This is a genomic window from Bradyrhizobium sp. WYCCWR 12699 (assembly GCF_032144035.1).
Lineage (GTDB): Bacteria > Pseudomonadota > Alphaproteobacteria > Rhizobiales > Xanthobacteraceae > Bradyrhizobium.
In genome coordinates this window covers 1,278,015-1,499,981 of sequence record NZ_JAVTJN010000039.1, presented here as the reverse complement: position 1 = coordinate 1,499,981, position 221,967 = coordinate 1,278,015, and the positions used below count along the sequence as shown (strand labels likewise).

The following is a 221,967-nucleotide window of genomic DNA, read 5'->3' as shown; positions in this document are numbered from 1 at the left end:
GCCGCGCGCTCCTCTTCCTTTCTCCCCTTGCGGAAGAAGGTGGCGCGAAGCGCCGGATGAGGGGTATCTCTCCACGAACTCTCATCGCGAGTTGAACGCGGGGGACAAAACCCCTCAGGGCGCATTCATGCGCATCTCGCTTCGCGCGAAGTCCTAAGCTTCCGCCCGCGCATCCTTGCTCACGATCGGCGGCTTGGCGTTCAGCGCCTCCACCTGGAACCCCGCCACGCGCTTGTAGTTCGCCGCGATGTCTTCCAGCTCCTTTTGCGACAACACGTCGGTGACGACCTGGTACCCGTCGGGCGCGCGCTCCTCGACCAGCTGCATCACCTGCTCGGGGCCGTTCTTGCGGTTGAGCAGGACGAGGTCGGTGGTCGCGGGCCTGCGCTCGGCTTCATAGGCGAGCAGCGCCGCGCTCGTCGGGCCATGCGCGAGAATCTCGCGGGTGATGGTGCGGGCATCGAGGATCGCCTGCGAGGCGCCGTTCGAGCCGATCGGATACATCGGATGCGCGGCATCGCCCATCAGCGTGACTTTGCCAAAAGTCCATTGCGAGACCGGGTCGCGGTCGACCAGCGGATATTCATAGGCGTGGGGGCAGTTTCGGATCAGGCCGGGCACGTCGAGCCAGTCGAACTGCCAGCTCTCGAACCAGGGCAGGAACTCTTCCAGCCGCGCGGTCCGGTTATAATCCTCGCGCCGCCACTGATAGGTCGGGGGCATATGTCGCTCGGCGACCCAGTTGATCAGGTGATTGCCCGATGCATCCGGCTCCTTGCTGATCGGATAGCAGACGAATTTCAGGATCTCATGCCCGGCCATGATCATGGTGCGGCCGCTGAGGAACGCCTTTGCTGGCGTCACGCCACGCCAGAGGATGCGGCCGTTCCAGATCGGCGGGCCTTCGTTCGGGTAGAGCTTTTCTCGCGCGGCGGAATGAATGCCGTCGGCCGCGATCAGGATCGCGCCATCATAGGTCCCGGCGGCCTTACCGGTCGCCCGGTCGATGAAGTCGGCGCGCACGCCGTCTGCGGTCTCGGTCCAACCGGTCAGATGATGGCTGGTGAGAATGTTGCCGCGGCCGAGCCGCTCGACCGCGGTGTCGAGCAGGAGCTGCTGCAGCGTGCCGCGGTGGATCGAGAATTGCGGCCATTTGTAGCCGGCCTCCAGCCCGCGCGGCTCGCTCCAGATCGGCTTGCCGTGCTTGGAGAAATAGGCGAGCTCGCGCGTCCGCACGCCGCTGGCGTCCAGCCTGTCCAAAAGCCCGAGTTCGATCAGTTCGCGCACCGCATGCGGCAGCACGTTGATGCCGACGCCGAGCGGCTTAAGTTCGGCGACACTCTCGAACACTTTTACGGGAACGCCGATCTGGTGCAGGCTGAGCGCAAGCGTCAGGCCGCCGATGCCGCCACCGGCGATGAGTACGGTCATGACAATCCCCCTCCGATTGACGCGTCTTCGCATGGCAGGGCGGCGGTGGGCAACTGCGAAGAGGTCGCCTATGGACGGCGCGGCGGGGGGCCGTTAACCTCGGGTTTTCCCATGAGGTCCGACATGCTCAAGCTCTACTACGCCACCGGCACCTGCGCGCTCGCCACCTACATCACGCTGGAAGAGGCCGGCGCCGACTACACGGCCGAGCGGCTGAGCTTCAAGGACAACCAGCAGAACAGCCCGGATTACCTCAAGATCAACCCGAAGGGCCGCGTCCCGGCGCTGGTGACCGATCGCGGCGTCCTCACCGAGACGCCGGCGATGCTGGCTTACCTCGCGCAGACCTTCCCCAAGGCGAAGCTCGCGCCGCTCGACGATCCCTTCGACTTCGCCCAGGTGCAGTCGTTCAACTCCTATCTGTGCTCGACCGTGCACATCAATCACGCCCACAAGATGCGCGGTGCGCGCTGGGCGACGCAGGAGAGCTCGTTCGCCGACATGAAGGCGAAGGTGCCGCAGACCATGGCCGCCTGCTTTGCGCTGATGGAGCAGAAGATGTTCAAGGGGCCGTGGGTGATGGGCGAGCAGTACACGATCTGCGATCCCTATCTCTACACGCTCTCGACCTGGCTCGAAGGCGACAGCGTCGACATCAAAGCCACGCCGAAGATCGCCGATCACTTCAAGCGCATGTCGGACCGACCGGCGGTGGCGAAGGTGATGGCGGCGCAGAAGGCGTGACAGCTCTTGTAGGGTGGGTTAGCTGAGCAGATGCGCAAAGCGCATTTGCTCGGCGTAACCCACCATGCTCAGCGATCTCGACGAGGTAGGCGGATTACGCTTCGCAAATCCGCCCTACGAAGATTTCGTCTCCAGCTCCCGGCCCGTTTCCAGCATCAGCCGCCGCAACCAGATCGAGCCCGGGTCCATCTGGGCGCGCGTCGGATGAAACATGAACTGCTCGTCGATGCCGGGGTCGAGCGGCGGCGTCACCGTGACGAGGCCGAGCTGTTTCGACAATGCGGCGATCAGCCGGCGCGGCACGAAGGCGACGAGATCGGTCCGGGCGGCGACGTGCAATGCTTCGAGATAGCCTGATACGACCAGCGAAATATGCCGCTCGATGCCCTTGGCTTGCAGCCAGGTGTCGATCAGATCCTCGTTGCTGCCGCGGATGATCACGCCGACATGGCGCGCGGCCAGGAAGGTCTCGCGCCGCTTCAGCTTCGCGGCCCAGGGGTGGCCGCGCCGCACCGCGAGGGCATCGCTGTCGGTGTAGAGCAGCTGGCGGTGAAAGCCTTTGAAGGCATTGCCGATCGAGATCACGATGTCGATGGTTTGGGCGAACTCGGCGTGGAAGATCGCAGGTCCCCGCCACGGCACGACGTCGATGCGAACATTGGGCGCGGCCCGCGTCACCTTCTCCATCAGCGGCGGCATCAGCAGCTCGACTGCGAGATCTGGCATCATCAGGCGGAATTGTCGTTCGCTGCGCGCGGTATCGAAATCGTCGGGCACGAACAACCCGCGCACCTGGTCGAGCGCCTGGGCAAGCGGCGCGCGCAGGGCCTGCGCCCGCGGCGTCAGCTCCATCCGCGCCCCGGTGCGCACCAGCAGCGGATCGCCGAAGATGTCGCGCAGGCGCTGCAGCGCGTGGCTCGTCGCCGGTTGCGACAGCCCGATCCGCATGGCGGCACGGCTGACGTTGGCCTCGCGCAGAAGCGCGTCGAGGGCGGTCAGCAGATTGAGGTCGAGCGAAGTCAAATTCATCAAACGAATAGATATCATATTCTCTATCGATTTGAAGAATTGTCTTCGCGCGGCGATGATCTCCGTGTTCTCACCAAACGGAGATGCCGCCATGAGCGCCGCCGCCAACAAGAAACTGATGCAGGATATTTTCGCCGCCGCCGCCAATCCCGATCCGGCCGCGCGCGATCGCGCCCTGTTCGCTGCAAGCCTTGCCGAGGACGCCAAATGGGTCGTCACCGGCCAATATTCCTGGTCGCGCACCTTTTCGGGCAAGGAGGCGATCCTTGGCGATCTGCACGGCTATGTGCGCAGCCGCCTGCGTGATCGCACGCGCACGGTCGCGCACCGCTTCATCGCCGACGGCGACGTAGTCGTCGTGGAGGCCAAGGGCGACAACGTCACGCCTGAGGGGGTGCGCTACGACAACGACTATTGCCTGGTGTTTCGTCTCGAGGACGGCAAGATCACGGAAATCCGCGAGTACTGCGACTCGATCCTGACGGAGCGGGCGCTCGGTCCTTTTCCGCAGGCGCCGGTGAGAGCCGCGAGCTGAGGCGCGTGCGCGTCACGTCCGCCGGCCGGTGTGATCGGGCCGAGCCGGCGAGGGTCATGCGGGCCTGGCAGGCGCTCGTCGAGATGCTCCGGAACAAGCGCGAACGGTCCCGGGTCCGAAATCAACTCGCTGCAATGACCGAGCGGGAGCTTCTGGACTGCGGAGTGACCAGGGCGGAGATCACGTACGAGCTGCACAAGCCCCGCCTCCGGCAATAGAGGTCTGGGGGCATGGTCCGTCACCCGCGCCAATTTTGCAGCGCCGGTGGAACCCTTTGGGTTCCGCCGGCGTTTTCTTCGCTTCCGGGGCAATTGCGCCGCGGCATCGCGCGCGTTTGGGAAGTTCATGCTGGCTGGGGTTTCGGACGTTTCGACACAGGTAGACCGCAGCTTTCCCGGACTCCGTGAACGATTGAGAGACGCGACCGCGGCGGCGCACCGGGAGCTCGATGCGCAATTGTCGTCGTTCGATCTCACCGTCCTGACCGGCTATCGCCGCTTTCTCCAGGCCAGCGCCGGCGCGCTGCTTCCGCTCGAAGCCGCGCTCGTTGTGGCTGGCGTCACCGACATATTTCCCGACTGGCCGGAGCGGGCGCGCAGCGCGGCGATCGCGGCCGATCTCGGACGGCTCGGCAGCGCCGCGCCATCTCCCGTGTCGGTGCTGCCGCTGACGCCCGGTGGCTTGCTCGGGACCATGTACGTGCTGGAGGGCTCCCGGCTCGGGGCCAAGTTCCTGCTGAAAGAGGTCGCGGAGGCCGCCGATCCGCGCATCAGTGCGGCCACTCTCTATCTCCGCCACGGGGCAGGCCAGCGGCTCTGGCAGAGCTTCCTGGCGAAGCTCGAAAGCGAGGCCTGCGACGAGGTCGAGGTGATCGCTGCGGCGCGCATGGCCTTCGCCGCGTTCGAGCAGGCGGCGGACCGCGCATGAACGAGGCCGTCAATCTCACCAATTGCGATCGCGAGCCGATCCACATTCCCGGCAGCGTGCAGCCGTTTGGCTTCATGCTCGTCGTTCTCTCGGATTTCACGATCTGCATGGCCTCGGACAACGTCGGCGGCTTTCTCGGAAGCGACCTTGCCGATCTCCTCCAGCGGCCGTTGGCGACCGTCATCTCCGAAGCGGCCGTCGAGACCATCCGCAGCCGCGTCGATCATCTGAGCGGGCCTGATGCGACCGAGCGCCTGTTCGGTATCGAGCTCCAGGCCGGCAAGCCGCAATACGATCTCTCGATCCATTTCTCCGGCGTCTACCTCATCATCGAGGCGGAGCCGAGCGTCCGCGAGCCGGGTGTCAACTCCGGCGAGCTCGTCCGCCTGATGCTCGACCGGATCCGCAAGACGCGCGGCATGACCGATCTCGCGCGCGAGGCGGCGCGCCAGCTCAAGGCGCTGGCCGGCTTCGACCGGGTGATGGTCTACCAGTTTCACCCGGACGGATCGGGCGAGGTGATCGCCGAGACCGCGGAGGCGGGACTCGAATCCTTCCTCGGCCTGCGTTATCCCGCGTCCGACATTCCGAGGCAGGCTCGAGCGCTCTATCAGCGCAACTGGCTGCGTATCATCGCCGACGTCAATGCCGTGCCGGCAGCCTTGGTGTCCACGGCCACGCACAATGCCGGGCTGCTCGACCTCTCGATGAGCGTGCTGCGCTCGGTCTCGCCGATTCACATCGAATATTTGCGCAACATGGGTGTCGCCGCCTCGATGTCCGTGTCGATCCTGCGCGACGGCAAGCTGTGGGGATTGTTTGCATGCCATCATTATTCGCCGCGTTACATCTCATTCGACAAGCGTACGGCCTCCGAGCTGTTCGGGCAGATGTTCTCCTGGATCGTCGAGGGGCGCGAGCGCGAGGGCGACGTCGCCTATGAAGCCCGTGCCCACCAGGTTCAGGAGCGGTTGATCGAGATCGCGGCTGCGCATGAGCACAGCCGCCGCGCCATCGTCGACTTCCTCGGCGACTATCGCAAGATGATCGACTGCGACGGCGTCGCGGTGTGGTCGGACAACAAGATCGCGCTTCAAGGAGACACGCCGACCGAGGAGGAAGTGAAGGACCTCGTCGCCTTCATCAACCGGACCTCGCCGGGGCGGATCCTGGCGAGCGCCGAGATCGCCAAGGTCTATGCCGCCGGCCAGTCCTTCCGCGACCGTGCGGCGGGTTTTCTCGCCATTCCGATCTCGCGAACCCCGCGCGATTGCCTGATCTTCTTCCGCCGCGAGGTCGTGCGGTCCGTGAACTGGGCCGGCGCTCCCGACAAGGTTTATGATGAAGGTCCGAACGGGCCGCGGCTGACGCCGCGCAAGAGCTTCGAACTGTGGCAGGAGACGGTGGCGGGCCAGTCGAAGCCGTGGTCGGCGGCCGACATCCGCATCGCCGAGAGCCTGCGAGTCACGCTGCTGGAAGTCATCCTGCAATTGTCCGACCTCGCCGCGCGCGAGCGCCGCGGCGCGCAGGAGCGGCAGGAGCTGATGATCGCGGAGCTCAACCACCGCGTCCGCAACATCCTGAGCCTGGTCCGCGCCCTGGTGGCGCAGAGCAAGGACACCGCGACGAGCGTCGAGGAGTTCGCCAGCGTTCTCGGCGGCCGCATCCAGGCCCTGGCGCGCGCCCACGACCAGATCACCAATCTGAACTGGGCGCCGGTGGCGCTGCGAACCCTCGTCGAATCCGAGGCCGGCGCCTATCTCGGGGCGCGCGCAGGCCGGGTGAAGATGGGCGGGCCCGATGTCGCGCTGGATCCCAAGGCGTTCGCCACGCTGGCGCTCGTCGTCCACGAGATGATGACGAATTCCGCCAAATACGGCGCGCTCGCCGATTCCACCGGCAGCGTCGAGGTGGTCTGGCGTCTCGATCCTTCGTCGAGCCTGGTGATCGAATGGAAGGAAAGCGGCGGCCCGCCGGTGCAGCCGCCGTCGCGGCGCGGCTTCGGCACCACGATCATCGAGCGCTCGGTGCCGTTCGATCTCAAGGGCGATGCCGAGATCCGCTTCGATCTTCTGGGTGTGCAGGCGACGTTCGTCATCCCCGCAAATTTCGTAGAAATCGTGCCATCAATAGCAGGAGCCGCCATGCGCATCGAGGAGCAACAGTCCAGCCGTCCACGGCTGTCCGAGACCGCGCTGATCGTCGAGGACAATCTGATCATCGCCATGGCGGCGGAGGTCATCCTGCTCGATCTCGGCGCACGCCACGTCGACACCGCTGCGAGCGTCGATCAGGCGCTGCGTTCGATTGAACGCACGCGGCCGAGTTTTGCCCTGCTCGATCTCAACCTCGGCAGCGAGAGCAGCATCAAGGTGGCGCAGAAACTGAAAGAGATCGGCGTGCCCTTCATCTTCGCAACCGGCTATGGCGAGCGCGCGCCGCTTCCGGCCGAGCTTGCATCGGTGCCGGTCATCCAGAAGCCGTACACGCTGGAAGTGGTCGACCACGCCCTCGGCAAACTGCAGCAAGCCAGCGTCCTCTGAGGTTCGCGTGCGACGCTATGCATGCCGCTGCGAATTCTTGCATGACTTCGCATAGCTGCCGATAAAATCAGCAAGTCGATGTGCGACGAGGCGCGCACGCGCGAAGAATTTGAAGGTTCAATTAACGAGTGTCCTCCATTGTGTCGCGGTGCAGCGTGGGTCGCAAGGACGCGACGCGCGGCTGCCAGGTGGCCGGCGACGCTCGCCGGACTCGTTCGGCTGCCCGAAGTGAAATGCATCTTGGTGGACAGTGGGAATGCCGAAGTTTCGTTTGCGGATCAGGGGACGCCTGTACGCAGGCTTCATGGCCCTGGTGGCGGTTGGTCTCGTGATGGCGGTGGTCGCCGTCTGGAATTTGTGGGCGGTCCAGGATCAGGTCGCAAGACAGTCCGCGCTCTCGGACAGCACGGCGCGGGTGCTGGAGATCTCGACCCATCTTCAGGCCATCCAGCGCGCCAATCTGCGCTACATCTACGATGCCAACGAACCCGCGATGAAGGAGGCGCAAGAGCGCGAGACCGCGGCGACCGAGCTGTTGCGGGTCGGCGCCAAGGGGACGGCCTCCGAGGAGCGGCGGGCGCTCTACAACGGCCTGATCGACGACATCGGCAAAATGCGACGCCTGCGTGACAATCTCGGCGACGCCGTCAACGAGGCGAGAACCGGCAAGGCGACGTTGCTGCCGAGCGGCGAGGATCTCGCCACCAAGACCGGCAAGCTGGTCGATGTGGCGCGCGCGGCCGTGGACGAAGACACCGCGGCCCTCGTCGCCGACCTCGAATCCAGGATCCTCCTGGTCCGAATCGCAAACTGGCGTTTCCTGGCTTTGCGCGATGTGCAGGGGCCGGCGAGCTTCCGGGCCAGCGTCGACAGGGCGGCACAACGGCTCGCGGCGATCGAGAAGAGCCCGCAGGCGACGGAACTGCGCTCGACACTGGCGCCGGTGAAGACCGCGCTCGGCCTCTACAAATCGGCGTTCGAGACGACATCCGCCGCGATGCTTCAGGCCGACGAGATCTATCACAAGAACCTCGCGCCCCTCATCGTCGACAGCATCGGCAGGCTCAAGGCCGCGGAAACGACCTTGAAGAAGGACTATCAGGACTCGCGCAGCCAGGCCGAAGCCGTGATCGCCAGCACGACGACCATTCAGGAGATCGCAGGCGGCCTTGCCATCCTGTTCGGCGCCATCGTCGCGTTCCTGATCGCCCGCAGCATTGTCGGGCCCCTGGCCTCGATGACGAGCGCGATGGGGCGGCTTGCCGGCGGCAATCTCGAGGTCGAGATCCCCGGTCGCGGCAAGACCGACGAGATCGGCGACATGGCCAAGGCGATCCAGGTGTTCAAGGACAACATGATCGACACCGAGCGCATGCGCGCCGAGCAGGCCGAACTCGAGGCAGGGCAGGCCGAAAGCCGCAAGAAGGACATGGCCAGGCTCGCCAACCAGTTCGAGCAGGCCGTGGGCGAGATCGTCAACACCGTGTCGACGGCCTCGAGCGAGCTCGAAGCCTCTGCCGGCACCTTGACCACGACGGCCTCCCGAGCCCAGGACCTGTCGACGGAGGTCGCCTCCGCGTCCCAGGAAGCGACCGCGAATGTCCAGGCGGTTGCCACCGCGACCGAGGAGCTGTCGTCCTCGGTCGGGGAGATCGCCCGCCAGGTGCAGGAGTCCGCACGCATTGCGGGCGAAGCCGTCGGCCAGGCCAGCCGGACCAACGATCGCGTCGGCGAGCTCTCCAAGGCCGCGGCCCGGATCGGCGACGTGGTCGAGCTGATCAGCACCATCGCGGGTCAGACCAACCTCCTGGCGCTGAACGCCACCATTGAGGCCGCTCGTGCGGGCGATGCCGGCCGCGGCTTTGCCGTCGTCGCCACCGAGGTGAAGGCGCTGGCCGAGCAGACCGCGAAGGCCACCGGCGAGATCGGCCAGCAGATTGCAAGCATCCAGACGGCGACCGAGCAATCGGTCGGCGCCATCAAGGAGATCAGTGGCACTATCGAGCGGTTGTCGGAGATCTCCTCCGCGGTCGCCGCCGCGGTGGAGCAGCAGGGCGCGGCCACGCAGGAAATCTCCCGTAACGTGCTGCAGGCCGCTCACGGCACCCAGCGGGTCTCGACGAACATTGGCGACGTGCAGCGCGGGGCGTCCGAAACCGGTTCAGCCTCGTCGCAGGTGCTCTCGGCGGCGCGCTTGCTGTCGGCCGACAGCAACCGGCTGAAGCAGGAAGTCGCCAAGTTCCTCAGCTCGGTTCACGTTGCCTGAGGCTTGAAAGCAAAAGGGCCACGCGCATGCGCGTGGCCCGACCGGCGTCGTCGTGCGATCAGGCGACCTTGGTCGTCATGTGCTTGAACATGTTGGCGCGCGCCTCGTCGTCCATCTCGGCCTTGAAGGTGAACTTGTCCTTCAACGCGATCGCACGGCCCGCTGCGGGGCGCGCCGAGATCTCGTCCACCAGCCGCTTCACGTTCGGGTAGCGCGCAACGGCGTCGTCGCCGAGCTTGAACGGCAGCATCCGCGCCCAGCCCCACAGCGCCATGTCGACGATCGAATAGTCGTCGCCGACCATGTAGCGGCGGCCTTCGAGGTGACCGTCGAGAATCTTGTAGTGGCGATCGGTTTCGTACTGGTAGCGGTTATGGGCGTAGTCGTGATTCAGGTCCTTCGGCGCAAAATGCTTGAAGTGCACCGCCTGGCCCGAATAGGGTCCGACGCCGGTGGCGATGAACATCAGCCAGGACAGCGTCTCGCCGCGCACGCTGGCGGCGGGCAGGAATTTGCCGGTCTTCTCGGCGAGATAGAGCAGGATGGCGTTCGAGTCGAAAACGATGGTGCCATTGTCGTCGATCGCCGGCACCTTGGCGTTCGGATTGATCTTCAGATAGTCCGGCGTGAACTGCTCGCCCTTGCGGGTGTCGATCTTCACCGGCTCGTAGGGCAGCCCGGACTCTTCGAGATAAAGCGCGACCTTGGTCGGGTTCGGCGATCCGTTGAAATAGAATTTGAGCATCGGTCTCCCCAGGGTTTGTTGCCAGGCGCGAATGCAGCGTCATTGCCGCGCCGCCTCTCTTGCCTGAACAGCGTCGAAGAGGGCAACCGGCGAGTTTGCCGGGCGGTATCTGCGCGGTACGCAGATCAGCCGGCGTAACAAAGGCCGATCGCCGCCGTAAGGACCATCGCCACGCCGACCGCCTCCAGGCGCAGTCCGAGCCGGGTGGCCAGATGCATGTCGGAGGCCTGGGCCTTGCGCTCCGATCCGCGGGCATAGCCGTGGACGATGACGTCGTGATTGAAATTGTCGTGCGCCTCGTTGCTGCTGGCGAGTCCGACGGAGATCACGAGCACGCCGAACAATGCGAGGCCGGCGAAGCCGAGCAGGGCGATCAGGAACATCGGAAACATGCCGACCAGGAAGATCGGCAGCAGCGGCACCAACAGCAATGTCTCGGACTGTCGTCGCATGGGAGCGGTCCGGCCAGGACGGAGGCTGATCGGGGGAGTCTAGTCCTGGCGGCGGCGGCATTCAACCATTGACGCCGTCGTTCCGGGGCGCGCGAAGCGCGAGCCCGGAAGCCATTAGGCGGCATGGACGTGGCTGGATGGATTCCGGCTTCTCGCTTCGCCAGCCCCGGAATGACGGCGAAGGGAGCCTACTCCGCCGCCATGCCGGCGCGGATTTCGGCGCGCAGCTCGTCGATCAGCTTGAGACCCTTCTTGGTCTCGACGTGCCAGAAGGTCCAGCCGTTGCAGGCCTGGGCGCCCTGCGCCACCGCGCCGATGCGGTGGATCGAGCCGACCTTGTCGCCGAACATGATGGCGCCGTCGGCACGGACCAATGCGCCGAGCTTCTTCTTGGCGTCGAACAGCTTCGTGCCGGGCATGATCATGCCGCGCTCGATCAGCTCGGAGAACGCGACCCGCGGGGCTTCGCGCGCGGTCATGAACGGGGCGAGGCTGGCTTCCGGCAGCGGCTCGACCCTGGCGATGCGCTGCTCAGCGGCCTTCGCATAGGTCTTGTCGCGCTCGAAGCCGATATAGGAGCGGCCGAGGCGTTTTGCGACGGCGCCGGTGGTGCCGGTGCCGTTGAACGGATCGATCACGAGATCGCCGGGCTTCGATGACGACAGCAGCACGCGCGCCAGCAGGCCTTCCGGCTTCTGCGTCGGATGCACTTTCTTGCCGTCCGCGCCCTTGAGGCGCTCCTCGCCGGTGCAGAGCGGGATCAGCCAGTCGGACCGTGCCTGCACGTCCTCATTGGCGGCCTTCAGCGCCTCGTAATTGAACGTGTAGCCCTTGGCCTTTTCGTCGCGCGCGGCCCAGATCATGGTCTCATGCGCGTTGGTGAAGCGGCGGCCGCGGAAATTCGGCATCGGGTTCGACTTGCGCCAGACGATGTCGTTCAGGAGCCAGAAGCCGAGGTCCTGCATGATCGCGCCGACGCGGAAGATGTTGTGATAGGAGCCGATCACCCAGATCGTCGCCGACGGCTTCATCGCGCGGCGCGCGGCAAGCAGCCAGGCGCGGGTGAAATCGTCATAGGCGGAGAACGAATCGAACTTGTCCCAATCGTCGTCGACGGCGTCGACGTGGGATTCGTCGGGGCGCTTGAGATCGCCCTTGAGTTGGAGATTGTAGGGCGGATCGGCGAACACGAGATCGACCGAAGCAGCCTGAAGCTTCGACATCTCGGCGACGCAATCGCCGAGGATGATGCGATGCGACGGAGACTCAAAATTTGTGCGGGGCGCCCTTGCAGACGCCCCGCGACGCGACTCTACCATGACTCAAGAACTCTGACTCAGGCGACGCTGTCGGCGACGCGGGACCAAACAACCGACTGACCGTTACATTGAAGCGGCAAAGTAAAAATCGACTTAATCCGCCGCTTTGGTGAGCAAGTCGCTTATCCCGTTCTGCGTGCATGTCATCGTGCGCATTCGCCGTGTTTTACAGAGGATTTCGCGATTGCCCGGGCTGCGGACGCCATCATGGCTGCAAAAAGACCGCAAATTTCTCTCGGAAAAAATTGCTCGACCCTCGGAAAATATTGCTGGCGTCGGCAGGTTGCCGCACTAGGCAATTTTTGCCGGCCACGATATTGATAAAGGCAACGGAAATTTTACGTGTGTGGCGCGTTGAGCTTTCGGGAGCTGTGCGCCCATTGAGCCGACGACACTGAAGCAGGGCCCGCGAATCGGGACACCGGAGGGAAAGGCCGCCATGCGTTACGATGACTTCCGCCGCAGCGACGACATCGAGGATCGTCGCGACGAAGGTGGTGGCTTTGGCGGCGGCGGAGGCGGCGGGTTCGGCCTGCCCATGGGCGGCGGCGGGCTCGGCATCGGCACCATCATCATCCTCGGTCTGGTCGGCTACGCCTTCGGCATCGATCCGCGCATCCTGATCGGCGGCGCCGAGATTCTCACCGGCGGCGGCCAGGCACCGAGCTACCAGACGGACCGCCAATCCTCGTCAGGCAAGCGCGGCGCGCCGACAGACGAGATGGGCAGCATGATCTCGGGCATCCTCGGCGAGATCGACGATCGCTGGAGCGAGATCTTCCAGGCCTCGGGCCAGTCCTATACCGGCCCGAAGGTCGTGCTGTTCCGCAATGTCACCAATGGCGGCCGCTGTGGCCGGGCGGAGTCGGCGATGGGGCCGTTCTATTGCCCGCCGGATCGCACCATCTTCCTCGACACTTCGTTCTTCCGGGAGGTCGAGACGCGCTTCCGCGGCTGCTCCGGCAAGTCCGCGTGCAATTTCACCACCGCCTACATCATCGCGCACGAAGCCGGCCATCACATCCAGAACCTGCTCGGCATCATCCCGCGCGTGACGCGGCTGCAGCAGCAGGCGGGCTCGAAGGCGGAGGCCAACGCGCTCCAGGTCAAGGTCGAGCTGCAGGCCGACTGCCTGTCCGGCGTCTGGGTCAATCGCGAGGCGAAGAAGCGTCCGAACTTCCTGGAGGCCGGCGACATCGACGCCGCGCTGACCACCGCGAGCGCGATCGGCGACGATACGCTGCAGCGTCAGGCCACGGGCCGCGTCGTGCCAGACTCTTTCACGCACGGCTCGGCGGCACAGCGCAAGCAATGGTTCATGACCGGCTACCAGCAGGGCACGGTTCAGGCCTGCAACACGTTCGGCGGCGGGGGGTAGCAAACAAGACTGCGTGCTCCGGACGCAGCGCAGCTGTTCTTCAGCGGTGCGCTGCAGAGCCGGGGCCCACAATGCCGGTCTCCCAAGTCTCCAGATGGGTCCCGGCTCTGCGGCGCGGCGCTGATGTGCCGCACCTTGTCCGGGACATGAGAGACGCATCAATGGCTTCCATCGACGAATCCAAGCAGTTCATCCCGCTCAACATCGCGGTCCTCACCGTGTCGGACACGCGCGCGCTCAGCGACGACAAGTCCGGCCAGACGCTGGCCGACCGTCTGACCGCTGCCGGCCATCGTCTTGCCGCGCGCGAGATCGTCACCGACGACGTCGAGGCGATCCGTGACGTCGTTCGGCGGTGGATCGCGGATGCCGGCGTCGACGTCGTCATCACCACCGGCGGCACCGGCTTCACCGGGCGCGACGTCACGCCGGAGGCAATCGAGCCGCTGTTCGAAAAGCGCATGGACGGTTTCTCGATCGCGTTCCACATGCTGAGCCACGCCAAGATCGGGACGTCGACGATCCAGAGTCGCGCCACCGCGGGCGTCGCGGGCGCGACCTACATCTTCTGCCTGCCCGGCTCCCCCGGCGCCTGCCGCGACGGCTGGGACGGCATCCTCGCGGCCCAGCTCGACTACCGGACGCGGCCCTGTAATTTCGTCGAGATCATGCCGCGGTTGGACGAACATCTGCGAAGGCCGAAGGCGCAGGGCGCGACGGCGTAGGTGCGGATGGCTGACCGGTATCTCCCACGCCGACGGCCTTGCGACAGTGCTAGAGATCCATCTCCCAGGTCTCGCCGACCAGATCGGCACCGAAGCTGTGGTGCTTCTCTTCCTTCACGAGCTTGAAGCCGGCGGTCTTATAGATGCCGCGCGCGGCGACCAAAATGCTCTGGGTCCACAGCGTCATCCTGCTGTAGCCCCGGTCGCGTGCGCCCTGGATGCACTGCTCGACCAGCGCGCGGCCGACGCCGAGCCCTCGCGCCTTCTTCTCCACCTGCAGCAGGCGTAGCTTGGCGATCTCGTCCGTGGCCTTGACCAGAAAGATCGAGCCGACCGGCTCGCCATCGACCTCCGCGATCCAGCAGTGCTCGCGCGCGGCGTCGTAATTCCTGATGAACTGCGCGCAGATCTCGGCGACCAGTGCCTCGTAGCTGATGTCCCAATTGTAGTCCGCGGCATAGGCAGCACCCTGCCTGGAGATCACCCAGCCCATGTCACCGACGCGATGGCTGCGCAGCATGATAGCCGCGGGCCTTGTTCGGCGTTGCTCCAGCACGGACTCGATGGTCGCCATCGCCTGCGCGAGCCGCGATGCATCGCCGGCCGAAAGCTGAGCCAGCATTGCGGCGACCTCATTTTGCGAGCTCAGGTTCAGCTTGGCGAACGTCTGGCGGCCTTTGGCGGTGAGGCTGAGCTGGTATTGCCTGCGATCCGCGGGCAGGGGCCTGCGCGTGATCAGCCCCTTGTCATCGAAGTTCTGGACGATGCGGCTGAGATAGCCGGGGTCGAGACCCAGCTCGTTTCCGATCTCTTTTGCCGCGAGGTCGTCGCGATGCGCGAGCTCATACAGCACCCGGGCTTCGCTGAGCGAAAACGGGGTCTTGCCAAGATGCTGGTCGAGCACACCGAGCTTGCGGGTATAGAAGCGGTTGAAGGCGCGGACCGCGGCAACGTGGTCGTCGGTACTGTCGATGGACATGGATCACCTCAATACTTGCCATTGTCAAATAATTGTTTGACTTTGGCAAGTATCTGCCGGCTTCAGCCGACCATGACGATCCGGCTGCGCAGCATGGTGCGGGACGAACGGCCGAGGCGCCGGAGCAGCTGCGCTTCGGAACGGCGGGCCTGCGGCGGGTAGCCGCCGACCCGGTCGTAATGGTCACGGGCAATCAAAAGCCCTTGATCGCCGAACGGGCCAACCAGCCCCCGTGCCACGGCCCTGAGGATGTCGCGCCATCCGGTATCTGCATAAGGCGAGCGTGCATAGCGGAACACCGCAGCACGATCCCGTCCGCTGGTCGCGACGGCCTGGATGAACTGGGTGGTCTCCTCGATCCAGCCGGTTTCCAGCACGGCCCCTGCGGGCAGGAACATCAACCAGGGCGAACGAGCCTGCAGCGCGCCGGCGGCGAGCGCGGCCCCCGGCGAGGTCCCCTCGAAGCCGACGAAACGGCAGCCTGCAACGTCGGCCACGCGCTCGATGACGCCGTTACGGGTGCCGTCGACCAGAAGCACCTCCCGGACGATGCCGGCGGCGGCTCCGGGCACCAGCGCGGCCAGACTTGCCACCGCCGTCTGCTCGACGCCTTCGGTCGGGATGATGACGCTCAGCATGATTGAGACTTCACTGTCCGCACTTCGGGAGAAGCGTAGTTCATTGTGAGGCTGTCATAAACCGGTAGCATTGCCGAGTGCAACTTTCTGGCGGCGCTTCGGCGTGGATGGTAAACCGCAGCCGGTTATCGGAGCCAAATGTGTCACGGCGACGCCGGCAATATTGTCGAATGTTTCGGCACGAGCTCATTCCAGCGGCATTCACCGTAATTTTACGGCGACGCTGCGCAGCGCGGGACAACAACGTCGAAGGCGATGCGCCTTGCGAGAAAGACCCGAGCAGGAAAATGTGTGACGTTGGTGCCGGCGGAGGCCGCATATGAACGCCGATCAACTTCCCGTTGGCACGGCGCCAACATCGCCGAAGCAGGAGGCTGCGCCGAGCTTGCGGATCCGGGCGCTGATGCTGGGCGACCGCATCAATGCGTCCGGCCTGGAGATCGGGACGCTGGTCTCGTCCACCCCGGCGGCCTTCCGCGTCCATGCCGGTCTTGCCGTGATCTTCCGCTACGGCGTCGTGGTGCTGATCGGTCTGCTCCCTTCGGAAGAGAAGGTTCTCATCGACAATTTGAAGTCACGCGTGACCGGAGAGCTCAGCCCCTACGAGGAGGAGATCGCGCAGGCGCAGCTCTGCAACGATGAGGCCGCCGAGGCGATCCAGCCGGGCGGACCGATCTGCCTTGCCAAATTCTCCGACGACCGGCTGCTGCTGGTTGCGGATGCGCTCGCCAAGAGCACGTCGCTGGCACGTGACGAGCGCCGCGTCGCGGCGGTCTTCGACGTGATCGAACCTTTTGCGCGCGAGCTCGCCGAACACGGCCGCACGCCGCGCCGGCGCAGGGCCATTCTGCAACTGATCGGCAACGCATTGCTGGTGCAGCAGCGCGTCGCCGGCCGCGTCGCGATCGCCGAGAAGCCCGACGTGCTCTGGGAGAAGCCCGAGCTCGACCGGCTCTACTCCCGTCTCGAGGACGAGTACGAACTCAAGGAGCGTCTCGACACGCTCGAGCGCAAGCTCACCACGGTGTCGGAGACCGCCAACGCCCTGACCGACATCATCGACACCCAGCGCTCGCTCCGCCTCGAGATCGCGGTCGTGGTGCTGATCGTGATCGAGGTCGCGATCGGGTGTTTTCAGATATGGTCGGGCACACATTAGTGCAGCGAGAGGGCTGCGCGTAGCTGTGCCGACTCCCCTTGTGGGAGAGGGCAGCTCTGCTGGGAAATGCAATCTCACTCGGGCGAGGGGTCTGTCTCCGCGACTCCAACTCGCAATTTAGACTCGCGGCGAGATACCCCTCATCCGGCGCTTCGCGCCACCTTCTCCCACAAGGGGAGAAGGGAAGGGCCGCCGATGGCAATTCACCCCACGAGCACCATCTTGCAGTGCCGTGCGATCGTCAGCTCTTCATTCGTTGGAACGACGAATATTTCGACGTCACTCGCGCCCGCGCTGATCCGCTCGCGCGTCGCGTCATTCGCCGCAGCATCGACGTGCACGCCGAGCCAGCCGATGCGCTCGCAGATCGCGCTGCGAATTTCCCTGGCATGCTCGCCGATGCCGCCGGTGAAGACCAGGCAGTCCAAGCCGCCGAGTGTGGTGGCCATCATCGCGACTTGCTGCGCCGCCCGGAAGACGAACAAATCGACAGCTTCACGCGCGGCGGCCTCGCCGCTCGCCAGCAACGCTCGCATGTCCGCCGAGATGCCGGAGACGCCGAGCAGGCCGGACTCGTGATAGAGCAGGTGCTGGATCTCCTCCGCCGACATCTTCTCGTGCTGTTGCAGATAGAGCAGTACGCCGGGATCGATGGTGCCGCAGCGGGTGCCCATCACGAGGCCGTCGAGCGGCGTCAGCCCCATCGTGGTGTCGATGCTGCGGCCGTGGCGCAACGCGCACAGGCTGGCGCCATTGCCGAGATGCGCGATGACGGTGCGTTTGGCGACGAGCTCCGGAGCAATCTCGCCAAGGTGTCCCGCGACATATTCGAAGGAGAGGCCGTGAAAGCCGTAGCGCCGGACGCCGCGCTGCTCATAGCGCCGTGGAATCGCAAAGCGGCGCGCGGACGGCGCGAGGCCGTGGTGGAAGGCGGTGTCGAAGCAGGCGATCTGCGTCAGCGCAGGCCGGATCGCCGCGAGCGCGCGAACGGGCGTAAGGCACCGCGGCTGGTGCAGCGGTGCCAGCGGCGTCAACGCGTCCAGCTTCGCGGTGACGTCGTCGGTCAGCACGACCGGGCCTGAATAGTCCGGCCCGCCATGGACGATCCGGTGACCGACGGCGCGCAGGTTGTGGTTGTCGAACCTCTCCTCGATGAAGGCGAGCACGTCGGCGAACAGATCGCCGCCGTCGGCATCCGGCGCCTCTCTCCGTGTCGCGAACAGCTCCTCGCCCGCCGGACTCTTCACGACGAGGCGAGGTTTTGCCTCGTGCTCGTCGAGCAGGCCCTTGCAGAGCAGGGCGGGCTCAGCCGCCGCGATGTCGAACAGGCCGAACTTGGTGCTCGACGATCCCGAATTGAGGACGAGGACCGTGTCCGACATGGCTAGTCGCCGGCCTCAGTCGGCGTGTTGCCGCCGGAGCTGTTGGGCCAGACCCAGCCCTGGATCTCCGGCATGTCCTCGCCGTGCTCCCGCACATAGCGAGAATGTTCGATCAGCTTGTCGCGGAATTGCTGCTTGGCCTGCGCGGCCTTGGCCGCCAGTCCAGGCACGCGTTCGATCGCCTCGATCGCGAGGTGGTAGCGGTCGAGCTCGTTGAGCACGACCATGTCGAACGGCGTGGTCGTAGTGCCTTCCTCGGCAAAGCCGCGCACATGCATGCCGGCATGGTTGGTGCGGTTGTAGGTCAGCCGATGGATCAGATAGGGATAGCCGTGATAGGCGAAGATGACAGGCTTGTCCGTCGTGAACAGGCTGTCGAAGTCGCGGTCGGACAGGCCGTGCGGATGCTGCTCCTTCGGTTGCAGCGTCATGAGGTCGACGACGTTGACGACGCGGATCTTCAGGTCCGGCAACGCCTTGTGCAAGAGATCGACGGCGGCGAGAGTCTCCAGCGTCGGCACGTCGCCGGCGCAGGCCATCACCACGTCGGGCTCGCCCGTTGGCTGTTCCGTCCCAGCCCAGGTCCAAATGCCAATGCCGGCATCGCAATGCGTGGCGGCGTCCTGCATCGAGAGCCATTGCGGCGCCGGCTGCTTGCCGGCGACGATGACGTTGATGCGGTTGTAGGTGCGCAGGCAGTGGTCGGCGATCCACAGCAGCGTGTTGGCATCGGGCGGGAAGTAGATGCGGACGATGTCGGCCTTCTTGTTGGCGACGAGATCGACGAAGCCGGGGTCCTGATGGCTGAAGCCGTTATGGTCCTGGCGCCAGACATGCGAGGTCAGGAGATAATTGAGCGAGGCGATCGGGCGCCGCCATGGCAACTCGCGCGTGACCTTCAGCCATTTGGCGTGCTGGTTGAACATGGAATCGACGATGTGGATGAAGGCCTCGTAGCAGGAGAAGAAGCCGTGCCGGCCCGTGAGCAGATAGCCTTCGAGCCAGCCCTGGCAGAGATGCTCGCTCAGCACCTCCATGACGCGGCCGTCCTGCGCCAGATGAACGTCGTAGGGTTCGATCGGCTCCATCCAGGCCCGTTCGGTCGCCTCGAACACCGCATCGAGACGATTTGACGCGGTCTCGTCCGGGCCCACGATGCGGAAGTTGCGCTCCTTCGCGTTGAGGCGGATGACATCGCGCAGGAATTTGCCGAGCTCGCGCGTCGCTTCGGCCACGACGCCGCCGGGCCGCGGCACCTCGATTGCGAAACGGTGGAAGTCCGGCAGCTTCAGCTCTTTCTTCAGAAGGCCGCCATTGGCATGCGGGTTGGCGCCCATGCGCCTGTTGCCGTCGGGCGCGAGCGCCTGAAGCTCGGGAACGAGGGCGCCGCTCGCGTCGAACAGTTTTTCGGGCTCATAGCTGCGCATCCAGTCTTCGAGCACTTTCAGGTGCGCCGGGTTTTCGCGGCAGCCGGCAACGGGCACCTGATGGGCGCGCCAAAAGCCCTCGACCTTCTTGCCGTCGACCTCTTTCGGCCCGGTCCAGCCCTTCGGGCTGCGCAGCACGATCATCGGCCAGCGCGGCCGCTCGACGCTGCCGCGGCCGTCGCGTGCGTGCTGCTGGATCGAGCGGATGCTGGCGAGCGCGACGTCGAGCGCGTCCGCCATGGCCTCGTGCATCAATTTGGGATCGTCGCCTTCGACGAAAAGCGGCTCGTGTCCGAACCCGCGGAAGAGATCGCGGATCTCCGCATCCGGCATCCGCCCCAGCACGGTCGGATTGGCGATCTTGTAGCCGTTGAGATGCAGGATCGGCAGCACCGCGCCGTCATGGGCAGGATTTATGAACTTGTTGGAGTGCCATGACGCCGCGAGCGGGCCGGTCTCCGCCTCGCCATCGCCGACCACGCAGGCGACGACCAAATCGGGATTGTCCAGCGCCGCGCCATAGGCGTGCACCAATGCGTAGCCGAGCTCGCCGCCTTCGTGGATCGAGCCCGGCGTTTCGGGTGCTGCATGGCTCGGGATGCCGCCGGGGAACGAGAACTGCCTGAACAGCTTGCGCAATCCGTCCGCATCGCGCGCGATCTCAGGATAGATCTCGCTGTAGCTACCTTCCAGATAGGTGTTGGCGACCATGCCGGGCCCGCCATGGCCGGGGCCACAGACATAGATCACGTTGAGATCGAGCGCGCGGATTACGCGGTTGAGATGGGCATAGATGAAGTTCAGGCCGGGCGTCGTGCCCCAATGGCCGAGCAGGCGCGGCTTGATGTGCTCGGCCCGCAACGGCTCGCGCAGCAGGGGATTGTCGAGCAGATAAATTTGCCCGACGGAGAGGTAGTTTGCGGCGCGCCAGTAGCGATCGAGGAGATCGAGGTCATTGCTCGCTGTGGCCGATTGTTCTTGATTTGTCATGTTCTTGCCGATTTTTGCCGAGCTGAGCCCCGCGATCGTCACCAACATTGTTCCGGCGCGATCGATCCCTGACCGGCATCAAACGAGATCGTTGCGACAGCCATGTTGCGTGAGGTCAAAGGACCGCGCCCGAAATTTGGGCGGGTTACTTTGCATGGGGTTGTTTTCCGGTTTTTCGTTTACGTTCTTGATTTGTTCCTTTTGCATGCTATCTTAGCTGCATGAGTCCAGCAGCATCCTCACATGCTCTCAAGCACCCGCCGGTCAAGGCGCCCTCCGAGCCGGCGGGTGCGGACTCTGACTTCCCTGCCGATTTTCCAGAACTTGGCGTCGCCATCGACCGCGCGCGCCGGCGCGGGCGGGGCGCGCAGTCCAATGCCAGCGGCCGCTTTGAGGCCGAGGCGCGCGTCGCGTTCGACGACGGCTGGCAGAGCCTGGAAGAGCTGCCGCCGTTCAAGACCACGGTCGCAATCGACACCTCGCGCAAGGTGATCACCCGCAACGATTCCCCCGATATCGGCTTCGACCGCTCGATCAATCCCTATCGCGGCTGCGAGCACGGCTGTGTCTATTGTTTCGCCCGGCCGACCCACGCCTATCTCGGCTTGTCACCGGGGCTGGACTTCGAATCCAAGCTGTTCGCAAAACCCGAGGCACCTGCGCTGCTCGAGAAGGAGCTCGCCGCCTCCGGCTACGAGCCGCGGATGATCGCGATCGGCACCAACACCGATCCCTACCAGCCGATCGAGCGCGAGAACAAGATCATGCGCGGCATCCTCGAGGTGCTGGAGCGTGCCGGCCATCCCGTCGGCATCGTCACCAAATCGGCGCTGGTGCTGCGCGACATCGATATTCTCCGGCGGATGGCCAAGCGCAACCTCGCCAAGGTCGCGATCTCCGTGACCTCGCTCGATCCGAAACTGGCGCGCACCATGGAGCCGCGCGCCGCGACGCCGCCTAAACGGCTGGAGGCGCTGAAGCAGCTCGCCGACGCCGGCATTCCGACCACCGTGATGGTCGCGCCCGTGATCCCCGCGCTGAACGATTCCGAGATCGAGCGCATTCTCGATGCTGCCGCCCATGCCGGCGTCAAGGAAGCCTCCTATGTGCTGCTGCGGCTGCCGCTGGAGGTGCGCGATCTCTTCCGCGAGTGGCTGATGGCGAATTATCCGGACCGCTATCGCCACGTCTTCACCCTGATCCGCGACATGCGCGGCGGCCGCGACTACGACGCCAAATGGGGCGAGCGGATGAAGGGCACGGGACCGATGGCCTGGACCATCGGCCGCCGCTTCGAAATCGCCTGCGAGCGGCTTGGGCTGAATAAGCGCCGCTCCAAGCTGACGACCGATCACTTTGCGCGGCCGAAGCGGAACGGCGATCAGCTCAGCCTGTTCTGACCCCTGTTTCTTACTTGGATTGGAAGAGGCGCAGCATGGTCAGGGAACCCAACGTGCCGGTGCCGCGGCTCACCGTCATCACGCTCGGTGTCAGCGACATCCGTGCCAGCATCGCTTTTTACGACGCGCTCGGTTTCTCGCGCCGGCTGAAGGCGACCGGCGAGGCCGTCGCGTTCTACGAGACCGGTGGTCCGGTGCTCGCCTTGTATCGCTGGGACCAGCTCGCGGCCGACGCCGCGCTGCCCGACCAGCCGAGGCCGCAGGCCTTCCGCGGCATGACGCTCGCATGGAACTGTCGGACCCGTGAGGAGGTCGATGCGGTGATGGCCTTCGCGCTCGGCAAGGGCGCGAAGCCGGTGAAGGCCGCGCACGAGACCGATTACGGCGGCTATTCCGGTTATTTCGCCGATCCCGACGGCCATCTTTGGGAGGTCGTGGTCGCCCCCGGCATCGATGTCGGCGACGACAGGCGGGTGCATCTGGCCGAGTAGGACGGCCTGAATAACGGGAATTGCGCCGGGTTCCCGGTTGCGCAGGCCGGGCCGCTTGCGCACGATCCCGGTCATGATTCGAGACAAGTCCGCGACGAAGCCGGCCAAAGACGCGCCCAAGACGGCTGCTGAGAAGAAGGCCGCTGAGAAGAAGGCTGCTGCAAAGAAGGCAGCGCCTGCCAAGGCGGCAAAAGCGGCTGCGGCCAAGACAAATGTCACCACGGCCATTCCCGCCGGCAAGAAAGGTATCATTGCCGTCACCACCCCAAGCTTTCGCCGCGAGCGCGCGCTGATCAAGCGCGGCGTGTGGCCGGTCGCCGGCTGCGACGAGGCCGGCCGCGGGCCGCTGGCGGGGCCGGTGGTGGCGGCTGCCGTGATTCTCGACCCCAACCGCATCCCGCGCGGCATCGACGATTCCAAGCGCCTGACGGCCGAGGAGCGCGAAAAGCTGTTCGACAAGATCTGCGCCACCGCGCAGGTCTCGGTCGCCGTCGCCTCGCCCGCGCGAATCGATCGCGACAACATCCTGCGTGCCTCGCTGTGGGCGCTGAAGCGCGCCGTGGTGGCGCTGCCGGAGGCGCCCCGGCATGTCTTCGTCGACGGCCGCGACCGGCTCGACACGCAATGCGACTGCGAGGCCGTGATCGGCGGCGACGGCATCGTGCTGTCGATCGCCGCAGCCTCCATCATCGCCAAGGTCACGCGCGACCGCCTGATGTGCGCACTGGCACAGGACTGCCCCGGCTACGGCTTCGAGCAGCACAAGGGTTACGGCGTCCCCGAGCACCTCGATGCGCTGAATCGCCTCGGTCCCACCATCCACCACCGCAGCTTCTTCGCTCCCGTCGCCGCCGCGCGTGCCAAGCACATGCCGTGGACCGTCGAGCCGGTGCAGGACCTGTTTACGGTGACCGAGGTCGAGGTGCAGGTGGAAGCCAGCGTCGAGATCGACGCATCGGCTGGGCTCTAGGCACCTAACCCAGCCCTCTGTCCATCATTCCCGGGCATCCGCGTTCTCTGGAGCGACAGGAAAGACTGGATGGCCGGGTCATAGGCGAGCGAAGCGACGCCGTCCTTCGGACGGTTAAGCCCGGGCACGACGATCTGTTGTGCGTGTGCCTTTCGCTCCGCGCAAGAACGGGGAGAGGGAGCAGACCGTCGTTGCCACAACGCGTGACGCCCTTTATCAAAACAGATGTGAGCGAATAGGGCCGGCTGGACGGGTTGGCTGCATCTTTCGGGCGTTGCATGCGGTTTACCTCCCTGGTCATCGAGCTCATTCGCGCCCGGCCGCGGCTGATCGTGTGGATCGCCGTGCTGCTGCAGGCTTTGATGTGGCTGTTCGTGGCGCTGGTGTTCTACCGCAGCCCGCCCGGCACGCTGGCGACGCTGCTGGCTTTCGGACGCGAATACCAGGTCGGCACCGACCTCGGGCCGCCCCTGCCGGTCTGGCTCGCCGACATCGCCTATCGCGCCGCCGGCGGCCACATGTTCGGCGTCTATGTGCTGGCAGAGCTGTGCGAGATCGCGACGTTCATTGCGCTCTATCATCTGTCCCGCGCCGTGGTCGGCTCGCAGCAGGCGGTGCTCGCCGTGCTCCTGACCATGACTGTGCTCGCCTTCTCCTCGTCGGCGCTCGACTTCGGCCCCCCCGTGCTGGCCCGGCCGCTGTGGGCGCTGCTGCTGCTGCATTCCTGGCAGATCATCGGCCAGCGCCGCGGCAATGCCTGGTTCGCCTGGTCGATCGAGGCCGGTCTCTTGCTGCTGACGACGCCCGCGGCGATCTTCCTGCTGCTGCTGCTCGTCGTGTTCGCGGTCTCGACCGCAGGCGGCCGCCGGACGCTGCGCGCGCTCGATCCGCTGTTCGCGCTTGTCGTCGTCGCTGTGCTGGCGCTGCCCTATGCGGTCTGGCTGATGCGCGCCGAGACGCTTGTGATGCCGGCCCTGCCGCAAATCTCGGAGCTGAATGCCCGAGCCCTGCACGCGGCCTGGCTGCTCGGCGGCCTCGTGCTCGGGGCCGCCGCGATTCCGGCGCTCGCCTTCCTCAACACCGGATTGTTCGCCACAAAGGGCGAGGAGCCGCCGATCATCTATCGTCCGCCGGTCGCGCCGCTCGCGCGCAACTTCGTCTATTTCTTCGCGCTGGCGCCGGCGCTCGGCGGGGTGATGATCTCCGGCCTGCTCGGGCTCGATTCCGTCGTCGGTGGTTCCGGGGTCGTATTGATCGTGTCCGGACTCGCCGTGGTGGTCGCGGCCGGCGATCTCATCGCGATGCGCCGTGCGCGAATGCTGCGGACGGTCTGGGCCGCGGCCGTCGTGGCCCCGGCCATCGGCGTCGTGCTGGCCGTCCTGTTGCTGCCCTGGACCGGTGCCAACGAGATTGCGACCTCGATGCCGGCGCGCGCGATCTCGGATTTCTTCGACGACAGCTTCGCCCGCCGCACCAACCATCGCCTGCGCGCCGTTGCCGGAGAGACGCAGCTTGCGAGCCTGATCACGCTGCATTCCGGCCGGCCGCATCTCTTCATCGACGCCGACCCTGCGCGCACGCCATGGATCAATCAGACGAAATTTGCCGAGACCGGGGGCGTCGTGGTCTGGCGCGCCTCCGACACCGCGGGCACGCCCCCGCCGGACATCCTCAAACGCTTTCCCGGCATCGTGCCGGAAGTGCCGCGCGCCTTCGAATGGCTGGTGACCGGCCGCCAGCAGCTGCTGCGCATCGGCTGGGCCATCGTGCGGCCGAAGGGGACGTAGCGTAGGTCTGTGCCTCGGCTCTGCGGAGCGCCACTGCGTGACGCACCGCGTCCGGGACACGAGAGCATCTACCCCGCCAGCACCTTCGCGATCGCGCGCAGGTCCTGCCAGGCCAGCCTTTTGTACGACGGCGAGCGCAGCAGATAGGCCGGATGGAACGTCGGCAGCGCGCGGATGGTGCGCTGGCCGGTCTCGTAGTCGAACCAGCGTCCGCGGGTGCGCATGATGCCCTCGCGCGTTCCGAGCAGCGTCTGCGTCGAGGGGTTGCCGAGCGTCACCAGCACGTCCGGGTTCACCAGCTCGATCTGGCGCTGGATGAAGGGCAGACAGATCTGCGTCTCCTGCGGCGTCGGCGTGCGGTTGCCGGGTGGCCGCCAGGGAATCACGTTGGCGATGTAGGCGGTGCTGCGGTTGAGGCCGATGGCTCCGATCATCAGGTCGAGCAGCTTGCCGCTGCGCCCGACGAAGGGCAGGCCCTCGATGTCCTCGTCGCGGCCCGGCGCCTCGCCGACGAACATGATGCGCGCCTGCGGATTGCCGTCGGCGAACACCAGCCGCGTCGCCGTGTGCTTCAGCGCGCAGCCCTCGAAGCTCTGCATCAGCTCGCGCAGCGCCTCCAGCGTCGGCGCGGTGCGCGCCGCCTCGCGCGCTGAGGCGATGGCGATGTCGGGGGCAGGGGCGGCCTCGCCGCGCATGACCGCGGGGGCAGCGACGGGGCGCGGTGCCTCGACCAAAGGCGCCGCACGCGGGGCCGGCGGTGGGGCATCCAATTCCGCCAGGCGGTCGATCGGTTCCTCGGCGAGCGCGCAATCGACGCCGGCCTCCAGATAGAAGGCGAGAAGCTCTCGGACGGTGGGTGCGGGTTCGGGGATCATCTGGAAAGTCAGACTATTAGTTCATCTTAGACCGCCTTGCATCCCAGCGAAATGCGATTCCGAGGTTGTCCTACCCGGAAAAATCGGAAACAAGAGGGCGCAAACGACCGAGGACCGTCTCAAGGGCTGAGATCAGATGAGCACTGAAGAACTTCCCCCGCGCGAATCCATGGAATTCGACGTCGTCATCGTCGGCGCCGGCCCCTCGGGCCTGTCGGCCGCGATCCGGCTGAAGCAGCTCAATGCCGATCTCAACGTCGTCGTGGTGGAAAAGGGCTCCGAAGTCGGCGCGCATATTCTCTCCGGCGCGGTGATCGATCCGGCCGGGCTCGACAAGCTGATCCCGGACTGGCGCGAGGATTCCGACTGCCCGCTGAAGACGCAGGTGAAGGACGATCGCTTCTATTGGATGACGGCCGGCGGCGCGATCAAGCTGCCGAACTTCATGATGCCGCCGCTGATGGACAATCATCACTGCTTCATCGGCTCGCTCGGCAATGTCTGCCGCTGGCTGGCGCGCAAGGCCGAGGCGCTCGGCGTCGAGATCTATCCGGGCTTTGCCGCTGCCGAGGTGCTCTATGACGAGGAGGGCAGGGTCAAGGGCATCGCCACCGGCGACATGGGCATCGGCCGCGACGGCAAGCCGAAGGACTCTTTCACCCGTGGCATGGAATTGCTCGGCAAGTACACGCTGTTCGCCGAAGGCGCTCGCGGCAGCTTGACCAAGCAACTCATCGCGAAGTTCGCGCTGGATGCCAAGAGCGAGCCGGCAAAGTTCGGCATCGGCCTTAAGGAAGTCTGGCAGATCGACCCGGCAAAACATCAGAAAGGGATGATCCAGCATTCTTTCGGCTGGCCGCTCGACCTGAAGACCGGCGGCGGCTCGTTCCTCTATCATTACGACGACAATCTCGTCGCCGTCGGCTTCGTCGTGCATCTGAACTACGACGATCCCTATCTGTCGCCGTTCGACGAGTTCCAGCGCTTCAAGACGCATCCGTCGATCCGCGGCACCTTCGAAGGCGCCAAGCGGCTCGCTTATGGTGCGCGCGCCATCACCGAGGGCGGCTATCAGTCGGTGCCGAAACTCAGCTTCCCCGGCGGCGCGCTGATCGGTTGCGCGGCCGGCTTCGTCAACGTGCCGCGCATCAAGGGCGTGCACAATGCGATGGGCACCGGCATGCTCGCAGCCGAGCACGTCGCGGCAGCGCTCGCCGGCGATCGCAGCAATGACGAACTTGTCGAGTACGAGAACGCCTGGCGCTCCTCGTCGGTGGGCAAGGATCTGTTCCTGGTGCGCAACGTCAAGCCTCTGTGGTCGAAGTTCGGCACCGTGCTCGGCGTCGCGCTCGGCGGCTTCGACATGTGGTGCAACACGCTGTTCGGCGCCTCGCTGTTCGGTACCCAGTCTCATGCCAAGCCCGATCGCGCTACGCTCGATCCGGCCAAACAGCATGCGCCGAAGAACTACCCGAAGCCGGACGGCAAGATCTCGTTCGACAAGCTGTCCTCCGTGTTCCTGTCCAACACCAACCATGAGGAGGACCAGCCGGTCCATCTCAAGGTCACGGACATGAACCTGCAGAAGACCTCGGAGCACGACGTCTTCGCCGGTCCCTCGAATCGCTATTGTCCCGCCGGCGTCTATGAGTGGGTCGAGGAGGGGTCGAGCCCGCGTTTCCAGATCAACGCCCAGAACTGCGTCCATTGCAAAACCTGCGACGTGAAGGATCCCAACGGTAACATCACCTGGGTTCCCCCCGAGGGCGGCGGCGGTCCGAACTACGAGGCGATGTAACGGCCGGCCGGGCAAGCGGATCGGGTCACGACGTGGTCCGGTGCACGTTCGCGTGAGGAGGGGGCCGGGGCCCCCGGTCCTGGCCACGATAAGGCCATAGTAGCGGCGTCTTGGGGCTGCTCCTGACCGGTGACCTGGCCGTTTTGGGGTGTGCGGAAGGGGGGCGTCCGGTCCGAATCCTTGCGGCGAAGCGCCAAAAGCGGCATTGTCGGCCCGACGGTTCCGGGTCCCGATGCCACCGGCCGCGTTCGCATGCGAGACGGCCCTCTGCTGCAAACCCAGGCACTACCAACTCAAGGCGAGCCCTGATGTTTTCAAATCGTTTCAACCGCTGGACTGTTGCCGCCATCGCCCTCATGGGCACAGCGATCGCGACCGTCCCGGGCAGGGTCCTGGCGCAGACGCCGGATCACCCGGAGAACACGGCGGCGCAGTTTCCGACCCGAAACGATCTGAAGTCGCTCACCGGGGCCGGCAGCTATCTCGCCGCCCGCCACGCCAGCGTCGAGCGTGACGCGGCCTCTGCCGCCGCGTTCTACCGCTCCGCCCTGCGCACCGATCCCAAGAACAACGAGCTGCTCGATCGCGCCTTCATTTCGTCGGTCGCCGACGGCGACATCGAGGAGGCGGTCAAGCTCGCCGAGCGCGTCCTCACCATCGACAAGACCAACCGCGTCGCGCGTCTCGTCGTCGGCGTGCACGATCTCAAGGTGAAGAAGTACGCTGCCGCGCAGACCAACATCAACCAGTCGATCCGCGGTCCGATCACCGATCTCGTTGCCACGCTGCTCTCGGGCTGGGCCGCCTATGGTGCAGGCGATGCCAAGGGCGGTGTCGCCACCATCGACAAGCTGGCAGGTCCGGAATGGTATCCGCTGTTCAAGGACCTTCACGCCGGCATGATCCTCGAACTCTCCGGCAAGGAGAAGGACGCCGGCACCCGCTTCGAGCGCGCCTACAAGCTCGACGATTCCATGCTGCGCGTGACCGAGGCCTATGCGCGCTGGCTGTCGCGCAACAAGGACTCCGCCGCCGCGACCAATGTCTATCAGGCCTTCGACAAGAAGCTGGCGCGTCATCCGCTGATCCAGGAAGGCCTGCGCGAGACCAAGGCCGGCAAGAAGATGTCGCCGCTGGTCGATTCCGCCCAGGCCGGCGCCGCCGAAGCGCTCTACGGCATCGGCGCCACGCTGACCCGCCGCGGCGGCGAGGATCTGGCGCTGGTCTATCTCCAGCTCTCGCTCTACCTGCAGCCGACGCATCCGCTGGCGCTGCTCTCGCTCGCCGATCTCTATGAATCGGTGAAGCGGCCGCAGATGGCGATCAAGGTCTATGAGCGCGTGCCGTCGAGCTCGCCGCTCAAGCGCAACGCGCAGATCCAGCTCGCCATCGATCTGGATTCCGCCGACCGCACCGAGGAAGCGATCAAGATCCTCAAGGGCGTCACCACGGAGGATGCCAAGGACCTCGAAGCCATCATGGCGCTCGGCAATATCGAGCGCGGCCGCAAGAAGTTCGGCGACTGCGGCGCGACCTATTCGCAAGGCATCGACGTGCTGCCGGCCGGCAACGACAAGGCCAACAGCGTCTGGTATTATTATCGCGGCATCTGCGAGGAGCGTTCCAAGCAGTGGGCCAAGGCAGAGGCCGACATGAAGAAGGCGCTCGAGCTGCAGCCCGACCAGCCTCACGTCCTCAACTATCTCGGCTATTCCTGGATCGACCAGGGCGTGAACCTGGACGAAGGCATGAAGATGATCAAGCGCGCCGTCGAGCAGCGTCCCGACGACGGCTACATCGTCGACTCGCTCGGCTGGGCCTATTACCGCATCGGCAATTACGAGGAAGCGGTGAAGAATCTCGAGCGCGCGATCGACCTCAAGCCCGAGGATCCCACCATCAACGACCATCTGGGCGATGCCTATTGGCGCGTCGGCCGCACGCTGGAAGCCAAATTCCAGTGGGCGCACGCCCGCGATCTCAAGCCCGAGCCGGAAGAACTGCCGAAGATCGAGGCCAAGATCGCGAACGGGCTGACCGAGGACAATTCGAACTCTTCGGCCGCGCAGGCGGAGAAGAAGAAGGACGACGGCAAGGGCGGTTAGTCTTAAGCGAAGTTGGGGGCGTGTCGCCGATGCCGGCGTTGATTGAAGAAGGGCGCGCGAAGGTCAATTTGAGCCTTCGCGTCGTAGGCCGTCGTGCCGACGGCTATCATGATCTCGAAAGTGTGGTTGCGTTCGCCGACTGCGCCGACCGCCTTACGCTGGAGCCGGGCGGCGAGCTGAGGCTCACCACCACGGGGCCGCTGGCCGCGGCCTGTGGCGATACCTCCGACAATCTCGTGTTCAAGGCCGCCAAGCTGCTCGCCGAGGCGGTGCCGGGCCTGAAGCTGGGTGCGTTCGCGCTCGACAAGGTGCTGCCGGTGGCCGCCGGCATCGGTGGCGGCTCGGCCGACGCTGCAGCGGCGCTGCGGCTCCTGGCGCGCCTCAACGATCTGTCGCTCGATGATCCCCGGCTGCAGAAGGTTGCGCTCGCGACCGGCGCCGACGTGCCGGTGTGCCTGGCCTCGCGTGCCTGCGACATGACCGGCGTCGGCGAGCAGCTGCTGCCGCTCGCACTGCCGAGCATGCCTTGCGTGATGGTCAATCCGCGCGTGCCCGTTGCCACCAAGGACGTGTTCAGCGAATTGGGCCTGCGCAACGGTCAATTGCTGGTCGGTGTCGCCGACGTCATCCGCGCTCCGGCCTGGCCGGAGGAGGGCGGATCGATTGCCGATTGGATCGACGTTCTCGAACGCGTTCCCAACGATCTCGAAGCGCCTGCACTGCGGATCCAGCCCGTGATCGGCGAGGTGCTGGAAGCCCTGCGCGACTCCCCCGGCGTCAAGCTCGCTCGCATGTCCGGCTCGGGCGCGACGTGCTTTGCGATCTACGGCGCGGCCAACGAAGCGCATACCGCCGCCGAAAAGATCCGGCGCGATCATCCCGGCTGGTGGGTGCATGCGGGGACGTTGAGCTAGGTCTTTCGCCGAAGACGCTGGAGCGTGCCACCCTACGGCAGTTGCACTAAATCTGCGGCGTCCTCAGCCAGCCCAAGAAACCGCCGGATCTCGTCCAGCACTTCCTGCGGCTTGTCATGCTGCAGCCAGTGTCCGGCGCCGGCGATGGTCTCGACGCGCGCTTGCTGGAAATACCGCTCGAGGCCCGCCGCCCTGGCACCGGCGAGAAAGCTCTCGCCGGCGTTGAGCAGCAGCGTCGGGCAGGCGATGCGGCCCCACAGCGCGATGTGATCGTCCGGCCAGAGCCGGTGCGGCGCGGAGGCGCGCTGATAGGGATCGAATTTCCAGCTATAGGAACCGTCCTCGTTCCGCCGCGCGCCGTGAGTGGCGAGATGCAGCGCGAGGTCACGGGTGAGACGCTTGTTGTGCAGCACCATCTGCGCTGCCGCGTCCTCGAGGGTCGCGTAGCGGCGCGGCGTGCGGTCATGCAGTCTGTCGAGCTGGCCGACCCATTTGCCGATGCGCTCATGCACTGGGGCCTTCGGCGTATCCGGCAGCATGGTCACGCCGTCGAGCACGACGAGCTTCGTGACCTTTTCGGGGAATGATCCTGAAAAGATCAGGCTCACCATGCCGCCCATGGAATGACCGATGAGAGTGACCTCCGGCGCTGCGAGGACGCGGATGAGCTGGGCGAGGTCGTAGACGTATTCGGTCAGCGCGTAGCTGCCGCCCCGGGTCCATTCGGAATCGCCGTGGCCGCGCAGATCGGGTGCGATTATGTGGAAATGCGGCTGCAGCGACCGGGCGATGACGTCCCAGCTCCGGCAATGATCGCGGCCGCCATGCACCAGGATGAGAGCCGGCGCGCTCTCATTGCCCCAATCGGCGTAGTGCAGCCGCAGGCCATGGGATTCATAGAAGCGGTCCTGCGGGATGCTAGCCATTTGCCGGTCGCCGCGCCAAGGCCAACGACAGGCCGAGACCTGCAATGAAGACGCCGGGGCTTTGGGTGAGACGCCGCATCAGATGCGGCCGTCCGATCAGCTGCGTGCGCGTCGCGGAGGCCATCAGCACCACGATGATGTCGGCGAGCGTGTTCAACGCCACCGAGATCGCACCGAGCATGATGAATTGCAGCGTGGGGCTCGATCCGGCGGGATCGAGGAACTGCGGAATGAAGGCGAGAAAGAACGCGGCGGTCTTCGGGTTCAGCGCCTCGACCAGCACGCCGTCGCGGAAGGCGCGTTTGTCGCCGACAGAGTCGCTCTCGAGCGACAGCGCGCGGCTGGCGCTGCGAAACGTCTTGATGCCGAGCCAGACCAGATAGAGCGCGCCGACGAATTTGACGGCGGCGAACAATTCGGCGCTCGCAAGGATGATTGCGGAGATGCCGAGGCTGCCGGCGACCACATGAACCAGCCCGCCCAGGGCCGTGCCCGCGGTCGAGGCAAAGCCGCTGGCGCGCCCGTCCGACAAGGTCCGTGCCGCGACGTAGAAGATGCCGGGGCCGGGAATGGCAGCAATGAGACAGGCCGCGGCCAGGAACAGCCAGAAATTGGTTTCGATCATCCTGTTTTCGTAGCGCAGCGGACCGCGATTGCAAGCCTTGGTTCGAAGGCCCCCGTTTAGTCCACGCGGCGGAAGATCACGCTGGCATTCACCCCGCCGAAGCCAAAGCCGTTGGAGATGGCATGCTGCATCGGCAGCGGCCGCGCGTGGCCCGAGACGATGTCGATGCCGTCAGCGCCCGCATCGGGGTTTTCGAGATTGAGCGTCGGCGGCGCGATCTGATCGCGCAAGGCGAGCACGGTGAAGATCGCTTCGAGGCCGCCGGCGGCGCCGAGCAGATGGCCGGTGGCCGATTTGGTCGCGCTGACGGCAATGCCGCGGTTGCGGCCGAACAGCGCGGCGATTGCGCCGAGCTCGCTCTCGTCGCCCGCCGGCGTGGAGGTCGCATGGGCATTCAGGTGCTGCAAATCTTCCGGAGCAAGCTTCGCCTGCCGAAGCGCGATCTCCATGGCGCGGCGGGCGCCGTCGCCGTCGGGCGGACCCGACGTCATGTGATAGGCGTCGGCCGTCGTGCCGTAGCCGACGAGCTCCGCGATCGGCGTGGCGCCGCGGGCGAGCGCATGTTCCAGCTCCTCGATGACGAGAATGCCGGCGCCTTCGCCCATGACAAAGCCGTCGCGATTCCTATCGAACGGGCGCGAGGCGCGCGCGGGCTCGTCGTTGAAGCCGCTCGACAGCGCGCGGGCCGCGGCGAAGCCGCCGAGGCTGACGATGTCGATGCAGGCCTCTGCACCGCCGCAGATCGCGACATCGACCTCGCCTGATCGGATCATGCGCGCGGCATCGCCGATCGCCTGCACGCCGGCGGCGCAGGCGGTGACCGGCGTGCCGAGCGCACCCTTGTAGCCGTATTTGATCGAGACGTGGCCGGCGGCGAGGTTGGCCAGGAACGAGGGAATCGTGAACGGCGACAGCCGGCGCACGCCGCGCTGCTCGGTGATGCGCACCGCCTCCGCCATGGCCGGGAAGCCGCCGACGCCGGAGGCGATGATCGTCGCGGTCCGTTCAAGCGCGGCCGCATCCTGCGGCGTCCATTTCGCCTGTGCGACGGCTTCTGCCGTGGCGAGCAGCGCGAACAGGATGAAGCGGTCCATCTTTCGCTGGTCTTTTGGCGCGGCCGCCTGTGCAGGATCGAAGCCGCCGTCGGCATCATCGGCCTTGTCGGGCACGAGCCCGGCAATGCGCGCGGGCAGCGCCTGCGACCATTCCGGCAGCGGGCGCAACCCGCTTTGGCCGGCGAGCAGCCGGCGCCAGGATAATTCGACACCGCAGCCGAGCGGCGACACCGCGCCCATTCCCGTCACGACGATACGACGCATGTCAGTCTCCAGCCGGCGCGACGGCCGGGTTCATAGCCCTAAGCGAAGCGAGTCGTGTACGCATCCCGCGGCTCGCATGGGGACCTGCGATGACGACCGCATTGGCGAGTGTGATCGGTTGCATGTCGGTGGCATCGACCACGACCGGATCGAACGGACGACTATCTTTGCGGTTCGCCAGCAGAATGGATTCGCCCTTCGGCGCGAGATGCCTGTTGCCCCAGGCCAGCAGCGCCGCGACCACGGGGAAGAAATCCCGCGCCTTGTCCGTCAGCACATATTCGTAGCGCGGCGGCCGTTCGTGATAGCGGCGCCGGACGAACATGCCTGATGCGGTGAGATGGGCGAGCCGCCGCGACAAGATGTTCGGTGCGATGCCGAGGCTTTGCGAGAATTCGTCGAATTTCGTCGCCCCCTGAAACGCATCGCGCAGGATCAGAATGCTCCACCATTCGCCGACCGTCTCCACGGCCCGGCCGACGGGGCATTCCTGGATGGAAGGTGATTTAGGCTGCATGGGCAGAAAGTAGGCAAGTAACTTGCAAAATGCAAGTGACTAGGCGAGCGAGACCGAAGCTGAGCCGCTGTCGTGCCCCGGACGTAGCGCAACGCTTCTTCAGCGGTGCGCTACAGAGCCGGGGCCCATATTGCTGATTTCGGGGCCTGGGTCCCGGCTCTGCGCAGCAGCCTTTCACGCTGCAGCGCGTCCGGGACGTGAGAAGAAGTGGGGCATCTTGCTCGGTCGCTGGGAGCGCAGCGAAGCAATCCAGGCTGTTTCCGCGGAGGGATTCTGGATTGCTTCGCTGCGCTCGCAATGACGGGGGAGTTGCGCGCACACTCTCACAGCGCCCAATCCAGGACGAGCGTCAGCCGCCGCCTAATGCGACCGCGCCAGACAGAACGCCACCACCTGCTCCAGCGCGCTCTTCATCGGCGAGGACGGGAACAGTGCCAGTGCGTCGACGGCCATCGCGCCGTAGTGCTGGGCGCGGCTCAGCGTGTCTTCCAGCGCGCGATGCTTGTTCATGAGCCCGATGGCGTGATCGAGATCGCTGTCGCCGATCTCGCCGCGCTCCAGCGCCCGGATCCAGAAGGCGCGCTCGGTGTCGTTGCCGCGGCGGAACGCGAGCACGACGGGCAGCGTGATCTTGCCCTCGCGGAAATCGTCGCCGGTGTTCTTGCCGAGCTTGGCGCTCTTGCCGCCATAGTCGAGCACGTCGTCGACGAGCTGGAAGGCGATGCCGAGATTCATGCCGACCGAGCGGCAGGCGGTCTGCTCGGCCTTCGGGCGGTTGGCGATGACGGGGCCGACCTCGCAGGCCGCCGCGAATAGCTCGGCGGTCTTGCCGCGGATCACGGCGAGATATTCGTCCTCGGTGGTCGCGGTGTTCTTGGCGGCCGCAAGCTGCATCACCTCGCCCTCGGCGATGGTGGCGGCCGCCGCAGAGAGGATGTCGAGCGCGCGCAGCGAGCCGACCTCGACCATCATGCGGAACGCCTGGCCGAGCAGGAAGTCGCCGACCAGCACGCTCGCCTCATTGCCCCAGAGCATGCGCGCCGACAGCTTGCCGCGGCGCATCTCGCTCTCGTCCACGACGTCGTCGTGCAGCAGCGTGGCGGTATGCATGAACTCGACGGAGGCAGCGAGCTTGATGTGGCCGTCGCCGGTGTAGCCGGCGAGGTTGGCCATGGCGAGCGTCAGCATCGGCCGCAGGCGCTTGCCCCCCGAGGAGATCAGATGGTTGGCGACCTCCGGGATCATGGTCACGTCCGAACCGGTCCGCGACAGGATCGTGGCGTTGACGCGCTCCATGTCAGGGGCGACAAGGGCAATCAGCTCTTCGATCGACGCGCCGGGAGTTTCGAAAGGTACGATGACGGCCACGCCGGTCTCCAATATTTGCCCCAAAAGGGCTATTCTGACGGAAAGACAATAGAAACTGGCGGCGGATGCGGCAAGTGCTGCGGAACCATTGACATTTGCCGTTACCCCCTTTTCAGGCAGGAGAACCTGCGATTTGCGTGAACTGGTTCGGACCAACGATATGGTGCTGGTGTCGGCGATCGGCGCGCTGCTCGATGGCGCCAATATCCATCATCTGGTGCTGGACCAGAACATGAGCATCATCGAGGGCTCGCTCGGTATCCTGCCGCGGCGGATCCTCGTCCACGAGGACGACGCCCAGGAGGCGAGGGAGCTGCTGACCGAGGCCGGCCTCAGCCACGAACTGCGCGGCGATGAGTGAGGCGACAGATATTACCGAAGACGCCTTTCTCGGCGGGCAGTTGCGCCTCAAGCAGAAGCGGTCCGGCCATCGCGCCGGGCACGATGCCATCCTGCTCGCGGCGGCGACCGAGGCGCGCATCGGAGATCGCGTGGTCGATTTCGGGGCCGGCGTCGGCACGGCCGGGCTGGCGCTGGCCCGGCGTATTCCCGGGATCAGGCTCAGCCTGGTCGAGATCGATCCGGCGCTGGCCGAGCTCGCTCGCGACAACGCGGCGGCAAACGCGATTGCCGCCGAGACGATCGTGCTCGACGTCACGGCCGACGCGCAAGGCTTTGCGTCACATGGCCTGTCGCCCGACAGCGTCGACGTGGTGCTGATGAATCCGCCATTCAACGATCCGGCCCGGCATCGCGGCTCGCCCGATCGGCTGCGTCACACCGCGCATGTGGCAACGGAGGAGACGCTGCATGCGTGGGTACATGCAGCGCGGCGCATCCTCCGATCGAATGGCGTGCTGACATTGATCTGGCGTGCAGATGGCATCGCCGATGTCCTGGAGGCCCTGTCGCGCGGATTCGGCAGCCTTGCGATCCTGCCGGTTCACGGCGAGGCGGGGCGGCCCGCGATCCGTGTGCTGGTGCGCGCGGTCAAAGGTGGCCGGGCCCCGACGCGATTGCTGCCGGGCCTCATGCTCAATGATGAGGCTCGCGTTTCAAAAAACGAGATGATGGAGATTTTGGAGGGGAGAGCGGCCTTGCCGCTGATGGAACCTTGACGGCTTACTGCGGAAGCGATTCCGACTGCTGCTCTTGCGGAGTCGTCAGGCGGATCGCCATGAACAGCGCACCGATCAGCAGCATCAGCAGATAGATTTTCATGGTGTTCTCCGCTGCCTCATTGCAGCCTCCCAACGAGAAATCTGCAAAACACGTTCCAGGCACTTCCAATGACAGTCGCGTGATAAGAAATGGTTAATCAGAGGTAACGGCATGGCCGAACAATTGAACGATCGTGAGAGTTCCGGCCTGGCCGACAAGCTCATGCAATATCTGCCGGCGCGCTTCCGCCCCGGCACTGCGGTGGTGCCGGTGGTGCGGCTGTCGGGCGTGATCGGCGCGGTGACGCCGCTGCGTCCCGGCATGACGCTCGCGGGCGTCGCCAAGGTGCTCGAGCGTGCGTTCTCGATGCGCAACGCCAAGGCGGTGGCGCTGGTGATCAATTCGCCCGGCGGCTCGCCGGTGCAGTCGCGTCAGATCTATCTGCGCATCAAGCAGCTCGCGGCGGAAAAGAAGCTGCCGGTGCTGGTGTTCGTCGAGGATGTTGCCGCCTCCGGCGGCTACATGATCGCCTGCGCCGGCGACGAGATCATCTGCGATCCTTCCTCGATCCTCGGATCGATCGGCGTGGTCGGCGGCAGCTTCGGTTTCCAGGAGGCGATCAGGCGGCTCGGCATCGAGCGGCGTCTCTACACGGTCGGCGAACACAAGGCGATGCTCGACCCGTTCCTGCCCGAAAATCCCGATGACGTCGCCAAGCTGAAGGCGATCCAGCGTGAGATCCACCAGATCTTCATTTCGCTGGTGAAGGAGAGCCGCGGTGCGCGCCTCAAGGGCGCGGACGATACCCTGTTCACGGGCGAATACTGGGCCGGCGAGAGCTCGGTAGCGCTGGGACTTGCCGACAGCATCGGCGATCTCCGCTCAACTCTTCGTGCCCGCTATGGCGACAAGGTTCTCACCCCTGTGATCGCGCAGCCAACCGGGCTGCTGTCAGGTCTTTTGGGCCGGAAATCGCCCGGCGCGGGGCTTTCGGCCCTGGAATCAATGGCCGGGCTGCCGGACGAGCTGATCTCGGCGGTCGAAACGCGGGCGATTTGGGCGAAATTCGGGTTCTAGCCCGAGTCCTTCCGCGCCATTTGGTCCAGGGGAACTTGAGGGCGAGCCAATTGCGGCGCGGCCCGGTCTGCGCAAGAATGTGCGTGGGGGCTGAGCACTCAACAAGGATCGACCGATGCCGCCGTTCGTCGCTTTCGCGGGCGTGCTGGGCGGGCTTGCCGTGGTCCGCTGGGCCTACAAGACCGCTGTCAAGATCAACCAGGAGCTGGAGGAGATGCGCCTGTCGCGCGTCGCCGAGGCCGCTCGTATGGGGGATATCCAGACGCTGAAACGTGACCCCGTGACCGGGGCGTTCAGGCCGGGGTAGCCGCGCCTTTCCCATTCGCGCCGTCATTTCGGGGCGATGCGAAGCATCGAGCCCGGAATCCCGAGATTCCGGGTTCGCCCTTCGGGCGCCCCGGAATGACCGCTCTTTGCCCCCTTTGCCTTGATTCCCACCCCCGCCGTCGATACGGTCCCGCGCGATTCAAAACCCCCGCGAGAGCCTGATCTGACGATGGACGCCTCATTGCCCGCCCATATGCGCCCGGAACGCTCGTTCCAGGGTTTTATCCTCGCGCTACAGCGGTTCTGGGCCGAGCAGGGCTGCGTGATCCTGCAGCCCTACGACATGGAGATGGGCGCGGGCACCTTCCATCCGGCGACCACACTGCGCGCGCTCGGGCCGAAGCCCTGGAACGCCGCCTATGTTCAGCCCTCGCGCCGGCCCAAGGACGGTCGCTATGGCGAGAACCCGAACCGGATGCAGCACTATTACCAGTTCCAGGTGATCATGAAGCCGTCGCCGCCGAACCTTCAGGAGCTGTACCTGAAGTCGCTCGCCGCGATCGGCATCGATAGCGCCGTGCACGACATCCGCTTCGTCGAGGACGACTGGGAGAGCCCGACGCTGGGCGCCTGGGGCCTCGGTTGGGAGTGCTGGTGCGACGGCATGGAGGTGAGCCAGTTCACCTATTTCCAGCAGGTCGCGGGCTTCGAATGCGCGCCGGTCGCGGGCGAGCTCACCTACGGGCTTGAGCGCCTCGCGATGTATGTGCAGGGCGTCGACCGCGTCTACGACCTCAATTTCAACGGCCGCGATGGCGACGCCAAGGTCACCTATGGCGACGTCTTCCTGCAGGCCGAGCGGGAATATTCGAAGCACAATTTCGAAGTCGCCGACACGGCGATGCTGTTCGAGCAGTTCAAGATGGCGGAAGCCGCCTGCAGGAAGTACCTCGACGCCGGCTGGAAGGACGACAAGCGCGAGGCGCATTTGATGGCGCTGCCGGCCTATGACCAGTGCATCAAGGCCAGCCACGTCTTCAACCTCCTGGATGCGCGCGGCGTGATCTCGGTGACCGAACGTCAGAGCTACATCTTGCGCGTGCGCGAATTGGCAAAAGCCTGCGGCGAGGCCTGGATCCATACTGAAGCGGGCGGAGCGGCCTGATGCCCGATCTTTTGCTTGAACTGTTCTCGGAAGAGATTCCCGCGCGCATGCAGGCCAAGGCGGCCGACGATCTGCGCCGTATGGTCACCGACAAGCTGGTCGCCGAAGGGCTCGTCTACGAGGGCGCGAAGGCGTTCGCGACGCCGCGCCGCCTCGCGCTCACCGTGCACGGCATCCCCGCGCGCCAGCCGGACCTCAAGACCGAACGCCGCGGCCCGAAAATCGGTGCGCCCGATGCGGCCGTACAGGGCTTCCTGAAAGCGACGGGTCTGAAGTCGCTGGACGAAGCAAAAATCCAGCGCGATCCCAAGGGTGATTTCTACATCGGCTTGATCGAGAAGCCCGGCCGCGATGCGATCGACGTGCTCGCCGAAATCCTGCCCGTCATCATCCGCACCTTCCCCTGGCCGAAATCGATGCGCTGGGGCGCGCGCTCGGGCAAACCGGGCTCGCTCAACTGGGTGCGCCCGCTGCACGCGATCACCGCGACCTTCGGGCTCGAGACCGAAGAGCCCGATGTCGTGAAGTTCGAGGTGGATGGCATCCAGAGCGGCCAGACGACATATGGCCACCGCTTCCTTGCGCCGGCGCCCATTCAGGTGCGCCGCTTCGAGGACTATGAGGCGAAGCTGAAGGCCGCAAAGGTCATTCTGGATCCGCAAGCCCGCAAGGACATTATCTTCGCTGATGCTAAGGAATTGACCTTCGCGCAGGGCTTCGAATTGGTCGAGGATCAGGTGCTGCTTGATGAGGTTTCGGGCCTGGTCGAATGGCCGGTCGTTATGATGGGATCGTTCGAAGCGGAATACCTCGCGATTCCCGACGAGGTGATCCGCGCCACCATCCGCAACAACCAGAAGTGCTTCGTGGTTAAGGATCCCAAGACCGGGAAGCTGACCAACAAGTTCGTCCTGACCGCCAATATCGAGGCTGCCGATGGCGGCAAGGTCATCGTCTCAGGAAACGAGCGCGTGATCCGTCCGCGCCTGTCGGATGCGAAGTTCTTCTACGAAACCGACCTGAAAAACTGGAAGGAGAAGTCAGTCGATCAACTCCTAGCCAAGTTCGGCCAGATTGTTTTCCATGAGAAGCTGGGCAATGAGCGCCAGCATGTCGATCGCGTGGTTCATTTGGCTGTCGAGATAGCGCCGCTAGTGGGGGCTGATGTCGAAAAAGTCCGTCGTGCAGCCGAGCTTGCGAGAGCGGATCGGCTAAGCGAAGTCGTCGGTGAGTTTCCTGAGCTTCAAGGCACTATGGGCAAGTACTATGCCTTGGCGAAGGGCGAAGAACCCTCAGTCGCTGCGGCGATAGAAGATCACTACAAGCCTCTAGGACAATCTGATGGGGTTCCAACGGACCCCGTGAGCATTGCGGTGGCGCTTGCGGACAAGATCGACATGCTTGTCGGGTTCTGGGGGATCGATGAAAAGCCGACCGGGAGTAAGGACCCTTATGCGCTTAGGCGCGCTGCTTTAGGGGTAATACGCATCATCTTGGAGAATAAACTTCATCTTCCGCTCGTGGACATTTTCACGACAGCCGACATTGAGTGTTTCTTGGATATCAAGAGCGCGAGGCTCGAAGGTTCGAGGATTGCTCTTATACGTGTGGAGAGAGAAAGCGGCCTTTTCGATGCCGCCGTTCAAAAAGCTTGGAGTGATTTGGTCGATGAAACCTTCTCCGACGACGTGGTGGAGCAGGAGTCAAAAACCGCAAAGGAACGTGTGTTTGGCTTGCTCGATTTCCTTGTGGATCGCTTGGAGGTCCAGTTGCGCGCTGTCGGAGCTCGACATGACCTCGTTCAAGCGGCATTTGCGATCGCATTGGAGGATGACCTGCTAACAATCGTCCGTCGCGTCGAGGCGCTAGGTAAGTTTCTCGATACTGATGACGGAAAGAACTTGTTGGCGGGCACCAAGCGCGCAAGCAACATCCTTTCGATTGAGGAGAAGAAAGATAAGCGCACTTATGACGGTGCGCCAGATCCTGAGTTGATGACGGATGACTACGAGCGGCATCTTTGGCGAACTATCCAAAGCACGGTTGCTGACGCGAAGCTGCACGTAGGGAAACAAGATTTTGAAGCAGCGATGGAGTCGCTTTCAACTCTTCGAACTGCGGTCGATGCGTTCTTCGACAAGGTTCGCGTCAACGACGACGATGCCAAGGTGCGCGAGAACCGCCTGAAGCTGCTGAACGAGATCCGCAGCGCCACGCGCGCGGTGGCGGATTTCTCGAAGATCCAGGATTGAGGTGCGGGTATTGCGGCTCCCGTGCCCCGGACGCTGTGTAGCGCGCCGCTTCGCGGCGTGATGCGCTACAGAGCCGGGGCCCATGCGGCCCGCGTGCTCGGAGCCTCTGGGTCCCGGCTCTGCGTCGCAACGCTTGCGCGTTGCGCCTAGTCCGGGACACGTGAGTGGCCTCCAAAAAAGTGCCCCGCCCGGCGGGGGGAAGACCGGGCGGGGCCTGATGTCCGATTTACACTGCTCGCGCCAGCCTGATTGAAGTGACGCGCCGGACATCTAGTCGATCTCAGTTCGATACGTCCTTTAGTCCAGCACCTCGACGATGCGGCGTGAACGCGGCTCGACCAGCACGGTCTCGCCGTTCACGACGGTGTAGCGGTAGGTGGTGGCGCCGAAGCGTTGCGGCACGTCATAATAAGTGACGCCGCTTTCGGGTAAGGTGGCGCCGACCACGATGCGATCCGGAATCCGGAAGGCGGGCACGCGTTGTTCGACGACATATTCGCGGAAAGCGGGCCGCTGTTCGGCCGCAATGGTCGGAGCGCTGTCGACCACGGCGGGCGCGCGTCCGACGGTGACACCGCTTTGCGCCTGCGCCGCCAGGGGCGAGCCGATCGCGGCCGCGAGCGCTGCAAGGGCAAGAATCCTGTTCCGCATGGACAACTCCTTCGACGTGATGGTTCGGACGCGCCAGCGGCGCGACCGGTTGCCAATGCATGCGTGTTGGCAATGTTCCGGGAAAAGCCCCGCCGCAACAGCGGCAATTTCTGGCAGTTTTCGTGGGAGCCGGAACTCGACTCGCCTGTTGCGCGTCTCTACTCCCGGAACCGGGAGGGCTATGATCCGCCCGCGATTCGCACCCCCTCCACAGAAAGATAATTCATGCACATCACCGTCGCCCACATTTCGCCGATCCTGTCGTTGATTGCGGGCGTGCTCATCCTGATCATGCCGCGGCTCCTCAACCTGATCGTCGCGATCTTCCTCATCGTGAACGGCGCGATCGGGCTCGGGCTCCTGAAGTGGCTCCGCTTCTAGGCGTTCACTTTTCGGAACTGTCCGACTTGCGCGGGCCCGCCCAAAGTGGTGTAAGGCCCGCGATTTCCCATTCCTCTCGCAGGTTGTGTGCAAGCTATGGCCAAAGCCGCCTCGAAGCCTAAAAAAATGCCAGCGAAATCAAAGTCCTCCGCCGCTGCGAAGGCCGCGCCGCCGGCCCGCAAGGCGCTGGCCAAGAGCGCGCCGAAGCCGGTCGCCAAGCCCGCTGCAAAGGCTGCCGCGAAGCCCGCGGGCAAGCCGGCGGCAAAGGCCGTAACCAAGGCGGTCGCGCCCAAAGTCGCCGCGAAGCCCGCGCCGAAGAAGGCTGCGCCCGCGAAGACGACGCCAGCCGCGGGCAAGGCCGGCAAATGGGTTTACACGTTCGGTGACGGCAAGGCCGAAGGCCGGACGGAGATGCGCGACCTGCTCGGCGGCAAGGGCGCCAATCTTGCCGAAATGGCCAATCTCGGCCTGCCGGTGCCTCCCGGCTTCACCATCCCAACCTCGGTCTGCACCTACTTCTATGCCCACGGCAAAACCTACCCCAAGGAACTGCAGGCGCAGGTCGAGAAGGCGCTCGACCATGTCGGCAAATTGACCGGCAAGATCTTTGGCGACACCAAGAATCCGCTGCTCGTCTCGGTGCGCTCCGGCGCGCGTGCCTCCATGCCGGGCATGATGGATACCGTGCTCAACCTCGGCCTCAACGACCAGACCGTGGAAGCGTTGTCGGAATTGTCGGGCGATCGTCGCTTCGCCTATGACAGCTATCGCCGCTTCATCACCATGTACTCGGACGTGGTGCTCGGTTTCGAGCATCATCACTTCGAGGAAATCCTCGACACCTTCAAGGATAGCCAGGGTTACACGCTCGACACCGATCTGTCGGCCGACGATTGGGTCGACCTAGTCGGCAAATACAAGGACGCGGTCGCCCGCGAGACCGGCAAGGATTTTCCGCAGGATCCGCACGACCAGCTCTGGGGCGCGATCGGCGCCGTGTTCTCATCCTGGATGAACGCGCGCGCGGTGACCTATCGCAAGCTGCACGACATTCCGGAATCCTGGGGCACCGCGGTCAACGTGCAGGCCATGGTGTTCGGCAACATGGGCGAGACCTCGGCGACCGGCGTTGCGTTCACCCGCAACCCCTCGACCGGCGAGAGCAAGCTTTACGGCGAATTCCTGATCAACGCGCAGGGCGAGGACGTGGTGGCGGGCATCCGCACGCCGCAGGACATCACCGAGGAAGCGCGCAAGGAATCGGGCTCCGACAAGGCGTCGATGGAAGCGGCGATGCCGGAGGCCTTCAAGGAGCTGACGCGGATCTACACGCTGCTCGAGAAGCACTACCGCGACATGCAGGACATGGAGTTCACGGTCGAGCAGGGCAAGCTGTGGATGCTGCAGACCCGCGGCGGCAAGCGTACCGCGAAAGCCGCACTGCGCATCGCGGTCGAGCTCGCCAATGAAGGCCTGATCAGCAAGAAGGAAGCGGTCACCCGCATCGATCCGGCTTCGCTCGACCAGCTCCTGCACCCGACCATCGATCCCAATGCCAAGCGCGACGTGATCGCGACCGGCCTGCCGGCATCCCCGGGTGCTGCGTCCGGCGAGATCGTGTTCTCCTCGGACGAGGCGGCCAAGCTTCAGGGCGACGGGCGTAAGGTGATTTTGGTCCGCATCGAGACCAGCCCGGAAGACATCCACGGCATGCACGCCGCCGAAGGCATTTTGACCACACGCGGCGGCATGACCTCGCACGCAGCGGTCGTCGCCCGCGGCATGGGCAAGCCCTGCGTCTCCGGCTGCGGCACCATCCGCGTCGATTACGGCCGCGGCACGATGAGCATCGGCTCGCGCACCTTCAAGACCGGCGACGTCATCACCATCGACGGTTCGCTCGGCCAGGTGCTCGCCGGCCGCATGCCGATGATCGAGCCGGAGCTGTCCGGCGAGTTCGGCACGCTGATGAACTGGGCCGACCAGGTCCGCAAGATCGGCGTTCGCGTCAATGGCGATACGCCCGACGACGCGCGCACCGCGATCAAGTTCGGCGCCGAAGGCATCGGCCTCTGCCGCACCGAGCACATGTTCTTCGAAGAGACGCGCATCCGCACGGTGCGCGAGATGATCCTCTCCGAGGACGAGCAGTCCCGCCGCGCCGCGCTCGCCAAGCTGCTGCCGATGCAGCGCGCCGACTTCGTCGAGCTGTTCGAGATCATGAAGGGCCTACCGGTCACGATCCGGCTTTTGGATCCTCCCCTCCATGAATTCCTGCCGCACACCCACGCCGAGGTCGAGGAAGTGGCGCGCGCCATGAACACCGACCCGCGGCGCCTCGCCGATCGCGCGCGCGAGCTCTCGGAGTTCAATCCGATGCTCGGCTTCCGCGGCTGCCGCATCGCGATCGCCTATCCGGAGATCGCCGAGATGCAGGCGCGTGCGATCTTCGAGGCGGCGGTTGAAGCCGAGAAGCGCACCGGCAAGGCCGTCGGCCTCGAGGTGATGGTGCCGCTGATCGCGACCAAGGCCGAGCTCGATCTCGTCAAGGCGCGGATCGACGCCACCGCACAGGCGGTGATGCGCGACACCAACACCAAGCTCGCCTATCAGGTCGGCACCATGATCGAGCTGCCGCGCGCCTGTCTGCTCGCGGCCGAGATCGCGGAGTCGGCCGAGTTCTTCTCGTTCGGCACCAACGACCTCACGCAGACGACCTACGGCATCAGCCGCGACGATGCGGCGAGCTTCCTAGGGACCTACGTGTCCAAGGGCATCCTCCCGATCGATCCCTTCGTCGCGCTGGACCAGGAAGGCGTCGGCGAACTGGTCAAGATCGGTGTCGCGCGCGGCCGCAAGACGCGGCCGAAGCTCAAGGTCGGCATCTGCGGCGAGCACGGTGGCGATCCCGCCTCGGTCGCTTTCTGCCACAATATCGGCCTCGACTACGTCTCCTGCTCGCCCTACCGCGTGCCGATCGCCCGCCTTGCCGCCGCGCAAGCCGCGCTCGGCAAGGCGATCGCGAGCCAGGCGTAAGCAGAACTAAAATGCTGGAATGAAGAGGCGGGGCGAAAGCTCCGCCTCTTTTCATTTGGGCCGATGCTCTCTCCCCCGGTCATTGCGAGGAGCCCTTGCGACGAAGCAATCCAGACCATCTCTGCGGAGAGATTCTGGATTGCTTCGCGGCGCTCGCCATGACGAGCATCGCGGATGCACTGCGCGCAACACTGGGAACTCGTCGGGCATCCCGTAGTGATACGCGCCGTCAAGAGTTCCTTCACCATTCGCGTTGACGGGTCGTTTACCGCTTCACGTGACGACGCATTTACCAGCGCGCGCGATCGCCCCGTGAAAACACCTGTGTTCGCTTGAGTGTGCTGCACGCGCAACGCCGATTAACGCCCCGGCAACCTAAATTGGATACTTACGATAAAGATCGAATTGCACGGATGTACTGCGGCTCGATTTTTCTGGCGTAAGCGTAGCGTGAGCGTAACGATGTCAGTGTTGCGTAACCATCCGAAGGGCGCGCGGTTCGCGTCCTTCGGAATCGGTCTCTGCATCTTCGCATTGATGCCGAGAGAGACCGGCTATCAGGACATTGCCTCCTTGCTGGCGCGCCAACCTGGCGTTGCCGAGCGTTGGCAGAAGCAGGTGTTCTCTGCGGCGTCCTCGATCCAGCTCGCCACCTACAGTTTTTCGCGGCCCATCGGCACCTCCGTGCCGCAGAGCGCGATGGTGCGTCTCGCGAGCCTCGATGGCCGCGACGTCACCGGCGCGATCAGCCGCAATCCGGCGCTGCAGACCGCGCCGCGCTACCAGGCTTCCGACTTTCCCAAGGTCGATCGCTCGATGAAGGGTGATCGCCTCGCAACAATTACACCGGGCCAGGCTCCGGAGACGAATGCGCCCGCGGCGGCACCGTCGCAGGAAGATCCCGCGACGTCGAACAGCTCGGTGTTCGGGGCCAAGACGGCCGCGTTGCCGCAGGCGATGTCGCCGGAATCCGCGGCCGCGCTCGATCCCGAGCTCCAGGAAGCGCTGCGCGCGCCGCCGCTGCCGCAATATGCCAATCCGCCACAAGCCAGCGACGCCGCGCGTGCGTTCGCGGTCCAGCCCCTCGAAGCGCTGAAGCGGGCGACTGCGCCGACGACGCCTGTGCGCGATCCCTTCAGCGTCAAGACCTCGAACCTGTTCTTCGGCAGCTCCTCGCTCGGCGGCAATCTCGAGAGCATAGAGAGCTGGAAGCCCGGCGCCGAACCGCTGATCGTGATGCCCGACCCCGACATGAAGGTGACGGCCTCGCTGACGCCGCCCACGGTGGAGATCGCCAAGGACATCGAGAGCGGCGAGAGCGTTGCTCCGAAGGGCGAGGTCAACGCCGACAACCAGCGGACCAGGTCACCGGCGGAACGGCTCGCGCTCGACGACAAGTCGCGCGCGAAATCCGAGAAGTGCCTCGCGGAAGCGGTCTACTTCGAATCCCGCGGCGAGGCCGTCCGCGGCCAGATGGCCGTCGCGCAAGTCGTGATGAACCGCGTATTCTCCGGCAAGTACCCTGATACGGTGTGCGGCGCGGTCTATCAGAACAAGCACCGCCATCTCGCCTGCCAGTTCACTTTTGCCTGCGACAACAATGCCGACGTGATCCGCGAGCCCGAGATGTGGGAGCGCGCCAAGAAGATCGCGAAGGCCATGCTCGACGGCCAGATCTGGCTGCCCGAAGTCGGCAAGTCCACGCATTATCATGCCTATTGGGTGCGCCCGTCCTGGGTCGCCGAGATGAAGAAGATGTACAAGACCGGCGTGCACACCTTCTACCGCCCCCGCGCCTGGGGCGACGGCAGCGAGGAACCGAGCTGGGGCACGCCGGCCCAGACCGCCGCGCTCTCCGCCGAGCTCGCGCAGGAAGCCAAGAGCTCCGCCGAGATGGGCGCGAGCGAGCGGAGGTAGTCGTCATCACAAAGAGACCGTCATGCCCGGGCTTGTCCCGGGCATCCACGTTCTTCGTCCCGCGTGGCTAAGGCGTGGATGGCCGGGACAAGCCCGGCCCTGACGGAAAGACCGCTCACATCTCGATATCCAGCGCGCAATCGAAATTCGGCGCCGAATGGGTCAGCGCGCCCGCTGACGCGTAATCGACGCCGGTCGCGGCAATCGCGGCGATCGAATCCAGTGTGACGCCGCCGGATGCCTCCAGCTCGAGGCGGCCTTCGTTGAGCCGCACCGCCTCACGCAGCGTCGCAAGATCCATGTTGTCGAGCAGCACGGCGTCGGCGAGCCCGCTGTCGAGCACCTCGCGCAGTTGCGCCAGCGTATCGACCTCGATCTCGATCTTGACCAGATGGCCGGCGTGGCTGCGGGCGCGCTCCAGCACCGCTCGGACGCCGCCGGCGACCGCGATGTGGTTGTCCTTGATCAGGATCGCGTCGTCGAGGCCGAAGCGGTGGTTGAAGCCGCCGCCGCAGCGCACCGCGTATTTCTCCAGCGCGCGCAACCCCGGCGTGGTCTTGCGCGTGCAGCAGACGCGCATTGTCGTGCCTTCGGTGCGCGCGACATAATCCGCCGTGAGCGTCGCAACGCCCGACAGGCGGCCGACGAAGTTCAGCGCGGTTCGCTCCGCGGTGAGAATGGCGCGCGCGGGGCCCGAGATCGTCAGCACCTGCTGTCCCCCGGCAACGCGTGCGGCGTCACGGACATGCGCGCGCACCTCGATGTCGGGCGAGAGCCTTTGCAGCGTCACGAGCGCGAGCGGCAGGCCTGCGATCACGCCGGACTGGCGCGCGACCAGGATCGCCTGGGCCCTGGTCGCTTCGGGAATCGTCGCAAGTGAAGTGATATCGCCGGCGCGGCCGAGGTCCTCGTCGAGCGCGCGCTGCACGGCCGCGTCGATGGCGAGCGGCGAGAGGAAGGCGTCGGGATAGAGCAGTGAGGTCGGGTTCATCAGAGGCTTCCTTCAGGCAATCATGGGCTGGACGGTGCGCGGCAGGGGCTGCTCGCTCAGGCTTTCGGCGATCTCGCGCGCCGCGGCGAGATCGGTCATCGTTCGCTGCGCCAGCGCGGGCACATCCGTCGGATGGCCGATGCGGAAATGCGCGCCGCGGCTTTCACGCCGGCTCCACGCCGAGGCTGCGACGAGCAGGGCTGATGTCGCCATATTGCGCAGCGCGGTGCTGGTTGCCTCGCGCTCGAGCGTGGCGATGTGGCGCACGGCTTCCGCAAGGCCGGGATCGTCGCGGACCACGCCGACATGCGCGCTCATCATCGCGCGCAGCCGCTTCACCATCGCGCCATCCGGCGCGCCGCCACGCGAAGCAACCGGTGCGTCGGGGACTCCGGCAGGCGAGGGGAGAACGCGGCCGGCGATGTCCTCGGCGATGCGCGCGGCGTAGACCACGGCCTCGAGCAGTGAATTCGAGGCGAGCCGGTTGGCGCCGTGAGCGCCGGTCGACGACACCTCGCCGCCGGCCCAGAGCCCGTCGATCGAGCTGCGGCCGCGCCCGTCCACCGCGATGCCGCCCATGTGGTAATGCGCAGCGGGCGCGATCGGGATGGCTTGCGTCGCCGGATCGATGCCGGCGGCGAGGCAGCTCGCATGCACGGTCGGAAATCTGTCGGCGAAACGTTTGCCCAGCGCCGCCCGCGCATCGAGGAAGGCGCCGCGCCCGGCCGCGATCTCGGCGAACACGCCGCGTGCCACGATGTCGCGTGGCGCGAGCTCGGCGAGCGGATGACGCGCCGCCATGAAGCGCTCGCCATTGCCGTTGATCAGCGTCGCGCCTTCGCCGCGCAGGGCTTCGGTGGCGAGCGGCGCCGGATCGCCTCCGGTCATGATGGCGGTCGGGTGGAACTGGACGAATTCGGGGTCGGCGATCACGGCACCCGCACGGGCGGCGATGGCAAGGCCGGAGCCGCCAGCCTCGCGCGGATTGGTGGAGACGGCATAGAGATGTCCGATGCCGCCGGTGGCAAGCACCACCGCGCGGGCGGCGAGCACGAGCGGCCGCGCCGAAAGATTGCCGGCTTCGCGCAACTGAAGTCCTGTGACGGCGCCATCCTCGGTCAGGAGCGTTTCGGCGACGACACCTTCGATGACGCGGATCGACGGCGTGCGGCGCACGGCCTCGCTCAAGGCCGCGATGATCGCGGCGCCCGCGCCGTCGCCCCTGACATGCACGATGCGGCGGGCGGAATGTGCCGCCTCACGGCCGACAGCGAGCCTGCCTTCGAGATCGCGATCGAAGGGGACGCCATAAGTGAGCAGGTCATGGATGCGGGGTGCCGCTTCGCGCGCGATGCCGAGCGCCACCGCCGCGTCGACCAGGCCGCCACCGACCGCGATCGTGTCAGCCGCATGCGCCTCCGGCGTGTCGCCCTCGGCCACGGCCGCGGCGATGCCGCCCTGCGCCCACGCCGATGATGCGCCCTGTCCGAGCGGCGCGGCCGAGATCAAGGTCACCGGCCGCGGCGCGAGTTTCAGCGCGCAAAACAATCCGGCAAGACCGCCGCCGACGATGACGATGTCGGTGCGGGTGAGGGTGTGGATGTCGTTGGTCATTGTGCTCTCTCCATTCACTCCGCCGTCGTCCCTGCGAATGCAGGGACCCATAACCCCAGGGAGGGGTTCTCGCGCCAACTCGCCAAACATCTTCCTGTGGTTAGCGCGACGAGCGCGAGCGCTCGCGCGGGGGGGCCCGAATCTGCGCGGGCTTGTCCGGGATGACAGCGGTGCTTGCTGTTGCGGGTTGCCTTCAGTTCTTCAGATTGATCATCCGCTCGACCGAGCGCCTTGCGCGATCCGCAAGCGCGGGATCGATCGTCACCTCCTCACGGAGCGTCAGCAGGCTCTCCAAAATGTTGGCGAGCGTGATGCGCTTCATGTGCGGGCAGAGATTGCAGGGTCGCAGCATCTCGACGTCAGGCAGCTCGGCCCGCACATTGTCGGCCATCGAGCATTCCGTGATCATCACCAGGCGCCGCGGCCGCCGCTCACGCACCCAGTTGATCATGTGCGCGGTCGACCCCGTGAAGTCGGCTTCCGCCAGCACGTCAGGCGGGCATTCCGGATGCGCGATGATCTGCACCGAGGGATCGGCCTCGCGGAAGGCACGCAGCTCTTCGCCCTTGAACCGCTCGTGCACCTCGCAGGCGCCCTTCCAGGCGATGATCTTCACGTCGGTCTTCGAGGCCACGTAAGTGGCGAGATAGCGATCGGGCAGGAAGATCACGCTTCGCGTGCCCAAGCTCTCGACCACCTGCACCGCATTCGACGAGGTACAGCAGATGTCGACCTCGGCCTTCACCTCGGCCGAGGTGTTGACATAGGCAACGACAGGTACGCCCGGAAATTTTTCGCGGAGCAGGCGGACGTCGGCGCCCGTGATGCTGGCGGCGAGCGAGCAGCCGGCGCGCGAGTCCGGGATCAGCACCGTCTTGTCCGGGTTGAGCAGCTTCGAGGTCTCCGCCATGAAGTGCACGCCGCACTGGACGATGATGCCGGCCTTCACCTTGGTGGCTTCGACGGCGAGCTGGAGCGAGTCGCCGCCGATATCTGCGACACAGTGGAAGATCTCGGGCGCCTGGTAATTGTGCGCGAGGATCACCGCGCCGCGCGCGTGCTTCAGCTCGTTGATCGCCAGGATCGTCGGCGCCATCAGCGGCCACTCGATCGGCGGGATCACATGCTTCACACGCTCGTAGAGCGGCGCGGTGGCGCGCGCGACCTCCGGTGTCCATGCCAGCGAGGGCGTCGGCAGCGTGGGTCCCGTTCGTGCCGGTGCTGCACGGGGGGAGGCGGTAGCTTGGCCTAGGTGCTGGCCCTGCGGCCGGTTGGCAAAGTCGTCGGGACCGTAAATTCCAGCGATCGGCATCGAAGCCTCCGTTGCAAGTCAATTATACTCATATTGAGTATATGTGGAGCCTGAAGAATCCCGCCGGCGGGCGGGCATGGACCTTGTCAGGGATGATATACTCAATGTGAGCAAATCAGATATCATGCTCTGCCGGGAATTGCCAGATGCACTCGCACACATTTTCGTCAGGCCCGGGCCGGACGCCTCTGGCGAGGCCACATTGAAACGCAAGGCTCCCGCGGCAGCTCCCCGTGGAATGCAATCGTTTTTGACTTGGGATCTTCATGCAAGTGCATTAAATGGCAGTTCGCGGCCGCTCCTGCGAATCCGCTAATGACAGACGAGGAACACCATGTCGATTTCAGCGGGCGAACTTCCCAGCTCACGTTCCTCCAATTGGCGCACCCCGGCCGTCATCATTCTCTGTGGATGTGCGATCGGCATGCTCGGCTTCGGTCCGCGCTCGGCGCTCGGCTTCTTCGTGCAGCCGATGAGTCACGAATTCTCCTGGGGCCGCGACGTGTTCGGCCTCGCGATTGCCGTGCAGAATCTGTTGTGGGGCCTGGGCCAGCCCTTCGCTGGTGCGGTCGCGGATCGCTTCGGACTGTTTCGGGTGATGTGCGTCGGCGCTCTGCTCTATGCCGGCGGCCTTCTTCTGATGCGCTACTCCTCGACGCCGTTGTCGCTCAACATCGGCGCCGGCGTCATGGTCGGTTTTGGTCTTGCCGGCTGCTCGTTCAATCTGGTGCTGTCGGCGTTCACCAAGCTGCTGCCGGCGGAGAAGCGCGGCCTTGCGCTTGGTGCAGGCACGGCGGCGGGCTCGTTCGGGCAGTTCCTGTTCGCGCCGATCGGCGTCGCGTTGATCGACAATTTCGGCTGGCAGCAGGCGCTCTCCGTGTTCGGCTTCCTGATGCTGCTGATCATTCCGCTAGCGCTGGCGCTCTCGACGCCGCCGGTGACGACCACGGCCAATGCAGCTCCCGCGGATGATCAGACCATCACCAAGGCGCTCGCGGAAGCCTTCGGTCATCGCTCCTACGTGCTGCTGGTGCTCGGCTTCTTCACCTGCGGCTTCCAGCTCGCCTTCATTACCGTGCATCTGCCGGCGTTCCTGGTCGATCGCGGCATCTCCGCGCAAACCGGCGGCTGGGTGATCGCCGCCATCGGCCTGTTCAACATCATCGGCTCGCTCAGCGTCGGCTATCTCCAGAACTCGGTGCCCAAGCGCTACATCCTCTCGACCATCTACTTCACGCGCGCGCTCGCGACACTGGCCTTCATCTCGTTCCCGATCACGCCGTTTTCTGCGATTGCCTTCGGTGCGGTCTCCGGCCTGACCTGGCTCTCCACGGTGCCGCCGACTTCGGCGCTGGTGGCGCTGATGTTCGGCACGCGCTGGCTTGCGACGCTCTACGGCTTCGCCTTCGTCAGCCATCAGGTCGGCGGTTTCCTCGGCGTCTGGCTCGGAGGCATCGTGTTCGAGAAATTCGGTTCCTACACGCCGATCTGGTGGCTCTCGATCCTGTTCGGCGTGCTCTCCGCGCTGATCAATCTTCCGATCGTGGAAAAACCCGTTGCACGGGCGGTTGCGCAGCCTGCCTGATCGGCTAAACATCCCCGGCAAACAAGTCAGGGAGTTCAGTCGTGGCCACATTCAAGGCGATCCGGATCGACAAGGCGGACAAGGGCACCACCGCCGCGCTCACGCAGTTCGATGAAGCCGAGCTGATGGACGGCGACGTCACGGTCCGCGTGGAATGGTCGACGCTGAACTACAAGGACGGCCTCGCGCTCACCGGCAAGGCGCCGGTGGTGCGCCGCTTCCCGATGATCGCCGGCATCGACTTTGCCGGTACGGTCGAGGCATCCTCGCATCCGCAGTGGAAGGCGGGCGACAAGGTGGTCTGCACCGGATGGGGCATGGGAGAGACCCATCTCGGCGCCTATGCCGAGAAGGCGCGGGTCAAGGGCGACTGGCTGGTCGCCCTGCCGCAAGGGCTCTCGGCGCGCGATGCCATGGCGATCGGCACCGCCGGCTTCACCGCGATGCTGTCGGTGCTGGCACTGGAAAGGCACGGTCTGTCGCCCAAGAGCGGCCCGGTGGTGGTGACCGGTGCCGCCGGCGGTGTCGGATCGGTTGCGACCGCGGTGCTCTCGAAGCTCGGCTACCACGTCATCGCCTCGACCGGCCGCGCCGCGGAAGCGGACTACCTGAAACACATCGGCGCCGCCGAAATCATCGATCGCAACGAATTGTCGGGCGCGGCCAAGCCGATCGCCAAAGAGCGCTGGGCGGGCGGCGTGGACAGCGTCGGATCGACCACGCTGGCGAATCTGCTGTCGATGACCAAGTACGGCGGAGCGATCGCGGCCTGTGGCCTCGCCGGCGGCCTGGACCTGCCGTCTTCTGTCGCCCCCTTCATTTTGCGCGGGGTGTGCCTTCTCGGCATCGATTCCGTGATGTGCCCGATTGAGCCGAGGAAAGCTGCCTGGCAGCGTCTGGCGTCCGATCTCGATCGGGCCAAACTAACTGAAATTACTCATGAAATTTCGCTGGACGACGTTCCCCAATGGGGCGCGAAAATCCTCGCCGGCGAGGTCCGCGGGCGCATCGTGGTAAAAATCGCTTAACGGCGTTTAGACTTTACCAACCAAGCTGCTTCAATGTCGCCATGGTTAGTATGGTAAGCAGCGGGTAAAGAGATAAGGCATCGCCCGCTGCGGGGTTGGGTTCGGAGTTGAGCATGCTTGCGCGTATTGTGTTGGGGGCTGTCACGGCGGCAGCAACGTTTGCGCCGGCCATTGCCGGAAGCATGAACGCTGACGAAGCGCGTCGCTTCGTGGCCGGCAAAGTGTTTGCCTTCACCTGTTTCGACGGCACCCGCGGCGCAGGCCGTATCCTCGACGATCTCGGCGCCGCCGGTGCGGTGCAGTTCTCGGGCGCGGGCCCCGTCAAGCACCTCCGCCTGCCCGGAAATACGCTCCAGATCCGCGGCCAGAACGTCTGCGCCTCGATCAAGGGCATTCCATTCGAGCCCTGTTTCAACCTGGAAAAGACCGACGATCGCAGCTTCCGCGGCTCGGTGTCGGGCATGGGCTTCGCCTATTGCGACTTCCATCACCAGGGCGGCAACCAGATGCTGATGGCGCGCGCTGCGGCGCGGCCACGCTCGCTGCACAGGTCGGAGCACACCGGTTCGGTCGGCCCGGCCAACACCGAAGTCGCCGCGCGCGTGGAAACGCCGCGCGTCGAGAGCAGCCGGCTCGAGCCGGTCAAGGCGGAAGTCAGGTCCGAGCCTGCCAAGAACGAAGGTCCGCTGGAGCTGCGCCGTTCGACTCAGTGAGACGGCCCTGCGGGGACTAGCTGCACGCTTTAGTCGTTGAAGACGTTGATCAAACATGAAGCCGCCGCGCCGTAGTCATACGGACGGCGGCTTTCATGCGTTGGTAGCTGTTCGCGTCCCAGTTTACGTCCGGCCGGGGGGCGCGGCCCTACACAAGGGTTCAACGATGTCGCTGTACTTCTTCCGCATCAGCACCGGTCGCTATTCCGGCGCCGCCGACCAGCCGTACGAGTTCGAGGATCGCGCAGCCGCCTGGACCGAGATGACCGAGGTCTGCGCCAACTTGCTCGGGAGCATCGCGCGCGGCCTGAAGCCGAACGCCGAATGGTGCATGGAGCTGCTCGACGAGAACAAGAAGCCGGTTTTTCGCATCAGTCTCGTCGGCGAGAACGTGCCCTGACGGTTCGCCGACGTGCGACCGGCGTTAACGAATGTCAGTGCATGCAAATCCGCGAAGTCCGGGCTGTTGCACGTAGAAGCTGCGAAGAATCGCGAGGCTGAGCAGGTATTTCAGTACTTCTACTTAGGCTGTCGCGGTGCTGCTTAACGTTAATGAGGAACGTCGCTGTTAACGTTCCCGGGTTGTGCACGTGCTTCGTCGCGGCAGTCGCCATACGTCCGGGGAAATTTCGATGATGTTCATTCAGAACCTGCGAATTGGCACCAAACTCGCCATCACCTCTGTGCTGACCATAGGGCTGGTCGCGCTGATGATCTTTCTGCAGATGAGAGGGGATGCCGATGTCCAAAGGCTCAACAATGCCGCGTCAGGACAGCAGGCGATCGCGCAAAATGCCGCGGAAGCGAAGGCCTCGGTCCGGGGCATGCAGATCGGCATTCGCGACATCCTGACGTCTGCATCGCCGGCCGAGATGCAGAAGGCGGTCACCTATTTCAACGACCGTCAGAGCGCTGCCACAAAATTCTCGAACGAAATGGCGAAGCTTTCACGCTCGCCGGAGAACCGCAAGCGGATCGATCGTCTGACCGTGCTGATCGGGGAGTTCGGCAAGGGCCAGCAGCAGATCGAAGCCATCCGCAAGCAGGAGCTGGCGCTCGAGGAGAAGAAAGACGCCGAAGGGGCGGCGCAGATCGCCAAGCTCGTGAGCGAGGTCGATCGCTTCCGCAAGGGAACGCTGGCGCCGATCAACGAAGAGATCAACCAGCTGGCCAACCAGATTACCGATTTCGCCAAGCAGAGAACCGTTGAAGCGCGTGCGGAAGCGGAAGCCGAGGCCGCCTCGGTCGCCCGGACGTCGCTCGTGACCGGCGTGCTGGTTGCGCTCGTGTTGATTGGAGCCTGCATCTTCTCGGTGTTCAGCATCGCGCGGCCCATGCGCGCGCTGACGCTGGCGATGGAGAAGCTCGCTGGCGGCGACTTCTCTGTGGTGCTCCCGGGCCTTGGCCGCAAGGACGAAGTCGGCGAGGTCGCTGGTGCCGTCGAAAAATTCAAGGTCGTGTCCGAGCAGAAGGCGCGCGAAGAAGCGGAGGCCCAGGTGCGGCAGGATCAGATCGCGGCCGAACGGCGCAAGGCCGAAATGTACAAGCTCGCGGACAGTTTCGAGTCTGCGGTCGGAGAGATCGTCGGCACGGTTTCCTCGGCCTCGACCGAGCTTGAGGCCTCAGCTACCACGCTGACCTCGACCGCCGAGCGCACGCAACAGCTTACCACCGTGGTGGCGGCCGCATCGGAAGAAGCGTCGACCAACGTGCAGTCGGTGGCATCCGCAACGGAGGAACTGTCCTCCTCGATCACCGAGATCAGCCGCCAGGTGCAGGAATCCGCGCGCGTCGCCAGCGAGGCAGTCAGCCAGGCCCGCACCACGACCGACCGCGTCGGCGAACTGTCCAAGGCAGCGGCGCGGATCGGCGATGTGGTTGAGCTGATCAACACAATCGCGGGCCAGACCAATCTCCTCGCGCTGAACGCAACCATCGAGGCCGCTCGCGCCGGCGAGGCCGGACGCGGCTTTGCCGTCGTCGCTTCCGAGGTCAAGGCGCTTGCCGAGCAGACCGCGAAGGCGACCGGCGAGATCGGGCAGCAGATTGCCAGCATCCAGTCCGCGACCGAGCATTCGGTCGGTGCCATCAGGGACATCAGCGACACCATCGAGAAGCTGTCGGAGATTTCTTCGACCATCGCAGCTGCCGTGGAAGAGCAGGGCGCCGCGACGCAGGAGATTTCCCGCAACGTGCAGCAGGCAGCGGCAGGCACGCATCAGGTCTCGTCCAACATCACCGACGTGCAGCGCGGCGCGAGCGAGACCGGCTCGGCGTCCTCACAAGTGCTGTCGGCTGCGCAGATGCTGTCGGGCGACAGCAACCGCCTCAAGCTCGAGGTCGGGAAGTTCCTCGAGACGGTGCGCGCCGCCTGACGGGGGCGGCGAGACGGGGCCGCCTCGGCGCAGGTGCATTCCGCCGCGCAGTCGCTCTCGCAGGGGAGGGCATGCGGCTCAGGACCGGAATCCCGCGCTTTCTGGAGGCGGTGCGTGCCGCGCGATGCCGGCTGCGCTGCAACAGATGGCTGCGGAACATATAACGGCGGCGGTGCCGAATTCCGTAATTTAACGTAGCTTCCTGTTAACGCCTGTTTGCAACTATGGGCGCAATTTTACGGGATAAGAACCAGCCATCATCGTTGGAATGCCCTCCGCCCTATTGTCCCTCGCGACGATCACGGCGCAGGTGATTTGTGCGTCGTAGGCCTCAACGGGATTTTTGTGTGATGTCGAAGTTGTCGATCGTTTTCAAGCTTCTGACCGTGCTGTCGGTCCTCGTGCTCTCGCTCGCCGGTGTCGGCGTGATGGCGATCGGCACGATGCAGAACATCAATTCCCACACGGTCGAGATCGCGGAGAGCTGGCTGCCGAGCGTGCGTGCGCTAGGCTCCATGCGGGCCGACATCAACGAGCTGCGCGTCGCGCTCCGACTGCACCTGATGCAGGACAGTGCCGAGGGCAAGGAGGCCGCCGAGAAGCGACTCGCAGGCTTGCGCGAACGAATCGAGAAGACCCGCAAGGTTTACGAGCGCCTGATCAACGTGCCCGAGGAGCGCTCGCTCTACGAGCAATGGAGCAAGGCGTGGGCCGAGTACCTGAACGGCGTGCAGGAGACTATGGCGCTGTCGCGCAAGAGCGTCGGCCGCTTCCCGACCGATGCCAACGAGATGTTGCAGACCAAGGTCGCCAAGATGGCGCAGGCCGCCGATCCGCTGCTTCAGAAAGGCATCGAGCTCAACAACAGCGGCGCCGAGCTGGAGACCAAGCAAGCGGCCGACAGCTATGCGCTGATCTTCCGCGTGCTCGTCGGCATTATCATCGCGGCCGTCCTGATCGCGATCGGCGCCGCCTATTATCTGGTACGCGACGTTTCTCGCGGCATCGCCTCGATCATCCGCCCGATGCAGTCGCTCGGCGAGGGTGACCTCTCGGCTGAGGTGCCGCATCGCGGCGAGAAGACCGAAATCGGATCGATGGCGGATGCGCTGCAGATCTTCAAGGAGGCGCTGATCGCCAAGAAGGCCGCCGACGAGGCCGCGGCCGCCGATGCCGAAGCCAAGATCGAGCGCGGCCGCCGCGTCGATGCCATCACCCGCAAGTTCGAGGCGATGATCGGCGAGGTGGTCGGCACCGTCTCTTCGGCCTCGACCGAGCTCGAGGCCTCGGCCTCGACGCTGACCGGCACCGCGCAGCGCGGCCAGGAACTCGCGACCGTGGTTGCCGCGGCGTCCGAGGAAGCCTCCACCAACGTCCAGGCGGTCGCCTCCGCCTCGGAGGAGCTGTCGTCCTCCATCACCGAGATCAGCCGCCGCGTGCAGGATTCGGCGCGGATGGCGGCGGAAGCCGTCGAGCAGGCGGCGCGGACCAACGAGCGCGTCAACGCGCTGTCGCAGGCCGCCTCCCGCATTGGTGACGTGGTCGAGCTCATCAACACCATCGCGGGCCAGACCAATCTGCTGGCGCTGAACGCCACCATCGAGGCGGCGCGTGCGGGCGAAGCCGGCCGCGGGTTCGCCGTCGTCGCCTCCGAAGTCAAGGCGCTGGCCGAGCAGACGGCGAAGGCGACCGGCGAGATCGGGGCGCAGGTGTCGGGCATCCAGGCCGCGACGCAGGAATCCGTCAGCGCCATCCAGGAGATCGGCGGCACCATCGAGCGATTGTCCGAGGTGTCGGCGGCGATTGCCGCTGCCGTCGAGGAGCAGGGCGCGGCCACGCAGGAGATCTCGCGCAACGTCCAGCAGGCCTCGGTCGGCACGCAGGAAGTTTCGGCTAACATCACCGACGTGCAGCGCGGTGCGATGGAGACCGGCGAGGCCTCGGTCGAGGTGCTGTCGGCCGCGAAATCGCTGGCATCCGACAGCACGCGTCTCAAGGTCGAGGTCGCGCAGTTCCTGGAATCGGTCCGCGCGGCCTGATAATCAACTGCCCGTCTGCGGAGCCGGCGGCGGTGCGACCTGCCGCCGGAACAGGATGCGCTGGTACAGCCAGCCGATCGCAACCAGCACGATGCCGAGGCACATGAACGAGAGCGCCCGGTAGACGCCTGTCAGCGTCGACATGTCGATGACGAAGGCCTTTAGGATCGTCAGCGCGATGACGGCGGCCGAGGCCAGCCGCGCGCGCTCGGAGTTGACGAGAATGCCGACGCCGAGCAATACCACGCCGAAGGTCAGCCAGCCGATCGAATAGGTGTATTGCTCGGCGCCCGTGGTCGGTCCGCTGGACAGGATCGGGCCGTGATAGAAGCGGCGGATCTCCAGCGTCACGTAGGCGAGCGCGAACACCAGCGCACCGCCCGCGATCGTGTTGGCGTAGGCCTTGCCGCGCGCCCCGACCACCGCATAGGACAGCAGCAGCATCAGCACCGCCGGCAGCGCATAGCCGAGCAGCAGCAAGTTGAACAATGCGCCGCCGACGTCGATGCGCCAGATCAGCGGGTTCTCCAGGATCAGGAGGCCGAACACGCTGATCAGCCCGCCGATCGCCGTGAGCACGATCGCGCCGATATCGTGCACGATGCTGTGGCTGCGCAGCCGCAGGCGCTCCAGCCCGATCGCCATCGCAAGCGTGATGCAGACCTGGAGTGCGAATTCGAGCAGCGAGGGCGGCGAGATCATGTCGCCACCGGTCGCGAAATGCCGGATCTCCATGAAGGCGAGCAGCGCGGTGAACAGGATCGCGGCGGTCTCGACCATGCGCAGCGGTGGATCGTCGGCGCGGCGGCGCAGGAAGACGCTGGCGCCCCAGAACGAGGCCGCCGGCAGGCCGTAGCCCCAGAGCAGCCAGTTGAAGATCGGCGTGGTGCCGACGGCGTCGCCGACGATGCGGGGATCGTAGGCGATGCGCGCGGTGACGAGCCCCGCGAAGATCGCGGCGAGCCAGCGCAGGAACGGGATCGGCCGCTGCAGCGAGATCCAGGCGGTGCCGAGCGACATCAGCGCCAGCGCGATCGTCAGCCAGCCCTTCTCCAGCGCGAAGGTCAGCGCCAGCGCCAGCGCACCGAGCGTGCCGGTCGCGTACAGAGCGGTGGAGATCATGGTGCCCGGCCGGGTCTCACGGCGCGAGAGAGCCTCGGTCGCGGCACCGAAGCCTGCCGCGAGCAGCACTGCGAGGATCGCGAACGGGATCGAGCGGTCGAGATGGGCGATCCGCGCGTAGAGCGCGACGAGGATCGCGATCGGCGTCGCGACTGATGTCGCCGACCACACCACCGGGATGATCGCCGAATTCGACCGGCCTTGCGCGAGGAAGCCGGCAATGCCGAAGCCCGCGGCGAAGATCGCGGCCGTCACCAGATGCAGCGTCACGGAGCCGTCGATGGCGCTGGGCCCGATGCCGGACATCGCACCGCCCGGCAGCACCAGCATGTCGGGATTGGCGCGCACCGCCCATTCGGCGAACACGATGAAGACGGTCGCTGCGGCCGCGCCGAGCGCGCCGGTGGCGGCCGGCGCACGCCAGGCGACGAGCAGGGTTGCGCCGACGAGCAGCGTAAACGCGATCAGCGCCAGGTCGGCATGCGCGCTCGACAGCACGATCAGCATCGCGCCGAACAAATAGGCGCCGAGCGAGCCCGACGAGATGGGTTCGATCTCGCCGTCCTCGATGCTGGGTCCGAACATGAAGCCGCAGACGACGACCAGCGCGGCCAGCACGAAGCCCGCGACGGCATGGAAGGCGTGCGGCGCGACCTGCAATTCGCTCGCGTCGAGGCCCGGGAAGATCCAGAGCACGGCAAAGGCAATCGTCGTGACCGCGAGCCAGCGCCACAGCCGGATGCGGGCGAGGCCGAAGCTCGCGGCGGTGACCACGGCGAGATAGATGTAGAGCGCCCAATAGTCGGGCTTGCCGCTGGAGACGAGCACCGGCGTCACGAAGGCGCCGACCACGCCGAGGCCGGCGAGCGCGGGGCCGTGCAGCAGCGCGGCCGCGAGCGTGCACATCGCGACGATGCCGAGCAGCACGAAGGCGGTGGCGGGCACGAGGAAGCCGTAGAGCGCATAGGCCGCATAGATGGTCGCGAACGCCACAGCTGTACCTGCCGCGGTGAAGATCGCGGGGATGTTGGCGATCGGCAGCGCGGCGATGGCCGAGATGCTCTCCTTGCGCCGCGTCCATTCGCCGGCTCCGAGCAGCGCTGCTGCGAACAGGCCGCCCAGGAACACGCGCACGCCGGGGCCGAGCAGGCCGGCCTCGATCGAATAGCGCACCATGAAGAAGCCGCCCAGCGCCAGCGCAAGGCCGCCGATCCACACCACCCAGCGCGTGCCGAGCTGCTCCTCGAAGCCGGGTTCACGACTATCAGGCGCGCGCCCGGGGAGCGGCGGCGGGGCATCGGCCCCTTGACTCGCTGCGAGCGGCCGCGGCTCTTCGGTGACGAGCGGAGGCGGCGCCGTTTCGGCCTCCGGCGCGAGCGGCGGAGGTTCGGTGGTCGCCGTTGCGGGAGCTTCAGCCTGCACGTATGCCGGCAACGGTGGCGGCGGTTGGACCGGTCGCTGCTGCGCGTAAACCCTCTCTTCGAGCGCGCTGAAGCGCCGACGCAGCTCGGCCGCCTGGCTTGACGCCTTGATTGCGATCAGGATGGCGATGATCGCGATGATCAGCGCAAAGACGTCAAACGGGCCGTCGAACATGAAGCCTCCAGGCGACCGGCGGGCAGGGGCCGATCGCGCAAATCTTGAGTTAGCGCCGGGAGCGTACGCGTAACCCCGGTGCGGGCCGCTCCTGGAGCACGTCGCGGCGGAAGCGGTAGAGCGCCGCCGGCCGTCCGCCCGTCTGTGTCGACATCACCCCGGTCGGTTCGACCAGGGCTTCCATTTCGACCAGACGGCGGAAATTCTGCTTGTGCAGGTGCCGGCCGGAGATCGCCTCCACCGTATACTGCAGTTCCGTAAGTGTGAATTCGGGCGGCAAAAGTTCAAACACCACAGGACGATACTTCAGTTTCGCACGCAGCCGCGCGATCGCCGTGGCAAGAATCCGGCGGTGGTCGAACCGCATCGAGGTCCCGAGCGGGGGAAGCGCCGTGCGCGCCAATGCCGCAGGGCGGCCGTCGCGCCTGGCTTCCTCGACCAGCCCGGCCTCGTACAAGAGCTCGTAGCGGTCGAGCACGCGCTCCTCGTCCCAGGCCGCCCCGTCGAGGCCGAAATAAAACCGCACGCGATCCTTGCGCGGCAGCGCGCGGGTCGTCTCCGGCGTCTCCTCCGCGGCCCACTCGGTCAGCGCGGGAATGATGTCGCGGGCAATGATCGCCGGCGGCTCCTCGCGCCGGTCTTCCCAGGGGAGGAAGCGATACCATGGCGCGAAGCTCGCCGCGTTCGCCGCTAGCTCGCCGTCCACCGCGCGCGTCAATGCGAGATAACCGATCGACACCATATGCGCCCCGGTGTCGCCAGCCTCGGCATGGCGGCCGCGATCGCCAAAGGTGTAGAGCTGCTCGACATAGCCGAGCCGCAAGCCCGCCTGCTCCTCGACCCAGGCGCGCAGGCCGATCTCGAAGGTGCGGTGCGCGAGCGCGTCGAACGGGCCGAACGGCAGGCCGGCAAGCCCTTCACTGTCGCGCGCGGTCAGGATCAGCGGCTCATGACCCTCGATCGCCACGATCGCCGCGGTCAGGCCGATCTCGATCGGCGTCAGCAGCTTCTCGCTCATGCGGCTGATATCACAGCTGTCATTCGAGCTCGATCACGAAGGGGCGGCCCTCGACCATCATCGCGCCCGGGCCGATCTCGTCGAGCGCGCGCAGCATGCGGCCGTTGCGCCCCAAGGCGCGGTCGGCAAGGCCGACGATGCGCCGGTTCGGCGAGGCGATCGGCGAGGCCGCGCGGATCTTCCTGGCGATCTCGAGCTCGTCGCGGTTGGGATTGAGCGCGCAGACCGCCGCGAACGCGCTCGCGGTGGAGCGGCTGATGCCGGCATAGCAATGCACCACCAGCGGTGCGCCGCGGTCCCAGGAGCGCACGAAATTCAGCACCTGGTCGATGTGCCCCTCGGAGGGTGCGACGAAACCGTCCATCTCCTCGGTGATGTCGTCCATCGACACCTTGAGATGATTGGCCGGCAGCACGGAGACCGGCCGGGCCACTTGCTCGACATTGGCCATCACGGTCAGCACATGGCTGGCCTTGGTGAGGCGGACGGTTTCGGGAAGCGCGGCGAGCGAACAGACGTGGATCATGGCGGACCTTTTTGCCGCGATTATAACGAGCGCTCGTAGGGTGGGCAAAGGCGCAAAGTGCCCACCATCTCGCAAATGCGCGCATCTGACCTGGTTTCGTGGGCACGCTTCGCTTTGACCACCCTACGAAGGGATGATGCTACGCAGACACCGCGCCAAACCGCTCCAGAAACTGCTTCTCGGCCCGCGCCGCGGTCCAGGGCGTGAGATAGTCGCGCCGGACGCTGTCGCTGAGGCCGGGATCCTTGCCGAACAGGCGCCGCGCCTCGCTCTCGCTGAAGCCGGCAAGCTCGGTCGCTTCCAGATAGGCCGCGCCGCGGTCGGCGGCCTTGATGGCTGACGTGATCTCCTCCGGCAAGTCCGGTGGCAGGCCAAAGCGGATATGGATGGCGCCGAGCAGGCGCTTCTCCACGGCCTTGTAATGGCCGTCGAGCACCGCCTTGAACGGCGAGATCATGTCGCCGATCACGTATTCCGGCGCATCGTGAAGCAGCGCGGCGAGCCGCATGCGCTGATCGGCGCGCGGCATCTCGTGCCGCAGCACGATCTCCACCAGCAGCGTGTGCTGCGCGACCGAGAAGATATGCGCGCCGATGGTCTGGCCATTCCAGCGCGCGACGCGCGCCAGCCCGTGCGCGATGTCGGCGATCTCGACGTCGAGCGGGGAGGGATCGAGCAGATCGAGCCGCCGGCCCGACAGCATGCGCTGCCAGGCGCGGGACTGCGCGTCGCGCGCGGTCTTCTTCACGGTCATTTGGACTTGAGACGCGGCTTGCGCGGCGCCTTGCCGCAAGTCGCGTGACAATGGCAGTCGACGAGATGGTCGTTGACCATGCCGGTCGCTTCCATGAAGGCATAGACGATGGTCGGGCCGACGAATTTGAAGCCGCGCGAGGACAGCTCTTTCGAGATCTGGGTCGACAGCGGCGTCGAGGCGGGCACGCTTGCCGTGGTCTTGAAATGGTTGACCTTGGGCTTGCCGTCCATGAAGTCCCACAGCAGCTTCGAGAAGCCCGGGCCCTTCTCCATGATGTCGAGATACGATCTCGCGCTCAGGATCGCGCCGTCGATCTTGGCCTTGTTGCGCACGATGCCGGCATCGTTCATCAGTGCGTGGACCTTCTTCTCGTTGTAGCGCGCGATCTTCTCCGGCTGGAAATCGTCGAAGGCTTTGCGGAAATTGTCGCGCTTGCGCAGGATGGTGATCCAGGACAGGCCGGCCTGGAAACCGTCGAGGATCAGCTTCTCGTAGAGCGCGCGGTCGTCATATTCCGGCACGCCCCATTCGGTGTCGTGGTAGGCGACATAAAGCGGATCTTCGCCGGGCCAGGGGCAACGCGTCTTTCCGTCGGGATGCTGGCGAGGGGCTCGGCTCATGCGGTGGGCTGCTTTGCGGGGATGCGGACGACGTCCGGGTCTGCCAGCTTCAACGCGAGCCCGCCAGCGGTCAGCGGCTGGCCGGCATCGAGCGCCTCGGCGACGCGGTCAATGCGCACCAGGGCAATGCCCTTGCCTTGCGCCGACGAGCCCATGGTGCCGACCGGCTTGTCGCCGGCCATGACGCTGACGCCGGCCTCCGGCGAGAAGTCGTCGAGCAGCACCTTGACGCTGCGGGTGCGTGCGGTGCCGCGATGCTGCATGCGCGAGACGACCTCCTGGCCGACATAGCAGCCCTTGTCGAAATCGACGCCGGCAAGGCGGTCCATGTTGGTCTCGTGCGGAAAGGCGTCGTTGTACGAGAAGTCGAGCCCGCCGCGCGGCACGCCGAGCGCGATGCGGTGCGCCTCGTATTCGGTCGCATCGACAAGCTCGGCCCCGATGAGGTCGGAGAGCTTCTGCTTGAGATCCTCGGGGATCAGGATGCGATAGCCGAGCCCGTCCTGGCGCGGATCGGCGAACGCAAGATCGGGCTGGGCCGCTGGCTGGCCATCCCAGGCGGCGAGCACGCCGAGATCGAGGTTTTCCACCGTGACCTTGGCGCGCAGCTTGTAGAATTTCAGCTTGGTGGCGAGGCTATCCGCCAGCGCTTTCGGGCAGTCTAGCAGGAACCCGCCGCCATGGCCTGCGGGCACCTCGGCGATCAGGAAATCGACGATGATCTTGCCCTGCGGCGTCAGCAGCGCGCCGAATCGCCCCAGGCCCGGCTTCAACCTGTCGACGTCGGTCGTAACCAGGCCGTTGAGGAAGTTGCGCGCATCCTCGCCCGCGACCTTGACCACGCCCCGGTCGGGAAGAAACGCTGATTTCATGCGAAAATCTCTTGCGACATGTTGCTCCGGAACGTAAGCCCGCGAGGCATAAACGACAAGACCTCGAGCCCTGCGCTTGGGGACGAGAGAGGCCTTCAGCCATGACCCAGCGCTTCGATGTGATCCTCAAGAATGGCACCGTCGTCAACCAGGACGGCGAGGGTGTTCGCGATATCGGCATCACCAATGGCCGCATCGCCGAACTGGGTCCGCTGTCGCAGGCCTCCGCCGCGGAGGTGATCGACTGCAAGGGCCTGCACATCCTGCCCGGCGTGATGGACACCCAGGTGCATTTCCGCGAGCCCGGGCTGGAGCAGAAGGAAGACCTCGAGACCGGCTCGCGCAGCGCCGTGATGGGCGGTGTCACCGCCGTGTTCGAGATGCCGAACACCTCGCCGCTCACCGTGACCGAGGCGACCTTCACCGACAAGGTGAAGCGCGCCCATCACCGCATGCATTGCGATTTCGCCTTCTTCATCGGCGGCACCCGCGAGAACGTGCAGGACCTGCCGGTGCTGGAGCGCGCACCCGGCTGCGCCGGCGTCAAAGTGTTCATCGGCTCCTCGACCGGTGCGCTTCTCGTGGAGGACGACGAAAGCCTGCGCCGCATTTTTCAGGTCATCCGCCGCCGCGCCGCCTTCCATGCCGAGGACGAGTACCGTCTCAACGATCGCAAATCTCTGCGTATCGAAGGCGATCCGCGCTCGCATCCGGTCTGGCGCGACGAAACCGCGGCGCTGATGGCCACGCAGCGCCTGGTCAAGCTCGCGCACGAGACCGGCAAGCGCATCCACGTGCTGCACATCTCGACCAAGGAAGAGATCGAGTTCCTCAGGGATCACAAGGACGTCGCCTCCTGCGAGGCGACGCCGCATCACCTCACGCTGGTCGCGCCGGAATGCTATGAGCGCCTCGGCACGCTGGCGCAGATGAACCCGCCGGTGCGCGGCGCCGATCACCGTGCCGGCATCTGGCGCGGCATCGAGCAGGGCATCATCGACGTGCTCGGCTCCGACCACGCTCCGCATACGCTGGAGGAGAAGCAGAAGACCTATCCCGCCTCGCCCTCCGGCATGACCGGCGTGCAGACGCTGGTGCCGCTAATGCTCGACCACGTCAACGGGGGCCGGCTCTCCCTGGCGCGCTTCGTCGACCTCACCAGCGCCGGCCCCGCGCGTCTCTACAACATGGCCTGCAAGGGCCGCATCGCCGCCGGCTACGACGCCGACTTCACGGTCGTCGACCTCAAGCGCAGCGAAACCATCACCAACAAATGGGTCGCGTCGAAGGCAGGCTGGACCCCCTATGACGGCGTGCGTGTCACAGGTTGGCCCGTCGGCACGTTTGTCCGCGGCCGCCGCGTGATGTGGCAGGGCGAGCTGGTGACGCCATCGCAGGGCGAGCCGGTGCGGTTTCTGGAGACGCTGAAGCAGTAGGACGCTTCGGTCGGGGACGAACGCACCATCCCCGTCATTGCGAGGAGCTCAGCGACAACATTGCGGAGCAATTTTGCGCAGATGCGACGGAGCAATCCAGCGTCCCTCCGCGGAAAGATTCCGGATTGCTTCGCGGAGCCTGTCATCGGGCCGCGCTTCGCGCGGACCCGGTGGCTCGCAATGACGAGAGGAGAGAGCTACACTTCCTCTCGAACGGGAGTGCATTCCGATGTCAGAGCCAGCCGCCCTCATCACTGCCGAACAGCTCGCTGCCATGCTCGGCGATCTCAACCTCCGCGTCTACGACTGCACGACCTATAACGAACCCGTCCCGCCGGGCAGCGACGTGCCGTATCGCGCGGTCCCCGGCGACAAGACGTTTGCAGCCGGCCACATTCCCGGCGCCGATTTCCTCGACCTGCAGGGCGAGTTCTCCGACACCTCGTCGCAACAATTCTTCATGATGCCCGATTTGGCCCAACTCGAAGCCGCCTTCGGCCGCCACGGCCTCGATGCAGGCAAGACCGTTGTGCTCTACAGCATCGGCACCATGATGTGGGCGACGCGGTTCTGGTGGATGCTGCGCTCGCTCGGCGTCGATGCGCATGTGCTCGACGGCGGCTTCGACAAATGGAAAGAGGAGGGACGCCCAGTCGAGACTGGCACACCGAAAGGCTATCCCGCGACGACCTTCAAGGCCACGCCGCGCGCGGGTTTCTTCGTCGACAAGACCACCGTAAAGGCGCGGATCCGCGATCCCGCGACGGTGATCGTCAACGCGCTCGGTCCGCAATTTCATCGCGGCCTCGAGCCGAGCCGCTACGGCCGGCCCGGCCGTGTGCCCGGCAGCGTCAACGTATCGGCCGCGACGCTTGTCAATGCCGACAAGACCTTGACGACGCTCGCCGACGCCGAAGCCAAATTCACAGCTGCCGGCGTCACGCGCGACAAGAACGTGATCCTCTATTGCGGCGGCGGCATCTCGGCGACGATCGACCTCTTCCTGCTGACGCAGCTCGGCTACGACAGGCTGACGCTCTACGACGCCTCGATGGGCGAATGGGCCAGGGACCCGGCACTGCCGATCGAGACGGATTAGGTGTGCTTGGCTACCCCTGGAGGGGCTCTCCAGGCGAGTGTAAGAAATCCGGGAACCTTTCCCCCGGGGCCTGCATCCAATGTCCGGAACCAATGGAGACAAGGCACCAACCATGCAAGGGACCGCGGCCGGCCTGTCGGCCGGTGCCAGGACATCGGAAACCGAGCTGATCGAGCGCGCGCGGCGCCGGGACGAAGCCGCATTGCGCGAGATCATGCAGGGCAACAACCGCAGGCTCTATCGCCTCGCCCGCGGCATTCTGCGCAGCGACAGTGAGGCCGAGGACGTGGTGCAGGAAACCTATGTCCGCGCCTTCACGCATCTCGACGGCTTTCTTGGTACGTCGGCGCTGTCGACCTGGCTGTCGCGCATTGCCATCAACGAAGCGCTCGGGCGCCTGCGCAGCCGGAGGCCGCAGGTCGAGCTGGGATCGGTGCCGGAGGCAACGCTCGAAGCACAGATCATCAAGTTCCCCCTTTCGTCCGCCGCAACCGATCCGGAAAGATCCATGGCTCAACGCGAAATCCAGCGCGTCGTCGAACACGCGGTCGACGAATTGCCCGACGCCTTCCGCATGGTCTTCATCGCGCGGGTGATGGAGGGGATGAGCATGGAGGAGACGGCCGAGCTGCTCGGCATCAAGCCCGAGACTGTGAAGACGCGTTTGCATCGTGCGCGCGCCCTGCTGCGCGAGAACGTCGAGAAGAAGATCGGCCCCGTCGTGATGGATGCATTCCCGTTCGCCGGCCAGCGCTGCGAGCACCTGACCGAGACCGTGCTCAGGCGCCTTGGCATCGGCTGATTGGCATCTGTTGATTGGCGCCGGCGCGTCATTTTTCGGGAACGTTTGCGCGAAACTCCCATCCAATCCCTGTGACGCAACGCGCCGGGCAATGCCGGCACCACAGGAGTACCAAGCCATGTTCACCCGACGGAGCGCGGCGATCGCCGCGGCCATTCTGTTGTCGAGCCCCGCGCTGCTGCAAGGCGCCAGCGCCGCCGACAAGCCCACCGATCCGCAGATCGCCCATATCGCCTACACCGCTGGCGTGATCGACATCAACGCGGCCAAGCAGGCGCAGAAGAAGGCCAAGAGCAAGGACGTGAAGGCGTTCGCCGAGGACATGCTGCGCGACCACGAGGCCGTCAACAAGCAGGCACTCGCGCTGGTCAAGAAGCTGAACGTCACCCCTGAAGACAACGACACCAGCAAGGCGCTGTCCAAGCAGGCGAGCGACAAGCTGGCCGAGCTCGACAAGCTGAGCGGTGCTGCCTTCGACAAGGCCTATGTCGCCAACGAGGTCGCCTACCACAAGGCGGTCAACGGCGCGCTGGAGACGCAGCTGATTCCGTCGGCGAGCAACGCCGAGCTGAAGAGCCTGCTGCAGACCGGCCTGAAGATCTTCCAGGGCCATCAGCAGCACGCCGAACATGTCGCGGCCGAGCTGAAATAGGGAGTGTGCGATGATGTCGGGGCGGCTGTCTTCGTTTCCCATCGCGCTTGTCTTCGCCGCGATGGTCGTCCCGGCGCACGCCGCGACGATCGAGATCACGATGGAGAACCTCGTGATCTCGCCGGCTGAGGTGTCGGCCAAGGTCGGCGATACCGTCAGCTGGATCAACAAGGACGTCTTCGCCCATACCGCCACCGCGAAGAACGGTGATTTCGACGTGAAGTTGCCGCCCAAGGCATCGGCGACGTCAGTTCTGAAAAAGGTGGGAACGGTCGAATATTACTGCCGCTATCATCCCAACATGAAAGCGACGCTCAAGATCGAGCCGTGAGGGGGAGGGAGCGCATTCCCGACTCCGTCAGGAACATCTCCCGGCCATTGCGAGACTAATGCTTGTCGGGGGCAAGCGGCTTCCGTGCGATAAAGCCGGCAGACTTTTGCGAAGCCTTTCGGCTAAATCTCTTCGCAAGGTCATTCATCCGTTGACTGGCCCCGCCCATGCGGCGGGGTCATTTTCGGAAGCCTACTGCCTGCAGATGTCGACCGAGAATTCGCCGTTGCGGATACGGCCGGGGAAGCCTTCGACGAATTTGGCGACCGCGTCCTCGCCATAGGTGCCGACGAGCTCGGCAAAGGCCGCGAACAGGCTCGCCTGTGCCAGGCAGTCGCCGTCCACGCCGTCATGGCGCGCTTCGGCCCAAGCCTCGTTGAGATAGCTCAGTGCGGCCTGTTTCTGCTCGTGATCGGGCAGCGGCGCGCGGGCGGGGGCGTAGGAAATCGGCTGGCTCATGAAACTCGATCAGGGCTGGGGCGCGATCCACGGCGATGCGCTGTGCGAGAGGTGTAGCACGGGCGTTAACGACCGCTAGGCCACATCTTTAGGAACGGTTAACGGCTGTGTACAAAGTCGATGACAGAGTTCCGGTCCGGCTGTCATTCCGGGGCGCGACGAAGTCGCGAGCTATGGTGCGTAATTGCGCACCTGATAATCCATCGCGCTACAGAGTCGGTGGATGAATGGATTCCGGGCTCGCGCTGCGCTCGCCCCGGAATGACACGAGGAGAGAACTAGTTCGCGTAACGCGCCGTCAGATCCCGCGAGATCTTCGAGCCTTCCTCGATATAGCGGCGGATCGCCACCGTCGCGGCCGGCGTGCAGCTGCGGTAGGTCTGCTGGAAGCCGTTATAGCCGCGGTTGAAACCGGCGATCATGCGGGTGCGGCGCTCCCCGGAGGGGGTTTCGGCATCGATCAGCGCCTGCATCTCGTTGCGCCATTTGTTGCCCTCGTTGGACCCGCAGACGCCGCGCAGATAGTGCAGCCCGCCGAGGATCTCGGCCAGCCGCTGCAAATCGGCGTCGAACGGCGCCGCCACGTCCTGGGCCCGAATGGGTCCGGAGGCGCAGGCGAGAATCAGGACAAAAATGGCCAGAAATCGCGTGGACATTGGCGGGGTGTATGCCCCCTCGAGGCGGTGGACGCAAGGCGGGGGGCGCTCAGGGGCCAACCAGCCGCGCGGCGGACTGGATCACCTCTTCCAGCCCCCCGGTCAGCTTGAGGTCGGTCAGGCTCGCCAGGGCGCTAGGGGAGATCCAGCGGTAATCGTCGAGCTCGTCGTTGAGGGACGGCTCCCTGGCCACCCAACGGGCGGCAAACGACATGATCAGATAATGGCCGGCGCCGGGCGCGGCCGGCAGCACTTCGCGCCAGCCGGCAAGGCCTGCGATGGCAATGTCGAGCCCGGTCTCCTCATCGACCTCGCGCTTAAGCGCCTGGTGCAGCGATTCGCCGAACTCGACCCGGCCGCCGGGCAGCGAATAGAACCCCTTCGCTGGCGAACGGGCGCGACGGGTCAGCAGCACCTTGCCGTCGCGGAAAATCGCGGCACTCACGGCGAGCTGGGGGTGGGTGGGCTGGACGACCGACGCCATTTCTTACGAGACCTGTTTTGCAGGACGGGTTCTTACAGGAATCGGCTCAGTTCGCCATGATGGTGTCGACGTCGGCTTCGGCCCCGCCATGGATGATGCCGCCGCAGGCCGCGATCAGCGGCTTGACCCAGAGCGCGGCCTGCTCGGCGAGGCGGATCCGCGTCGTGTCCTTCTCGACCTCGCGCATGGCCGTGCCGACCGCGGTCAGGATCGAGGTCATGGTATCCGTGAGGTGGTCGAACTGGGCGCGCACGTTGGGATCGGCCTTCTCATAGGCTTCGATGGCGAGGTCGCGCGCCTTGAAATTCGACGCCGTGAAATGCTCGGCATAGGACAGGGGCGACCAGGTCAAAAAATCCTCGGCGCATTCCGGCATGTCCGGAACCATTTCCAGCAGCATCACGGCTTCATTGAAATGGTTGAGATAGTCAGTGGCAAGCCCGGTCCGCGGGTTGATATTGGCCACGCGCAGCCGCTCGGCCCAGGCGGCGGCCTCGGGGCCCGTCTGTACATGCGTCCGCGCGGGTTGGGAGGCCGTTGAGCTCATCTGCCACAGTGTTAACGTTCGGGGTTAAAAGGACCTGAACGGACCCTATATAGACGCCCTGAGATGTGTGGACGCTTCGTCATAACTTCGGCCCCCGCGGCTTTGCGGCAACTGTTCGGCTATGTCGAGCAGCCGAATTTCCCGCCTCGGTACAATGTCGCGCCGACACAACCGATTCCGGTCGTGCTGGTCGAGAACGGCGCGCGGCATTTCCGGCTGATGCGCTGGGGATTGCTGCCCGGCTGGGTGAAGGATCCCAAGAGCTTTACCCTCCTGATCAATGCCCGCTCGGAGACGATCCTCGAGAAGCCCGCGTTCAAGCGGGCGATTCGCCGCCGGCGCGGCCTGATCCCGGCCGACGGCTATTACGAATGGAAGGTGGAGGACGGCCGCAAGCAGCCCTTCTTCATCCATCGCGCCGACGGCGCGCCGCTGGGCTTCGCTGCGGTGTTCGAGACCTGGGCCGGGCCGAACGGCGAGGAGCTCGACACCGTCGCGATCGTCACGGCCGCGGCGGGCGAGGATCTCGCCGCGCTGCATGACCGCGTGCCAGTCACCATCGGCGAGCGCGATGTCGAACGCTGGCTCGACATCAAAGGCGATGATGTCGATTCGATCCTGCCGCTGCTCGCCGCCCCGCGCATCGGCGAATTCGCCTGGCACCCCGTCTCCACCCGCGTCAATCGCGTCGCCAATGACGACGAGCAGCTGCTCTTGCCGATCAGCGCGGAGGAGATGGCGGCGGAAGCCGAAGCGGCCAAGCCGAAGAAGGCGGCGCGGAAGGTTGCTGCTGCATCATCGGATGACGGGCAGGGCTCGTTGTTCTAATCACTGCCACCCTGCGGCCGCGGTGTTTTAAACGATCTCCCTCGCCCTCAGCGCCGCAATCTCGGCGGCATCGAATCCCAGCTCGTCCAGCACCGCATCCGTATCGGCGCTCAGCTCCGGCGCCATCCGGTCCAGCCGGCCGCCGCCATGGGCGAGCTTGAAGCCGCTGCCGGCAAAGCGCAGCCGGCCGTAGGGCGTGTCGAGTTCCTGGATCGCGCCGCGCGCCTTGATTTGCGGATGGTCGATGACTTCCTCGACCTTCCAGATGCTGGCGCAAGGCGCGCCGGCGTCTTCCAGAATGGTCTCCCATTCGCGCGCAGGCCTCGCCGCAAGCGCCTCCTCGATGATGGCGCGCAAGGCCGGCTCGTTCTCGTTGCGCGAGAACCAGTCGGCAAAGCGTGGGTCGCTGAGCGTGTCCTCGCGGCCGAGCGCGGACATCAGCGCGCGATACTGCTTCTCGTTGTTGACGGCGAGCAGGATATGGCCGTCGCCGCATTTGAACAGGTTTGCCGTAGTCCGGCGGCTCACCGCCTGGTTACCCGACAGTTGCTGGCGATGGCCGGCGACCGACCAGTCCGCGATCTGCCCGGACAGAAACGCCATTGTCGCCTCCAGCATGGAGACGTCGATGAGCTGTCCCTTGCCGGTGCGGTCGCGCTGGTAAAGCGCGCTCGAGACGCCGAAGGCAGCGGTCGCGCCCGAGAGCACGTCGCACACCGCAAAGCCCGCGCGCGTCGGCCCGGTCTCGGGGTGGCCGGTGATCGCCATGATGCCTGACAGCGCCTGCATCTTGCCGTCATAGCCGGGCCGTAGGCGGTCCGGGCCGGTCTGGCCAAAACCCGACACCGCGCAATAGATCAGTTTTGGATTGATCGCCGAGAGCGCTTCATAGCCGATGCCGAGCTTGTCCATCACGCCCGGGCGAAAATTCTCCATCACGACGTCGACGGTCGCGGCAAGCTTCTTCACGATCGCGATCGCCTCCGGCTTCTGCAGATCGAGCGTCAGGCTGCGCTTGTTGCCGTTGATGGCCTGGAACGCCGGTGCCAGCCCGCGCTCGGCCCATTCGCGTGAGAGCGGCGTGCGGCGCATGTCCTCGCCCTCGCGCCGCTCGACCTTGATGACGTCGGCCCCGAGCAGCGCGAGCTGGTAGCTCGCATAGGGGCCGGCCAGCACTTGCGTGAAATCCAGGATCTTCACGCCCTCGAACGGTCGCGTCACGTCGCTCTCCCGATGGTTATTGTTCGTGGAGCCGTCAGGCGGCGCGGTTGCCGCGCGCGATCTCCTTCTGCTTGTCGAATTCGGCGCGGCGGCGCGCCAGCTCTTCCGGCGAGAGCTGTGCGACATTGTTGTAGTCGAGCTTCCAGGAGGCGTCCTCGCTCCAGCGCAGCGGCGACTGCATCGTCGTTTGCGGGCCGCTCGAGGTCTCCAGCAGCTGAAGCGCCAGCTCCAGCGTTTGCGCCTGCGAGGCGACGTCGTGCGGCTTGCCGGCGGAATTGCCGAGCGGGAAGTCGGAGAACAGGAAGCGGGGCGCGGCCGCGTGCTCGATGATGTCCTTGGCGCAGCCCATGATCACGGTCGGAATGCCGTTGGCCTCGAGATGCCGCGCCACAAGCGCCGTGGTCTGGTGGCAGACCGGGCAGTTCGGCACCAGCACCGCGACGTCGACCTTGTCGGCAAGGCAGCGCGCCAGGATTTCCGGTGCATCGGTGTCGAGCGTGACGCGGTGGCTGCGGTTGGTCGGCGCGCCGAAGAAGCGCGGGGCAACCTCGCCGATCCGACCCGCGGCGGACGCCTTCAATAGCTGCGGCAGCGGAAACCAGGTGCCGTTGTCGGTGGCGCTGGTGTGCTTGCGGTCGTAGCCGATATGCGAGATGCGCAGGTCGTGCTCTCTCGACGTGTCGCCGTCATAGACTTGGTAGAACTTCGCGCTGCCATTATACGCCGCGCCCGGCCCCTGGTCGCCCTTGGCGGGATCGTAGGGCGCGGCGGTGGTGATGATGGTGACGCGCGACTTCGCCAGCGGCTTCTTCAGCGGCTGGAACGGCGCTGCGGTGTAATGCGCCCAGCGATACGCCGTGGTGTAGCCGATCGCCGCGTAATATTCGCGCGTGCGCTGCATGTAGGGGATGGGAGAATCATAGTCGGGCGCAAAGCCGAATTCGTCGTCGCGCGGCGCGGTCATGGGCGCGTCTCCTGGTTCTTGGTTGGAGCCAGACTAGAGATAGTTTTGGGGTTGCTCAACAGGGGAGCGGGGCAGCGCAGGGCTGAATTGCATGTGAGGATGCTGCGGCACCGGTGCTGCCACTTACCCTCCCCTGGAGGGGCCCCTCCAGGGGAGGGTAAGAAGCTCACCTGAACACGTGCAGCGCCGCGTATTGCAGCAGCATGATGGCCTTGGCGTCGATGATGCGGCCGTCAGTGATCATCGCCAGGGCCTCGTCGATCGAGAGCTCCAGCACCTCGATGTCCTCGCCCTCGTGCTCAAGGCCGCCGCCGTCGCTGACACGCATCTCCGGCTCGTATTCGGCGACGAAGAAATGCAGCTTCTCGGTGATGGCGCCCGGGCTCATGAACGCCTCGAACACCTTGTGGACGTGATGCAGGCGATACCCGGTCTCTTCCTCCGCCTCGGCGCGGATGCGCTCCTCGGGCTCGGCATTATCCAGAACGCCGGCGGCCGCCTCGATCAACAGGTCGTCGTAGCCGCGGATGAAGGCCGGCAGGCGGAATTGCTTCACCAGGATCACGGTGCGCCGCGCGAGATTATACGGCAGCACGGCGGCGGCGTTGTCGCGCTCATAGGTCTCGCGATGCTGCGTCTGCCATTCGCCGCTGGCGCGCCGGTACTCGAACGTGGTGTTCTTGAGCGTGGTCCAATTGTTCGAGAGCACGCGGACATCCTTGATGCGGACGCGGTCGGAAACGGTCATGATCTTCTTCCGGAACTAGGTGGGAGCGCGGCCGTCGAGCCACTTCTGGAACATCACGGAGGTCGATAGCTCGAAGCCCAGCGAGCCGTAGAACGCATTGGCCGCTTCGTTCTCGCGGCGGACCAGGAGCTGCAGCTTCGAAATTTCGGCCGCGCGCAGCCAGTCCTCGGCCGCCGCCATGATGAGGCGGCCGAGGCCGCGCTTCTGGCAGTCTGGATCGACCGCGACGTAATAGACCCAGCCACGATGGCCATCATGGCCGACCATGATTGTCGCGACGATCTCCCCGCCCTCGCGGCCGATCAGCACGGTGGAATTGTCGCGCCGCCGCGCCAGGGCGATATCGGCATGCGGATCGTTCCAGGGCCGCGTCAGGCCGCAGCGCTGCCACAGCGCCACCACCGGTTCGACATCGGCATCGGTGATCGCGGAGATCGCGAGCGCACTCACAGCACCTTCCCCGGATTCATGATGCCCTGCGGATCGAGCATCGCCTTGATCGCGCGCATCAGCTCGATCGCGGTCTTGTCCTTGACTTCGGGCAGCTCGTCGCGCTTGAGCACGCCGATGCCGTGCTCGGCGGAGATCGAACCGCCCATGCGCAGCACGATCTCGAACACCACGGCGTTCACATCGTGCCAGCGCGCCAAATAATCGGCGGTGTTGGCGCCGACCGGCTGGCTGACATTGTAATGCAGATTGCCGTCGCCGAGATGACCGAACGGCACCGGCCGCGCGCCCGGGATCAGCTTCACCACGGCGGCATCCGCCTCGGCGATGAAGGCGGGCACGGCGGCGACGGGCACCGAGATGTCGTGCTTGATCGAGCCGCCCTCGGGCTTCTGCGCCGCCGACATCTCCTCGCGCAGCTTCCAGAAATTGTTGCGCTGGGCAAGGCTCGCCGCGATCACGGCGTCGTCGACGATCTCCTCTTCCATGGCGCGGGCCAGGATCGTCTCCAGCGGCGTGCGGGCGTCGTCGCCGGGCGAGGACAATTCCATCAGCACGTACCAGGGATGTTTCTCTGCGAGCGGATCGCGCACGTCGATGCCGTGCCGCACCGAGAAGTCCACCGCCATCTCCGACAGCAGCTCAAAGCTCGTCAGCGCATTGGCGGCTTCGCCTTGCGCGATCGTCAGCAGCTTCAAGGCCGCCGCCGGCGACTTCAGCCCGACATAGGCGGTCTCGACCGCTCGCGGCTTCGGAAACAGTTTCAGGGTCGCCGCGGTGATGATGCCGAGCGTGCCTTCGGCGCCGATGAAGAGATTGTGCAGATTGTAGCCGGTGTTGTCCTTCTTCAGCTTCGAGAGCGTGTTGAGGACGCGCCCGTCAGCGAGCACGACCTCTAATCCCAGCGCCATCTCGCGCGCCACGCCATAGGCGAGCGCGGCCGTGCCGCCGGCATTGGTGGAGAGATTGCCGCCGATGGTGCAACTGCCTTCCGCGCCCAGCGACAGCGGAAACAGCCGGTCCACCTCGGAGGCTTTCGCTTGCGCGACCTGCAGCACCACGCCGGCCTCACACGTCATGGTGTTGGAGGCGGTGTCGACCTCGCGAACCTTGTCGAGCCGGCGCAGCGACACCACGACCTCGCCATTGTGCGGCGTCTGCCCGCCGACGAGCCCGGTGTTGCCGCCCTGCGGCACCAGCGCGATGTTGTGCGCGGAGGCGAGCTTGCAGATTTCGGAGACTTCGGCCGTCGAGCCCGGGCGCAGCACGAGCGGCGAGCGGCCGTGGAACAGATTGCGCTCCTCGGTGACGTAGGGCTGGATATCGTTGGCATCGGTGATCGCGTGGCGCTCGCCGACGATCTCACGGAATTGTTCGATCAACTCCGGCGCAAGCGGCGGGATGGCGGGTGTGTTGACGTTCATTCTGATGTCTCTTCTCAAGCTTCTTATCGCGCAACCGCCGCCCGGCGCAGGCGGTCATTGATCGCTTCACCCAGATCGTCCTCGGGGATCGCCATCACCGCAATCGCCCGCGGGCCCTTCGCATCGAGCTCGCGAAGATAGCCGAACAGATTGGCGGCGGCTTCATCGAGATCAGCTGTGAGCGACAAATTCATGACGGCGGCGGCGGCCTCCATGCCGGGCAGGCGCGCAGGTCCGAACGCCAGCAGCGCCTCGCCTGGCGCCACGTCCTGCGCTTTGAGCCGCACAGGCGCGCGCGGCGCGTAGTGCGAGGCCAGCATGCCCGGCGCCAGCGGCTGGCTGTCATCGCTATCTGTCTCCACAGGCGGCCGCGCCAGGCTCGCGCCCAGCACCGCCTCGATCCGCTCGCGCGACAGCCCGCCGGGCCGCAGCAGCATCGGCGTCTCGAAGCACCCGACAATGGTCGATTCGACGCCGACCGCGACAGGGCCGCCGTCGACGATCAGGTCGATCCGGCCCGCCAGGTCGCTCTCGACATGGGCCGCCAGCGTCGGCGAGACGTGGCCGGAGATGTTGGCGGACGGTGCCACCACCGCCCCGCCGAAGGCGCGCAGGATTGCCTGGGCGACCGGGTGGGCAGGAATGCGGATCGCGACTGTGTCGAGGCCGGCCGTGGCAAGATCCGCCACCGGGCAGTTCTCCGTCTTCGGCACCACCAGAGTCAGCGGCCCCGGCCAGAACGCCTCGGCCAGCTGCAACGCGCGCGCGTCGAACCGCCCGATCCGCCGCGCAGCGGCGATATCAGGCACATGAGCGATCAGCGGATTGAACGCCGGCCGCCCCTTGGCGGCGTAGAGATGGGCGATCGCCGTCGCATTGGCGGCGTCGGCCCCGAGCCCGTAAACCGTCTCGGTCGGAAACGCGACCAGCCCGCCGGCCGCCAATGTCCGGGCGGCAGCTTCCGCGCCGGCCCCACCGGCCGGTAAAATCAGCGTTTCAAGGCCCGTTTTCACAGGGACAAAATTCCTCATCTCGGCCGCTTGCGGTGCGTCAAACCCGACGCTATAAGCCGCCTTCTTGTCGGAGTGTGGCTCAGCCCGGTAGAGCACTGCGTTCGGGACGCAGGGGTCGCAGGTTCGAATCCTGCCACTCCGACCATTCTTCCAAAAGTTGACGTTTCCCAGAGGCTTGGCAGACCGGCTGTCAGCGCCTCGGTGCGCCTTTCTGCTACGATTTCGGGATCGGGTCCACGGCCGATTTGGCGGGGCAGGGCCGCTTGTTCCGGCGGCCCGGCATGAAGCTTTGCACACCGCCAAGGTTCGTCGGTCCAGGCGCCGGCCCGACCAGCCGCGCCTGTTGCCGTCAAAACCGCTCCGGACGCACCACCTGCACGTCACTGACCGAGACCAGGCCCACCTGCCGGGCGACGATGGCGAAGACGGCCCGCAGCAGCGCGTCCAGGCGAGCTGCGTCCACGATACACCACAGCGCGAACATCCCCGCGGCATCGCCGATCTGGCCATCCGCTTCCTACCGACCGGCGTGGCCACGCCCGCCGGCGAGGGGCGCGACGGAATAACCGCTCACGCCCCTGCGCTCGAGTTCGTCGGTCAGCCGCTTCAGCAGCGCCCGCTCGATCAGGATTTCGATCCGCTTCTTGGCAAACATCTGCATGCTGTCCTCATCGTGCGATGATCTGGGCGGCGGCGATGTAGAGCGGGATGCCGACGATCAGATTGAAGGGAAAGGTCAGGCCGAGCGAGAGCGTGAGAGCAATCGCCGGGTTCGCGGCGGGCAGGGCCAGCCGCATCGCGGCCGGGACGGCGATATAGGAGGCGGATGCGCCTAGCGTCATCAGGATCGCGGTGCTGCCGGCCGACAGTCCGATCAGCCAGGCGAAGGCCGCAGCGAACGCGGCGCCGATGAGCGGCATTACCCAGGCAAAGCCTGCGACCGCAGCAGACAGCGATTTCCAGCCGTCCCGCAGCCCGCGTCCCGCGATCAGGCCCATGTCAAGCAGGAAGACGCAGAGGAAGCCGGGGAATGCATCGAGCAGGAAAGGCTTGAGCGAGGCCATGCCGCGCTCGCCGGTGATGCAACCGACGGCAATAGCGCCGAGCAAGGCCACGATGGAGCCGTTGAGTGCGATCTCCCGCAGGAAGTCGCCGGAGAACGCGCCTTTCGCTTTCCCTTGTCCGCTGCGCGCGATCAGCAGCGCCGAGAAGATCGCCGGTGTCTCCATCGCGGCCGCGACCGCGATCATATAGCCGTCAAAGTGCAGCGCGAGCTGGGTGAGCGCGCCGGTCACGGCCACAAACGTCACGGCCGAGATGGATCCGTAGTGACCGGCCACGGCGGCGGCGTTGATGTGGTCGAGGCCCGCGCCATAGCGGAGCAGGGCGTAGGCAATGAAGGGCAGGCCGGCCGACAGCACCACGCCGGCCCCGATCGTCAACGCCAGCGCCAGCGTCAGGCCCTGATGGGCGACCTCGGCGCCGCCGCGAAAACCGATCGAGATCAGCAGATAGAGCGAAAGGAAGCGCGCGATCGCCTCTGGCACGGAGAGGTCAGAGCGGCCGAGCGAGGCGCCGAGGCCCATGCCGAAGAACAGCACCGAGGGTGAGACGAGATTCTGGACGGCGAGCGCGAGCAAGGGACCTCCTGGCGGGTCGGGGCGAACGGAGGGTTGCTTAGCTTTTCGTTGGTGTTTGTCAAAATTGATTGTATCAAGAATCATCATTGAAAAAGGCAATGATGATGCCTCGTTCGCGCCAAAACCTCGACATCGACCTGATCAGGTCCTTCGTCACCATCGTCTCGCTCGGCAACTTCACGCGCGCCGCGCAGACGCTGGGCTTGCAGCAGTCGACGATCTCCCTGCAGATCCGCCGGCTCGAGCAAATGGTCGGTGGCAAATTGCTCGAACGGTCGCCGCAAGCGGTCGCGTTGACCCCGGAAGGCGAGACGTTCTTCGACGATGCGCGGCGCATGCTGGACCTGAATGACGAAATGGTTGCGCGCATTCAGGAGCCGGCGATGCGGGGCCTCGTTCGCCTCGGCGCGCCCGAGGATTTCGCGACCCGCCATCTTCCCGACGTGCTCGCCCGGTTCGCCCACGCCTATCCCCAGGTCGATCTCGAAGTCACCTGCGATCTGACGATGAACCTGATCGAGCGCTTTCGCAAAGGTGCTTTCGATCTGGCGCTGATCAAGCGCGAGCGCTCGATCGAAATCCCCGGCACCCGCGTGTGGCGTGAGCCGCTGGTCTGGGTCACCGGCGGCGTCGATCTCAGGCAAGGCGTTCTTCCGCTCGCGGTCTCGCCGAAACCCTGCGTCTACCGGAAGCGCGCAACCGAAGCGCTCGACCGCGCCAGACGATCATGGCGTGTCGCCTACACCTGCGGTTCGCTGGCCGGGACGCTTGCCGCGGTCCGCGCGCGGCTTGGCGTGACGGTGCTTCCGAAGGATATGGTCCCTCCCGATCTCCACGTGGTGGACGGAAAGCCAATGCCCGATCTCAAGGACACGGAGATCGCGATCCTTGAACGCGACCGTCTTCCGCTGCCGGCGCAGCGACTGAAGGATTTCGTGATCAAGACCTTGAGCTGAATGTCCGGCCCGGATCGGTGGGATGTCGGTGCGGCGTCTCGTCACTGTCCGTCGATTTTCAAAAGGGGCGGTGATCCAGCCGTCACGAGGCTTCGTTTCAAGGGGGTCGATCGCAACGGATCGGACGATGGATGCGCGATAGCGCGTGCACCCATCGCGTCGGCATGGATCAATCACATCTGGAGAATTTGATGACGCCCGCAATTCGTTCGTTCGTGGCCGGAGCGGCCATGGTCGCTGGCCTGCTTGGTTCGTCTGCGGCACGCGCCGCCGACATCGTGGACACGGCGGTGTCTGCCGGCTCGTTCACCACGCTGGTGACGGCCGTGAAAGCGGCCGGCCTCGTGAATACGCTCAAGGGCAAGGGCCCCTACACCGTGTTCGCGCCCAACGATGCAGCCTTCGCCAAGCTGCCGCCCGGAACGGTCGAGTCGCTGTTGAAGAACAAGGCCAAGCTGGCGGCCATTCTGAAGTATCACGTCATCCCAGGCCGCGTGAAGGCTGCCGATGTCGCCGGCAAGTCGCTCAAGGTGGCGACCGTTCAAGGTCAGCCCGTGAACGTCGACGGAAGTCTCGGTGTCCGCGTCAACGATGCGCACGTGATCCAGCCGGACATCGAAGCGTCCAACGGCGTCATCCACGTCATCGACACCGTTCTGCTGCCGCCGGCTCGCGCAAAGAAAATGCACCATTGAGACGACTGCCCTACCGCCTGGCCGCTGCGGCGGCCAGGCATTTGCGGGACGAGGTCGTCGGCAGTCTGGCGCGGGGCTCTACCGCCGCGCTATCACAACGCCCGCGAGGAACGCGACCATCAGCGCCGGCAGCGGCGCCTCGCGCACCATGCCGCGGACGATGTCCGGCCAGTGCTGCTCGGGGACCAGTCGCGGCGATCGCACCGTCGGCGCCGGCGCGATGCCCCAACTTGTGGCGAGTTCGGCGACCTCGCTTTCCGCCAGGCGCACGCCGTCGCGCACGCGGAAGATCGCAGCCTCCGATCGCTCGCGCGGCGCGAGTTGCATCAGCGTCGCGACAGCGGTGCGCAACGTCATCTCGCCAAAGCCTTGCAGCCGTACCTGCTCCTCGGGGTCGGAGGTCATGCCAAATCCCTCACAGCGCAAAATGGCGCGCGAGGGCGAAGGCCGCCGTCGCGCACAGGACCAGCGTGGACACCGCGCCGGCCACGCCGCGTGCGAGATGGGCTCGCGTCAGGTGCCTGGTCATGATCGTGCTCCATGCTCTCATGGAAATGGCGGCACGTGACGTTGGTTCCTTCAGCGCCCCGAATCGACAAGCTCGCCCTGCTGATTACTTCCGCAGCAACTCGCTCAAGGCCGCCGTCGCCTCGGCGCAGCGGATGTCGTCGATCTCGCGGGACAGGCTGAGCGCGCTCGCTTTGAGCTCTTCGAGCTTCCCGCTCGAAGAATGCAGGCTTTCCAGCTGACCCAGGCGCTTGTTGAGATCGTCCAGTTTCGATTGGAGATGCCCGATGCTGGCGTCCCCATTCACTTTCCAAACGCGTTGTGCACGCATCGTCGTTCCCCTGATAGTCTCACGGCCTTGTGAGAGCGGTTCGTGGCCGGATTGGGAGTTTGTTTTGTCCGGCTTCAGACCGTGGGGAACCGTTGCATATCCGCAACGAAGTTCCCGATTCTCAGCGAAGGCTCGCGCGGCTCCGCACGATGATACCCGCAGGCACGGAATTTGATTGTGTGCCGTCATGACGACGGGCGAGGCGGCCTGTGCGTGCGGTGCGCCGCTCGCTAGGCTTGGGCCCGACGCACTCCGGGATATGAGGGACTGACGCGTGACGAGATTTGTGACTGTTGCAGCCGGCCAGCTTGGCCCGATCGCCAGGAGCGAGAGCCGGACCCAAGTCGTGGCACGGCTGATGGCCTTGATGCGCGAGGCGAAGGCCAGTGGCTGCGACCTCATCGTCTATCCCGAGCTCGCGCTGACGACGTTTTTTCCGCGCTGGTATTTTGAGGATCAGGCCGAAATCGACAGCTTCTTCGAGCGCGAGATGCCGGGCCCGGAGGCGCGAGCCCTGTTCGATCTTGCGCGCGCGAGCGGCATCGGCTTTTGCCTCGGCTATGCCGAGCTGGCGGTCGAGGCCGGAATCGTCAGGCGCTACAACACGTCCATTCTCGTGGACAAGAGCGGCGCGATCACCTTGAAGTATCGCAAGGTTCATCTGCCCGGTCATGCCGAGCATGAGCCTTGGCGGAAATTTCAGCATCTGGAGAAGCGCTATTTCGAGCCGGGCAGCGGCTTCGGCGTCGCCAATGCGTTCGGCGGTGTGATGGGCATGGCGATCTGCAATGACCGCCGCTGGAGCGAGACCTATCGGGTGATGGGCCTACAGGGCGTCGAGATGGTGATGATCGGGTACAACACGCCGGTGCACAATCCGCCCGCGCCCGAGCATGACGATCTCTCGCTGTTCCACAACCACCTGGTCATGCAGGCCGGCGCCTATCAGAACGGCACCTTCGTGGTCGGCGTCGCCAAGGCCGGCGTCGAGGAGGGCGTCGACCACATCGGCGGCAGCTGCATCATCGCGCCCTCGGGCGAGATCATCGCGCGCTGCGCCACCAAGGGCGACGAGCTCGCGCTCGCCCGCTGCGATCTCGACCTCTGCAACTCCTACAAGCGCACCACCTTCAATTTCGACGTCCACCGTCAGCCGCAGACCTATGGCATGATCGTGGACCGGAAGGGTGTGACGACGATGGCGGATGGATCGCCCGTGCGGGCAAAGGCATGATCTCCTCGTCGTGGCCCGAATGAGCGCAGCGATACCCGGGGACAGGCTGTGGCCGTCGCCCGTTTCGCCCGCCGTCACTCCCGTGCCCCGGACGCACCGCAGCGCCCCCGGCGATGCGGAGCATCGTCCGGGGTGGTGCGTTGGAGGCCCGGGGACCATCGCACCGCATTGGACCGTGCCGCTGCTGGATCCGGCCTCTGCGCCGCAACGCCAAACGGCGTTGCAGCTTGTCCGGGACACGCACCCCAACCAGCCTGCAGGCCTCCCCGGGCCGTGCTTTGCGGCTCGTTTACCAATCCCATTCGGCTGCAATTTCCATCTCGCGGTTTGCCTGCGCTTGTAGTACTTTCGTCTCAAGCGGGCTCGGTCAACGGGCGGCAGGGGGAGGCTGATGAGGCGTGCGGGGCTGTTTGGCGTACCGCGGGTACGGCCATGGTCGTGGCAGGCGTTTTTGCTTGGATGCGTCGTTGTCGCTGTGTCGGCTGTGTTTCAGGGCATCTGCGTTTCGCTCGGCGCAAAGCTCTATTTTGCGGCGTTCCTGCCTGGCCTGTTCGTGCTCGGCCTCGTCGCGGGCACGCCGGCGGCGGGATTTGCCGCGCTGTTCACCATTCCCCTGGTGTGGTGGGCGTTCATTCCGCCCTTCTTCGAGTTCAACGCGCTGAGCAGCGCAAATACCGATTCCATCAACCTGTTCTGCCTGCTCGCCTTGCTGCTGATCGGCCTTGCCGATCTCTGCCGCGAGACCATGAGGATCATCAGCCGCGGCGGGCTGAAGTCCCCGGGCGAGAGCGCGGCAACGAATCCGCAATAAATCGCCTTCGGAATCGTCTTCGAAATCGTCTTGGCAGCACGTCGCGCGTTGCGTGCGCGCAACAGTCCGGCAACCATCCGCGAGCTTGCCGCGCGCCGCTAACTTTTCGAAAAAGATTTGGCCGCAGTTTCTCCCCCGGGAATGACGAGGGAGTTTTCGGACATGAACGGTCACGCCATCTTGGAGAATGTGCGCCGCTATCGCGGCATCGCATCGCTCTATCGCCAGACCGCTGCGTTCCGCCCGGGCCAGAGCTGGTCGCTGCTGGAGCAGGCGAAGGATTGGGAAGAGCGGGCTCTGTCGGAGCTGGAAGCCTATTTCGCGTTGCGCGCGGACCATTCCGCTCCGCTCGCTGCCTGATCGTTAACCATCGCTCAGGATACGATCGAAAGGTCGGGCGCGGGCACCACGAATTGTCCGCCCCAGGCGCGAGCCTCCGCCAGCTGCGCGATGATCTCGTCCTTCAGATTCCAGGGCAGGATGAAGACGTAATCGGGCCTCGCTGCGATCAAGGCGGCGGGATCGCGGATCGGCAGATGCGTTCCGGGCAGCAGCAGGCCCTGCTTGTGCGGATTGCGGTCCACGGTGAACGAAATCAACTCGGGCGTGACGCCGCAATAATTGAGCAGCGTGTTGCCTTTCGCGGGCGCGCCATAGGCCACCACCGTCTTGCCCGCGCGCTGCGCGCCGGCGAGAAAGCCGCGGATCATCTCGCGCTTCGCCGCGACCTTCGCCTGAAAATCACGATAGGTCGCAGGCTGGTCGAGTCCGGCGTCCCTTTCGCGTTGACGCAACCTTTCGAGCGTGGGCGAAGCGCCCTGAGGCGCGGCTTCGGCGCAGACATGCAGGCGCAGCGAGCCGCCATGGGTCGGCAATTCGTCCACGTCGAAGACGCGCAAGCCATGCGCGCGAAACACCGTCTCCAGCGTCGCGAGCGAGAAGTACGAGAGGTGTTCGTGATAGATCGTGTCGAACTGGATCTGCTCGACCAGATGCAACAGATGCGGCAGCTCCAGCGTCGTACGACCGGTCTCGGGCAGGAGAATGCGCAGCCCCGCGACGAAATCGTTGATGTCGGGGACGTGCGGCAGCACGTTGTTGGCGACGATCAGGTCCGGCTCGTGGCCTTCGGCGCGGAGCGCTGCGGCGGCATCGCGGCCGAAATAGCAGGTCCGGGTCGGAATCCCCTTGGCGATCGCCGTTGCCGCCGGACCGCTGGCCGGCTCGATCCCAAGCGCGCGGATGCCGGCGCGTTGAAAATATTGCAGCAGATATCCGTCATTGCTGGCGATCTCGATCACCTCGGACGCTGCACCGAGCCTCGCGCGGGCGATCATCTCGGCAGCGTAGCTCTCCGCGTGACGCAGCCAGCTCTCGGAATAGGACGAATAGTAGAGATAGCGGTCGAAAATGTTCGCCGCAGGCTCGAATTGCGGAAGCTGGACCAGCCCGCAGGCACCGCACGCGCGGGCATGCAGCGGATAGGTCGGCTCGGCAGCATTGGCCCGCTCCGTCGGCACGAAGGAGTTCGCCAAAGGCGACAGGCCGAGATCGACGAAGGTCTCGTCGAGCTCCCGCGCGCAAAAGCGGCATCGATGCCTGTCCATGAACGGATCGTCCCGTTGTGCCGTCGTGCCGCGGCTGTTAGTGAATTCTCACACGTCACGGAAATTCCGCCAACGTTGCGCATGATGCAACCGAAAAGGCGTTTCGGTGAACGGATGTTCGCAACGGCGGTGTCGCGGTGCGGGGGCCCGAGATGAAGTTCACTGCATTGGCTCTGCCGGGCGTGGTTGAAATCGGGATCGAGCCGGAGCCTGATGCGCGCGGATTCTTCGCCCGGCTGTTCGACACCAAGACGTTCGCGGCGCATGGACTGCCCACGCATTTCGCGCAACACAGCCTGTCCCGCAACGAACGCGCCGGCTCCTTGCGGGGCTTGCATTACCAGGCCAGCCGGCCGGAGGCCAAACTGGTGCGCTGCATTGCCGGCCGCGCCTTCGACGTGATCGTCGATTTGCGCCGGTCGCTGCCGAGCTACGGACAATGGTGTTCGCTCGAGCTCTCTGCCGATCGGCACAATGCCGTGTTCATTCCCGCCGGATGCGCGCACGGCTTCCAGACGCTCGTGGACGGGACCGAGCTGATGTATTGCATCGACGTGCCCTATGATGCGCAAGGCGCAGCCGGCATTCGCTGGGACGATCCGTCGCTGGCGATCGCATGGCCGCTGCCTGATCCGATCCTGTCCGCGCGCGACCGCGCGCTGCCGTATCTCGCATGAGGCGGGTGCTGGTCACGGGCGCATCAGGCTTCATCGGCCGCGCATTGCTGCCTGTGCTGGCGGCTCGCGGCTTCGAGGTCCATGGCATCACGCGCACAACGCAACCGGCGACGTCAGGCGTGACGTGGCACGCGGCCGATCTCCTCACCGAAGCCGGCCGCGAGGAGGCACTGGCCGCAGTGCGGGCAACGCACCTCGTTCATCTCGCCTGGGAGGCCCGGCCGGGCCGCTACCGCGAGGATCCCGTCAACCGGCTCTGGGCGGAGGCCAGCATCGACCTGCTCGCGCGCGCCCGGGCCTGCGGCACCGAGCGCATCCTCGGCATCGGAAGCTGCCTCGAATACGGGCCGCAGGGCGGACCTTGCGAGGAGCGCACCAGCCAATGCCGTCCCACGACATTGTACGGACAAGCCAAGCTCGCCGCGGCCGGAGCCTATATCGCGGCGGGTGCTGCCTGGGGCCGCGTGTTTGTCCCGTTCGGCCCGCACGAGCCCGAAGCGCGCCTCATCCCCTCGCTGATCCGAAGCCTTCACGCGGGACGGCCCTTCGACTGCTCGCATGGCGGGCAGCTGCGCGACTTCGTCTATGTCGATGACCTCGCACAGATGATCGCCGCGGTGCTCGACAGCGATCTCACCGGCGCGGTCAATCTCGCCAGCGGTGACGTGCGCAGCCTGCGCAGCGCAATCGAGCACGTCGCTGAGCTCCTCGATGCGCGCCATCTGGTCAGGTTCGGCGCCGTCACCGCCACGGGGGTCGACGCCGATCCGATCATGGCCGCCGACGTCCGCCGCCTTCGCGAGGTGATCGCAGGCCTACCGTCCATCGGGTTCGAAGAGGGGGCCGCACGCGGCCTTGCGTGGTGGATCGATCGTCTGTCGGGGAGGGCATGAGATGCAGTTACCCCGCTGCACCCGTGGCAATTACGGAGTTGTCTCGCGGCCCGCCTGTGCTAGCAACGGGCCGATCCAAATCACCTTCACGCCGGCCGGGGCAAGCGATGACCACGTTCAACCGCATCTTCACGACGGAGCGCCTGCTCCAGATCATCGTGATCCTGGCGGCCACCGTCGCGATGAAGCTGATGAGCTGAGTGCCGGTGCATTATCGCCCGCCGAACTCGGGCACGTCGGGCAGATAGTTCGACCCTTCCGAGCCCAGAAAATCGAACATCGCCTGCGCCGGCGGCAGCAGCACCTTGTCGCTGCGGCGGATCACGTACCATTGCCGCACGATCGGCAGGCCCGCGACGTCGAGCACGACGAGCCGGCCCTCGGTGAGCTCGTGCGCCACGGTGTGGGCCGAGATGAAGGCAATGCCGAGCCCGGCTATGACGGCCTGCTTGATGGTCTCGTTGCTGCTCATCTCCATGCCGATGATCGGCTCGAGGTCCGACTTCTGAAACATGCCCTCCATCAGCGTCCGCGTGCCCGAGCCGGGCTCGCGGGTGAGGAAGGTCTCGTGCACGAGATCGGTCAGGTTGAGGCCGGAATCCTTCTCCAGCCAGTGTCCCTTGCGCGCGACGATGATGTGCGGATTGCGGCCGAGCTGGCGGACGTCGACGGTGACGTCGGCCGGTGGCCGACCCATCACTGCGAAATCGAGGTCGTAGCCGTGCATGGCCCCGCGGATCTCCTCGCGATTGCCGATGGTGAGCTTGATCTCGATCTTGGGATAGCGCTTGGAGAACGCCGCGATCGCATGCGGCACGAAATATTTCGCGGTCGAGACCGCGCCGAGATGCACCGTGCCGCCGGTCCGTCCCGCCAGCAGATCGAGTGCGCCCTGGCAATCCGTGATGGCGGCCTCGACCCGCTCGGCCAGCGCGAGGACCTCCTTGCCCGCCTCCGTCAGCAGCATGCCGTCGCCGGTCCGCTGCACCAGCGGCAAGCCTGCGAGGTCCTGCAGCTGCCGGAGCTGCTGGGTCACGGCCGGCTGGGTCAGCCCGAGATGGCCGGACGCGGCCGTCACACTGCCCTTGGCTGAGAGCGCGGCAAGCGAGCGCAGCTGCCGGATCGTCAGATGCCGGAGCTGAGCCGCCGCATGGCTGGGACCATTATAAGAAAATTCTTTGACGGCCATTATGAATAGAAATTTTCCTTATTAAGCTGCCCCTGTCAATCTCCTGATGCCGGGACTGACCGCAACGACCTCCAGAGGGGAGGGAACGGATGCGGCGCCGGCAAAGGGGATGGACGCAGATGACCGGGCAACTCAGGCTGGACGATCACCTTCAACGGTATTCCGAGACCGCGCCGCATGCGCTGGCCGTGGCCGCCGCGGTCGATGCCATCGCAACAGCGGCCATCGAGATCGCCGACCTCATCGCGTCAGGCGATCTCGCGGATGCCTCCGGCCTGACGACGGGGCGCAACAGCGACGGCGACGTCCAACGCAACCTCGACATCCAGGCGGATGCGATCCTGCGCCGCTGCCTCAGCAAGCTGCCGATCGCAGCGCTGGCGTCGGAGGAGATGCGCGAGGCCCAGATCGGCGATCGCGAGGCAAAGATCTGCGTCGCGATCGACCCGCTCGACGGCTCCTCCAACATCGACATCAACATGACCGTCGGCACGATCTTCTCGATCCTGCCTGCCCCGGATGACCTCACGCTCGCCTTCCATCAGCGCGGCTCGGCGCAGCTTGCGGCGGGCTTCGTCACCTACGGCCCGCAGACCTCCCTGGTGCTGACGCTTGGCGAGGGCGTCGACATCTTCACGCTCGACCGCAAGGCGGGCTGCTTCCGCCTCGCCCGCAGCGGCGTGCAGATCGCCGAGGCGTGTGAGGAATTCGCGATCAACGCCTCGAACCGCCGGCATTGGGATTCGCCGGTGCGCGCCTTCATCGACGAATGTCTCGCCGGCGTCGAAGGCCCCGCCAACCATGATTTCAACATGCGCTGGATCGGCTCGCTGGTTGCCGAGGCCTATCGCATCCTCACCCGCGGCGGCGTGTTCCTCTATCCCTCCGACGCGCGTCCCGGCTATGGCGATGGCCGCCTGCGCCTTGTCTACGAGGCGCATCCGATGGCCATGATCATCGAGCAGGCCGGCGGCTCCGCCACGACCGGGCGCGAGCGCATCCTCGACCTCTCGGCGCACAGCCTGCACCAACGCGCGCCGCTGATCATGGGCTCGAGCAACGAGGTGCGCCGCGTCGAGGAGCTGCATTGCGATCCGCTGCTGGTTGCCAGCGTCTCTGCGCCGCTGTTCGCGCGGCGTGGCTTCTTCCGGCTGTGAGGAGGGTGACGCATGTCCAGGAAGCATCCGATCATCTCCATCACCGGCTCCTCCGGCGCCGGCACCACCTCGGTGAAGAAGACGTTCGAGCAGATATTCTTCCGCGAGAAGGTCAACGCCGCCTACATCGAGGGTGACGCCTTTCACCGCTATGACCGCGCCGAGATGCGCGCGCAGATGGCCAAGGAAGCCGATCACGGCAACAAGCATTTCAGCCATTTCAGCCCCGGGACCAATCTGTTCGAGGAGCTGGAGCGGGCCTTCCGCGACTATGGCGAGACCGGCACGGCGGTGACGCGGCACTATGTGCACGACGCCGAAGAGTCCGCGCTGCACGGCGCCGCGCCCGGCACCTTCACCGATTGGGAGAAGCTGCCGGAGAACTCGGACCTGTTGTTCTACGAGGGCCTGCACGGCGCGGTGGTCACCGACAAGGTCAACGTCGCGCGCTATGCCGACCTCAAGATCGGCGTCGTGCCGGTCATCAATCTCGAATGGATCCAGAAGCTGCACCGCGACCGCAGCGCGCGCGGCTATTCGACCGAGGCCGTCACCGACACCATCCTGCGGCGGATGCCGGATTACATCCACTACATCTGCCCGCAATTCTCCGAGACCGACATCAACTTCCAGCGCGTGCCGACGGTGGATACCTCCAATCCGTTCATCGCGCGCTGGATCCCGACGCCGGACGAATCGATGGTGGTGATCCGCTTCAAGAATCCGCGCGGCATCGACTTCCCCTATCTGCTGTCGATGCTGCCGCAGAGCTGGATGTCGCGCGCCAATTCCATCGTCTGCCCCGGCGCGAAGCTCGATCTGGCGATGCAGCTGATCCTGACGCCACTGATCATGCAACTGATCGAGCGCAAGCGCAGCCTGAAGTGAACAGGGAGAGACACCGATGAACATCTCCGTCCACGCCGAAGCCGACCTCTCGGCGGTCACGCACAATGATCTCGCCAACGCCGTCCGCTTCCTCGCGGTCGATGCCATCGAGACGTCGCAGTCGGGCCATCCCGGCCTGCCCATGGGCATGGCCGATGTCGCAACCGTGCTGTTCTCGCGCTTCCTGAAATTCGACTCGGCTCATCCCAATTGGCCGGACCGCGACCGTTTTGTCCTCTCGGCCGGCCACGGCTCGATGCTGCTCTATGCGCTCCTGCATTTGACCGGCGGAGACCTCAGCCTCGACGACATCAAGGCCTTCCGGCAGTGGGGTTCGAAGACACCCGGGCATCCGGAATACGGGCACACCCCTGGTGTCGAGACCACGACGGGGCCGCTGGGTCAGGGCATTGCGACGGCGGTCGGCATGGCGCTCGCCGAGCGCATGGCCAATGCCCGGCATGGCGACGGCCTCGTCGATCACTTCACCTATGTGATCGCCGGCGACGGCTGCCTGATGGAGGGCCTCAGCCAGGAAGCGATCTCGCTCGCCGGCCATCTCGGGCTCGGCCGTCTGATCGTGCTGTTCGACGACAACGGAATCTCGATCGACGGACCGACCTCGCTGGCCACTTCCGACGATCAGCTCGCGCGTTTCGTCGCCTCCGGCTGGTCGGTGCGCAGCATCGACGGGCACGATCCCGATGCCATTGCGCAGGCGATCGCGGAGGAGCGGGAGACCGCAAAGCCGTCGCTGATCGCGTGCCGCACCATCATCGGCTACGGCGCGCCCGACAGGCAAGGCACGGAAAAGGCGCATGGCGCGCCGCTGGGTACCGAGCAGGCCGCGGCGGCGCGGCGAACCCTCGGCTGGGATTATCAGCCCTTCGTGGTGCCGCTGCCGATCCTCAAGGCGTGGCGAATGATCGGGCAGCGCGGGCAGGTCGATCGACTCGCCTGGCTCGATCGCTATGAACGAGCGACGCCGGAGCAGCGCGACATGTTCGTCGAAGGCAAGGCCGTTGCTCTGCCTGCCGCCTATGCGCTGGCCGCCGCGAGATTGCGCGAACGCTTCGCATCCGAACGTCCGAAGCTCGCGACGCGGCAGGCCTCGCAACAGGTACTCGATGGCATCGCCGGGACGATTGCCGGCCTGGTCGGCGGCTCCGCGGACCTGACGCATTCGAACCTTACGCATGCCAAGGTGCAGGCGCCCGTCAAGCGCGGCGCGTTCGCCGGCGACTACATCCATTACGGCATTCGCGAGCACGGCATGGCCGCGGCGATGAACGGCCTCGCGCTTCATGGCGGCTTCATTCCTTATGGCGGCACGTTCCTGGCGTTCTCCGATTACAGCCGGCCCGCGATCCGCCTTGCGGCGCTGATGCGGCTGCGCGTCATCCACGTGATGACGCACGACTCGATCGGCCTCGGCGAGGACGGCCCGACGCACCAGCCGGTCGAGCATCTCGCGGCGCTGCGGGTGATCCCCAACCTCTTGGTGTTCCGCCCCGCCGACGCGGTGGAGACCCTGGAGGCCTGGGACTGCGCACTCAGCTCCGAGAACCGTCCGTCCGTCCTGTGCCTGTCGCGGCAGGCGCTGCCGACCTTCCGCAGCGACGCGCGCGGCAGAAACCGCGCCGCGTGCGGCGCCTATCTCGTGGTCTCGCCGGACGGCGGCCGCGACGTGACGCTGATCGCGACCGGCTCGGAAGTGTCTATCACGATGGACGCCGCTCGCCTGCTTGCGACCGAGCACATCCGTGCGGCCGTGGTGTCCGCGCCGTGCTTCGCCCTGTTCGAGGAGCAGCCGGACGATTACCGCGCCGCCGTGCTCGGCACCGCGCCGCGCGTCGGTGTCGAGGCCGCCGTCGCCGGCGACTGGCATCGCTGGATCGGCACGGACGGCGAATTCGTCGGCATGCGCGGTTTCGGCGCCTCGGCGCCGGCGCCGGTGCTGTATCGCGAATTCGGCATCACGCCCCAGAGCATCGCGGAAGCCGCCCGCCGGGCAATCGCCCGCAAGCGCCAATAAGGAGGATCAATCGTGGCTCGTATCACCCTTCGCCAATTGCTCGATCACGCGGCCGGCCATGGCTACGCGGTGCCGGCGTTCAACATCAACAATATGGAGCAGGGCATCGCGATCATGCAGGCGGCGGCCGAGGTCGATGCGCCCGTGATCATCCAGGCCTCGCGCGGCGCGCGCAGCTATGCCGGCGATCTCATGCTCTCGCACATGATCGATGCGCTGGAGCGGACCTATCCGGACATCCCGCTCTGCATGCACCAGGACCATGGCAACGACGAAGCCACCTGCGCGTCCGCGATTGCCCATGGCTTTACCTCGGTGATGATGGACGGTTCGCTCAAGGCCGATGCCAAGACTGCCGCCGATTACGACTATAATGTCGCGATCACCCGCCGCGTCGTCGATCTCGCCCATTGGGTCGGCGCCTCCGTCGAAGGCGAGCTCGGCGTGCTCGGCTCGCTGGAACACGGCGGCGGCGAGCAGGAAGACGGTCATGGTGTCGAGGGCAAGGTCAGCCACGACCAGCTCCTGACCGATCCCGACCAGGCCGTCGACTTCGTCCGCGCCACCAAGGTCGATGCGCTCGCGATCGCGATGGGCACCTCGCACGGCGCCTACAAGTTCAGCCGCAAGCCGGACGGCGACATCCTGGCGATGCGGGTGGTCGAGGAGATCCACCGCCGGCTGCCAAATACGCATCTCGTCATGCACGGCTCCTCCTCGGTGCCGCAGCCGCTGCAGGACATGTTCAACCAGTTCGGCGGTGAGATGCCGCAGACCTGGGGCGTGCCGGTGGAAGAGATCGTCCGCGGCATCAAGAGCGGCGTGCGCAAGGTCAATATCGACACCGACTGCCGGCTGGCGATGACCGCGGTGTTCCGCAAGGTCGCGGCGCAGATGCGCTCCGAGTTCGATCCGCGCAAATTCCTCAAGCCCGCGATGGACTCGATGCGCGAGCTCTGCCGCGATCGTTTCGAGCAGTTCGGCACCGCGGGCCACGCCAGCAAGATCAAGGTCATTCCGTTGAGCGAGATGGCGCGGCGTTACCGCGCCGGCGAGCTCGATCCGCGCATCGGCGCGCGCGAGCCTGTTGCGGCCTAATCATTCAGAGAGAGAAGAGCAGGAGAGAGCCATGAATGCACACGCAGGCACCGTCCGCGGCAAGGAACGCTATCGTTCGGGCGTGATGGAATACAAGCGCATGGGCTATTGGGAGCCCGACTACACGCCGAAGGACACCGACGTCATCGCGCTGTTCCGCGTGACGCCGCAGGAGGGCGTCGATCCGATCGAGGCTTCCGCTGCAGTCGCCGGTGAATCCTCGACCGCGACCTGGACCGTGGTGTGGACCGATCGCCTGACCGCCGCCGAGAAGTATCGCGCAAAATGCTATCGCGTCGATCCCGTCCCGGGCTCGCCTGGCTCGTATTTCGCCTACATCGCCTATGATCTCGACCTGTTCGAGCCGGGCTCGATCGCAAACCTGTCGGCCTCGATCATCGGCAACGTGTTCGGCTTCAAGCCGCTGAAGGCGCTGCGCCTGGAAGACATGCGCTTTCCCGTCGCCTATGTGAAGACGTTCCAGGGACCCGCGACCGGCATCGTGGTCGAGCGCGAACGGCTCGACAAGTTCGGCCGGCCGCTGCTGGGCGCGACGGTGAAGCCGAAGCTCGGGCTTTCGGGCCGCAACTACGGCCGCGTGGTCTATGAGGCGCTGAAGGGCGGACTCGACTTCACCAAGGACGACGAGAACATCAACTCGCAGCCCTTCATGCACTGGCGCGATCGTTTCCTCTATTGCATGGAAGCCGTGAACCGCGCGCAGGCGGCTTCCGGCGAAGTCAAGGGCACCTACCTGAACGTCACCGCAGGTACGATGGAGGACATGTACGAGCGCGCGGAGTTCGCGAAGGAGCTGGGGTCGTGCATCGTCATGATCGACCTCGTGATCGGCTACACCGCGATCCAGTCGATGGCCAAATGGGCGCGGCGCAACGACATGATACTGCACCTGCATCGCGCCGGTCATTCGACCTATACGCGGCAGAAGAGCCATGGCGTGTCGTTCCGCGTCATCGCGAAGTGGATGCGGCTCGCCGGTGTCGACCACATCCATGCCGGCACGGTGGTTGGCAAGCTCGAAGGCGATCCCAACACCACGCGCGGCTACTATGACGTCTGCCGCGAGGACTTCAACCCGACCAAGCTCGAGCATGGCCTGTTCTTCGACCAGTCCTGGGCGAGCCTCAACAAAATGATGCCGGTTGCCTCCGGCGGCATCCATGCAGGCCAGATGCATCAGCTGCTCGATCTCCTGGGCGAAGACGTCGTGCTGCAGTTTGGCGGCGGCACCATCGGCCATCCCATGGGCATTGCGGCCGGCGCGATCGCCAACCGCGTCGCACTGGAAGCGATGATCCTCGCCCGCAACGAGGGCCGCGATTACGTCCACGAGGGTCCGGAAATCCTGGCTCGGGCGGCCGAGACCTGCACGCCGCTGAAGGCGGCGCTCGAAGTCTGGAAGGACGTGACCTTCAACTATCAATCCACCGACACGCCGGACTTCGTGCCGACCGCGCTCGAAACCGTTTAGGGAGATTTGACATGAAGCTGACTCAAGGCTGCTTCTCGTTCCTGCCGGATCTGACCGACGACCAGATCTACAAGCAGGTGCAGTATTGCCTCACCAATGGCTGGGCGGTGAACATCGAGTTCACCGACGATCCGCATCCCCGCAACACCTATTGGGAGATGTGGGGCCTGCCGATGTTCGACCTTCAGGATGCCGCCGGCGTGATGATGGAGCTCGCCGAATGCCGCAGGGTGTATGGTAACAGCTACATCCGCATCAGCGGATTCGATTCTAGCCATGGCTGGGAATCGGTGCGGATCTCCTTCCTCGTCAACCGGCCGCCGCAAGAGGCGGAGTTCGAGCTGGTGCGGCAGGAAGTCGGCGGTCGCGCGATCCGCTACACCACGGTGCGGAAGCCGGCTGTGCACACCTCTCCATAACCATTCTCCTCCGCGCGGAGCACTCCCTGCTCCGTTTCCTTGGCGGACCACTGCTTCGCCGCTCCCCCGCGGCGAAGCTCTTTTCTTCGAGGGTAGCCATGCTGGATGTTCCCCACGCAACCCCGGTCGAGGCCGGCGAGACCCATTTCGATCTCCGCAAGGAAGCTGAAGCGGCCGGGATCACCGACACGCTGCAGCAGCTCGAGCAGGAGCTGGTCGGATTGAGGCCGGTGAAGAGCCGCGTGCGCCAGATTGCCTCACTGCTGCTGATCGAGCGCATCCGGCAGCGTGCGGGCCTGGCTTCCGCGCCGCCGACGCTGCACATGTCGTTCACCGGCAATCCCGGCACCGGCAAGACGACGGTGGCGCTGCGCATGGCCAGGATCCTGCACGGCCTCGGCTTCGTGCGGCGCGGGCAGGTGATCTCGGTGACGCGCGACGATCTCGTCGGCCAATATATCGGCCACACCGCGCCGAAGACCAAGGAGATCCTGAAGAAGGCGATGGGCGGCGTGCTGTTCATCGACGAGGCCTACTACCTCCATCGCCCTGACAATGAGCGCGACTACGGCCAGGAGGCCATCGAGATCCTGCTCCAGGTGATGGAGAACCAGCGCGAGGACCTCGTCGTGATCCTCGCCGGCTATGGCGAGCGCATGACGAGCTTCTTCGCCTCCAATCCCGGCTTCCGCTCGCGCATCGCCCATCACATCGAATTTCCCGACTATGCGGAGGCCGAGCTGCTCGTCATCGCTGAGTTGATGCTGAAGGAGCGCGGTTATCGCTTCTCGGCGGCGGCGCGCGAGGCGTTCGAGACATACATCGCGCTGCGCCGGACCCAGCCTTTCTTCTCCAATGCGCGCTCGATCCGCAACGCCGTCGACCGCATCCGGCTGCGGCAGGCCGATCGCCTGGTGTCTGATCTCGACCGCATGCTCGATGTCGCCGACCTCGAAACCATCGATCCCATGGACGTCCTGGCGAGCCGCGTCTTCAGCGGCGGCGCTGATGCGCGGAGTGCAAAATCATGAGCGGAGAGATCATCATCGCGCCGTCGATCCTGGCTGCGGATTTCGCGCGTCTCGGCGAGGAGGTCGCGGCCATCGACGCGGCCGGCGCCGACTGGATCCATTGCGACGTCATGGACGGGCACTTCGTGCCGAACATCAGCTTCGGCGCCGACATCATCAAGGCGATCCGGCCGACGACGAAGAGGATTTTCGACGTGCATCTCATGATCGCGCCTGTCGATCCCTATCTCGAGGCGTTCGCGAGGTGCGGAGCCGACGTCATTACGGTGCATGCCGAAGCGGGCGCCCATCTCGACCGCTCGCTCCAGGCCATCCGTGCGCTCGGTAAGAAGGCCGGCGTGAGCTTGAATCCCGCGACGCCCGAGAGCGCGATTGAATACGTGCTCGACCGTCTCGATCTCGTGCTGGTGATGACGGTCAATCCCGGCTTCGGCGGCCAGTCCTTCCTCGAATCCCAGCTCGAGAAGATCAGGCGCATCCGAGCCATGATCGGCGACCGTCCGATCCGACTCGAGGTCGACGGCGGTATCACGCGCGACAATGCCGCTGCCGTGGCGGCAGCCGGCGCCGATACGCTGGTGGCGGGTTCCGCTGTCTTCCGCGGCAAGAGCGTTGCCGACTATGCCGCGAACATCCAGGCCATTCGCAGCGCCGCCGAGTCGGGCCGGGTTCCGAAGCGGCAGGATAATGCCGTGCAGCCGATGCGCGTCGGCGAAGGCGCGCGCACCCGGTAGATTACGGGTGGCATCTCCAGGCTATTGCGCGGTGGTATCGAAGTTTTTCCGGAGTCTTACGGAATATTTGGCGCGACTCCGCAATGCCTTCATGCCGGGGTAACCAACGGTGCCGAAGTACGCACGCGATTAACGGCGACGCAATGCGCCGCTTCACAATCTGTGGTTCAAGGACTGCAGAGAGTGTGGGATGCAGATTCAATATCTTCACTGGAATGCTGCCCATGGCTGGTGCGGAGCGGATGCCCTGCGCGAGCCTCCCCAGCTCGTGCTCTATTTCGGCAGCCGTGAGCAGCTGGTGGACGGCCAACGTTACGGCGAGCTGCGCGGGCTCTATCCCGACAGCCATATCGTCGGTTGCAGCACCGGCGGACAAATCCATGGCGACGACATTTGCGACGACGAAGTGGTCGCGGTCGCCTTGCGCTTTGCCCGCACGCAGGTGCGGCTGGTGCAGGAGCTCATTGAGAGCCGCGACGCGTCGCGGGCCTGCGGCGCGCGTCTTGCCCGTCAGGTCATGGCGGCCGATTTGGCGGGCCTGTTTGTCCTGTCGGACGGGTTGGCGGTAAACGGGGGCGAACTGCTTGCCGGAATCACCGAAGTGCTCGGACCGGATTTGCCCGTCACCGGCGGGCTCGCCGGCGATGGAACCCGATTCGAACAGACGATCGTCGGAGCCGACGCGGAGCCGTCGCCCAACCGTGTCGCCGCAATCGCATTCTACGGCGCCTCGTTCCGTTTCGCGCATGGCTGCGCCGGCGGCTGGGATGTGTTCGGGCCTCGCCGCAAGGTGACGAAGGCGGAAGGATCGGTGGTCGTGGAGCTCGACGGCGAGCCGCCGCTGGACCTCTACACTCGCTATCTCGGCGAGGAGGAGGCCGAGGCGATGCCGGGTTCGGGCCTGGCATTCCCGTTGCGCATTCACGACGAGGCGGAGCCGAACCGCCAGATCGTGCGCTCGGTGTTCGCGGTGGATCGCAATGCCCGCACCCTGACATTCGCCGCCGACATTCCGGAAGGATGTACCGCGCAATTGATGCGCGCCAATTTCGACAGTCTCGCCGCCGGTGCCGGCGAGGCCGGCAGGCAGGCACGCAGCGCTCTCGCGGAAGGGGTCGCCGGCGACAAGCTTGCGATCCTGGTCAGTTGTACCGGCCGCCGCAGGGTGATGGGGCAGCGTACGCAGGACGAGCTGGATGCCGTTGCCGCCGAACTCGGCGAGGACGTCGTGCGGATCGGATTCTACTCCTACGGCGAGATCGCCCCGCCGGCCGCGTCCGGCCGCTGCGAGCTGCATAACCAGACCATGACCGTCACTGTCATCGCGGAGGCGGCCGCTTGACCATGCATCGGTTGCTCGCAAGACAAATCCGCCAGGCGACGGACGAATCCGGACAGGTCGATGTGACCAAGCTCTGTGAGCTCGTCGGCGCGGCCTATGAGGAGAGCGATCGGGATCGCCGCCGCACCGACCGTGCGATCAAGCTGATGATCGAGGAGCTCGAACAGACGCACAAGCGCGCCGAGCAGGATCTGCTGCGGGCGCGCGAATTCCTCGACAGCATCATCGAGAACATCCCGATCGCGGTATTCGCCAAGGATGCGAAGGACTCCCGCTACGTCCTGCTCAACCGCGCCGGCGAAGAATATTACGGAATGCCGCGCGAGGAGATGCTGGGCAAGACTCCGGAGCAGATCTTTCCGGACAGTATCGCCCGCGTCGTCAACGAGCAGGATCGCCGCGTCGTCGACAGCGGCTCGCCGATGTTCCTGGAGGGACATCTGCTCGAAGTCGGCGTCAAGGGCCGCGATCGTCTCGTCAACTCGCGCAAGCTGCTGATCAGGGACGGTGCGGGCGCGCCGCAATATCTGGTCGGCGTGATCGAGGACATTACCGAGAGGATCACGAACGAGGCGCGGATCAGCCATCTCGCGCATCATGATGCGTTGACCGACCTGCCGAACCGTAGCGCCTTCAACGCCGCGCTCGACGAGCGGCTGGAGCGGGCGCAGGAGGCGGCGACCAGTTTTGCCGTGCTCAGCCTCGATCTCGACCGCTTCAAGGAGGTCAACGACGTATTCGGCCATCCCGTCGGCGACATGCTGATGCGGGCGGCGGCGGACCGGCTTGCCGCGGAAGCCGACGGTGCCTTCGTCGCCCGGATCGGCGGCGACGAGTTCATGATCCTGATGCCCGACGACATCAACCGGGAGGACGTTCTGGCGCTCGCCGAACGCCTGGTCGAGACGATCGGCAAGGAGCTCGAGGTCGACGACTATCTCCCCCATGTCGGCCTCAGCATCGGCATTGCGTTCTATCCTGATGACGGCGTCAATGCCGCCACGCTGCTCGCCAACGCCGATTCAGCGCTCTATCGCGCCAAGCGCGAGGGCAGGGGACGAGTCCGCTTCTTCGAATCCGAGATGGACCAGGAGCTGCGCGACCGCAGGCTGTTGCAGCGCGATCTGCGACAGGCGCTGGAGCAGAACCAGTTCCTGGTCTACTTCCAGCCGCAGGCGCGGGTGGATGGCGAAGTCATCGGCTTCGAGGCTCTGCTGCGCTGGAACCATCCGACACGCGGCTTCGTGCCGCCGGACCAGTTCATTCCGCTTGCCGAGGAGATTGGGCTGATCGTCGAGATCGGCGAATGGGTCTTGCGCGAAGCGTGCCGCGAGGCGGCGTCCTGGCCGCGTCCTTTGCAGGTCGCCGTCAATCTGTCCCCGGTCCAGTTCCAGGCCGGCGATCTCGAACGTTGTATCCACCAGATCCTGCTGGAGACCGGGCTTTCGCCGACGCGGCTCGAGGTCGAGATCACCGAGGGCGTGCTGATCGGCGATTTCACCCGCGCGCTCAACCTGCTACGGCGGCTGAAGGCGCTCGGCGTCCGCATCGCGATGGACGATTTCGGCACCGGCTATTCCTCGCTGTCCTATCTCCAGTCCTTCCCGTTCGACAAGATCAAGATCGATCGCGGTTTCATCTCCAATCTGGAGGCGTCGCCGCAATCGGCCGAGATCGTCCGCGCGGTCCTGAGCCTCGCGCACGCGCTGAACATCCCGGTCATCGCCGAAGGGGTGGAGACGGAAGCTCAGCGGGCCTTCCTGGCGCGCGAGGCCTGCGAGGAGATGCAGGGCTATCTGGTCGGCCGGCCAGACCTGATCGAACGCTATCTCGATCTGATCGGCGTGACCGTGGAGCGCCGGCTCTACGCCTAGCCCAAGTCCAGCGGCGCGGTTCCGGGCGTCAGCCCGACACCATTTGGAACTTTGACCCGGACATATATTTCCTAATAGCGAGCCGAGGCCAAGCGCCGCGGGGGGCGCAGCAAATCTTTTGCACTACCGCCATCGGCCTGACGTAAATAGGGGCAATAAGCTCTGCGAATGCGAGGGAGGGTCTCATGGAGAACGTACGTCGCTACCGGGCGCTGGCGTCCCTCTGTCGTCAGCAGGCGGCTTACCGGCCGCTTCAGAACTGGGAACTACTCGGCCAGGCCGAACATTTCGAGTATCTCGCCGAGGTCGAGCTCAAGGCGCATTTCGACGCCTGCAACGCGAAGCACGACGAGGGCGCCGCAGCGCCCGAGGCCTGGGAGACTCCGGTCGCGGCGTGACGGTGCCTGTTGGTCTCAATGCGACATCAGCGTCGGGACCGTCATGGCTTCCAGCATGGCACGGGTGACGCCGCCGAGAACGCGTTCCTGCAAGCGCGAATGGCCGTAGCCGCCCATCACCAGGAGATCGAGCCCCTCGTCGGCCGCCAGCGACAGGATGGTCGGCTGGATGTCGGCGCGCGTCGCCGACAGGCCGACCGTGCGCGTCGACAGTCCACGTCGGCCGAGATGTCTTGCCAGATTGTTCGCTGACGCTTCGTCCGAGACCGCTTTGGCTTCGTTGATGGTGATGATCACGATCTCCTCGGCGCGCGCCAGGAATGGCGCTGCGTCGTGCACGGCACGGGCCGCGACGCGGCTGCCGTCCCAGCAGATGCCGATCCGCCCTGCCTTGAACGCGCCATGGAAGGTGTAGGGCAGGAACAACACCGGGCCGCCGGATTGGAACAGGATCTCGCCGGGTACGTCGTTGTCGAACGAGCCGTGCGCAGGCTCGGGCTGAAGCACGACGCTGAGGTCGTGCAGCCGCGCCATCTCGCCGAGCGAGCCGGCTGCATCCACCGGGATCGCGCCGAGCGGACGGCAGGCGTAGGAAATGCCGGCGTTCGCCGCTTCGATCTCGAACACCGAGAGGGCCGCCTCGGCCCGCTCCACGGCGCGCTCGCGTTCCAGCTCGAACACGGCGGCAACCGCAGCGCCGCCTTCCATCACATAGGCTGCACTGGTTGCGACATAGCCGACCGCGACCGCGTCGAGATGGGCGTTGAACTGCGCTGCCAGCGAAATCGAGCCATCGATCGCGGAGCGCATGGGACGTTCGGTGGGAATGTGAACGAGAATATCTTTGTACATGGGGGCGCCTCCGATGAACATCATCCGGTGGCCGCAGTTTTTCACTGCCCGAAGGACTTGCGTTGAGCTGCATCAAATGTGCAGGGACGATCTTCTCATGGCACCCGCCCGCACGTTCTTTGCCAAGATTTAATCGGACGGACGGGACGTCGTAAGGTGACGATGTCCATGTTGGATGCAAGGCGACAGCTTCCAACATGGACATTTCGACATGAACGATCGCGTCAATTCCGGCACCCCGACGTCCCGCAAGATCCTGAAGCCGCGCCGGCTCGCGCTGCTCGGCACCGTGGCCGCACTCGGCGTGGCCGTGCTGGCGGCCTCTCCAGGCTCTTCAAAATTCGGGCCGAGCTCCTTCATTGCGCCGGCGGAGGCTTCGGAATCCGCCGCGACGCCGCCGGGCTTCGGTGATCTCGTCAGCAGGGTCAAGCCGGCCGTCATCTCGGTGCGGGTCAGGATCGACCAGGACAGCGACAAGAGCGCGATGCTGCAACAGAACCGGATGGACTCCGACGAGGGCTCGCCGTTCGACCAGTTTTCGCGGCAGTTCGGCTTCCGTTTCCCCGGCGGCCCGAACGGCATGCCGCGCCAGCGCCATCAGACGATGACAGGCGAAGGCTCCGGCTTCTTCATTTCCGCCGACGGCTATGCCGTGACCAACAACCACGTCGTCGACCACGCCACCTCGGTGCAGGTGACGTTGGACGACGGCACGAGCTACACCGCGAAGGTCGTCGGCACCGATCCGAAGACCGATCTCGCGCTGATCAAGGTGGACGGCAAGACGGACTTTCCGTTCGTCAGATTCTCCGACCAGAAGCCGCGCATCGGCGACTGGGTGGTCGCGGTCGGTAATCCCTTCGGTCTCGGCGGCACGGTGACCGCCGGAATCGTCTCGGCCAGTGGCCGCGACATCGGCAACGGTCCCTATGATGACTTCATCCAGATCGACGCGCCCATCAACAAGGGCAATTCCGGTGGACCGGCCTTCGACATGAGCGGCAACGTGATCGGCGTGAACACCGCAATCTTCTCGCCCTCCGGCGGCTCGGTCGGCATCGGCTTCGACATTCCGGCCTCGACCGCAAAGCTCGTGGTCGCGCAGCTGAAGGACAAGGGCGCGGTGACCCGCGGTTGGCTCGGCGTGCAGGTCCAGCCGGTGACGTCGGAGATCGCCGACAGCCTCGGGCTGAAGGAAGCGCGTGGCGCCATCGTCGACACGCCGCAGGATGGCAGCCCGGCGGCGAAGGCCGGCATCGCGGCGGGTGACGTCATCACCGCCGTCAACGGCACCGCGATCAAGGACTCCCGCGACCTCGCCCGCACCATCGCCACGATTGCGCCGGGCAGTTCGGTGAAGCTCGACGTCTTCCGCAACGGCGGGATCAAGACACTGACGCTCGCCCTCGGCGAGTTGCCGAACGAGCGGCAGGCCAAGGCAAATGGCGGCGCCGACGGGGGCATAGAGCAGCCGAGCGCCGGCACGCCCCGTCTCGGGCTCGGTCTGGCTCCGGCCGGCGACGTCCAGGGTGCCGGCCAGAAGGGCGTTGTCGTCACCGAAGTCGATCCGCAAGGACCGGCGGCGCAGCACGGCATCCAGACCGGCGACGTCATCCTCAATGTCGGCGGCAAGCCCGTCGCCAATGTCGGCGACGTCCGCTCGGAGCTGGCGCAGGCCAAATCATCCGGCAAGCGCAGCGTGCTGTTGCAGGTCAGGAGCGCCGAGGCGACGAGGTTCGTCGCGGTGCCGCTCGCCTGAGGCGACCCGTGTCTTCCCAACAAGCCAAAGGGCGGCCCTCGGGTCGCCCTTTCCTTTGCCGCCAGGATGTGCGGCAAGAGCGGATAACATTCTCGTTAACGGCAGCGATGGTGACCCGGTTCATACGAAAAAGCCGCGTTCGGCCATCACAGTTCCGAGTCGTGGATATGCTCGGCGGCACCGAGGCCGTCGAGAGTTGCAAGCGTGGAACTTCGAACCCGCCGCCGTCTTGTGGAACTGGCCGGTGGTTCGCACTTGATCGGTGCCGACATGGATCGATTGAAGCTCTCGCTAAGGGGGGCGCTGCTTGCGGCGCCGTTCGTGCTCTGGGGTGGAAACGCGCTTGGTCGCGATGACGGCCGCTACGCGGACTCGCCCCTCAAGCCGTGGTTCGACAGCCTGCGCAGCCACCTCGGTCCTTGCTGCTCGGACGCCGACGGTTTTGCCGTCGCCGATCCCGACTGGGAGTCGCACAACGGGCACTATCGCGTGCGGCTCGACGGGGAGTGGGTCGAGGTGCCCGACGAAGCTGTCATCACCGAGCCGAACCGCGCCGGCCGCACCATGGTATGGCCGGTGAAGACGGCTTTCGGAGTCTCGATCCGCTGCTTCATGCCGGGCAGCATGATCTGAGACAGGTCAGCATCAGCGCTTGCTGGATTTGCGCTTCGACGATTTCTTGGCTGTCTTCTTCGTCGTCCGCTTCCTGGTCGTCTTCTTGGACGTCTTCTTGCTGGCATTCTTCGGGACCTTCTTGCCCTTCTTGCGCGCCTTCGACAGCCCGATCGCGATCGCCTGCTTGCGACTCTTCACGCGTCCGCCACGGCCTTTGCGGCCGCTCTTGGCCGTGCCCTTCTTGTAGCGGCGCATCTCGCTTTCGACATCGCTGCCGGAGCTGCGTGAGTAGCGGCGCTTCTTTGCCTTGCGTGCCATGCATGTTCTCCCTTGGCCGGAAGAACCATTCGACACGGGCATGGTTCCGAAAGAGCGCGCCACCTTCCAGGCGAAAGCCTAGAAGGAATTCGCCAGCTCGATCTCCGCTTCCAGCACCTGGATGCGTCGCGCGGCCTCGGTGGAGGACAGGTCGCGCGCATATTGTGCGGGCTGATAGGCCTCTTCGCTCAGCCGTTTCAGTCTCAGCCCCTGCGCCCGGGTCATCTGCTCGGCGAGAAAGATCCTGGCGTCGTATTTACTTTGAACCTGCATCTGGCATCTCCGTCCTGAATTCGTGGCTTGACTATATGTTCTTATTTTGTTCTAACAAGCCATGGACAACAGAATTAATGAAATTCGACGTAAGATCAGTGCCTTGAGGCTGGAGATGGCCGACGTCGAGGCGTCCGTGCGCGCTTCCGTCAACGGCGATCGCGATTGCACCGGACAGGCCCTGGCGCAGATGGATCTGCGCCGAAAGGTCAATTTGCTGATCGGGGAATGGAAGGCCGCCGGCGGTGCCGATGTCCTGCCCGACGTCCGCGACCGCGTGCGCCTTCATCTCGTGAAGACAGCCGGTATTCCCCAGCGCGCGAGCAGACGGCGCTGAAATCTTTGAGGGGGCGCCGTGGATGACGACCCGGACACTTACCGGATCTTGAGGTTGCGCGCCGAGATTCTCGAACTGGGCTCCGCCATCCGGCAGTTGCAGCGCGCGGGTCTTGATGATGCTGCGGCCCAACTTCTGATCGGACGCAAACGGGCGCAGCTCGATCATCTCGTGAAGACGAATGCTGAGGGGCGCGGGCTCAATCTCGGAACGCGCCGGCCGCCATGAGCTGACGCCTGACCATTTGGTGCTCGATTGCAGACTGAGCACCAAGAAAAAGGCCCCGCGTCGCCGCGGGGCTTTTGATGTCGTGCCGGGCTGGGCTCACTTGGTGTTGGTCATGCCCTTGCTGGTCTTGTTCGTCATGGTGCCGCCCTGGTCGGAGCCGGGGCCCGAACCGCCCTGGCCGGAGGGATCGGCGCCCTTGGACGCCTTGGTGTTGGCGCCGGTGGTCTGCGACGACGACATCGACGATCCATGTTTCGCCTTGTGCGACTTGGCCTGTGCGGCGAGCGGCGCGGCGGCGAGACCGGTCGCCAGCATTGCGGTGAGAACGAGCTTGGTCGTTGTCATGCGAGGGAACTCCCTGGGTTAAATTGACGCAGGCAGCCAACCGCCATTGAGCGCAGGAGTTCCCGACAAAGCCTTCGTGCGCTTTGCGCACGCTTCAAGATTGCTTGTCCTCGGCGAGGATGAACACGACGCCGGTGAGTGTCGCGCCGATGGCGAAAGTCGTCACCAAGGTGAGAGCGAAGATGATCGCGGCCTGGTTTCCGCCGTGACTGAGCAAGCCCGCGACGGCCGGATTGCAGAGGATCAGCGCGAGACTGAAGGCGAGGCCGAGGGCTGCGCCCATCAAGGTATGCGTCATCAGCCTGATGAGGCCGGTCGCAGAGATCAAGTCCGACGACTTTTTTACGCGCATGGGAACAGCATCCCGATTTGGCATGCAAACGCGGGCGATAATTCGCTGGTTCCAATTGAATGAAGGAATTGTCATCAACGGCTTCATCCGACGTTCATGCCGGGCTTGCGAGGATGAGCACCAGCAAAACGGGAACATCGACATGGGTAAGGTAGTCTTTCTTTACCGCTCGCTGGCCTATCGCAACGCGGCCGCGGACATTCTGCGCAAGGCGCGCAAGCTGCCTCGCGGGGCGGAGCGAAGCGCGGCTCGCCGCTATGCCAGGGCGCTACGAGATCTCGCCCAGACGGAAGCCTGGCTCGAAGGGCGGGTTGCGCGCGAACCGCGGACGATGCGACGCATGATGAGCGCGGCGTCCGGCTGATGCTTTTCAGCTCTCTCGACGCGAGCCGGTCGCGATTTCGCTGAAAAACGCTTTAGCCGGATGCGCGCTGCAATTCGGCGGAGCCGGCGTCCTCGAACTTGCCGGATGCGGGCGCCGCCGCCGTCTTGCGTGTCAACGGCACCTCCAGCCGGCACAACAGGCCTTCGGCTCGCCAATCGAACTTGGCCTGTCCACCAAGCTGGGACTCCACGCTCGCCAGCAGGCTCCGCGTGCCGAAGCCGCGCGATTTCGGAGTCATGACGAGCGGGCCGCCGGATTCCTCCCAGTTCAGCGTCAGCAATTGGTCCTCGACCTGCCAGCCGATCGTGAGCCGTCCTGACCTGGTCGAGAGGGCGCCGTACTTGGCCGAGTTGGTGAAGAGCTCGTGGAGGGCGAGCGCCAGCGTCTGGGCCGTTGCCGGCAGTAATTGGACCTCCGGACCTGCCAGGATGATCTGGCCGCCGAGCGAATAGGGCGCCAGCTCCTCGTCGATCAGCCTGGAGAGCTCGGCACCCTGCCAGCTCGACAGCGACAGGATGGTGTGCACGCGCGCCAGCGCGTTGATGCGTCCCTCGACGGCGTTGACATAGGCCTTGACCTCGTCGGCCCGGGTGAGGCGCACGATCGACTGCGCCAGCGCCAGCGCGTTCTTGGCGCGATGATCGACTTCCCGCGCCAGCAGATTCTGCCGTTCCTCGGCACGCTTGCGTTCGGTGATGTCCACGGTGACGCCACTCACGCGCACGACGCGACCGCTATCGTCCACCGTCGCTGCCGCCGTGCCGACGCACCAGCGCACTTCTCCGTCGGGCCGCATGATCCGGAATTCGGTCTCGTAGGCCCGCGTGCCCCGGTTGAACTCGGCGATCGCCTTGCGCAACTGGTCGACGTCATCGGGATGCAACAGCGCCTGAACGTTGGCCGGGTTGACCTCGAAGCTCTCGGGGCTGACGCCGAAGATGCGATATTGCCCTTCGTCCCACATCCAGTCGCCGCTGATCCAGTCCCAATCCCAGGATCCCATCTTGCCGGCGGCGATCGCCATGCTGCGCCGCTGCTCGCTCTCGCGCAGCTTCGCCGTGGAGTTCTCCAGCTCCGCCGTGCGCGCGCGGACGCGATCCTCCAGCTCCTGGTTCAGCCGTTCGAGCTCGCGGGTCTTGCGGTAGAGCTCGGCGAACACCTTGATCTTGGCGCGCAGGACTTCCGGCACGACCGGGACCGGCACGTAGTCGACCGCGCCCATCTCGTAGCCGCGCAGCCGGTCGATGTCGCTGACCTGGATGGCGGAGATGAAGATCATCGCGGTCTTCTGGAAGCGCGGATGCTCGCGGATCATCGCGGCGAGCTCGAAGCCGTCGAGCTCGGGCATGCAGACGTCGACCAGGATCACCGCGATCTCGGTCTTGAGCAGCACCTCCAGCGCCTCGCGCCCCGACGAGGCGATCACGAGGTTCTCGCCGAGGTCCTTCAAGATCACCTCATAGGCGAGCAGCTTGGCCGGCTGGTCGTCGACGAGGAGGATGTTGACCTTTTCGTGGTCCATTCTCGGGTCCAACTCAGCGGTGCAGCCACATGCGGATCGCAAGCAGCAATTGATCGGTGTTGACGGGTTTGGCGAGATAGTCGGACGCGCCGGCCTCCAGGCACTTCTCGCGGTCACCCTTCATCGCCTTGGCGGTCAGCGCGATGATCGGAAGACGGGCGAAGGCCGGGTTTTCGCGGATGACACCGATGGTCTGATAGCCATCCATCTGCGGCATCATGATGTCCATCAGCACGATGGCGATTTCCGGATTGGATTCGACCAGCGTCACCGCCTCGCTGCCGGTCGTGGCCGTCAGCACTTTCATGCCGCGCCGTTCCAGCACGCTCGACAGCGCGAAGATGTTGCGGGCGTCGTCATCGACGAGCAGGGCGGTCTTGCCGATCAGGTCCTCGTCGGAACTGTTCAGCTTCTCCAGCATGCGCTGCTTCTCGACCGGAAGTTCCGTGATCACGCGATGCAGGAACAGTGCGGTCTCGTCGAGCAGCCGCTCCGGCGATTCCACGCCCTTGACCACGATGCTGCGGGCCATGGTGTGGAGTTCCGCGTCCTCCTCCGCCGAAAGCTCGCGGCCGGTGAAGACGACCACCGGAACGTTCGACAGCGCCTCGTCGTTGCGGATCTGGTCCAGCACCTCGAAGCCGCTCATGTCGGGCAGGCGGAGGTCGAGCACCACGCAGTCGCAGGGCGCCTCGCGCAGCGTCGAGAGCGCTCCGGCGCCGGTGTCCGTCGTCACGATCTCGATGTCGTCGTGATGCAGCAGCTCGCGGATCGAGAGCTGCTCGGCCTCGTTGTCCTCGACGATCAGGAGCCGCTTGCGCCTGGGACGTGCATATTCCTTGATCTGCGTCAGCGCGGCGGAAACGCCTTCGGTCGTCGTCGGCTTGTTGACGAAGGAGAACGCGCCACGCGCGAGCGCATGCTGGCGGTCTTCGTCCAGCGTGATGATCTGCACGGGAATGTGGCGGGTCAGCGGATTGTGCTTGAGCTGGCTCAGCACGGTCCAGCCGAGCATGTCGGGCAGGAACACGTCGAGCGAGACGGCTCTCGGCTGGTATTGCTTGGCAAGCTCCAGCGCCTCCGCGCCGCGGGCGGCGACGAGCACCTTGAATCCCTTGTCGCGCGCGAGGTCGACCAGCACGCGCGCGTAATGCGGGTCGTCCTCTACGATCAGGAGGATGCTGTCGCCGGGCTCGAGGTTGAGCCGGTCGTCGGGAAGCTGCTCGATGACGCGCTGCTCCGGCGCGGCCGTCTGGAGCGCCGGCGGCTGGTTATGCTGCTGCGGCGCAGGCGCCGCGCGCGGCGCCAGCGTCGGGCCGGAATATTTCAGCGGCAGGTAAAGAATGAAGGACGACCCCTTGCCGGGCGAGCTGCGCAGATGGATCTCGCCGCCGAGCAGGCTCGCCAGCTCGCGGCTGATGGCGAGGCCAAGGCCGGTGCCGCCGTATTTCCGGCTGGTGCCGGCGTCGGCCTGCTGGAACGCCTCGAAGATCAGCTTCTGCTTCTCCAGGGGAATACCGATGCCGGTATCGGACACTTCGAACGCGATCACGGCCGGCGCGGAGTTCAGTACCGGGTGATCCGTTCCCCAGCCGCCGAGCGCGCCGGCGACCTTGAGGCGAACCTCGCCCTCGGCGGTGAACTTGAAAGCGTTGGAGAGCAGGTTCTTCAGAACCTGTTGCAGGCGCTTGGAGTCGGTGACGATGCTGCGCGGCAGGTTCGGATCGATGTCGATCTTGAACGACAGATTGCGGTTGTCCGCCTCGTGCCGGAACGGCCGCCCGACGGTATCGAGCAGGTTCGCGGTCAGGATTTCCTCGGCGTCGACCGTCACCGTACCGGATTCGATCTTGGACAGGTCCAGGATGTCGCTGATCAGATTGAGCAGGTCGGTGCCGGCGCCGTGGATGGTGCGGGCGAACTCGACCTGCTTGGCCGAGAGATTGCCGTCCGGATTGTCGGTGAGCTGCTGTCCCAGGATCAGGATCGAGTTCAGCGGCGTGCGCAGCTCGTGGCTCATATTGGCGAGGAATTCCGACTTGTACTTCGAGGTCAGCGCAAGCTCGGTCGCCTTTTCCTCCAGGGCGCGGCGGGCCTGCTCGATCTCCTGGTTCTTGCGTTCGACCTCGACGTTGCGCTCGGCGAGCTGCTGCGCCTTCTGCTCGAGCTGGTCGTTGGTCTGCTGCAATTCGCGCTGCTGGGTCTGCAGCTCGCCGGCGAGCTGCTGCGACTGCTTGAGCAGGCCTTCGGTCTGCATCGTCGCTTCGATCGAATTGAGCACGATGCCGATGGAGTCGGTGAGCTGCTCCAGGAACGTCATCTGCGAGGTCGTGAAGGAGACGAGCGAGGCGAGCTCGATCACGGCCTTGACCTGGCCCTCGAACAGCACCGGCAGCACGACGAGGTTCTTCGGTGCGACGCGGAACAGCGCCGAGTTGATCGGCACCACGTCGGGCGGAATGTCGGCGACCACGCGCGGCCGCTTGTCGAGAGCGCATTGGCCGATCAGGCCGTCGCCGAACTGCAGGACGCGCTGATAGGGGTAGATGCCGTCGCTGGCGTAGGAGGCCAGCAGCAGGAGCTGCGGATTGTCCTCGTTCTCGACCTGGTAGATCACGCCGGTATGCGCATTCACCAGCGGCGACAGCTCGGTCAGCAGCAGCCGGCCGACCGTGGTGAGGTCGCGCTGGCCCTGCAGCATGTTGGTGAATTTGGCGAGGTTGGTCTTCAGCCAGTCCTGCTCGGTGTTCACGTCCGTCGTAAGACGGAGATTCGTGATCATCGTGTTGATGTTGTCCTTCAGTTCGGCCATTTCGCCGCGCGCATCGACCTGAATCGAGCGCGTCAGGTCGCCCTTGGTCACGGCGGTCGCGACCTCGGCAATGGCGCGCACCTGCGAGGTCAGGTTGGCGGCGAGCAGGTTGACGTTGCCAGTGAGGTCCTTCCAGGTGCCGGCCGCGCTCGGCACGTTGGCTTGGCCGCCGAGCCGGCCTTCGACGCCGACCTCGCGCGCCACGCTGGTCACCTGATCGGCAAAGGTCGCGAGCGTCTCGGTCATGTTGTTGATCGTGTCGGCGAGCGCGGCGACTTCGCCCTTCGACTTCACGGTGAGCTGCTGCTTCAAGTCGCCGTCGGCAACCGCGGTCACCACCTTGACGATGCCGCGCACCTGTTCGGTCAGGTTCGCCGCCATGAAGTTCACGGTGTCGGTGAGGTCCTTCCAGGTGCCGGCGACGCCGGGCACCTGGGCCTGGCCGCCCAGCTTGCCTTCGGTGCCGACCTCGCGCGCCACGCGCGTCACTTCGCCGGCAAAGGCGTTGAGCTGGTCCACCATGGTGTTGATGGTGTTCTTCAGCTCGAGGATTTCCCCCTTCACGTCCACGGTGATCTTGCGCGAGAGGTCGCCGCGCGCGACCGCCGTGGTCACTTCGGCGATGTTGCGGACCTGTGTGGTCAGGTTCGCGGCCAGGAGGTTGACGTTGTCGGTGAGGTCCTTCCAGGTGCCGCCGACGCCGGGCACGACGGCCTGACCGCCGAGGCGGCCCTCGGTGCCGACCTCGCGCGCGACGCGCGTCACTTCGGCGGCGAAGGAGCGGAGCTGCTCGACCATGGTGTTCAAGGTGTCCTTGAGCAGCAAAATCTCGCCGCGCACGTCCACCGTGATCTTCTTCGACAAATCGCCGCCGGCGATCGCGGTCGCGACCTCGGCGATGTTGCGGACCTGGGCCGTGAGGTTCGAGGCCATGAAGTTGACGTTGTCGGTGAGGTCCTTCCAGGTGCCGGCGACGCCGGGCACCTCGGCCTGGCCGCCGAGCTTGCCTTCGGTGCCGACCTCGCGCGCCACGCGCGTCACTTCGCCGGCAAAGCCGTTGAGCTGGTCCACCATGGTGTTGATGGTGTTCTTGAGCTCGAGGATCTCGCCCTTCACGTCCACGGTGATCTTGCGCGACAAGTCGCCGCGCGCCACTGCGGTGGTCACTTCGGCGATGTTGCGGACCTGGGCGGTGAGATTGCCCGCCATCGAGTTCACGCTGTCGGTGAGGTCCTTCCAGGTGCCGGCGACGCCGGGCACGTTGGCCTGGCCGCCCAGGCGGCCTTCGGTGCCGACCTCGCGCGCCACGCGCGTCACTTCGCCCGCGAAGCGGTTGAGCTGGTCGACCATCGTGTTCAGCGTGTCCTTGAGCTGAAGGATCTCGCCGCGCACGTCCACGGTGATCTTGCGCGACAGGTCGCCGCCGGCGATCGCGGTCGCGACTTCCGCGATGTTGCGGACCTGGGCAGTGAGGTTGCCCGCCATCGAGTTCACGCTGTCGGTGAGGTCCTTCCAGGTGCCGGCGACGCCGGGCACGCCGGCCTGACCGCCGAGCTTGCCGTCGGTGCCGACCTCGCGGGCGACGCGCGTCACTTCGCCGGCGAAGGCGTTGAGCTGGTCGACCATCGTGTTCAGCGTTTCCTTCAGCTGAAGGATTTCGCCCGACACGTTGACCGTGATCTTCTTCGACAAATCGCCCTTGGCGACCGCGGTCGCGACCTCGGCGATGTTGCGGACCTGGCCGGTCAGGTTCGAGGCCATCGAGTTGACGCTGTCGGTGAGGTCCTTCCAGGTCCCGCCGACGCCCCGCACGACGGCTTGGCCGCCGAGCTTGCCTTCGGTGCCGACCTCGCGCGCGACACGCGTGACTTCGCCGGCGAAGGCGTTGAGCTGGTCCACCATGGTGTTGATGGTGTCCTTCAGCTCCAGGATCTCGCCGCGCACGTCCACCGTGATCTTCTTCGACAAGTCGCCGCCGGCGACCGCGGTCGTCACCTCGGCGATGTTGCGGACCTGGGCGGTCAGGTTCGACGCCATCGAGTTGACGCTCTCCGTCAAATCCTTCCAGGTGCCGGCGACGCCGAGCACGTTGGCCTGGCCGCCGAGCCGGCCCTCGGTGCCGACCTCGCGTGCCACACGCGTCACTTCGCCGGCAAAGGCGTTGAGCTGGTCGACCATGGTGTTGAGCGTCTCCTTCAGCTGAAGGATTTCGCCTGAGACGTTCACCGTGATCTTCTTCGAGAGGTCGCCGCTCGCGATGGCCGTGGCGACGTCGGCGATGTTGCGGACCTGCGCGGTCAGGTTCGAGGCCATGAAGTTGACGTTGTCGGTGAGGTCCTTCCAGGTGCCGGCCACACCGGGCACCTGGGCCTGGCCGCCGAGCTTTCCTTCGGTGCCGACCTCGCGCGCCACGCGCGTCACTTCCGAGGCGAACGAGTTGAGCTGGTCCACCATGGTGTTGATGGTGTCCTTCAGCTCCAGGATTTCGCCGCGCACGTCCACCGTGATCTTGCGCGACAGGTCGCCGCGCGCCACGGCGGTGGTGACGTTGGCGATGTTGCGCACCTGGGCGGTCAGGTTGCCGCACATCGCGTTGACGGAATCCGTCAAGTCCTTCCAGGTGCCGGCGACGCCGGGCACGATGGCCTGGCCGCCGAGCTTGCCGTCGGTGCCGACCTCGCGCGCCACGCGCGTCACTTCGGAGGCAAAGGAGCGGAGCTGGTCCACCATCGTGTTGATGGCTTCCTTGAGCTGCAGGATCTCGCCGCGGACGTCCACCGTGATCTTCTTGGACAGATCGCCGTTGGCGACCGCGATCGTCACCTCGGCGATGTTGCGAACCTGGTTGGTCAGGTTGTTCGCCATCGAGTTGACGCTCTCGGTGAGGTCCTTCCAGACGCCGGTCACCTCGGGCACCTGGGCCTGGCCGCCGAGCTTTCCTTCGGTGCCGACCTCGCGCGCCACGCGCGTCACCTCGGAGGTGAACACGCCGAGCTGCTTGATCATGGTGTTGACGATGGTCGCCGACTGCAGGAACTCGCCGCGCAGCGGACGGCCGTCGACGTCGAGCTTGACGGTCTGGAGCAGGTCGCCTTGCGCGACGGCGGCGACCGCGCGCGTCACCTCGCGCGTCGGCCACAGCAAATCGTCGATCAGCGTGTTGACGGAGCCTTCCATGTCGGCCCAGGAGCCCGAGGCGAGGCCGAATTTCACGCGCTGCCGGGTCTTGCCTTCGCGGCCGACCACCTGGCCGACCAGCTCGAGCTGTTGCGCCATGCGCTGGTTGGCGGCGATGATTTCATTAAAAGTGTCGGCGATCTTGCCGTCGATGCCGAGATAGTCGCCGCTCATGCGCACGGAGAAATCGCCACTCCGCATCGCCTGCAGGGCGAGCAGCAGTTCAGCCCGGGAATCCGGATCCGACATACCGTTGGCTTTTGGCTTTGGGACGCGACGACCGGACCGTGATGCAGCTCCGGGATCGAGGTCGCTCATACTGATTCCCCCGCAAGCCTTGGCCGAATCCAAGGCAGACGCATTGGTCAAAATAGAGCGTCAGCCAAATTCGAAATCAAGCGCCAAGGTGCGACGCGAGGAATGGAACCTGCCTTGCTCAGCCCAACGAAAATAACGGATCCCCCGATTTGGTTCCATGCGCAGCCGGCAGAGAAATGAGGTCCGGGGCCCCGCCGTCTCCTTGGCCCCATTCCCGGCCTCCTTCGGAACGCAGCGCCAAGTCTCGCGGTTAGCCCGAAAAGAGGGAGAACGGACATGAAAGCAGGACTAGCCGCGATCGTCGTCGTGCTGTTTGCCGGATCGGCCTTGGCGCAGGGCGGTGCGCCCAGCGGCCGTGGCGCGGTGACCGGCGATCCCGCCGCCAGCTCGGCCAGCCCACGGGCCGATACGCCGACCACGGGGGCCGCAACCAGGTCGAACCCAAGCGGAAGCGGCACCTCGTCGTCGGGCGGCAAGGACGACAATGGTGATGCGGGCCGGGACAAGATGCCGGAGAGCGACCGCACCGTGCGGCCGCACAGCCAGCAGAATCATCCGAACGACAAGTAAGGGGGTTACTTGTCGGCCATGGTGCGCTCGGCATCCTTGACCTGCGCGCGCAGCAGCGGGAGCTGCTCGCGCGCGAAGGCTGCGAGCGCGGCGTTGTCGGGCGCCTTCAGGTAGCTTTCGAGCAGCTTGATGGCCGATTCGTATTCGGGAATCTGGGAGGCATAGAAGCTGCGGATGTAGGTCGGCCCGTCCGAAGCGTCGGGCTCGACCAGGCTGGCGCTGACGGACGTCGTCTTGCCAACGCGCGGCTCCGCGCCAATCGTCTCCTGAATCTGCTTCAGCGCCTTGTCGCGTTTGGCCGCTTCCTCGGCCCGCAAGGCGGCGAGGTTCTTGACCTCGGTGTTGCCCTTCAGATCGGTGCTCTCGAGCAGACCCTGCTGAAAGCGGCTGAAATCGTACAGGCCGCCGATGACGTCCGTTGCGTTCGGCGGACGGTCGAGCGGCTTGCGTTCGCCGGTGCTGTCGGCAAGCGCAACAGTGCTGATGAATGCCAATATGATGGCGACGAGAACTCGCATCGATATCAACCGCGGATGGCGGGCGAAGTTCCCCGAACGTTACGATGCGGTAAGGGCATTGCGACCTCGGAGTTCCGTCCCCACGTCTTCCCGATGAAACAGTCTGACATCTTCAGGGACAACGCCGACAATTGCCTTCAGCTCGCCGAGCGCGCCGAGGGACAACCCGCCCACAAGCGCTTTTCGCGCATGGCGGACGCCTGGACGGCGCTCGCCCTCGAGCAGGACTGGCTGGATGGCGAGATCCCGCCCGTCGCGGCCCGTCCCCCTCAACATCGGAGCGCGTGAGGGCTCGCCTTTTCGTGAGGGCGCGTGTGAGACCGCTCACGGAATGCAGGCGTCCAATCCAGGATGATCAGGGATAGTCAATCGCGTTGGTTTCGATTCCAGAAGGAGGTTTTGCGATGGCTCCACGTCTGGCTCTGCTTTCACTCATTCTCGCCTTTGGCGTCTCGGTCGCGTTTGCGACGGTGACGACGGTGCGTCAGGTGCATCTGGAAAGGACGCCCCCCATCCACGCGGCGCACAGCTAGCATAACGCCGGAACATTCGAGGCCGCAGCGCGTAACCGCTTCGAGACATTAGAAGAGGCTAAGGCACATCATGGCCCATTCCGACCACGGCATCGTCAAGGACAAGCGGGCGGAGGAGCAGCCGCGTGACAAGCAGCGCGCGCAATCCGTGCACAAGACCGATCCGCAAAACGCCGATGCGAAAGGCTCACCATCGCGAGAGGCGACGCGCGATCCCAAGCTGAACGACAACAGCAAGACTCCGGGCTCCGGCATGACACCGGACGATTCCGGCGGCGCGCCGAGCGGCTAGGCGTCGAGCTACTCGAGGAACGGCAGATTTCGCGCGAGGAACGAATCTTCGCGCGTGGAGTCGACAGGTTGCTTCCGGTTGTCATGCCCCCGGTGCGCCGGAAGCAATCTCCAAGGACGGCCCTGGCGCTCACCGTGCCGGGGCCGTTTGCTTGTGAAGGTCTCCCGGCTAGTCTTCGGCGCCGCTTTCGGGCTCTCCCTGCGTGTGCCCGTCAGGTCCGCGGCCGAACACGCCGAAGCTGCTCGACTTCACGCCGGCGGCTGCGTCGACGTCTGCGGCAGCAAGTCCGAATCTAAGAAGTTCGCGGACCGCCGCAGCCCGCGTCGGCATACGATGCTTGAACCGGAAATCGTCAACGGCGGCCAATTCTTCCGGCGAGAGCATGACCTGAAGCCGCTCGGCGCGAAGATCGTTCATGGTCGTCCCGCAAAATGAGTAGATTGAGTAGTTTACTCAACGACCCAACTTGGGGAAAGTTCCACAAGAGGCGACGGAGTCCCCAAATGAGTAGAAATAAGCAGTAAAATCAATGGTTTAGTATTGAACAATGGGAGCGGTCGCGCATTCTCCTTGAGAGGGAGAAAAGCCATGACGGATGAAGTCAGGTTGCCCCGTAAGCTTTCCGAAGAGCCCGAAGCCGCCAAACCGGTGCGGCCGAGCCACCAGAAGGTCATCGAACAAGTCGAGCGCTGGGCCAACAGCCCTGGGCTGCAACCACCGAGGACGGAAGATGCGAAGACGGTCTGAGCCCCATACATTCGAACAACGTCTCACGGCGCAGAAGCTGCGGCTCGAGCATGAGCTGTCGGGCCTGCCGGACGGACGCCAGCGCGAAATTGTTCTTGCGCGTATCGACCAGCTTCAGACCGCTGCCGAGATGTACGGCTTTCTGATGCTACGGGGAGATGCCGCGGCCGTTCGCTGATGGCCCGATGCACCCGGTCCGCACCGTGCGAGAGGTGATGCGAAGCTTTCGCCTCAGCCACCACGCCGAGACCGAAACCGTCGCCCACGCCAGAATGGCGGCGACGAAGGCGCCAATCGTGGTCATCGAAACCACGACATAAAAGACGCACGCGAATGCCGCGAGACCGATGCTTCCGAGGCCGGCACCTGCAGCGTCGAGCGCTGCGGCCTGTTGCCCGCGCCTGTCTCCGCTGAGGCCGGCCTTTTCCTTGGCGCGGCGCTCATGGCTTTCGATCAACGTCGCGCTGGCGCAGAAGATGGCGGGGAGCGCGAGGAAGAGCCCGCCGACGGAAACGCCGAAATAGCTGCCGAGGAGGCCTGCTGCGACCGTTGCAAGGCCGCCAAGCGCGAAACGCACCGCGTATTCGTACCAATGCGTTTGCTTGAGCGAGGATGTCGACAGCTTCACCGGCATCACGCGGCGCCTCCGAAACCGGCAAGCAAACCGAACGCGACGACGATCCAAACCGCAAATGCGAGGATCGTCGCCGGCAGCGCCCCGAGACGAAACCGCATCAGCAGATGGCAGACGGCGAGGCTGTAGCAGCCGAGGGCGACCGCGCCGTAGATCATCGTCCAGCTTTCGGCGGCGACATATTGCGGGCCGTGCTGGACGACGGCGATGCCGAGCGTGGCGAGGGCGACGGATGGTGCGGCACCGAGGAGCCCCGCAAAACTCTTCGGCCGGAGCATGTCGCCTGCGATCGCGAAGGCGGAGACGATCAAGCCGCCGGCAACGAAACGCATGACATATTCCATCATGACAAGCCTCGCGAAGCCGACGCTCGCCGCTGCCTTGACCTTGCCAGCGTGAACGGCCTGAACGATCGCTCGACCATGACGCCAAGGACAAAGCCCGCGACCACGTCGCTCGCCCAATGTGCGAGAAGCACCACGCGCGTCAATGACAAGGTGACGGCGAGCGTGCGTGCCAAGCGGCGCCAGGTGGCCGGCAACAGGCCGGCGGCCGAGGCGAGGGCGCCCATATGCACGGCGTGACCGGAAGGAAACGCGTCTCGCGACCGTCCCGAGAAGGGGACGCCATGCCGGTGCCCTGTGACTGTCAACCGGTCAGGCCTGGTCTGATCGAACACCGATTTCAGAACATGCGGCAGTACGGCCGTTGCGAAGGAGACCATCAGGATGTGATTGGCAACGGGGCGATGCTGCGGATGCCGGAGGCGGGTGTAAAGCCATCCGGCCGCAGCGAGCGCGAGGAGCACATGCTCGTCGGCGCCCCAAGTCAGTGCTTGCGCGGTGTGCTCGAGGCTTGAGGTCGTGTTGTCTGCGATCCCGTTCGCGATCGCCGTATCGATCCGGGTGGGTTTGACTGTTACGAGCGCCATCGGTCAGCCGGCGATGTTTCCTCCATGACAGTTTTGTAAAAGCTGGGAGACAAGGATGGTTCCTGTGCCCGTAGGACTTCCGCCGCGAGGCCCGACTACGGCTGTCCGGATCCGCCGGCGGCGCCATATACCTGGCCAGTCGCATAGCTGGCGTCGGCGGCCGCAAGCTGCACATAGATCGAAGCGAGCTCGACCGGCTGGCCCGGACGGCCGAGCGGTGTAATGCCGCCAAATTTTTCCAGCTTCTCCATCGTGGCTCCGCCGGAGACCTGCAGCGGCGTCCAGATCGGCCCCGGCGCGACGCCGTTGACGCGGATGCCCCTGGAAGCGAGCTGCTTGGCCAGTGACTTTACGTAATTCATGGTCGCCGCCTTGGTCTGCGCATAGTCGTAGAGATCCGGCGAGGGATCGTAAGCCTGCTCCGATGTCGTGCCGATGATGCAAGCGCCGGGTTTGAGATGAGGCAAGGCCGCCTTGATGATCCAGAACGGCGCGTAGATGTTGGTCTTCATGGTCGCGTCGAAATCCTCCGACGAGACGTCGAGGATGGAGGCGCGGGTCTGTTGCCGGGCCGCGTTATTGACGACGATATCGAGGCCGCCGAGACCTTGCACCGCCTGCTCGACCAGCCTGCCGCAGAAGGCTTCGTCCTTGAGGTCGCCGGGGACCGCAAGTCCGATGCGTCCTTCCTTCTTGATCAGCGCGATCACTTCCTGGGCGTCGGATTCTTCCGCCGGCAAGTAATTGATGGCGACGTCGGCGCCCTCGCGCGCGTAGGCAATCGCGGCGGCGCGGCCCATGCCGGAATCGCCGCCGGTGATCAGGGCCTTGCGGCCGGCGAGCCGGCCCGAGCCCTTGTAGCTGGTCTCGCCATGATCGGGCCGCGGCTCCATCTGGCCGGCGAGGCCTGGCCAAGGCTGCGACTGCTTCTTGAACGGCGGCTTCGGATAGCGGCTGACGGGATCGATCAAGGCGTGCTCGGCCATGGACGTCTCTCCTTTCGCTGCAGACGCCAGCGAAGCCGCCGCGAGCGTAGCGCTCGCGCCGTGCATGACGTGGCGGCGGGACAATGAGGTTTTGCTGGGATTCGACATGATGCTCTCCGCGGTGGCCAGAGCTCAATGCGCGGAGACGGTCGATGTTGCCAGGCGAAGGACGCCGGGCATGCCCGACGTCCTTCAGCAATGCGTTACTTGGTGGACTGGCCGACGCTCGGGGCCTTGCCGAGCTCCTTGGCCATGTCGAGATGGTGCTTGAGCGCCGGCAGCGTCTTGCCGGCCCAGTCCTTCAGCGCGGAATTGTCACCGCCCTTGGCATAGCGCTCGAACAGCGACACCGCATCCTCATGGGCGCTGACCTGGTAGGAGTTGTAGTCCGAGCTGAAATCCTTGCCCGAGGCATTCCTAAGCTTGTCGAGCTTGCTCTGGTGCGAGCTGTCGAGCGCCGTCGGAAGCGTCGCCTCGACCTTCTTGTCGCCGACCAGGCCCTTGAGCTCGGTGCTGGTCTTGGTGTGATCGGTGATCATCTGCTGCGCGAAACTCTTCTCCTGGGCGTTGCCCTTCTGCTCGGCGAGCTTGCTCGACTCGATCTCGAACATGTCGCTGATCGCGACCTCCTTGACGAAGTCGGCGGTCGAAGGTGCGACGCCGAGCGCCGAATTGACGCCGGTCTTCTCGCCCAGCGACTGGGCGAGCGCGGGGCCTGCGAAGAGCACGCAAGCAAGGGCGATGACGGCACGTTTCATGTGTGGTCCCTCCAATTGGACGCGCGGCCGCTAGCCGCGCCATGTTGCGCCGATCAACACGCCTCGGGGGCCGTGGTTCCTAACGATCAATCCGTGGGATTGCGCCCGGTGCGCGGATTGATCGGATCGGTCGGCTTGCGTCGAAGCCGCTCGGGCAGAAACGGCTCGTCGGAGGCGGCCGTGGCGTCGGCCCGCACGTCGGCATGCCGCTGCGCGCGCTCATGCGCCGTCTTATTGTCGTTGATCTGCCGCTTCACATCGAGGCCATGGACGGGATCGTTGACGCCGTGCTGGATGTCGCGGAAGTCGCTCATGGTTCACCTCATTGCTTTCCGGGCAGGATTGTTTCGAGCACCTGCCGTGCTGCTCCCTTGATCATCCCGCCTTCGTTCGGGTCGCCCTTCATCAGGGCGAGGGAGAAGTTCTTGGCTTGTTGCAGCGTGATGTGCGGCGGCAGCGGCGGCACTTCGGGATCGGTCTTCACCTCGAGCACGACGGGCATCTCGCATCCAAGCGCCTGCTCCCAGGCCGAGCCGAGCAGCTCTGGGCTGTCGACGAAGATGCCGCGCAGGCCGATGAGCTCGGCGAAGCGGGAGTAGGAGACGTCGGGAATGCGCTGCGAGGCCTCGAATTTCGGGTCGCCGTTGATAATGCGCTGCTCCCATGTGACCTGGTTGAGGTCCTCGTTGTTGAAGACGCAGACGACGAGGCGCGGATCCTTCCAGCTGCGCCAGTATTTCGCGGCGGTGATCAATTCCGCCATGTTGTTCATCTGCATCGCGCCGTCGCCGACGAGGGCAATCACCGGCCGATCCGGATGGGCATACTTTGCGGCGAGCGCATAGGGCACAGCGGCGCCCATCGAGGCGAGGCCGCCGGAGAGCGAGGCCGTCATGCCGCGCCGCATCTTGAGGTCGCGCGCGAACCAGTTGGCGCAAGAGCCGGAATCGCTGGTGACGATCGCCCGCTCGGGCAGGCGCGGGGACAGTTCCCAGGCAACGAGCTGCGGATTGACCGGGGCTGCGGGCTGATGTGCCCTTCCGTCCAGCGTTTTCCACCATTTCGCGACGTTATCTTCGATTCCCTGGCGCCAGGCGCCGTCGCTGCTGGGTTTCAATCGCGGCAGCAATGCGCGCAGTGTCTCGGCGGCGTCGCCGACGAGGCCGACATCCATGGGAAAGCGGATCGACAGCATGCTGGCGTCGATGTCGATCTGCACGCCGCGCGCGGCGCCTTCCCTCGGCAGGAATTCGGCGTAAGGGAAGGCGGAGCCGACCATCAGCAGCGTGTCGCACTCCATCATCATGTTGTAGCTGGGCTCGGTGCCGAGCAGGCCGATCGAGCCGGTGACCCATGGCAAATCGTCGGGCAATACGGCCTTGCCGAGCAGCGCCTTGGCACAGCCCGCCGACAGCCGGTCGGCGACGGCGATCACCTCGTCGGTGGCACCAAGCGCGCCGGCGCCGACGAGCATCGCAACCTTCTTGCCGGCATTGAGCACCTCCGCGGCGCGATCGAGATCGGCCTCGCGCGGCGTGATGCTGGGTGCGCTGTAGCCGATGCCGGAATGCAGCGTGCTGCGGGCGTGGGGCGGGCTTTCGTAAGGTTCCTCCTGCAGGTCGTTGGGCAGGATGATCACGGTCGGGGTCCGCCGCGCCAGCGCGATCCGGACCGCGCGGTCGATCAGGTGCCGCACCTGGGCAGGCGAGGATGCCTGCATGACATAGGCGCCGGCGACGTCCTTGAACATCGAGAGAAGGTCGAGCTCCTGCTGGTAATGCCCGCCGAGGGCATTGCGGGCCTGCTGGCCCACGATCGCCAGCACCGGCTGGTGATCGAGCAGCGCATCGTAGAGCCCGGTGACGAGATGCGAGGCGCCGGGTCCGGAGGTCGCGATGCAAACGCCGAGCTGGCCCGAGAATTTCGCGTAAGCGGTCGCCATGAACGCCGCCATCTCCTCGTGCCGGGCCTGCACGAAGCCGATCTCGCCGTCCTGCCCCTGGGCCCGGTTCATCGCGCCGAACACGCCGTTGATGCCGTCGCCGGGGTAACCGAAGATGTGGCGCACGCCCCATTGATGCAGACGCTGGACGATGAAGTCGGAGACGGTCTGGGACATCGCGCGAACCCTGGCTGAGTGGATGAGCTCAGAACGGCTGCTTCCCTGCGATGTTCCTGTCTCGTGCCTGGGAACACGGACCGGAACGATCGCTGCCCCCTCGCGGTTGATTCAGAAATGGCTGAGTGGAGAATGACGATGCTGAATCAGGGCGAACTGGACCGCGACGAAATGGGTCGGCTGATCGGAAGCGACAAGGTCGAGGGAACATCGGTCTTCGGGGCCGATCGAAACAAGATCGGCTCGATCGAACGGGTGATGATCGACAAGATCAGCGGCAAGGTCTCCTACGCGGTGCTTGGCTTCGGGGGATTTCTCGGCCTCGGCAATGATCATTATCCGTTGCCCTGGCAATCGTTGAAATACGACACCGAACTTGGCGGTTACATTACCGCGATCACCGCCAAGGATCTGGAAGGTGCTCCCAAATATAGCGAGCAGACCGAATGGAACTGGAGCGATGACGCTGCTGTGCGCGGTATCAATTCCTATTACGGCGTCCCGTTCGCGTAGCAGAAGGATGAACCAATGAGCAAGGAACGGCCCACCGACGATCCCCGTAATCAGAATGATTGGGGTTCGCACAGGCAAACGGACAAGCCCTGGAAGGGCAATCCGGAGAAGGAGCAGGGATCGGACGAGGTGAAGCCCGACCTCGAGAAGTGGCATCGGACCAAGACGCACTGAACCAAACGATTTCGCGGAATAAATAGGGAGCGCAGCAAGCACAATGCTGCGCTCTATTTTTGTTGGCAGCGCGATCACGAATGACGGCGGCACGCTGGGTGTGCGGAACCATGTTGCGGCGCCGTGGTTAGGCCCGCGGCGCGCACGACCGGTGCAAATCGGCTTGGTGCCAGCTCAATCCCGAGAGAGGTTGTTGGCCGTGGATGCTCAGACACGGGAGCGTGGGCCGTCCGCGGAGCAGCCGCAGAGGGCGAAGGACGCTCCACCACCGAATCCCGATCCGCCGCGCGACGCCAAGGATCAACCGGAGAAGCCGGCGCCGTCGCTGCGAGACCGGCTTCGCGAGCATTGGCTGCTCGCAACCGCCGGCGCCCTCGTGCTGATCGCCGCGATCGTCGGCGGTCTGCTCTACTGGCTCGAGGTGCGCCATTACGAATCCACCGACGATGCGTTCGTCGCGGCGCGCAGCTTTTCGGTGGCCTCGAAGGTCGGCGGCTATGTGACCGACATTCCCGTCACTGACAACCAGCATGTCAGCGCCGGCGATCTTCTCGCCAAAATCGACGAGCGCGACTATCGCATCGCCATCGAACAGGCGGGCGCGCAGGTCGCCGTCTCCAAGGCGAACATTGACAATGTCGAGGCGCAGATTGTTTCGCAAGAGGAGCAGATCAAGCAGGCCCAGGCGCAGCTCGAGCAGGCGCAGGCCCAGCTTCAATTCGCGCAGGAGGAGTTCAAGCGCGCGGAAGAGCTGGTCGAGAAGGGCGCCGGCACCGTGCAGCGCCAGCAACAGACCCGCTCTGATCTCCAGGCGCAGCAGGCCAACACCGAGCGCGCCAAGACGGCGGTGACGTCGGCGCAACTCGGCATCAAGACGCTGCAGGCCCAGCTTGAAGGCGCCAAGGCGCAGCTCGCGCAGTCGCAGGCGCAGCTCGACCAGGCGAAATTGAACCTGCAATACACCAGCGTCGTCGCGGCGCAGTCCGGCCGCGTCGTCAAGCTCTCGGGCGCCAAGGGCACGTTCGTCACCGCCGGCCAGAGCCTGATGATGTTCGTCCCCGACGAGGTCTGGATCGTCGCGAACTACAAGGAGACGCAGCTGAACGACATGCGTCCGGGCCAGCCGGTCGAGATTCGCATCGATGCCTATCCCGGTCGCAAGCTCACCGGCCATGTCGATTCCGTGCAGCCGGGCTCCGGCACCGCGTTCAGTCTGCTGCCGGCCGAGAACGCCACCGGCAACTACGTCAAGGTGGTGCAGCGCGTGCCGGTGAAGATCGTGGTCGACAACTGGCCGGCCGATCTGCCTGTCGGTCCCGGCATGTCGGTCGTGCCCTGGACCAGGGTGCGATGACGGACGCCGCGCAAGGCGGCGCGTCTGCGGGCGGCTGGTCGCCGGAACGTTCGGCGGCCGGAGGGCACAATCCCTATCTCATCGCCTTCGTGGTCTCGATCGCGACCTTCATGGAGGTGCTCGACACCACCATCGCCAATGTCGCGCTGCGTCACATCGCGGGCAGCCTCGCGGTCGGCATCGACGAGAGCACCTATGTCATCACCAGCTATCTGGTCGCGAACGCCATTGTGCTGTCGATCTCGGGCTGGCTGTCGACGGTGATCGGCCGCAAGCGCTTCTATATGATCTGCGTCGCGACCTTCACATTGTCCTCGTTGCTGTGCGGCTTCGCCTGGAATCTGCAGTCGCTGGTGCTGTTTCGCATTCTTCAGGGCCTCGGCGGCGGCGGCATGGCCACCAGCGAGCAGGCGATCCTCGCCGACTCCTTCCCGCCGCACAAGCGCGGCCAGGCCTTCGCGATCTACGGCGTCGCCGTCGTGGTCGCACCGGTGATCGGCCCGACACTCGGCGGCTGGATCACCGACACCTACACTTGGCATTGGGTGTTCCTGATCAACGTACCGATGGGTCTGTTGTCGCTGTTCCTGGTCGGGACGCTGGTCCGGGAGCCCTCAGGCGCGGAGGAGGAGAGGGAGAGGCTGCTCAGCAAGGGCCTACGCGTCGACTATATCGGCTTCCTGCTCGTCGCGATCGGGCTCGGCTCGCTCGAATTCGTGCTCGATGAAGGCCAGCGCAACGACTGGTTCGGCTCGAACATGATCATCATGTTCGCGCTGCTCGCCGCCGCCTGCCTGCTCGCGCTGATCCCGTGGGAGCTGACGCGCGAAGATCCCATCGTCGATTTGCGCCTGCTCGGCCGCCGCCAGTTCGCCGCCTGCTTCCTGGTGATGCTCGCCACCGGTGCCGTGCTGATCTCGACCACGCAGCTCCTGCCGCAACTGCTCCAGACCGAGCTGAACTACACGGCGATGCTGGCCGGCCTCGCGCTGTCGCCGGGCGGCATCGCGACCCTGGTGCTGATGCCCGTGGTCGGCCGCCTCGTCAGCTCGGTGCAACCGAAATACCTCATCATGTTCGGCGCGGCGATCGTCGCGTTCTCGATGTGGCATCTCACGGGACTGACCGGCGACATCACCTACGGCTACGCGGCGCTGTCCCGCATCTTCCTTGCGCTCGGTCTGCCATTCCTGTTCCTGCCGGTGACGACCGCGTCCTATGACGGCGTGCCACCGGACAAGACCAACCAGGCCTCGGCCCTGATCAACGTCGCCCGCAACATCGGGGGATCCATGGGCGTCGCGCTGGCCCAGACGGTGCTGGCGCAGCGCCAGCAATTTCACCAGAGCCGCCTGATCGAGCACGCCGCACCCTCCGATCTCGGCTATCAGCAGACCATCGATGCGATGACGCGCTACTTCCAGGCGCAGGGCTCCAATGCGAGCGATGCGGCGTCGCAGGCGCTGGCCTGGGTCGGTCGCACCTTGCAGCAGCAGGTCGATCTGCTCGCCTACATCGACGTGTTCTGGACGCTTGCGATCGTCGCGGTGCTGATGATCCCGACGGCAGCCGTGCTGCGGCCGATCAAGCTGGGTGGGCCGGCGCGGGGGCATTGAGGAAGCCTTGCCTGCAATCTCAGAGAAAGGGTGACCGCGGCGCGAAAGTCCGGCTAGACTGCACCCAATCCAAAGCCAAATTCCGGGAGGAGAGTGAAGTGAAGACCGCGATCACCGAGCTGTTCGGCATCGAGCACCCCATCATCCAGGGCGGCATGCATTTCGTCGGCTTCGCCGAGCTGGCCGCCGCCGTCTCCAATGCCGGCGGGCTCGGCATCATCACCGGTCTCACGCAGAAGACGCCGGAGCTGCTCGCCAAGGAGATCGCGCGCTGCCGCGACATGACCGACCAGCCGTTCGGCGTGAACCTCACCTTCCTGCCGACCTTCGCGGCGCCGCCTTATCCGGAATATATCGCGGCCATCGTCGAAGGCGGCATCAAGGCGGTGGAGACCGCAGGCCGCAGTCCGGAGCAGTACATGCCGGCGCTGAAGGCCGCCGGCATCAAGGTGATCCACAAATGCACCTCGGTCCGCCACTCGCTGAAGGCCGAGCGCATCGGCTGCGACGCCGTCAGCGTCGATGGCTTCGAGTGCGGTGGTCACCCCGGCGAAGACGACATTCCCAACATGATCCTGCTGCCGCGCGCGGCAGAGGAATTGAAGATTCCGTTCGTCGCCTCCGGCGGCATGGCGGACGGGCGCAGCCTGGTCGCGGCCTTGTCGCTGGGTGCGGCCGGCATGAACATGGGCACGCGCTTCATCGCCACCAAGGAAGCCCCTGTCCATCAGAACGTGAAGAACGCGCTGGTCGCGGCCACCGAGCTCGACACCCGCCTGATCATGCGTTCCTTGCGCAACACCGAGCGCGTGTTGAGGAACGCCAATGTCGATCGCCTGATCGAGATCGAGCGCGAGAAGGGCGACAAGCTGAAGATCGACGACATCCACGACCAGGTTGCGGGCGTCTACCCCAGGATCATGCTGGAAGGACAGATGGACGCCGGCGCCTGGAGCTGCGGCATGGTCGCCGGGTTGATCCACGACATCCCATCCTGCAAGGAACTCATCGATCGGATCATGGGGGAGGCGGAACAGATCATCCGCAGCCGTCTGATGGGGTTCCTGGATGGGACGGCGGCGACGCGAAAGGTCGCCTGACACCGCCAAACTTCTTAACCACGGCGGCACTTGGCCACTGGAATTCCACGCGACGCCTCCCAAATAAGGGTAAATTACCCTTTCAAAATCAATTTCAGGAGGCGTCCGTGGTCCTGAAAAGCGGTTCTTTTGCAATTGCCGTTGCCCTCGTGCTCGCATGGGGCGGCATCGCGCGCGCTGACGACTACAAGCCAAACGAATATCTCGGTCTCGATCTCTCCAGGGCCGTGCTGTCTCCAAAACGTCTCGGGCCTGAGACGCAATTTGCACCGGTCGCCCTCGAAGCGCGCGGCGGCAACGAGGCGCAGGCGCGCGCGGAGCCCGTCGACGTGCCGAAGAAGGTGGCCGCCGAACGCGTCCGTGCGGCCGAGCCGAAGAGCGCGCATGCGAGGCCCGCGCAGCCGCGCGGCGCAGCCCGCACCAAGCTGGCGCATCGTCACGGCAACCCGCTCGACGCGCAGGCGATGGACACCCGCATCCAGACCTGGCCCTGCCGCTCCGGCGGCATCTGCAACTGGAAGCACTGAACGGGGGGCACCCCGTCATCCCCGCGTCGCAAAACCGTAGGCGGGGAGTCAAGAAACCGTAAGCTGGAAGTTAAGGAGCGCAGGCACCTTCCGTCGCGATTCGACGAAGGTTTCCTGAATGGCAACGCTCCGCGCATCGCGCGCGTGGACCCGGCGGCAATTCCTGGTCCGTTCGACTTCAAGCCTGGCGGTTGCCTCGCTCGGCACGCTCGCGACACCCTATCTCAGCCGCGCCGCTGATCGTCCGCAAGTCGCAGGCGGCATTCAGTCGGGCGACGTCTGCGATGGCTCCGCCGTCATCTGGGCGCGTGCCGACCGTCCCGCGCGAATGCACGTGGAGTGCTCGACCGTCGAGAGCTTCAAGACCATCATGGCGTCGGCTTCGCGCGGTGCGCTGCCGGACGCGGATTGCACCGCAAAGCTGCAGCTCGACGACCTGCCGCCCGGGCAGGACATGTTCTATCGCGTCCGCTTCGACGACATCGCAACCGGCCTTCGCGGCGAAAGCCGCATCGGCCATTTCCGCACCGCGCCGGCAGCAGGCCGGTCGATCTCGTTCGTGTGGTCCGGCGATGTCGGAGGGCAGGGCTGGGGCATCGACATCTCGCGCGGCGGCTATCGCAGCTATCGCACCATGCTCGACAACCGACCGGACTTCTTCATCCATTCCGGCGATCACATCTACGCCGACTGCACGATTCCTGCCGAGCAGAAACTGCCGAACGGCGAGACCTGGCGCAACCTCGTGACCGAAGAGAAGTCCGAGGTCGCGCACACGCTGGCGCAGTTTCGCGGCAATTACAAATACAACCATCTCGATGAGCACTTCCGCGCCTTCCACGCGGAGGTGCCGATGTTCGCGCAATGGGACGACCACGAGGTCACCAACGATTGGTCACCGACCGGCAGCTACGATGACGCAGGCTTTGAGGATGACGGCACCCCGCGCCTCGTCGCACGCGCTCGCCGTGCCTTCTTCGACTTCATGCCGATCCGCGACATCGGCGTGCGGCAGGGCCGGGTCTATCGGAAGATCGCTTACGGTCCGCTGCTCGACATCTTCATGATCGACATGCGCAGCTATCGCGACGACCGTTGGAACAAGGGCAGCGACCATCGCGGCTGGATCCTTGGTGCCGAACAGCTCGCCTGGCTCAAGCGCGAGCTTGCCGCCTCGCGCGCGACCTGGAAGGTGATCGCGGCCGATTTGCCGATCGGCCTGATCAGCCTGGACGCCGTCGCGCTCGGCGACGGGCCGCCTGATCGGCGCGAGCACGAGATCGCCGATCTTCTCAGCTCCATCAAGCGCGCCGGTGTGCGCAACATCGTCTGGCTCACCGCCGACATGCACTACACCGCCGGGCACTACTACGATCCGAACAAGGCGCAATTCAGGGATTTCGAGCCGTTCTGGGAGTTCGTTTCGGGCCCGCTGCATGCCGGCACCTGGGGTCCCGCCGAGCTCGACAACACCTTTGGGCCCGTCGCGATGTACCAGAACGGCTGCAGCGCGGCGCAGGGCGATAATCTGGCGCCGTGCTTCGGCCTGCAGTTCTTCGGCCGCGTCGACATCGACGGCCCGACCGGCGTGATGACCGTGACCTTGAAGGACGTCGACAACCGCAGCCTCTGGTCGGTCGACATCGCACCGCAGCCACAGGCGCGACCTGCGGTGGTTGCGCAGCATTCGTGAGGGGCGGATAACCTCTCCGCGTCGTCATGCCCGGGACAAGCCCGGGCATGACGTCGAGGACGCATCGCGCATCCCCGCTCTAACCCGATCTTGATTGGCCGCAGCGCTGCTCCCGCGCTAGATTGGCTACTCCCGCCACCTCTTTTCCATCACCAAAGAGTCTGTTTCCAACGCCCTCACGGCGTGGCCGGCGGGATGCAATATGTCAGGAGCCTGTTCATGGACAATCTGAAGACACAGGGCATCAGCATGCCCAAGCTCGGCCTCGGCACCTTTCGCATGCAGGGAGATGCCTGCCGCGCCGCGGTCGAGAGCGCGCTGTCGATCGGCTATCGCCATATCGACACCGCCGAGATGTATGCCAATGAGGAGCCGATCGGATCAGCCATCGCCGCGTCCCGCCTGCCACGCGCCGAGCTTCACGTCACGACGAAGGTCTGGCACGAGAATCTCAGCCCCGACGCGATCCGTCGTGCCTTCGATGCGAGCCTGAACAAGCTCCGGCTCGACCATGTCGATCTCTATCTCGTGCACTGGCCCTCGACGGCCGCGAACTGGGGTGCGGTGTTCGAGACCTTGATGAAGCTGAAGGAGGAGGGACGTACCCGCGCCATCGGCGTCGCCAATTTCACCACGGCGCTGCTGAAGATCGCGGTCGAGGACGTCAGGGCGCCGATCGCCTGCAATCAGGTGGAATATCACGCGATGCTCGATCAATCGAAGGTGCGCGCCTATCTCGCGGCGAAGTCGATCCCGCTCGTCGCTTATTGTCCGCTGGCGCAGGGGCGCATTGCATCGGACCCGATGCTGGCCGAGATCGGCGCCAGGCACAACGCGACCGCCGCGCAGGTGGCGCTGAAATGGCTGCTCGACCAGGACGGCGTCGCCGCGATCCCGAAAGCCTCGCGCCGGGAGAGCCAGCAGGCCAACCTCGATGCGCTGAAGATCACGCTCGACGAAGCCGATCGCAAGAAGATCGCCGCGCTGCCGAAGGATCGCCGCTGCGTCAATCCGGGCTTCGCACCGGCGTGGGATTAGTTCGATCCCTGATGCGCAAAGAAATGGCCCCGTGAGGGGCCATTTCCAAATGCGCTCTCAATTAATCCCAGTGGCGATGGCTGCGCTTGATCACGACGACCTTGTCGCGATGATGGCCGCGATGCCAGCCGTAATCGCGATGGCCGCGGAATTCGGCGCGGGCGCCGTAGGGACCGTGATGATGATGGTGATAACCGCCACGCTTGATCACGACCGTTTCCGCGCTTGCCAGCGTCGGCGCCGCGATCACGAGTGCACCCAGGGCCGCAACCACATAACCAAGCTTCTTCATGATGTCCTCCTCGAAATTCGAATGCACATCTAAACCGCGCACTGATGCGAACGTTCCGGGAGAATCGCAGGAGAATTCTGAACAGCTGTTCAGGTGGCTAGTCGCAACGCTGCTGCGTCGGCGTGGGCGCGCCGGTGGCGACGTATTTGCCGTCCTTGATCGTATATTCGCCGCGCTCGCTGCGATTGTAGATCGCGCGCAGGCTGCCGTCCTTGAGGAGCAGCAGCCCGAATTCACGGGCCTGATGCAGCAAGGGGAAGTACACCATCACATTGAGCAGGCCCTCGGCGTTGACCGTGGCCGACACCACCTCGTTCTCGTCCCTGGCCTCGCCGAAATTGCGCCGGTACATCACCCGGCCGTCCTTCCGGATCTCGTAGGTCAAGAGCGCGCCCTTGTCGCGGTCGGGCCGCGCCGCGCAGTCGACCGCCCATGAGCCGAGCAGCCCCCATTGCTCGACCGTCGCGGCCAGCGTCTCGGCGCTTGCGGTGGGGGTGACCGCCACCCACAGCATCGCAGCCGCGATCCAGCGGCCCAAACCACGCGTCATGTCCTGAAAGAACCCCCGCCTCGAAGAATTCCAAAGTGTAGCATCCCGTCGGCTGCCGTCCATGGCGGCCGCTCGATCGCTCGCGAATTTGATCCGCGTCAATGAGGCCGGACTTTTCCGGGGTAGGATGACGCTTCCCGAAGGCGAACCTGGATAGACCAATGCTGAATCAAGTCATGGATTTTGCGGGCGAAGTGCTGCCGGGGAGCTGTGCCGTGCCGCCTTATTCCGAGACCGAGTTTCTGACCGAGCTGGGCGATCGCCTGCGGTCCTCGCGCATGCGCTGCGACCTCTCGCGCCGCGAGCTGGCCCGCCGTTCCGGGATTTCCGAGCGCTATATCGCCCAGATCGAGGCCGGCAAGGGCAATGTCTCGATCGTCCTGCTGCTGCGCCTGGCCTCCGCAATCCACGGCAGTCAGCCGCAGGCGGCCTGACGCTTGGAGGGGACCGCCATGGGGCAGCTCGTACTCGCCGCCAAGGTCACCCACGTTCCATCATTGATGCTGTCGGAGCTATCAGGCAGCCCGCTCCGCGCCGCGCGCGAGCCGGCGGTCAGTTCCTTGCGCGAGCTGGGCCGCCGGGCGAAAGAGCGCGGCGTCACCTGCTTCGTGGTGTTCGACACCCACTGGCTCTCCAATTTCGGCTACCACATCAATGCCAATGCGCGGCATCGCGGCTCGTTCACGAGCCACGAAGCGCCGCAGATGATCCAGGATCTGCGCTACGATCTGCCGGGCGACACGGGCCTGGCGAAAGCCATCGCTGAGAGGGCTGGGGACGCAGGCCTCAACGTGATCGCCCATGAGGTGGCGAGCCTCGGGCTCGAATACGGCACCGTCGTGCCGATGCACTACCTGAACCCGGACGGCTTTGCGAAGGTCGTCTCGGTGGCCTCGCCGCTCTTCACCTCGTTCGAGGAGAGCCGGATCCTCGGTGAAGCGACCCGCCGCGCGATCGACGAATCCGGTGAGCGGGTCGCAATCCTCGCCAGCGGCTCGCTCTCGCATCGGCTCTGGCCGAACAAGAAGCTGGGCCCCGAGGCGTGGACCTCGGTCGCCAGCGAGTTCAACCGCCAGGTCGATCTGCGCGTGCTCGAGCTGTGGCAGAGCCGTCGCTACCGCGAATTCCTCGACATGCTCCCAGACTACGCCACCAAGTGCAACGGCGAGGGCGGCATGGCCGACACCATCATGCTGTTCGCCGCGCTCGGCTGGTACGACTATCGCGGCGCCGCCGAACAGCTCTGCGACTACTTTCCCTCGTCCGGCTCCGGCCAGGTCAACGTGGAGTTTCACATCGAGGCGTGAGGCCGCGGCCTCAGGCCCGCTTCTCCACATTGGCGCTGCGGGCGGGCACGCCGAATTCCTTGCGGCAGACCTCGGCCAGCACGGCGACGCCCTCGCGGATCTGCTGATGCGAGGGACTTGCAAAGCACAGCCGCAGCCGCGCGCTGGAATGGCTCTTGTTGGTCGACCATTCCGGGCCCGGATTGATCGAAACGCCGGCGGCGAGCGCGGCCTGATAGAGCTTCAACGTATCGACCTGATCCGGCAGCTTGACCCAGAGGAAGATGCCGCCCTTGGGCTCCTCGAACTCGGCGGCTGTGCCGAACTGCTCGTTCAGCGCTTCCATCAGCGTGTCGAGCTTGGTGCGCAGCGCTTTCGTCAGCGCCGGTACATGGCTTGCGAAATGCGGCTTGCAATAGGTCGCCAGCACCATCTGCTCGAGCGCGCCGGAGCCCGCATCCGTCTTCAGCGCCAGCATCCGCGACATCACCTCCCAGGGCGCCACGATGAAGCCGACGCGCAGTGCCGGCGCGATCGATTTGGAGAACGAGCCGATATGGATGACGCCGCCGCTCTCGCTCATCGCGTGGATCGCCGGCGGACGCTGCCCCGACCAGACGAGGTCGGCATAGCAATCGTCCTCGAAGATTGGCACACCATACTCGGTCGCGAGCCGCACCAGCTCGGCGCGGCGGCTCTCGGGCATGATGCTGCCGGTCGGATTCTGCACCGTCGGGATGGTGTAGATGTATTTGGGCCGGATGCCGCGGCTCTTCAGATCGGCCAGCGTCGCGGCCAGCAGGTCCATGCGCATGCCGTCCTTGTCGAGGGGAACGCCGACGACGTTGACGCCGAGCCGCGCCAGGCGGGTCAGGGAGCCCTGATAGCTGTCCTGCTCGAAGATCACGGTGTCGCCGCGGCTCAGCAGTGTCGCGTTGACGAGGTCGAGCGCCTGCAGTGAGCCGGAGACGATCAGGAGATCGTCGATGGTGCAGGTGATGCCGGCATCGCGCTTGAGCTTGGTCACCAGGAATTCGCGCAGTGGCAAGTAACCCTGCGGGCCATGCGCCAGCCCATAAGTGGCGAGCGAGCGTCCCTCGCGCCGCAGCACCGTGTTGGCCGCTTCGACCAATTCGTCGAGCGGTACCTGTTCGGAATCGTTGTTGCCGCCGACGAAGCTGTATTTGGCAAGGCCCGTCCAGCGCCCAGAAGGGGCCGGCAGCCCTGCCGGAAACAGGGGGGCGAAGTCGAAGCTGGACGTCATGGGGGCGTTCCTCGTTTTGTTCTTGTTGAGCAGCCGGCGTTGCACCGGGCGCCTTGTTGTTTCCGTCCGCCCCCCGGGGGGCGGGCGCGCTTACTTCTTGCCGGCCGTCCGGGTCGGACGGCCCTGGCTGATGAAAGCGTAATGTGCATTGGCGACGCCGCCAACCATCAGCGCCTCGACCACGGGCTCGGCGATCTCGCCTGTCGCGGCCCAGTCGACCAGGAAATTGGCCCCGGTCCCGCCGCGCACGTCGTCGGTCGGAATGAAGATCGAGATCGTCGCCAGAGGCTTCAGGGCGACCTGTCCCTTCAGGTAGGTCTCGACCTGCTTGCCTGCGGTGTCGAAATAGGCGATGCGTTTGACTACCAGTGCTTGCGTCTCGGAGGCGTTGTGAACACTCAAGGTCACCGAGAAGTCGACGCGCAGCTTGCCCTGGCTCATCGCCACGCTGGAATAGGCGGGCACGTAGAACCCGCCGGAGACGGCGAGTTCCTGGTTCGGCATTGCGGTGAGGGAATCGGCAAAGTTCTGTTCAATATTGACCTTGGATTGTGCGGCAGCGGGCACGGCAAAGGCGAGAGAGCATAGCAGCATTGCTGCGAACAACGCTTCTCGCATGTGACGAATTGCTCGCTTGCCGCGCCGCAACCCGCCTCTAGGGTGCGGCAAAACGGACCAATTTGGTATGCACGAGCTCATTCGCGACATCACTCTCTGTATTCTGTTTGCCTGGATGCTGGGCCTGCTCGCCCATTTCTCCCGGCAGCCGCTGATCCTGGCCTATCTTATCGCCGGCTTCTGCATAGGTCCATTCGGCACCGGCTGGGTCCACTCGCAGGAATCGATCGGCGTCATCTCCGAGCTCGGCCTGATCTTCATGCTGTTCATGATCGGGCTGGAGATCGACCTGAAGAAGATCGTGCGGGCGGGAAAGGTGATCCTGTTCGCGGCGGGCGGCCAGCTGCTCGGCGGCTGCCTGCTCGGGGTGTTGTTCTTCGTCGGCATCGGCCTGTCGCTCGGCGGCGGGCACTTCGATGCGGTCTATCTCTGCGTCGCCTGTGCGCTGTCGAGCACCGTGATCATCGTCAAGGTGCTCTACGAGAAGCGCGAGCTCGACACGCTGCCGGGGCGCATCACGCTCGGCGTGCTGGTGCTTCAGGACATCTTCGCCATCCTGTTCCTGGCGGTGCAGCCGAGTCTTGCCAATCTGCAGGCCAGCGTCATCCTGCTCTCGATCGGCCGCGTCGCGGTGCTGGTCACTGCTGCGCTCCTGGTCAGCCGCTACGTGCTGCCGCGACTGTTCCACCAGATCGCCCGGCGGCCCGAGCTGATCCTGCTCGGCGCGCTGGCCTGGTGCTTTCTCGTCGCCGAGACTGCCGAACGGCTGTCGCTGTCGCGCGAGATGGGCGCCCTGATCGCCGGCGTCTCGCTCTCGACCTTTCCCTACGCGCTCGACGTCACCGCCAAGGTCACCACGCTCCGCGACTTCTTCATCACCCTGTTCTTCGTCGCGCTCGGCATGACCATTCCCATCCCCGGCCTCTCCGTGATCGGACTGGCGCTGATGATCGCGGCTTTCACGGTGGTGAGCCGCATCGTCACCACCTTCACGCCGCTCTATCTGATGAAGCAGGGCCTGCGCGCCAGCCTGTTGCCGGCGCTGAACCTTGCGCAGATCTCCGAGTTCTCGCTGGTGGTGATCCAGACCGGCGTCAACGATCACCATATCGCAGCGCAGACAGCCAACGCCGCCTCCTTCGCCTTCGTGGTGCTGGCGGTGCTCTCGACCTTCGCGATGAGCCGGAGCGACGAGATCACCCGCTGGGCGATCGGCCCCCTGAAGCGGATCGGCCTTAGGGATCTCGACCATGGCAGCGGCCATGGCGAGGAGGGGCACGAGGGCGGCCACGGCGAGGCCCGCCGTATCGTCATCCTCGGATTTTTCCGTGCGGCGAGCGCGCTGCTGGCCGAGATTGAACGGCAGGCGCCGGTGCTGCTCGAGCAGATCACGGTGGTCGACTTCAACCCCAATGTGTACCAGACCCTGCTTTCGCGCGGCCTGCACGTGATCTACGGCGATATCAGCAATGTCGATACGCTGCTCCATGCCGGCATCGGCAAGTCCGAGATGATCATCCTCAGCGTGCCGGATTCGCTGCTGAAGGGCGCCACCAACGAGAAGCTGGTCCGCCACGTCCGCGCGCTCAATCCGACCGCCCTGATCGTCGCCACCGCCGACCTGCTGGCCGATGTCGGCGCGCTCTACGAGGCCGGCGCCAGCTACGTCACCGTGACCCGGCTCAGCGATGCGCACGAGCTGTTCACGGTCATCGAGGCGGCCCAGGCAGGCCTTCTCGCCGACAAGCGCGCCGAGCTCGATCAGCGTCTCGGCGAGCGCCGCGAAGTGTTGCCCTGAGGGCGGCCGTCCGCCTTCCGCTCCGGCTGGCTGCGCCCATATCCCTGGTATCTTCGGTGCAAGCCGGGCCCCGGATGGTCCGCCGCCCGGAATAAGCGGTTGCGTCCAGAACACTAGCGCCCCGCCCCAAGTCCGGCTAAGCCTCCCGCTCATAACCGATAGAGATTGGGACATGCCCGATAGCGTTCAGGAAGTTCTGCAGGCCTTTGCCCGGGGTGAGCTCGTGGTCGTCACCGACGACGAGGACCGCGAGGGCGAGGGCGATCTGATCGTCGCCGCCTCGCTCTGCACCGCCGAGAAGATGGCGTTCATCATCCGCCACACCTCCGGCATCGTCTGCGCGCCTGTCACCACCGAGGACGCGCGCCGCCTGCGGCTCGACCCGATGGTGGCCCATAACGATTCCGCGCACACCACCGCATTCACGGTCTCGATCGACTACAAGCCCGATGGCGGCACCGGCATCTCCGCCGAGGAGCGCGCCTCCTGCTGCCGCGCGCTGGCCAATCCCAACGTCGGCGCCAACGATTTTGCCAGGCCCGGTCACATCTTCCCGCTGATCGCCAAGGACGGCGGCGTGCTCTTGCGCTCCGGCCATACCGAGGCCGCCGTCGATCTCTGCAAGCTTTCAGGGCTGCCGCCGGTCGGCGTCATCAGCGAGTTGATGAACGACGACGGCAGCGTGATGAAGGGCGAGCAGGTCGCCCGCTTCGCCGCCCAGCACAAGCTGAAGCACGTCACCATCGCGGACATGATCGCCTACCGCCAGGCGCGCGAGAAGCTGATCGAGCGGGTCTCCACCTTCGTCACCGAAAGCCCGATCGGACCCTTGCAGGGCTATGCCTACCGCTCGCCGTTCGATTCCATCGCCCACGTCGCGTTCGTCTACAACGGCGTCGGTGACGGTAAGAACGTGCTGACGCGCTTCCACAAGCCGAACATCGTCAAGGACATTTTTACGGGGCACAAGCGCATGGCGGCGGTGCTCGAGCATTTCAAGAAATCGGGCCGTGGCGTGCTGGTCTATTTGCGCGATGGCGCGGCCGGCGTGCCGGTGTCGGCGTTGCCGGACGAGACCGCAACGGAGGCCGACCGCAACCGGCAGTGGCGCGAGGTCGGCGTCGGCGCGCAGATCCTGCGCGATCTCGGCGTCACCTCGATCCGGCATCTCACCTCCTCGGTGCACGACTACAAGGGCCTGTCGGGCTTCGGCATCGAGATCGTCGCCAACGAGCAGCTCGAGAGCTGACACGTCGTGTCGCCCCCGGGATGGCGCTGAAAGCGCCCCGGAATGACGAAACCAGGATGCAATTGCACTTGTTGCCGCGGCGCTTTACTTTGTCGGGCAAATTTTGACGGAACCAGACGAAAGGACGTTTCATGAGCGTGCGCCCTCAGGCCAAGGACAAGCCGGCTGCGGCTTCATTCCAGTGGGACGATCCGTTCCTGCTCGACGAGCAGCTCACCGAAGACGAGCGCATGGTGCGCGACACCGCCCGCGCCTACGCCCAGGACAAGCTGCTGCCGCGCGTCTCCAAGGCCTATCTCGAAGAGAAGACCGACCGCGAGATCTTCAACGAGATGGGCGAGCTCGGCCTGATCGGCATCACCCTGCCTGAGGAATATGGCTGCGCCAATGCGAGCTACGTGGCTTACGGTCTGGTCGCGCGCGAGATCGAGCGGGTCGATTCCGGCTACCGCTCGATGAACTCGGTGCAGTCCTCGCTGGTGATGTACCCGATCTACGCCTATGGCGACGAGAACCAGCGCAAGAAGTACTTGCCGAAGCTCGCCAGCGGCGAGTGGGTCGGCTGCTTCGGCTTGACCGAGCCGGACGCGGGCTCCGATCCGGCCGGCATGAAGACGCGTGCCGAGAAGGTGGCTGACGGCTATCGCCTCACTGGCAGCAAGATGTGGATCTCGAACGCGCCGATCGCCGACGTGTTCGTGGTCTGGGCCAAGTCGGCCGCGCACGACAACCAGATCCGCGGCTTCGTGCTGGAGAAGGGCATGAAGGGCCTCTCCGCCCCGAAGATCGGCGGCAAGCTGTCGCTGCGCGCCTCCATCACCGGCGAGGTCGTGATGGACGGCGTCGTGGTCCCCGAGGACGCGCTGCTGCCCAACGTCTCCGGCCTGAAGGGTCCGTTCGGCTGCCTCAACCGCGCCCGCTACGGCATCTCCTGGGGCGTGCTCGGCGCCGCCGAGGACTGCATGCATCGCGCCCGCCAGTACACCCTGGACCGCAAGCAATTCGGCAAGCCGCTCGCCGCGACCCAGCTGGTGCAGAAGAAGCTCGCCGACATGCAGACCGAGATCGCGCTGGGTCTCCAGGGCTCGCTTCGCGTCGGCCGCCTGATGGACGAGGGCAAGTTCGCCCCCGAGATGATCTCGATCATGAAGCGCAACAATTGCGGCAAGGCCCTCGACATCGCCCGCGTCGCACGCGACATGCACGGCGGCAACGGCATCTCGATCGAGTACCACGTGATGCGCCACGTCCATAACCTCGAGACGGTCAACACCTACGAGGGCACCCATGACGTCCACGCCCTGATCCTCGGACGTGCGATCACGGGCATTCAGGCGTTTTTCTGAGCTCGAGAGTCGAGGTAGGAAACTCTGACGTCATGGCCGGGCAAGCCCGAAGCACGTCTTCGCGCTAGATGTCCCGGCCATCCACGTCTTAGGGCCGCGCGAAGAACGCGGATGCCCGGCACAAGGCCGGGCATGACGAAGTCAGCAAGGTATGAGCAAGCCATGTCCGACAATGACGACGTCCCGTTCAACCGCAATTTTCCGCTGAAGCCCGGTATCGTCGAGGAAGTCCGGCCCGGCGTGCGCCGCGTGCTCTGCAACAATCCGAGCCCGTTCACCTTCACCGGCACGGTCAGCTACATCGTCGGCCGGGGCAATGTCGCGATCATCGACCCCGGCCCGGACGACGCGGCACATGCGGCTGCGCTGCTCGATGCCATCAGCGGCGAGACGGTGAGCCATATCTTCGTCACGCATACCCATCGCGACCATTCGCCGAACACCACGCGGATCAAGCAGGTGACGGGCGCGCCGGTCTATGCCGAAGGCCCGCACCGCGCCTCGCGCCCGCGTTTCGAGAGCGAGAAGCACAATCCGGAATCCGGCTCCGATCGGGATTTCGTGCCCGACATCAGGATCGCAGATGGCGATGTCGTCGAAGGCGACGGCTGGCGGCTCGAAGCGGTGGCGACGCCGGGCCACACCGCCAATCATCTGGCCTTCGCCTGGCCGGAGCGAAAGTTCAACTTCGTCGGCGATCACGTAATGGGCTGGTCCACCTCGATCGTGGCGCCGCCCGACGGCTCGATGATCGACTACATGGACTCGCTCGACCGGCTCGCCGCGCGCGAGGAGGACCTCTATTTCTCCGGCCACGGCCCGGAAATTCCCGACGGCCAGCGCTTCGTGCGCTTCCTGATCCGCCACCGCAAGGCGCGCGAGGCCTCGATCCTGCACCGCCTCGCCAAGGGCGAGACCGACATCCCGACCATGGTCCGCGCAATCTATATCGGCATCGATCCCCGGCTGACGACGGCCGCCGGCTATTCCGTGCTGGCGCATCTGGAAGATTTGGTCGCCCGCGGCGTAGTGGCGACGGATGGCGATCCCGTGATCGGCGGAACGTATCGGATGGCTTGAGGGCGAATGGCGAATAGGGAGTAGCGAATAAGGTGGCGTCCACTCGCTATTCGCCACTTCCCATTCGCTACTTCTTCACCGTCTTTGCCGGTGGCTTCGGCGGCGTCACCGGCGTCTTCTTCACCGGCTTGAGCGCGTCGGCATCGGCGGCGGTGTTGAGATCGTCGATGAATTTCTTGACGCGCGCGGCGTTGCTGCCGAGATCGCTGTCGAAATTGCGCGAGGCCGAGCGGATATCGACGCGGGAATCATCGCCGTCCGCCACGAACCTGATCGAAATGTCCTCGCGAAAACCCATGATCGGCGTCCGCGCCACCGCCTCGATGCGGCCGATGCGGCGCGGCGGCTGGGGTGCACGCTCATCGATGACGATCCATTTGCGCTTGTTGACGAGCTGGAGCGCGATCGCATAGGCGCGGTCGACGGAAATCTCGAGCTCGACGGGCTCGATGTCGGGATAGAAGTGGCGCTGCTGCTCCGCCGAATAGAGGCCGGCATAGACCGCGGTGTTGGTACCCTCGCCGGTGCGCAGGCGCGCTAAGGCCTCGAAACGCGGCGGGTCGATCGGGTCGGTGGTGATGTCGTAGATCGCCGGCAGCTTGCGATATTGCAAGGCCAGATAGGCGGGATAGGCGAGGATCGCTCCGTCGATCAGGAACGCGAGCAGGATGCGCGCCATGCCGCGCGAGCCGTTCTGCCAGATCGCGGCAAATCCTAAGAGCCCCAACAGGATCGAGAGGCCCGCGATCGCGAGTCCGCCGAAGAAGGTCGCCAGCGCCGGCTTCGGCTCCAGGAAGTCGAAGCGGACGATGATGACCGACACCACCACCGCCACCACCGCGAACACGGCCAGATTGCGCGCCCAGCTCGCGAGGCTGGACACGGGCTCCGACTGATAGGGAGCGGAAAACCTGCGGGCCATCGAGTGAGCTCTGCCGGGGTTGGCGATGCCGGCCAGTGCGGCGCGACGATGCGCCGTTGAGACCACGGCGCGGGGGCAAATTCAAGGGAGACCGGACTGTTACGGCCCGGACGAACCGTCATTCCGGGTTCGATGCTTCGCATCGCCCCGGAATGACATTCGAACGATGGCCTTACGCCGCCGCGTTCGGGAAGCGATAATCCTTGAACTGGTCGCGTAGCGCCGTCTTCAGGATCTTGCCGGTGGCGGTGTGCGGAATACCTTCGACGAAGGCGACGTCGTCGGGCATCCACCATTTGGCGATCTTGCCGTCCATGTATTTCAGGATCTCCTCGCGCGTGGCCTGCTGGCCCTGCTTGAGCTGCACGATCAGGAGGGGCCGCTCGTCCCATTTGGGGTGGAACACGCCGATCACGGCGGCTTCCGCCACGGCGGGGTGACCGACCGCGAGGTTTTCGAGGTCGATCGAGGAGATCCACTCGCCGCCGGACTTGATCACGTCCTTGGAGCGGTCGGTGATCCGCATGTAGCCGTCCTCGTCGATGGTCGAGACGTCGCCGGTGTCGAAGAAGCCGTCCTCGTCGAGAATGTTGCTATCGACGCGGTAATAGGCCTTGGCGACGGCGGGGCCGGAGACCTTGAGGCGGCCGAAGGTCTTGCCGTCCCAGGGCAGCTCCTTGCCGGCATCGTCGGTGATCTTCATCTCGACCGCGAAGGGCGCATAGCCCTGCATCTGCAGCACGTCGAGCCGTGCATCGCCGGTGGCGTTCTGGAACGGCGGCTTCAGCGCCGCGACGCTGCCGATCGGGCTCATCTCGGTCATGCCCCAGGCGTGACGCACGTTCGAGCCCATGTCGAGGAAGGCCTTGATCATCGAGCGCGGCATCGCCGAGCCGCCGCAGATCACCATCTTCAGGTCCGGCAGCTTGAGATTATTGGCGGTCATGTGCTGGAGCAGCATCAGCCACACCGTCGGAACGCCGGCGGTGTGCGTCACCTTCTCGGTCGAGAGCAGCTCATAGACCGAGGCGCCGTCGAGCTTGGCGCCGGGCATGACCAGCTTGGTGCCCTGCGAAGGGGCCGAGAAGGCGATGCCCCAGCTGTTGGCATGGAACAGCGGAACCACCGGCAGCATTGTCTCGGACGCGCTCGTGCCGAGGGCGTCGACATTGTTGGCCATCAGCGCGTGCAGCACGTTGGAGCGATGCGAATACAGCACACCCTTGGGGTCGCCGGTGGTGCCGGAGGTGTAACACATCGCGGCTGCCGTGTTCTCGTCAAAGTCCTTCCATTTGAATTTGCCGTCCGCCTGCGCAATCCAGTCCTCGTAGGCGATCACGTTCTTCAGCGTGGTCTGCGGCATGTGCGCCTTGTCCGTGAGCACCACGTAGCGCTCCACGCTCGGCAGCTTGTCGGCGATCTTCTCCAGGATCGGAACGAAGGTGATGTCGGTCATCACGATGCGGTCCTGCGCATGGTTGATGATCCAGGCAATCTGCTCGGGGAAAAGGCGGGGATTGACGGTATGGCAGATGGCGCCGATTCCCATGATGCCGTACCACACCTCGAGATGGCGCCAGGTGTTCCAGGCGATCGTTGCGACACGGTCGCCGAGCTTGATGCCGTCGCGCTCCAGCATCTGCGAGACCTTCAGCGCGCGCTTGTGGATCTCGCCGTAAGTGGTGCGATGGATCGGTCCCTCGACCGAGCGTGTGACAACCTCCTGCTTGCCATGAATTTTGGCGGCGTGTTCGATGATCCGGTGGCAGAGCAGGGGCCAATCTTGCATCAAACCAAGCATTCCGACGTTCCTCCGAGAAGTCGCTGGGCGCGTTATCGCTCTCAGCGTTGGGCCAAAGATTGCCATGAGTTTTAGCCTGCCGGACTTTCGCCGCAAATGGTCTTGTCGCGGCTATATGTCCGCTGGCGCGGCAATGGTTACCGCTGCGCTGGGATTGTCACTGGTGCTCACCGAGAGGGCGGAGGCACGAAAATCGACATCCCCGCTGGATATCTTCGGTATCGCCGCACCCCGGCCGCGCCCGGCGGTCCATGCCGCCAAGATCCCGCTTCCGAGACCGCGCCCCGAGGAGGCGCCCAAGGCCTCGGATGAGGCTCCGCCAGATGCCGAGGGCAAGCCCGCTGCGGATAACAAGCCTTCTGTAGACAAGCCCGGCACCGACAAGCCTGCCGAGGCCGCGACGCCACCCCCAAAGCCGGTCTCGGCCTGCCGTCTCGCGCTGACCGAGGAGATCGCGATCGCGCCCTCCATTCCGGATATCCGCGGCCCCGGAGCCTGCGGCGGCGAGGATCTGGTGCGGCTGGAGGCCGTCGTGCTGCCGGACAAGCGCAAGGTGGCGGTCAAGCCGGCGGCGATCCTTCGCTGCACCATGGCGACCGCGCTCGCCGATTGGCTGCGCAAGGACATGGTGCCGCTGGCCACCAGCCTCGGCACGACCATTGGCGAACTCGACAATTTCGACAGCTTCGAGTGCCGCGGCCGCAACCGCGTTGCCGGCGCGATGCTGTCGGAGCACGGCAAGGCCAACGCCATCGACGTCCGCGCCATCAAGCTGGCCAACGGGCAGTCGATCGGCCTCACCGACCGCACCATGTCCCGCGACGTGCGCGAGCGCGTGCTGCACTCGGTCTGCACGCGGTTTTCCACCGTGCTCGGTCCGGGCTCGGACTGGTACCACGAGGACCACATCCATCTCGATTTGGCGCAGCGGCGCAACGACTACCGGATCTGCCAGTGGAATGTCTGGGATCCCTTGCCCCAGGTCGCCCCGCTGCTGCCGGCGGAGCGTCCCGAGGAGGCGCCGCCACGCGAGGTCGCCGCCAAGCCCGAGGCCAAGGAGAACGTCAAGGACGGAGCCGACGACGAGGCGGCCGAGAAGGCTCCCGCGCCTGCGGACAAGCCGGCGGCCGAGGGCAGCAAGTCCCGGCCGCACAAGCCGGCAACAAAAAAGCGCCGGTGAAACCGGCGCTTTTGATGTCAGGAGATCAGGGGGCGATCAGTAGCTGCCCGCTTGGCCGGTCTGGCTGCTGCCGAGCGCAAGCCGGGAATTGTAGGGCGAGTCGCCATGCTTGGGCTCGAGCACCACGACGAGGGTACCGACCTTGACGCGATCATAGAGATCGATCGCATCCTCGTTGGTCAGGCGGATGCAGCCCGAGGAGATCGAGGCGCCGATATATTCCGGCTGGTTGGTGCCGTGGATGCGGAACAGCGTGTCCTTGCCGCCCGAATAGAGGTACATCGCGCGGGAGCCCATCGGATTGTCCGGACCCGGCGCGACATAGGTCGGCACGCCCAGGCGCGAGATCTCGCCGGGGGTCGGATGCCACGCCGGCCATTCGGTCTTGCTGCCCACCTTGGCGATGCCCGACCAGGCCATGGCTTCCTCGCCGACGGTGATGCCGTAGCGGATCGCCTTGCCGCCATCCAGCACGTAGTAGAGATAATGGTTGTCGGAATCGACCACGATCGAGCCCGGCGTTTCCTTGCGGTGGTATTCGACGATGGCGCGGCGGAAGGGCTCGGCAACCGCGGTGTTCTCGTACCGGACCTTGGCGAGCAGTTCCTTGTCCTTCGGCTTGAAGGCCTTGGTGTCGGTCGCCTCGTAACGCGTGGCCTGCATACAGCCCGACAGCATCAGGCCAGCGGCCAAAATCGCAAATTTAACTTTCAGCGACGACATGGTTTGGTTCCAATCAAAACAATACCGTGCGGAACGCCTGAGCTTAACGCCCAAGTTCCTCGACTCCGTTTAATCCCATTATCGTTGAAATCTGCCACAATTCCAGCACTGAAGCCCTTTTCCCGCGCTGCGAGAGCCTACCTGTGGCTTTTCTGCCGCAAATTTTGCGGCCGCGTGGAGGTTTTGGGGCGGGGAACGCCGGACTGTCGATTCCGTGCCACAGTTGGGCCATGGCACCGCCACAAATGCAAACGCTTCCTTAATGCAGTTGTCATCGTGAACTGGCCAGAATCGCGCTAAGGGCTGTCATTCTGTCGCAGATCTTCGGAGTCGTGCATGTTTTCGGTGTTTGTTCCCTCCGAGTCCGCGCTGAAGAAGGTTGTCGTTGAGAATCTCGCCGCGTTGCCCGAAAGCGCGGTCTGGATCGATCTCGTCAATCCGACCGGGGCCGAGGACAAGGCGGTAGAGCGGCTCGCGGGTGTCGCCATTCCGACCCGGGAGGACATGCAGGAGATCGAGATCTCCAGCCGCCTCTATATCGAGAATGGCGCGCGCTACATGACCGCGACGCTGATGTGCCACTCCGATACCGACATGCCCAGGACCACGGCGGTGACCTTCATCCTCGCCGATCATCGCCTGGTCACGGTGCGCTACGACCAGCCCAAGCCGTTTGCCCTGGTCGAGGCCAAGTTCGCCCGCTCCTGCGCGCCGTCCATCACCGGCGAGGCCGTGCTGATGGAGCTGCTGGACGCCGTCATCGACCGCTGCGCCGACATCCTGGAGCGCTGCGGCGCCGAGATCGACCAGGTCAGCCACGACATCTTCGAGCCCGAGAGCGAGCGCCACGGGCAGGCCAAGAGATATTCCCAGATCCTGATCTCGATCGGCCGCAAGGGCGATTTGACCTCGAAGGTTCGCGAGAGCCTGGTCTCGATCGGCCGCGTCGTGACGTTCCTGTCCGCGGTGGTGGAGGGCGTGAAATGGTCAAAGGACATGCGCGAGCAGCTCAAGACCATGCAGCGTGACGTGGCATCACTGACCGACCACGCCTCCTATCTCTCCAACAAGATCACCTTCGTGCTCGACGCCATGCTCGGCGTCGTCAATCTCGAGCAGAACAACATCATCAAGCTGTTTTCGGTCATGGCCGTTGTCCTGATGCCGCCGACGCTGATCGCATCGATCTACGGCATGAACTTCAAGGTGATGCCGGAACTCGAATGGGTGCACGGCTATCCGATGGCGCTGGTGATGATGCTGATCGCCGCGATCGTCCCGTACTGGATCTTCAAGTTCAAGAAGTGGCTCTGAACGCGTCGCGCTCTCGGAAAATAGTGACCGAGACCTTACGCCGGACGCAGAGACACGGCTCATCGTGTCGCAGAATAGATCGAGATTGAGGCGTCGCGGTGATGGGTGCACCGTGCCGCAATTCCTCCGGTAAAATTTGAGCGGTGGGCTGAACGTTTGCGCGAAACTTGTCTGCGATAAGCAGTGCGTAGCCGCGAGGAACAACCATGGTTGAGAAACACATAACGTCGCCCCGCAACGTCATCGATCTGGCGAACTATCGTCAGGCGATGACGATCGGCAAGGCGTCGTCGATGTCGGTGCGCATGTGCCGGCACTGTGGTGCTCCGCTGCTCGACGGTGAGAATGACGACGACTGCTCGACCGCATTCAGCTCGGCCGCTCCGCGGCCGCGCGACAGGTCACGTCGGATTCGAATCGATTGAGGAACGGAAGGTAAGGGCGATCCAGGTCTTGCGGCGGCGTTGTCTGGATCGCCTTGCTTCCTTCCTTCGTTATCTGTCAGGTCTGTCAGCTGTGACGCCTGATGGGCAGGTGCGCTAGAGGCCGACTGAACCGCTCATTCAGCCGAAACAGAGCCTGTGTCGGCTGCCGTCAATCCGTCTCGCTAAAAATATTCCACTTTACCGAAATTCGGTTTTGGCGTATGTGTCGCCCATCCCGGCTCACCAGGAGGGGCGATCTCGAGGTCGTCTTGATCGCGAGCCGGGCTTGCGGTGGACGCGGCAGCGTCGGCATGAGAGGTGCGGGCAGGGCGGGTAGTCCCTGTGAGCCCGTGGCCGCGTGCAGACGACGGCGCTGTTCAGTTCGTCTCGCCACGTTCTTTCGGCAACGTCGACAAGGCCGGGAGATAACGTGGTGACCAGCGAATGCGCGTACGGCAAAACCGTGTGGTCCTGGCCGTCGTTGCTACGGTCAAGCCTGTTCGAAGATGCGCGCGAGCCCAACCGGGTGGACGGCATCGTCAATTCGAACGGCGAGGGAGGCCAGAGGAAAGTTCGGCTCCCGGGAGAGCGCGGCATAAGCCGTCCGACCATCGCGCAGGGAAGGTCGAGTGTTCGGCCACACCTGTATGCTGCTGTGCGGTTCTTCCTGCGTGTGCTCTAGCGCAGCGGACCGCGGGTGCGTGCCAGCACCCGGCCTTCCCTGCGCCCTCTTGGCTTGAGGGTGGAGCGACGAAGCAAATCTCGGGCGAATTCAGCCGCGAGAACGCGAAGGCATGCCTGCACGGCGACGAAGCAATCCGGAGTCTTTCCGCGGAAAGATTCCGGATTGCTTTGCTGTGCTCGCAATGACGAGAAGAACCTATACGTGCTGGCCGCCGTTGATGTGGATCTCCGCGCCGTTGACGTAGGAGCTGGTGTCCGTGCACAGCACGTAGATGATCTTGGCGACCTCGTCGGGGGTGCCGAGGCGGTGCATCGGGATCTGCTGCTCGACGATCTTCTCGGTGCCAGGCGACAGGATCGAGGTGTCGATCTCGCCCGGTGCGATGGCGTTGACGCGCACGCCGACGCGGCCGAAGTCGGAGGCCATCTCACGCGTCAGCGAGGCGAGCGCGGCCTTCGAGGTGGCGTAGGCGGCGCCCGCGAACGGATGCACGCGCGAGCCGGCGATCGAGGTGACGTTCACGACCGATCCCTTGGCCGCCTTCAATTCCTCAATCAGCCCGCGCGCGATCATGATCGGCGCGAAGAAGTTGACGTGGAAGACGTGCGTCCAGGTATCGAGATCGGTGTCGACCGAGCCGAGCCGGGAGCCGCCGGGGCCCTTCGGCGAGATCGCGGCGTTGTTGACCAGCGCATGCAGCATGCCGCCTTCGAGCCGGTCGCGGATATCGGAGATCGCGCGGGTCGTGTCCGTGGGACTGCTGAGATCGACCTGGATGTGATCCTCAGGGCCGGCGTCCCACGGACAATCCTCCGGGAACGGATGCCGCGAGCAGGTGATGACGCGCCACCCCGCCGAGGAAAAGCGGATCACGGTGGCGTGGCCGATGCCGCGGCTTGCTCCGGTCAGGAGCAGCGTGCGGCGCGGCGCATTGGACGAATGCGGCATGGACATCTTTCAGGTCGGCCCAAAGTCTTAAGGGTACATCCGCGTCTTGGACCACGGTTGGCCGGCCGCGTCACGGCGAAATTCGATGCGGTCGTGCAGACGGAATGGGCGGTCGTGCCAGAACTCGATCCGCGCGGGCGTGATGCGCCAGCCGCTCCAGCCCGGCGGCCGCGGCACTTCGCCGATGACGTGTCTGGCCGCGACTTTCGCGATGGCTTGTTCGAAGGCGAAGCGGCTCTCCAGCTCCTGCGACTGCTTGCTCGCCCAGGCGCCGATCTGGGCCTGCTTGGGCCGGGTGGCGAAATAGGCGTCGGCCTCGGCCTCTGTCACCGGCGTCACGTTGCCGCGGATGCGGACCTGACGGCGCAGCGACTTCCAGTGAAAAAGTAAAGCGGCCTTAGGATTTGCGGCGAGTTCGCGGCCCTTCTGGCTTGCGATGTGGCTGTAGAAGACAAAACCCTCGGTATCGAAGCCTTTCATCAGCACCATGCGCACATCAGGCAGCCCGTCGGGGTCGACGGTTGCGAGCGCCATGGCGTTCGGATCGTTCGGCTCGCTCTTGATCGCCTCGTTCAGCCAGCTCTCGAACAGCGCAAATGGCTCGTCGGCGGCGGTGAAATCACCGGATGTTAAGGGTGTCTGGTGTTTCATCGAGGTCGTGTCGGTCATGTCTGGAGTCCGAGTTGCGTCCCGCGGCCCAAAACGCGTTGTCGTCCGCTACCGCCCTATATAGGGCATGGGGACGCGTTGGCCTATCGGCGATCCGACCCACAGGCCTCGTCATGACGATCATTCTGGTCGGGCTCGGTACCGGGGGATGCAGCTTTTCCCGCAAGGATCAGAGCGCCTACGCCAAGGCCGACGACAGCGACCTCACCGGCTCGATCGCGCGACCGGCGAAGGAAGCCCCGCCGACCGAGACCGATCTCGCCTTCGCCCGCAACGCCGCCTCCGACGTCCTCAGCAAGGGCGACAAGGATTCCAGTCAGCATTGGGAGAATCCGGAGACCGGGGCGCGCGGCTCGGTGACCCCGATCGCACAATCCTATGCCGCCGAGGACGGCCGCAAATGCCGCGATTTCCTGGCGAGCTATGTCAACGGGGCGACCGAAAGCTGGCTCCAGGGCGCCGGCTGCCAAAGCACCCGTGGCCGTTGGGAGATTCATACGCTAAAGCCGTGGCGGAGCTAGGATTCGGTCGGCAAGCCTAGTTGCAAAAATGCCACTCCGCCCCCACATGGATCGCAGGTGGGGCGGGGAGCCCTTTGAACAATTCGATTCTTGAAGGAGACGTGACGGATGCGCGACCCCTATGAGGTCTTGGGGGTGCCGCGGAGCGCTAGCGCTGCCGCGATCAAGAGCGCCTATCGCAAGCTTGCCAAGAAGCACCATCCCGACAGCAACAAGGACGACCCCAAAGCCGCCGAGCGCTTCTCCGAGATCAACTCGGCGAACGAGATCATCGGCGACGAGGACAAGCGCAAGCAGTTCGACCGCGGCGAGATCGACGCCGAGGGCAAGCCGCGCTTCCAGGGGTTTCCGGGCGGTGGCGGGCCGCGTGGCCGCGCCGGTCCCGGCGGCTTCGAAAGCTATTCGTTCCGCTCCGGCGGCGGCCCTGGCCAGGGCGGCGGCGCCTTCGAGGATATCCTCAACAGCATGTTCGGCGGCGGGATGCGCGGCGCCCGTCCTGGGGCCGGCGGTGGAGCCCAGTTCGAATTCGACACCGGCGGCGTCGGGCTCGATCTCGACGTCAACGTTGCCATGTCCGTCTCGCTGGAAGAGTCGGTCAAGGGCGGCGAGAAACGCGTCCGGCTGCCGACGGGCAAGGAGCTCAACGTCAAGATTCCCGCCGGCGTCACCGAGGGCCAGCAGATCCGGCTCCGGGGGCAAGGCGAGTCCGCGCAGGGCCATCCGCCCGGCGATCTCCTGATCACCATCAACATTGCCCCGCACCCGTTCTTCAAGGTCGAGGGCGCCGACCTCAGGATCGACCTGCCGGTCACGCTCTATGAGGCCGTGCTCGGGGCCAAGGTCCGCGTGCCCACCCTCGGCAATGCCGTGGAGCTTTCGGTCCCGAAAAACACCTCCAGCGGCCGGACCTTCCGCCTCAAGGGCAAGGGCCTGCCGAAATCCGGTGGAACCGGGGATCTCTTCGTCACCGTCAGGATTATGCTACCGGACGGGAACGACGCCGAGCTTGAAGCATTGATGGAGAAGTGGCGGGACCAACACCCCTACAATCCACGTAGCGGGCTTGGTTAGGCGATTCGAACTGAAGGGGTTCTCCTAAAGGCCTAGGGCATCGTCCGGGAGATGATGCTCATCATATGCCTGAGGCGTGGTAGCGCTTCACGAATTCGACGTGTCGGCTGTCCGGCGGGGCAGCCGATAAAAAGGTGCGGCCTCGAGAGGGGGACCAGCGCGGTACCAAAAACCCCAATCGAGGCCGCCCGCGTCGATCGGCGGATCGAACGCTGCTCATTTTCGCGTGATCATCCGGTGCGATAATGAGACGCGCCGATGTCTTCATTCCAAATTTTCAATGTCGGAATCTGGGCACTGCGGTGCAGCAGTCTCTCAGGTGCCGTTTTTCTCGGCCTGATCATAGACCGCCTGCGCCACCTTGGTCAGCCGGTCGCGATCACCGCCCCCGCTGACGACGTAGCCGACGCCGCGCTCAGCCCAGAACAGCGCGCCGTCCTTGTCCGTTTTGGCGTAGCGCATTTGCGTTGCACCATTCTCGGTCTTGGCCGTGTAGATGGTGTAGCGCTCGCCCGAGGCGCCTTCATACATCAGGAACGAGGCCGGACCGCTCGGCCCCGGCAAAAGCCGGCCGCCGACGAGCTTCAGCCCGCTGGCCTCCAGGTTCGGCGCGAACACGGTCCAGCCGCAGCGCCGGGTCAGCCAGGCCTGGAGGTGGTCGCGCTCATTCCCGCCGACCTCGACGGGGTGGCGGACCTCGACGACATAGAGACGGTGTGCGTCGAGCGCGTCCGCGGTAAAGCTCTGGAAGGTCGAGGGCGCGCTGGCGGCGCCGTGTGCGACCCAGCCGGCCGTGCCGCCGGCGACGAAAGCAACCAGCACAGCCGCGGCGGCGCCATAGAGCCATTGCCGCGGGCGGCGTTCCAGCCGCTCGAGCTCCAGCCGCGCCGGCACCGGCTCCTGGGCAATGGAATCGTAGCGGGCGTGCAGCATCTCCGCCATCGCGCGCCAGGACTGCACGCGCTCGGCCTCTTCAGGATGGGCGGCAAGCCAGGCCTCGACGTCGGCGCGGCGCTCGGCCGGCAGCTCGCCGTCGACATAGGCGTGCAGTTCGTCCTCGGTCACTGGGATCTTGCGCTCGTTCATTTCGATCGTCTCTGGCTCTGTGGCCCTGAATGTCGTTCAAAGTTCAACTTCGCATCGCTCATCGGCATGCTGCAGGCGGTCAATACGCATCAATCCTGCCATCATTTCACCCGCCGCAGTGCCGGGCGCTCGCCTTCCAGCGAGGCCTTGACGTGGGCGCGCGCGCGGGCGAGGCGCGACATCACGGTGCCGATCGGCACGCCCTGGATGTCGGCGACCTCGCGGTAGCTCATGCCTTCCAGCATGACCAGCAGCAACACCGAGCGTTGCTCCTCGACGAGCGTCGCCAGCGCCCTCTCGATGTCGCGGCCTTCGGCTTCGGTGCCGCTGGCATCCGGGTTGTTGTCCGTCAGTTGCATGAACTGCGGACGTCTTGCCAGCGAGCGCCGCCGATTCTTGTTGAGGTTGGTCAGGATCGTGTAGAGCCAGCTCCTGACGTCGCCTCCGAGAAACAATCGCTCCGAGCGCAGGGCCCGCACCAGCGTGTCCTGCACCAGATCGTCGGCCGCGTCCGCGTCGCGCGTGAGCGCGCGGGCGTAGCGGCGCAACGCCGGGATCATGGCTTCCACACTCTGGCGAAACGCACTCATTGCGGTCTTGACGTCCTGGTGTCAGGCGCGAGCGCCCATAGTGATCATAACACCCGAATGGAACGGCTATTCCGCCGCTCGAAACAGCGTTAACGCGGCGTATTAGGGCTGTACCGCAGGGGAGGGCTGGTGTACCTCCAGACCTCACCAAGAGTTCGACGGGACGTTCAAAAATGGCGCAGAATTCAGGTCTGATGCAAGGAAAGCGCGGGGTGATCCTCGGCCTTGCCAACAACCGCTCGATCGCCTGGGGCATCGCCAAGGCATGCCACGCTGCCGGCGCCGAGCTCGCCTTCACCTATCAGGGCGATGCGCTGAAGAAGCGCGTCGAGCCGCTCGCCGCCGAGATCGGTGGTCTCGTGCTCGGCCATTGCGACGTCACCGATGCTGCGACCATCGATGCCGCGTTCGCGGTGCTGAAGGAGAAGTGGGGCAAGATCGACTTCCTAGTGCACGCGATCGCCTATGGCGAGCAGCTCGAGGGCCGCTACGTCGACACCACGGCGGAGAATTTTTCCAAGTCGATGCTGATCTCCTGCTACTCGTTCACGGCCGTGGCGCAGCGCGCCGAGAAGCTGATGACGGATGGCGGTTCGATGATCACGCTCTCCTATTACGGTGCCGAGAAGTGGATGCCGCATTACAACGTGATGGGCGTGGCGAAGGCGGCGCTGGAGGCTAGCGTGCGCTATCTCGCCGCCGATCTCGGCGAGAAGAACATCCGCGTCAACGCGATCTCGGCAGGTCCCATCAAGACCCTCGCGGCATCCGGCATCGGCGACTTCCGCTATATCCTGAAGTGGAACGAGACCAACGCGCCGATGCGGCGCAACGTCTCGACGGAAGACGTCGGCGGCAGCGCGCTGTATTTCCTCTCCGACCTCTCGCGCGGCGTCACCGGCGAGGTGCATCACGTCGATTCCGGCTATCACGTGCTGGGCATGAAGCGGCCCGATGCCCCGGACATTTCGTTCGGCGGCAAGGACTAGTTTCAAATCCGGAATGGCCGTGCCCACGATCTACTATCTTCGCCACGGCGAGACCGAGTGGAATGCGCTCGGCAGGCTTCAGGGCACCAAGGACATCCCGCTGAACGCGCGCGGGCGCGATCAAGCCATCCAGGCCGGCAGCATCCTCGCCGATTTGTTCAAGCGCGAGGGGCGCGATAAGGCGGCGCTGCCTTACGTGTCGAGCCCGCTCGGCCGTGCGCGCCAGACCATGGAGCTCGCGCGCGGCAAGCTCGAACTGCCGGTTGCCGACTATGCGCTCGATGATCGGCTGCGCGAGATCGGCTACGGCGGCTGGGAAGGGCTGACGCTGGCCGAGAGCGAGGCGAAAGATCCCGACATTTACGCAAGGCGCCTCGCCGACAAATGGACGGTGGGTCCGGCGGGCGGGGAGACCTATGCCGACGTCCAAATCCGCGTGCGCGCCTGGTACGATCAGCTGCAGGCCGACACCGTCGCGGTCGCCCATGGCGGCACCTGCCGGGCCCTGATGGTGTCGCTTGGCCTGGAGACACCGGCCAGCGCCGCCGAGCTCTATATCCAGCAGGGCGCCGTCTACGTGTTCCGCGAGGGACGGCTGGAAAAGTTCAGTTAGGCCACCCATCGTCATTCCGGAACTGGTCCTTCGGACCATCCCGGAATGACGGGAACGGGGTTGAACGCCGTGATCCGCGGCGCTACCACAAGTCAGAACTGACTTACGAACCACCGAGCAGCGATGTCCTTCAACACCTCCGGCCACATGTTCCGCGTCACCACCTTCGGCGAAAGCCATGGGGTGGCCATCGGCTGCGTGGTCGACGGCTGTCCGCCCATGATCCCGCTCACCGAGGCCGACATCCAGGGCGACCTCGATCGCCGCCGGCCCGGCCAATCGCGCTTCACCACCCAGCGCCAGGAGCCGGACCAGGTCAAAATCCTCTCCGGCGTGATGGCGCATCCGGAGACCGGCGAGCAGGTGACGACGGGCACGCCGATCGGGCTCCTGATCGAGAACACCGACCAGCGCTCGAAGGACTATTCCGAGATCAAGGACAAGTTTCGCCCCGGGCACGCCGACTTCACCTATGAAGCCAAATACGGTCTGCGCGATTATCGCGGCGGCGGCCGCTCGTCCGCGCGCGAGACCGCGACGCGCGTCGCGGCCGGTGCGATCGCGCGAAAAGTGCTGCCCGACGTCCGCGTGCGGGGCGCTCTGGTGCAGATGGGCCCGCACAAGATCGACCGCGCCAAGTGGGACTGGGACGAGATCGCAAGGAATCCGTTCTTCTGCCCGGACAAGGACAAGGCCGCGTTTTTCGAGACCTATCTCGACGGCATCCGCAAGAGCGGCTCCTCGATCGGCGCGGTGATTGAAATCGTCGCCGAAGGCGTGCCGGCCGGACTTGGCGCGCCAATCTACGCCAAGCTCGATTCCGATCTGGCGGGTGCGATGATGACGATCAACGCGGTGAAAGGCGTCGAGATCGGCGCCGGCTTTGGCGCGGCCGAGCTAACCGGCGAGGAGAATGCCGACGAGATGCGCACCGGCAATGACGGTACGCGCTTCCTGTCCAACCATGCCGGCGGCGTGCTGGGCGGGATCTCCACGGGGCAGCCGGTGGTGGTGCGTTTCGCGGTGAAGCCGACCTCCTCGATCCTGCAGCCCCGCCGGACTGTCGATCGCCAGGGCGCAGACACCGAAATCTTCACGAAGGGCCGCCATGACCCCTGCGTCGGCATCCGCGCCGTTCCCGTCGGCGAGGCCATGATGGCGTGCGTGCTGGCCGACCACTTTCTGCGCGACCGCGGGCAGGTGGGGCGCTAGCGCCGAGTAGGGCGTCGTGCCGCGGTACTAGCCCACCGCGCAGCTTGACGATCCCGCAACTTCGTCAGCAAATGCGGGCATGCAAAGCTCCGAGCTCCAGCGCGTCTCTAACTGGCTGATCGACGGCGCCTGGTCGACGGTAGAGCCAGTCGCCATGATCGCGGATTTCTGCGAACGTCTGGTCGCAGCCGGTCTGCCGCTGTGGCGGTTCGGCATTTTCATCCGCACGCTCCATCCCGAAATATTCGGCCGCAACTTCATCTGGCGGCAGGGCGGAGAGGTCGAAATCGGCACTGTCGAATTCGATGTGCTGGACTCGCCGGCGTTCGCCCAGAGTCCGCTTCGGATCGTATTCGAGCAGGGGCTGGAGGTCAGAGGGCGTGTCGACGATCCCGCCAGCCAGCGATTTCCCATCATCAACGACATGCGCGCCGAAGGCGTGACCGATTATATCGCGGTGCCGCTGCCGTTCCTCGACGGCTCCGACAACGCGACAAGCTGGATGACGCGGCAGCCCGGCGGCTTCAGCGACGGCAACATTGCGGCGATCCGCTCCATCATTGCACCGCTCGCGCGCGTCAGCGAGATCATCAGCCTGCGCCGCACCGCCGAGATGCTGCTCGACACCTATGTCGGCAATCGCGCCGGTGCGCGTATCCTCGGCGGCCAGATCCGGCGCGGCCACAACGACACCATGCAGGCCGCGATCTGGCTCTCGGACCTGCGCGGCTTCACCGCGCTCTCGGACCGGCTGCCCGCCGAGACCGTCGTCGAGATCCTCAACCACTATTTCGATTGCCAGGTCACCGCGATCCGCGGCCATGGCGGCGAGGTGCTGAAATTCATGGGCGACGGCCTGCTCGCGGTGTTTCCGATCGACGAATATGTCGGCGACGCCGCCCATGTCTGCGCGCGCGTGCTGGAAGCGGCGCGCGAATCCCGCGCCAGCGTCGAGGCGCTGGCCTTTCCGGTCGGCGACGCCGTCGAGCGCTTCCGCTTCGGTGTCGCGCTGCATGTCGGCAACATCCTCTACGGCAATATCGGCGGCGGCAACCGCCTCGACTTCACCTGCATCGGCCCCGCGGTGAACCTTGCTGCGAGGCTGGAGAAGATCACGGGTCGGCTGGGGCGGACCGTCGTCGCCTCGGAAGGTTTTGCCAATGTCTGCCGGCACGACTGGCACCAGCTCGGCGAATTTCCGATTGCCGGGTTCTCCAAGGCGCAGCGCGTGTATGGGCTGGCGGAAGAGACGCCGGCGCTGGTCGATTGAGCCGCTATTCCTCCGGCTCGGTCGTGAACAGCAGCGGATAGCCCTTGGCGCGGCCGGCGTCGGTGGCGCGGGTCGCCTTGGTCTCGGCGACGTCCTTGGTGAATACGGCGACGACGCAGGCCCCCAGCTTGTGGGCGGTGATCATGACCTTAAAAGCCTGATCCTCCGTCATGCGGAATTCGGCCTTCAGCACCATGGTGACGAATTCGCGCGGCGTGTAGTCATCGTTGATCAGGATGACCTTGTGCAGCTTCGGCCGCTCGACCTTGGTCTTCGTCCTGGTTTTCGGCTTGGTAACGGTGTCGTTCATTCCGCCTCCTGGAATCGGCGGGCTCGGTTCCCAGCCGCGATGATCAGCTCGCAGCCTTCTCACCATATTGCAGGACCTGCACCTTCTCCAAGGTGATCAGCCCGCTCGACATCATGCCATCCAGGATGGGCAGGAATGCGTTGATGTTGTCCTCGCTGTCGACGATCTCGATCAGCAGCGGCAAATCTTCCGAAAGCCGCAGGATCTTCGAGGTGTGCAGCCGGCTCGATTTGCCGAAGCCCATGGGCCCGCGCAGCACGGTGGCGCCGGCAAGGTGCCGCTCGCGCGCCGTCATCACGATCGCTTCATAGAGCGGCTTGCCGCCATAATGATCGCTCTCGCCGATGAAAATCCGGAGCGAAACTGCCTGATTGGGAATTTGCATGGTCAGCTCCTTGTCAAGCGGTTGTAGCGGCTCGCCATGATATGGCCGATCCACACCGACACCAGCCAGCAGATCACGGAAGCGGCGATGTAGGCGAGCGCCGTGTATTTCATGCCGCCGTGGAGCAGGCGGAAGGTCTCCAGGCTGAAAGTCGAAAAGGTGGTGTAGCCGCCGCAGAACCCGGTCATGACGAACTGCCGGTGCTCCGGCCGCGCCAGCATCCGGCCGTCCGGGCCGGTCAGCGCCGCGTAGAAGCCGATGATCAGCGAGCCCGTCGCGTTGATGAACAGCGTCGCGAAGGGAAAGCCCGGTCCCGTATCGAGTGCAAGCCCGACAAGATAACGCGTCAGGCCGCCGACGATGCTGCCGGCGGCAACCCAGGCATAGAGCATCGCAGTGCGCCAGCGCTCGGCGGAAGGGGAGTTCATCAGCCGCTAGCCTCCCAGGCGATCCGCAAGGAGGAAGCCGCAAGTGACGGCGGCAAGGCACAGTCCGACGGAGAATACGACATTGCCGAGCGCGTGCATCGGCTCGCCGCTTCGCGCGAGCGTCAGCGTCTGCAGGCTGAACGAGGACACCGTGGTGTAGCAGCCGAGAAATCCTGTCACCGCGAACAGCCACGGATCGGGCGTGGCGAACACCGAGCCAGGATGGGTCGCCAGCGCGCCGAAAATGCCGATCAGGAAGGCGCCGGTGACGTTGATGGTCATGGTGCCCCACGGAAACGTCTCGCCCAGCCGCCGCGCGATCGCACCGGAGACGAAATAGCGTGCGCAGCCCCCCAGGGCGCTACCGATCACGATCGCGATTGCTCCGCTCAGCACGATGAACAGCCCCCCGTCATGATTTTCCTTCCGCCGCCAGACCATTGCCGACGGCGAGCAGCCCGATGAGCGCGACCAGCGCGAAGCCGAGTCCCGCAAGGAACGTTCCCGCCGGACCATAGACGTCCCACAGCGCGCCCGCGATCACGCTCGCGGCCAGCAGGGCAAGGCCGGTGAACAGATTGAAATAGCCGAACGCGGTGCCGCGCAGGTTGGGCGGTGCGGCATCGGCGACGAGGGCCGAGAGCAGGCCCTGCGTCAGCCCCATATGCAGTCCCCACAGCACGACACCGAGCGCGAGGCCTGCCAGATTAGGCAGCAGCGCAAGCGCCAGATCGGCCCCGGCGAGGAAGACGAGGCCGAGCGCGAGCAGGCCGGTCCGGTTGATGCGGTCCGAGAGCACGCCGGCCGGATAGGCCGACAGGGCGTAGACGATGTTCATCAGCACCAGCACCGCCGGCACCCACATCGCATTCAACCCGATGTTCTGTGCGCGCAGGATCAGGAAGGCCTCGCTGAAGCGCGCCAGCGTGAAGACGATTCCGACGGCCACGACACGCCAGTAGACCGCTCCGAGCTGCCGCATCGCGGCGAGGTTGAGCGGATTTTTTGCAGGCTCCCGGCTTGGGTCCGGCTCCGGCTCGCTCACCGCGAACGCGATCAAGCCGAAGGACAGGAAGGCCGGCAGCACCGCGACCCAGAACACGATGGAAAAACTATCTGCCGTCCACCACATCAGGCCGATCGCTACCAGCGGTCCGACGAAGGCGCCGATGGTGTCGAGCGATTGCCGCAGGCCGAAGCTCGCGCCGCGCAGGCCGACGGGAGCGATATCGGCGATCAGCGCATCGCGCGGCGCGCCGCGAATGCCCTTACCGACGCGGTCGATGAACCGCGCCGCCACCAGCCATCCGACGCTGGGCGCAAGCGGGAACAGCGGCTTGGTCAATGCGGCGAGGCCATAGCCGAGTGCGGCGAGCAGCTTGCGGCGGCCGAGCCAGTCCGACAGCGCGCCGGAGAAGATCTTGGTGATCGAGGCGGTCGCCTCCGCAATGCCCTCGATGAAGCCGACGGTCAGTGTCGAAGCGCCGAGCACGGTGACGAGATAGACCGGCAGCAGCGCGTGGATCATCTCGGAGGAGATGTCCATCAGCATCGAGACGAAGCCGAGCACCCAGATTCCCCTGGGCAGCCCGCTGCGTGCGGCATTCGATGTCGTCGTCACGTCTTCGCCTTCTCCTGGCCTTGCACCAGACAACAAAAAACCCGCCATCGGCGGGTTTGTCCATGCTCCCGCCGAAGGCAGAGGCTCAAAGATTGCCCCTCCTCAAGCAGGAGTCATCAGCCCACTACGGTCCAAGATTACGGGTCAAGGCCGCCGGGCGGTTGTCGGGGGACTCCATCCCCATCTGTGCGGCCAACCTAGCATGGAAATCGCTTGGAACAAGTGGCGGGCGCGTCTCGGCCGGCGTCGTCATTCGGGATTCGGCTCTTCGAGTCGCCCCGGAATGACAGTGCTTATGATCGCGCCTGTTCCGGCAGCGCAAGCGCAACATGGCGGCACATTGCGCAAAGCGCGCGTACTAACCCGCAGATTCCTAACTTGAATGTGAAGCGCAAGCGATCTTCGCGCTTTGCGGCAAGGCGATTGCATGTCACCATCGCGTCATACGACGGGAGAGGCTGCGATGCGCTTGCTGTTCTCGATCGGGGCTGTGCTGGCGGCCGGCATGTTTGCCGGAGGAGACGTCGCGGGCATCGCGGCGCCAGGACCTAAATTCGAGCCGCCCAAAAGTCAGCCGCAGCGTTCGGCGGCCGACAGAGACGCGCAGACGGTTGACGTCGAGCTGATCCTCGCTGTCGACGTGTCCTACTCCATGGACATGGACGAGCTCGCGATCCAGCGCGAGGGCTATGCGCAGGCGATCCAGTCGAAGGAGTTCCTCCAGGCCCTGAAGCTCGGCCCGAATGGACGGATCGCGGTGACCTATTTCGAGTGGGCCGCTTCCAGCGACCAGAAGATCATCATCCCCTGGCGGCTGGTCGATGGTCCTGAAACGGCGGATGCGGTCGCCGCCGAGATCATGAAGACGCCGATCCGGCGCGCCTCGCGCACCTCGATCTCGGGCGCGATCACCTTCGCGATGCCGCTGTTCGAAGAGGATCCCTATCGGGGCCTGCGCCGTGTGATCGACATTTCCGGTGACGGCCCCAACAACAATGGCGGCCCGGTCACGGTGGCGCGCGATGCCGCGCTCGAGAAGGGCATCGTCATCAACGGCCTGCCGATCATGGTCAAGGAGCCGTCCTATTCGACCATGGATATCGACAATCTCGATTTCTACTACGAGGACTGCGTCATCGGCGGCCCTGGCTCCTTCGTCATCACGATCAAGGACCGAGACAAATTCAAGGAAGCGATCCGCACCAAGTTGCTGATGGAGGTCGCCGGCCGCACGCCTGAGCGTCCGGTGATGCGGGTCGCCGACAAGGAGCCGCGCGTCAACTGCCTGATCGGCGAGAAGATCTGGTCGGACCGCTGGGGGCGCTGAAGGGCCGGCTGAGACCTTTTGCCCGCCCGGCCCATGCCCGAGCTTAACGGCTCGTTAACCGGTGCAGGGCCCTAATCAGCCGGTTTCTGTTCGTTTCCAGTCGGCATCCTGACATTGCCGAAGCGAATGAAAGCGGGTTTATCCGGCCCGTCTCCGAGCAATCCAATGGCCATCGTCTCATCGAGCACCAACCAGATTTCGCCCGCCAACGAGCGGCTGTATCACCAGAGTGCTCTGGTCGGCGACTGGAAGGGCAATTGGGTCGGCAACAACCAGCCCGTCGGCTTCAAGGTCGTGAACATCCGCGGCGCCCGGGCGCAGGTCGAGTACACCCACAACGGCCACACCGAGCGCGGCTTTGCCGAGGTCCAGGGCACGCTCATCACCTTCGGCGGGGTCACGGTCGGCACCAAGGACGGCAAGAACATGGTGATGCTGTTCTCCTTCGGAGGCGCCGGCAAGCAGACCGCCAATCTCGAGAAGCAGGCCCCGCCGGCTTCCGACAGCCGTCTGATGGGAAGCTGGGGCGGCTATTCCAGCGCCAACGGCAAGAGCGCGAGCTTCAAGGTGCTGGCCGTCAACGGCAAGGAAGCGCAGGTCAGCGTCACCACCGACGGCGTCACCCGACAGGGCACCGGCTACGTCTACAAGAACGTCATCATGTTCGGGCAGACGCAGATCGCGACCGATGACGGGCAGAACGGCAAGGTCATCTATCAGGTCGGCACGAAATCCTTCATGGTGCCGGTGACGAAATATCCGCCGGCCGATTCATCGTCATCCGTGGACAGGACCGCCTGAGATCGCCGTCCTTCGTCGGTCTCTCCATCACCGGTTCGGTGCCCGCTTCTCCACGAACGCTCTCAAAAGCTCCTGCGCCTCGTCGGTCGTTGCGACATTGCAGAAATCATCCACGGCGCTCGCGATGCTGCGCCGGTAGTCGAGATCGATCTGGCGCATGAAGGCGGCGCGGCCCATCCGCAGCACCGCAGCCGATTTGGCGGAAAACTGCGCCGCAAGCTTCAGCACCTCCGTCTCGAGTTCGGCATCGCCGACCACGCGGTTCACCACGCCGAGCTCGCGCGCTTCCATGGCGCTGAAGACCCGGCCGGTGAACAGCAGCTCGAAGGCACGATGACGTCCGACGATGCGCGGCAGATGCGCATAATGGATCGCGGGAATGACGCCGACGTCGATCTCGGGATAGCCGAACGTCGCGCTCTCCGCCGCAAGCACCACGTCGCAGGACACCGCCATGGTCATGCCGCCGCCGCGCGCCGCGCCACCGACCGCGGCGATCGACGGCTTTCCCAGCCCGTACTGCGCATCGTAGAGGTCGATATAGAGCGCCTGGAGGAATTCGCGGATCTCGGCGCCGGACTTGCCGAGCAGGATGTCGAGATCGAGGCCCGTCGAAAAACGTTTTGCAATTGCGCTCGCCAGCACGACGACGCGCGCGCCGTCATCGTCCGCCGCGCGGCGGAAGGCTGCGACGACGCTGCGGATCATCTCGAGGCTCAGCGCGTTGACGGGCGGGCGGCGTAGCGTGATGCGAGCGACGTCGCCGAGACGTTGGTACGCGACGGTATTGTCAGATGTCACCGGGCTCTCCGTGCGGGATCGGCAGCGACAAGAGAGTCGCTTCGGGACCAGCTTACGTTGCGGCGCGACCCGTGCAAGAACCCGAGCGCGCATGCTAGGCTGCGTGCGGGAGATCGCTCGCGAGGGAGAGGACAGATGACCGAGGAACGTCCCAGGATGGCCGGCTCCGCCACCGTCTTCGTCGTCTCGGACATCGCGGCGAGCCTCGCCTATTACCGCGACGTTCTCGGGTTCGAGGTCACCTTCGAATACGGCGAGCCCGCGTCCTATGCCTGCCTGTGCCGCGACGAGGTCGCTCTGCATCTGCTCGCGGCGGCCGCAACCAAGCGGCTGCCTGGACAAGGCGGTCTCTGCATTTTCGTCACCGACGTCGACCGGATCTATGCCGAGGCGACAGGACGTGGCGCGAAGCCCATCAACCGGCCGGAGGACCGCGACTACGGCATGCGCGATTTCGACGTGGTCGATGCCGACGGCAATCAGCTCACATTCGGCATGGGTATCCCGGAACCCGGGTGAGACGACACGGCGTCGCCTCGCTGGCATTCCTCCTCGCTGGAGGGTATGATTTGTGAGGTTTTCGAAGGTTACCCGAATGTCCCGCCTTGCAGCTTCATGCGGTCTTGCAGCTCTCGTCGCCGTGCTCTGCCTCGGCGCAACGTCCGCTGATGCGCAAGTTGCACCGCTGAGGTATGTCATTCCGGGCGGACCCTTTGGCTTTGGCGGCAGCGATGGCCAGAGCTCCGATATCTACGGCAATTTTTCGAGCTTCAATGCCGGCGACGCCGGTGGGCTTACCAATTTCGCGAACGGCTTCTTCGTCGGCAGTCAGCGCGGCAATCTCAATTGGAGCGGGCTCAGTCAGACCGGACTCAGTCAGGCCGGATTTGCCGGAAATTTCAACGCGCTCTCTTATGACAGTACGCAGTTCGGCTACAGCACCAAGACCGCGGGCGGCTTGCCCGTGACGTTCTTCGCTGGTTTCGACACTTTGAAATATGGCAATGGCATCGGCAGCTCGGTTGCGCCGCTAACCTCGGGCGCGGCACCCGGCTACAGCGCGTTTGCGGGCGTGGAATTCAAGCCGACCTCCAATCTCAGCCTGTCGTTCGGCGCCGGTTTCATCCAGCAGGACTCGGGCCGCATGGACAGCGATATCCGATCGAACATGCTGCCCGGCGAGTCGCCGGCGCTGAGCGGGCTGCGGCGTTAGGATCGCATCACCAGCTCCGGCGGACGCCGCGGCGATTTCGGCAGGTCCGGACCGGCTCCGAAGCGCATCACGATATCGCATCGCCGTTCGCCCAGTCCAAGCGAGGCCGCAAATTGCGACCTCAGCGCCGCCACCTCGACCGGCTGGTTGACGAAGGCATATTTCAGTCCCAGCGCGGTTGCCTGCAAGCCGAAGCGCTGGCAGGCGCGGCCGACCGCGATCCAGTGCGACTTGTCGTTGCGATCTGCAGCGAGCGCGACGACGCCCGCCGAGGCGGCGAGCTGTTCGCGATACTTTTTGTTTTCCCCGCTTTCGGTGAAGAAGAGTTTCAGAAGCGGCCGCGCCAGCCATGACGGCAGGGAGGGATTTCCCGAGGCAGGCGCGAACAACCCGTCCATGGTTGCGAGCGCTTCCGCCTCGTTGAAGCGAATCCAGCTCACGAGCTCGCGCATGAAGGCCTTGTCGCGCATTTGCGCCGAATTGCCTTCGAGCACGTAGTCGGCGACCTCGGCGATCGCGGCGCGCTCGGTCATCAGGATGGCTGTGACGTCAGGTTCACGACAGGCATCCTCGAGCCGACGCAAGGTCTCGGGCGCGACGGGCCTGCCGTCGAACGCCGCGCGGGTGCATTGCCTGATCGGAATCGCGGCCGCCAACGCAGATGGGGAGGGCGGCGCTTGCTCGAGCGCGATCACGATCCGGTCGCCGTCGATGACCGGGTCGGCGCGCCAGCCCAGCGTGGACGCCGCGAGGATGAGGTTTTCGGCTGCGCAGCCGAGACTGACGAACAGGTGATGATCGTCCGGATCGACGGCCGGGCAGCGGCGCGAAAAATCCGGCGCGATCGCGATGTCGTTGCCGCGTGCGGAGAAGATCCACGGTTGGGTGTTGTGGCTATTGGCTGCGAGAGTGGCAAAGCGCACGAGTTCGCGATCCCGCGGCACGGCCCGCAGCGGAGCCCGAGATGCCGTCACCGCCGCGTCATAGGTCGTCGCCGCCCCTGCGGCGGGAAGACCGCTGATCGCAGTCGCGGACAACCCGAGCGCGGTTGCGATGAACTGTCGCCGGTCAACCACAAGCGTCCGCTCCCTGCCGTTGCGCAGGATGCGTCTAGCAGTGGCGGGCTCCGGAACGATTGACCGGAATCAAGATCGGACAGCGAATTCCACGCAAGCCGGGTTTGCGCATCACGACAAGCCCGCCACCAGCGGCCGTTGCAGATGCCGGGCCATGAGTTCGGCCGCCTCGGTGTAGCGCCGCGTCTCCAGAACGTCGAGCAGGCGCAAATGCTCGCGCACATGCCGCCGCATACCCTCACGGTCGGCGAAGCTGCGATAGGCGAACAGGCGTCTGATCGAATTCACGCGCTTCAGCGCTTCGAGAAAGAAGGGATTGCCGGCTCCGCGGATAATCTCTTCGTGGAATTCGCAGCCCGACTGAAAGATCTCGCCGATCGTCATCTTCTCGATCTCGCCTTCGAACACGCGTTGCTGACGTTCGCGCAGGCGCACGATCACCTCCTGCGGTAGCGAAAAGCCGGGCTGCGCGATGGCCGCCGGCTCGATCACCGCGCGAAACGCCTTGGCCTGCGCTTGCGCTTCGGGACTGGAGACCGTCTCCGCAAAACGCCAGCCATAGCCCGGCAGGCGTGCGATCCATCCCTCGGCGGCGATCCGGTCCAGCAGCCGCTGCAACTCGGCGCGCGTGACGTCATAGCGGCGCATCAGCTCCGCCTCGGTGACATCGACCGGCAGCCGTGTCGCGAGCACGTCGCCCGCGACGGTCGCATACACCTGCTCGTTGCGCCTGACCGCCGCGAGCGCGGGCTGGGCTGCGCCGCTGGTCGGATTCTTCGCCAGCACGAAGCCGCGATGCGGCTCGCCGCGCGCCAATCCCGCCGCTTCCAGCGCCTTCAGGCCGAGCCGGATCGGCGCGCGTGAAAGGTCCAGCGCATCCGCAAGCCTTTGCTCGATCAGGCGGTCGCCGGCCTTCATGCCTTCGCGCCGGGCGAGCGCCATGATCAGCCCGGCGAGGTGCTCGGCGCGTTCGGAACCGTTCTTGTCGCTGCGCGGTCGGGAACTATCGGATGCGCTCATTGCAATGCACGCAAGTTTTAGGGCTTGACAGACTGTCCCACAGATTGTTCTTTTCCGCAACAATATACAATCGACCCAGGGAGAGAGCCCGATGGCGCGCGCGCCCGATGTTCACATATGCGAGGTTGCCCCCCGCGATGGTCTCCAGAACCTGGACATCTTCGTTCCGACCGAGGCCAAATGTGCGCTGATCGACACGATCGCCGCTGCCGGCGTTCGCGAGATCGATGCCGGATCGTTCGTGCCGCCAAAGGTCGTTCCGCAATTCGCTGACGTCGATGCGGTGATGGCGCATGCGCTGACACACAAGTCGGCGACCATCGGCGCACTGGTGCCGAACCCGAAGGGCGCCGAGCGCGCCATCGCGGCAGGCGTTGACGCCGTCTATTTCGTCATCTCCGCGAGCGAGACGCACAACCAGGCCAATGTCCGCCGCTCGGTCGACGAGCAGATCGAAGCATTTCGCGCGGTCCGCGCCGCGATCGACGACCGGCCTGTGGGCCAGCGGCCGCAATTGATGGGCGCGATCTCCACCGCCTTCGGCTGCTCGCTGGAGGGTGAGGTGAGCGAAGCGGCCGTGTGCCGGGTGGCGCGCGCCTTCGCCGAGGCCCGCGCCGACGAGATCGGGCTTGCCGACACCGTCGGTTATGCGACGCCCAAATCGATCGGGCAGGTCGTCTCGGCGGTGCGGCGCGAGGTCGGATCGCAAATGACCCTGCGGCTGCATCTGCACGACACGCTCGGTGCCGGCCTCGCCAATGCCGTCGCGGGCCTCGAAGCCGGCATCCGCCGGTTCGATGCCGCGGTGTCCGGCCTCGGGGGCTGTCCCTTTGCTCCTGGAGCGCGCGGCAACATCGTCACCGAGGATCTCGTGTTCATGCTGGAACGCATGGGCCTCTCCACCGGCATCGACCTCGATCGCCTGATGCAAACGCGCGAAATTCTCGCCCGCCATATCCCGGCAACACATTTGACGGGGCATCTGCACGAGGCCGGAATCCCGAAGGTCCTGCGGAGCGCGGCATGAGCATGGCTGCGCGTGAGACTGCATCGGAGCTTCGCCCGCTCGCCGGCCTTCGGGTCGTCGAGTTCAGCCAGATGGTGATGGGGCCGAGCTGCGGCTTGATCCTCGCCGATCTCGGCGCCGACGTGATCAAGGTCGAGCCGCCCAAGGGTGACCGCACCCGGTTTTTCAAGGGACCCGCCGCCGGCTTCTTCGCCACCTACAGCCGCAACAAGCGCAGCATCGCGCTCGACACGTCGACGGCGGAAGGCCAGGGCGTCGCTCGCAGGCTGATCGAGAACAGCGACGTCCTGATCGAGAATTTCCGGCCGGGCCTCTTGAAGCGGATCGGCCTCGACTACGAGAGCGTCGCGGCCTTCGCGCCACGCCTGATATATTGCTCGCTCAAGGGCTATTTGCCCGGACCTTACGAGAACCGCCTCGCGCTCGACGAGGTCGTGCAAATGATGGGAGGCCTTGCTTACATGACCGGCCTGCCCGACCGACCGATGCGCGCCGGCGCCTCGGTCAACGATGTCATGGGCGGCATGTTCGGCGTGATTGCGATCCAGGCTGCGCTCGCCGAGCGGCAGCGGACCGGCCGGGGCCGCTACATCCAGAGCGCGCTGTACGAGAACAACGTGTTCCTGATGGCACAGGCCATGATGTGCGAGGTGGTCAGCGGCCAGCCGTCCATTCCATATTCGATCAAGGACAGTCCGTGGCCGGTTTACGATCTTTTCGACACCAAGGACGGCTCGAAGCTGTTCGTCACCATCGTCGGCGAAGAGCAATGGGAGGCGTTCTGTCGTGCCTTCGATCGTGAAGCTTGGCTCGTTGATCCGCGCTTTGCGACGAGCAACGATCGCGTCGATCATCGCAGCTGGCTGATCCCCGAGATCGCGAAGATCTTCAAGCAATGGGACAAGGCCGATCTCGCAGCGCGTCTCGAACAACTCGATCTGCCCTACGCCCCGGTGAACAAGCCCGGCGACCTCTTCGATGATCCGCATCTTAACCGGTCGGGCGGTCTGACCGAGATTCGGCTGCCCGGCGGCGGCGCGGCCAAGACGCCGCTGCTGCCGATTTCCATGGACGGAAGGCGTCTGCCGAATCGCTACGATCCACCTGGGATCGGCGAGCACAGCGGCGAGATCCTGAACGAGATCGGGATGTCGCCGAATGAGATTGAAGCGCTCCGACAGGCCGGGACGATCAAGGTCGCGCCGTCCTGATCGATCGGCGCCATCGAACAAAAGCAAAGGGAGGAGGAGCACATGAGCATTACCAGACGCCAGGCGTTGATCGCCGGCTCCGCATGGGCCGGCGCATCTCTGTTGCCGGGACAATCGCGCGCCGAGGCCAAGCAGGTCTCGCTCGCCTTCGGACCGGTCTCGCCGGTCTATGCCATCGGCATGATCGCGGAGCTGAAGGGGTACTTCAAAGACGAAGGACTCGATTCCAAGCTCATCACCGGCAACGCCGGCACATTCGGGCGCCAGACGCTGGCGGCAGGGCAGGCGTTGTTCGCCCATGGCGATGCCAGCCACCCGCTCCAGCTCGGTGCGCGCGGCAAGCCGTGCAAGATCCTGCTCGCGACCGAGATGGTGTGCTCCTACGCCAGCATCATGGTCCGGCAGGACCTCTACGAGAGCGGCATCACTACGGTCGAGAAGCTCGCCGACTTCAAGCGCCCCGATGGCGCCAAGCCGATCGTTGCCGCCACCGCGATCGGGTCCGGCACCTGGGTATTCGGCACTTATGTGTTCGAAGCGCGCGGGCTTGGCAGCAAGGTGAACTGGGTCGCGGGCGGCGGGCCCAACACGATGTTCCCTTCGCTCCAGACCAAGCAGTTCGACGCCATCATGGCGCCGCCGAGCTGGATCGTCGAGGTCGAGAAGAAGGGCTTTGGCAAGGCGATCTACGACACCTCCAAACCCGGCGTGTTCGAGAAGGATTTCGGCGGGACGCTACCTGTGCTCGTGATCTACACGCTGCAGGACACGGTCGAGCAGGACAAGGCGATGGTGCAGGCCTATGTCAACGCGATCTATCGCGCGATGGCCTTCGTGAAGGCGACGCCGCTCGCGGAGGTGCAGGCGCTCGTTGCGCCGAAATATTTCTCAGGGATAGATCCCGATGCGATCAGCGCCGAGCTCGGCTTCGACAAGTCGACCTGGGCCTATGACGGTGTCATCGACAAGGCTGCGTTCGAACGCGGCGCCAAGCCCTGGTACCGCAAGGGCACGGATATCCCCGAGACCAGGTACGAGGATGTCGTCGACATGAGCTTCCTCCAGACAGCCAGGGCGAAATACAAATGATCGCCGCGTCAGGCCAGGGTCTTGCGCTCGCGCGCAACGAGGATCATGCAGCGGCGGCGCGCATCCGCATAGCGGTGCAGGGGCTCACCAAACGCTTCAACGCGTCGGGGCGAGAGTTCGTAGCGGTGGACGACGTCTCCTTCGAGGTCAAGCAGGGTGAGTTCGTCGCGCTGCTCGGGCCGTCCGGCTGCGGCAAGAGCACCATTCTCAACATGGTCGCGGGGCTGCTGCCGCGCTCCGGCGGACGCATCCTGATCGACGAGGACACGGTCGAGACGGGCAAGGTCAACCCCGGGGTCGGGTACGTCTTCCAGCGCGATACGCTGTTTCCCTGGCGCACCGTCGAGCAGAACATCGGCTATGGGCTGGAGATCGCGGGATTGCCGAAGGTCGAGCGTGCGGGCCGCGTCGCTTCGGCCGTCGAGAAGGCCGGGCTCACGGGCTTTGCGCAGAGCTTTCCCCGCATGCTGTCCGGCGGCATGCGCCAGCGCGTCGCCTTGATGCGCACGCTGATCCTCGAGCCCGAGATCCTGCTGATGGACGAGCCGTTCGGCGCGCTCGACACCCACACCAAGCTGGAGATGCACAAGACGCTGCTGGAGATCTGGGAACGCGAACGGCAGACCGTGTTGTTCGTGACGCACGATCTCGGCGAAGCCTTGACCTTGGCGAGCCGCATCATCCTGCTCTCGGCGCGGCCCGGACGCCTCAAGGAAGATTTCGACGTCGCCATTCCGCGTCCGCGCGATCCCGTTGCCATACGCGAGACCGCCGAATTCGGCCGCCTCTATTCCCACATCTGGCATTCGCTCGGCGAAGAGTTCCGCCGTACCAGGGCCGACTGACCATGTCCAACAGCCGCATCGTCATCCTGTTCTGGCAACTGGCCATTCTCGTAGCAATTCTCGTCGTCTGGCAGTGGGGCTTCGGATGGAGCAAGGCGCTGCTGCCGAAAGCCTTTGTGCCAAAAATCCTCGATCCCTATTTCGTCGCCAAGCCGTCGCTGATCTGGCAAAGTTTTTTGCGGCTCGGCTGCTTTGCTGACGCCGGCGGTTTTGCCGCCTGCGTCAAGAGCAACGACAACAATCTGTGGCTTGCAACGCTCGTCACCTTGAAGAACACCTGGTGGGGCTTCCTGTTCGGCTCGGCAAGCGGCATCGCGGCTGGCCTCGTTCTCGGCCGTTCGGAGTTCCTGGCGCGCGTGTTCGGGCCCTACATCGTCGCGCTCAACTCGATCCCGCGCATCGCGCTGGTGCCGCTCGTGATCCTGATCTTCGGCCTCGGCGACCTCTCCAAGATCGCGACCGCCTGGCTCGTCGTGTTCTTCGTGGTGTTCTTCAACACCTTCGAGGGAACGCGGGCGGTCGACCGCGACCAGATCGCCGCCGCCCGCCTGCTCGGCGCCAGCGAATTCACGGTGCTGCGGACCGTTGTGATCCCGTCGGCGCTCGCCTGGGTGTTCGCTTCGCTCCTGCCGGCGGTGTCCTTTGCGCTGATCGGCGTCATCGTCGGCGAGTTCATCGGCGCCGAGCGCGGCCTCGGCAAGCTCATCATCGAAGCCGAGGCGCGGGCCAATGCCAGCGAGATGATGGTCGCCATCTTCGTGATGATGTTCGTCGGCATCCTGCTCGCGGTCGCGGTGCGCTCGTTGCAGTCCTACCTCTTGCGATGGCAGCCGCAATTCGAGCCGTCGGCGTAGCCATCAACGGCTGAATCGCGCCACCAGCTCCACGTGCGGCGTGTGCCGGAACTGGTCGACCGGCACCACCGCCTCCAGCCGATAGCCGCCGTCGATCAGCAGGCGCGCGTCGCGGGCAAAGGTCGCGGCGTTGCAGGACACCGCGATCACGACCGGCACTTTGCTCGCAGCGAGCTTTAGCGCCTGCGCCTGCGCTCCCTGGCGCGGCGGATCGAACACCACGGCGTCGAAGTCGCGCAGCTCCGGCGGCACCAGAGGGCGGCGGAACAGGTCGCGCGGTTCGGCCTTGATCGGCTTCAGGCCGGGTGTGCGCGCGGCCTTCGCCAGCGCCGCGACCGCCCCGGCGTCGCTGTCATAGGCGGTGAGTCGCGCCTTCTCGGCGAGCCGTAGCGCGAACGGGCCGACACCGCAAAAGAGGTCGAGGACCTCCTTGGCCTTGCCGATGCGCTCGATGATGAGCGCGGCCAGCGTCTCTTCGCCTGCGACGGTTGCCTGCAGGAACGAGCCCGGCGGCAGCGTCACCTCGGCGCGGCCCATCTTCACCGTCGGCGGCAGGCGTTGCAGCACCAGCTCGCCATGCCGCGTCAGCCGCGCCAGGCGGTGCTGCTCGGCGACGCGCGACAGCGCCGTGACCAGCGGCGTCGGCAGCGGCCCGGAGCCGCGCACGTCGACATCGAGGCCGTTGCTGGTGGCGGTCACCTGGATGTCGAGCGGCTTGGTCACCGGCATCTTCGACGTCAGCGGTTCGGCGAGCGCCCAGGCGGCATCGAGCGCGCCGCCGAGCGCGGGATCGAGGATGGGGCAGCGGTGGATCGGGATGACGTCGTGCGAGCTCGTCGCGGAGAAGCCGACCTTGAGGATGTCGTGCGTTCCGAAGCGGCCGTGCAGCGTGACACGGCGGCGGCCTGCGCCATGGGCATCCACCAGCGGCGCCACCTCGCAATCGATGCCGGCCTGCGCCAGTGTCTCGACCACGATGCCGCGCTTCCAGGCGTGATAGGGCTCTGCCGCCCAGTGCTGGATCGCGCAGCCGCCGCAGACGCCGAAATGCGGGCAGAACGGCTCGATGCGCTCGGGGCTTGCGATATCGACCGCGAGCAGCTTGCGGCGATCGGGATGGTGGCCGACGACGTGATCGACCTCGACGGTCTCGCCTTGCAGCGTATAGGGCACATAGACCGCATCGCCCGTCGTGAGGCAGACGCCGTCGCCGCGATGGCCAACGTGATCGATGGTCAGGCGCTCAACCACGGCGCGCGCCCAGGAAGAATTCGATATTGCCGTCACCGCCCGCGATCGTGGACGGAAATACCTCGATCTCGGTGCAGCCGAGCGACGCGGCGAAGGCGGCGATGTCGTCGCAGATCTCCCGGTGCACGGTGGCGTCGCGGACGATGCCCTTCTTGTTGTGCTTCCTGTCAGCCTCGAATTGCGGCTTGATCAGCGCCAGCAGGCTCATCGGCGCGGCGGCGAGGGAGAGCGCCACCGGCAGCACCGTCTTGAGCGAGATGAAGCTGACGTCGATGACGACGACATCGGGCCGCGCCGGCAGCCGTTTGCCGTCATAGCTGCGGATATCGGTCTCCTCCATCGACACGATCTTGGAATGACCGCGCAGCGAGGGATGCAGCTGGCTGGTGCCGACGTCGATCGCGAACACCAGGCTCGCGCCATTCGCCAGCAGCACCTCCGTGAAGCCGCCGGTGGACGCTCCGACATCGAGGCAGACATGGTCCTCGATCTCGATGGGATAGCGCTCCAGCGCGCCGGCGAGCTTGACGCCGCCGCGCGAGACATAGGGGTGCGCGGGCTCCGCCTGGATCACGGCGTCCTCGGCGATGGTCTCCGACGGCTTTGAAACCTGCCTGTCGTCGGCCGTGACCAGGCCGGCCTCGATCGCCGCGCGGGCCCGCGCCCGGCTCTCGAACAGGCCGCGCTCGACCAAAAGAACATCCGCGCGCTTGCGGGCAGGGGACAATCGACTCTCCGGATCAGGCTGGCGCTTATGGTGCAACCAATCGCGCGGCTGCCATCTGGACGCAAGCCTCGAACGCGGCCAGATCGTGCCAGACGTCGGTGGGCATCGTGGCCGGCGTCACCAACGCGCAGCCATGCAGCTCCAGCGCATGGATCATCATGAGATTGTCAACGAGGCCGAAATCCTCGACGGTCAGGCCCTGCGCGTCGACCAGCCGCCCGTTCTCGGACGTGACGTCCATGAAGCGGCCGAGGCGGTCGGCATAGGTGGCGCCGTCGTTGGAATAGGCGAGGCAGAACTTGCTGCGCCCGGCCATATAGCCGAGTTCGTAGACGGTGCCGGGATCGGCACCGGCGCCACGGAACGGGGTGAGGTTGGCGATGATGGCATCGGCCTCGTCCATCATCGCCTCGTTGCCGCAGAAGATCTGCCGCGAAGCGTCGGACGCGGAAAGGTCGATGGCGTTGTCGAGGGGATAGAGGCCGGTCAGGCCATGCGCCGCGCAGATATCGACCTTGCGCCGGCCGATTTCCATGGCATCCGGCAGGAACACGTCGGGACCTGCCAGATAGATTTTCATGGCGTTAGTACCGGAAAATTTGGGTCGAGGGGCAAGCCATAGCGTGCGGTTTGCTCCCTCCCCCGCGTGCGGGGGAGGCAAAGGCGGCCGTTGGCTGCCGTTCTTAGGGAACGCCGATGCGAAGCATCGGCTACGGGAGAGGGTTATATCCTCAATCGAGAACCCCCGAGAGGAGAAAGCCCTCACCCGACGCTTCGCGTCGACCTCTCCCGCAAGCGGGAGAGGTAAACCAGCCTCAAGCCAGCTTGACCGTCTCGGCCTTGACGTCCTTGCCGAGCGCCTCGAACACCTTGGCGACGATGCCCTTGGCGTCGAGACCGGCGCGGCCGTACATCGCGGCGGGGGTGTCGTGGTCCTGGAACACGTCGGGCAGCACCATCGAGCGGAACTTGACCATGCCGGTGTCGAGCACGCCCTGGTCGGTCAGGAACTGCGCGACATGCGAGCCGAAGCCGCCGACCGAGCCTTCTTCGATCGTGATCAGCACGTCGTGGTCACGCGCGAGCTTGAGCACAAGCTCGGTGTCGAGCGGCTTCATGAAGCGCGCATCCGCGATCGAGGTGGAGAGGCCATGCGCGGCGAGCTCGTCGGCGGCCTTCTCGCATTCGGCGAGGCGCGTGCCGAAGGAGAGCAGGGCGATCTTGCTGCCCTGGCGGATCATGCGGCCCTTGCCGATCTCGAGCGGAATGCCGACCTCGGGCATCTCGATGCCGCGGCCTTCGCCGCGCGGATAGCGCAGCGAACTCGGACGGTCGTTGATCGCGACCTGGGTCGCCACCATGTGCACGAGCTCGGCCTCATCGGCCGCCGCCATGATCACCATGTTCGGCAGACAGCCGAGATAGGCGTTGTCGAACGAGCCGGCATGCGTCGCACCGTCGGCGCCGACGAGGCCGGCGCGGTCGATAGCGAAGCGGACGGGCAGGTTCTGGATCGCGACGTCATGCACGATCTGGTCATAGCCGCGCTGCAGGAAGGTCGAGTAGATCGCGCAGAACGGCTTGTAGCCTTCGGTCGCGAGTCCCGCGGCGAACGTCACCGCGTGCTGCTCGGCGATGCCGACATCGAACGTGCGGTCGGGGAAGGCCTTGTTGAAGATGTCGACGCCGGTGCCCGACGGCATCGCCGCGGTGATGGCGACGATCTTGTCGTCCTTCTGGGCTTCCTTGACGAGGCTCTGGCCGAACACGTTCTGGTAGGCCGGCGCATTCGGCTTGGCCTTGGCCTGGGTGCCGGTCGCGACGTCGAACTTGACGACGGCGTGGTACTTGTCGGCGGACGCTTCCGCCGGGCCGTAGCCCTTGCCCTTCTGCGTCACGACGTGGACCAGGATCGGGCCGGTCTCCATGTCGCGCACGTTCTTCAGCACGGGCAGCAGATGGTCGAGATTGTGGCCGTCGATCGGGCCGACATAGTAGAAGCCGAGCTCCTCGAACAGCGTGCCGCCGTCCATCATGAAGCCGCGGGAATATTCCTCGACGCGGTTGGCGCGGCTGGCGATGATCTTGGGCAGGCGCTTGTTGATCTGCTTGGCCGCATCGCGCAGCGTGCGATAGGTCTTGCCGGAGTAGAGCCGCGACAGATAGGCGCTCATGGCGCCGACCGGCGGCGCGATCGACATGTCGTTGTCGTTGAGGATGACGATCAGGCGCGAGTTCATGGCGCCCGCATTGTTCATGGCCTCATAGGCCATGCCCGCCGACATCGCGCCGTCACCGATCACGGCGATGACGTTGTTCTTGCCGCCGGAGAGATCGCGCGCCACCGCCATGCCGAGGCCGGCGGAGATCGAGGTCGAGGAATGCGCCGCGCCGAACGGATCGTAATCGCTCTCGCTGCGCTTGGTGAAGCCGGACAGGCCGCCGCCGGTGCGCAGCGTGCGGATGCGGTCGCGGCGTCCGGTGAGAATCTTGTGCGGATAGGCCTGGTGGCCGACGTCCCAGATCAGCCGGTCGCGCGGCGTGTCGAAGACGTAATGGATCGCGGTGGTGAGCTCGACCACGCCGAGGCCCGCGCCGAAGTGACCGCCGGTCACCGAGACGGCATCGATGGTCTCCTGCCGCAGCTCGTCGGCGACCTGGCGAACCTGCTCGATCTTGAGCTTGCGCAGGTCTTCCGGCGTCCGGATGGTGTCGAGAAGCGGCGTTTTACTGTATGCGTTCACGGCGATTTCCAATTTGTCAGCGCCGGAAGGTCATTCCGGTGCGCGATGGGTTTGCACAATATCGGCGCAGCGCGAGTCCTCAAACCGTCGGAGCCACCTGCATGGGGCAAGGCCCCGTCTTCAAGCTTAGGTAAGCTTAAGTGCGCTCCGGTTCAGTCTCTGTGATCCCTGTCACTTAGATCGGCTTCGTCCGTCCCAGCCAATTTCATTAGCAGATTGAAGCGCTTGTCGTCGGTATTCGGTGCCCACGCAAGGCTTGCAAAAAGCCACACTCCGCGCAGCTTTACACCAAAGCTTGGGCCAAAGCCAACCCGCCGGACCGATTAGGGGTATGCAGATGCAACCGGCGGGCCAGAGTGGTTAACCGTGGGCGGGGACCATGGGTTCCGGCCCAGGCCCGCCCCTATGCAGGCTATTTTACCTGAATGACGTCTTTTTTGCCCTCAGCAGGCCGATTCCGGACCGGACGGGCAATCGATCCGTCTGCACGGAACCGCGAAGCTTCGGAACGACGCCGTGCGATCATGAAAACAATGCGGCGGCCACGCTTCCCGTGAAGCTGCTTCGCCCGGTTGTCAGGCGACCGGGCAGGAAATTCTCGGCTCCGCTTACTGGACGTCGAGCGGTGCCGTGCCGGTGGCCTGGCCGCTGGCATCGGTGGTGATCTTGTCGACGCGCGCCTCGGCCTGGCGCAGCAACTCCTCGCAGCGACGCTTGAGCGCCTCGCCGCGCTCGTAGATCGTCACGGATTCCTCGAGCGGCACCTTGCCGTCCTCGAGCCGCTTCACGATCGTTTCGAGTTCCTCGATCGCGCGCTCGAAGGTGAGCTTGGAGACGTCGACTTGGGTATTTTCGGCCATATCCGTTTCCGATTGCCCGATTCGCTTTCGCTGGAGTGAAGGCGGGTTTTGCGGGCTTAATGTGGCGGGCGTCTCTACGCGCCCATCAGGGCGCCGACATGCGCCGTAACAGATTCTTTCAGTCCTTGCAGGTCATAGCCGCCCTCGAGCACCGAGACAACACGCCCTCCGGCGGTCTTGTCGGCGAGATCCATCAGCTTGCGCGTCACCCAGGCATAATCCTCCGCGCGCAAATTCAGCGAGGCCAGGGGATCGCGGTAATGCGCGTCGAAGCCGGCGGAGATGACGAGCAGCTCGGGGCTGAATTTTTCGAGCTGCGGCAGGATCAGATTCTCGAACGCGGAGCGGAATTCCGGCCCGCCGTCCTCGGAGGCGAGCGGCGCGTTGACGATGGTGTCGTGGTCGCCGCGCTCGCCCTTGGCGCCGGTGCCCGGAAACAGCGGCATCTGATGCGTCGAGCAGTACATCACGGTGGGGTCCGACCAGAAGATGTCCTGGGTGCCGTTGCCGTGATGCACGTCGAAATCGACGATGGCCGCGCGCTTGATGCCGTATTTGCGCTGCGCATGGCGCGCGGCGATCGCGACGTTGTCGAAGAAGCAGAAGCCCATCGGCTTGCCGATCTCGGCGTGATGCCCGGGCGGACGCACCGCGACGAAGGCGTTGCGATGTTCGCCCTTCATCACCGCTTCAGTCGCCGCGACCGCGCCGCCGACGCCGCGCATCACCGCCTCCCACGTGCCCGGCGACATCGACGTGTCGCCGTCGATATAGACCTGCCCGCTGCTCGGCGCGATGTGGCGCAGCTCGGTGACGTAGTGCTCGTTGTGGCAGAGCGTGACGAGATCGAGATCGCCCTCCGGCGCCTGGTCGCGCGCCAGGAACTGGAAGCGCTCATGCGACAGCGCTTCCTCCACGGCGCGCAGGCGATCGGGCCTTTCAGGGTGTCCCGGCGGCGTGACATGGTCGAGGCAGGCCTTGTGGGAAAGGAGAAGCGTGCTCATCAGGTCGGCCTCACAAGAAACGGGCTTCCGTCGTCGCTTGGCGCATTCGGCGCCAAAACGCAATGCCTGACACAATCTATGCGCTTGGGCGGCAATGGCAAAGGGGCGTCCCGGGCCGCTGCCGTTTGATCCGGATCAATTCACCCGCAGGATGCGGGTCGGCGGTAGCGGACCGATCGGCCCGTGCGCCCGGAAGAACGCGAACAGCGCGTCCGCGTCGTAACCGCCATATTGCGGCGAGGCGCCCTGTTTGGCGACGGTAAAACCGTCGCCGCCGACGGCAAGGTAATCGTTGAGGGTGATACGGTAGCCGCTTCCAGGCTCGATCGGCCTGCCGCCCAGCGTCATCTTCTCGGGGATCACGCGCTCGCCGAATGGCTTCGACGCATCCCAGGCATAGCTGAATCCGTTCGACACCTGGAGGATCCGCGGCCGCTTCGGGTCCAGCCATTGCTGCTCGAGCATGTCCTTGAGCTGGCTGCCGGTGAGCGTCATCGTGACCAGGCGGTTGCGGAACGGCTGGCTGGCGAAGACATCGCCGAAGGTGATCGCGCCGTTCTCCTTCGGGACGATGTCGGTGCGGATGCCGCCGGGATTGGTGAGCGCGATGACAGCGCTGCCATCCCTGGCGTCCTTGGTCGCGGCGAGCTGCGCATCCGCAATGACATCGCCGAGCGCGCTTTCGCCGGCCTCGTTCGGCACCCGCGACAGCGTCTGCGTCACCGATCCGGCCGGCCGGTTGGCGATCGGCGCCGAGAGCCTGTCATAGGCCTCGATCAGCGCGCTCTGCTCCGCATCTTTCGCCAGCGAGGCATTGGCGACGATGACGTTCTCGCCCCTGGCGCTGACGATGTCGCGCGTGGCGGGATCGAGCTTCAGGTCGATCGCGGTGACCAGCGTGCCGTATTTGTCACCGCTGGTGACGAGCCGCCCGTCGATGTCGCAGACATAGGCGCGATGGGTGTGGCCGCTGACGACGACGTCGACGGCGCGGTCGAACTTCTTCACGATGTCGACGATCGGCCCGGTGATGCCGGGGCATTCATTGTAGTCGCCGGCGGGCTCGCCGCCCTGGTGGATCAGCACCACGATCGCCTCGACGCCGCGCGCCTTCAACTGCGCGACCTGCGCATTCACGGTCTCGGCCTCGTCGCGGAATTCGAGCCCCTGGATGCCTGATGGCGAGACGATGCCCGCGGTCTCCTTCAAGGTCAGCCCGATGAAGGCGACAGGGATGCCCTCGAACTCCTTGATCTCATAGGGCGGCAGCACGCTGTTGCCCGTCGCGGCCTCGATGGTGGATGCTGCGAGATAACGGAATTTGGCGCCCGTGAAGGGATGCGGCCCCTGGCAGCCGTCGACCGGATGGCAGCCGCCGTTCTGCATCCTGAGTAGCTCGGTCTTGCCCTCGTCGAATTCGTGATTGCCGACCGAGCTGATCGCGAGCCCCATCATCGACAGCGACTCGATCGAGGGCTCGTCGTGGAACATCGCCGACAGGAACGGGCTCGCGCCGATCAGGTCGCCGGCGGCGACGAGGATCGTGTTCTTGTGTCCTTCGCGCAGCTGCTTGACCAGCGTCGCCATGTATTCAGCGCCGCCGGCCGCCACCATCACTTTCTTGCTCCTGTCCTCGGGATCTCCGATACGGATGCCACCCGGCGGCGGGCGCAGATTGCCGTGGAAATCGTTGATCGCGAGGATGCGCAGCTCGACCGGGGCCGCGGTCTGCGCCGTGGCGGGGAGGGCAAAGGTCAGTGCGAGAGCGGCAAGGGCGGATCGGTATCGCATGGAACTAGAGTAGCCACTCCGCGCGAAGATTTCACGAAGGTTCTCACCGTCATTCCGGGGCGCGCGTAGCGCGAACCCGGAATCCATTGGGCTGCAGTGACGGTGGATAAATGGATTCCGGGCTCGCGACTTCGTCGCGCCCCGGAATGACTGGCGAGCCTAGGAAGCGCGCGAGCGCCTACCGCTTCTTCCTGTTCGCGAACGCAGTGAACGCCGCCACCGCCTCATCCGACTTCAGCCGTTCGCCGAACAGGTGGCCCTCCTGGTCGATGCGGCGGGTGAGCTCTTCGGCCGGCGCGCGCAGCAGCTTGCGCGAGGTTGCGACCGCTTCGGCCGGCAGCCGGCAGATATCGCGCGCCACCTTGCGCGCCTCGACCTCGGTATGTCCCGCCGACACCACGGTGTTGACGAGGCCGGCGGCATGCGCCTCCGCGGCGGAAAACGTCCGCCCCATCACCAGCATCGCGAAGGCGCGCTGATATCCCATCGTGTTCGGCACCAGGAGGCTGGCTGCGCCGACCGGCACCAGCCCGAGATGGATGTAGGGTGCGGAAAAGGTCGCGGCATTCGAGGCGAGCACGTAGTCGCAGTGGAACAGCATCACGGTGCCCATGCCGATCGACGCTCCGTCGACGGCCGCGATGATCGGTTTGACGTTGAGGGCGAGCGAATAGAGAAATTTTGCGCCTTCCGACAGCGTTTCGGGGCGCGAGGTGTCGGCGTGCATGAAATCGTCGATGTCGTCGCCGGCGGTGAACACGCCGGAGCCGCCGGTGATGATCATGCAGCGGATATCGGGGTTGTTCTGCGCGGTGTCGATCGCGTGGCCCATCTCCCGGTACATGTCCTGGGTGATCGCGTTCTTCTTGCCGGGACGGCGCAGGGTGATCACACGCGTTCCACGCTCTTCGGTGACGACAATGTTGCCATTCGGCATGAGGGTCCCCTGCGAATCGCCGCGATGCCCGCTGCTTTGCGAGTCTCGTCAGGCATCAGCCTACATCATCTCGCAAGCCTGCCAATGCGCTGGCTCAACCTTTTCGGCGCCAATTTCCGCAAGGCCGGCACAGGGCGGCCGCCGCTGTCGCGTACTGCAACAATGAGCTACAATGTTTTATTTGAAAAACCGGTGGTTGTGGTGCACGATTACCCGGTTCCATTTAGCCGATTGCTCGATTGATGATTGCTGCGACCCGCGTCGACGAATCCTCGCCGCACTACCGCGGCTGGCGCGTCGTGCTGGCCTGCTTTCTGATGGCCTTCTTCATGTTCGGCTTCGGCCTGTACGGCCAGGGCGTTTATCTCGCCGAGCTGCAGCGTGCCCATGGCTGGCCGGGCTCGCTCGTCTCGGCGGCCAGCACCTTCTCGTTTCTCCTGACGTCCGTGCTGGTCATCTTTACCGACGATCTGCTCGACCGTATCGGGCTGCGCGCACTGATCTTGTGCGGCCTGGTGGCGCTGGGCGCCTCGACCGCGCTGCTGGCGCTGGTGCAGACTCCCTGGCAGCTCTATCTCGCCTATGCGCTGATGTCGGTCGGCTGGACCGGCATGGGTACCGTGGTGATCGCGACCGTGCTGAACTCCTGGTTCGAACGCCGGCGCGGGCTCGCGCTCAGTCTCGCGTTCAACGGCGCGACCTGCGGCGGCATCATCCTCGTTCCGCTGCTGCTGTCGCTGACCGGCAGCATCGGCTTTCGCTCCGCCATGCTGGCGGCCACGCTTGCGATGATGGTGCTGGTGCTGCCGGTGGTGATGATGTTCATCGGCTGGCCCGCTGGGACGGCGCAGGTGCCGGGCCGCCGCCGCCCCGGTGAAAGCGTGCCGACGCCGGCCCACTCGCGCAAGGCTCTGCTCGCCAACGCGGCATTCTGGACCATGGTGCTGCCGATCGCGATCGCGCTGCTGGCGCAGATGGGATTCATCATCCACCAGGTGAGCTTTCTCGATCCGCTGATCGGTCGCTCCGCTGCAGGGCTCGCGGTCACCCTCATGGCGGCGATGGCGGTGGTCGGCCGCCTGTCGCTCGGCCTGTTCGTCGACCGCCTCGATCCGCGTCTGGCCTGCGCCGCGTCGATGACGAGCCAGGCGGCGGCCCTGTTCGTGCTTCTGCAGAGCACGAACCCGACGATGCTGCTGGCGTGCTGCGCCGTCTACGGCTTCTCGATCGGCAACATGATCACCTTCCCGCCCTTGATCATCCAGCGCGAGATCGGCGCCGACGCCTTCGCCGCCGCAATGGGATTGGGCACGTCGATCAGCGGCGTCGTCAGCGCCTTCGGACCCGGCATCGTCGGCCTGGCGCGGAGTTTCACCGGAAATTATACCATCGCGTTTGCGATGTGCGTCGCGCTGGATCTCGTGGCGGCGGGGATTGTGCTGTGGCGGCCGGGGAGAAGGGCCAAGCTCGCGGCTTCGTAGCCCGGGTCGGATGGCGCTCTCGTGCCCCGGATGCAGCGCAGCGCGACTTCAGCGGTGCGCTGCCGAGCCGGCGCCCATTCTCAGCAGTGTCGGTTGTTGCCATCTGCGCCCCGGCTCTGCGCAGCAACGCCAAAAGCGCGTTTACGCGCGTCTTCGACACGCTATGGCGTTGCAGCGCGTCCGGGACACCAGCGTTCCTTACCCCAGCAGCACCGCATCCGCCGCCGCGACCGATTCAGCGCTCTCCGTCACGGTGCGCTCCAGCGCGCCGGCCTGCACGGTGATGTTCTCGGCGAAGAAGCGCGCGAGGGAGACGTAGCGCGCGGCGTCCGTGTTGCTGTCGGCCTTGGCGGCAAGCGCCTCGGAAGCGAGCAGGCAGCCGCCGAGCGTGGCGCCGAATTGCTGCAGATAGGGTGTTGCACCGGCAAGCGCCTCGTTCGGTGCGGACGCAACCCGCGCCAGCAGCCATTTGCTGGTGCGCGTGAGCGCCTCGAGCGCCTCGCGCAGCTTCGCTCCGGTGGTGCCGAAAGCGGGATCGTTGGAGGCCTCGACCTGTTTGACGGTCGCCGCGAGCTCGTCGAGCAGCGCCCACACCGACGCGCCGCCATTGGCCGCGAGCTTGCGCGTGACGAGGTCGATCGCCTGGATGCCGTTGGTGCCCTCGTAGATCGCGGTGATGCGCGCGTCGCGGTAGTGCTGCGCCGCGCCGGTCTCCTCGATGAAGCCCATGCCCCCATGGATCTGCACGCCGAGATAGGCGACCTCGTTGCCGATGTCGGTGGAATAGGCCTTGGCCATCGGCGTCAGCAGCGCCGCGCGCGCGGCGGCATCCGCGCGCACCTTCGGATCCTTGGCGCGCGTGGAGACGTCGAGCGCGACCGCGGTCGCATAGCAGATGGTGCGCGCGGCGGCCGTCTGTGCCCGCATCCGCATCAGCATGCGCTTGACGTCGGGGTGGACGAAGATCGCATCCGAGCCGTCGCCCTTGCTGCCGACAGCGCGGCCCTGCTTGCGCTCCTGGGCATACGACAAGGCCTGCTGATAGGCGCGGTCGGCGACGCCGACACCCTCCAGGCCGACGCCGAGGCGAGCCTGGTTCATCATCGTGAACATGCAGCGCATGCCCTGGTTCTCTTCGCCAATCAGAAAGCCGATGGCGCCGCCATGATCGCCCATCGTCATGGTGCAGGTGGGGGAGGCATGCATGCCGAGCTTGTGCTCGACGCCGCTGGCGAAGATATCGTTGCGCTGCCCCAGCGATCCGTCGGCATTGACCATGAACTTCGGCACCAGGAAGAGCGAAATCCCCTTGGTGCCGGCGGGCGCATCGGGCAGGCGGGCCAGCACGAAATGCACGATGTTGTCGGTCATGTCGTGTTCGCCATAGGTGATGAAGATTTTCGTCCCCTTGATGCGATAGGTGCCGTCGGCCTGCTTCTCGGCGCGGGTGCGCAGCGCTCCGACGTCGGAGCCGGCCTGCGGCTCGGTGAGCTGCATCGTGCCGGTCCATTCGCCGGAGACGAGTTTTTCGAGATAGATTCTCTTCAACTCGTCATTGCCATGCGCGTCCAGCGCCTCGATCGCCGAGGCCGTCAGCAGTGGGCAGAGGCCGAAGGCGACGTTGGCCGCGCTCCAGATCTCGGTGCAGGCTGCATTGATCGCGATCGGCAGGCCCTGACCGCCGAAATCTTCGGGACCGGCCACCGCGTTCCAGCCGCCATCGGTCCAGCGCTTGTAGGCGTCCGGCCAGCCCGGCGCGGTCGTGACCTTGCCGTCGTCGAGCTTGATGCCGTGCTCGTCGCCGACCTTGTTGAGCGGCGCCAGCACGTCGGACGCGAACTTGCCGGCTTCCTCCAGCACGGCGGCGGCGATATCCATGTCGAAATCGCCGTAATGACCGGCTTCCACGGCAGCCTTGAGGCCGGCGCCATGGTTGAGCGACAGCAGCATGTCATTGATCGGCGCGCGGTAGGTCATGGTTCACTCCCGTGGACAGGTCTTGGCGCCGTATTCCCATGAAACGGGGGAGGTCTCAATGGTCGCGATACGGGACCGCATCAGGATTTTGCGGGGTCCTCTCGTACGGACCGATAATAAGGTGTCGGCGCGGCCGATCCCGGCGGCTGTGCTATTTTGCCTCTCCGAGCGGTTGAAATGCTGCTTCTCTCCCTATAGACCGGCAGCACCTGAGGGAATCTGCGGTAGCCCGGTCTTCCGTCGGTCCCCCCTGTTGGGGCGTAGCCAAGCGGTAAGGCAGCGGATTTTGATTCCGCCATTCGGAGGTTCGATCCCTCCCGCCCCAGCCAGCATACAAGCTGTTGAGTTTGTTGGGTAAGCAGCTCCATTCCTGCCAGATTGTTCGGCGCGTTTGGAAATTGAGCTTCTAATGCTCGGTCCAGAATCGAACCAAGCGACGGCCTGCATCAAGCTGTAGTTCACCCAACCGACGGCGCAGAGTTTGTCGCCGTGACGCTGCGGCCGTTGCGGGGGACGCGGCTCGTCGCCGTTACGCCGCTTTCCTGCGGGGCTTCGGCTTTGCTTTTTTGTCGAGCAAGACCCTCTCTGGAGCCGGGCGCGCGCCGGGACCAGGGTGGACATGAACTTCCTTGGCTGAAAGCGGCTCGCCGCATTCCGAGCACACCATCACGGGGTCGAACATCTTTCCGCACTTGCGGTGCTCATGCAGCAGAGGACGTCCGCGTTCGTCGACCATGTGGGTGTCGCCCCAATGCACGAGCGCCATCATGATCGGATAGAGGTCGAGGCCCTTTTGCGTCAGGATATATTCGTGGCGCTTGGGCGATTCCTGATAGGGAATGCGGCGCAGGACGCCTTGCCGGACCAGCTTCTTCAACCGCTCGGCGAGCAAGTGCCGTGTGATTCCAAGCGCCGACTGAAAACCTTCGAAGCGGCGCGTGCGCAGAAAGCATTCGCGGAGAATCAGGAGAGTCCAGCGGTCACCAATCACACCGATGGTACGAGCCATCGAACACGGCTCTTCCTCAAGTTCATCCCATTTCATTCTGCTCTCCGGTCGGCCGGCGCCTGTTCCGCTCGAATCAGGGGGAAGCGGCAGCGCCGCTCACACCATTCTAGATAGGTACTAAAGTGGATACAATACCCCGCCGCTCGTCCGAAACCTCGTGATTTCAGAGCAGATTTGACAGTTCAATTTTAGAACTATAGAAATGAGTGAAGCCTGCGTTCGGCCTGGAAGATCACCAAATCTGACCAACATCGCGCTCTGCGGGAGGAGCTAACATGTCCCTCAAAGTTGAATTCCTGTTCGATTTCGGCAGTCCGAATGCTTACCTCGCGGAACTGGCGCTTCCGGGAATCGAACGGCGCACCGGCGTGAAATTTGAATATGTCCCGATCCTGCTCGGCGGCATCTTCAAGGCGACCGGCAACATGTCCCCGTTCGATTCCCTTCGTGGCATCAAGAACAAGCCGGAATACCAGGCTCTGGAGACCCAGCGCTTCATTCGCCGCCATAACGCGACGAAGTTTCGTCCCAATCCGTTCTTTCCGGTGAATACGCTGATGTTGATGCGCGGCGCCGTCGCGGCGCAGCTCGAAGGCGTGTTCGAGCCGTATTTCCGCGCGGCCTACCACCACATGTGGGAGGAGCCGAAGAAGATGGATGACCTCGAAACCTTCCGAACAGCGTTCATCTCCTCCGGCGTCGATATCGATCGGTTGCTTGCGCGTGCACAGCAGGACGACGTCAAGAAGGGGCTGATCGATCGGACCACCGACGCGGTCAATCGCGGCGCATTCGGCTCGCCGACCTTCTTCGTTGGAAAGGAAATGTTCTTCGGCAAGGACCAACTCCGCGATGTCGAAGAGTCGATCGTCGAGCAGATCGGCCAGCCCGTTTCGAAGACGGCCTAGGGCAGAACCTGAGCCTGCAGAGCCGGCGGATGTCCGGCGTCTGCGTGGACGAAAATTCAGTCGGCGCCATAACAAAACCAATTCAGGGAGAATGTCATGCCCGGTCCACTCAACGGCGTCCGTGTCCTCGACCTGACCGGCGTGGTGTCGGGCCCCTTCGCGACCATGTTCCTGGCGGATCAGGGCGCGGACGTCCTGAAAATCGAGCCGATCGGCGGCGACATTACCCGGCGCAGCCGTGCCACGATTGATAAGGAAGGCGAGTTCTCCGCGCTATTCATCTCGTCAAACCGTGGCAAGCGCTCGCTGTCGATTGACGTCAAAAGCGCGGCCGGCCGTGAGGTTCTGGCCAAATTGGTCGCGAAGGCGGACGTGCTGGTGCAGAATTTCCGGCCCGGCACCATGGAGCGCCTCGGTCTCGGCGTCGAGGAGTTGCGCCAGCGCCATCCGCGCCTGATCTATGTCTCGATCAGCGGTGTTGGCGACACCGGACCCTATGTGAAGAAGCGTGTTTACGACCCGATCATTCAGGGCCTCTCGGGCTTTGCCGATATCCAGTCGCAGCCGGTCACGAACCGTCCGCAGATGATCCGGACTATCGTCTGCGACAAGACCACCGCCGTGTTCACCGCCCAGGCGGTGGCAGCAGCCCTCTACGCTCGCGAAAAGACAGGGCAGGGTGATCACATCCAGGTCGCCATGCTGGATGCGATGATCTCGTATTTGTGGCCCGAAGGCATGATGCAATACACGGTGGTGGGTGCCGAGGCCGCGGCTGCAGATCCCAACGATCGTCCGGATCTCGTGTTCAAGACCAGCGACGGCTACATCACCGCCGGTACAATTTCCGACTCCGAATGGCAGGGTTTCTGCCGCGCCACCGGCGACCCCGAGCTTGCCAAGGACCCCCGGTTTGCGACCCCATCGGCGCGCTCGGTCAACGCCACGGCACGCATCAACAAGATGGCCGAATATATCAGCCAGCACACCACCGCAGAATGGCTGGAGCGTCTGGATGCCGCCGATGTCCCCTGTTCGCCGATCCTGCGGCGGAGCGAGATCATCCACAATGAACAGGTGGTCGCGCGCGACATCATTGCGGAGTTCGATCAGCCGAAAGTGGGGCGGGTGCGGCAACCAAAGCCGGCGGCGCGTTTTGCGATCAACGAGGCCGCGATCGGTGGGCCTGCGCCCCGGGTGGGTGAGCACTCCCGCGACGTGTTGCACGAGCTGGGCTACGACGACGGCGCCATCGACAAGATGGTCGCCGAGCGCAGCCTGCGCGTCGCGGTCTAACCGCGAAGCCCGTTGGCGACGGTATTCTAGACCTTCGCCGGCGCCGGCGTGATCGGTGCCATCGGAACATTCGCCGCAACGGCTCGCTGAAAGGCTTCCCGTTTCCTGATGCGTTCGAGATAAGGCTGAGCGTTGTCGCAAATGCCGACGCCATAGGCGATGGCCCACTCCAGGCAGGTCGTGAGCAGGATGTCTGCGCTCGTAAACCGGTCGCCCATCAGGAATTGCCGGCCATCTGCGAGCGCGACTTCGACATGGCGCAACTGCTGGCGGAAATATTCGCCGGCCTGGGCAACGACCTCGGGTGCAATGCCGTAGATCGGTCCGAGCGCGTCGGCCCGATGGCGGCGCATCACGTAAAGGCTGGTGGAATCCAGCTCCGCGACGATAAAGAAGCACCATTCCAGCCACGCGGCATACTCGCGCGGGGCTTCCGGAATCAGCGATCGTTCCGGCGTGGAATACATGCGCGACAGGTAGGCAACGATCGCTGCGCTCTCGCCGATGCAGAAGTCGCCATCCTGAAGCAGCGGGATCTTCTGGCGCGGATTGAGCTTCGAGTATTCTGCGGTCTTGGTTTCGCCGGTTCGCGGGCCAATGGGCTTTGTCTTATAGGCTAAGCCCAGTTCGTGCATGGCCCAATGCGGACGAATCGTGCGACTCGTTCCAACGCCCCACAGGGTCAGGTTTGGTGCCGCATCCATATTACCATTTCTCCACGGACGGACGGAGATCGAGCTCGTGGGTCCAGCCATCTTTGCTTTGCTGGTGGGTGAACCAATAGGCTTCGGCAATGGAAGACGTCTTGGTCAGGCTATCCGGCGGAATATCGCTTGCTTCGATCCCCTTCGCTGCCTTCATGCGTTGGTGAATCGCCTCGCTATCCACGCCAGCGTCGATCAGGAGATGCACGACGTGAATGTTCTTCGGTCCAAGCTCGCGCGCCATCGCCTGGGCCACTGCTCGAAGTCCGAACTTAGCTGATGAAAATGCTGCAAACCCCGAGCCGCCACGCACGCTTGCCGTCGCACCCGTAAAGAAGATGGTGCCGCGTCCGCGCGACAGCATCACGCGGGCAGCCTCACGTCCAACCAGGAACCCACCATAGCAGGCGAGTTCCCAGGCTTTGAAGAACAGCTTCTCCGTCGTGTCGAGCAGAGGCTTGTTGACGTTCGAGCCGGCATTGTAGAGGCAAACCTCGACGGGCCCGTGCTCTTTCTCGACTCGCGCGAAGATGCCTTGGACGTCTGCTTCCTGGCGCGCATCCACGCTGAATGCGTGAATGTCATGCCCCGCAGCCCTCAACTCGGCCACCAGTTCCTGCGATTTGGAGGCATCGCGCCTGCAGATGCAAACCGTATAGCCGCCTCGGGCAAAACGCCGGGCGGCCGCCGCGCCAATGGCATCGCCTGCGCCAACAAGTATCGCTACACCGCGGCTCGCCGCCATCCTCGATCCTCCCCTTAAGTTCTTATTTGATACTATAGACTAGCTGCCCGATGATGCGTTGTAAACGGCGGTTTTATGAGTCACGCAAAACCATGATCGGGGAGGGATTGTCCATTCGCCTCCGGGAAAAGTCCGACGATGATTTATCGATTGACGAGTTCTAAAAAAGAACTATAACTCGAAGCCAAGTGTGCCGCATTGCAAAGTCGGCATGGTCGGTCGGGAGGTCAGTCGTGCTGGAGCTTTCAGAGACGATCAGTGGCGACGAGATTGCTGTCGGCTTGCCGGACCGAATCCATGAAGTAACGGCAGGGCCGCTTGCCAGCGCGCCCGACCGGATCGCGCTGGTCGAGGACGGGGCTTCCTGGAGCTATCGAGACCTGGAGCAGCGCGTTGGCGAGATCGCCACCGTGCTTTCATCGCTGGGGATCAGGGCCGGTGATCGGATGATCATTGTCAGCGAAAACTGTATTGCGCTTGCTGCTTTGCTGCTGGCGGCGAGCCGGCTCGACGCCTGGGCAATCGTCGCCAACCCGCGACTGTCGGCGCGCGAACTGGACCAGATCCGCGATCACAGCGGCGCCCGGCGGATGTTGTTCACGTCGGGTATTTCGAAGGAGGCCGCAGCTCACGCCTCTCGCTACGGCGCCGAGAACCGGCGAATCGGCCCGCTGCCGGAAATTGGCGTTGGCCCGCTCAACGAAAGCGCGACAGTCGAGCCGGTGGAGGTTGATCCAGCAAAGCAAGTCGCGGTTTTGATCTACACGTCAGGGACAACGGGGACTCCCAAGGGCGTGATGCTCTCGCATCACAACCTTCTGATCAGCGCAAAGACCACTGCGTACTTCCGCAGGATGAACGAGGACGACAAAATCTATCTTGTGTTGCCGATCTCGCATATCGTCGGCATCTCGCTCCTGATCATGACGCTGATGGTCGGCGGCACGGTGCGGATGGTCAGCAAATACGATCCTGCGGCGACCGCAAAGGCCATCGCGGAGGAGGGCGTCACCATCCTCAATGGCGTGCCTGCCACCTATCAGCGCCTGCTGGAGTACAAGAGCGTATCAGGCGTGGAACAACTGTCCCGAGGCGCGTTGCGCTTGATTGCCGTCGCCGGCGCGCCGCTGGATTTGAACCTGAAGTTGCGCGTGGAAGGAGAGTTTGGGCTTCCGTTGCTCAACGGCTACGGGATCACCGAATGCTCGCCGGGAATATCAGGCGTACGTTTCGATAGGCCACGCTCGGATCAGGCTGTCGGAACGCTGCTGCCTGGTGTGGAAGCGCGGGTGCGAACCATCGAAGGATTTCCGACTGTATCCGGTGAAGTCGGCGAGCTGCATGTTCGCGGGCGCAACGTGATGCTGGGATATTATCGTGCCCCCGACCTCACCGCGAAGGTGATTGACAGCGAGGGCTGGTTCAATACCGGCGATCTCGCACGTTTCGACGGCGATTGTCTGTACATCGCCGGCCGCACCAAGGAAATGATCATTCGTTCCGGTTTTAACGTCTATCCCGCGGAAGTCGAAGCAGTCCTCAGCTCACACGAGGACGTCGTGCAATCCGCTGTGGTCGGTCGTGCCGCGGACGGCAATGAGGAGATCGTGGCCTTTGTGCAATTGCTGCCAGGATCGCGCACGACACCAGAGACCCTGATGCATTTCGTCCGATCTCAGCTGACCTCTTACAAGCGGCCGTCCGAAATCGTCATACTCGATGCCTTGCCGGCGACCTCGACAGGCAAGATACTCAAGCACAAGCTCGCGGAGTCCTTGCGCGGAGGTGGCGCAACCCCCGCGGTGCAGACGCCCGAATTCCGCAGGCAACATAACTGACTTTACCGGGAGGACATCTTGCAAAAGAGAAACGCAACCGTGGCCGTCATCGGCGCCGGAGACTTCATCGGCGGCGAGATCGCCAAAAAGTTCGCCGCAGAAGGCTTCACGGTCTTCGCCGGCCGTCGTAACGGCGACAAGCTGGCTCCGCTCGTCAAGGATATCGAGGCTGCCGGCGGAGAGATTCACGCCCGTTCGCTCGACGCTCGCAAGGAGGACGAGATCATCTCCTTCCTCAACGATGCGGACAAGCACGCGCCTCTGGAAGTCTGCATCTTCAATATCGGAGCGAACGTCAATTTCCCAATTCTGGAAACCACAGAACGCGTTTTCCGCAAGGTCTGGGAAATGGCTTGCTATTCCGGCTTTCTGGCCGGTCGCGAGGCGGCCCGCCTCATGCTTCCGCGCGGGGGTGGCAACATCTTCTTTACCGGGGCGACCGCCTCGCTCCGAGGCGGCAGCGGCTATGCTGCTTTCGCAAGCGCCAAGTTTGGCCTTCGTGCGGTCGCGCAAGCCATGGCCCGCGAGCTTGGCCCGAAGAATATTCACGTCGCGCATCTCATCATCGATTCCGGCGTGGATACCGAGTGGGTTCGGCAACGCCGGCTGGAGGCTCTCGGGCCCACCGCGCTGGATGATCCGGACGCCTTGATGCCTCCGTCCTCTGTCGCAACTTCCTATTGGCAGCTCTACCAGCAGCCGAGAAGCGCATGGACGTTCGAGCTGGAGATCCGTCCCTTCGGCGAGAAGTGGTAGCGGGCCTGCTGCGATGGAGCTCAAGCTTTCGCCCGAGGATGCCGCGTTTCGTGACGAGGTGCGCAGTTTCATTGCGGAGAACTATCCGCCGGAAATGCGCGTTCCCAATCCGGAGACCGACCTGACCAAGGAGCAGTCGCTGCTGTGGCACCGGATCCTCCACAAGAAGGGTTGGATCGCCCCGCTCTGGCCCAAGGAATATGGCGGCCCGGGCTGGTCCGTCACCCAGCGCTTCATCTTCGAGCAGGAGACCTCTCGCGCCGGCACGCTGCCGCCGCTCGCCTTCAGCGTCACCATGGTCGGGCCGGTGATCTACACGTTCGGCAACGAGGCGCAGAAGGAGAAATTTCTGCCGCGGATCCTGTCCGGCGAGGATTGGTGGTGCCAGGGCTATTCGGAGCCGGGCTCGGGCTCCGACCTCGCAACCGTCAGAACCAAGGCGGTGCGTGACGGCGACCACTACATCGTCAATGGTCACAAGACCTGGACCACGCTGGCGCAGCATGCCGACTGGATATTCTGCCTCGTGCGGACCGATCCGAGCGCGAAGCCGCAATCCGGCATCTCCTTCCTGCTGATCGACATGAAGTCGCCCGGTGTCACCGTGCGGCCGATCATCACGATCGATGGCAGCCACGAGGTCAACGACGTCTTCCTCGAGAACGTCCGCGTACCCGCCGAGAACCTGATCGGCGAGGAGAACAAGGGCTGGACCTACGCCAAGTTCCTGCTCGGCAACGAGCGCACCAGCATGGCCGGCATCGGCCGCTCCACCCGCTACATCAACAAGCTGAAACAGATCGTGAAGGCCGAAATACCGGCCGAGGATCCCGCGCATCTCGAATTTCTGCGGGACATTGCCCGCGTCGAGCTCGACGTGCTGGCGCTGGAGGCGACCGAGCTGCGCGTCGTCGCCCAGCTGGCGCGCGGCATAGATCCTGGCCCGGCCGCCTCGCTTTTCAAGATCCGCGGCACCGAAATCTTCCAGGCCATCACCGAACTCACCCATCGCGCGATCGGCAATTACGGCCTTGCTATCCGCGAGCATCCGGTCAGCGCCAATCGCTTCATGCCCGGTCCCGCCTACGGCCATACCGCGTCGGAGAAATATCTGAACGCGCGCAAGCTCAGCATCTACGGCGGATCCAACGAGATCCAGCGCAACATCATCGCCAAAGCCGTGCTCGGGCTCTAGCCGCGGCGGATCGGGAGGATCGGATGGATATTCAGTTCACGGAAGAGCAGGAATTGCTGCGGTCCAGCGTCCAGCGGCTGCTGCGCGACCAGTACGACTTCGAGGCGCGGCGCAAGATCGTGGCGAGCGAGGAAGGCTTCAGCCGGAAGCAGTGGGCGGCTTTTGCCGAGCTAGGCCTTCTCGCTGCGCCGTTCTCCGAGGGCGCCGGCGGTCTCGGCGGCGGTCCGTTGTCGACCATGATCGTCATGCATGAGTTCGGCCGTCACCTCGTGGTCGAGCCATTCGTCGAGACGGTGGTGCTGGCCGGCGGATTGATCGAGCATGCGGGCTCGCAGGAGCAGCAGCAAAGCTTCATCCCGGACATCATCGACGGCTCGAAGATCTGGACGCTGGCCTGGACGGAGAAGGCATCGCGTTTCGATCTTTCCCATGTCGCCACGAGAGCGCGGCGCGAAGGGAGCGACTACGTCCTGACAGGCGCAAAGACCGCGGTGATCGCAGCGCCTTGGGCGGACTATCTGATCGTCTCGGCCCGGACCTCCGGCGATGACCGTGAACGCAGCGGCGTCAGCCTGTTCGTGGTCGATCGGCGCGCGACCGGCGTCGATCTCCAGAGCTTCAAGACCATCGACGGCCGCCGGGCCGCCGAAGTCAGCCTGCGCGATGTCCGCGGCCAATTGCTGGGCGTGGAAGGCGAGGGCGTTGCCGCGCTGGAAGCCTGCCGGGACCGCGCCATCGGCGCCCTCTGCGCGGAAGCCGTCGGCGCCATCGGCGAGCTGAACTCGGCGACGCTGGAATATTCCAAGACGCGCAAGCAGTTCGGCACCACGATCGGCTCGTTCCAGGTGCTGCAGCATCGCATGGTCGACATGTTCATCGCCCATCAGGAGGCGCTCTCCCTGATGCAGCATCTCAGCCTCAGCCTCAGCCTCAGCGACGGCGATGCCGGCCTGTCGCGGCTCGCCTCCGGTGCCAAGTCGAAGATCGGCTATGCGGGCAAGTTCGTCGCCGACCAGGCGGTGCAGCTTCACGGCGGCATGGGAATGACCGACGAGCTCAACGTCGGGCACTATTTCAAGCGACTCTCCTCCATCAACATTCAGTTCGGCGACCCCGCGTTCCACGTGCTGCGTTACGCGCAGCTGGACGCGGCCGCGTAAGCAGAGAGGCCAGCATGACGACTGAAGCAGTCATCGTTTCCACCGCAAGGACGGCCGTCGGCAAGGCCTACCGCGGCGCACTCAACAATACGGATGGTCCGACCATGGCCGGGCACGTGATGGCCGAAGCGGTAAAGCGCGCCGGCATCGCCCCGGGCGAAGTCGAAGACGTGGTCATGGGCTGCGCCATGCAGCAGGGCACCATGGTGATGAACGTGGCGCGCAAGGGCGCGATCCGCGCCGGCCTGCCGGTGACGGTCGCCGGCACGACCATCGACCGGCAATGCGCCTCCGGCTTGCAGGCCATCGCGGTGGCCGCACGCTCGGTGATGCTTGACGGCGTCGAGGTCGCGATCGGCGGAGGCATCGAGTCGATCAGCCTCGTGCAGAACGACCACATGAACAAATTCCACGCCGTCGACGACGAGCTGATGGCGATGAAGCCCGAAATGTACATGTCGATGCTGGATACGGCCGAGGTCGTCGCCGAGCGCTACAAGATCGGCCGCGACAAGCAGGACGAATACAGCCTCGAGTGCCAACGCCGCGTCGGCGCTGCGTTACAGGCCGGCCGCTTCAACGACGAGATCGTGCCGTTCACGACCAGGATGGCGCTGTTCAACAAGGACACCAAGGAAGTCACCTACGAGCAGGTGACGCTCACAAAGGACGAGGGACCGCGTCCCGAGACCACCGCCGAGGGCCTCGCCAAGATCAGGCCGGTGTTCGAGGGCAAGACCATCAGCGCGGGCAATGCCAGCCAGCTTTCGGACGGCGCTTCGGCCTGCGTGATCATGAGCGACAAGATGGCGGCGAAGAAGGGCCTCAAGCCGCTCGGCATCTTCCGCGGCTTCGTCGCCGCCGGCGTCGAGCCGGACGAGATGGGCGTCGGCCCGGTCGCCGCGATCCCGCGCCTGCTCAAGCGCCATGATCTGAAGATCGATGATATCGACCTCTGGGAGCTGAACGAGGCCTATGCGGTGCAGGTGATCTACTGCCGCGACAAGCTCGGGATCGATCCGGACAAGCTCAACGTCAACGGCGGCTCGATCGCGATCGGCCATCCCTACGGCATGACCGGGTCGCGGCTCACCGGCCATCTCCTGATCGAGGGCCGGCGGCGCAAGGCGAAGTACGGCGTCGTGACGATGTGCATTGGTGGCGGCATGGGCGCGGCCGGACTGTTCGAAATCATCCACTGAACGGCAACGCGGGAGATCATTCGTGAAGACAGCGATCACTGAACTGTTCGGCATCGAGCACCCGATCATTCAGGGCGGAATGCACTATGTCGGCTTCGCGGAAATGGCGTCGGCCGTCTCCAACGCGGGCGGGCTCGGCTTGATCACGGGTCTGACGCAGAGAACACCGGAACTGCTGGCCAAGGAGATCGCGCGCTGCCGGGATATGACGGACAAGCCGTTCGGCGTGAACCTCACGTTCCTGCCGACGTTCAGCGCGCCGCCCTATCCGGAATACATCGCGGCCATCAGGGAGGGCGGTGTCAGGATCGTCGAAACCGCCGGGCGAAGCCCCGAGCAGTACATGCCGGCCCTGAAGGCGGGCGGCATCAAGGTGATCCACAAATGCACCTCCGTCCGGCACTCCCTGAAGGCCGAGCAGATCGGCTGCGATGCCGTCAGCGTCGACGGCTTCGAGTGCGGCGGCCATCCCGGCGAGGATGACATGCCGAACATGATTCTGCTGCCGCGCGCGGCGGAAGAGCTGAAGATCCCCTTCGTTGCCTCCGGCGGCATGGCGGACGCGCGCAGCCTGGTTGCGGCACTGGCGATGGGCGCTGCGGGCATGAACATGGGCACGCGCTTCATCGCCACCAAGGAAGCGCCGGTGCACGAGAACGTCAAGAAGGCGCTGGTCGCGGCGACGGAACTCGACACCAGGCTCGTGATGCGCGCGCTCCGGAATACAGAGCGGGTCCTGAACAACAAGGGCGTCGAGCAGCTGCTCGGGATCGAGCGCGAGAAGGGCAAGAGCCTCAAGATCGAGGACATCCATGGGCAGGTGGCGGGCGTCTATCCCAAGGTGATGATCGACGGCGACATGGATGCGGGCGCGTGGAGCTGCGGCATGGTCGTCGGGCTCATTCACGACATTCCGACGGTGAAGGAGCTGATTGATCGCATCATGGCGGATGCCGAAAGACTCATCCGGCAGCGCCTGACTGGCTTCCTCGACGGCACCGGGCAGCGGCCGGCTGCGGCTCGGGCGATCGCGTAGGCGGAAGGACATACCGCTTCCGGACGTTCTGACGGAGGCTATGCGCACGCATGGTCATGCGTGCGTCGATCTTTGTTGAAGCTCGACGGGCCAGATCAACGGCCTTCGGCAGCCTCGGGGGTAGCTTATGGACCAGGCGGACTTCCACTACTATGAGCCGTCGAAAGGGCACGGACTCCGGCATAATCCGTTCAATGCGATAATCGCGCCGCGTCCGATTGGGTGGATTTCGTCGCGTAACGCAGCCGGTCAATTGAACTTGGCGCCGTACAGTTTCTTCAACGCGTTCCTCTACGATCCTCCCATCATCGGATTTTCGTCGATTTCGTGGAAGGACACCGTCAAGAACGTCAGCGAAACCCGTGAGTTCGTCTGGAATCTTGTCACCATGGATCTCGGCGAGCGCATGAACGTGACAGCGACGCCGCTCGATCACGGCGTGAGCGAGTTCGAAGCGGCCGGACTGACGCCGATACCCGGACGCCACGTTGCTGTGCCGCGGGTGGGCGAGAGCAGGGCCGCCATGGAATGCAAGGTCGTCGAGGTCTCTCAGCTGGCCAACGCACGCGGTGAAAAGGTCGAAGGCTGGTTCGTGCTTGGCGAGGTCGTCGCAGTCTACATCGACAAGGCATTGATCGAGGACGGTGTCTACAACACGGCGCTTGCGCGCCCGATATTGCGCGCCGGCCGGGGTGGAGATTACCTCGAGGTCAGGACCGAGAACATGTTCGAGATGAAGCGCCCGGCTGGAAGCAGCAAACCGGAATTCCACGGCACCTGATTGCGCCGGAAACAGGCTCAACTGTCGGGCTGGCCAGGCATCGGGTCGACAGGCCTGAGCCCGGCTTCGCAAAGCCGATGAGAGACTGAACGGAAAGCCTGTGCGGAGTCATATGCCCGTCAAGACCCCGGGCCCCGCGCGTAAAGGCCAAGAGCGAGCAGGGAAAACGCGCTCATCACGACCGAAGCCTGCGAACATCAGCATGGAAGAGGCAGCGTCGATCCCGCTGGTGGGGCTGACGGCCTGGCAGGCGCTGGTCGAGGTGGGCAAGCTGAAGCCTGGCCAGAAGGTCTTCATCCAGGCTGGCTCCGGCGGGGTGGGGACTTTCGCGATCCAGCTCGCCAAGCATCTCGGCGCGGTCGTGGCGACGACGACGAGCGCGAAGAATGTCGAGCTGGTCAAGAGCCTCGGCGCGGACCTGGTCATCGACTACAAGACGCAGGATTTCGAGAAGGTCTTGTCAGGCTACGATCTGGTCCTGCACAGCCAGGACGCCAAGACGCTTGATAAGTCTCTGCGGGTGCTCAAGCCGGGCGGCCTGCTCATCTCGATCTCCGGGCCGCCTGACCCCGAATTCGCCAGGGAGCAGGGCATGAACCTTTTCCTGAAACTGGTGATGCGCTTGCTGAGCCATGGTGTGCGGAAGAAAGCCGGAAAACTTGGTGTGCGCTTCTCGTTCCTGTTCATGCGCGCGCAGGGACAGCAGCTACGCGAAATCGCGTCCTTGATCGAATCCGGCGTGATCCGTCCGCTCGTGGACAAGGTTTTCGCGTTCGAAAAAACCGGCGATGCGCTCGCCTATGTCGAGACCGGGCGCGCAAAGGGCAAGGTCGTGATCAGGGTGGCAGACTAGCATCCACGGCGGACCAACGGGAAATTACGATCCTGCCTCATAGAGCACATCGAGAAAGAACAGGATCATGGCTAAGAATCCTGTCGCAGGCGCGGCCCCATTTCTCGCGTGTACGATCGGAGAGCAGATCCTGAAGCCATCAAATGCATCGGAGGAAGCAACATGACCCCGTCCAGCCCCGGCACACAGACTTCTACACAGGAGGTTGCGCTCATAGTGGGTGGTGGCCCGGGCATCAGCTCGAGCTGCGCCAGGCTGTTCGCGGAAAACGGGATGCGTGTCGCCGTCGCAGCCAGGAATCCGGAAAAAGCCGTCCTTGAGACTCTCGAAAAGATGCACGGCGTGCGTCGGTACGCCTGCGATGCAAGCGAACCGGCGGCCGTGGCTCAACTGTTCGCGAATGTCGCTCGAGAGATCGGAATGCCGAGGCTCGTCGTGCATAACATCGATGGCCGCGTTCCCGGCATTTTCCGCAAGGGCATTCTCGAAGCCGACCCTATGATGGCGCTCGAAACAATCCGAAACTCGGCATTCAGCGCGTTTCTGGTAGGTCAACAGGCAGCTCGGTTCATGCTCGGAAACGAACCCGACGTCAATGGTGCGAGAGGAACGATCATCTTTACGAACGCCAGCGCGGCGCTCAAGGGCTTTCCATCAAGTGGTGCATTTGCGATGGCGTGCCATGCAAAGTCCGGACTCGCGCAAAGCATGGCGAGAGAATTGATGCCGCAGGGAATCCATGTGGCGAATGTGCCGATCGATGCCGCGATCGGTTGGACTCAGGAGGACGGGACCCGCGCGCACCGGCTGGCGGGAACGACCGTGGACGACAACATGGCCGACCCTGTCCATATCGCGGAAACCTATCTGCAGCTGCACCGCCAGCACCGGTCGACCTGGGCTTTTGAAGTCGTGCTGCGGCCGTGGGTCGAGAGATGGTAATCGCGCTCAGCTGATCCCTCCGAACAATTGCGTGGATGTAGCTAATTCCAAATTAGAATTCTTCATTCTCGCTTAGAATCCATCCCGTACCGGTCTATCGACGCTCGTTCGTCTTGACAGTTCTATTTTAGAACGGTTTACTCCGCCGGCCTATAAGAATGATGGGTGTGGACCTCCCGGTTGAAGGGGGCCGCGCACGTTGCCGAAAACAAGGCGCGAGGGAGGATGTCATGAGGAGCGTGGACGAGCTCACAGCAGCCGAACTGCTGGACGGCCTGCCGTCCAGGGTGCACGAGGTCTACGCACCGTTCGTGCGGGATATTCCGGATCATCCGGCCTTCATGGAAGGCGGGCGTGCCTGGAGCTACCGGCAGTTCTCGGATGCGGTCGACGCTGCGGGAGAGAATCTCGCCGGATTGGGCATCAGGCCCGGCGATCGCGTGATCATTGCCAGCGAGAACAGCGTGGCCCTCGGCGTGATGCTCTTCGCAGCGAGCAAGCTCGATGCCTGGGGTATTCCGGTCAATCCCCGCCTTTCGCCCCGAGAGATCGACCTGATCGCAACGCACAGTGGCGCCAGACGCGTTCTGTTCAACTCGGCGCTGTCGAAGGAAGCGGCCGATCATGCCACCCGCGCCGGTGCGACAATCGGCGCCGTGGGGCCGTTCGGCGGAATCGGCATCGGTCCTCTCAATGCGGATGCCGAAACGGAGCCCGTCGAGGAGGATGGCGCTCGCCAGGTCGCGGGCCTTTTATACACCTCAGGCACGACCGGTGCACCGAAGGGCGTCATGCTGAGTCACCGCAACCTCCTCTTCACCGCAAGGACGTCGGGGATCCTTCGCCGGAGCGGTCCAGGCGACCGCATTTACGGCGTGCTGCCGATGTCGCACATCGTCGGGTATTCGATCTTGCTGATCTCGACGCTGATGCACGGCGGCACGTTGCATGTCGTGGCCAAGGCCGATCCCGCTGCGCTGGCTCACGCGATCGCCGAGGAAGGGATTACGAGCCTGTTTGGCGTACCTGCCACATATCAGCGTCTGCTCGAACACAAGGCGGTCAAGGGCATCCAACAGCTCGAACGGGGCAGCCTGCGGATCCTGGCCGTCGCCGGCGCTCCGCTCGACCTCGATCTCAAGAAGCGGATCGAGGACGAGTTCGGAATTCCGCTGCTGAACAATTACGGCATCACGGAATGCTCACCGGGACTCACGGGGGTCCGTTCGGAGCAGCCTGTCCCGGACGAGTCGGTCGGCCCGTTTCTTCCTGGCATTGAGCACCGGATCGTGGACGGGCGAGGAAAAGAGGTGGCGACCGGAGAGGTGGGCGAACTGCACGTTCGAGGTCCGAACATCATGCTCGGCTACTATCGTGCGCCCGACCTGACAGCGGCGGCGATCGATGAGCAGGGATGGTTCAACACGGGGGATCTCGCGCGGGTGAACGACAAGGGGAATCTCTACATCGCTGGTCGCACCAAGGAGCTGATCATCCGCTCCGGCTTCAACGTTTATCCCGCCGAGGTGGAGGCGGTCCTGAACGCTCACGACCAGGTCGTTCAGTCGGCCGTCGTCGGACGAAAGGTCGAGGGCAACGAGGAGGTCGTCGCATTCGTTCAGCTTCTCCCCGGCGCGAGCATCGGCGCGGAAGACCTCAAGGCGTACACGGCCCAATTGCTCACGTCCTACAAGCGTCCGACCGAATTGATCGTGCTTGACGCTCTGCCCTCGGCCTCCACCGGCAAGATATTGAAGCACAAGCTACGGGAGATGGCGAACGAACAGGCCGCCCCGAAGACCTCCCGTGCGGCAGCTGCTGGCTGACGGATGTCGGGAGTGCTCTGAACGGAATATGCCCCACAGGAAAGAACGGTGAGCGACGGACCTGTCGCCGAAGGGAGATGACAATGTTGAGAAGCGCCATGATTGTAGCCGCGCTCGCGGCATCCATAGCCGGCGCGCATGCGCAGACGCCGGGCGTCACTGAATCCGAGATAAAGATAGGAGCGACGTTCCCTTTCAGCGGCCCCGCTTCGCCGCTCAGTAATACCGGAAAGGGCATGATCGCCTACGTCAATTCGATCAACGAGCGTGGCGGCATCAACGGGCGGAAGATAAACCTCGTCACCTACGACGATGCCTACAGTCCCCCCAAGACGGTGGAGCAGACCAGGAAACTCGTGGAAAGTGACGAGGTGGCGTTCCTGTTCGGCCCGCTGGGTACGCCCGGCATCAGCGCTACTATCAAGTACGTCAACGCGAAGAAAGTCCCGCATCTGTTTGTCGTGAGCGGAGTCACGAAATTCACGAACTTCGCTGAATTCCCCATGACCACGACGGGATTGCCGAGCTACGACACCGAGGGACGAATCTACGCGAAATACATCACCCAGACCCGGCCGGACGCGAAGATTGCCATCCTGTATCAGAACGACGATCTGGGTAAGGACTTCGTCAATGCATTCAAGGGCTATTTGAAGGACGATTTCGACAAGAGAGTCGTCGCGTCGTCCTACGAAGTGACGGAGCCGACCATTGATTCCCACGTCGTTTCGCTGAAATCGTCTGGCGCATCGGCGTTCTTGGTGGCCGGCACGCCAAAATTCGCAGCGCAGGCCATCAAGAAGGCCGATGAGATAGCCTGGAAGCCGCTGTTCCTGATCAACTTCGTTTCGAGCTCGGTGTCTTCGACCATCGTCCCCGCAGGACCGGAAAAGGCCGTAGGCATAGTCGCCGCGACGATCACGAAGGACCCGAATGACAAGAAGTGGGCCGACGATCCCGGCATCAAATGGTACCGCGAGTTCTTTGCCAAATACCTGCCGGGCGCAGATATCGGAGACAACAATTACCTGTTCGGGACCCAGCAGGGACAGCTCCTGGAGCAGGTGCTCAAGCAATGTGGCAACGATCTCTCGCGGGAGAATATCGTCAGGCAATCGCGCAGCATCCGCGGGCTGTCGCTTCCCACTGTCATACCAGGCGTCATCATCAACACGGGCCCCGAAAGCAGTATGGCGTATACGCAGCTGCAGCTGCAGCGCTGGAACGGGACCACGTGGGAGCAATTTGGTAGTGTACTCAGCGCCGACGGGAAGTGAATTGTACCTGCTGAACACGCTGCGCAGGTGATTTGAGCCCGTAACGCGATCAACTGAATCATGGAGCACGGATGTCCAGCGGCGTTCTTTTCCGGCCTTTCAAGCTGAAAGGGCTGAACTTGCCGAACCGGGTCGTGATGGCGCCGATGACGCGCTCATTCTCTCCGGGCGGAATCCCGACCGAGGACGTCGCGCAATATTACCGCCGGCGTGCCGAAGGAGCGGTCGGCCTCATTATCTCGGAGGGCACGGGTGTGGATCGTCCGGCATCCTTGAACGATCCGAATGTTCCGCGTTTTCACGGGGAGAAGGAGTTGGCGGGATGGCGGCGTGTGGTCGACGAGGTGCATGCCTCCGGTAGCCTGATGGCACCGCAGCTATGGCACGTCGGAGCCGTTCGCACCCGCGCCAAGGATTGGTCTCCTCCGGGTCTTTACGACAGTCCGTCCGGCCTGTCGCGACCGGAGAAGAAATTCGGCGAGCCGATGAGCGAAGAGGACATCGCAGACGCCATCCGCGCTTTCGCTGATGCGGCGCTTGCCGCGAAGCGCCTGGGGTTCGACGCCGTCGAATTGCACGGCGCGCACGGCTATCTGATCGATCAATTCTTCTGGGAAGGCACCAATCGCCGCGAGGATGCCTATGGAGGCAAGGACCTGCCGGGTCGGGCGCGGTTTGCCGCTGATATGGTTCACGCCGTGCGCAAGTCGGTCGGACCCGACTTTCCGATGTTGTTGCGGATCAGCCAGTGGAAGCAGCAGGACTACGAAGTGAAACTGGCCGATACGCCTCGCGCGTTGGAAGCCTGGCTCAAGCCGCTGGTCGACGCGGGGGTCGATATTCTGCATTGCTCGCAACGGCGCTTCTGGGAGCCGGAGTTCGACGGTTCCGATTTGAACTTCGCCGGATGGGCCAAAAAGGTGACGGGGGTGCCGACAATCTCGGTCGGGTCGGTCGGCCTGACCGGCGAATTCATCGCCGCATATGGCGGGGAGAGCTCCCGTCCGGCGTCCCTCGACGAACTGATCCGCCGCCTCGATCGAGAGGAGTTCGATCTTGTCGCGGTGGGGCGGGCGCTGCTTCAGGATCCGCAATGGCTCCTGAAGATACGCGACGGCAGGACGGAGCAATTGATGGCCTTCGAGCGGACTGCGTTCGCTGCACTGAGCTAAGGCTCAGCGATGACGGGTTGCGAAGGCCGGCTGCGTCGCTGCTGAATAAAGGTTATCCAGATATTCGGTGGCCGGCATTCCGGCGATCTGTCCAAGCTGGTTGCTAAAGAAGATCGCGCGCGCCGGTCGATGGCAGAGGCGTGCGCGTCATTGTGCAATCTCCTGGAAGCAATTCGGAGACATGCAACGAGCGACACTAAGACCCGGGCCGGCCGAATCCGCACCGAGGTACATGGGCATGTGTTCAAGATCATCATCGACAACGTGGCGAAGAAGAACTCACGGCTACTCCGATCAGGAGATTGCCGCCCTTACCAACTCAAGCGTGCTGGTCATGGGACGTCTCCGGTGCGGCTCCTGTCGCATCAACGCTAGCAGCTTCGCGGCTGCATCATCAGGAAGACGATCGGCCATGGCCGAAAGAACGTTCGGATCGACGCGAGGCGCGCGCCAACGGGGCTCGTTGCAGGGAAGGTGACGGTGGGGTGTGTCCGCCCATCGCCGTCCGATTGCTTCGCGACGCGCAATCGCAAAAAAAATCCTGCGCAGTGTCGATTCCGAGCGAGGTCGACCGTCTACGAGCAGAGTTCCTCCCAGGGGAAGCTGACCATGGCGCCGACCTATACCATTTCAGCGCAGTCCGCCGCCGAGCCGCGCAAGGTCGCCCTTCCGGCGGTGTCACCGCGCACGCGTGCCATGCTGGAGGGCGCGATCCTTCCCACGATGCTGCGGCTCATCGTCGGCAATCTCGCCGTCATCGTCGTACAGGCGGCGCTTGTCCTGATGGAAGCCTACTACATCAGCTGGCTCGGATATGACGCGGTAGCGGGCATTACGCTGGTGGTCCCCCTGGTGACGCTCATGCTGACGATGTCGACGGCGGGGATCGGTGGTGGCGTTTCGGCGGTCGTTGCCCAGGCTCTGGGCGCGCGGCGCTTGGAGTTGGCCGACGCCGCTGCGCTGCACGCGATCATCCTCGGTATCCTGTTCGGTCTTGGATTCACCGCCGCCGAGCTACTCGGCGGGCCAGCCCTGTTTCGTGCCATGGGGGCCACGGGAGGCGCGCTCGAAGCCGCCGTCACCTATGGCGGGGTGTTCTTCGCCGGCATGACTGCGCTTTGGCTCTACAATATCCTGACCTCGATCCTGCGGGGGGCGGCCATATTGCGCCTGCCGTCCCTCGTGACGCTTGTCGGGGCCGCGGTGACCCTGATCCTTTCGCCGGCACTCATCATGGGCTGGGGGCCGCTGCCGCAGCTCGGGATTGTCCGCTTCGCGGCCCGCTCGTACAGATCGGCTTTTGAGCGGGGGAGTTCGAGAAAATCCCCGCTTCTATCAAATTGTTCTTATGCCGGCATTCGGAGGTTCGCTGCTCCGGCCCAGCCGGCAAGTTGCTGACCCCCGAATTGCCGACGGAGCTGGCCTGGATCTGAGGCCGCTGCGCCAGGACCGCGCCTGCAAGTGCGTCGACGCCCGTCGCTTCGCTCGGTGCAAGCGCAACATTCCCTCCATCCGGAATTGATCCGATTGGGACTTCCCGACGATGTCGGTAAGATCCGGGCGTTCGGTCGTGGAACCTCACGAGCCAGGTGCGCGCTCGGGGCGCGAAAGCGCTTGACACGGGTCGGAATACTTAACATGTTAAATATATCGAATGACGCCCCGGCTTGAGGCCGTCGGCAGGGGCGATGCCGTTCGTCACTGGCTTTGCGAAAACAAACAGCGGGTCGCTGCCCACATGCGGTCCGGCAGAAAGGGAGTGAACCGTCATGTCCAAGCTTCAGGAAAACATCGACAAGGCGGAGCGCCACCTTGCTCGCTTCAAGGAGAAGGGCGTGCTGAACCGGATCGGCGGCGATGACGTCCCGGCTGCCGACGGCGCGACGTTCGAAACGATCTCTCCTGTCGATCTGAAGCCGCTTGCCAAGGTGGCGCATGGCAAGGCCGCGGATATCGACCGGGCCGCGAAGGCCGCGCACGCAGCCTTTCCGCAATGGGCCGAGACATCTGGGGAAGCCCGGAAAGCGCTCCTGCACAAAGTTGCCGATGCCATCGTCGCCCGCGCCGAGGAAATTGCCTTCGTCGAATGCATGGATACCGGGCAGTCCCTGAAATTCATGGCCAAGGCCGCGCTGCGGGGCGCCGAGAATTTCCGCTTCTACGCCGACCGCGCGCCCGAGGCGCGCGATGGCAAGACGCTTCGCACCGACGGCCAGGTCAACATGACCACCCGCGTGCCGATCGGTCCGGTGGGCATCATCACGCCCTGGAATACGCCCTTCATGCTGTCGACGTGGAAGATCGCGCCGGCGCTTGCGGCCGGCTGCACCATCGTTCACAAGCCGGCCGAATTTTCGCCGCTGACCGCGCGTCTCCTGGTCGAGATCGCGGAAGAGGCCGGCCTGCCCAAGGGCGTCTGGAATCTCGTCAACGGTCTTGGCGAGGACGCCGGCAAGGCGCTGACCGAGCACCCGCTCGTCAAGGCGATCGGCTTCGTCGGGGAGGGCCGCACCGGCTCGATGATCATGAAGCAGGGCGCCGATACCTTGAAGCGTGTTCACTTCGAGCTCGGCGGCAAGAACCCGGTGATCGTGTTCGCCGATGCCGATCTCGATCGTGCCGCGGACGCGGCGGTGTTCATGATCTACTCGCTCAATGGCGAGCGCTGCACCTCGTCCTCGCGCCTGCTCGTCGAGGCGAGCATCCATGACAAGTTCACGGCGATGGTTGCGGAGAAGGCCGGCCGGATCAAGGTCGGGCATCCGCTCGATCCCGAGACCGTCATCGGTCCGCTGATCCACCCGGTCCACGAGAAGAAGGTGCTCGGCTATTTCGAGATCGGCAGGTCGGAGGGCGCGACGATTGCTACCGGCGGCCGCAAGGTCGATGGTCCCGGCGGCGGCTGCTACGTCGCCCCGACGCTCTTTACCGGCGCCAACAACCAAATGCGCATCGCACAGGAGGAGATCTTCGGCCCCGTCCTGACCGCGATTCCGTTCAAGGACGAAGCCGAGGCGCTCGCGCTCGCCAACGACGTCCAGTATGGCCTCACCGGCTATCTCTGGACATCGGACGTCACGCGCGCCTTCCGCTTCACCGACCGGCTGCAGGCCGGCATGATCTGGGTCAATTCGGAGAATGTGCGCCATCTGCCGACGCCGTTCGGCGGCGTGAAGAGCTCCGGTATCGGACGCGACGGTGGAGATTGGTCGTTCGATTTCTATATGGAGACGAAGAACGTGGCGTTTGCGACCAAGGCGCATAACATCCAGAAATTGGGCGGCTAAGCGGTCCGCAGCAGATCAAGGAGGACATCATGGCATTGCCGACGCCTAACCTTTATCCGCCGTTCAATATCGTGCGTCTCAGTCACGTCGAATTTGGCGTGAGCGATCTTGCCAGGTCCCGCGCGTTCTATGTCGACACGCTCGGCTTGCAGGTGACCGACGAAAGCTCCGATGCGATCTACCTTCGCGCGATGGAAGAGCGCGGGCACCATTGCATCGTGCTGAGGAAGTCCGACAAGATCGAGGCCCGCGATCTCGGCTTCAAATTGTTCGGCGAAGAAGACCTCGACAAGGCTGTCCACTTCTTCAAGAGCAAGGATTTGCCGGTCGAATGGGTGGAGCGTCCCTATCAATCGCGCACGTTCCGCACCCGCGATCCCCACGGCATTCCGCTCGAGTTCTATTCCAAGATGGACCGGCTGCCGCCCATCCATCAGAAATACGCCCTCTACAAGGGCGTGAAGCCGCTCCGCATCGACCACTTCAATTGCTTCTCGCCGAACGTCGATGAATCCGTCGCCTTCTACAACGAGATCGGCTTCCGCGTGACGGAGTACACGGCGGATGAGGAGACCGGACGCTTATGGGCCGCCTGGACCCACCGCAAAGGCGGCGTTCACGACTTGGCATTCACCAATGGCCGCGGCCCGCGCCTGCACCACACGGCATTCTGGGTGCCGACCCCGCTCAACATCATCGATCTGCTCGACCTCATGGCAACGACGGGGTGGGTGTCCAACATCGAACGTGGTCCCGGCCGCCACGGCATCTCCAATGCCTTCTTCCTCTACATCCTCGATCCCGACGGTCACCGCATCGAAATCTACTGCTCGGACTACCAGACGGTCGATCCCGATCTCGAGCCGATCAAATGGGACCTGAAGGATCCGCAGCGTCAGACGCTGTGGGGAGCGCCCGCGCCGAAATCCTGGTTCGAGCACGGCAGCCTCTTCGCCGGAGTTGCGCCGCGCGACGCCGAGCTGGCGGCCCAGCCGATCATCGCCCCCTGATCGAGGCGAGAACAAAGTAGAAGAAAGGCCACGCATGTCTCGTCCGAGGTTCATCAGCTTCACCCGCAACGGCTCGCTCGGCTATGGCTTGCTGGTGGATCGCGGTGTCATCGATCTGTCCCGGCGTCACGGCAAGCGCTGGTCCTCTTTGCGTGAAGTGATCGAAGACGGCGCGTTGCAGTCCCTGGCCGAAGAGAGCGCCGCGCTGTCGGCGGATTTTCCGGTCGAGGACATCCGCTATGAAATTCCGGTGCCGGCACCGGAAAAGATCATCTGCGTCGGCGTCAACTTTCCCGACCGCAACGAGGAATACAAAGACGGGCAGGCGGCCCCCTCGAATCCCTCGCTCTTCATCCGCTTTCCGCGCTCGTTCACGGGCCATGAACAAGCCCTGTTGCGTCCCCCCGAGAGCCCGCAACTCGATTACGAAGGCGAGATCGTCATCGTGATCGGCAAGGGCGGTCGCAGGATTGCGCAAGCCGCGGCGCTCGACCATATCGCCGCGCTGTCGCTATGCAACGAAGGCACCATCCGCGATTGGGTCCGGCACGCCAAGTTCAACGTGACGCAGGGCAAGAACTTTGACGGTACCGGTTCGATCGGACCCTGGCTTGTCCCCTATACCGATGAGAGCCAGCTTGCCGACATCAGGCTGGAAACCCGGGTCAACGGTGAAGTCCGCCAGCAGGACGGCACCAGCCGGATGATCTTCTCCTTCCGCAAGATCATCAACTACATCTCGACGTTCACGACCCTGGTTCCCGGCGATGTCATCGTGACGGGTACGCCGACGGGTGCGGGCGCGCGTTTCGATCCGCCGATCTGGCTCAAGCCCGGCGACGTCGTCGAGGTGGAGGCGGAGGGCATCGGCGTGCTCCGCAACACGGTCGCGGATGAGGCGTGATCCCTATTACGTCGGCGAGGCGGCACGCACGCGAATGCGGCCCTCGTCGTCCACGACGATCGGAATGGCATCGAGCACGCAATCCTGGCCGAGTCCTTCGACGCCAACGCCGTCCCGAACGCGGAATCCAGCGCTGTGATTGGTGCACCGAAGCACCGCGCCGTCCGCGCTCAGCACGTTGGAGCCGCGATGATCGAGCGGCAGGTACTGGTGGGGACATGCGTTGACATAGGCCACCAAAGTGCCCGCCGACCTCACGATCAGGACCGGAAAATCAGCCGGGCCGAACTTGATGGATTTGAGGCTTCCTTCGTCGATGTCAACGGCCTCGCACAGGATTGCGCCTTCGGCTGGAGCGCCGCGATAGCTCTTCCATGCGTCAGATATGGCTGCCTCCCTCAGGACGCCTTAAGCACGCCGCGCTGAATCTGGTCGGCCTCGATGCTCTCGAACAGGGCCTTGAAATTGCCCTCGCCAAAACCGTCATCGCCCTTCCTCTGGATGAACTCGAAGAAGATCGGGCCGATCACGGTCTTGGAGAAGATCTGGAGCAGGATGCGGGTCGCCCCGCCATTGACGACACCTTCGCCGTCGATCAGGATTCCGTGCTTGCGCATGCGATCGAGCGGCTCGGTGTGGCCCTTCACGCGGTCGAACGATTTGTCGTAATAGATCGAGGGCGGGCCCGGCATGAATTCGAGCCCGCGGCCGCCGATAGCGTCGGTCGCCGCATAGATGTCGTCGGTGCCGACGGCGATGTGCTGGATGCCTTCGCCCTTGTACTGGCGCAGATATTCTTCGATCTGGCTCTTGTCGTCGGCGCTCTCGTTGATCGGGATTCGGATCTTGCCGCAGGGCGACGTCAGGGCGCGCGAGGTCAGGCCGGTCAGCTTGCCAGAAATGTCGAAGTAGCGGATCTCGCGGAAATTGAACGTCTGGCTGTAGAACTTGTACCAGGTGTCCATGTTTCCGCGCATGACGTTGTGCGTGAGGTGATCGAGATAGTAGAACCCAACGCCCTTCGGAGCCGGATCGACCTCACCGGTCCAGTCATACTCGGCGGAATAGGGCGAGCCCTTCGCGCCGTAGGTCTCGACCAGGTACAGCAGGGATCCGCCGATGCCGACGACGGCCGGCACGTCGAGCGACTTGTCGTTGCCGGTATATTCGGTGCCGCCGAGCTCGAGGACGCGCTTCAGCGCATGTTTGGCGTCGACGACGCGCCAGGCCATCGCCGGCGCGCAAGGGCCGTGCTCTGCGACGAAGCGCGCGGCATGGGAGTTCGGTTCCCGGTTCAGGACGTAATTGATCTTTCCCTGGCGCCAAAGGGAGATGTCCTTGGTCTTGTGCCGGGCAACTTCCGTGTAGCCCATCTGCTCGAAGAGCTTGGCGAGCTTCTGCGGCTCCGGATGGGCGAACTCGACGAACTCGAAGCCATCGGTGCCGGCCGGGTTGATTGCCGAAATGGTGGCGGGTGGGGCATCGTGAGGGAAGGGGCCCAATGTCGCGCTCCTGGAATGGGATCTGTTCCGACACGAAATATACTGCCGCCCGGCTGCACGATCTCCGCAAAATCCGCTCGACAAAGCCCAGCTATGCGTGAAACATGCGTGTATTTGTAGTTTCGCGCAAGGATCACGCATGGATCAGTTCGACGTCAAATTGCTGCAGGCGCTTCAATCCGATGGACGTCTGTCGAATTTCGAGCTCGCCGACATCGTGGGTTTATCGGCATCGCAATGCTCACGCCGCCGCGCCGCGCTCGAAGATACCGGCGCGATTGCGAGCTACCACGCCCATCTCGATCGCGAAGCGCTCGGGCTCGGCATCGTGGTCTTCGTGCAGGTGACGCTTGCGACCCACTCGCCGGACAATTCGCGGCGTTTCCTCAAGCTGATCGAGAGCTTGGAGGAAGTGCAGGAGGCCTATGCGCTCACGGGCGAAGCGGACTACCTCGTCAAGGCGACGATCACCGATCTGAAGGCGCTCTCGCGGCTGCTCAACGAGGTGTTTCTGCCGCACGACAGCGTCGCGCATGTGCGCTCGTCCATCGTTCTCGATCGCTTGAAGCAAACCTCCCAATTGCCGCTTGGGCACCTGATCCCAGCCGAGACGCGTGCGGCGGAGGGCTCCAGGTCGCGCAGGAAAGGTTCATCACAGCGATCTAGACGGTCCAGCTAGCTGAGCGCTGCCGACAGCTTGTGCATCACCCGGTCGAGCACTTTCACTTCTTCGGCGGTGAGCACCCCGAGCAATTCCGTCTCCCGCGCCAGCGCGAAGGGCACGATCTTGCGATAGAGCGTGCGGCCGGCCGAGGTCAGTGAGACGATCAGCTCACGCCGATCGTCCGGATGATGCTTGCGGCTGGCGATGCCGCGCGCTTCCAGGGCCTGCACGGCGCGGCTGACTTGCATCTTGTCGAGCGTCGTCAGCGGGCCGATCTCCTTGGTCGCAATCTCCGCCCGTCCGCCGAGGATCGCAATCACGCGCCATTCCTGCCGCGTCAGCGCAAAACGCTCGGAATAGACCTCGGCAACGGCGAGCGACACCTGCTCGGCGAGGCGCGCCAGCCGGTACGGAAAATATCGCTGCAGATCGAGCTCGCCGCCATCCGGCGCCGTGACACGGTCGGCGGCTGCGGCCCGGCCTCGTGCTTCACCCGAACGTCCCATCTCGCCGTTTCCGCGCCTTTAGGTCCACAGGCAGATTCTTCCGGGCCGATTGATCCAGATCAAATCCAGGAAATAGTAACATCTGATACGAATTTCGCAACCGCAAATCCAGGGAGCGAAATCATGAAGATCGAGAAGATCCATCACGTCGCCTATCGCTGCGTCGACGCCAAGGCCACCGTCGAGTTCTACAAGAAGGTCATGAACATGGATCTGCTCGGCGCCATAGCCGAGGACCGCGTGCCTTCGACCAAGGCGCCCGATCCCTACATGCACATCTTCCTCGATGCCGGGAACGGCAACATCCTCGCCTTCTTCGAGCTGCCGAACTCGCCGCCGATGGGCCGCGATCCCAATACGCCGGAGTGGACCCAGCACATCGCCTTCCAGGTCAAGGACCTCGCCGAGCTCGAAGAGGCCAAAGCGCGCGCGGAGGCCGCCGGCCTCGACGTCGTCGGCGTCACCGACCACACCATCTTCAAGTCGATCTATTTCCGCGATCCCAGCGGCCATCGCCTGGAGATCGCGGCCTGGACGGCCACGCCCGATCAGATCGACCGCATGAAGTCGGTCGCGCATGAGATGGTCGAGGAATGGTCGCGCACCAAGCGTCCGCCGCGCCACACCGCCTGGATGCACGAGAAGGAATTCGCGGACGCGCATTGATCTCCGGCCGTGCATCAGGAAGCGAACATGACGAGCTACATCTATCCGAAGTTCGGCTATCGGCGTTCCCAGGAGCAGGCCGAGGGGATCGTGAAGCGGCATCCGATCGTGGTGATCGGTGCAGGTCCCATCGGCCTGACCGCTGCGCTGGACTGCGCGGCACGCGGCCAGCCGGTCGTGGTGCTCGATGACAACGACACCGTCTCGATCGGCTCGCGCGCGGTCTGTTACGCCAAGCGTCCGCTCGAGATATGGGACCGTCTCGGTTGCGCCGCGCCCATGGTCGAGCGCGGCGTCAGCTGGAATGTCGGCAAGGTCTTCTTCCGGGACGAGCTGTCCTACCAGTTCGATCTGCTGCCCGAGGCCGACCATCAATGGCCGGCCATGATCAATCTGCAGCAATATCATCTGGAAGAGATGCTGGTGGCCCAATGCAGGGCCAATCCGCTGATCGAGCTGCGCTGGAAGCACCGTCTCATCAGCCTCAAGCAGGCCGCCGACCATGCGACCTTGGCGGTGGAAACGCCCGACGGCATCTTCACCATGGAGGCGCAATGGGTGATCGCCTGTGACGGGGCCAATTCCGACGTGCGCAAGATGGTGGGCGCCGAGTTCACCGGTCAGTTCTTCCAGGATCGCTTCCTGATCGCCGACGTCGCGATGAAAGCGGATTTCCCGACCGAGCGCTGGTTCTGGTTCGATCCGCCGTTCCATCCTGGCCAGTCCGTGCTGCTGCATCGGCAGGCCGGCAACATCTGGCGGATCGACTTCCAGCTCGGCTGGGAGGCCGATCCCGATGAGGAAAAGCGGCCGGAGCGGGTGATCCCGCGCATCCGCGCGATGCTCGGCGAGCACACCGAATTCACGCTCGAATGGATCTCGATCTATCAGTTCGCCTGCCGGCGCATCGACAATTTCCGGCAGGGCAGGGTGCTGTTCGCCGGCGACGCCGCGCATCAGGTCTCGCCGTTCGGCGCGCGCGGCGCCAATACCGGCGTCCAGGATGTCGACAATCTCGCCTGGAAGCTCGCGATGGTGCTGCGCGGCGAAGCCTCGGAGGCCCTCCTCGACAGCTATCACGAGGAGCGTGCCTATGCCGCGGACGACAACATCCTGAACTCGACGCGGGCCACCGACTTCATCACCCCGAAGACGAAATCGAGCCGCTATTTCCGCGACGCCGTGCTCGAGCTCGCCCGGCATCACGGTTTTGCGCGACCGCTGGTCAACAGCGGCCGGCTTTCGACGCCGACCCCTTATGTGACATCAGTGCTCAATACTCCCGACCACGACGCGGTGCCGGGCGGCATGCGGCCCGGCACCAATGCGGCGGATGCGCCGATTGCGGTGGACGGCAAGCCTGCCTGGTTCCTGCATTGTCTCGGCGATGGCTTCACGGTCGTGGCCTTCGGCAAGGTGAGCGACAAGACCGAGATTGCGGCGGGGCCGTTCGCGGCAAAACTCATTCTCGTCGGCCGTGACATCGAGGACCCCACAGGTCTCCTTGCGCAGCGCTACGGCGCTTCGCCCGGGACCACTTATCTGTTCCGCCCGGATCAATATGTTGCCGCGCGCTGGAGCGGATTCGACGAGGCGGAGATCACCCAAGCGCTGTTGCGTGCCGCCGGCCACGACACCGCCGACCGGACGGAGCTTGCCGCATGACGCTGAATCTGTCGCCGAACATCGCCGACCCCGACGATTTCTACGCCGAGCTGATCAACAGCCAGCGCGATCTCGACGAGGAGCAGGCCCTGCGCATGAACGCCCGCCTGGTCCTGTTGCTCGCCAATCACATCGGCGACCGCAAGGTGCTGACGGAGGCGATCGGCTGCGCCCGCAGAGGCGGCGGCTAGGTCGCGGACGCCGGCCGCATCGAGGCAAGAGGTGGTATGAAGCCGCAGGCGGCGCCGGGTTCCTGTCGCGCGATCTCGCCGGCTGAATGCGGCGCCGAGGTCGCTCGCGTCGAAAAGCCACGGGGGCACCTCTTCTTGACTTGGCTCAAGGTGAGCTCGGCGAAGTTCGCCATCCTCTCAGGCCACACCAAGGTCGGAGGAAGCCCCATGGTAGGCCGAACCGTTGCCGCAGCGTTGCTGTTCGCCGTCCTGAGCCAGCCAGCTTTGGCTCAATCGCCGGCGGACCATCAGAGCCATCATCCAGGACAGGACCAGGCGCCGGCGTCGCCGCAGTCGAGTTCTCCTGCAAATCCGTCCGCCGAGCGGCAAGGCTCGATGCGCGGTGGAGATATGATGGGAATGATGGGACAAGGAATGAAGGGGCATGGCGCGACAGGCGGTGATGCCGTGCAGTCGCCGGTCGTCTTCCGCATCATCTTCGCGCTGATGGATGCCGATGGCGACGGAAACGTCTCGTTGCCGGAGTTTCAGGTCGCTCACGAGCGAATTTTCAAGGCAATGGATCGCGACAAGGACGGAAAGCTCACCTTTGAGGAGATGATGGCGTTCATGCACAGGAACAAGAGCCACGTCGCGCCACAGCAGTGAGCCGAACCGAAGGGCAGGCGCGCCAGGCCATGTCGTTTGATCGGGTCCTGCGATGGGCTCTGGTTGCGATCGCAATCGCCGGATTGACTGCCGGCATTCTCGCGCGGGCCGCGGGCCGACCTGATCTGGCCGAGGTCGCGTGGTCGCTCGGCACCGCGCCCGTGATTGCAGGATTGGCGGTCTCGATCATCCAGGATCTGCTGAGAGGCCGCGTCGGAGTGGACGCGATCGCTCTGCTCTCGATGAGTGCGGCGTTGGCGCTCGGGCAGCCGCTCGCAGGGGCTGTGGTCGCGCTGATGTACTCCGGTGGCAACGTGCTGGAGGAGATCGCGATCGCGCGGGCGGAGCATGATCTGCGATCCCTGGTTGATCGGGCGCCGCGGCAGGTCCATCGCAAATCCTGTGACCGGATTGAGGATGTTCCGATCGAGGACGTCGCGGTCGGCGAAGAGCTTCTGGTGCAGGCCGGCGAGATCGTGCCGGTCGACGGTGTCGTTGCGTCGGCTTTTGCCACGATCGACGAGTCCGCGGTTACCGGCGAACCGATTCCGGTGGAGAAGACGCGCGGAAGCGCCGTTCTCTCCGGCTCTCTGAATGTGGGCGAGACCTTCCAGCTGACCGTGACCGCGCCGGCCAGCGAGAGTACCTACGCGGGCATCGTGCGCATGGTGACTGCGGCGCAAACGGCGAGAGCGCCCTTTGTGCGGTTGGCCGATCGGTATGCGCTGATCTTTCTGCCGGTAACACTCGTCGTCGCCTTTGTGGCATGGCACATCTCCGGCGACGTGACCCGCAGCCTTGCCGTGCTGGTGGCGGCGACGCCTTGCCCCTTGATTCTGGCCGCGCCCGTGGCCTTTATCGCCGGGGTGGCGCAGGCGGCCCGCCGCGGCATCCTGGTCAAGGGCGGGAGGGCGCTGGAGGCGTTGGCCCGTGCGCACACGGTGCTATTCGACAAGACCGGAACCCTGACCGTCGGCGGGGCGCGGTTATTGTCCGTCGAAGTCGCGCCGGGCGAGGATCCGGATGAGGTGCTCGCGCTCGGGGCGTCGCTCGAGCAAGCTTCGCATCACGTGCTTGCGAAGGCCGTCGTTGCTGCGGCCCTCGCCCGAGGGCTCAAGCTGAAGCCGCCGGATCATGTCAAGGAGACCATGGGTTCCGGTCTTAGCGGCCAGATCGACGGACGCCAGGTTATGGCGGGCTCGCGAGAGATGCTGCTCTCGCGGGCCGAGCTCTCGCCATGGGAGTTGCGGGCAATTCGTCGTGCCTCGTGGCGCTCGGCGCTGATCGTCTTCGTCGCGGTGGGCGGCCGTCCCATCGGCGCGTTGCTGCTGGCCGACGAATTGCGAGCCGATACACCACGAGCGATCAGGCTGCTGCGCGATGCCGGCATCGTGCGCATGGTGATGGTCACGGGTGATCGCGCCGCCGCGGCGCAGGCCATCGGGGCCGCGCTCGACCTCGATGCCGTGCTGGCCGATCGCGTTCCCTCGGACAAGGTCGAGGCGGTGCGTAGCGAACAGCGGCTGCATCCGACCATCATGGTCGGCGACGGCATCAATGACGCCCCGGCGCTGGCCGTGGCTGACACCGGGGTCGCGCTCGGCGCGCGCGGTGCAAGCGCCTCCTCCGAGGCGGCAGACGTGGTGATTCTCACGGATCGGCTGGATCGGGTCGGCGAAGCGATCATCATCGCGCAGCGGTCGCGGCGCATTGCCCTTCAAAGCATCTTCGTCGGGATGGGATTGTCGTTGGCGGCAATGGTCGCTGCCAGCCTTGGCTGGCTCGATCCCGTACCCGCCGCGATCGTCCAGGAGGTGATCGATGTTGCCGTCATTCTGAACGCGCTGCGCGCGCTCAATCCGCCCCTGGTCAGGACTGGTCCGCGCCTCAGCGCGGAGCAGGGGCTGACATTGCATCACGATCATCAGGCCCTGCTTAGGGATCTCGACCGCTTGCGCCAGATCGTCGATGCCCTGGACGATGCGGTGCCCGAATCCGCCGCTGCCTTGATCGGCGAGGCCCACCGCCTGGTCCAGGGCAGCGTCGTGCTGCACGAACGCGAGGATGAAGACAGCGTCTATCCGAAGCTCACGGCGGTGCTGCGCGACCGTCATGGCCTCTCTGCCATGAGCCGTGCGCATCGCGAGATACTGCATCTCGCGCGGCTACTCGCCCGGATCGCGGAGGATCTGCCGTCAGAGAAGATCGACCGTTACCTTGTTCGAGACGCTCAGCGCGTGATCGAGGCGATCGAAACGCTGGTGCGCATGCACACCGCCCAGGAGGAGGATATCTACGAGGCCGTGGCAGCATAGGCGATCGCGGTGCCGCATGCTGCGGAGCCGGCTCCGCGGCAATGGCGGCGCCATCCGGGCAGGATAAGGCGGCGGGCGCCGCCGGCTGCCACGAGATTTCAATGATCCGGCGGTTGCCAACCGGCATGGTCAAAATACTCGCCGTATTGAGCGAGCGCCCGCATAATCTTCATGGCTCCTTGATCGCGGCGGGCCCCGGTCTTCATATTGGCCGCACCATCGATGATCTGCTCGAGAACCAGGTGAAGTTGCTGGTCGGCCTGCTCGGGCAGCTTGCAGTTCCCCACCACGTCATCGACCTGCGCCTGGATTCGCGCCGCCAGAGCCTCGTATTGCGCGGGCGTAAACGCATTGCCGTGAATGGGTGCCAGCGATTGCCTCATCGCGAGAGCGATGTCGTTCATGCCGCGGCGCAGGACATCATCGGTCGGCCACTTCTTGCCGTGGTCGAGCCCCGGCCGGCCCGTCGCGGTTGGTCCTTCATGCGCGTGTGGTCCGGCGGCGAGAGCAGGCTGCCCTAGGACGAGACAGAGTGCGAGGGCTGCCAGCGGGAGCGATTTTGTTGAGATGATCACGGGACTTCCTCCGAAGAGCTTCTTTGCCTTCAGGTGGGAGATCGCGGCAGGTATGAGTTTGCGCTGGAGCAAAGTCTCGCGCGGAATGAGCTGCGGCGCCGCGACGCAGGCGTCGGGATTCAGCCATCAGACCGGCGTCGGGCGATTGGCTGAATTGGAATGGTCCAAGCGCCTGCTTCGATTGAGCTCATCACGAGCAGCTTGAGTCAGCTCAATGCAACGCAGCTCGATCAGTTCAAGCTGGCGCCGAGATGTTGTGAGGCAAGGTCATGCAGAAGCTCAAACGGGTCTTTTGGGGCAGTTTGGCGGTTCTCGCCCTGCTGTGGCTGGTTGCGGAGCCGCAGCCATTTGGCCCGGGCCCCTTCTTCCCACTTCGCGAGAGGATGGTCCAGTTGAGCGGCGTCCTTGCTATCGGTTGCATGAGCATGGCGATGATCCTCGCGCTACGGCCGCGTTGGCCGGAGGCGTGGCTGGGCGGTCTCGACAAGATGTACCGCTTGCACAAATGGCTCGGTATCGCAGCCCTTGTCACTGCCGTTGTCCATTGGCTCTGGGCCAATGGTCCGAAATGGGCGGTCGGTTGGGGCTTGCTGACCCGACCACAGCGGGGCGCGAGGCCCGCCATCGAAAATCCCATCGAGGCCTTCTTCGACGGCCTTCATGGGCCGGCGGAGGGGTTGGGAGAGTGGGCGTTCTACGGCGCCGTGGTGCTGATTGCTTTGGCGCTCATTCAAATGTTTCCCTATCGGCTTTTCTACAAGACGCATCGGCTCCTCGCCATCGCTTATCTGGTTCTGGTCTTTCATGCGGTCACGCTGATCAAGTTCAGCTACTGGATGTCGCCGCTCGGCTGGATCGTTGGGGCGCTGCTTGCCTTCGGAACATGGGCGGCGGCCGTTGCGCTGTTGCGGCGCATTGCCGCCCGGCGGCAGGTCCAGGGCAGGATCACCTCGCTCAAATATTATCCCGGCGTCAGAACAATCGAGACTGAAATCGAGATGCCCCATGGCTGGCCGGGGCATAGGCCGGGCCAGTTCGCATTCGCCACGTCCGACGTCTCCGAGGGCGCGCATCCCTACACGATAGCCTCCGGCTGGAACGCCGCAGACCCCAGGATCATCTTCATCACCAAGGAACTCGGCGACCACACCAGCCGGCTGCGGGAGAAGCTCCGTGTCGGGCAGGAAGTGAAGGTGGAAGGGCCCTATGGCTGCTTCACCTTCGACGACGATTGCTCGCATCAGATCTGGATCGGCGGCGGTATCGGCATCACGCCCTTCGTTGCCCGCATGAAACAGGCGGCCATGAAGAATGTTCCTGGCTGCTCTGTCGCGCAGGCGGTTGACCTCTTTCACACCACCGCTGATATGGATGAAGAAGCCCTCGGCAAGCTTGCAGCAGATGCACGCTCGGCAGATGTTCGTCTCCACGTTCTCATCGACGCCCGTGATGGCCGCTTGACCGGCGACCGCATTCGCGAAGCCGTACCGCAATGGGGCGAGGCGAGCATCTGGTTCTGCGGTCCGGGGGCTTTCGGGGAGGCGCTCAGGCGAGACTTCCGTGCGCACGGCTTTCCTGTCGAACTGCGGTTTCATCAGGAGCTGTTCGCGATGCGATGATGGAAGCCGCATGTGCATTCCGCTTCCCAACTTGCCCTGGCGGCCCGTCCCTGTAATGTCTCCCAAACAACTGGGAAGGGATCCATGGGAGGAGTCTTGGAGGGCGTGCGGGTGCTCGATTTCGGGCGCTATATCGCAGGGCCCTATTGCGCGACGCTGCTGGCCGAGTTCGGCGCCGAGGTCATTCGCGTCGAGAAGCGCGACGGCAGCGAGGACCGCTTCGTGGCGCCGGTCGGCGAAAATGGCGAGGGCGCGCTGTTTCTCCAGGTCAACCGCAACAAGAAGTGCGTCACGCTCGATCCGATGAAGCCGGAAGGGCAGGAGGTGATGCGCCGCCTGATCGCGACGGCGGACGTCGTCGTCGCCAATCTGCCGCCGCAGACCCTGCGCGCGATGAAGCTCGACTATGACTCCTTGAAGGCGATCAAGCCCGACATCATCCTGACGACGGCGACCGCGTTCGGCGGGCCGGGGCCCTGGTCCGACCGGGTCGGCTTCGACGGCGTCGGGCAGGTCATGTCGGGATCGGTGTACATGACGGGCGCAGGCGATCCGCCGTTTCGCGCCGCGGTGAACTGGGTCGATTTCGGCACCGCGCTGCATTGTGCGTTCGGCACGCTCGCCGCGCTGATCGAGCGCGGCAAATCCGGGCGCGGGCAGATCGTCGAGGGCGCACTGCTCGCAACCGCTTTGTCCTTCACCAATGCGACGCTGATCGAGCAGGCCGTCATCAACGTCAATCGCGTGCCCACGGGCAATCTCGGCCAGACCGCGGCGCCCGCCGACATCTACCGCACGAAGGACGGCTGGGTGCTATGCCAGGTCACTGGACATCCGTTGTTCAAGCGCTGGGCGCGGCTGATGGGCGAGGAGGATTTGTGGCTGAACGATCCGCGCTTTGCCGACGACATCAGCCGCGGCAACAACGGCGCGGTGATCAGCGAACGGATGGCGCGCTGGTGCGCCGACCGTACCACGCAGGAGGCCGTCGATGCCTTGGGCCAGGCCATGATTCCGACCGGGCCCGTGCTCTCGCCGCAACAGGCACTGGATCATCCGCACATCCGCGCCGCCGGCTTCATGCAGGATGTCGATTATCCGGGCCTGCCGAAGCCGGCACCGGTGACGCGTGCTGCGGTCCGGCTCTCGGAAACGCCGGGCGAAATCGCGCACCGCCCACCGACGCTCGGCGAGCACACCGATCTCGTCCTCGCAGAGCTCGGCTACGACGACGCCGAGATCGCGGCGCTTCGGCAGGGCGGGATCATCTAGCGCTCGACGCCCCAGGCCGCGCCGTCAGTCCGCGCTGCGCTTCCAGGCACCGGTGCCGAGCTTGCCCGTGATCGTCGCCAGCGCGTCGTGGACCTCGTAGGCGCCGCCATCGCTGTAACCTGACAAGCCTCTGAGTGCTTGCAGGGTCCAGCGGCCATTCGCGGCGGTGATCCTCCCCTCGTGCGAACGCGCAAAACGTGGAGGCTCGGCGTGGAACTTGTAGGTGCCGTCGATCATGATCTGCCAGATCCAGCGGGATTGCCCGCGGCGGCTCGGCACCATGATTTCCCAGGTGCCGATCAGCGCCGGATCGATCGTCGATGACGTCGGCGCGTGCGCTGGAACCGGGGAGATGGCGGCCGGAAGCGGACTGACCGGCGCCGTGTCCCCCGCGCCGTCAGGCGGTCGACCGGCGAGATAGATCGCCTTGCGCGACAGCGAGCCGTAGACGAAGGGCTGCTGCTCGTTGCGGGTCGCCTCCATCACGTCGTCGCGGACGTTGCGGAACATGAATGTGATCTCGACACCCGGAGTCTCGATGTTGCGCAGTAGCGCGGTTGCGAACGGGCTGTTGCGCGCGTCGCCATCGAGCGCGGTGGTACCGTCTCTCGCGGCATACGCCACGAGAACATTGCCGGCCGGCTCGACGCGGCTGAGCCCGGCGTTCGGGGGGGCCCGCGTCGCGAGCGAGCGGTTCATCCTGGCGGCAAACGGATTGTTGCGGCAGGCGTCGAGGATGACGAGGCCAAGGCTCGTGGTGTTGGACACCTGCAACATCACGCTTCTGAGGCTGATGGCTTCGTTGGCCGCGTCGGTGTCCCGCTTCAGCTCTGCGTCGATCGGGATCAGCCAGTTCTCGCCATTGATCTCCATGCCATGACCAGCGAAATACGCGGCCGCCATGTCGGCGCCCGCGGCCTCACGCCCGAATGCGAGCAGGGCGCGGCGCATGTCATCGAAGCCTGCGTTGGTGATCAGGGAGGCCGTGAAGCCGAGCCGCTGTAGCGCCGCGGCGATGTCGCTGGCGTCGTTCGGCGGATTGAGCAGGGAGGGCACGTTCCGGTAGGCGCCGTTGCCGATCACCAGCGCGACACGCTTGCCGTCCGCCGCGGCGCCGGTCGGTACCAGGCCCGCAAACGCGGTTGCGAGGGTCACTCCCGAAACAAACTCGCGTCGGTTCATTGGATCTCGCCTGCTCGAGCGATATCCATGGTACAGCAACCGGTCCAGAGGCCAGGCGCCGCTCGAGCTGGCGTCTTTGCGCTACAACAATCGCTTCAGCGCCTGCGCGTCGGCCGGCGCCGCGCTCTTCTGGTCGTTGTCGAAATAGACGTAGACGTCGCAGCCCTGCCGCTTCCAGGACTTGATGCGCTTGGCCCATTGCGCCAGCGCGGCCTTGCTATAGTGCCCGTGATATCGCCCGCTCGGCCCGTGCCCGCGCACATAGACGAAATCCGCTGTGCGCTTCCATGGCGCCGGCGCGTCGGCATGGTCGGACAGGCAGAGCGAGATGTTCTCGTCCGCCAGCATGCGCAGGATGCGCGGCTGGTACCAGCTCGGATGACGGAATTCGAAGCTGTAGCGCCGCCTGCGCGACAGCAGCTTGAAAAAGGACGCGAGGCGGTCGGCGTTCGCCTCGAATTGCGGCGGCAGCTGGAACAGGATCGGGCCGGCCTTGCCGCCGAGCCTGGAGATGCGGTCCTCCAGCAGCGCGAGGCTATTGACGGAGCGCTCCGACAGCCGCTTCCAGTGCGTGATGAATTTCGACGCCTTCCAGGCGAAGACGAAATCGCGCCCGGTCTGCTTGCGCCAATCCGTCACGGCTTCGGGCGTCGGCGTGCGATAGAACACCCCGTTCAGCTCGGTCGTGTCGAACTGTCCGGCGTAGTAGCTGAGCTGCCGCTTCAGCGTCACGCCTTCAGGGAAGAACGGGCCGCGCCATGAATCGTAGTGCCAGCCCGAAGTTCCGATCAGTACGCGCGCCATCGATCCGTCATCCCTCGGACGCGGCGGCAGGCCGCGCCTTGTCCGGGGCAACGTTCGTGCACGAAATATGTTGCTGTCGGCGTGGCGGCGTGCGGCTGGATCAGTTCGACGCCAGCGCCGCCTTGGCCACTTCCGCCATCCAGCTCGACGCCACCGGCAGGATCGCGTCGTTGAAATCGTAGCGCGGGCCGTGCAGCTCCGCGCCGTCGCGCAACTCGCCGTTGCCGATCCAGACGAAGGCGCCGGGCCGCTGCTGCAGGTAATGGGCAAAATCCTCGCCGGCCATGCTGGGCGCGAGGTCGCGCCGCACGGGCGCCTTCACCTTCTGCGCGGCGATGCGCGCGAGGTCCGCCTCGTCGGACGTGTTGACCACCACACCCACACCCCAGACGATGTCGGGCGTGACCTTGACGCCGAAGCTGGTCGCAATGCCGGCGCAGGTCCGTTCGATGCCGGCGAGGATGACGTCCTTGACCGCCTCGCGATGGTAGCGCAGCGTGCCGCGGATGGTCACGCGTCCGGCGATCTGGTTCGGCGCGGTGCCGCCGTCGATGGTGCAGAGCGAGAGCACGGCGGTGTCGAGCGGATCGACGCCGCGGGAGACGATCGATTGCAGCGCCACGATGAGATGGCCGGCCGCCATCACCGGATCGCGCGTCAGATGGGGCATGCCGGCGTGGCCCGCATGACCCTCGATGGTGATGGTGATGCGCCCGCCGGAGGCCATGACGACGCCGTCATGTACGGCGATGGTGCCGGCGGTGAGGCCCGGCCAATTGTGAAAGCCGAACACGCGCTCCATCGGAAATCGGTCGAAC

General features: G+C 64.9%; 221 protein-coding genes, 2 tRNA genes, 1 pseudogene and 1 riboswitch (1 of these 225 cut by a window edge). Of the genes and pseudogenes, 128 read left to right on the top strand and 96 right to left on the bottom strand.

What is annotated here, in order from left to right:
• Nucleotides 1–153 precede the first annotated feature (153 nt).
• Nucleotides 154–1,431 carry a flavin-dependent oxidoreductase gene (locus tag RPS27_RS37735; protein WP_313755030.1) on the bottom strand — a complete coding sequence of 426 codons (1,278 nt, stop codon included), beginning with the start codon at nt 1,429–1,431 and terminating at the stop codon, nt 154–156.
• A gap of 123 nt (nt 1,432–1,554) precedes the next feature.
• Between RPS27_RS37735 and RPS27_RS37730 the strand changes: the two genes are divergently transcribed.
• Nucleotides 1,555–2,175, top strand: a complete 621-nt coding sequence (locus RPS27_RS37730; RefSeq protein WP_194408204.1) for a glutathione S-transferase family protein — start codon at nt 1,555–1,557, stop codon at nt 2,173–2,175.
• A gap of 114 nt (nt 2,176–2,289) precedes the next feature.
• On the opposite strand, the gene RPS27_RS37725 is transcribed toward RPS27_RS37730, so the two are convergent.
• A complete protein-coding gene (locus tag RPS27_RS37725; protein ID WP_212065591.1) occupies nt 2,290–3,204 on the bottom strand; it encodes a LysR family transcriptional regulator in 915 nt (304 codons plus the stop codon).
• Nucleotides 3,205–3,295: 91 nt separating this feature from the next.
• Between RPS27_RS37725 and RPS27_RS37720 the strand changes: the two genes are divergently transcribed.
• The 5 genes from RPS27_RS37720 to RPS27_RS37700 all read left to right on the top strand — a co-directional run bounded on the left by RPS27_RS37720 (nt 3,296) and on the right by RPS27_RS37700 (nt 9,475).
• Nucleotides 3,296–3,739: a nuclear transport factor 2 family protein gene (locus RPS27_RS37720; protein WP_212065590.1), complete on the top strand. Its 444-nt coding sequence runs from the start codon at nt 3,296–3,298 to the stop codon at nt 3,737–3,739.
• 56 nt (nt 3,740–3,795) lie between these two features.
• Nucleotides 3,796–3,957: a DUF1127 domain-containing protein gene (locus tag RPS27_RS37715; RefSeq protein WP_211419447.1), complete on the top strand. Its 162-nt coding sequence runs from the start codon at nt 3,796–3,798 to the stop codon at nt 3,955–3,957.
• Nucleotides 3,958–4,084: 127 nt separating this feature from the next.
• Complete coding sequence (locus tag RPS27_RS37710; RefSeq protein ID WP_212065589.1) at nt 4,085–4,666, top strand: biliverdin-producing heme oxygenase; 582 nt, start codon at nt 4,085–4,087, stop codon at nt 4,664–4,666.
• Complete coding sequence (locus tag RPS27_RS37705) at nt 4,663–7,209, top strand: HWE histidine kinase domain-containing protein (protein WP_313755029.1); 2,547 nt, start codon at nt 4,663–4,665, stop codon at nt 7,207–7,209. The genes RPS27_RS37710 and RPS27_RS37705 overlap by 4 nt, the downstream gene beginning before the upstream one ends.
• Nucleotides 7,210–7,465: 256 nt before the next feature.
• On the top strand, nt 7,466–9,475 hold the full coding sequence (locus tag RPS27_RS37700) for a methyl-accepting chemotaxis protein (RefSeq protein WP_212065587.1): 2,010 nt from the start codon (nt 7,466–7,468) through the stop codon (nt 9,473–9,475).
• Nucleotides 9,476–9,533: 58 nt separating this feature from the next.
• Here the strand turns inward: RPS27_RS37700 and RPS27_RS37695 are convergent, their stop codons facing one another.
• The 3 genes from RPS27_RS37695 to RPS27_RS37685 form a co-directional block, all read right to left on the bottom strand.
• Nucleotides 9,534–10,220, bottom strand: a complete 687-nt coding sequence (locus RPS27_RS37695) for a glutathione S-transferase family protein (protein WP_211419443.1) — start codon at nt 10,218–10,220, stop codon at nt 9,534–9,536.
• 125 nt (nt 10,221–10,345) lie between these two features.
• The gene (locus tag RPS27_RS37690; RefSeq protein ID WP_212065585.1) at nt 10,346–10,672 is read right to left on the bottom strand and encodes a hypothetical protein; all 327 of its coding nucleotides are present in this window, start codon (nt 10,670–10,672) and stop codon (nt 10,346–10,348) included.
• 188 nt (nt 10,673–10,860) lie between these two features.
• Nucleotides 10,861–11,991, bottom strand: coding sequence for a site-specific DNA-methyltransferase (locus RPS27_RS37685; RefSeq protein WP_283818352.1), 1,131 nt, complete (start codon nt 11,989–11,991; stop codon nt 10,861–10,863).
• Between the two features lie 439 nt (nt 11,992–12,430).
• On the opposite strand from RPS27_RS37685, the gene RPS27_RS37680 reads away from it, so the two are divergent.
• Entirely contained in the window at nt 12,431–13,369 is a 939-nt protein-coding gene (locus RPS27_RS37680) for a neutral zinc metallopeptidase (RefSeq protein WP_194406621.1), read from the top strand.
• Nucleotides 13,370–13,530: 161 nt separating this feature from the next.
• Nucleotides 13,531–14,094 carry a molybdenum cofactor biosynthesis protein B gene (moaB, locus tag RPS27_RS37675; protein ID WP_211419441.1) on the top strand — a complete coding sequence of 188 codons (564 nt, stop codon included), beginning with the start codon at nt 13,531–13,533 and terminating at the stop codon, nt 14,092–14,094.
• Between the two features lie 49 nt (nt 14,095–14,143).
• Here moaB and RPS27_RS37670 read toward each other — a convergent pair whose 3' ends face one another.
• Nucleotides 14,144–15,073, bottom strand: a complete 930-nt coding sequence (locus RPS27_RS37670; protein WP_212065583.1) for a helix-turn-helix domain-containing GNAT family N-acetyltransferase — start codon at nt 15,071–15,073, stop codon at nt 14,144–14,146.
• A gap of 62 nt (nt 15,074–15,135) precedes the next feature.
• Nucleotides 15,136–15,711, bottom strand: a complete 576-nt coding sequence (locus RPS27_RS37665; protein ID WP_211419439.1) for a glycosyl transferase — start codon at nt 15,709–15,711, stop codon at nt 15,136–15,138.
• 319 nt (nt 15,712–16,030) lie between these two features.
• On the opposite strand from RPS27_RS37665, the gene RPS27_RS37660 reads away from it, so the two are divergent.
• On the top strand, nt 16,031–16,870 hold the full coding sequence (locus tag RPS27_RS37660) for an RMD1 family protein (protein ID WP_212065582.1): 840 nt from the start codon (nt 16,031–16,033) through the stop codon (nt 16,868–16,870).
• Between the two features lie 203 nt (nt 16,871–17,073).
• On the opposite strand, the gene RPS27_RS37655 is transcribed toward RPS27_RS37660, so the two are convergent.
• On the bottom strand, nt 17,074–18,252 hold the full coding sequence (locus RPS27_RS37655) for an acetate/propionate family kinase (protein ID WP_313755028.1): 1,179 nt from the start codon (nt 18,250–18,252) through the stop codon (nt 17,074–17,076).
• 2 nt (nt 18,253–18,254) lie between these two features.
• Nucleotides 18,255–20,669: a phosphoketolase gene (locus RPS27_RS37650; protein ID WP_212065580.1), complete on the bottom strand. Its 2,415-nt coding sequence runs from the start codon at nt 20,667–20,669 to the stop codon at nt 18,255–18,257.
• 221 nt (nt 20,670–20,890) lie between these two features.
• Here RPS27_RS37650 and RPS27_RS37645 point away from each other — a divergent pair, with 221 nt between their 5' ends.
• From RPS27_RS37645 to RPS27_RS37630, 4 genes are all read left to right on the top strand, one after another.
• Nucleotides 20,891–22,069 carry a PA0069 family radical SAM protein gene (locus tag RPS27_RS37645; RefSeq protein WP_212065579.1) on the top strand — a complete coding sequence of 393 codons (1,179 nt, stop codon included), beginning with the start codon at nt 20,891–20,893 and terminating at the stop codon, nt 22,067–22,069.
• Between the two features lie 35 nt (nt 22,070–22,104).
• Nucleotides 22,105–22,560 (top strand): VOC family protein, encoded by a 456-nt coding sequence (locus RPS27_RS37640; RefSeq protein WP_212065578.1) that lies wholly within the window; start codon nt 22,105–22,107, stop codon nt 22,558–22,560.
• A gap of 73 nt (nt 22,561–22,633) precedes the next feature.
• Complete coding sequence (locus tag RPS27_RS37635) at nt 22,634–23,530, top strand: ribonuclease HII (RefSeq protein WP_212065577.1); 897 nt, start codon at nt 22,634–22,636, stop codon at nt 23,528–23,530.
• Nucleotides 23,531–23,808: 278 nt separating this feature from the next.
• Entirely contained in the window at nt 23,809–25,317 is a 1,509-nt protein-coding gene (locus tag RPS27_RS37630; protein WP_212065576.1) for a glycosyltransferase family 39 protein, read from the top strand.
• A gap of 68 nt (nt 25,318–25,385) precedes the next feature.
• On the opposite strand, the gene RPS27_RS37625 is transcribed toward RPS27_RS37630, so the two are convergent.
• A complete protein-coding gene (locus RPS27_RS37625) occupies nt 25,386–26,192 on the bottom strand; it encodes a uracil-DNA glycosylase family protein (RefSeq protein ID WP_212065575.1) in 807 nt (268 codons plus the stop codon).
• 136 nt (nt 26,193–26,328) lie between these two features.
• Between RPS27_RS37625 and RPS27_RS37620 the strand changes: the two genes are divergently transcribed.
• From RPS27_RS37620 to RPS27_RS37610, 3 genes are all read left to right on the top strand, one after another.
• Nucleotides 26,329–27,990: an electron transfer flavoprotein-ubiquinone oxidoreductase gene (locus RPS27_RS37620; RefSeq protein WP_212065574.1), complete on the top strand. Its 1,662-nt coding sequence runs from the start codon at nt 26,329–26,331 to the stop codon at nt 27,988–27,990.
• 308 nt (nt 27,991–28,298) lie between these two features.
• Entirely contained in the window at nt 28,299–30,095 is a 1,797-nt protein-coding gene (locus RPS27_RS37615) for a tetratricopeptide repeat protein (protein ID WP_211419429.1), read from the top strand.
• A gap of 29 nt (nt 30,096–30,124) precedes the next feature.
• Complete coding sequence (locus tag RPS27_RS37610) at nt 30,125–31,009, top strand: 4-(cytidine 5'-diphospho)-2-C-methyl-D-erythritol kinase (RefSeq protein WP_194406635.1); 885 nt, start codon at nt 30,125–30,127, stop codon at nt 31,007–31,009.
• Nucleotides 31,010–31,041: 32 nt separating this feature from the next.
• Here the strand turns inward: RPS27_RS37610 and RPS27_RS37605 are convergent, their stop codons facing one another.
• The 5 genes from RPS27_RS37605 to RPS27_RS37585 all read right to left on the bottom strand — a co-directional run bounded on the left by RPS27_RS37605 (nt 31,042) and on the right by RPS27_RS37585 (nt 35,764).
• Nucleotides 31,042–31,935 carry an alpha/beta fold hydrolase gene (locus tag RPS27_RS37605; RefSeq protein WP_212065573.1) on the bottom strand — a complete coding sequence of 298 codons (894 nt, stop codon included), beginning with the start codon at nt 31,933–31,935 and terminating at the stop codon, nt 31,042–31,044.
• Nucleotides 31,928–32,560, bottom strand: coding sequence for a LysE family translocator (locus RPS27_RS37600; protein ID WP_212065572.1), 633 nt, complete (start codon nt 32,558–32,560; stop codon nt 31,928–31,930). The genes RPS27_RS37605 and RPS27_RS37600 overlap by 8 nt, the downstream gene beginning before the upstream one ends.
• A gap of 56 nt (nt 32,561–32,616) precedes the next feature.
• The gene (gene fabF, locus RPS27_RS37595) at nt 32,617–33,879 is read right to left on the bottom strand and encodes a beta-ketoacyl-ACP synthase II (protein WP_212065571.1); all 1,263 of its coding nucleotides are present in this window, start codon (nt 33,877–33,879) and stop codon (nt 32,617–32,619) included.
• A 1-nt stretch (nt 33,880) separates the two neighbouring features.
• On the bottom strand, nt 33,881–34,396 hold the full coding sequence (locus RPS27_RS37590) for a helix-turn-helix domain-containing protein (RefSeq protein ID WP_212065570.1): 516 nt from the start codon (nt 34,394–34,396) through the stop codon (nt 33,881–33,883).
• A 360-nt stretch (nt 34,397–34,756) separates the two neighbouring features.
• On the bottom strand, nt 34,757–35,764 hold the full coding sequence (locus tag RPS27_RS37585) for a polyprenyl synthetase family protein (protein WP_212065569.1): 1,008 nt from the start codon (nt 35,762–35,764) through the stop codon (nt 34,757–34,759).
• Nucleotides 35,765–35,897: 133 nt separating this feature from the next.
• Here RPS27_RS37585 and RPS27_RS37580 point away from each other — a divergent pair, with 133 nt between their 5' ends.
• The 6 genes from RPS27_RS37580 (at nt 35,898) to glyS (ending at nt 41,686) form a co-directional block, all read left to right on the top strand.
• Nucleotides 35,898–36,125, top strand: a complete 228-nt coding sequence (locus tag RPS27_RS37580; protein WP_018323354.1) for a DUF2007 domain-containing protein — start codon at nt 35,898–35,900, stop codon at nt 36,123–36,125.
• Nucleotides 36,118–36,882, top strand: a complete 765-nt coding sequence (locus RPS27_RS37575; RefSeq protein ID WP_212065568.1) for a tRNA1(Val) (adenine(37)-N6)-methyltransferase — start codon at nt 36,118–36,120, stop codon at nt 36,880–36,882. Before RPS27_RS37580 ends, RPS27_RS37575 begins: the two co-directional genes overlap by 8 nt.
• 214 nt (nt 36,883–37,096) lie before the next feature.
• Nucleotides 37,097–38,002: a S49 family peptidase gene (locus RPS27_RS37570; protein WP_313755027.1), complete on the top strand. Its 906-nt coding sequence runs from the start codon at nt 37,097–37,099 to the stop codon at nt 38,000–38,002.
• Nucleotides 38,003–38,117: 115 nt separating this feature from the next.
• On the top strand, nt 38,118–38,309 hold the full coding sequence (locus tag RPS27_RS37565; protein WP_211419421.1) for a hypothetical protein: 192 nt from the start codon (nt 38,118–38,120) through the stop codon (nt 38,307–38,309).
• 189 nt (nt 38,310–38,498) lie between these two features.
• Nucleotides 38,499–39,434 carry a glycine--tRNA ligase subunit alpha gene (locus RPS27_RS37560; RefSeq protein WP_038948278.1) on the top strand — a complete coding sequence of 312 codons (936 nt, stop codon included), beginning with the start codon at nt 38,499–38,501 and terminating at the stop codon, nt 39,432–39,434.
• A complete protein-coding gene (glyS, locus tag RPS27_RS37555; protein WP_212065566.1) occupies nt 39,434–41,686 on the top strand; it encodes a glycine--tRNA ligase subunit beta in 2,253 nt (750 codons plus the stop codon). The genes RPS27_RS37560 and glyS overlap by 1 nt, the downstream gene beginning before the upstream one ends.
• Before the next feature lie 297 nt (nt 41,687–41,983).
• Here the strand turns inward: glyS and RPS27_RS37550 are convergent, their stop codons facing one another.
• Nucleotides 41,984–42,337, bottom strand: a complete 354-nt coding sequence (locus RPS27_RS37550) for a DUF1236 domain-containing protein (protein WP_194406644.1) — start codon at nt 42,335–42,337, stop codon at nt 41,984–41,986.
• A gap of 225 nt (nt 42,338–42,562) precedes the next feature.
• Here RPS27_RS37550 and RPS27_RS37545 point away from each other — a divergent pair, with 225 nt between their 5' ends.
• From RPS27_RS37545 to RPS27_RS37535, 3 genes are all read left to right on the top strand, one after another.
• Nucleotides 42,563–42,718, top strand: coding sequence for a DUF3096 domain-containing protein (locus tag RPS27_RS37545; protein ID WP_008562090.1), 156 nt, complete (start codon nt 42,563–42,565; stop codon nt 42,716–42,718).
• Nucleotides 42,719–42,814: 96 nt separating this feature from the next.
• Nucleotides 42,815–45,754: a pyruvate, phosphate dikinase gene (gene ppdK / locus RPS27_RS37540; protein WP_212065565.1), complete on the top strand. Its 2,940-nt coding sequence runs from the start codon at nt 42,815–42,817 to the stop codon at nt 45,752–45,754.
• A gap of 462 nt (nt 45,755–46,216) precedes the next feature.
• Nucleotides 46,217–47,671, top strand: coding sequence for a cell wall hydrolase (locus RPS27_RS37535; RefSeq protein ID WP_211419419.1), 1,455 nt, complete (start codon nt 46,217–46,219; stop codon nt 47,669–47,671).
• A 115-nt stretch (nt 47,672–47,786) separates the two neighbouring features.
• On the opposite strand, the gene nadC is transcribed toward RPS27_RS37535, so the two are convergent.
• The 3 genes from nadC to nadA all read right to left on the bottom strand — a co-directional run bounded on the left by nadC (nt 47,787) and on the right by nadA (nt 51,588).
• Entirely contained in the window at nt 47,787–48,665 is an 879-nt protein-coding gene (gene nadC, locus RPS27_RS37530) for a carboxylating nicotinate-nucleotide diphosphorylase (protein ID WP_212065707.1), read from the bottom strand.
• 9 nt (nt 48,666–48,674) lie between these two features.
• Nucleotides 48,675–50,276 (bottom strand): L-aspartate oxidase, encoded by a 1,602-nt coding sequence (locus tag RPS27_RS37525; protein WP_212065564.1) that lies wholly within the window; start codon nt 50,274–50,276, stop codon nt 48,675–48,677.
• 193 nt (nt 50,277–50,469) lie between these two features.
• Nucleotides 50,470–51,588: a quinolinate synthase NadA gene (nadA, locus tag RPS27_RS37520; RefSeq protein ID WP_212065563.1), complete on the bottom strand. Its 1,119-nt coding sequence runs from the start codon at nt 51,586–51,588 to the stop codon at nt 50,470–50,472.
• A 334-nt stretch (nt 51,589–51,922) separates the two neighbouring features.
• On the opposite strand from nadA, the gene RPS27_RS37515 reads away from it, so the two are divergent.
• The 6 genes from RPS27_RS37515 (at nt 51,923) to RPS27_RS37490 (ending at nt 59,328) form a co-directional block, all read left to right on the top strand.
• Nucleotides 51,923–53,173, top strand: a complete 1,251-nt coding sequence (locus RPS27_RS37515; protein WP_211419416.1) for an MFS transporter — start codon at nt 51,923–51,925, stop codon at nt 53,171–53,173.
• A gap of 41 nt (nt 53,174–53,214) precedes the next feature.
• Nucleotides 53,215–54,201 carry an MDR family oxidoreductase gene (locus RPS27_RS37510; RefSeq protein ID WP_212065562.1) on the top strand — a complete coding sequence of 329 codons (987 nt, stop codon included), beginning with the start codon at nt 53,215–53,217 and terminating at the stop codon, nt 54,199–54,201.
• Between the two features lie 113 nt (nt 54,202–54,314).
• Nucleotides 54,315–54,914, top strand: coding sequence for a hypothetical protein (locus tag RPS27_RS37505; RefSeq protein WP_063196531.1), 600 nt, complete (start codon nt 54,315–54,317; stop codon nt 54,912–54,914).
• A gap of 166 nt (nt 54,915–55,080) precedes the next feature.
• The gene (locus RPS27_RS37500) at nt 55,081–55,314 is read left to right on the top strand and encodes a DUF6894 family protein (RefSeq protein ID WP_194406652.1); all 234 of its coding nucleotides are present in this window, start codon (nt 55,081–55,083) and stop codon (nt 55,312–55,314) included.
• Nucleotides 55,315–55,546: 232 nt separating this feature from the next.
• Nucleotides 55,547–57,289, top strand: coding sequence for a methyl-accepting chemotaxis protein (locus tag RPS27_RS37495; protein ID WP_212065561.1), 1,743 nt, complete (start codon nt 55,547–55,549; stop codon nt 57,287–57,289).
• Nucleotides 57,290–57,639: 350 nt separating this feature from the next.
• Entirely contained in the window at nt 57,640–59,328 is a 1,689-nt protein-coding gene (locus tag RPS27_RS37490; RefSeq protein ID WP_211419411.1) for a methyl-accepting chemotaxis protein, read from the top strand.
• A 3-nt stretch (nt 59,329–59,331) separates the two neighbouring features.
• Here RPS27_RS37490 and RPS27_RS37485 read toward each other — a convergent pair whose 3' ends face one another.
• The 6 genes from RPS27_RS37485 to RPS27_RS37460 all read right to left on the bottom strand — a co-directional run bounded on the left by RPS27_RS37485 (nt 59,332) and on the right by RPS27_RS37460 (nt 65,839).
• The gene (locus RPS27_RS37485) at nt 59,332–62,046 is read right to left on the bottom strand and encodes a DUF2339 domain-containing protein (protein ID WP_212065560.1); all 2,715 of its coding nucleotides are present in this window, start codon (nt 62,044–62,046) and stop codon (nt 59,332–59,334) included.
• A gap of 49 nt (nt 62,047–62,095) precedes the next feature.
• Entirely contained in the window at nt 62,096–63,064 is a 969-nt protein-coding gene (locus RPS27_RS37480) for an NUDIX hydrolase (protein WP_211419409.1), read from the bottom strand.
• A 19-nt stretch (nt 63,065–63,083) separates the two neighbouring features.
• Nucleotides 63,084–63,590: a tyrosine phosphatase family protein gene (locus tag RPS27_RS37475; protein ID WP_194406657.1), complete on the bottom strand. Its 507-nt coding sequence runs from the start codon at nt 63,588–63,590 to the stop codon at nt 63,084–63,086.
• 139 nt (nt 63,591–63,729) lie between these two features.
• Nucleotides 63,730–64,344, bottom strand: a complete 615-nt coding sequence (locus RPS27_RS37470; protein WP_211419408.1) for a YfbR-like 5'-deoxynucleotidase — start codon at nt 64,342–64,344, stop codon at nt 63,730–63,732.
• Nucleotides 64,341–64,967: a DNA-3-methyladenine glycosylase I gene (locus tag RPS27_RS37465; RefSeq protein WP_211419407.1), complete on the bottom strand. Its 627-nt coding sequence runs from the start codon at nt 64,965–64,967 to the stop codon at nt 64,341–64,343. The genes RPS27_RS37470 and RPS27_RS37465 overlap by 4 nt, the downstream gene beginning before the upstream one ends.
• On the bottom strand, nt 64,964–65,839 hold the full coding sequence (locus tag RPS27_RS37460; RefSeq protein ID WP_211419406.1) for a YgfZ/GcvT domain-containing protein: 876 nt from the start codon (nt 65,837–65,839) through the stop codon (nt 64,964–64,966). The genes RPS27_RS37465 and RPS27_RS37460 overlap by 4 nt, the downstream gene beginning before the upstream one ends.
• A gap of 101 nt (nt 65,840–65,940) precedes the next feature.
• Here RPS27_RS37460 and RPS27_RS37455 point away from each other — a divergent pair, with 101 nt between their 5' ends.
• From RPS27_RS37455 to RPS27_RS37435, 5 genes are all read left to right on the top strand, one after another.
• A complete protein-coding gene (locus RPS27_RS37455) occupies nt 65,941–67,275 on the top strand; it encodes a dihydroorotase (protein ID WP_212065559.1) in 1,335 nt (444 codons plus the stop codon).
• 229 nt (nt 67,276–67,504) lie between these two features.
• Nucleotides 67,505–68,374, top strand: a complete 870-nt coding sequence (locus tag RPS27_RS37450) for a sulfurtransferase (RefSeq protein WP_212065558.1) — start codon at nt 67,505–67,507, stop codon at nt 68,372–68,374.
• Between the two features lie 112 nt (nt 68,375–68,486).
• On the top strand, nt 68,487–69,176 hold the full coding sequence (locus tag RPS27_RS37445; protein WP_212065557.1) for an RNA polymerase sigma factor: 690 nt from the start codon (nt 68,487–68,489) through the stop codon (nt 69,174–69,176).
• Nucleotides 69,177–69,294: 118 nt separating this feature from the next.
• A complete protein-coding gene (locus RPS27_RS37440; protein ID WP_194406664.1) occupies nt 69,295–69,828 on the top strand; it encodes a DUF4142 domain-containing protein in 534 nt (177 codons plus the stop codon).
• Between the two features lie 10 nt (nt 69,829–69,838).
• On the top strand, nt 69,839–70,159 hold the full coding sequence (locus RPS27_RS37435) for a cupredoxin domain-containing protein (protein WP_313755026.1): 321 nt from the start codon (nt 69,839–69,841) through the stop codon (nt 70,157–70,159).
• A gap of 192 nt (nt 70,160–70,351) precedes the next feature.
• On the opposite strand, the gene RPS27_RS37430 is transcribed toward RPS27_RS37435, so the two are convergent.
• From RPS27_RS37430 to RPS27_RS37415, 4 genes are all read right to left on the bottom strand, one after another.
• A complete protein-coding gene (locus RPS27_RS37430; RefSeq protein WP_028134933.1) occupies nt 70,352–70,618 on the bottom strand; it encodes a hypothetical protein in 267 nt (88 codons plus the stop codon).
• A 278-nt stretch (nt 70,619–70,896) separates the two neighbouring features.
• Nucleotides 70,897–71,274 (bottom strand): TIGR02301 family protein, encoded by a 378-nt coding sequence (locus RPS27_RS37425; protein WP_194406666.1) that lies wholly within the window; start codon nt 71,272–71,274, stop codon nt 70,897–70,899.
• Nucleotides 71,275–71,323: 49 nt separating this feature from the next.
• Complete coding sequence (locus RPS27_RS37420) at nt 71,324–71,758, bottom strand: NUDIX hydrolase (protein ID WP_211419401.1); 435 nt, start codon at nt 71,756–71,758, stop codon at nt 71,324–71,326.
• Nucleotides 71,759–71,804: 46 nt separating this feature from the next.
• Nucleotides 71,805–72,305, bottom strand: a complete 501-nt coding sequence (locus RPS27_RS37415; protein WP_194406668.1) for a hypothetical protein — start codon at nt 72,303–72,305, stop codon at nt 71,805–71,807.
• Between the two features lie 63 nt (nt 72,306–72,368).
• On the opposite strand from RPS27_RS37415, the gene RPS27_RS37410 reads away from it, so the two are divergent.
• Complete coding sequence (locus RPS27_RS37410) at nt 72,369–73,133, top strand: SOS response-associated peptidase (RefSeq protein ID WP_212065555.1); 765 nt, start codon at nt 72,369–72,371, stop codon at nt 73,131–73,133.
• 27 nt (nt 73,134–73,160) lie between these two features.
• On the opposite strand, the gene RPS27_RS37405 is transcribed toward RPS27_RS37410, so the two are convergent.
• The 6 genes from RPS27_RS37405 to RPS27_RS37380 all read right to left on the bottom strand — a co-directional run bounded on the left by RPS27_RS37405 (nt 73,161) and on the right by RPS27_RS37380 (nt 78,953).
• Nucleotides 73,161–74,354, bottom strand: coding sequence for a CaiB/BaiF CoA transferase family protein (locus RPS27_RS37405; RefSeq protein WP_212065554.1), 1,194 nt, complete (start codon nt 74,352–74,354; stop codon nt 73,161–73,163).
• 34 nt (nt 74,355–74,388) lie between these two features.
• Nucleotides 74,389–75,318 (bottom strand): glycine reductase, encoded by a 930-nt coding sequence (locus RPS27_RS37400; RefSeq protein WP_212065553.1) that lies wholly within the window; start codon nt 75,316–75,318, stop codon nt 74,389–74,391.
• Between the two features lie 166 nt (nt 75,319–75,484).
• Nucleotides 75,485–76,066, bottom strand: a complete 582-nt coding sequence (locus tag RPS27_RS37395; RefSeq protein ID WP_194406672.1) for an NUDIX domain-containing protein — start codon at nt 76,064–76,066, stop codon at nt 75,485–75,487.
• A 15-nt stretch (nt 76,067–76,081) separates the two neighbouring features.
• A complete protein-coding gene (locus RPS27_RS37390) occupies nt 76,082–76,516 on the bottom strand; it encodes a GNAT family acetyltransferase (RefSeq protein WP_212065552.1) in 435 nt (144 codons plus the stop codon).
• On the bottom strand, nt 76,513–77,940 hold the full coding sequence (locus RPS27_RS37385; protein ID WP_212065551.1) for an FAD-binding oxidoreductase: 1,428 nt from the start codon (nt 77,938–77,940) through the stop codon (nt 76,513–76,515). Before RPS27_RS37385 ends, RPS27_RS37390 begins: the two co-directional genes overlap by 4 nt.
• A gap of 23 nt (nt 77,941–77,963) precedes the next feature.
• Nucleotides 77,964–78,953 (bottom strand): L-threonylcarbamoyladenylate synthase, encoded by a 990-nt coding sequence (locus RPS27_RS37380; protein WP_212065550.1) that lies wholly within the window; start codon nt 78,951–78,953, stop codon nt 77,964–77,966.
• A 68-nt stretch (nt 78,954–79,021) separates the two neighbouring features.
• Between RPS27_RS37380 and RPS27_RS37375 the strand changes: the two genes are divergently transcribed.
• A tRNA-Pro gene (locus RPS27_RS37375) sits at nt 79,022–79,098 on the top strand.
• A 204-nt stretch (nt 79,099–79,302) separates the two neighbouring features.
• On the opposite strand, the gene RPS27_RS37370 is transcribed toward RPS27_RS37375, so the two are convergent.
• The 3 genes from RPS27_RS37370 to RPS27_RS37360 are packed head-to-tail and all read right to left on the bottom strand — an operon-like array spanning nt 79,303 to nt 80,593.
• Nucleotides 79,303–79,437, bottom strand: a complete 135-nt coding sequence (locus RPS27_RS37370; RefSeq protein WP_283818348.1) for a hypothetical protein — start codon at nt 79,435–79,437, stop codon at nt 79,303–79,305.
• Between the two features lie 33 nt (nt 79,438–79,470).
• Nucleotides 79,471–79,614: a P-II family nitrogen regulator gene (locus RPS27_RS37365; RefSeq protein ID WP_249131483.1), complete on the bottom strand. Its 144-nt coding sequence runs from the start codon at nt 79,612–79,614 to the stop codon at nt 79,471–79,473.
• Between the two features lie 7 nt (nt 79,615–79,621).
• Nucleotides 79,622–80,593, bottom strand: a complete 972-nt coding sequence (locus RPS27_RS37360; RefSeq protein WP_212065510.1) for a sodium-dependent bicarbonate transport family permease — start codon at nt 80,591–80,593, stop codon at nt 79,622–79,624.
• Nucleotides 80,594–80,691: 98 nt separating this feature from the next.
• Between RPS27_RS37360 and RPS27_RS37355 the strand changes: the two genes are divergently transcribed.
• Complete coding sequence (locus RPS27_RS37355; RefSeq protein ID WP_249131482.1) at nt 80,692–81,549, top strand: LysR family transcriptional regulator; 858 nt, start codon at nt 80,692–80,694, stop codon at nt 81,547–81,549.
• A 230-nt stretch (nt 81,550–81,779) separates the two neighbouring features.
• Entirely contained in the window at nt 81,780–82,244 is a 465-nt protein-coding gene (locus RPS27_RS37350) for a fasciclin domain-containing protein (RefSeq protein ID WP_349629308.1), read from the top strand.
• Between the two features lie 78 nt (nt 82,245–82,322).
• Here RPS27_RS37350 and RPS27_RS37345 read toward each other — a convergent pair whose 3' ends face one another.
• On the bottom strand, nt 82,323–82,649 hold the full coding sequence (locus RPS27_RS37345; RefSeq protein WP_212065508.1) for a hypothetical protein: 327 nt from the start codon (nt 82,647–82,649) through the stop codon (nt 82,323–82,325).
• A gap of 208 nt (nt 82,650–82,857) precedes the next feature.
• A complete protein-coding gene (locus tag RPS27_RS37340) occupies nt 82,858–83,082 on the bottom strand; it encodes a hypothetical protein (protein ID WP_194406680.1) in 225 nt (74 codons plus the stop codon).
• 274 nt (nt 83,083–83,356) lie between these two features.
• On the opposite strand from RPS27_RS37340, the gene RPS27_RS37335 reads away from it, so the two are divergent.
• The 3 genes from RPS27_RS37335 (at nt 83,357) to RPS27_RS37325 (ending at nt 85,487) form a co-directional block, all read left to right on the top strand.
• The gene (locus tag RPS27_RS37335; RefSeq protein WP_212065507.1) at nt 83,357–84,316 is read left to right on the top strand and encodes an N-carbamoyl-D-amino-acid hydrolase; all 960 of its coding nucleotides are present in this window, start codon (nt 83,357–83,359) and stop codon (nt 84,314–84,316) included.
• A gap of 391 nt (nt 84,317–84,707) precedes the next feature.
• Nucleotides 84,708–85,127, top strand: coding sequence for a DUF4118 domain-containing protein (locus tag RPS27_RS37330; RefSeq protein WP_212065506.1), 420 nt, complete (start codon nt 84,708–84,710; stop codon nt 85,125–85,127).
• A 162-nt stretch (nt 85,128–85,289) separates the two neighbouring features.
• Complete coding sequence (locus RPS27_RS37325) at nt 85,290–85,487, top strand: hypothetical protein (RefSeq protein WP_194406683.1); 198 nt, start codon at nt 85,290–85,292, stop codon at nt 85,485–85,487.
• A 14-nt stretch (nt 85,488–85,501) separates the two neighbouring features.
• Here the strand turns inward: RPS27_RS37325 and RPS27_RS37320 are convergent, their stop codons facing one another.
• A complete protein-coding gene (locus tag RPS27_RS37320) occupies nt 85,502–86,734 on the bottom strand; it encodes a class I SAM-dependent methyltransferase (RefSeq protein ID WP_212065505.1) in 1,233 nt (410 codons plus the stop codon).
• 152 nt (nt 86,735–86,886) lie between these two features.
• Between RPS27_RS37320 and rfbC the strand changes: the two genes are divergently transcribed.
• The gene (rfbC, locus tag RPS27_RS37315; RefSeq protein ID WP_211419362.1) at nt 86,887–87,411 is read left to right on the top strand and encodes a dTDP-4-dehydrorhamnose 3,5-epimerase; all 525 of its coding nucleotides are present in this window, start codon (nt 86,887–86,889) and stop codon (nt 87,409–87,411) included.
• A complete protein-coding gene (locus RPS27_RS37310) occupies nt 87,408–88,304 on the top strand; it encodes an NAD-dependent epimerase/dehydratase family protein (RefSeq protein ID WP_212065504.1) in 897 nt (298 codons plus the stop codon). Before rfbC ends, RPS27_RS37310 begins: the two co-directional genes overlap by 4 nt.
• A 211-nt stretch (nt 88,305–88,515) precedes the next feature.
• On the opposite strand, the gene RPS27_RS37305 is transcribed toward RPS27_RS37310, so the two are convergent.
• Complete coding sequence (locus RPS27_RS37305) at nt 88,516–89,493, bottom strand: LysR family transcriptional regulator (RefSeq protein WP_212065503.1); 978 nt, start codon at nt 89,491–89,493, stop codon at nt 88,516–88,518.
• A 119-nt stretch (nt 89,494–89,612) separates the two neighbouring features.
• Here RPS27_RS37305 and RPS27_RS37300 point away from each other — a divergent pair, with 119 nt between their 5' ends.
• The 11 genes from RPS27_RS37300 (at nt 89,613) to RPS27_RS37250 (ending at nt 101,961) form a co-directional block, all read left to right on the top strand.
• On the top strand, nt 89,613–90,650 hold the full coding sequence (locus tag RPS27_RS37300) for a class 1 fructose-bisphosphatase (protein WP_313755025.1): 1,038 nt from the start codon (nt 89,613–89,615) through the stop codon (nt 90,648–90,650).
• A 12-nt stretch (nt 90,651–90,662) separates the two neighbouring features.
• A complete protein-coding gene (locus RPS27_RS37295; protein WP_212065501.1) occupies nt 90,663–91,538 on the top strand; it encodes a phosphoribulokinase in 876 nt (291 codons plus the stop codon).
• 16 nt (nt 91,539–91,554) lie between these two features.
• Nucleotides 91,555–93,573 (top strand): transketolase, encoded by a 2,019-nt coding sequence (gene tkt, locus RPS27_RS37290; RefSeq protein WP_212065500.1) that lies wholly within the window; start codon nt 91,555–91,557, stop codon nt 93,571–93,573.
• Between the two features lie 12 nt (nt 93,574–93,585).
• Complete coding sequence (fba, locus tag RPS27_RS37285; protein ID WP_212065499.1) at nt 93,586–94,671, top strand: class II fructose-bisphosphate aldolase; 1,086 nt, start codon at nt 93,586–93,588, stop codon at nt 94,669–94,671.
• 31 nt (nt 94,672–94,702) lie between these two features.
• A complete protein-coding gene (locus tag RPS27_RS37280; protein ID WP_194406692.1) occupies nt 94,703–96,163 on the top strand; it encodes a form I ribulose bisphosphate carboxylase large subunit in 1,461 nt (486 codons plus the stop codon).
• An 11-nt stretch (nt 96,164–96,174) separates the two neighbouring features.
• Entirely contained in the window at nt 96,175–96,582 is a 408-nt protein-coding gene (locus RPS27_RS37275) for a ribulose bisphosphate carboxylase small subunit (RefSeq protein ID WP_212065498.1), read from the top strand.
• Between the two features lie 98 nt (nt 96,583–96,680).
• Entirely contained in the window at nt 96,681–97,613 is a 933-nt protein-coding gene (gene cbbX / locus RPS27_RS37270; protein ID WP_212065497.1) for a CbbX protein, read from the top strand.
• Nucleotides 97,610–98,347, top strand: coding sequence for a ribulose-phosphate 3-epimerase (rpe, locus tag RPS27_RS37265; RefSeq protein WP_212065496.1), 738 nt, complete (start codon nt 97,610–97,612; stop codon nt 98,345–98,347). Before cbbX ends, rpe begins: the two co-directional genes overlap by 4 nt.
• A 268-nt stretch (nt 98,348–98,615) precedes the next feature.
• Nucleotides 98,616–99,689, top strand: a complete 1,074-nt coding sequence (locus RPS27_RS37260; RefSeq protein WP_212065495.1) for an FIST signal transduction protein — start codon at nt 98,616–98,618, stop codon at nt 99,687–99,689.
• 2 nt (nt 99,690–99,691) lie between these two features.
• A complete protein-coding gene (locus tag RPS27_RS37255; protein WP_249131530.1) occupies nt 99,692–101,563 on the top strand; it encodes a putative bifunctional diguanylate cyclase/phosphodiesterase in 1,872 nt (623 codons plus the stop codon).
• Nucleotides 101,564–101,748: 185 nt separating this feature from the next.
• Entirely contained in the window at nt 101,749–101,961 is a 213-nt protein-coding gene (locus RPS27_RS37250) for a hypothetical protein (RefSeq protein ID WP_194406698.1), read from the top strand.
• A 15-nt stretch (nt 101,962–101,976) separates the two neighbouring features.
• Here RPS27_RS37250 and RPS27_RS37245 read toward each other — a convergent pair whose 3' ends face one another.
• Nucleotides 101,977–102,813, bottom strand: coding sequence for a universal stress protein (locus tag RPS27_RS37245; protein WP_212065493.1), 837 nt, complete (start codon nt 102,811–102,813; stop codon nt 101,977–101,979).
• Nucleotides 102,814–103,024: 211 nt separating this feature from the next.
• On the opposite strand from RPS27_RS37245, the gene RPS27_RS37240 reads away from it, so the two are divergent.
• A complete protein-coding gene (locus RPS27_RS37240) occupies nt 103,025–104,572 on the top strand; it encodes a Do family serine endopeptidase (RefSeq protein ID WP_212065492.1) in 1,548 nt (515 codons plus the stop codon).
• A 270-nt stretch (nt 104,573–104,842) separates the two neighbouring features.
• On the top strand, nt 104,843–105,205 hold the full coding sequence (locus RPS27_RS37235; protein WP_194408207.1) for a hypothetical protein: 363 nt from the start codon (nt 104,843–104,845) through the stop codon (nt 105,203–105,205).
• 12 nt (nt 105,206–105,217) lie between these two features.
• On the opposite strand, the gene RPS27_RS37230 is transcribed toward RPS27_RS37235, so the two are convergent.
• Together RPS27_RS37230 and RPS27_RS37225 are read right to left on the bottom strand one after the other, a co-directional pair.
• Nucleotides 105,218–105,505, bottom strand: coding sequence for a DUF6496 domain-containing protein (locus tag RPS27_RS37230; RefSeq protein ID WP_212065491.1), 288 nt, complete (start codon nt 105,503–105,505; stop codon nt 105,218–105,220).
• A gap of 78 nt (nt 105,506–105,583) precedes the next feature.
• A complete protein-coding gene (locus RPS27_RS37225; protein ID WP_212065490.1) occupies nt 105,584–105,778 on the bottom strand; it encodes a DUF3072 domain-containing protein in 195 nt (64 codons plus the stop codon).
• A gap of 115 nt (nt 105,779–105,893) precedes the next feature.
• Here RPS27_RS37225 and RPS27_RS37220 point away from each other — a divergent pair, with 115 nt between their 5' ends.
• Nucleotides 105,894–106,115: a hypothetical protein gene (locus RPS27_RS37220; RefSeq protein ID WP_249131478.1), complete on the top strand. Its 222-nt coding sequence runs from the start codon at nt 105,894–105,896 to the stop codon at nt 106,113–106,115.
• Nucleotides 106,116–106,133: 18 nt separating this feature from the next.
• The gene (locus tag RPS27_RS37215) at nt 106,134–106,343 is read left to right on the top strand and encodes a hypothetical protein (RefSeq protein ID WP_259204790.1); all 210 of its coding nucleotides are present in this window, start codon (nt 106,134–106,136) and stop codon (nt 106,341–106,343) included.
• 96 nt (nt 106,344–106,439) lie between these two features.
• Here RPS27_RS37215 and RPS27_RS37210 read toward each other — a convergent pair whose 3' ends face one another.
• Both RPS27_RS37210 and RPS27_RS37205 read right to left on the bottom strand, forming a co-directional pair.
• Nucleotides 106,440–106,688, bottom strand: a complete 249-nt coding sequence (locus RPS27_RS37210) for a hypothetical protein (protein ID WP_194406705.1) — start codon at nt 106,686–106,688, stop codon at nt 106,440–106,442.
• A 94-nt stretch (nt 106,689–106,782) separates the two neighbouring features.
• Complete coding sequence (locus RPS27_RS37205) at nt 106,783–107,040, bottom strand: hypothetical protein (RefSeq protein WP_212065488.1); 258 nt, start codon at nt 107,038–107,040, stop codon at nt 106,783–106,785.
• Here RPS27_RS37205 and RPS27_RS37200 point away from each other — a divergent pair.
• Nucleotides 107,039–107,404, top strand: coding sequence for a hypothetical protein (locus RPS27_RS37200; RefSeq protein WP_249131476.1), 366 nt, complete (start codon nt 107,039–107,041; stop codon nt 107,402–107,404). The two genes, RPS27_RS37205 and RPS27_RS37200, sit on opposite strands and share 2 nt — an antisense overlap.
• 52 nt (nt 107,405–107,456) lie before the next feature.
• Here the strand turns inward: RPS27_RS37200 and RPS27_RS37195 are convergent, their stop codons facing one another.
• The gene (locus RPS27_RS37195; RefSeq protein WP_212065487.1) at nt 107,457–108,947 is read right to left on the bottom strand and encodes an HWE histidine kinase domain-containing protein; all 1,491 of its coding nucleotides are present in this window, start codon (nt 108,945–108,947) and stop codon (nt 107,457–107,459) included.
• 13 nt (nt 108,948–108,960) lie between these two features.
• Complete coding sequence (locus RPS27_RS37190) at nt 108,961–115,254, bottom strand: HAMP domain-containing protein (RefSeq protein WP_212065486.1); 6,294 nt, start codon at nt 115,252–115,254, stop codon at nt 108,961–108,963.
• A gap of 276 nt (nt 115,255–115,530) precedes the next feature.
• Between RPS27_RS37190 and RPS27_RS37185 the strand changes: the two genes are divergently transcribed.
• Nucleotides 115,531–115,824: a hypothetical protein gene (locus RPS27_RS37185; RefSeq protein ID WP_211419343.1), complete on the top strand. Its 294-nt coding sequence runs from the start codon at nt 115,531–115,533 to the stop codon at nt 115,822–115,824.
• 5 nt (nt 115,825–115,829) lie between these two features.
• On the opposite strand, the gene RPS27_RS37180 is transcribed toward RPS27_RS37185, so the two are convergent.
• On the bottom strand, nt 115,830–116,342 hold the full coding sequence (locus RPS27_RS37180) for a DUF4142 domain-containing protein (RefSeq protein ID WP_211419342.1): 513 nt from the start codon (nt 116,340–116,342) through the stop codon (nt 115,830–115,832).
• A 93-nt stretch (nt 116,343–116,435) separates the two neighbouring features.
• On the opposite strand from RPS27_RS37180, the gene RPS27_RS37175 reads away from it, so the two are divergent.
• The 3 genes from RPS27_RS37175 (at nt 116,436) to RPS27_RS37165 (ending at nt 117,167) form a co-directional block, all read left to right on the top strand.
• The gene (locus RPS27_RS37175) at nt 116,436–116,630 is read left to right on the top strand and encodes a hypothetical protein (protein ID WP_313755024.1); all 195 of its coding nucleotides are present in this window, start codon (nt 116,436–116,438) and stop codon (nt 116,628–116,630) included.
• A gap of 116 nt (nt 116,631–116,746) precedes the next feature.
• On the top strand, nt 116,747–116,875 hold the full coding sequence (locus RPS27_RS37170) for a hypothetical protein (RefSeq protein ID WP_283818346.1): 129 nt from the start codon (nt 116,747–116,749) through the stop codon (nt 116,873–116,875).
• Nucleotides 116,876–116,945: 70 nt separating this feature from the next.
• Complete coding sequence (locus RPS27_RS37165; RefSeq protein WP_194406713.1) at nt 116,946–117,167, top strand: hypothetical protein; 222 nt, start codon at nt 116,946–116,948, stop codon at nt 117,165–117,167.
• A gap of 168 nt (nt 117,168–117,335) precedes the next feature.
• Here the strand turns inward: RPS27_RS37165 and RPS27_RS37160 are convergent, their stop codons facing one another.
• Nucleotides 117,336–117,584, bottom strand: a complete 249-nt coding sequence (locus RPS27_RS37160) for a hypothetical protein (protein WP_212065485.1) — start codon at nt 117,582–117,584, stop codon at nt 117,336–117,338.
• Nucleotides 117,585–117,755: 171 nt separating this feature from the next.
• Between RPS27_RS37160 and RPS27_RS37155 the strand changes: the two genes are divergently transcribed.
• Nucleotides 117,756–117,914 carry a hypothetical protein gene (locus tag RPS27_RS37155; RefSeq protein ID WP_194406715.1) on the top strand — a complete coding sequence of 53 codons (159 nt, stop codon included), beginning with the start codon at nt 117,756–117,758 and terminating at the stop codon, nt 117,912–117,914.
• Nucleotides 117,898–118,092 (top strand): hypothetical protein, encoded by a 195-nt coding sequence (locus RPS27_RS37150; protein WP_194406716.1) that lies wholly within the window; start codon nt 117,898–117,900, stop codon nt 118,090–118,092. Before RPS27_RS37155 ends, RPS27_RS37150 begins: the two co-directional genes overlap by 17 nt.
• Here the strand turns inward: RPS27_RS37150 and RPS27_RS37145 are convergent.
• The 7 genes from RPS27_RS37145 to RPS27_RS37115 form a co-directional block, all read right to left on the bottom strand.
• Nucleotides 118,063–118,548, bottom strand: a complete 486-nt coding sequence (locus RPS27_RS37145) for a hypothetical protein (protein WP_212065484.1) — start codon at nt 118,546–118,548, stop codon at nt 118,063–118,065. The genes RPS27_RS37150 and RPS27_RS37145 overlap by 30 nt on opposite strands.
• A complete protein-coding gene (locus tag RPS27_RS37140; protein WP_194406718.1) occupies nt 118,548–118,895 on the bottom strand; it encodes a DUF3147 family protein in 348 nt (115 codons plus the stop codon). The genes RPS27_RS37145 and RPS27_RS37140 overlap by 1 nt, the downstream gene beginning before the upstream one ends.
• On the bottom strand, nt 118,892–119,479 hold the full coding sequence (locus tag RPS27_RS37135) for a phosphatase PAP2 family protein (protein WP_212065483.1): 588 nt from the start codon (nt 119,477–119,479) through the stop codon (nt 118,892–118,894). Before RPS27_RS37135 ends, RPS27_RS37140 begins: the two co-directional genes overlap by 4 nt.
• Nucleotides 119,480–119,574: 95 nt before the next feature.
• Nucleotides 119,575–120,465: an SDR family oxidoreductase gene (locus RPS27_RS37130; protein ID WP_409517582.1), complete on the bottom strand. Its 891-nt coding sequence runs from the start codon at nt 120,463–120,465 to the stop codon at nt 119,575–119,577.
• A gap of 203 nt (nt 120,466–120,668) precedes the next feature.
• Nucleotides 120,669–121,223, bottom strand: a complete 555-nt coding sequence (locus RPS27_RS37125; RefSeq protein ID WP_212065481.1) for a DUF4142 domain-containing protein — start codon at nt 121,221–121,223, stop codon at nt 120,669–120,671.
• A gap of 86 nt (nt 121,224–121,309) precedes the next feature.
• Nucleotides 121,310–121,537: a hypothetical protein gene (locus tag RPS27_RS37120; protein WP_194406722.1), complete on the bottom strand. Its 228-nt coding sequence runs from the start codon at nt 121,535–121,537 to the stop codon at nt 121,310–121,312.
• A gap of 8 nt (nt 121,538–121,545) precedes the next feature.
• Nucleotides 121,546–123,342: a thiamine pyrophosphate-requiring protein gene (locus RPS27_RS37115; RefSeq protein ID WP_212065480.1), complete on the bottom strand. Its 1,797-nt coding sequence runs from the start codon at nt 123,340–123,342 to the stop codon at nt 121,546–121,548.
• Nucleotides 123,343–123,480: 138 nt separating this feature from the next.
• On the opposite strand from RPS27_RS37115, the gene RPS27_RS37110 reads away from it, so the two are divergent.
• The 8 genes from RPS27_RS37110 (at nt 123,481) to RPS27_RS37075 (ending at nt 131,357) form a co-directional block, all read left to right on the top strand.
• Nucleotides 123,481–123,855: a PRC-barrel domain-containing protein gene (locus RPS27_RS37110; protein ID WP_212065479.1), complete on the top strand. Its 375-nt coding sequence runs from the start codon at nt 123,481–123,483 to the stop codon at nt 123,853–123,855.
• A 15-nt stretch (nt 123,856–123,870) separates the two neighbouring features.
• Nucleotides 123,871–124,029, top strand: coding sequence for a hypothetical protein (locus RPS27_RS37105; protein ID WP_211419335.1), 159 nt, complete (start codon nt 123,871–123,873; stop codon nt 124,027–124,029).
• A gap of 199 nt (nt 124,030–124,228) precedes the next feature.
• Nucleotides 124,229–125,383 carry an HlyD family secretion protein gene (locus RPS27_RS37100; RefSeq protein ID WP_212065478.1) on the top strand — a complete coding sequence of 385 codons (1,155 nt, stop codon included), beginning with the start codon at nt 124,229–124,231 and terminating at the stop codon, nt 125,381–125,383.
• On the top strand, nt 125,380–126,999 hold the full coding sequence (locus RPS27_RS37095) for a DHA2 family efflux MFS transporter permease subunit (RefSeq protein ID WP_212065477.1): 1,620 nt from the start codon (nt 125,380–125,382) through the stop codon (nt 126,997–126,999). Before RPS27_RS37100 ends, RPS27_RS37095 begins: the two co-directional genes overlap by 4 nt.
• 98 nt (nt 127,000–127,097) lie before the next feature.
• Nucleotides 127,098–128,099 (top strand): nitronate monooxygenase family protein, encoded by a 1,002-nt coding sequence (locus tag RPS27_RS37090; RefSeq protein ID WP_212065476.1) that lies wholly within the window; start codon nt 127,098–127,100, stop codon nt 128,097–128,099.
• Nucleotides 128,100–128,206: 107 nt separating this feature from the next.
• A complete protein-coding gene (locus tag RPS27_RS37085; RefSeq protein ID WP_212065475.1) occupies nt 128,207–128,626 on the top strand; it encodes a hypothetical protein in 420 nt (139 codons plus the stop codon).
• A gap of 118 nt (nt 128,627–128,744) precedes the next feature.
• Nucleotides 128,745–130,319, top strand: a complete 1,575-nt coding sequence (locus tag RPS27_RS37080) for an alkaline phosphatase (RefSeq protein WP_212065474.1) — start codon at nt 128,745–128,747, stop codon at nt 130,317–130,319.
• A gap of 219 nt (nt 130,320–130,538) precedes the next feature.
• Entirely contained in the window at nt 130,539–131,357 is an 819-nt protein-coding gene (locus tag RPS27_RS37075; protein ID WP_212065473.1) for an aldo/keto reductase, read from the top strand.
• A gap of 61 nt (nt 131,358–131,418) precedes the next feature.
• Here RPS27_RS37075 and RPS27_RS37070 read toward each other — a convergent pair whose 3' ends face one another.
• On the bottom strand, nt 131,419–131,649 hold the full coding sequence (locus RPS27_RS37070) for a hypothetical protein (protein WP_194406730.1): 231 nt from the start codon (nt 131,647–131,649) through the stop codon (nt 131,419–131,421).
• A gap of 97 nt (nt 131,650–131,746) precedes the next feature.
• Nucleotides 131,747–132,199 (bottom strand): hypothetical protein, encoded by a 453-nt coding sequence (locus RPS27_RS37065; RefSeq protein ID WP_212065472.1) that lies wholly within the window; start codon nt 132,197–132,199, stop codon nt 131,747–131,749.
• Between the two features lie 161 nt (nt 132,200–132,360).
• On the opposite strand from RPS27_RS37065, the gene RPS27_RS37060 reads away from it, so the two are divergent.
• Together RPS27_RS37060 and hpaD (RPS27_RS37055) are read left to right on the top strand one after the other, a co-directional pair.
• On the top strand, nt 132,361–132,633 hold the full coding sequence (locus tag RPS27_RS37060) for a helix-turn-helix domain-containing protein (RefSeq protein ID WP_128916759.1): 273 nt from the start codon (nt 132,361–132,363) through the stop codon (nt 132,631–132,633).
• An 18-nt stretch (nt 132,634–132,651) separates the two neighbouring features.
• A complete protein-coding gene (gene hpaD / locus RPS27_RS37055) occupies nt 132,652–133,506 on the top strand; it encodes a 3,4-dihydroxyphenylacetate 2,3-dioxygenase (protein WP_212065471.1) in 855 nt (284 codons plus the stop codon).
• Between the two features lie 10 nt (nt 133,507–133,516).
• Here the strand turns inward: hpaD (RPS27_RS37055) and RPS27_RS37050 are convergent, their stop codons facing one another.
• Both RPS27_RS37050 and RPS27_RS37045 read right to left on the bottom strand, forming a co-directional pair.
• Complete coding sequence (locus RPS27_RS37050) at nt 133,517–134,749, bottom strand: PLP-dependent aminotransferase family protein (RefSeq protein ID WP_212065470.1); 1,233 nt, start codon at nt 134,747–134,749, stop codon at nt 133,517–133,519.
• A 90-nt stretch (nt 134,750–134,839) separates the two neighbouring features.
• On the bottom strand, nt 134,840–135,367 hold the full coding sequence (locus RPS27_RS37045) for a DUF3124 domain-containing protein (protein ID WP_310473232.1): 528 nt from the start codon (nt 135,365–135,367) through the stop codon (nt 134,840–134,842).
• Between the two features lie 67 nt (nt 135,368–135,434).
• On the opposite strand from RPS27_RS37045, the gene RPS27_RS37040 reads away from it, so the two are divergent.
• From RPS27_RS37040 to RPS27_RS37025, 4 genes are all read left to right on the top strand, one after another.
• Nucleotides 135,435–137,165 (top strand): cation:proton antiporter, encoded by a 1,731-nt coding sequence (locus tag RPS27_RS37040; RefSeq protein WP_212065469.1) that lies wholly within the window; start codon nt 135,435–135,437, stop codon nt 137,163–137,165.
• 172 nt (nt 137,166–137,337) lie between these two features.
• Nucleotides 137,338–138,414 carry a 3,4-dihydroxy-2-butanone-4-phosphate synthase gene (ribB, locus tag RPS27_RS37035; RefSeq protein ID WP_194406736.1) on the top strand — a complete coding sequence of 359 codons (1,077 nt, stop codon included), beginning with the start codon at nt 137,338–137,340 and terminating at the stop codon, nt 138,412–138,414.
• A 131-nt stretch (nt 138,415–138,545) separates the two neighbouring features.
• Complete coding sequence (locus RPS27_RS37030) at nt 138,546–139,760, top strand: acyl-CoA dehydrogenase (RefSeq protein WP_194406737.1); 1,215 nt, start codon at nt 138,546–138,548, stop codon at nt 139,758–139,760.
• Nucleotides 139,761–139,922: 162 nt separating this feature from the next.
• On the top strand, nt 139,923–140,840 hold the full coding sequence (locus tag RPS27_RS37025; protein ID WP_211419325.1) for an MBL fold metallo-hydrolase: 918 nt from the start codon (nt 139,923–139,925) through the stop codon (nt 140,838–140,840).
• A gap of 67 nt (nt 140,841–140,907) precedes the next feature.
• Here the strand turns inward: RPS27_RS37025 and RPS27_RS37020 are convergent, their stop codons facing one another.
• Together RPS27_RS37020 and RPS27_RS37015 are read right to left on the bottom strand one after the other, a co-directional pair.
• On the bottom strand, nt 140,908–141,762 hold the full coding sequence (locus RPS27_RS37020) for a DUF1499 domain-containing protein (protein ID WP_211419324.1): 855 nt from the start codon (nt 141,760–141,762) through the stop codon (nt 140,908–140,910).
• A gap of 172 nt (nt 141,763–141,934) precedes the next feature.
• On the bottom strand, nt 141,935–143,563 hold the full coding sequence (locus RPS27_RS37015; RefSeq protein ID WP_212065468.1) for a fatty-acid--CoA ligase: 1,629 nt from the start codon (nt 143,561–143,563) through the stop codon (nt 141,935–141,937).
• A gap of 64 nt (nt 143,564–143,627) precedes the next feature.
• Between RPS27_RS37015 and RPS27_RS37010 the strand changes: the two genes are divergently transcribed.
• Entirely contained in the window at nt 143,628–144,743 is a 1,116-nt protein-coding gene (locus RPS27_RS37010) for an extensin family protein (protein WP_211419322.1), read from the top strand.
• Nucleotides 144,744–144,779: 36 nt separating this feature from the next.
• Here the strand turns inward: RPS27_RS37010 and RPS27_RS37005 are convergent, their stop codons facing one another.
• Nucleotides 144,780–145,466: a L,D-transpeptidase gene (locus tag RPS27_RS37005; protein ID WP_194406742.1), complete on the bottom strand. Its 687-nt coding sequence runs from the start codon at nt 145,464–145,466 to the stop codon at nt 144,780–144,782.
• Between the two features lie 336 nt (nt 145,467–145,802).
• On the opposite strand from RPS27_RS37005, the gene RPS27_RS37000 reads away from it, so the two are divergent.
• Nucleotides 145,803–146,780: a magnesium transporter CorA family protein gene (locus RPS27_RS37000; protein WP_194406743.1), complete on the top strand. Its 978-nt coding sequence runs from the start codon at nt 145,803–145,805 to the stop codon at nt 146,778–146,780.
• A gap of 206 nt (nt 146,781–146,986) precedes the next feature.
• Nucleotides 146,987–147,205, top strand: a complete 219-nt coding sequence (locus tag RPS27_RS36995) for a hypothetical protein (protein WP_194406744.1) — start codon at nt 146,987–146,989, stop codon at nt 147,203–147,205.
• Between the two features lie 880 nt (nt 147,206–148,085).
• Here RPS27_RS36995 and RPS27_RS36990 read toward each other — a convergent pair.
• Together RPS27_RS36990 and pdxH are read right to left on the bottom strand one after the other, a co-directional pair.
• Nucleotides 148,086–148,838 (bottom strand): SDR family oxidoreductase, encoded by a 753-nt coding sequence (locus RPS27_RS36990; protein WP_313755022.1) that lies wholly within the window; start codon nt 148,836–148,838, stop codon nt 148,086–148,088.
• 27 nt (nt 148,839–148,865) lie between these two features.
• Nucleotides 148,866–149,507 carry a pyridoxamine 5'-phosphate oxidase gene (gene pdxH / locus RPS27_RS36985; RefSeq protein WP_211418027.1) on the bottom strand — a complete coding sequence of 214 codons (642 nt, stop codon included), beginning with the start codon at nt 149,505–149,507 and terminating at the stop codon, nt 148,866–148,868.
• Between the two features lie 113 nt (nt 149,508–149,620).
• Here pdxH and RPS27_RS36980 point away from each other — a divergent pair, with 113 nt between their 5' ends.
• Nucleotides 149,621–150,028: an RT0821/Lpp0805 family surface protein gene (locus RPS27_RS36980; protein WP_211418026.1), complete on the top strand. Its 408-nt coding sequence runs from the start codon at nt 149,621–149,623 to the stop codon at nt 150,026–150,028.
• Between the two features lie 108 nt (nt 150,029–150,136).
• Nucleotides 150,137–151,099: a DnaJ C-terminal domain-containing protein gene (locus tag RPS27_RS36975; RefSeq protein WP_194406748.1), complete on the top strand. Its 963-nt coding sequence runs from the start codon at nt 150,137–150,139 to the stop codon at nt 151,097–151,099.
• Nucleotides 151,100–151,414: 315 nt separating this feature from the next.
• Here RPS27_RS36975 and RPS27_RS36970 read toward each other — a convergent pair whose 3' ends face one another.
• Both RPS27_RS36970 and RPS27_RS36965 read right to left on the bottom strand, forming a co-directional pair.
• Nucleotides 151,415–152,185, bottom strand: coding sequence for an anti-sigma factor family protein (locus tag RPS27_RS36970; RefSeq protein WP_194406749.1), 771 nt, complete (start codon nt 152,183–152,185; stop codon nt 151,415–151,417).
• Between the two features lie 101 nt (nt 152,186–152,286).
• Nucleotides 152,287–152,775, bottom strand: a complete 489-nt coding sequence (locus RPS27_RS36965) for a sigma-70 family RNA polymerase sigma factor (protein WP_194406750.1) — start codon at nt 152,773–152,775, stop codon at nt 152,287–152,289.
• 173 nt (nt 152,776–152,948) lie between these two features.
• Here RPS27_RS36965 and fabI point away from each other — a divergent pair, with 173 nt between their 5' ends.
• From fabI to RPS27_RS36945, 4 genes are all read left to right on the top strand, one after another.
• Nucleotides 152,949–153,764, top strand: a complete 816-nt coding sequence (gene fabI, locus RPS27_RS36960) for an enoyl-ACP reductase FabI (RefSeq protein WP_211418025.1) — start codon at nt 152,949–152,951, stop codon at nt 153,762–153,764.
• A gap of 13 nt (nt 153,765–153,777) precedes the next feature.
• The gene (locus RPS27_RS36955; protein WP_211418024.1) at nt 153,778–154,377 is read left to right on the top strand and encodes a histidine phosphatase family protein; all 600 of its coding nucleotides are present in this window, start codon (nt 153,778–153,780) and stop codon (nt 154,375–154,377) included.
• A 123-nt stretch (nt 154,378–154,500) separates the two neighbouring features.
• Nucleotides 154,501–155,589: a chorismate synthase gene (aroC, locus tag RPS27_RS36950; protein ID WP_212065467.1), complete on the top strand. Its 1,089-nt coding sequence runs from the start codon at nt 154,501–154,503 to the stop codon at nt 155,587–155,589.
• Between the two features lie 79 nt (nt 155,590–155,668).
• On the top strand, nt 155,669–156,859 hold the full coding sequence (locus RPS27_RS36945) for an adenylate/guanylate cyclase domain-containing protein (protein ID WP_212065466.1): 1,191 nt from the start codon (nt 155,669–155,671) through the stop codon (nt 156,857–156,859).
• 4 nt (nt 156,860–156,863) lie between these two features.
• Here RPS27_RS36945 and clpS read toward each other — a convergent pair whose 3' ends face one another.
• Genes clpS through RPS27_RS36920 form a run of 5 tightly spaced genes read right to left on the bottom strand, consistent with a single transcriptional unit; the run spans nt 156,864 to nt 159,651 of the window.
• A complete protein-coding gene (gene clpS, locus RPS27_RS36940) occupies nt 156,864–157,169 on the bottom strand; it encodes an ATP-dependent Clp protease adapter ClpS (protein WP_194406755.1) in 306 nt (101 codons plus the stop codon).
• 43 nt (nt 157,170–157,212) lie between these two features.
• Nucleotides 157,213–157,554: a DUF190 domain-containing protein gene (locus RPS27_RS36935; RefSeq protein WP_211418020.1), complete on the bottom strand. Its 342-nt coding sequence runs from the start codon at nt 157,552–157,554 to the stop codon at nt 157,213–157,215.
• A gap of 2 nt (nt 157,555–157,556) precedes the next feature.
• A complete protein-coding gene (gene crcB, locus RPS27_RS36930; RefSeq protein ID WP_212065465.1) occupies nt 157,557–157,982 on the bottom strand; it encodes a fluoride efflux transporter CrcB in 426 nt (141 codons plus the stop codon).
• A 6-nt stretch (nt 157,983–157,988) separates the two neighbouring features.
• Nucleotides 157,989–158,423, bottom strand: coding sequence for a fluoride efflux transporter CrcB (gene crcB / locus RPS27_RS36925; RefSeq protein ID WP_212065464.1), 435 nt, complete (start codon nt 158,421–158,423; stop codon nt 157,989–157,991).
• Nucleotides 158,395–159,651, bottom strand: coding sequence for an MFS transporter (locus RPS27_RS36920; protein WP_212065463.1), 1,257 nt, complete (start codon nt 159,649–159,651; stop codon nt 158,395–158,397). Before RPS27_RS36920 ends, crcB (RPS27_RS36925) begins: the two co-directional genes overlap by 29 nt.
• Before the next feature lie 52 nt (nt 159,652–159,703).
• A riboswitch (Fluoride riboswitch) is annotated at nt 159,704–159,794 on the bottom strand.
• A gap of 272 nt (nt 159,795–160,066) precedes the next feature.
• Between RPS27_RS36920 and RPS27_RS36915 the strand changes: the two genes are divergently transcribed.
• Nucleotides 160,067–160,930 (top strand): DUF1194 domain-containing protein, encoded by an 864-nt coding sequence (locus tag RPS27_RS36915; RefSeq protein WP_211418017.1) that lies wholly within the window; start codon nt 160,067–160,069, stop codon nt 160,928–160,930.
• 165 nt (nt 160,931–161,095) lie between these two features.
• A complete protein-coding gene (locus tag RPS27_RS36910; RefSeq protein ID WP_194406760.1) occupies nt 161,096–161,731 on the top strand; it encodes a hypothetical protein in 636 nt (211 codons plus the stop codon).
• A 27-nt stretch (nt 161,732–161,758) separates the two neighbouring features.
• Here RPS27_RS36910 and RPS27_RS36905 read toward each other — a convergent pair whose 3' ends face one another.
• Nucleotides 161,759–162,532, bottom strand: coding sequence for an enoyl-CoA hydratase/isomerase family protein (locus tag RPS27_RS36905; RefSeq protein ID WP_212065462.1), 774 nt, complete (start codon nt 162,530–162,532; stop codon nt 161,759–161,761).
• A 135-nt stretch (nt 162,533–162,667) separates the two neighbouring features.
• On the opposite strand from RPS27_RS36905, the gene RPS27_RS36900 reads away from it, so the two are divergent.
• Together RPS27_RS36900 and RPS27_RS36895 are read left to right on the top strand one after the other, a co-directional pair.
• A complete protein-coding gene (locus tag RPS27_RS36900; protein WP_212065461.1) occupies nt 162,668–163,051 on the top strand; it encodes a glyoxalase superfamily protein in 384 nt (127 codons plus the stop codon).
• Between the two features lie 76 nt (nt 163,052–163,127).
• The gene (locus RPS27_RS36895; RefSeq protein WP_212065460.1) at nt 163,128–163,745 is read left to right on the top strand and encodes a hypothetical protein; all 618 of its coding nucleotides are present in this window, start codon (nt 163,128–163,130) and stop codon (nt 163,743–163,745) included.
• On the opposite strand, the gene RPS27_RS36890 is transcribed toward RPS27_RS36895, so the two are convergent.
• The gene (locus RPS27_RS36890; protein ID WP_313755021.1) at nt 163,742–164,821 is read right to left on the bottom strand and encodes an Acg family FMN-binding oxidoreductase; all 1,080 of its coding nucleotides are present in this window, start codon (nt 164,819–164,821) and stop codon (nt 163,742–163,744) included. The two genes, RPS27_RS36895 and RPS27_RS36890, sit on opposite strands and share 4 nt — an antisense overlap.
• A 111-nt stretch (nt 164,822–164,932) precedes the next feature.
• Complete coding sequence (locus RPS27_RS36885) at nt 164,933–165,841, bottom strand: GntR family transcriptional regulator (RefSeq protein ID WP_246776449.1); 909 nt, start codon at nt 165,839–165,841, stop codon at nt 164,933–164,935.
• A gap of 91 nt (nt 165,842–165,932) precedes the next feature.
• On the opposite strand from RPS27_RS36885, the gene RPS27_RS36880 reads away from it, so the two are divergent.
• The 5 genes from RPS27_RS36880 to RPS27_RS36860 are packed head-to-tail and all read left to right on the top strand — an operon-like array spanning nt 165,933 to nt 170,867.
• Nucleotides 165,933–166,868, top strand: coding sequence for a hydroxymethylglutaryl-CoA lyase (locus RPS27_RS36880; RefSeq protein ID WP_212065459.1), 936 nt, complete (start codon nt 165,933–165,935; stop codon nt 166,866–166,868).
• Entirely contained in the window at nt 166,865–168,079 is a 1,215-nt protein-coding gene (locus RPS27_RS36875) for a CaiB/BaiF CoA-transferase family protein (RefSeq protein ID WP_212065458.1), read from the top strand. Before RPS27_RS36880 ends, RPS27_RS36875 begins: the two co-directional genes overlap by 4 nt.
• 42 nt (nt 168,080–168,121) lie before the next feature.
• On the top strand, nt 168,122–169,168 hold the full coding sequence (locus RPS27_RS36870) for an ABC transporter substrate-binding protein (RefSeq protein WP_212065457.1): 1,047 nt from the start codon (nt 168,122–168,124) through the stop codon (nt 169,166–169,168).
• Complete coding sequence (locus RPS27_RS36865) at nt 169,165–170,013, top strand: ABC transporter ATP-binding protein (RefSeq protein WP_211418010.1); 849 nt, start codon at nt 169,165–169,167, stop codon at nt 170,011–170,013. The genes RPS27_RS36870 and RPS27_RS36865 overlap by 4 nt, the downstream gene beginning before the upstream one ends.
• Before the next feature lie 2 nt (nt 170,014–170,015).
• Nucleotides 170,016–170,867 carry an ABC transporter permease gene (locus RPS27_RS36860; RefSeq protein WP_313755020.1) on the top strand — a complete coding sequence of 284 codons (852 nt, stop codon included), beginning with the start codon at nt 170,016–170,018 and terminating at the stop codon, nt 170,865–170,867.
• A gap of 3 nt (nt 170,868–170,870) precedes the next feature.
• Here RPS27_RS36860 and RPS27_RS36855 read toward each other — a convergent pair whose 3' ends face one another.
• The 8 genes from RPS27_RS36855 to RPS27_RS36820 all read right to left on the bottom strand — a co-directional run bounded on the left by RPS27_RS36855 (nt 170,871) and on the right by RPS27_RS36820 (nt 180,181).
• Entirely contained in the window at nt 170,871–172,118 is a 1,248-nt protein-coding gene (locus RPS27_RS36855; RefSeq protein ID WP_212065702.1) for a class I SAM-dependent RNA methyltransferase, read from the bottom strand.
• Nucleotides 172,111–172,845 carry a TlyA family RNA methyltransferase gene (locus tag RPS27_RS36850; protein ID WP_211418008.1) on the bottom strand — a complete coding sequence of 245 codons (735 nt, stop codon included), beginning with the start codon at nt 172,843–172,845 and terminating at the stop codon, nt 172,111–172,113. The genes RPS27_RS36855 and RPS27_RS36850 overlap by 8 nt, the downstream gene beginning before the upstream one ends.
• Before the next feature lie 25 nt (nt 172,846–172,870).
• Nucleotides 172,871–173,425 (bottom strand): nucleoside 2-deoxyribosyltransferase, encoded by a 555-nt coding sequence (locus RPS27_RS36845; protein ID WP_212065454.1) that lies wholly within the window; start codon nt 173,423–173,425, stop codon nt 172,871–172,873.
• 235 nt (nt 173,426–173,660) lie between these two features.
• Nucleotides 173,661–175,589, bottom strand: a complete 1,929-nt coding sequence (dxs, locus tag RPS27_RS36840; RefSeq protein WP_211418006.1) for a 1-deoxy-D-xylulose-5-phosphate synthase — start codon at nt 175,587–175,589, stop codon at nt 173,661–173,663.
• A gap of 608 nt (nt 175,590–176,197) precedes the next feature.
• Nucleotides 176,198–176,449 carry an exodeoxyribonuclease VII small subunit gene (locus tag RPS27_RS36835; protein WP_091964702.1) on the bottom strand — a complete coding sequence of 84 codons (252 nt, stop codon included), beginning with the start codon at nt 176,447–176,449 and terminating at the stop codon, nt 176,198–176,200.
• Between the two features lie 74 nt (nt 176,450–176,523).
• On the bottom strand, nt 176,524–177,453 hold the full coding sequence (locus RPS27_RS36830) for a histone deacetylase family protein (RefSeq protein WP_194406773.1): 930 nt from the start codon (nt 177,451–177,453) through the stop codon (nt 176,524–176,526).
• Nucleotides 177,454–177,588: 135 nt separating this feature from the next.
• Nucleotides 177,589–179,244: a bifunctional metallophosphatase/5'-nucleotidase gene (locus RPS27_RS36825; protein ID WP_212065453.1), complete on the bottom strand. Its 1,656-nt coding sequence runs from the start codon at nt 179,242–179,244 to the stop codon at nt 177,589–177,591.
• A 178-nt stretch (nt 179,245–179,422) separates the two neighbouring features.
• Nucleotides 179,423–180,181, bottom strand: a complete 759-nt coding sequence (locus tag RPS27_RS36820) for an enoyl-CoA hydratase-related protein (protein ID WP_211418004.1) — start codon at nt 180,179–180,181, stop codon at nt 179,423–179,425.
• 24 nt (nt 180,182–180,205) lie between these two features.
• On the opposite strand from RPS27_RS36820, the gene RPS27_RS36815 reads away from it, so the two are divergent.
• Nucleotides 180,206–180,424, top strand: a complete 219-nt coding sequence (locus RPS27_RS36815) for a hypothetical protein (protein WP_212065452.1) — start codon at nt 180,206–180,208, stop codon at nt 180,422–180,424.
• Nucleotides 180,424–181,662, top strand: a complete 1,239-nt coding sequence (locus RPS27_RS36810) for an MFS transporter (RefSeq protein WP_212065451.1) — start codon at nt 180,424–180,426, stop codon at nt 181,660–181,662. The genes RPS27_RS36815 and RPS27_RS36810 overlap by 1 nt, the downstream gene beginning before the upstream one ends.
• Nucleotides 181,663–181,860: 198 nt before the next feature.
• Here RPS27_RS36810 and RPS27_RS36805 read toward each other — a convergent pair whose 3' ends face one another.
• The gene (locus RPS27_RS36805) at nt 181,861–183,639 is read right to left on the bottom strand and encodes an acyl-CoA dehydrogenase (protein ID WP_212065450.1); all 1,779 of its coding nucleotides are present in this window, start codon (nt 183,637–183,639) and stop codon (nt 181,861–181,863) included.
• Nucleotides 183,640–183,893: 254 nt separating this feature from the next.
• On the opposite strand from RPS27_RS36805, the gene RPS27_RS36800 reads away from it, so the two are divergent.
• Nucleotides 183,894–183,968: transfer RNA gene (locus RPS27_RS36800), tRNA-Gln, on the top strand.
• 200 nt (nt 183,969–184,168) lie between these two features.
• On the opposite strand, the gene RPS27_RS36795 is transcribed toward RPS27_RS36800, so the two are convergent.
• Nucleotides 184,169–184,684, bottom strand: coding sequence for a winged helix-turn-helix transcriptional regulator (locus RPS27_RS36795; RefSeq protein ID WP_194406779.1), 516 nt, complete (start codon nt 184,682–184,684; stop codon nt 184,169–184,171).
• A gap of 239 nt (nt 184,685–184,923) precedes the next feature.
• Here RPS27_RS36795 and RPS27_RS36790 point away from each other — a divergent pair, with 239 nt between their 5' ends.
• Together RPS27_RS36790 and RPS27_RS36785 are read left to right on the top strand one after the other, a co-directional pair.
• Nucleotides 184,924–185,556, top strand: a complete 633-nt coding sequence (locus RPS27_RS36790; protein ID WP_212065449.1) for a 2-hydroxychromene-2-carboxylate isomerase — start codon at nt 184,924–184,926, stop codon at nt 185,554–185,556.
• A gap of 96 nt (nt 185,557–185,652) precedes the next feature.
• Nucleotides 185,653–186,852 (top strand): CaiB/BaiF CoA transferase family protein, encoded by a 1,200-nt coding sequence (locus RPS27_RS36785; protein ID WP_211417975.1) that lies wholly within the window; start codon nt 185,653–185,655, stop codon nt 186,850–186,852.
• Between the two features lie 26 nt (nt 186,853–186,878).
• Here RPS27_RS36785 and RPS27_RS36780 read toward each other — a convergent pair whose 3' ends face one another.
• Entirely contained in the window at nt 186,879–187,556 is a 678-nt protein-coding gene (locus RPS27_RS36780) for a glutathione S-transferase family protein (protein ID WP_211417974.1), read from the bottom strand.
• A 1-nt stretch (nt 187,557) separates the two neighbouring features.
• Nucleotides 187,558–188,301 (bottom strand): SDR family NAD(P)-dependent oxidoreductase, encoded by a 744-nt coding sequence (locus RPS27_RS36775; protein ID WP_212065448.1) that lies wholly within the window; start codon nt 188,299–188,301, stop codon nt 187,558–187,560.
• 233 nt (nt 188,302–188,534) lie between these two features.
• On the opposite strand from RPS27_RS36775, the gene RPS27_RS36770 reads away from it, so the two are divergent.
• From RPS27_RS36770 to RPS27_RS36695, 16 genes and pseudogenes are all read left to right on the top strand, one after another.
• Nucleotides 188,535–190,139, top strand: coding sequence for an AMP-binding protein (locus RPS27_RS36770; RefSeq protein ID WP_212065447.1), 1,605 nt, complete (start codon nt 188,535–188,537; stop codon nt 190,137–190,139).
• Nucleotides 190,140–190,157: 18 nt separating this feature from the next.
• A complete protein-coding gene (locus RPS27_RS36765; protein WP_211417971.1) occupies nt 190,158–190,895 on the top strand; it encodes an SDR family oxidoreductase in 738 nt (245 codons plus the stop codon).
• 13 nt (nt 190,896–190,908) lie between these two features.
• Entirely contained in the window at nt 190,909–192,090 is a 1,182-nt protein-coding gene (locus RPS27_RS36760; RefSeq protein ID WP_212065446.1) for an acyl-CoA dehydrogenase family protein, read from the top strand.
• 23 nt (nt 192,091–192,113) lie between these two features.
• Nucleotides 192,114–193,250 (top strand): acyl-CoA dehydrogenase family protein, encoded by a 1,137-nt coding sequence (locus RPS27_RS36755; protein ID WP_313755019.1) that lies wholly within the window; start codon nt 192,114–192,116, stop codon nt 193,248–193,250.
• Nucleotides 193,251–193,264: 14 nt separating this feature from the next.
• The gene (locus RPS27_RS36750) at nt 193,265–194,452 is read left to right on the top strand and encodes an acetyl-CoA C-acyltransferase (RefSeq protein WP_313755018.1); all 1,188 of its coding nucleotides are present in this window, start codon (nt 193,265–193,267) and stop codon (nt 194,450–194,452) included.
• Nucleotides 194,453–194,474: 22 nt separating this feature from the next.
• Nucleotides 194,475–195,488 (top strand): NAD(P)H-dependent flavin oxidoreductase, encoded by a 1,014-nt coding sequence (locus RPS27_RS36745; protein ID WP_212065443.1) that lies wholly within the window; start codon nt 194,475–194,477, stop codon nt 195,486–195,488.
• A 127-nt stretch (nt 195,489–195,615) separates the two neighbouring features.
• Complete coding sequence (locus tag RPS27_RS36740) at nt 195,616–196,269, top strand: flavin reductase family protein (protein WP_212065442.1); 654 nt, start codon at nt 195,616–195,618, stop codon at nt 196,267–196,269.
• A 184-nt stretch (nt 196,270–196,453) separates the two neighbouring features.
• Nucleotides 196,454–197,122: pseudogene (locus RPS27_RS36735) on the top strand (NADP-dependent oxidoreductase); the annotation flags it as partial.
• 162 nt (nt 197,123–197,284) lie between these two features.
• Entirely contained in the window at nt 197,285–198,064 is a 780-nt protein-coding gene (locus tag RPS27_RS36730; protein ID WP_212065441.1) for an SDR family oxidoreductase, read from the top strand.
• A 230-nt stretch (nt 198,065–198,294) separates the two neighbouring features.
• A complete protein-coding gene (locus tag RPS27_RS36725; RefSeq protein WP_313755017.1) occupies nt 198,295–199,890 on the top strand; it encodes an AMP-binding protein in 1,596 nt (531 codons plus the stop codon).
• An 83-nt stretch (nt 199,891–199,973) separates the two neighbouring features.
• On the top strand, nt 199,974–201,167 hold the full coding sequence (locus RPS27_RS36720) for an ABC transporter substrate-binding protein (protein ID WP_249131471.1): 1,194 nt from the start codon (nt 199,974–199,976) through the stop codon (nt 201,165–201,167).
• A gap of 71 nt (nt 201,168–201,238) precedes the next feature.
• The gene (locus RPS27_RS36715) at nt 201,239–202,339 is read left to right on the top strand and encodes an NADH:flavin oxidoreductase (protein WP_313755016.1); all 1,101 of its coding nucleotides are present in this window, start codon (nt 201,239–201,241) and stop codon (nt 202,337–202,339) included.
• Between the two features lie 609 nt (nt 202,340–202,948).
• Nucleotides 202,949–203,737 carry an MATE family efflux transporter gene (locus tag RPS27_RS36710; RefSeq protein WP_212065438.1) on the top strand — a complete coding sequence of 263 codons (789 nt, stop codon included), beginning with the start codon at nt 202,949–202,951 and terminating at the stop codon, nt 203,735–203,737.
• A gap of 371 nt (nt 203,738–204,108) precedes the next feature.
• Nucleotides 204,109–205,626: a 5-carboxymethyl-2-hydroxymuconate semialdehyde dehydrogenase gene (gene hpaE / locus RPS27_RS36705; RefSeq protein ID WP_212065437.1), complete on the top strand. Its 1,518-nt coding sequence runs from the start codon at nt 204,109–204,111 to the stop codon at nt 205,624–205,626.
• Between the two features lie 29 nt (nt 205,627–205,655).
• Nucleotides 205,656–206,636 carry a 3,4-dihydroxyphenylacetate 2,3-dioxygenase gene (gene hpaD, locus RPS27_RS36700; protein ID WP_211417931.1) on the top strand — a complete coding sequence of 327 codons (981 nt, stop codon included), beginning with the start codon at nt 205,656–205,658 and terminating at the stop codon, nt 206,634–206,636.
• A gap of 34 nt (nt 206,637–206,670) precedes the next feature.
• On the top strand, nt 206,671–207,540 hold the full coding sequence (locus RPS27_RS36695) for a fumarylacetoacetate hydrolase family protein (RefSeq protein WP_313755095.1): 870 nt from the start codon (nt 206,671–206,673) through the stop codon (nt 207,538–207,540).
• 6 nt (nt 207,541–207,546) lie between these two features.
• On the opposite strand, the gene RPS27_RS36690 is transcribed toward RPS27_RS36695, so the two are convergent.
• Nucleotides 207,547–207,876, bottom strand: a complete 330-nt coding sequence (locus RPS27_RS36690) for a Rieske 2Fe-2S domain-containing protein (protein WP_249131522.1) — start codon at nt 207,874–207,876, stop codon at nt 207,547–207,549.
• Nucleotides 207,877–207,938: 62 nt separating this feature from the next.
• Nucleotides 207,939–209,042 carry a 4-hydroxyphenylpyruvate dioxygenase gene (gene hppD, locus RPS27_RS36685; RefSeq protein ID WP_212065436.1) on the bottom strand — a complete coding sequence of 368 codons (1,104 nt, stop codon included), beginning with the start codon at nt 209,040–209,042 and terminating at the stop codon, nt 207,939–207,941.
• Between the two features lie 139 nt (nt 209,043–209,181).
• Here hppD and RPS27_RS36680 point away from each other — a divergent pair, with 139 nt between their 5' ends.
• Nucleotides 209,182–209,721, top strand: coding sequence for an Lrp/AsnC family transcriptional regulator (locus tag RPS27_RS36680; protein WP_212065435.1), 540 nt, complete (start codon nt 209,182–209,184; stop codon nt 209,719–209,721).
• Here the strand turns inward: RPS27_RS36680 and RPS27_RS36675 are convergent.
• Complete coding sequence (locus tag RPS27_RS36675) at nt 209,718–210,212, bottom strand: MarR family winged helix-turn-helix transcriptional regulator (protein WP_212065434.1); 495 nt, start codon at nt 210,210–210,212, stop codon at nt 209,718–209,720. The two genes, RPS27_RS36680 and RPS27_RS36675, sit on opposite strands and share 4 nt — an antisense overlap.
• Nucleotides 210,213–210,335: 123 nt before the next feature.
• Here RPS27_RS36675 and RPS27_RS36670 point away from each other — a divergent pair, with 123 nt between their 5' ends.
• The 5 genes from RPS27_RS36670 to RPS27_RS36650 are packed head-to-tail and all read left to right on the top strand — an operon-like array spanning nt 210,336 to nt 215,697.
• The gene (locus RPS27_RS36670; protein ID WP_212065433.1) at nt 210,336–210,878 is read left to right on the top strand and encodes a VOC family protein; all 543 of its coding nucleotides are present in this window, start codon (nt 210,336–210,338) and stop codon (nt 210,876–210,878) included.
• Between the two features lie 27 nt (nt 210,879–210,905).
• Entirely contained in the window at nt 210,906–212,543 is a 1,638-nt protein-coding gene (locus RPS27_RS36665; protein WP_212065432.1) for an FAD-dependent oxidoreductase, read from the top strand.
• Nucleotides 212,540–212,734 carry a DUF2783 domain-containing protein gene (locus RPS27_RS36660; protein ID WP_194406814.1) on the top strand — a complete coding sequence of 65 codons (195 nt, stop codon included), beginning with the start codon at nt 212,540–212,542 and terminating at the stop codon, nt 212,732–212,734. The genes RPS27_RS36665 and RPS27_RS36660 overlap by 4 nt, the downstream gene beginning before the upstream one ends.
• 36 nt (nt 212,735–212,770) lie before the next feature.
• Nucleotides 212,771–213,382 carry an EF-hand domain-containing protein gene (locus tag RPS27_RS36655; RefSeq protein WP_310473231.1) on the top strand — a complete coding sequence of 204 codons (612 nt, stop codon included), beginning with the start codon at nt 212,771–212,773 and terminating at the stop codon, nt 213,380–213,382.
• Between the two features lie 29 nt (nt 213,383–213,411).
• The gene (locus RPS27_RS36650; protein WP_212065431.1) at nt 213,412–215,697 is read left to right on the top strand and encodes a heavy metal translocating P-type ATPase; all 2,286 of its coding nucleotides are present in this window, start codon (nt 213,412–213,414) and stop codon (nt 215,695–215,697) included.
• A 98-nt stretch (nt 215,698–215,795) separates the two neighbouring features.
• On the opposite strand, the gene RPS27_RS36645 is transcribed toward RPS27_RS36650, so the two are convergent.
• Nucleotides 215,796–216,272 (bottom strand): hypothetical protein, encoded by a 477-nt coding sequence (locus tag RPS27_RS36645; RefSeq protein ID WP_313755015.1) that lies wholly within the window; start codon nt 216,270–216,272, stop codon nt 215,796–215,798.
• Between the two features lie 269 nt (nt 216,273–216,541).
• Between RPS27_RS36645 and RPS27_RS36640 the strand changes: the two genes are divergently transcribed.
• Nucleotides 216,542–217,891: a ferric reductase-like transmembrane domain-containing protein gene (locus RPS27_RS36640; protein WP_212065430.1), complete on the top strand. Its 1,350-nt coding sequence runs from the start codon at nt 216,542–216,544 to the stop codon at nt 217,889–217,891.
• A gap of 84 nt (nt 217,892–217,975) precedes the next feature.
• The gene (locus RPS27_RS36635; protein WP_212065429.1) at nt 217,976–219,163 is read left to right on the top strand and encodes a CaiB/BaiF CoA-transferase family protein; all 1,188 of its coding nucleotides are present in this window, start codon (nt 217,976–217,978) and stop codon (nt 219,161–219,163) included.
• A gap of 24 nt (nt 219,164–219,187) precedes the next feature.
• Here the strand turns inward: RPS27_RS36635 and RPS27_RS36630 are convergent, their stop codons facing one another.
• From RPS27_RS36630 to RPS27_RS36620, 3 genes are all read right to left on the bottom strand, one after another.
• Nucleotides 219,188–220,345 (bottom strand): caspase family protein, encoded by a 1,158-nt coding sequence (locus RPS27_RS36630; RefSeq protein ID WP_249131470.1) that lies wholly within the window; start codon nt 220,343–220,345, stop codon nt 219,188–219,190.
• 81 nt (nt 220,346–220,426) lie between these two features.
• Nucleotides 220,427–221,149 carry a DUF72 domain-containing protein gene (locus RPS27_RS36625; RefSeq protein ID WP_313755014.1) on the bottom strand — a complete coding sequence of 241 codons (723 nt, stop codon included), beginning with the start codon at nt 221,147–221,149 and terminating at the stop codon, nt 220,427–220,429.
• Nucleotides 221,150–221,249: 100 nt separating this feature from the next.
• On the bottom strand, nt 221,250–221,967 hold the 3' portion of the coding sequence (locus RPS27_RS36620; RefSeq protein ID WP_212065426.1) for an amidohydrolase. The gene runs 431 nt beyond the window's last position; only the last 718 of its 1,149 coding nucleotides appear in the window; the start codon falls outside the window, past its right edge — the gene reads right to left on this strand; its stop codon occupies nt 221,250–221,252.

Bases quoted from the DNA above. Each gene is read 5' to 3' on its own strand.
- RPS27_RS37550 (WP_194406644.1), bottom strand. From the start codon at position 42,337: ATGCGGAACAGGATTCTTGCCCTTGCAGCGCTCGCGGCCGCGATCGGC.
- RPS27_RS37105 (WP_211419335.1), top strand. From the start codon at position 123,871: ATGAGCAAGGAACGGCCCACCGACGATCCCCGTAATCAGAATGATTGG.
- RPS27_RS36795 (WP_194406779.1), bottom strand. From the start codon at position 184,684: ATGAAATGGGATGAACTTGAGGAAGAGCCGTGTTCGATGGCTCGTACC.
- RPS27_RS37695 (WP_211419443.1), bottom strand. From the start codon at position 10,220: ATGCTCAAATTCTATTTCAACGGATCGCCGAACCCGACCAAGGTCGCG.
- RPS27_RS36870 (WP_212065457.1), top strand. From the start codon at position 168,122: ATGAGCATTACCAGACGCCAGGCGTTGATCGCCGGCTCCGCATGGGCC.
- RPS27_RS37065 (WP_212065472.1), bottom strand. From the start codon at position 132,199: ATGACGCGTGGTTTGGGCCGCTGGATCGCGGCTGCGATGCTGTGGGTG.
- RPS27_RS36920 (WP_212065463.1), bottom strand. From the start codon at position 159,651: ATGGCGGGTTTTTTGTTGTCTGGTGCAAGGCCAGGAGAAGGCGAAGAC.
- RPS27_RS37445 (WP_212065557.1), top strand. From the start codon at position 68,487: ATGCAAGGGACCGCGGCCGGCCTGTCGGCCGGTGCCAGGACATCGGAA.
- RPS27_RS37685 (WP_283818352.1), bottom strand. From the start codon at position 11,991: ATGGTAGAGTCGCGTCGCGGGGCGTCTGCAAGGGCGCCCCGCACAAAT.
- RPS27_RS36910 (WP_194406760.1), top strand. From the start codon at position 161,096: ATGGCCATCGTCTCATCGAGCACCAACCAGATTTCGCCCGCCAACGAG.
- RPS27_RS37385 (WP_212065551.1), bottom strand. From the start codon at position 77,940: ATGAACGTCAACACACCCGCCATCCCGCCGCTTGCGCCGGAGTTGATC.
- RPS27_RS37185 (WP_211419343.1), top strand. From the start codon at position 115,531: ATGAAAGCAGGACTAGCCGCGATCGTCGTCGTGCTGTTTGCCGGATCG.
- RPS27_RS36755 (WP_313755019.1), top strand. From the start codon at position 192,114: ATGGATATTCAGTTCACGGAAGAGCAGGAATTGCTGCGGTCCAGCGTC.
- RPS27_RS37700 (WP_212065587.1), top strand. From the start codon at position 7,466: ATGCCGAAGTTTCGTTTGCGGATCAGGGGACGCCTGTACGCAGGCTTC.
- RPS27_RS36695 (WP_313755095.1), top strand. From the start codon at position 206,671: ATGTCTCGTCCGAGGTTCATCAGCTTCACCCGCAACGGCTCGCTCGGC.
- RPS27_RS36805 (WP_212065450.1), bottom strand. From the start codon at position 183,639: ATGACCTACCGCGCGCCGATCAATGACATGCTGCTGTCGCTCAACCAT.
- RPS27_RS37310 (WP_212065504.1), top strand. From the start codon at position 87,408: ATGAGGCGGGTGCTGGTCACGGGCGCATCAGGCTTCATCGGCCGCGCA.
- RPS27_RS37030 (WP_194406737.1), top strand. From the start codon at position 138,546: ATGAGCGTGCGCCCTCAGGCCAAGGACAAGCCGGCTGCGGCTTCATTC.
- RPS27_RS37010 (WP_211419322.1), top strand. From the start codon at position 143,628: ATGAGTTTTAGCCTGCCGGACTTTCGCCGCAAATGGTCTTGTCGCGGC.
- RPS27_RS37180 (WP_211419342.1), bottom strand. From the start codon at position 116,342: ATGCGAGTTCTCGTCGCCATCATATTGGCATTCATCAGCACTGTTGCG.
- RPS27_RS37480 (WP_211419409.1), bottom strand. From the start codon at position 63,064: ATGAGCGAGAAGCTGCTGACGCCGATCGAGATCGGCCTGACCGCGGCG.
- RPS27_RS37140 (WP_194406718.1), bottom strand. From the start codon at position 118,895: ATGATGGAATATGTCATGCGTTTCGTTGCCGGCGGCTTGATCGTCTCC.
- RPS27_RS37485 (WP_212065560.1), bottom strand. From the start codon at position 62,046: ATGTTCGACGGCCCGTTTGACGTCTTTGCGCTGATCATCGCGATCATC.
- RPS27_RS37245 (WP_212065493.1), bottom strand. From the start codon at position 102,813: ATGTACAAAGATATTCTCGTTCACATTCCCACCGAACGTCCCATGCGC.
- RPS27_RS37170 (WP_283818346.1), top strand. From the start codon at position 116,747: ATGGCTCCACGTCTGGCTCTGCTTTCACTCATTCTCGCCTTTGGCGTC.
- RPS27_RS37345 (WP_212065508.1), bottom strand. From the start codon at position 82,649: ATGACCTCCGACCCCGAGGAGCAGGTACGGCTGCAAGGCTTTGGCGAG.
- RPS27_RS37025 (WP_211419325.1), top strand. From the start codon at position 139,923: ATGTCCGACAATGACGACGTCCCGTTCAACCGCAATTTTCCGCTGAAG.
- RPS27_RS37240 (WP_212065492.1), top strand. From the start codon at position 103,025: ATGAACGATCGCGTCAATTCCGGCACCCCGACGTCCCGCAAGATCCTG.
- RPS27_RS37440 (WP_194406664.1), top strand. From the start codon at position 69,295: ATGTTCACCCGACGGAGCGCGGCGATCGCCGCGGCCATTCTGTTGTCG.
- hpaD (WP_212065471.1), top strand. From the start codon at position 132,652: ATGGGGCAGCTCGTACTCGCCGCCAAGGTCACCCACGTTCCATCATTG.
- RPS27_RS37435 (WP_313755026.1), top strand. From the start codon at position 69,839: ATGATGTCGGGGCGGCTGTCTTCGTTTCCCATCGCGCTTGTCTTCGCC.
- RPS27_RS37150 (WP_194406716.1), top strand. From the start codon at position 117,898: ATGCGAAGACGGTCTGAGCCCCATACATTCGAACAACGTCTCACGGCG.
- RPS27_RS37705 (WP_313755029.1), top strand. From the start codon at position 4,663: ATGAACGAGGCCGTCAATCTCACCAATTGCGATCGCGAGCCGATCCAC.
- RPS27_RS37230 (WP_212065491.1), bottom strand. From the start codon at position 105,505: ATGGCACGCAAGGCAAAGAAGCGCCGCTACTCACGCAGCTCCGGCAGC.
- RPS27_RS36630 (WP_249131470.1), bottom strand. From the start codon at position 220,345: ATGAACCGACGCGAGTTTGTTTCGGGAGTGACCCTCGCAACCGCGTTT.
- RPS27_RS36945 (WP_212065466.1), top strand. From the start codon at position 155,669: ATGCAAAGCTCCGAGCTCCAGCGCGTCTCTAACTGGCTGATCGACGGC.
- RPS27_RS36900 (WP_212065461.1), top strand. From the start codon at position 162,668: ATGACCGAGGAACGTCCCAGGATGGCCGGCTCCGCCACCGTCTTCGTC.
- RPS27_RS37710 (WP_212065589.1), top strand. From the start codon at position 4,085: ATGCTGGCTGGGGTTTCGGACGTTTCGACACAGGTAGACCGCAGCTTT.
- RPS27_RS36785 (WP_211417975.1), top strand. From the start codon at position 185,653: ATGCCCGGTCCACTCAACGGCGTCCGTGTCCTCGACCTGACCGGCGTG.
- RPS27_RS36680 (WP_212065435.1), top strand. From the start codon at position 209,182: ATGGATCAGTTCGACGTCAAATTGCTGCAGGCGCTTCAATCCGATGGA.
- RPS27_RS37330 (WP_212065506.1), top strand. From the start codon at position 84,708: ATGAGGCGTGCGGGGCTGTTTGGCGTACCGCGGGTACGGCCATGGTCG.
- RPS27_RS37045 (WP_310473232.1), bottom strand. From the start codon at position 135,367: ATGCGAGAAGCGTTGTTCGCAGCAATGCTGCTATGCTCTCTCGCCTTT.
- RPS27_RS37320 (WP_212065505.1), bottom strand. From the start codon at position 86,734: ATGGACAGGCATCGATGCCGCTTTTGCGCGCGGGAGCTCGACGAGACC.
- aroC (WP_212065467.1), top strand. From the start codon at position 154,501: ATGTCCTTCAACACCTCCGGCCACATGTTCCGCGTCACCACCTTCGGC.
- RPS27_RS37730 (WP_194408204.1), top strand. From the start codon at position 1,555: ATGCTCAAGCTCTACTACGCCACCGGCACCTGCGCGCTCGCCACCTAC.
- RPS27_RS37420 (WP_211419401.1), bottom strand. From the start codon at position 71,758: ATGGCGTCGGTCGTCCAGCCCACCCACCCCCAGCTCGCCGTGAGTGCC.
- RPS27_RS37325 (WP_194406683.1), top strand. From the start codon at position 85,290: ATGAACGGTCACGCCATCTTGGAGAATGTGCGCCGCTATCGCGGCATC.
- RPS27_RS36965 (WP_194406750.1), bottom strand. From the start codon at position 152,775: ATGAGTGCGTTTCGCCAGAGTGTGGAAGCCATGATCCCGGCGTTGCGC.
- RPS27_RS37250 (WP_194406698.1), top strand. From the start codon at position 101,749: ATGGAGAACGTACGTCGCTACCGGGCGCTGGCGTCCCTCTGTCGTCAG.
- hpaE (WP_212065437.1), top strand. From the start codon at position 204,109: ATGTCCAAGCTTCAGGAAAACATCGACAAGGCGGAGCGCCACCTTGCT.
- RPS27_RS36760 (WP_212065446.1), top strand. From the start codon at position 190,909: ATGGAGCTCAAGCTTTCGCCCGAGGATGCCGCGTTTCGTGACGAGGTG.
- clpS (WP_194406755.1), bottom strand. From the start codon at position 157,169: ATGAACGACACCGTTACCAAGCCGAAAACCAGGACGAAGACCAAGGTC.
- RPS27_RS36980 (WP_211418026.1), top strand. From the start codon at position 149,621: ATGACGATCATTCTGGTCGGGCTCGGTACCGGGGGATGCAGCTTTTCC.
- RPS27_RS36740 (WP_212065442.1), top strand. From the start codon at position 195,616: ATGGACCAGGCGGACTTCCACTACTATGAGCCGTCGAAAGGGCACGGA.
- RPS27_RS37430 (WP_028134933.1), bottom strand. From the start codon at position 70,618: ATGAGCCAGCCGATTTCCTACGCCCCCGCCCGCGCGCCGCTGCCCGAT.
- crcB (WP_212065465.1), bottom strand. From the start codon at position 157,982: ATGAACTCCCCTTCCGCCGAGCGCTGGCGCACTGCGATGCTCTATGCC.
- RPS27_RS37655 (WP_313755028.1), bottom strand. From the start codon at position 18,252: ATGTCGGACACGGTCCTCGTCCTCAATTCGGGATCGTCGAGCACCAAG.
- ppdK (WP_212065565.1), top strand. From the start codon at position 42,815: ATGGCCAAAGCCGCCTCGAAGCCTAAAAAAATGCCAGCGAAATCAAAG.
- RPS27_RS37400 (WP_212065553.1), bottom strand. From the start codon at position 75,318: ATGACCGCGCCGCGCGACGACGAATTCGGCTTTGCGCCCGACTATGAT.
- RPS27_RS37110 (WP_212065479.1), top strand. From the start codon at position 123,481: ATGCTGAATCAGGGCGAACTGGACCGCGACGAAATGGGTCGGCTGATC.
- RPS27_RS36780 (WP_211417974.1), bottom strand. From the start codon at position 187,556: ATGGATGCGGCACCAAACCTGACCCTGTGGGGCGTTGGAACGAGTCGC.
- RPS27_RS36830 (WP_194406773.1), bottom strand. From the start codon at position 177,453: ATGAGCACGCTTCTCCTTTCCCACAAGGCCTGCCTCGACCATGTCACG.
- RPS27_RS37120 (WP_194406722.1), bottom strand. From the start codon at position 121,537: ATGAGCGACTTCCGCGACATCCAGCACGGCGTCAACGATCCCGTCCAT.
- pdxH (WP_211418027.1), bottom strand. From the start codon at position 149,507: ATGACCGACACGACCTCGATGAAACACCAGACACCCTTAACATCCGGT.
- RPS27_RS37650 (WP_212065580.1), bottom strand. From the start codon at position 20,669: ATGACAAATCAAGAACAATCGGCCACAGCGAGCAATGACCTCGATCTC.
- RPS27_RS37565 (WP_211419421.1), top strand. From the start codon at position 38,118: ATGCCGCCGTTCGTCGCTTTCGCGGGCGTGCTGGGCGGGCTTGCCGTG.
- RPS27_RS36810 (WP_212065451.1), top strand. From the start codon at position 180,424: ATGATTGCTGCGACCCGCGTCGACGAATCCTCGCCGCACTACCGCGGC.
- RPS27_RS36670 (WP_212065433.1), top strand. From the start codon at position 210,336: ATGAAGATCGAGAAGATCCATCACGTCGCCTATCGCTGCGTCGACGCC.
- RPS27_RS37605 (WP_212065573.1), bottom strand. From the start codon at position 31,935: ATGGCTAGCATCCCGCAGGACCGCTTCTATGAATCCCATGGCCTGCGG.
- RPS27_RS37465 (WP_211419407.1), bottom strand. From the start codon at position 64,967: ATGAGCCGAGCCCCTCGCCAGCATCCCGACGGAAAGACGCGTTGCCCC.
- RPS27_RS37255 (WP_249131530.1), top strand. From the start codon at position 99,692: ATGCATCGGTTGCTCGCAAGACAAATCCGCCAGGCGACGGACGAATCC.
- RPS27_RS37205 (WP_212065488.1), bottom strand. From the start codon at position 107,040: ATGCGCGTAAAAAAGTCGTCGGACTTGATCTCTGCGACCGGCCTCATC.
- RPS27_RS37050 (WP_212065470.1), bottom strand. From the start codon at position 134,749: ATGACGTCCAGCTTCGACTTCGCCCCCCTGTTTCCGGCAGGGCTGCCG.
- RPS27_RS37130 (WP_409517582.1), bottom strand. From the start codon at position 120,465: ATGGCCGAGCACGCCTTGATCGATCCCGTCAGCCGCTATCCGAAGCCG.
- RPS27_RS37070 (WP_194406730.1), bottom strand. From the start codon at position 131,649: ATGAAGAAGCTTGGTTATGTGGTTGCGGCCCTGGGTGCACTCGTGATC.
- RPS27_RS36750 (WP_313755018.1), top strand. From the start codon at position 193,265: ATGACGACTGAAGCAGTCATCGTTTCCACCGCAAGGACGGCCGTCGGC.
- RPS27_RS37575 (WP_212065568.1), top strand. From the start codon at position 36,118: ATGAGTGAGGCGACAGATATTACCGAAGACGCCTTTCTCGGCGGGCAG.
- RPS27_RS36865 (WP_211418010.1), top strand. From the start codon at position 169,165: ATGATCGCCGCGTCAGGCCAGGGTCTTGCGCTCGCGCGCAACGAGGAT.
- RPS27_RS37275 (WP_212065498.1), top strand. From the start codon at position 96,175: ATGAAGCTGACTCAAGGCTGCTTCTCGTTCCTGCCGGATCTGACCGAC.
- RPS27_RS37115 (WP_212065480.1), bottom strand. From the start codon at position 123,342: ATGTCCCAGACCGTCTCCGACTTCATCGTCCAGCGTCTGCATCAATGG.
- RPS27_RS37670 (WP_212065583.1), bottom strand. From the start codon at position 15,073: ATGTCCATCGACAGTACCGACGACCACGTTGCCGCGGTCCGCGCCTTC.
- RPS27_RS36820 (WP_211418004.1), bottom strand. From the start codon at position 180,181: ATGCCGAATGGCAACATTGTCGTCACCGAAGAGCGTGGAACGCGTGTG.
- RPS27_RS36885 (WP_246776449.1), bottom strand. From the start codon at position 165,841: ATGAGCGCATCCGATAGTTCCCGACCGCGCAGCGACAAGAACGGTTCC.
- RPS27_RS36790 (WP_212065449.1), top strand. From the start codon at position 184,924: ATGTCCCTCAAAGTTGAATTCCTGTTCGATTTCGGCAGTCCGAATGCT.
- RPS27_RS36845 (WP_212065454.1), bottom strand. From the start codon at position 173,425: ATGAAAATCTATCTGGCAGGTCCCGACGTGTTCCTGCCGGATGCCATG.
- fabF (WP_212065571.1), bottom strand. From the start codon at position 33,879: ATGCGTCGTATCGTCGTGACGGGAATGGGCGCGGTGTCGCCGCTCGGC.
- RPS27_RS36650 (WP_212065431.1), top strand. From the start codon at position 213,412: ATGTCGTTTGATCGGGTCCTGCGATGGGCTCTGGTTGCGATCGCAATC.
- RPS27_RS37620 (WP_212065574.1), top strand. From the start codon at position 26,329: ATGAGCACTGAAGAACTTCCCCCGCGCGAATCCATGGAATTCGACGTC.
- RPS27_RS37190 (WP_212065486.1), bottom strand. From the start codon at position 115,254: ATGAGCGACCTCGATCCCGGAGCTGCATCACGGTCCGGTCGTCGCGTC.
- RPS27_RS37005 (WP_194406742.1), bottom strand. From the start codon at position 145,466: ATGTCGTCGCTGAAAGTTAAATTTGCGATTTTGGCCGCTGGCCTGATG.
- crcB (WP_212065464.1), bottom strand. From the start codon at position 158,423: ATGGTCTGGCGGCGGAAGGAAAATCATGACGGGGGGCTGTTCATCGTG.
- RPS27_RS36715 (WP_313755016.1), top strand. From the start codon at position 201,239: ATGTCCAGCGGCGTTCTTTTCCGGCCTTTCAAGCTGAAAGGGCTGAAC.
- RPS27_RS36915 (WP_211418017.1), top strand. From the start codon at position 160,067: ATGCGCTTGCTGTTCTCGATCGGGGCTGTGCTGGCGGCCGGCATGTTT.
- RPS27_RS37295 (WP_212065501.1), top strand. From the start codon at position 90,663: ATGTCCAGGAAGCATCCGATCATCTCCATCACCGGCTCCTCCGGCGCC.
- RPS27_RS37610 (WP_194406635.1), top strand. From the start codon at position 30,125: ATGCCGGCGTTGATTGAAGAAGGGCGCGCGAAGGTCAATTTGAGCCTT.
- tkt (WP_212065500.1), top strand. From the start codon at position 91,555: ATGAACATCTCCGTCCACGCCGAAGCCGACCTCTCGGCGGTCACGCAC.
- RPS27_RS37340 (WP_194406680.1), bottom strand. From the start codon at position 83,082: ATGCGTGCACAACGCGTTTGGAAAGTGAATGGGGACGCCAGCATCGGG.
- ribB (WP_194406736.1), top strand. From the start codon at position 137,338: ATGCCCGATAGCGTTCAGGAAGTTCTGCAGGCCTTTGCCCGGGGTGAG.
- RPS27_RS37490 (WP_211419411.1), top strand. From the start codon at position 57,640: ATGTCGAAGTTGTCGATCGTTTTCAAGCTTCTGACCGTGCTGTCGGTC.
- RPS27_RS37235 (WP_194408207.1), top strand. From the start codon at position 104,843: ATGGATCGATTGAAGCTCTCGCTAAGGGGGGCGCTGCTTGCGGCGCCG.
- RPS27_RS36975 (WP_194406748.1), top strand. From the start codon at position 150,137: ATGCGCGACCCCTATGAGGTCTTGGGGGTGCCGCGGAGCGCTAGCGCT.
- RPS27_RS37460 (WP_211419406.1), bottom strand. From the start codon at position 65,839: ATGAAATCAGCGTTTCTTCCCGACCGGGGCGTGGTCAAGGTCGCGGGC.
- RPS27_RS37145 (WP_212065484.1), bottom strand. From the start codon at position 118,548: ATGCCGGTGAAGCTGTCGACATCCTCGCTCAAGCAAACGCATTGGTAC.
- nadA (WP_212065563.1), bottom strand. From the start codon at position 51,588: ATGCCGATCGCTGGAATTTACGGTCCCGACGACTTTGCCAACCGGCCG.
- RPS27_RS37665 (WP_211419439.1), bottom strand. From the start codon at position 15,711: ATGCTGAGCGTCATCATCCCGACCGAAGGCGTCGAGCAGACGGCGGTG.
- RPS27_RS37455 (WP_212065559.1), top strand. From the start codon at position 65,941: ATGACCCAGCGCTTCGATGTGATCCTCAAGAATGGCACCGTCGTCAAC.
- RPS27_RS37225 (WP_212065490.1), bottom strand. From the start codon at position 105,778: ATGCAGGTTCAAAGTAAATACGACGCCAGGATCTTTCTCGCCGAGCAG.
- RPS27_RS37680 (WP_194406621.1), top strand. From the start codon at position 12,431: ATGCGTTACGATGACTTCCGCCGCAGCGACGACATCGAGGATCGTCGC.
- RPS27_RS36970 (WP_194406749.1), bottom strand. From the start codon at position 152,185: ATGAACGAGCGCAAGATCCCAGTGACCGAGGACGAACTGCACGCCTAT.
- RPS27_RS37640 (WP_212065578.1), top strand. From the start codon at position 22,105: ATGGTCAGGGAACCCAACGTGCCGGTGCCGCGGCTCACCGTCATCACG.
- RPS27_RS37200 (WP_249131476.1), top strand. From the start codon at position 107,039: ATGGGAACAGCATCCCGATTTGGCATGCAAACGCGGGCGATAATTCGC.
- RPS27_RS37160 (WP_212065485.1), bottom strand. From the start codon at position 117,584: ATGAACGATCTTCGCGCCGAGCGGCTTCAGGTCATGCTCTCGCCGGAA.
- RPS27_RS37015 (WP_212065468.1), bottom strand. From the start codon at position 143,563: ATGCTTGGTTTGATGCAAGATTGGCCCCTGCTCTGCCACCGGATCATC.
- RPS27_RS37125 (WP_212065481.1), bottom strand. From the start codon at position 121,223: ATGAAACGTGCCGTCATCGCCCTTGCTTGCGTGCTCTTCGCAGGCCCC.
- RPS27_RS37450 (WP_212065558.1), top strand. From the start codon at position 67,505: ATGTCAGAGCCAGCCGCCCTCATCACTGCCGAACAGCTCGCTGCCATG.
- RPS27_RS37425 (WP_194406666.1), bottom strand. From the start codon at position 71,274: ATGTCCACGCGATTTCTGGCCATTTTTGTCCTGATTCTCGCCTGCGCC.
- RPS27_RS37135 (WP_212065483.1), bottom strand. From the start codon at position 119,479: ATGGCGCTCGTAACAGTCAAACCCACCCGGATCGATACGGCGATCGCG.
- RPS27_RS37075 (WP_212065473.1), top strand. From the start codon at position 130,539: ATGGACAATCTGAAGACACAGGGCATCAGCATGCCCAAGCTCGGCCTC.
- RPS27_RS37475 (WP_194406657.1), bottom strand. From the start codon at position 63,590: ATGATCCACGTCTGTTCGCTCGCCGCGCTTCCCGAAACCGTCCGCCTC.
- RPS27_RS37545 (WP_008562090.1), top strand. From the start codon at position 42,563: ATGCACATCACCGTCGCCCACATTTCGCCGATCCTGTCGTTGATTGCG.
- RPS27_RS36880 (WP_212065459.1), top strand. From the start codon at position 165,933: ATGGCGCGCGCGCCCGATGTTCACATATGCGAGGTTGCCCCCCGCGAT.
- RPS27_RS37175 (WP_313755024.1), top strand. From the start codon at position 116,436: ATGAAACAGTCTGACATCTTCAGGGACAACGCCGACAATTGCCTTCAG.
- RPS27_RS37645 (WP_212065579.1), top strand. From the start codon at position 20,891: ATGAGTCCAGCAGCATCCTCACATGCTCTCAAGCACCCGCCGGTCAAG.
- RPS27_RS36665 (WP_212065432.1), top strand. From the start codon at position 210,906: ATGACGAGCTACATCTATCCGAAGTTCGGCTATCGGCGTTCCCAGGAG.
- RPS27_RS37355 (WP_249131482.1), top strand. From the start codon at position 80,692: ATGATGATGCCTCGTTCGCGCCAAAACCTCGACATCGACCTGATCAGG.
- RPS27_RS37495 (WP_212065561.1), top strand. From the start codon at position 55,547: ATGATGTTCATTCAGAACCTGCGAATTGGCACCAAACTCGCCATCACC.
- RPS27_RS36730 (WP_212065441.1), top strand. From the start codon at position 197,285: ATGACCCCGTCCAGCCCCGGCACACAGACTTCTACACAGGAGGTTGCG.
- RPS27_RS36990 (WP_313755022.1), bottom strand. From the start codon at position 148,838: ATGCCGCATTCGTCCAATGCGCCGCGCCGCACGCTGCTCCTGACCGGA.
- RPS27_RS36815 (WP_212065452.1), top strand. From the start codon at position 180,206: ATGCCCGCTGCTTTGCGAGTCTCGTCAGGCATCAGCCTACATCATCTC.
- RPS27_RS36625 (WP_313755014.1), bottom strand. From the start codon at position 221,149: ATGGCGCGCGTACTGATCGGAACTTCGGGCTGGCACTACGATTCATGG.
- RPS27_RS36710 (WP_212065438.1), top strand. From the start codon at position 202,949: ATGGCGCCGACCTATACCATTTCAGCGCAGTCCGCCGCCGAGCCGCGC.
- RPS27_RS37570 (WP_313755027.1), top strand. From the start codon at position 37,097: ATGGCCGAACAATTGAACGATCGTGAGAGTTCCGGCCTGGCCGACAAG.
- RPS27_RS36640 (WP_212065430.1), top strand. From the start codon at position 216,542: ATGCAGAAGCTCAAACGGGTCTTTTGGGGCAGTTTGGCGGTTCTCGCC.
- RPS27_RS37415 (WP_194406668.1), bottom strand. From the start codon at position 72,305: ATGAGCTCAACGGCCTCCCAACCCGCGCGGACGCATGTACAGACGGGC.
- RPS27_RS37725 (WP_212065591.1), bottom strand. From the start codon at position 3,204: ATGAATTTGACTTCGCTCGACCTCAATCTGCTGACCGCCCTCGACGCG.
- RPS27_RS37370 (WP_283818348.1), bottom strand. From the start codon at position 79,437: ATGTTCGCGCTGTGGTGTATCGTGGACGCAGCTCGCCTGGACGCGCTG.
- RPS27_RS36635 (WP_212065429.1), top strand. From the start codon at position 217,976: ATGGGAGGAGTCTTGGAGGGCGTGCGGGTGCTCGATTTCGGGCGCTAT.
- RPS27_RS37690 (WP_212065585.1), bottom strand. From the start codon at position 10,672: ATGCGACGACAGTCCGAGACATTGCTGTTGGTGCCGCTGCTGCCGATC.
- rfbC (WP_211419362.1), top strand. From the start codon at position 86,887: ATGAAGTTCACTGCATTGGCTCTGCCGGGCGTGGTTGAAATCGGGATC.
- RPS27_RS36825 (WP_212065453.1), bottom strand. From the start codon at position 179,244: ATGCGATACCGATCCGCCCTTGCCGCTCTCGCACTGACCTTTGCCCTC.
- glyS (WP_212065566.1), top strand. From the start codon at position 39,434: ATGCCCGATCTTTTGCTTGAACTGTTCTCGGAAGAGATTCCCGCGCGC.
- hpaD (WP_211417931.1), top strand. From the start codon at position 205,656: ATGGCATTGCCGACGCCTAACCTTTATCCGCCGTTCAATATCGTGCGT.
- RPS27_RS36860 (WP_313755020.1), top strand. From the start codon at position 170,016: ATGTCCAACAGCCGCATCGTCATCCTGTTCTGGCAACTGGCCATTCTC.
- RPS27_RS37470 (WP_211419408.1), bottom strand. From the start codon at position 64,344: ATGACCGTGAAGAAGACCGCGCGCGACGCGCAGTCCCGCGCCTGGCAG.
- RPS27_RS37615 (WP_211419429.1), top strand. From the start codon at position 28,299: ATGTTTTCAAATCGTTTCAACCGCTGGACTGTTGCCGCCATCGCCCTC.
- RPS27_RS36835 (WP_091964702.1), bottom strand. From the start codon at position 176,449: ATGGCCGAAAATACCCAAGTCGACGTCTCCAAGCTCACCTTCGAGCGC.
- RPS27_RS36675 (WP_212065434.1), bottom strand. From the start codon at position 210,212: ATGGGACGTTCGGGTGAAGCACGAGGCCGGGCCGCAGCCGCCGACCGT.
- RPS27_RS37080 (WP_212065474.1), top strand. From the start codon at position 128,745: ATGGCAACGCTCCGCGCATCGCGCGCGTGGACCCGGCGGCAATTCCTG.
- RPS27_RS37535 (WP_211419419.1), top strand. From the start codon at position 46,217: ATGTCAGTGTTGCGTAACCATCCGAAGGGCGCGCGGTTCGCGTCCTTC.
- RPS27_RS36995 (WP_194406744.1), top strand. From the start codon at position 146,987: ATGGTTGAGAAACACATAACGTCGCCCCGCAACGTCATCGATCTGGCG.
- RPS27_RS37715 (WP_211419447.1), top strand. From the start codon at position 3,796: ATGCGGGCCTGGCAGGCGCTCGTCGAGATGCTCCGGAACAAGCGCGAA.
- RPS27_RS37300 (WP_313755025.1), top strand. From the start codon at position 89,613: ATGACCGGGCAACTCAGGCTGGACGATCACCTTCAACGGTATTCCGAG.
- RPS27_RS37735 (WP_313755030.1), bottom strand. From the start codon at position 1,431: ATGACCGTACTCATCGCCGGTGGCGGCATCGGCGGCCTGACGCTTGCG.
- RPS27_RS37515 (WP_211419416.1), top strand. From the start codon at position 51,923: ATGTCGATTTCAGCGGGCGAACTTCCCAGCTCACGTTCCTCCAATTGG.
- RPS27_RS36935 (WP_211418020.1), bottom strand. From the start codon at position 157,554: ATGCAAATTCCCAATCAGGCAGTTTCGCTCCGGATTTTCATCGGCGAG.
- RPS27_RS36660 (WP_194406814.1), top strand. From the start codon at position 212,540: ATGACGCTGAATCTGTCGCCGAACATCGCCGACCCCGACGATTTCTAC.
- cbbX (WP_212065497.1), top strand. From the start codon at position 96,681: ATGCTGGATGTTCCCCACGCAACCCCGGTCGAGGCCGGCGAGACCCAT.
- RPS27_RS37635 (WP_212065577.1), top strand. From the start codon at position 22,634: ATGATTCGAGACAAGTCCGCGACGAAGCCGGCCAAAGACGCGCCCAAG.
- RPS27_RS37350 (WP_349629308.1), top strand. From the start codon at position 81,780: ATGGTCGCTGGCCTGCTTGGTTCGTCTGCGGCACGCGCCGCCGACATC.
- RPS27_RS37280 (WP_194406692.1), top strand. From the start codon at position 94,703: ATGAATGCACACGCAGGCACCGTCCGCGGCAAGGAACGCTATCGTTCG.
- RPS27_RS37155 (WP_194406715.1), top strand. From the start codon at position 117,756: ATGACGGATGAAGTCAGGTTGCCCCGTAAGCTTTCCGAAGAGCCCGAA.
- RPS27_RS37305 (WP_212065503.1), bottom strand. From the start codon at position 89,493: ATGGCCGTCAAAGAATTTTCTTATAATGGTCCCAGCCATGCGGCGGCT.
- RPS27_RS37395 (WP_194406672.1), bottom strand. From the start codon at position 76,066: ATGACCGTTTCCGACCGCGTCCGCATCAAGGATGTCCGCGTGCTCTCG.
- RPS27_RS37410 (WP_212065555.1), top strand. From the start codon at position 72,369: ATGTGTGGACGCTTCGTCATAACTTCGGCCCCCGCGGCTTTGCGGCAA.
- RPS27_RS37525 (WP_212065564.1), bottom strand. From the start codon at position 50,276: ATGACCAACGACATCCACACCCTCACCCGCACCGACATCGTCATCGTC.
- RPS27_RS37210 (WP_194406705.1), bottom strand. From the start codon at position 106,688: ATGACAACGACCAAGCTCGTTCTCACCGCAATGCTGGCGACCGGTCTC.
- RPS27_RS37500 (WP_194406652.1), top strand. From the start codon at position 55,081: ATGTCGCTGTACTTCTTCCGCATCAGCACCGGTCGCTATTCCGGCGCC.
- RPS27_RS36875 (WP_212065458.1), top strand. From the start codon at position 166,865: ATGAGCATGGCTGCGCGTGAGACTGCATCGGAGCTTCGCCCGCTCGCC.
- RPS27_RS37020 (WP_211419324.1), bottom strand. From the start codon at position 141,762: ATGGCCCGCAGGTTTTCCGCTCCCTATCAGTCGGAGCCCGTGTCCAGC.
- RPS27_RS36775 (WP_212065448.1), bottom strand. From the start codon at position 188,301: ATGGCGGCGAGCCGCGGTGTAGCGATACTTGTTGGCGCAGGCGATGCC.
- RPS27_RS37165 (WP_194406713.1), top strand. From the start codon at position 116,946: ATGGCCCATTCCGACCACGGCATCGTCAAGGACAAGCGGGCGGAGGAG.
- RPS27_RS37560 (WP_038948278.1), top strand. From the start codon at position 38,499: ATGGACGCCTCATTGCCCGCCCATATGCGCCCGGAACGCTCGTTCCAG.
- RPS27_RS37630 (WP_212065576.1), top strand. From the start codon at position 23,809: ATGCGGTTTACCTCCCTGGTCATCGAGCTCATTCGCGCCCGGCCGCGG.
- RPS27_RS36725 (WP_313755017.1), top strand. From the start codon at position 198,295: ATGAGGAGCGTGGACGAGCTCACAGCAGCCGAACTGCTGGACGGCCTG.
- RPS27_RS37625 (WP_212065575.1), bottom strand. From the start codon at position 26,192: ATGATCCCCGAACCCGCACCCACCGTCCGAGAGCTTCTCGCCTTCTAT.
- RPS27_RS36955 (WP_211418024.1), top strand. From the start codon at position 153,778: ATGGCCGTGCCCACGATCTACTATCTTCGCCACGGCGAGACCGAGTGG.
- rpe (WP_212065496.1), top strand. From the start codon at position 97,610: ATGAGCGGAGAGATCATCATCGCGCCGTCGATCCTGGCTGCGGATTTC.
- RPS27_RS37505 (WP_063196531.1), top strand. From the start codon at position 54,315: ATGCTTGCGCGTATTGTGTTGGGGGCTGTCACGGCGGCAGCAACGTTT.
- RPS27_RS36655 (WP_310473231.1), top strand. From the start codon at position 212,771: ATGAAGCCGCAGGCGGCGCCGGGTTCCTGTCGCGCGATCTCGCCGGCT.
- RPS27_RS37000 (WP_194406743.1), top strand. From the start codon at position 145,803: ATGTTTTCGGTGTTTGTTCCCTCCGAGTCCGCGCTGAAGAAGGTTGTC.
- RPS27_RS37060 (WP_128916759.1), top strand. From the start codon at position 132,361: ATGCTGAATCAAGTCATGGATTTTGCGGGCGAAGTGCTGCCGGGGAGC.
- fabI (WP_211418025.1), top strand. From the start codon at position 152,949: ATGGCGCAGAATTCAGGTCTGATGCAAGGAAAGCGCGGGGTGATCCTC.
- RPS27_RS37220 (WP_249131478.1), top strand. From the start codon at position 105,894: ATGGCCGACGTCGAGGCGTCCGTGCGCGCTTCCGTCAACGGCGATCGC.
- RPS27_RS36720 (WP_249131471.1), top strand. From the start codon at position 199,974: ATGTTGAGAAGCGCCATGATTGTAGCCGCGCTCGCGGCATCCATAGCC.
- RPS27_RS37720 (WP_212065590.1), top strand. From the start codon at position 3,296: ATGAGCGCCGCCGCCAACAAGAAACTGATGCAGGATATTTTCGCCGCC.
- RPS27_RS37600 (WP_212065572.1), bottom strand. From the start codon at position 32,560: ATGATCGAAACCAATTTCTGGCTGTTCCTGGCCGCGGCCTGTCTCATT.
- RPS27_RS37040 (WP_212065469.1), top strand. From the start codon at position 135,435: ATGCACGAGCTCATTCGCGACATCACTCTCTGTATTCTGTTTGCCTGG.
- moaB (WP_211419441.1), top strand. From the start codon at position 13,531: ATGGCTTCCATCGACGAATCCAAGCAGTTCATCCCGCTCAACATCGCG.
- RPS27_RS37195 (WP_212065487.1), bottom strand. From the start codon at position 108,947: ATGGACCACGAAAAGGTCAACATCCTCCTCGTCGACGACCAGCCGGCC.
- RPS27_RS37095 (WP_212065477.1), top strand. From the start codon at position 125,380: ATGACGGACGCCGCGCAAGGCGGCGCGTCTGCGGGCGGCTGGTCGCCG.
- RPS27_RS37365 (WP_249131483.1), bottom strand. From the start codon at position 79,614: ATGCAGATGTTTGCCAAGAAGCGGATCGAAATCCTGATCGAGCGGGCG.
- RPS27_RS36895 (WP_212065460.1), top strand. From the start codon at position 163,128: ATGTCCCGCCTTGCAGCTTCATGCGGTCTTGCAGCTCTCGTCGCCGTG.
- RPS27_RS37660 (WP_212065582.1), top strand. From the start codon at position 16,031: ATGAACGCCGATCAACTTCCCGTTGGCACGGCGCCAACATCGCCGAAG.
- RPS27_RS37590 (WP_212065570.1), bottom strand. From the start codon at position 34,396: ATGCAGCCTAAATCACCTTCCATCCAGGAATGCCCCGTCGGCCGGGCC.